219 protein-coding genes, 1 tRNA gene and 1 pseudogene (1 of these 221 only partly in view) are annotated in these 220457 nt (G+C 63.7%); 117 read left to right on the top strand and 104 right to left on the bottom strand.

All coding sequences use genetic code 11. The annotated features are described in order from the left end of the window. Together ACFQ2F_RS05890 and ACFQ2F_RS05895 are read right to left on the bottom strand one after the other, a co-directional pair. Positions 1-242, bottom strand: partial view of an alpha-1,4-glucan--maltose-1-phosphate maltosyltransferase gene (locus ACFQ2F_RS05890; RefSeq protein WP_379087113.1) — the beginning only. Its footprint begins 2827 nt before the window's first position; the window shows 242 of its 3069 coding nt (coding positions 1-242); its start codon is at positions 240-242; the stop codon falls past the left edge of the window. A 70-nt stretch (positions 243-312) separates the two neighbouring features. Beyond that, entirely contained in the window at positions 313-1800 is a 1488-nt protein-coding gene (locus ACFQ2F_RS05895; protein WP_379087116.1) for an alpha,alpha-trehalose-phosphate synthase (UDP-forming), read from the bottom strand. Positions 1801-2073: 273 nt separating this feature from the next. Here ACFQ2F_RS05895 and otsB point away from each other — a divergent pair, with 273 nt between their 5' ends. Then, positions 2074-2784, top strand: a complete 711-nt coding sequence (otsB, locus tag ACFQ2F_RS05900) for a trehalose-phosphatase (protein WP_379087119.1) — start codon at positions 2074-2076, stop codon at positions 2782-2784. Between the two features lie 17 nt (positions 2785-2801). On the opposite strand, the gene ACFQ2F_RS05905 is transcribed toward otsB, so the two are convergent. Then, entirely contained in the window at positions 2802-3653 is an 852-nt protein-coding gene (locus ACFQ2F_RS05905) for an SDR family oxidoreductase (RefSeq protein ID WP_379087122.1), read from the bottom strand. Between the two features lie 268 nt (positions 3654-3921). Between ACFQ2F_RS05905 and ACFQ2F_RS05910 the strand changes: the two genes are divergently transcribed. The 3 genes from ACFQ2F_RS05910 (at position 3922) to ACFQ2F_RS05920 (ending at position 7551) form a co-directional block, all read left to right on the top strand. Beyond that, positions 3922-5304, top strand: coding sequence for a hypothetical protein (locus ACFQ2F_RS05910; RefSeq protein ID WP_379087125.1), 1383 nt, complete (start codon positions 3922-3924; stop codon positions 5302-5304). A gap of 90 nt (positions 5305-5394) precedes the next feature. After that, the gene (locus ACFQ2F_RS05915) at positions 5395-6858 is read left to right on the top strand and encodes a cation:proton antiporter (RefSeq protein WP_379087127.1); all 1464 of its coding nucleotides are present in this window, start codon (positions 5395-5397) and stop codon (positions 6856-6858) included. Positions 6859-6981: 123 nt separating this feature from the next. Continuing rightward, positions 6982-7551 carry a hypothetical protein gene (locus ACFQ2F_RS05920; protein WP_379087130.1) on the top strand — a complete coding sequence of 190 codons (570 nt, stop codon included), beginning with the start codon at positions 6982-6984 and terminating at the stop codon, positions 7549-7551. 14 nt (positions 7552-7565) lie between these two features. Here the strand turns inward: ACFQ2F_RS05920 and ACFQ2F_RS05925 are convergent, their stop codons facing one another. Then, on the bottom strand, positions 7566-8516 hold the full coding sequence (locus ACFQ2F_RS05925) for a metallophosphoesterase family protein (RefSeq protein WP_379087133.1): 951 nt from the start codon (positions 8514-8516) through the stop codon (positions 7566-7568). Between the two features lie 80 nt (positions 8517-8596). Next, a complete protein-coding gene (locus ACFQ2F_RS05930; protein ID WP_379087136.1) occupies positions 8597-9595 on the bottom strand; it encodes an AraC family transcriptional regulator in 999 nt (332 codons plus the stop codon). Between the two features lie 236 nt (positions 9596-9831). Between ACFQ2F_RS05930 and ACFQ2F_RS05935 the strand changes: the two genes are divergently transcribed. The 4 genes from ACFQ2F_RS05935 to ACFQ2F_RS05950 all read left to right on the top strand — a co-directional run bounded on the left by ACFQ2F_RS05935 (position 9832) and on the right by ACFQ2F_RS05950 (position 15230). Further along, complete coding sequence (locus ACFQ2F_RS05935; RefSeq protein ID WP_379087139.1) at positions 9832-11028, top strand: hypothetical protein; 1197 nt, start codon at positions 9832-9834, stop codon at positions 11026-11028. 99 nt (positions 11029-11127) lie between these two features. Beyond that, positions 11128-11553: a hypothetical protein gene (locus tag ACFQ2F_RS05940; protein ID WP_379087142.1), complete on the top strand. Its 426-nt coding sequence runs from the start codon at positions 11128-11130 to the stop codon at positions 11551-11553. A gap of 393 nt (positions 11554-11946) precedes the next feature. Beyond that, complete coding sequence (locus ACFQ2F_RS05945; protein WP_379087145.1) at positions 11947-14646, top strand: autotransporter domain-containing protein; 2700 nt, start codon at positions 11947-11949, stop codon at positions 14644-14646. A gap of 101 nt (positions 14647-14747) precedes the next feature. Further along, positions 14748-15230 (top strand): NUDIX domain-containing protein, encoded by a 483-nt coding sequence (locus ACFQ2F_RS05950; protein ID WP_379087148.1) that lies wholly within the window; start codon positions 14748-14750, stop codon positions 15228-15230. A 10-nt stretch (positions 15231-15240) separates the two neighbouring features. On the opposite strand, the gene ACFQ2F_RS05955 is transcribed toward ACFQ2F_RS05950, so the two are convergent. Together ACFQ2F_RS05955 and wrbA are read right to left on the bottom strand one after the other, a co-directional pair. Continuing rightward, positions 15241-16221 carry a glutathione S-transferase family protein gene (locus ACFQ2F_RS05955; RefSeq protein WP_379087151.1) on the bottom strand — a complete coding sequence of 327 codons (981 nt, stop codon included), beginning with the start codon at positions 16219-16221 and terminating at the stop codon, positions 15241-15243. A 37-nt stretch (positions 16222-16258) separates the two neighbouring features. Next, positions 16259-16900: an NAD(P)H:quinone oxidoreductase gene (wrbA, locus tag ACFQ2F_RS05960; protein ID WP_379087154.1), complete on the bottom strand. Its 642-nt coding sequence runs from the start codon at positions 16898-16900 to the stop codon at positions 16259-16261. A 346-nt stretch (positions 16901-17246) separates the two neighbouring features. Here wrbA and ACFQ2F_RS05965 point away from each other — a divergent pair, with 346 nt between their 5' ends. Continuing rightward, positions 17247-17780: a GNAT family N-acetyltransferase gene (locus tag ACFQ2F_RS05965; RefSeq protein ID WP_379087157.1), complete on the top strand. Its 534-nt coding sequence runs from the start codon at positions 17247-17249 to the stop codon at positions 17778-17780. Here ACFQ2F_RS05965 and ACFQ2F_RS05970 read toward each other — a convergent pair whose 3' ends face one another. Genes ACFQ2F_RS05970 through ACFQ2F_RS05985 form a run of 4 tightly spaced genes read right to left on the bottom strand, consistent with a single transcriptional unit; the run spans position 17781 to position 24773 of the window. Then, a complete protein-coding gene (locus tag ACFQ2F_RS05970; RefSeq protein ID WP_379087160.1) occupies positions 17781-19868 on the bottom strand; it encodes a hypothetical protein in 2088 nt (695 codons plus the stop codon). 2 nt (positions 19869-19870) lie between these two features. Further along, complete coding sequence (locus tag ACFQ2F_RS05975) at positions 19871-22819, bottom strand: DUF4159 domain-containing protein (protein ID WP_379087163.1); 2949 nt, start codon at positions 22817-22819, stop codon at positions 19871-19873. Beyond that, complete coding sequence (locus tag ACFQ2F_RS05980) at positions 22816-23748, bottom strand: DUF58 domain-containing protein (protein ID WP_379087166.1); 933 nt, start codon at positions 23746-23748, stop codon at positions 22816-22818. The genes ACFQ2F_RS05975 and ACFQ2F_RS05980 overlap by 4 nt, the downstream gene beginning before the upstream one ends. A 26-nt stretch (positions 23749-23774) precedes the next feature. After that, positions 23775-24773, bottom strand: coding sequence for an AAA family ATPase (locus ACFQ2F_RS05985; RefSeq protein WP_379087169.1), 999 nt, complete (start codon positions 24771-24773; stop codon positions 23775-23777). Positions 24774-24979: 206 nt separating this feature from the next. Here ACFQ2F_RS05985 and ACFQ2F_RS05990 point away from each other — a divergent pair, with 206 nt between their 5' ends. From ACFQ2F_RS05990 to ACFQ2F_RS06000, 3 genes are all read left to right on the top strand, one after another. After that, positions 24980-25531, top strand: a complete 552-nt coding sequence (locus ACFQ2F_RS05990; protein WP_379087172.1) for a DUF1285 domain-containing protein — start codon at positions 24980-24982, stop codon at positions 25529-25531. 111 nt (positions 25532-25642) lie between these two features. Continuing rightward, positions 25643-25903, top strand: a complete 261-nt coding sequence (locus ACFQ2F_RS05995; RefSeq protein WP_379087175.1) for a DUF6111 family protein — start codon at positions 25643-25645, stop codon at positions 25901-25903. 64 nt (positions 25904-25967) lie between these two features. Then, positions 25968-27200 (top strand): CCA tRNA nucleotidyltransferase, encoded by a 1233-nt coding sequence (locus ACFQ2F_RS06000; protein ID WP_379087178.1) that lies wholly within the window; start codon positions 25968-25970, stop codon positions 27198-27200. A 61-nt stretch (positions 27201-27261) separates the two neighbouring features. On the opposite strand, the gene ACFQ2F_RS06005 is transcribed toward ACFQ2F_RS06000, so the two are convergent. The 3 genes from ACFQ2F_RS06005 to groES form a co-directional block, all read right to left on the bottom strand. Next, positions 27262-27708, bottom strand: coding sequence for a glyoxalase superfamily protein (locus ACFQ2F_RS06005; protein WP_379087181.1), 447 nt, complete (start codon positions 27706-27708; stop codon positions 27262-27264). A gap of 293 nt (positions 27709-28001) precedes the next feature. Next, positions 28002-29642, bottom strand: coding sequence for a chaperonin GroEL (gene groL, locus ACFQ2F_RS06010; RefSeq protein ID WP_379087184.1), 1641 nt, complete (start codon positions 29640-29642; stop codon positions 28002-28004). Between the two features lie 43 nt (positions 29643-29685). Continuing rightward, entirely contained in the window at positions 29686-30000 is a 315-nt protein-coding gene (gene groES / locus ACFQ2F_RS06015; protein WP_379087187.1) for a co-chaperone GroES, read from the bottom strand. A gap of 231 nt (positions 30001-30231) precedes the next feature. Between groES and ACFQ2F_RS06020 the strand changes: the two genes are divergently transcribed. Both ACFQ2F_RS06020 and ACFQ2F_RS06025 read left to right on the top strand, forming a co-directional pair. Further along, positions 30232-30501 (top strand): usg protein, encoded by a 270-nt coding sequence (locus tag ACFQ2F_RS06020; protein ID WP_379087190.1) that lies wholly within the window; start codon positions 30232-30234, stop codon positions 30499-30501. Positions 30502-30581: 80 nt separating this feature from the next. Continuing rightward, positions 30582-31091: a DM13 domain-containing protein gene (locus ACFQ2F_RS06025; protein WP_379087193.1), complete on the top strand. Its 510-nt coding sequence runs from the start codon at positions 30582-30584 to the stop codon at positions 31089-31091. A gap of 10 nt (positions 31092-31101) precedes the next feature. Here ACFQ2F_RS06025 and ACFQ2F_RS06030 read toward each other — a convergent pair whose 3' ends face one another. The 4 genes from ACFQ2F_RS06030 to ACFQ2F_RS06045 form a co-directional block, all read right to left on the bottom strand. Then, a complete protein-coding gene (locus ACFQ2F_RS06030; RefSeq protein ID WP_379087196.1) occupies positions 31102-34224 on the bottom strand; it encodes an autotransporter outer membrane beta-barrel domain-containing protein in 3123 nt (1040 codons plus the stop codon). A 347-nt stretch (positions 34225-34571) separates the two neighbouring features. Next, the gene (locus ACFQ2F_RS06035) at positions 34572-35564 is read right to left on the bottom strand and encodes a fatty acid desaturase family protein (protein ID WP_379087199.1); all 993 of its coding nucleotides are present in this window, start codon (positions 35562-35564) and stop codon (positions 34572-34574) included. Between the two features lie 312 nt (positions 35565-35876). Continuing rightward, on the bottom strand, positions 35877-36299 hold the full coding sequence (locus ACFQ2F_RS06040; RefSeq protein ID WP_379087202.1) for a BA14K family protein: 423 nt from the start codon (positions 36297-36299) through the stop codon (positions 35877-35879). 217 nt (positions 36300-36516) lie between these two features. After that, a complete protein-coding gene (locus ACFQ2F_RS06045) occupies positions 36517-36732 on the bottom strand; it encodes a cold-shock protein (RefSeq protein ID WP_069095474.1) in 216 nt (71 codons plus the stop codon). Between the two features lie 399 nt (positions 36733-37131). Here ACFQ2F_RS06045 and ACFQ2F_RS06050 point away from each other — a divergent pair, with 399 nt between their 5' ends. Continuing rightward, entirely contained in the window at positions 37132-37320 is a 189-nt protein-coding gene (locus ACFQ2F_RS06050) for a hypothetical protein (RefSeq protein ID WP_379087205.1), read from the top strand. Positions 37321-37326: 6 nt separating this feature from the next. Here the strand turns inward: ACFQ2F_RS06050 and ACFQ2F_RS06055 are convergent. Next, a pseudogene (locus tag ACFQ2F_RS06055) lies at positions 37327-37449 on the bottom strand (coproporphyrinogen III oxidase); the annotation flags it as partial. A gap of 104 nt (positions 37450-37553) precedes the next feature. On the opposite strand from ACFQ2F_RS06055, the gene ACFQ2F_RS06060 reads away from it, so the two are divergent. Both ACFQ2F_RS06060 and ACFQ2F_RS06065 read left to right on the top strand, forming a co-directional pair. After that, a complete protein-coding gene (locus ACFQ2F_RS06060) occupies positions 37554-37922 on the top strand; it encodes a hypothetical protein (RefSeq protein WP_379087208.1) in 369 nt (122 codons plus the stop codon). After that, the gene (locus ACFQ2F_RS06065; protein ID WP_379087211.1) at positions 37919-38281 is read left to right on the top strand and encodes a helix-turn-helix domain-containing protein; all 363 of its coding nucleotides are present in this window, start codon (positions 37919-37921) and stop codon (positions 38279-38281) included. The genes ACFQ2F_RS06060 and ACFQ2F_RS06065 overlap by 4 nt, the downstream gene beginning before the upstream one ends. Before the next feature lie 18 nt (positions 38282-38299). Here the strand turns inward: ACFQ2F_RS06065 and hemF are convergent, their stop codons facing one another. Further along, positions 38300-39220 carry an oxygen-dependent coproporphyrinogen oxidase gene (gene hemF, locus ACFQ2F_RS06070; protein WP_379087214.1) on the bottom strand — a complete coding sequence of 307 codons (921 nt, stop codon included), beginning with the start codon at positions 39218-39220 and terminating at the stop codon, positions 38300-38302. 473 nt (positions 39221-39693) lie between these two features. Between hemF and petA the strand changes: the two genes are divergently transcribed. From petA to ACFQ2F_RS06105, 7 genes are all read left to right on the top strand, one after another. Beyond that, positions 39694-40281 (top strand): ubiquinol-cytochrome c reductase iron-sulfur subunit, encoded by a 588-nt coding sequence (gene petA / locus ACFQ2F_RS06075; protein WP_379087217.1) that lies wholly within the window; start codon positions 39694-39696, stop codon positions 40279-40281. A gap of 11 nt (positions 40282-40292) precedes the next feature. Beyond that, positions 40293-41579, top strand: coding sequence for a cytochrome b (locus tag ACFQ2F_RS06080; protein WP_379090606.1), 1287 nt, complete (start codon positions 40293-40295; stop codon positions 41577-41579). 8 nt (positions 41580-41587) lie between these two features. Then, positions 41588-42418 carry a cytochrome c1 gene (locus tag ACFQ2F_RS06085; protein ID WP_379087220.1) on the top strand — a complete coding sequence of 277 codons (831 nt, stop codon included), beginning with the start codon at positions 41588-41590 and terminating at the stop codon, positions 42416-42418. A gap of 237 nt (positions 42419-42655) precedes the next feature. Beyond that, complete coding sequence (locus ACFQ2F_RS06090; RefSeq protein ID WP_379087223.1) at positions 42656-43537, top strand: S-methyl-5'-thioadenosine phosphorylase; 882 nt, start codon at positions 42656-42658, stop codon at positions 43535-43537. A 120-nt stretch (positions 43538-43657) separates the two neighbouring features. Continuing rightward, positions 43658-44203, top strand: a complete 546-nt coding sequence (locus tag ACFQ2F_RS06095; protein WP_379090608.1) for an adenine phosphoribosyltransferase — start codon at positions 43658-43660, stop codon at positions 44201-44203. A 3-nt stretch (positions 44204-44206) separates the two neighbouring features. After that, positions 44207-45310, top strand: coding sequence for an S-methyl-5-thioribose-1-phosphate isomerase (gene mtnA / locus ACFQ2F_RS06100; RefSeq protein WP_379087225.1), 1104 nt, complete (start codon positions 44207-44209; stop codon positions 45308-45310). 15 nt (positions 45311-45325) lie between these two features. Further along, positions 45326-46627 carry an MgtC/SapB family protein gene (locus ACFQ2F_RS06105; protein WP_379087228.1) on the top strand — a complete coding sequence of 434 codons (1302 nt, stop codon included), beginning with the start codon at positions 45326-45328 and terminating at the stop codon, positions 46625-46627. A 20-nt stretch (positions 46628-46647) separates the two neighbouring features. Here ACFQ2F_RS06105 and ACFQ2F_RS06110 read toward each other — a convergent pair whose 3' ends face one another. Beyond that, entirely contained in the window at positions 46648-46809 is a 162-nt protein-coding gene (locus ACFQ2F_RS06110) for a hypothetical protein (protein ID WP_379087231.1), read from the bottom strand. A gap of 159 nt (positions 46810-46968) precedes the next feature. Here ACFQ2F_RS06110 and ACFQ2F_RS06115 point away from each other — a divergent pair, with 159 nt between their 5' ends. Together ACFQ2F_RS06115 and ACFQ2F_RS06120 are read left to right on the top strand one after the other, a co-directional pair. Continuing rightward, positions 46969-49020, top strand: coding sequence for a bifunctional aldolase/short-chain dehydrogenase (locus tag ACFQ2F_RS06115; protein WP_379087234.1), 2052 nt, complete (start codon positions 46969-46971; stop codon positions 49018-49020). 295 nt (positions 49021-49315) lie between these two features. Continuing rightward, positions 49316-50437: a methyl-accepting chemotaxis protein gene (locus ACFQ2F_RS06120; protein ID WP_379087236.1), complete on the top strand. Its 1122-nt coding sequence runs from the start codon at positions 49316-49318 to the stop codon at positions 50435-50437. 30 nt (positions 50438-50467) lie between these two features. Here ACFQ2F_RS06120 and ychF read toward each other — a convergent pair whose 3' ends face one another. From ychF to ACFQ2F_RS06150, 6 genes are all read right to left on the bottom strand, one after another. Further along, positions 50468-51565 carry a redox-regulated ATPase YchF gene (gene ychF, locus ACFQ2F_RS06125; protein WP_379087239.1) on the bottom strand — a complete coding sequence of 366 codons (1098 nt, stop codon included), beginning with the start codon at positions 51563-51565 and terminating at the stop codon, positions 50468-50470. Between the two features lie 53 nt (positions 51566-51618). Continuing rightward, positions 51619-52329, bottom strand: a complete 711-nt coding sequence (gene pth / locus ACFQ2F_RS06130; RefSeq protein ID WP_379087242.1) for an aminoacyl-tRNA hydrolase — start codon at positions 52327-52329, stop codon at positions 51619-51621. A 44-nt stretch (positions 52330-52373) separates the two neighbouring features. After that, the gene (locus tag ACFQ2F_RS06135) at positions 52374-53078 is read right to left on the bottom strand and encodes a 50S ribosomal protein L25/general stress protein Ctc (RefSeq protein ID WP_379090610.1); all 705 of its coding nucleotides are present in this window, start codon (positions 53076-53078) and stop codon (positions 52374-52376) included. 153 nt (positions 53079-53231) lie between these two features. Next, a complete protein-coding gene (locus tag ACFQ2F_RS06140; RefSeq protein ID WP_379087245.1) occupies positions 53232-54035 on the bottom strand; it encodes an ABC transporter permease in 804 nt (267 codons plus the stop codon). Continuing rightward, the gene (locus ACFQ2F_RS06145) at positions 54032-55060 is read right to left on the bottom strand and encodes an ATP-binding cassette domain-containing protein (protein WP_379087249.1); all 1029 of its coding nucleotides are present in this window, start codon (positions 55058-55060) and stop codon (positions 54032-54034) included. Before ACFQ2F_RS06145 ends, ACFQ2F_RS06140 begins: the two co-directional genes overlap by 4 nt. A 132-nt stretch (positions 55061-55192) precedes the next feature. After that, positions 55193-56236, bottom strand: a complete 1044-nt coding sequence (locus ACFQ2F_RS06150; RefSeq protein ID WP_379087252.1) for a 2-dehydropantoate 2-reductase — start codon at positions 56234-56236, stop codon at positions 55193-55195. A gap of 199 nt (positions 56237-56435) precedes the next feature. Between ACFQ2F_RS06150 and ACFQ2F_RS06155 the strand changes: the two genes are divergently transcribed. From ACFQ2F_RS06155 to ACFQ2F_RS06170, 4 genes are all read left to right on the top strand, one after another. Further along, complete coding sequence (locus ACFQ2F_RS06155; protein WP_379087255.1) at positions 56436-57659, top strand: alpha-hydroxy acid oxidase; 1224 nt, start codon at positions 56436-56438, stop codon at positions 57657-57659. 64 nt (positions 57660-57723) lie between these two features. Further along, the gene (locus ACFQ2F_RS06160) at positions 57724-59247 is read left to right on the top strand and encodes a sensor histidine kinase (RefSeq protein WP_379087258.1); all 1524 of its coding nucleotides are present in this window, start codon (positions 57724-57726) and stop codon (positions 59245-59247) included. Further along, a complete protein-coding gene (locus tag ACFQ2F_RS06165; protein ID WP_379087261.1) occupies positions 59244-59681 on the top strand; it encodes a response regulator in 438 nt (145 codons plus the stop codon). Before ACFQ2F_RS06160 ends, ACFQ2F_RS06165 begins: the two co-directional genes overlap by 4 nt. Before the next feature lies 1 nt (position 59682). Next, positions 59683-60765: a sensor histidine kinase gene (locus ACFQ2F_RS06170; RefSeq protein ID WP_379087264.1), complete on the top strand. Its 1083-nt coding sequence runs from the start codon at positions 59683-59685 to the stop codon at positions 60763-60765. 43 nt (positions 60766-60808) lie between these two features. Here ACFQ2F_RS06170 and ACFQ2F_RS06175 read toward each other — a convergent pair whose 3' ends face one another. From ACFQ2F_RS06175 to lgt, 6 genes are all read right to left on the bottom strand, one after another. Then, positions 60809-61243, bottom strand: coding sequence for a GlcG/HbpS family heme-binding protein (locus ACFQ2F_RS06175; protein ID WP_379087267.1), 435 nt, complete (start codon positions 61241-61243; stop codon positions 60809-60811). Between the two features lie 182 nt (positions 61244-61425). Next, positions 61426-62358 (bottom strand): ribose-phosphate pyrophosphokinase, encoded by a 933-nt coding sequence (locus tag ACFQ2F_RS06180; protein WP_379087270.1) that lies wholly within the window; start codon positions 62356-62358, stop codon positions 61426-61428. 126 nt (positions 62359-62484) lie between these two features. Then, entirely contained in the window at positions 62485-63561 is a 1077-nt protein-coding gene (locus tag ACFQ2F_RS06185; protein ID WP_379087273.1) for a hypothetical protein, read from the bottom strand. 167 nt (positions 63562-63728) lie between these two features. Continuing rightward, positions 63729-64511 carry a peptidoglycan editing factor PgeF gene (gene pgeF, locus ACFQ2F_RS06190; protein ID WP_379087276.1) on the bottom strand — a complete coding sequence of 261 codons (783 nt, stop codon included), beginning with the start codon at positions 64509-64511 and terminating at the stop codon, positions 63729-63731. A gap of 13 nt (positions 64512-64524) precedes the next feature. Continuing rightward, the gene (locus tag ACFQ2F_RS06195; protein ID WP_379087279.1) at positions 64525-65667 is read right to left on the bottom strand and encodes a class I SAM-dependent methyltransferase; all 1143 of its coding nucleotides are present in this window, start codon (positions 65665-65667) and stop codon (positions 64525-64527) included. After that, a complete protein-coding gene (gene lgt / locus ACFQ2F_RS06200) occupies positions 65657-66511 on the bottom strand; it encodes a prolipoprotein diacylglyceryl transferase (protein ID WP_379087282.1) in 855 nt (284 codons plus the stop codon). The genes ACFQ2F_RS06195 and lgt overlap by 11 nt, the downstream gene beginning before the upstream one ends. A gap of 218 nt (positions 66512-66729) precedes the next feature. Between lgt and ACFQ2F_RS06205 the strand changes: the two genes are divergently transcribed. The 4 genes from ACFQ2F_RS06205 (at position 66730) to ACFQ2F_RS06220 (ending at position 69350) form a co-directional block, all read left to right on the top strand. Continuing rightward, the gene (locus ACFQ2F_RS06205; RefSeq protein WP_379090612.1) at positions 66730-67044 is read left to right on the top strand and encodes an accessory factor UbiK family protein; all 315 of its coding nucleotides are present in this window, start codon (positions 66730-66732) and stop codon (positions 67042-67044) included. 196 nt (positions 67045-67240) lie between these two features. Further along, the gene (locus ACFQ2F_RS06210) at positions 67241-67741 is read left to right on the top strand and encodes a type III secretion system chaperone family protein (protein WP_379087285.1); all 501 of its coding nucleotides are present in this window, start codon (positions 67241-67243) and stop codon (positions 67739-67741) included. Further along, positions 67738-68559, top strand: coding sequence for a pyrroline-5-carboxylate reductase (gene proC / locus ACFQ2F_RS06215; protein ID WP_379087288.1), 822 nt, complete (start codon positions 67738-67740; stop codon positions 68557-68559). Before ACFQ2F_RS06210 ends, proC begins: the two co-directional genes overlap by 4 nt. Before the next feature lie 86 nt (positions 68560-68645). After that, entirely contained in the window at positions 68646-69350 is a 705-nt protein-coding gene (locus ACFQ2F_RS06220; RefSeq protein WP_379087291.1) for a TetR family transcriptional regulator, read from the top strand. A gap of 11 nt (positions 69351-69361) precedes the next feature. On the opposite strand, the gene ACFQ2F_RS06225 is transcribed toward ACFQ2F_RS06220, so the two are convergent. The 3 genes from ACFQ2F_RS06225 to ACFQ2F_RS06235 are packed head-to-tail and all read right to left on the bottom strand — an operon-like array spanning position 69362 to position 72073. Further along, on the bottom strand, positions 69362-70810 hold the full coding sequence (locus tag ACFQ2F_RS06225; protein WP_379087294.1) for an ATP-binding protein: 1449 nt from the start codon (positions 70808-70810) through the stop codon (positions 69362-69364). Then, positions 70807-71508: a response regulator gene (locus ACFQ2F_RS06230; protein ID WP_379087297.1), complete on the bottom strand. Its 702-nt coding sequence runs from the start codon at positions 71506-71508 to the stop codon at positions 70807-70809. Before ACFQ2F_RS06230 ends, ACFQ2F_RS06225 begins: the two co-directional genes overlap by 4 nt. A gap of 31 nt (positions 71509-71539) precedes the next feature. Continuing rightward, positions 71540-72073 (bottom strand): MarR family winged helix-turn-helix transcriptional regulator, encoded by a 534-nt coding sequence (locus ACFQ2F_RS06235; protein WP_379090614.1) that lies wholly within the window; start codon positions 72071-72073, stop codon positions 71540-71542. Positions 72074-72365: 292 nt separating this feature from the next. On the opposite strand from ACFQ2F_RS06235, the gene ACFQ2F_RS06240 reads away from it, so the two are divergent. Further along, positions 72366-73271, top strand: a complete 906-nt coding sequence (locus tag ACFQ2F_RS06240) for a branched-chain amino acid aminotransferase (protein ID WP_379087300.1) — start codon at positions 72366-72368, stop codon at positions 73269-73271. A 37-nt stretch (positions 73272-73308) separates the two neighbouring features. Continuing rightward, positions 73309-73965, top strand: coding sequence for a 5,6-dimethylbenzimidazole synthase (gene bluB / locus ACFQ2F_RS06245; RefSeq protein ID WP_379090616.1), 657 nt, complete (start codon positions 73309-73311; stop codon positions 73963-73965). Here the strand turns inward: bluB and ACFQ2F_RS06250 are convergent. The 5 genes from ACFQ2F_RS06250 to ACFQ2F_RS06270 all read right to left on the bottom strand — a co-directional run bounded on the left by ACFQ2F_RS06250 (position 73962) and on the right by ACFQ2F_RS06270 (position 78269). After that, the gene (locus ACFQ2F_RS06250; RefSeq protein ID WP_379087303.1) at positions 73962-74444 is read right to left on the bottom strand and encodes a molybdenum cofactor biosynthesis protein MoaE; all 483 of its coding nucleotides are present in this window, start codon (positions 74442-74444) and stop codon (positions 73962-73964) included. The two genes, bluB and ACFQ2F_RS06250, sit on opposite strands and share 4 nt — an antisense overlap. 2 nt (positions 74445-74446) lie before the next feature. Continuing rightward, positions 74447-74698 (bottom strand): molybdopterin converting factor subunit 1, encoded by a 252-nt coding sequence (gene moaD / locus ACFQ2F_RS06255; RefSeq protein WP_379087305.1) that lies wholly within the window; start codon positions 74696-74698, stop codon positions 74447-74449. A 2-nt stretch (positions 74699-74700) separates the two neighbouring features. Next, positions 74701-75306, bottom strand: coding sequence for a CDP-diacylglycerol--glycerol-3-phosphate 3-phosphatidyltransferase (gene pgsA, locus ACFQ2F_RS06260; protein ID WP_379087308.1), 606 nt, complete (start codon positions 75304-75306; stop codon positions 74701-74703). Positions 75307-75474: 168 nt separating this feature from the next. Further along, positions 75475-77400, bottom strand: a complete 1926-nt coding sequence (gene uvrC, locus ACFQ2F_RS06265; RefSeq protein WP_379087311.1) for an excinuclease ABC subunit UvrC — start codon at positions 77398-77400, stop codon at positions 75475-75477. Between the two features lie 131 nt (positions 77401-77531). Then, complete coding sequence (locus tag ACFQ2F_RS06270; RefSeq protein WP_379087314.1) at positions 77532-78269, bottom strand: SDR family oxidoreductase; 738 nt, start codon at positions 78267-78269, stop codon at positions 77532-77534. 558 nt (positions 78270-78827) lie between these two features. Between ACFQ2F_RS06270 and ACFQ2F_RS06275 the strand changes: the two genes are divergently transcribed. The 3 genes from ACFQ2F_RS06275 to ACFQ2F_RS06285 all read left to right on the top strand — a co-directional run bounded on the left by ACFQ2F_RS06275 (position 78828) and on the right by ACFQ2F_RS06285 (position 81274). Beyond that, positions 78828-79505, top strand: a complete 678-nt coding sequence (locus tag ACFQ2F_RS06275; RefSeq protein ID WP_379087317.1) for a TorF family putative porin — start codon at positions 78828-78830, stop codon at positions 79503-79505. Positions 79506-79692: 187 nt separating this feature from the next. Continuing rightward, complete coding sequence (locus tag ACFQ2F_RS06280; RefSeq protein WP_379087320.1) at positions 79693-80397, top strand: class I SAM-dependent methyltransferase; 705 nt, start codon at positions 79693-79695, stop codon at positions 80395-80397. A gap of 193 nt (positions 80398-80590) precedes the next feature. Further along, positions 80591-81274, top strand: coding sequence for an outer membrane protein (locus ACFQ2F_RS06285; protein WP_379090618.1), 684 nt, complete (start codon positions 80591-80593; stop codon positions 81272-81274). Between the two features lie 47 nt (positions 81275-81321). Here ACFQ2F_RS06285 and ACFQ2F_RS06290 read toward each other — a convergent pair whose 3' ends face one another. The 6 genes from ACFQ2F_RS06290 to ACFQ2F_RS06315 form a co-directional block, all read right to left on the bottom strand. Further along, positions 81322-82008: a ribonuclease T2 family protein gene (locus ACFQ2F_RS06290; protein ID WP_379087323.1), complete on the bottom strand. Its 687-nt coding sequence runs from the start codon at positions 82006-82008 to the stop codon at positions 81322-81324. After that, entirely contained in the window at positions 82001-83479 is a 1479-nt protein-coding gene (locus tag ACFQ2F_RS06295) for a M20/M25/M40 family metallo-hydrolase (RefSeq protein ID WP_379087326.1), read from the bottom strand. Before ACFQ2F_RS06295 ends, ACFQ2F_RS06290 begins: the two co-directional genes overlap by 8 nt. A gap of 120 nt (positions 83480-83599) precedes the next feature. Beyond that, positions 83600-83815 carry a cold-shock protein gene (locus ACFQ2F_RS06300; protein WP_069095440.1) on the bottom strand — a complete coding sequence of 72 codons (216 nt, stop codon included), beginning with the start codon at positions 83813-83815 and terminating at the stop codon, positions 83600-83602. A gap of 277 nt (positions 83816-84092) precedes the next feature. After that, a complete protein-coding gene (locus tag ACFQ2F_RS06305; protein ID WP_379087331.1) occupies positions 84093-84431 on the bottom strand; it encodes a hypothetical protein in 339 nt (112 codons plus the stop codon). 195 nt (positions 84432-84626) lie between these two features. Then, on the bottom strand, positions 84627-85217 hold the full coding sequence (locus ACFQ2F_RS06310) for a septal ring lytic transglycosylase RlpA family protein (RefSeq protein ID WP_379090620.1): 591 nt from the start codon (positions 85215-85217) through the stop codon (positions 84627-84629). A gap of 307 nt (positions 85218-85524) precedes the next feature. Further along, a complete protein-coding gene (locus tag ACFQ2F_RS06315) occupies positions 85525-85866 on the bottom strand; it encodes a hypothetical protein (protein WP_379087334.1) in 342 nt (113 codons plus the stop codon). Between the two features lie 189 nt (positions 85867-86055). Between ACFQ2F_RS06315 and ACFQ2F_RS06320 the strand changes: the two genes are divergently transcribed. Both ACFQ2F_RS06320 and ACFQ2F_RS06325 read left to right on the top strand, forming a co-directional pair. Further along, positions 86056-86268 (top strand): hypothetical protein, encoded by a 213-nt coding sequence (locus tag ACFQ2F_RS06320; RefSeq protein ID WP_379087337.1) that lies wholly within the window; start codon positions 86056-86058, stop codon positions 86266-86268. 275 nt (positions 86269-86543) lie between these two features. Next, on the top strand, positions 86544-87734 hold the full coding sequence (locus tag ACFQ2F_RS06325; RefSeq protein WP_379087339.1) for a lytic murein transglycosylase: 1191 nt from the start codon (positions 86544-86546) through the stop codon (positions 87732-87734). Between the two features lie 49 nt (positions 87735-87783). Here the strand turns inward: ACFQ2F_RS06325 and ACFQ2F_RS06330 are convergent, their stop codons facing one another. From ACFQ2F_RS06330 to ACFQ2F_RS06370, 9 genes are all read right to left on the bottom strand, one after another. After that, positions 87784-88068 (bottom strand): hypothetical protein, encoded by a 285-nt coding sequence (locus ACFQ2F_RS06330; protein WP_379087342.1) that lies wholly within the window; start codon positions 88066-88068, stop codon positions 87784-87786. A 189-nt stretch (positions 88069-88257) separates the two neighbouring features. Further along, the gene (locus ACFQ2F_RS06335; protein WP_379087345.1) at positions 88258-88629 is read right to left on the bottom strand and encodes a hypothetical protein; all 372 of its coding nucleotides are present in this window, start codon (positions 88627-88629) and stop codon (positions 88258-88260) included. A 137-nt stretch (positions 88630-88766) separates the two neighbouring features. Continuing rightward, positions 88767-89177, bottom strand: coding sequence for a hypothetical protein (locus tag ACFQ2F_RS06340; protein WP_379087348.1), 411 nt, complete (start codon positions 89175-89177; stop codon positions 88767-88769). Positions 89178-89330: 153 nt separating this feature from the next. Continuing rightward, on the bottom strand, positions 89331-91739 hold the full coding sequence (gene uvrB / locus ACFQ2F_RS06345) for an excinuclease ABC subunit UvrB (RefSeq protein WP_379087351.1): 2409 nt from the start codon (positions 91737-91739) through the stop codon (positions 89331-89333). A 91-nt stretch (positions 91740-91830) separates the two neighbouring features. Continuing rightward, positions 91831-92247, bottom strand: coding sequence for an MAPEG family protein (locus tag ACFQ2F_RS06350; protein ID WP_379087354.1), 417 nt, complete (start codon positions 92245-92247; stop codon positions 91831-91833). A gap of 18 nt (positions 92248-92265) precedes the next feature. Continuing rightward, the gene (locus ACFQ2F_RS06355; protein WP_379087357.1) at positions 92266-93114 is read right to left on the bottom strand and encodes a formate/nitrite transporter family protein; all 849 of its coding nucleotides are present in this window, start codon (positions 93112-93114) and stop codon (positions 92266-92268) included. 391 nt (positions 93115-93505) lie between these two features. Continuing rightward, entirely contained in the window at positions 93506-94060 is a 555-nt protein-coding gene (locus tag ACFQ2F_RS06360; protein ID WP_379087359.1) for a hypothetical protein, read from the bottom strand. A gap of 262 nt (positions 94061-94322) precedes the next feature. Continuing rightward, the gene (locus tag ACFQ2F_RS06365; RefSeq protein WP_379087362.1) at positions 94323-94730 is read right to left on the bottom strand and encodes a DUF3775 domain-containing protein; all 408 of its coding nucleotides are present in this window, start codon (positions 94728-94730) and stop codon (positions 94323-94325) included. Between the two features lie 121 nt (positions 94731-94851). Next, positions 94852-95040, bottom strand: a complete 189-nt coding sequence (locus tag ACFQ2F_RS06370) for a hypothetical protein (protein ID WP_379087365.1) — start codon at positions 95038-95040, stop codon at positions 94852-94854. 142 nt (positions 95041-95182) lie between these two features. On the opposite strand from ACFQ2F_RS06370, the gene ACFQ2F_RS06375 reads away from it, so the two are divergent. After that, positions 95183-95548 (top strand): DMT family protein, encoded by a 366-nt coding sequence (locus ACFQ2F_RS06375; protein ID WP_379087368.1) that lies wholly within the window; start codon positions 95183-95185, stop codon positions 95546-95548. Between the two features lie 56 nt (positions 95549-95604). Here ACFQ2F_RS06375 and ACFQ2F_RS06380 read toward each other — a convergent pair whose 3' ends face one another. Then, the gene (locus ACFQ2F_RS06380) at positions 95605-95775 is read right to left on the bottom strand and encodes a hypothetical protein (protein WP_379087371.1); all 171 of its coding nucleotides are present in this window, start codon (positions 95773-95775) and stop codon (positions 95605-95607) included. An 84-nt stretch (positions 95776-95859) separates the two neighbouring features. Between ACFQ2F_RS06380 and ACFQ2F_RS06385 the strand changes: the two genes are divergently transcribed. Next, positions 95860-96549, top strand: coding sequence for an SRPBCC family protein (locus ACFQ2F_RS06385; RefSeq protein WP_379087374.1), 690 nt, complete (start codon positions 95860-95862; stop codon positions 96547-96549). A 52-nt stretch (positions 96550-96601) separates the two neighbouring features. Here ACFQ2F_RS06385 and ACFQ2F_RS06390 read toward each other — a convergent pair whose 3' ends face one another. Both ACFQ2F_RS06390 and ACFQ2F_RS06395 read right to left on the bottom strand, forming a co-directional pair. Continuing rightward, positions 96602-97129: a hypothetical protein gene (locus ACFQ2F_RS06390; protein ID WP_379087377.1), complete on the bottom strand. Its 528-nt coding sequence runs from the start codon at positions 97127-97129 to the stop codon at positions 96602-96604. 128 nt (positions 97130-97257) lie between these two features. Beyond that, positions 97258-97728 carry a hypothetical protein gene (locus ACFQ2F_RS06395; RefSeq protein WP_379087380.1) on the bottom strand — a complete coding sequence of 157 codons (471 nt, stop codon included), beginning with the start codon at positions 97726-97728 and terminating at the stop codon, positions 97258-97260. Positions 97729-97956: 228 nt separating this feature from the next. Here ACFQ2F_RS06395 and ACFQ2F_RS06400 point away from each other — a divergent pair, with 228 nt between their 5' ends. From ACFQ2F_RS06400 to ACFQ2F_RS06420, 5 genes are all read left to right on the top strand, one after another. Beyond that, positions 97957-98442, top strand: a complete 486-nt coding sequence (locus ACFQ2F_RS06400) for a YciE/YciF ferroxidase family protein (RefSeq protein ID WP_379087383.1) — start codon at positions 97957-97959, stop codon at positions 98440-98442. 256 nt (positions 98443-98698) lie between these two features. Continuing rightward, entirely contained in the window at positions 98699-99901 is a 1203-nt protein-coding gene (locus ACFQ2F_RS06405) for a pyridoxal phosphate-dependent aminotransferase (RefSeq protein WP_379087386.1), read from the top strand. Positions 99902-99980: 79 nt separating this feature from the next. Beyond that, positions 99981-100190 (top strand): TOBE domain-containing protein, encoded by a 210-nt coding sequence (locus tag ACFQ2F_RS06410; protein WP_379087389.1) that lies wholly within the window; start codon positions 99981-99983, stop codon positions 100188-100190. A 34-nt stretch (positions 100191-100224) separates the two neighbouring features. Next, positions 100225-101163: an alpha/beta fold hydrolase gene (locus ACFQ2F_RS06415; RefSeq protein ID WP_379087392.1), complete on the top strand. Its 939-nt coding sequence runs from the start codon at positions 100225-100227 to the stop codon at positions 101161-101163. Positions 101164-101166: 3 nt separating this feature from the next. After that, positions 101167-101580, top strand: a complete 414-nt coding sequence (locus tag ACFQ2F_RS06420) for a VOC family protein (protein WP_379087395.1) — start codon at positions 101167-101169, stop codon at positions 101578-101580. Positions 101581-101758: 178 nt separating this feature from the next. Here ACFQ2F_RS06420 and trxB read toward each other — a convergent pair whose 3' ends face one another. Continuing rightward, complete coding sequence (gene trxB / locus ACFQ2F_RS06425; protein ID WP_379087398.1) at positions 101759-102721, bottom strand: thioredoxin-disulfide reductase; 963 nt, start codon at positions 102719-102721, stop codon at positions 101759-101761. Positions 102722-102833: 112 nt separating this feature from the next. After that, a complete protein-coding gene (locus ACFQ2F_RS06430; protein WP_379087401.1) occupies positions 102834-103829 on the bottom strand; it encodes a mitochondrial fission ELM1 family protein in 996 nt (331 codons plus the stop codon). A gap of 125 nt (positions 103830-103954) precedes the next feature. On the opposite strand from ACFQ2F_RS06430, the gene ACFQ2F_RS06435 reads away from it, so the two are divergent. Then, on the top strand, positions 103955-104443 hold the full coding sequence (locus ACFQ2F_RS06435) for an Lrp/AsnC family transcriptional regulator (RefSeq protein ID WP_379087404.1): 489 nt from the start codon (positions 103955-103957) through the stop codon (positions 104441-104443). 9 nt (positions 104444-104452) lie between these two features. Here ACFQ2F_RS06435 and ACFQ2F_RS06440 read toward each other — a convergent pair whose 3' ends face one another. The 6 genes from ACFQ2F_RS06440 to ACFQ2F_RS06465 all read right to left on the bottom strand — a co-directional run bounded on the left by ACFQ2F_RS06440 (position 104453) and on the right by ACFQ2F_RS06465 (position 112096). Beyond that, positions 104453-105796 carry a TIGR03808 family TAT-translocated repetitive protein gene (locus ACFQ2F_RS06440; protein ID WP_379087407.1) on the bottom strand — a complete coding sequence of 448 codons (1344 nt, stop codon included), beginning with the start codon at positions 105794-105796 and terminating at the stop codon, positions 104453-104455. Positions 105797-105808: 12 nt separating this feature from the next. Next, on the bottom strand, positions 105809-106468 hold the full coding sequence (locus ACFQ2F_RS06445; protein ID WP_379087410.1) for a pyroglutamyl-peptidase I family protein: 660 nt from the start codon (positions 106466-106468) through the stop codon (positions 105809-105811). Positions 106469-106520: 52 nt separating this feature from the next. Then, positions 106521-107552, bottom strand: coding sequence for a methylmalonyl Co-A mutase-associated GTPase MeaB (gene meaB, locus ACFQ2F_RS06450; protein WP_379087412.1), 1032 nt, complete (start codon positions 107550-107552; stop codon positions 106521-106523). 92 nt (positions 107553-107644) lie between these two features. Further along, positions 107645-109804 carry a methylmalonyl-CoA mutase gene (gene scpA / locus ACFQ2F_RS06455; protein ID WP_379087415.1) on the bottom strand — a complete coding sequence of 720 codons (2160 nt, stop codon included), beginning with the start codon at positions 109802-109804 and terminating at the stop codon, positions 107645-107647. After that, entirely contained in the window at positions 109805-110200 is a 396-nt protein-coding gene (locus ACFQ2F_RS06460) for a hypothetical protein (RefSeq protein ID WP_379087417.1), read from the bottom strand. 24 nt (positions 110201-110224) lie between these two features. Then, complete coding sequence (locus tag ACFQ2F_RS06465; protein ID WP_379087420.1) at positions 110225-112096, bottom strand: methylmalonyl-CoA mutase family protein; 1872 nt, start codon at positions 112094-112096, stop codon at positions 110225-110227. A 155-nt stretch (positions 112097-112251) separates the two neighbouring features. On the opposite strand from ACFQ2F_RS06465, the gene ACFQ2F_RS06470 reads away from it, so the two are divergent. Then, on the top strand, positions 112252-113880 hold the full coding sequence (locus ACFQ2F_RS06470) for a helicase HerA-like domain-containing protein (RefSeq protein WP_379087423.1): 1629 nt from the start codon (positions 112252-112254) through the stop codon (positions 113878-113880). 146 nt (positions 113881-114026) lie between these two features. Here the strand turns inward: ACFQ2F_RS06470 and ACFQ2F_RS06475 are convergent, their stop codons facing one another. Continuing rightward, positions 114027-114623: a superoxide dismutase gene (locus tag ACFQ2F_RS06475; protein ID WP_379087426.1), complete on the bottom strand. Its 597-nt coding sequence runs from the start codon at positions 114621-114623 to the stop codon at positions 114027-114029. Positions 114624-114802: 179 nt separating this feature from the next. On the opposite strand from ACFQ2F_RS06475, the gene ACFQ2F_RS06480 reads away from it, so the two are divergent. Continuing rightward, a complete protein-coding gene (locus tag ACFQ2F_RS06480) occupies positions 114803-115270 on the top strand; it encodes a thiol-disulfide oxidoreductase DCC family protein (protein ID WP_379087429.1) in 468 nt (155 codons plus the stop codon). Between the two features lie 168 nt (positions 115271-115438). Here the strand turns inward: ACFQ2F_RS06480 and ACFQ2F_RS06485 are convergent, their stop codons facing one another. The 3 genes from ACFQ2F_RS06485 to msrB are packed head-to-tail and all read right to left on the bottom strand — an operon-like array spanning position 115439 to position 118561. Continuing rightward, positions 115439-115993, bottom strand: a complete 555-nt coding sequence (locus ACFQ2F_RS06485) for a hydrolase (RefSeq protein WP_379087431.1) — start codon at positions 115991-115993, stop codon at positions 115439-115441. An 18-nt stretch (positions 115994-116011) separates the two neighbouring features. Next, the gene (locus ACFQ2F_RS06490; protein ID WP_379087434.1) at positions 116012-118135 is read right to left on the bottom strand and encodes a S9 family peptidase; all 2124 of its coding nucleotides are present in this window, start codon (positions 118133-118135) and stop codon (positions 116012-116014) included. Positions 118136-118150: 15 nt separating this feature from the next. After that, positions 118151-118561, bottom strand: coding sequence for a peptide-methionine (R)-S-oxide reductase MsrB (gene msrB / locus ACFQ2F_RS06495; protein WP_379087437.1), 411 nt, complete (start codon positions 118559-118561; stop codon positions 118151-118153). 402 nt (positions 118562-118963) lie between these two features. On the opposite strand from msrB, the gene ACFQ2F_RS06500 reads away from it, so the two are divergent. The 5 genes from ACFQ2F_RS06500 to ACFQ2F_RS06520 all read left to right on the top strand — a co-directional run bounded on the left by ACFQ2F_RS06500 (position 118964) and on the right by ACFQ2F_RS06520 (position 122140). Further along, the gene (locus tag ACFQ2F_RS06500) at positions 118964-119371 is read left to right on the top strand and encodes a MucR family transcriptional regulator (protein WP_379087440.1); all 408 of its coding nucleotides are present in this window, start codon (positions 118964-118966) and stop codon (positions 119369-119371) included. A 242-nt stretch (positions 119372-119613) separates the two neighbouring features. After that, positions 119614-120162: a PAS domain-containing protein gene (locus ACFQ2F_RS06505; protein ID WP_379087443.1), complete on the top strand. Its 549-nt coding sequence runs from the start codon at positions 119614-119616 to the stop codon at positions 120160-120162. Positions 120163-120214: 52 nt separating this feature from the next. Then, positions 120215-120508, top strand: a complete 294-nt coding sequence (locus ACFQ2F_RS06510) for a hypothetical protein (protein WP_379087446.1) — start codon at positions 120215-120217, stop codon at positions 120506-120508. 167 nt (positions 120509-120675) lie between these two features. Next, positions 120676-121605: a hypothetical protein gene (locus tag ACFQ2F_RS06515; RefSeq protein WP_379087449.1), complete on the top strand. Its 930-nt coding sequence runs from the start codon at positions 120676-120678 to the stop codon at positions 121603-121605. Positions 121606-121666: 61 nt separating this feature from the next. Continuing rightward, entirely contained in the window at positions 121667-122140 is a 474-nt protein-coding gene (locus ACFQ2F_RS06520; RefSeq protein WP_379087451.1) for a hypothetical protein, read from the top strand. A gap of 240 nt (positions 122141-122380) precedes the next feature. Here ACFQ2F_RS06520 and ACFQ2F_RS06525 read toward each other — a convergent pair whose 3' ends face one another. Both ACFQ2F_RS06525 and ACFQ2F_RS06530 read right to left on the bottom strand, forming a co-directional pair. Next, positions 122381-122542 carry a hypothetical protein gene (locus tag ACFQ2F_RS06525; RefSeq protein WP_379087454.1) on the bottom strand — a complete coding sequence of 54 codons (162 nt, stop codon included), beginning with the start codon at positions 122540-122542 and terminating at the stop codon, positions 122381-122383. A gap of 14 nt (positions 122543-122556) precedes the next feature. Further along, the gene (locus tag ACFQ2F_RS06530) at positions 122557-123504 is read right to left on the bottom strand and encodes an IS1595 family transposase (protein ID WP_379087457.1); all 948 of its coding nucleotides are present in this window, start codon (positions 123502-123504) and stop codon (positions 122557-122559) included. A 202-nt stretch (positions 123505-123706) separates the two neighbouring features. Between ACFQ2F_RS06530 and ACFQ2F_RS06535 the strand changes: the two genes are divergently transcribed. Then, positions 123707-124018, top strand: coding sequence for a helix-turn-helix domain-containing protein (locus ACFQ2F_RS06535; RefSeq protein ID WP_379087459.1), 312 nt, complete (start codon positions 123707-123709; stop codon positions 124016-124018). Continuing rightward, positions 124015-124866 carry a DUF6456 domain-containing protein gene (locus tag ACFQ2F_RS06540; protein WP_379087462.1) on the top strand — a complete coding sequence of 284 codons (852 nt, stop codon included), beginning with the start codon at positions 124015-124017 and terminating at the stop codon, positions 124864-124866. Before ACFQ2F_RS06535 ends, ACFQ2F_RS06540 begins: the two co-directional genes overlap by 4 nt. 13 nt (positions 124867-124879) lie before the next feature. Here ACFQ2F_RS06540 and ACFQ2F_RS06545 read toward each other — a convergent pair whose 3' ends face one another. Both ACFQ2F_RS06545 and ACFQ2F_RS06550 read right to left on the bottom strand, forming a co-directional pair. Then, positions 124880-125350 carry a SufE family protein gene (locus ACFQ2F_RS06545; protein ID WP_379087465.1) on the bottom strand — a complete coding sequence of 157 codons (471 nt, stop codon included), beginning with the start codon at positions 125348-125350 and terminating at the stop codon, positions 124880-124882. 193 nt (positions 125351-125543) lie between these two features. Then, positions 125544-125957 (bottom strand): DUF5330 domain-containing protein, encoded by a 414-nt coding sequence (locus tag ACFQ2F_RS06550; protein WP_379087468.1) that lies wholly within the window; start codon positions 125955-125957, stop codon positions 125544-125546. Between the two features lie 417 nt (positions 125958-126374). On the opposite strand from ACFQ2F_RS06550, the gene ACFQ2F_RS06555 reads away from it, so the two are divergent. The 4 genes from ACFQ2F_RS06555 (at position 126375) to ACFQ2F_RS06570 (ending at position 129640) form a co-directional block, all read left to right on the top strand. Further along, positions 126375-128153 carry a PAS domain-containing sensor histidine kinase gene (locus ACFQ2F_RS06555; protein ID WP_379087471.1) on the top strand — a complete coding sequence of 593 codons (1779 nt, stop codon included), beginning with the start codon at positions 126375-126377 and terminating at the stop codon, positions 128151-128153. 109 nt (positions 128154-128262) lie between these two features. Continuing rightward, positions 128263-128979 (top strand): peptidoglycan-binding domain-containing protein, encoded by a 717-nt coding sequence (locus ACFQ2F_RS06560; protein ID WP_379087474.1) that lies wholly within the window; start codon positions 128263-128265, stop codon positions 128977-128979. A 21-nt stretch (positions 128980-129000) separates the two neighbouring features. Further along, positions 129001-129360, top strand: a complete 360-nt coding sequence (locus tag ACFQ2F_RS06565) for a DUF1491 family protein (protein ID WP_379087477.1) — start codon at positions 129001-129003, stop codon at positions 129358-129360. A 106-nt stretch (positions 129361-129466) separates the two neighbouring features. Next, entirely contained in the window at positions 129467-129640 is a 174-nt protein-coding gene (locus tag ACFQ2F_RS06570) for a hypothetical protein (RefSeq protein ID WP_379087480.1), read from the top strand. A 36-nt stretch (positions 129641-129676) separates the two neighbouring features. Here ACFQ2F_RS06570 and ACFQ2F_RS06575 read toward each other — a convergent pair whose 3' ends face one another. The 4 genes from ACFQ2F_RS06575 to ACFQ2F_RS06590 all read right to left on the bottom strand — a co-directional run bounded on the left by ACFQ2F_RS06575 (position 129677) and on the right by ACFQ2F_RS06590 (position 133618). Next, positions 129677-130243 (bottom strand): DUF1254 domain-containing protein, encoded by a 567-nt coding sequence (locus ACFQ2F_RS06575; protein ID WP_379087483.1) that lies wholly within the window; start codon positions 130241-130243, stop codon positions 129677-129679. Then, positions 130234-130824 (bottom strand): DUF1214 domain-containing protein, encoded by a 591-nt coding sequence (locus ACFQ2F_RS06580; protein ID WP_379087486.1) that lies wholly within the window; start codon positions 130822-130824, stop codon positions 130234-130236. The genes ACFQ2F_RS06575 and ACFQ2F_RS06580 overlap by 10 nt, the downstream gene beginning before the upstream one ends. Before the next feature lie 107 nt (positions 130825-130931). Continuing rightward, positions 130932-133154, bottom strand: a complete 2223-nt coding sequence (locus ACFQ2F_RS06585) for a transglycosylase domain-containing protein (protein WP_379087489.1) — start codon at positions 133152-133154, stop codon at positions 130932-130934. A 110-nt stretch (positions 133155-133264) separates the two neighbouring features. Continuing rightward, positions 133265-133618 (bottom strand): hypothetical protein, encoded by a 354-nt coding sequence (locus ACFQ2F_RS06590; RefSeq protein WP_379087492.1) that lies wholly within the window; start codon positions 133616-133618, stop codon positions 133265-133267. Between the two features lie 288 nt (positions 133619-133906). Here ACFQ2F_RS06590 and ACFQ2F_RS06595 point away from each other — a divergent pair, with 288 nt between their 5' ends. Continuing rightward, positions 133907-134380, top strand: coding sequence for a hypothetical protein (locus ACFQ2F_RS06595; RefSeq protein ID WP_379087495.1), 474 nt, complete (start codon positions 133907-133909; stop codon positions 134378-134380). A gap of 41 nt (positions 134381-134421) precedes the next feature. Here the strand turns inward: ACFQ2F_RS06595 and ACFQ2F_RS06600 are convergent, their stop codons facing one another. Beyond that, a complete protein-coding gene (locus tag ACFQ2F_RS06600) occupies positions 134422-134895 on the bottom strand; it encodes a hypothetical protein (protein WP_379087498.1) in 474 nt (157 codons plus the stop codon). Between the two features lie 367 nt (positions 134896-135262). Further along, positions 135263-136054: an MOSC domain-containing protein gene (locus ACFQ2F_RS06605; RefSeq protein WP_379087501.1), complete on the bottom strand. Its 792-nt coding sequence runs from the start codon at positions 136052-136054 to the stop codon at positions 135263-135265. Positions 136055-136120: 66 nt separating this feature from the next. Between ACFQ2F_RS06605 and ACFQ2F_RS06610 the strand changes: the two genes are divergently transcribed. From ACFQ2F_RS06610 to ACFQ2F_RS06725, 24 genes are all read left to right on the top strand, one after another. After that, the gene (locus tag ACFQ2F_RS06610; RefSeq protein ID WP_379087504.1) at positions 136121-136681 is read left to right on the top strand and encodes a hypothetical protein; all 561 of its coding nucleotides are present in this window, start codon (positions 136121-136123) and stop codon (positions 136679-136681) included. Then, entirely contained in the window at positions 136614-137906 is a 1293-nt protein-coding gene (locus tag ACFQ2F_RS06615) for a DNA-packaging protein (protein WP_379087507.1), read from the top strand. Before ACFQ2F_RS06610 ends, ACFQ2F_RS06615 begins: the two co-directional genes overlap by 68 nt. Positions 137907-138055: 149 nt before the next feature. Continuing rightward, on the top strand, positions 138056-139261 hold the full coding sequence (locus tag ACFQ2F_RS06620; RefSeq protein WP_379087510.1) for a phage portal protein: 1206 nt from the start codon (positions 138056-138058) through the stop codon (positions 139259-139261). 205 nt (positions 139262-139466) lie between these two features. Continuing rightward, positions 139467-139667, top strand: coding sequence for a hypothetical protein (locus ACFQ2F_RS06625; protein WP_379087513.1), 201 nt, complete (start codon positions 139467-139469; stop codon positions 139665-139667). A 179-nt stretch (positions 139668-139846) separates the two neighbouring features. After that, positions 139847-141052: a phage major capsid protein gene (locus tag ACFQ2F_RS06630; RefSeq protein ID WP_379087516.1), complete on the top strand. Its 1206-nt coding sequence runs from the start codon at positions 139847-139849 to the stop codon at positions 141050-141052. 292 nt (positions 141053-141344) lie between these two features. After that, positions 141345-141920, top strand: coding sequence for a head-tail connector protein (locus ACFQ2F_RS06635; protein WP_379087520.1), 576 nt, complete (start codon positions 141345-141347; stop codon positions 141918-141920). Further along, the gene (locus ACFQ2F_RS06640; protein ID WP_379087523.1) at positions 141917-142246 is read left to right on the top strand and encodes a phage head closure protein; all 330 of its coding nucleotides are present in this window, start codon (positions 141917-141919) and stop codon (positions 142244-142246) included. Before ACFQ2F_RS06635 ends, ACFQ2F_RS06640 begins: the two co-directional genes overlap by 4 nt. Positions 142247-142249: 3 nt before the next feature. Next, positions 142250-142639, top strand: coding sequence for a hypothetical protein (locus ACFQ2F_RS06645; protein ID WP_379087526.1), 390 nt, complete (start codon positions 142250-142252; stop codon positions 142637-142639). Between the two features lie 65 nt (positions 142640-142704). Continuing rightward, a complete protein-coding gene (locus ACFQ2F_RS06650) occupies positions 142705-143130 on the top strand; it encodes a DUF3168 domain-containing protein (protein WP_379087528.1) in 426 nt (141 codons plus the stop codon). Between the two features lie 100 nt (positions 143131-143230). After that, positions 143231-143683: a phage major tail protein, TP901-1 family gene (locus ACFQ2F_RS06655; RefSeq protein WP_379087531.1), complete on the top strand. Its 453-nt coding sequence runs from the start codon at positions 143231-143233 to the stop codon at positions 143681-143683. A 108-nt stretch (positions 143684-143791) separates the two neighbouring features. Next, entirely contained in the window at positions 143792-144235 is a 444-nt protein-coding gene (locus tag ACFQ2F_RS06660; protein ID WP_379087534.1) for a hypothetical protein, read from the top strand. A gap of 133 nt (positions 144236-144368) precedes the next feature. Beyond that, the gene (locus tag ACFQ2F_RS06665) at positions 144369-144611 is read left to right on the top strand and encodes a hypothetical protein (RefSeq protein ID WP_379087537.1); all 243 of its coding nucleotides are present in this window, start codon (positions 144369-144371) and stop codon (positions 144609-144611) included. Between the two features lie 121 nt (positions 144612-144732). Beyond that, entirely contained in the window at positions 144733-145029 is a 297-nt protein-coding gene (locus ACFQ2F_RS06670) for a PepSY domain-containing protein (protein WP_379087540.1), read from the top strand. Between the two features lie 21 nt (positions 145030-145050). Then, positions 145051-145722: a response regulator transcription factor gene (locus ACFQ2F_RS06675; RefSeq protein ID WP_379087543.1), complete on the top strand. Its 672-nt coding sequence runs from the start codon at positions 145051-145053 to the stop codon at positions 145720-145722. Continuing rightward, positions 145712-147076, top strand: a complete 1365-nt coding sequence (locus tag ACFQ2F_RS06680; RefSeq protein WP_379087546.1) for an ATP-binding protein — start codon at positions 145712-145714, stop codon at positions 147074-147076. The genes ACFQ2F_RS06675 and ACFQ2F_RS06680 overlap by 11 nt, the downstream gene beginning before the upstream one ends. Before the next feature lie 127 nt (positions 147077-147203). Continuing rightward, the gene (locus ACFQ2F_RS06685) at positions 147204-147662 is read left to right on the top strand and encodes an RT0821/Lpp0805 family surface protein (protein WP_379087549.1); all 459 of its coding nucleotides are present in this window, start codon (positions 147204-147206) and stop codon (positions 147660-147662) included. Positions 147663-147785: 123 nt separating this feature from the next. Next, positions 147786-148940: a c-type cytochrome biogenesis protein CcmI gene (gene ccmI, locus ACFQ2F_RS06690; RefSeq protein ID WP_379087552.1), complete on the top strand. Its 1155-nt coding sequence runs from the start codon at positions 147786-147788 to the stop codon at positions 148938-148940. 40 nt (positions 148941-148980) lie between these two features. Then, a complete protein-coding gene (ccmE, locus tag ACFQ2F_RS06695; protein WP_379087555.1) occupies positions 148981-149454 on the top strand; it encodes a cytochrome c maturation protein CcmE in 474 nt (157 codons plus the stop codon). Between the two features lie 4 nt (positions 149455-149458). Beyond that, positions 149459-151444 (top strand): heme lyase CcmF/NrfE family subunit, encoded by a 1986-nt coding sequence (locus tag ACFQ2F_RS06700; protein ID WP_379087558.1) that lies wholly within the window; start codon positions 149459-149461, stop codon positions 151442-151444. A 19-nt stretch (positions 151445-151463) separates the two neighbouring features. Beyond that, positions 151464-151922, top strand: coding sequence for a cytochrome c-type biogenesis protein (locus tag ACFQ2F_RS06705; protein ID WP_379090622.1), 459 nt, complete (start codon positions 151464-151466; stop codon positions 151920-151922). 198 nt (positions 151923-152120) lie between these two features. Next, a complete protein-coding gene (locus tag ACFQ2F_RS06710) occupies positions 152121-153674 on the top strand; it encodes a Do family serine endopeptidase (RefSeq protein ID WP_379087561.1) in 1554 nt (517 codons plus the stop codon). Between the two features lie 125 nt (positions 153675-153799). Next, positions 153800-154480, top strand: a complete 681-nt coding sequence (locus ACFQ2F_RS06715) for a response regulator transcription factor (protein WP_379087564.1) — start codon at positions 153800-153802, stop codon at positions 154478-154480. Next, on the top strand, positions 154464-155954 hold the full coding sequence (locus tag ACFQ2F_RS06720; protein WP_379087567.1) for a sensor histidine kinase: 1491 nt from the start codon (positions 154464-154466) through the stop codon (positions 155952-155954). The genes ACFQ2F_RS06715 and ACFQ2F_RS06720 overlap by 17 nt, the downstream gene beginning before the upstream one ends. Beyond that, positions 155951-158884, top strand: coding sequence for a bifunctional [glutamine synthetase] adenylyltransferase/[glutamine synthetase]-adenylyl-L-tyrosine phosphorylase (locus ACFQ2F_RS06725; RefSeq protein ID WP_379087570.1), 2934 nt, complete (start codon positions 155951-155953; stop codon positions 158882-158884). Before ACFQ2F_RS06720 ends, ACFQ2F_RS06725 begins: the two co-directional genes overlap by 4 nt. Positions 158885-158903: 19 nt before the next feature. On the opposite strand, the gene ACFQ2F_RS06730 is transcribed toward ACFQ2F_RS06725, so the two are convergent. The 4 genes from ACFQ2F_RS06730 to ACFQ2F_RS06745 all read right to left on the bottom strand — a co-directional run bounded on the left by ACFQ2F_RS06730 (position 158904) and on the right by ACFQ2F_RS06745 (position 165167). Continuing rightward, a complete protein-coding gene (locus tag ACFQ2F_RS06730; RefSeq protein WP_379087573.1) occupies positions 158904-161201 on the bottom strand; it encodes a sensor histidine kinase in 2298 nt (765 codons plus the stop codon). 144 nt (positions 161202-161345) lie between these two features. After that, positions 161346-164000 (bottom strand): aminopeptidase N, encoded by a 2655-nt coding sequence (gene pepN, locus ACFQ2F_RS06735; protein WP_379087576.1) that lies wholly within the window; start codon positions 163998-164000, stop codon positions 161346-161348. Positions 164001-164142: 142 nt separating this feature from the next. Next, on the bottom strand, positions 164143-164550 hold the full coding sequence (locus ACFQ2F_RS06740; protein ID WP_379087579.1) for a GFA family protein: 408 nt from the start codon (positions 164548-164550) through the stop codon (positions 164143-164145). A gap of 89 nt (positions 164551-164639) precedes the next feature. Continuing rightward, positions 164640-165167 (bottom strand): hypothetical protein, encoded by a 528-nt coding sequence (locus ACFQ2F_RS06745; RefSeq protein WP_379087582.1) that lies wholly within the window; start codon positions 165165-165167, stop codon positions 164640-164642. A 356-nt stretch (positions 165168-165523) separates the two neighbouring features. Between ACFQ2F_RS06745 and ACFQ2F_RS06750 the strand changes: the two genes are divergently transcribed. Together ACFQ2F_RS06750 and mdoH are read left to right on the top strand one after the other, a co-directional pair. Continuing rightward, positions 165524-167044 carry a glucan biosynthesis protein gene (locus ACFQ2F_RS06750; RefSeq protein WP_379087585.1) on the top strand — a complete coding sequence of 507 codons (1521 nt, stop codon included), beginning with the start codon at positions 165524-165526 and terminating at the stop codon, positions 167042-167044. Between the two features lie 41 nt (positions 167045-167085). Then, positions 167086-168951, top strand: a complete 1866-nt coding sequence (mdoH, locus tag ACFQ2F_RS06755; protein ID WP_379087588.1) for a glucans biosynthesis glucosyltransferase MdoH — start codon at positions 167086-167088, stop codon at positions 168949-168951. 11 nt (positions 168952-168962) lie between these two features. On the opposite strand, the gene ACFQ2F_RS06760 is transcribed toward mdoH, so the two are convergent. Next, complete coding sequence (locus tag ACFQ2F_RS06760) at positions 168963-171434, bottom strand: heavy metal translocating P-type ATPase (RefSeq protein ID WP_379087591.1); 2472 nt, start codon at positions 171432-171434, stop codon at positions 168963-168965. Positions 171435-171550: 116 nt separating this feature from the next. Between ACFQ2F_RS06760 and rraA the strand changes: the two genes are divergently transcribed. The 4 genes from rraA (at position 171551) to ACFQ2F_RS06780 (ending at position 176284) form a co-directional block, all read left to right on the top strand. Then, positions 171551-172054 (top strand): ribonuclease E activity regulator RraA, encoded by a 504-nt coding sequence (rraA, locus tag ACFQ2F_RS06765; protein WP_379087594.1) that lies wholly within the window; start codon positions 171551-171553, stop codon positions 172052-172054. 143 nt (positions 172055-172197) lie between these two features. Next, positions 172198-172761 carry a hypothetical protein gene (locus tag ACFQ2F_RS06770; RefSeq protein ID WP_379087597.1) on the top strand — a complete coding sequence of 188 codons (564 nt, stop codon included), beginning with the start codon at positions 172198-172200 and terminating at the stop codon, positions 172759-172761. A 151-nt stretch (positions 172762-172912) separates the two neighbouring features. Further along, a complete protein-coding gene (locus ACFQ2F_RS06775) occupies positions 172913-173668 on the top strand; it encodes a carbonic anhydrase (protein WP_379087600.1) in 756 nt (251 codons plus the stop codon). A 294-nt stretch (positions 173669-173962) separates the two neighbouring features. Next, positions 173963-176284: a TonB-dependent receptor gene (locus ACFQ2F_RS06780; protein ID WP_379087603.1), complete on the top strand. Its 2322-nt coding sequence runs from the start codon at positions 173963-173965 to the stop codon at positions 176282-176284. A gap of 22 nt (positions 176285-176306) precedes the next feature. Here the strand turns inward: ACFQ2F_RS06780 and ACFQ2F_RS06785 are convergent, their stop codons facing one another. Together ACFQ2F_RS06785 and ACFQ2F_RS06790 are read right to left on the bottom strand one after the other, a co-directional pair. Continuing rightward, on the bottom strand, positions 176307-177500 hold the full coding sequence (locus tag ACFQ2F_RS06785; RefSeq protein ID WP_379087606.1) for a GGDEF domain-containing protein: 1194 nt from the start codon (positions 177498-177500) through the stop codon (positions 176307-176309). A 155-nt stretch (positions 177501-177655) separates the two neighbouring features. Next, positions 177656-178621 carry a LysR family transcriptional regulator gene (locus tag ACFQ2F_RS06790; RefSeq protein WP_379087609.1) on the bottom strand — a complete coding sequence of 322 codons (966 nt, stop codon included), beginning with the start codon at positions 178619-178621 and terminating at the stop codon, positions 177656-177658. A 142-nt stretch (positions 178622-178763) separates the two neighbouring features. On the opposite strand from ACFQ2F_RS06790, the gene ACFQ2F_RS06795 reads away from it, so the two are divergent. From ACFQ2F_RS06795 to dusA, 4 genes are all read left to right on the top strand, one after another. Then, on the top strand, positions 178764-179888 hold the full coding sequence (locus ACFQ2F_RS06795; protein ID WP_379087612.1) for a polyamine ABC transporter substrate-binding protein: 1125 nt from the start codon (positions 178764-178766) through the stop codon (positions 179886-179888). Between the two features lie 112 nt (positions 179889-180000). After that, entirely contained in the window at positions 180001-181041 is a 1041-nt protein-coding gene (locus ACFQ2F_RS06800) for an agmatine deiminase family protein (protein WP_379087615.1), read from the top strand. Between the two features lie 4 nt (positions 181042-181045). Further along, positions 181046-181921 (top strand): N-carbamoylputrescine amidase, encoded by an 876-nt coding sequence (aguB, locus tag ACFQ2F_RS06805; protein WP_379087618.1) that lies wholly within the window; start codon positions 181046-181048, stop codon positions 181919-181921. Between the two features lie 56 nt (positions 181922-181977). Continuing rightward, on the top strand, positions 181978-182979 hold the full coding sequence (gene dusA / locus ACFQ2F_RS06810; protein WP_379087621.1) for a tRNA dihydrouridine(20/20a) synthase DusA: 1002 nt from the start codon (positions 181978-181980) through the stop codon (positions 182977-182979). Between the two features lie 295 nt (positions 182980-183274). Here dusA and ACFQ2F_RS06815 read toward each other — a convergent pair whose 3' ends face one another. Together ACFQ2F_RS06815 and ACFQ2F_RS06820 are read right to left on the bottom strand one after the other, a co-directional pair. Continuing rightward, the gene (locus ACFQ2F_RS06815; protein ID WP_379087624.1) at positions 183275-183877 is read right to left on the bottom strand and encodes a methyltransferase family protein; all 603 of its coding nucleotides are present in this window, start codon (positions 183875-183877) and stop codon (positions 183275-183277) included. Positions 183878-183955: 78 nt separating this feature from the next. Continuing rightward, positions 183956-185455 carry a phosphomannomutase/phosphoglucomutase gene (locus ACFQ2F_RS06820; RefSeq protein ID WP_379087627.1) on the bottom strand — a complete coding sequence of 500 codons (1500 nt, stop codon included), beginning with the start codon at positions 185453-185455 and terminating at the stop codon, positions 183956-183958. 202 nt (positions 185456-185657) lie between these two features. Here ACFQ2F_RS06820 and ACFQ2F_RS06825 point away from each other — a divergent pair, with 202 nt between their 5' ends. Then, entirely contained in the window at positions 185658-186044 is a 387-nt protein-coding gene (locus ACFQ2F_RS06825) for a VOC family protein (RefSeq protein ID WP_379087630.1), read from the top strand. Between the two features lie 12 nt (positions 186045-186056). Here the strand turns inward: ACFQ2F_RS06825 and ACFQ2F_RS06830 are convergent, their stop codons facing one another. From ACFQ2F_RS06830 to ACFQ2F_RS06840, 3 genes are all read right to left on the bottom strand, one after another. Continuing rightward, the gene (locus ACFQ2F_RS06830) at positions 186057-186614 is read right to left on the bottom strand and encodes a retropepsin-like aspartic protease family protein (protein WP_379087633.1); all 558 of its coding nucleotides are present in this window, start codon (positions 186612-186614) and stop codon (positions 186057-186059) included. 43 nt (positions 186615-186657) lie between these two features. Further along, the gene (locus ACFQ2F_RS06835) at positions 186658-187359 is read right to left on the bottom strand and encodes a retropepsin-like aspartic protease family protein (protein ID WP_379087636.1); all 702 of its coding nucleotides are present in this window, start codon (positions 187357-187359) and stop codon (positions 186658-186660) included. Between the two features lie 149 nt (positions 187360-187508). Then, positions 187509-189107: a sensor histidine kinase gene (locus ACFQ2F_RS06840; RefSeq protein WP_379087638.1), complete on the bottom strand. Its 1599-nt coding sequence runs from the start codon at positions 189105-189107 to the stop codon at positions 187509-187511. 260 nt (positions 189108-189367) lie between these two features. Here ACFQ2F_RS06840 and ACFQ2F_RS06845 point away from each other — a divergent pair, with 260 nt between their 5' ends. From ACFQ2F_RS06845 to ACFQ2F_RS06855, 3 genes are all read left to right on the top strand, one after another. Continuing rightward, positions 189368-190111: an MBL fold metallo-hydrolase gene (locus ACFQ2F_RS06845; protein WP_379087641.1), complete on the top strand. Its 744-nt coding sequence runs from the start codon at positions 189368-189370 to the stop codon at positions 190109-190111. Positions 190112-190156: 45 nt separating this feature from the next. Then, positions 190157-190780 (top strand): uracil-DNA glycosylase family protein, encoded by a 624-nt coding sequence (locus ACFQ2F_RS06850; protein ID WP_379087644.1) that lies wholly within the window; start codon positions 190157-190159, stop codon positions 190778-190780. 110 nt (positions 190781-190890) lie between these two features. Next, the gene (locus ACFQ2F_RS06855) at positions 190891-191370 is read left to right on the top strand and encodes an Lrp/AsnC family transcriptional regulator (RefSeq protein ID WP_069095349.1); all 480 of its coding nucleotides are present in this window, start codon (positions 190891-190893) and stop codon (positions 191368-191370) included. Here ACFQ2F_RS06855 and ACFQ2F_RS06860 read toward each other — a convergent pair. After that, positions 191367-192254, bottom strand: a complete 888-nt coding sequence (locus ACFQ2F_RS06860; protein WP_379087647.1) for an NAD(P)-dependent oxidoreductase — start codon at positions 192252-192254, stop codon at positions 191367-191369. The two genes, ACFQ2F_RS06855 and ACFQ2F_RS06860, sit on opposite strands and share 4 nt — an antisense overlap. Positions 192255-192545: 291 nt before the next feature. Here ACFQ2F_RS06860 and ACFQ2F_RS06865 point away from each other — a divergent pair, with 291 nt between their 5' ends. Both ACFQ2F_RS06865 and ACFQ2F_RS06870 read left to right on the top strand, forming a co-directional pair. Next, entirely contained in the window at positions 192546-192941 is a 396-nt protein-coding gene (locus ACFQ2F_RS06865) for a hypothetical protein (RefSeq protein WP_379087650.1), read from the top strand. Positions 192942-193028: 87 nt separating this feature from the next. After that, positions 193029-193469: a hypothetical protein gene (locus tag ACFQ2F_RS06870; RefSeq protein WP_379087652.1), complete on the top strand. Its 441-nt coding sequence runs from the start codon at positions 193029-193031 to the stop codon at positions 193467-193469. Between the two features lie 47 nt (positions 193470-193516). Here the strand turns inward: ACFQ2F_RS06870 and ACFQ2F_RS06875 are convergent, their stop codons facing one another. Together ACFQ2F_RS06875 and ACFQ2F_RS06880 are read right to left on the bottom strand one after the other, a co-directional pair. Beyond that, positions 193517-193759: a hypothetical protein gene (locus tag ACFQ2F_RS06875; RefSeq protein WP_379087655.1), complete on the bottom strand. Its 243-nt coding sequence runs from the start codon at positions 193757-193759 to the stop codon at positions 193517-193519. A gap of 66 nt (positions 193760-193825) precedes the next feature. After that, positions 193826-194575: a DUF1045 domain-containing protein gene (locus tag ACFQ2F_RS06880; RefSeq protein ID WP_379087659.1), complete on the bottom strand. Its 750-nt coding sequence runs from the start codon at positions 194573-194575 to the stop codon at positions 193826-193828. 226 nt (positions 194576-194801) lie between these two features. On the opposite strand from ACFQ2F_RS06880, the gene ACFQ2F_RS06885 reads away from it, so the two are divergent. The 4 genes from ACFQ2F_RS06885 to ACFQ2F_RS06900 all read left to right on the top strand — a co-directional run bounded on the left by ACFQ2F_RS06885 (position 194802) and on the right by ACFQ2F_RS06900 (position 198300). After that, positions 194802-195431, top strand: a complete 630-nt coding sequence (locus ACFQ2F_RS06885) for a glutathione S-transferase family protein (protein ID WP_379087663.1) — start codon at positions 194802-194804, stop codon at positions 195429-195431. A 139-nt stretch (positions 195432-195570) separates the two neighbouring features. Further along, positions 195571-196077, top strand: coding sequence for a peptidoglycan-binding domain-containing protein (locus ACFQ2F_RS06890; protein WP_379087666.1), 507 nt, complete (start codon positions 195571-195573; stop codon positions 196075-196077). 25 nt (positions 196078-196102) lie between these two features. Then, a complete protein-coding gene (locus ACFQ2F_RS06895; RefSeq protein WP_379087669.1) occupies positions 196103-197590 on the top strand; it encodes a caspase family protein in 1488 nt (495 codons plus the stop codon). Between the two features lie 98 nt (positions 197591-197688). Beyond that, the gene (locus ACFQ2F_RS06900; RefSeq protein ID WP_379087672.1) at positions 197689-198300 is read left to right on the top strand and encodes a hypothetical protein; all 612 of its coding nucleotides are present in this window, start codon (positions 197689-197691) and stop codon (positions 198298-198300) included. A 16-nt stretch (positions 198301-198316) separates the two neighbouring features. Here the strand turns inward: ACFQ2F_RS06900 and ACFQ2F_RS06905 are convergent, their stop codons facing one another. The 5 genes from ACFQ2F_RS06905 to ACFQ2F_RS06925 all read right to left on the bottom strand — a co-directional run bounded on the left by ACFQ2F_RS06905 (position 198317) and on the right by ACFQ2F_RS06925 (position 203990). Continuing rightward, on the bottom strand, positions 198317-198697 hold the full coding sequence (locus ACFQ2F_RS06905) for a winged helix-turn-helix domain-containing protein (protein ID WP_379087675.1): 381 nt from the start codon (positions 198695-198697) through the stop codon (positions 198317-198319). A 206-nt stretch (positions 198698-198903) separates the two neighbouring features. Beyond that, on the bottom strand, positions 198904-202230 hold the full coding sequence (locus ACFQ2F_RS06910; protein ID WP_379087678.1) for an autotransporter family protein: 3327 nt from the start codon (positions 202228-202230) through the stop codon (positions 198904-198906). 319 nt (positions 202231-202549) lie between these two features. Then, positions 202550-202625, bottom strand: a tRNA-Val gene (locus ACFQ2F_RS06915). Positions 202626-202739: 114 nt separating this feature from the next. After that, positions 202740-203150, bottom strand: coding sequence for a hypothetical protein (locus tag ACFQ2F_RS06920; protein ID WP_379087681.1), 411 nt, complete (start codon positions 203148-203150; stop codon positions 202740-202742). Between the two features lie 105 nt (positions 203151-203255). Further along, positions 203256-203990, bottom strand: a complete 735-nt coding sequence (locus ACFQ2F_RS06925) for an HAD family hydrolase (RefSeq protein WP_379087684.1) — start codon at positions 203988-203990, stop codon at positions 203256-203258. Positions 203991-204241: 251 nt separating this feature from the next. On the opposite strand from ACFQ2F_RS06925, the gene ACFQ2F_RS06930 reads away from it, so the two are divergent. Genes ACFQ2F_RS06930 through ACFQ2F_RS06960 form a run of 7 tightly spaced genes read left to right on the top strand, consistent with a single transcriptional unit; the run spans position 204242 to position 212503 of the window. Then, positions 204242-207130 carry a phosphoenolpyruvate carboxylase gene (locus ACFQ2F_RS06930; protein WP_379087687.1) on the top strand — a complete coding sequence of 963 codons (2889 nt, stop codon included), beginning with the start codon at positions 204242-204244 and terminating at the stop codon, positions 207128-207130. Between the two features lie 28 nt (positions 207131-207158). After that, entirely contained in the window at positions 207159-208607 is a 1449-nt protein-coding gene (locus ACFQ2F_RS06935) for an NAD-dependent succinate-semialdehyde dehydrogenase (RefSeq protein ID WP_379087690.1), read from the top strand. 59 nt (positions 208608-208666) lie between these two features. After that, positions 208667-209383, top strand: coding sequence for a ribose-5-phosphate isomerase RpiA (rpiA, locus tag ACFQ2F_RS06940; RefSeq protein WP_379090624.1), 717 nt, complete (start codon positions 208667-208669; stop codon positions 209381-209383). Beyond that, entirely contained in the window at positions 209380-209910 is a 531-nt protein-coding gene (locus ACFQ2F_RS06945) for a DUF2059 domain-containing protein (protein ID WP_379087693.1), read from the top strand. The genes rpiA and ACFQ2F_RS06945 overlap by 4 nt, the downstream gene beginning before the upstream one ends. Continuing rightward, entirely contained in the window at positions 209907-210368 is a 462-nt protein-coding gene (locus ACFQ2F_RS06950; RefSeq protein WP_379087696.1) for a hypothetical protein, read from the top strand. Before ACFQ2F_RS06945 ends, ACFQ2F_RS06950 begins: the two co-directional genes overlap by 4 nt. Before the next feature lies 1 nt (position 210369). Beyond that, the gene (gene gor, locus ACFQ2F_RS06955; protein ID WP_379087699.1) at positions 210370-211761 is read left to right on the top strand and encodes a glutathione-disulfide reductase; all 1392 of its coding nucleotides are present in this window, start codon (positions 210370-210372) and stop codon (positions 211759-211761) included. Further along, positions 211748-212503: an SDR family NAD(P)-dependent oxidoreductase gene (locus ACFQ2F_RS06960; RefSeq protein WP_379087702.1), complete on the top strand. Its 756-nt coding sequence runs from the start codon at positions 211748-211750 to the stop codon at positions 212501-212503. Before gor ends, ACFQ2F_RS06960 begins: the two co-directional genes overlap by 14 nt. On the opposite strand, the gene ACFQ2F_RS06965 is transcribed toward ACFQ2F_RS06960, so the two are convergent. After that, on the bottom strand, positions 212500-213642 hold the full coding sequence (locus ACFQ2F_RS06965; protein ID WP_379087705.1) for a carboxylate-amine ligase: 1143 nt from the start codon (positions 213640-213642) through the stop codon (positions 212500-212502). The two genes, ACFQ2F_RS06960 and ACFQ2F_RS06965, sit on opposite strands and share 4 nt — an antisense overlap. Before the next feature lie 41 nt (positions 213643-213683). Continuing rightward, complete coding sequence (locus ACFQ2F_RS06970; protein ID WP_379087708.1) at positions 213684-214412, bottom strand: VIT1/CCC1 transporter family protein; 729 nt, start codon at positions 214410-214412, stop codon at positions 213684-213686. Between the two features lie 129 nt (positions 214413-214541). Between ACFQ2F_RS06970 and ACFQ2F_RS06975 the strand changes: the two genes are divergently transcribed. Genes ACFQ2F_RS06975 through gltX form a run of 3 tightly spaced genes read left to right on the top strand, consistent with a single transcriptional unit; the run spans position 214542 to position 219037 of the window. After that, the gene (locus ACFQ2F_RS06975; RefSeq protein ID WP_379087711.1) at positions 214542-215945 is read left to right on the top strand and encodes a class II 3-deoxy-7-phosphoheptulonate synthase; all 1404 of its coding nucleotides are present in this window, start codon (positions 214542-214544) and stop codon (positions 215943-215945) included. A 46-nt stretch (positions 215946-215991) separates the two neighbouring features. After that, on the top strand, positions 215992-217665 hold the full coding sequence (locus ACFQ2F_RS06980) for an NAD+ synthase (protein ID WP_379087714.1): 1674 nt from the start codon (positions 215992-215994) through the stop codon (positions 217663-217665). A 34-nt stretch (positions 217666-217699) separates the two neighbouring features. Continuing rightward, on the top strand, positions 217700-219037 hold the full coding sequence (gltX, locus tag ACFQ2F_RS06985) for a glutamate--tRNA ligase (RefSeq protein WP_379087716.1): 1338 nt from the start codon (positions 217700-217702) through the stop codon (positions 219035-219037). 52 nt (positions 219038-219089) lie between these two features. On the opposite strand, the gene ACFQ2F_RS06990 is transcribed toward gltX, so the two are convergent. After that, positions 219090-220394, bottom strand: coding sequence for a DUF2865 domain-containing protein (locus tag ACFQ2F_RS06990; protein WP_379087719.1), 1305 nt, complete (start codon positions 220392-220394; stop codon positions 219090-219092). Between the last annotated feature and the right edge of the window lie 63 nt (positions 220395-220457).

The following is a 220457-nucleotide window of genomic DNA, read 5'->3' on the forward strand; positions in this document are numbered from 1 at the left end:
GGCAGATCGCCGGTGCTGTCCGGAGTGAGGCGAAGCATCAGCTTGAGCCCCTTGGCCTGGGCGTCGGAAGCGATCTCCTTGATGGCGTCGCGGTCTCGCTTTGGATCGGAGAGCGGGCCGAACAGAATCCAGTCGAACCCCATCTCCGCGGCGCGCTTCAGATAGGGAGAGGCAACGTTCGGCTGACCGGCCATGGGGCCGGGCAACGCGTAGATGCGCGGTGCGGCAGTGTTGGCAGGCATAGCTTTTGGCGCAGACACAGGGTTAGGCGCAGAGCCGCCCTGTGCGGACTCTTGATTGGCCATAGGGAGGCTAGGCGGCGCCCAGCTTGTTGTTGGCGAAGACGTTGACGGGATCGGCGTCGGAGCTGGCGAAAGTCTGCATGAAGCTGTCGCGCCAGTTGGTGACGTCGTAGGTCTCGACCCGCTGACGGAGGCGATTATAGCGGGCCCAGCGCTCCTGTCGGGGCATGGTGAGCGCCCGGTCCAGGGTGCTGGCCATCTCGTTCACATCGTGAGGATTGATGAGCAGCGCCTCGCGGAGCTGTTCGGCGGCGCCGGCGAAGCGGGAGAGGACCAGAACGCCCGGATCCTCGGGCCGCTGGGCGGCGATGTATTCCTTGGCGACCAGGTTCATGCCGTCGCGCAGGGGCGTGATCATGCCGACCGCGCTCTCCCGGCAAAGCCGGGCGAGGACGTCCTGCGGGAAGGGCCGGTGGAGATAGATGACCGGCTGCCAGTTGAGATCGCCGAAGCGGCCATTGATCTGGCCGACCAGCCTTTCCACCTCACGGCGGATATCCTGATAGACCGGCAGGGTCTCGCGGGTGGGCGGTGCGATCTGCACAAAGCGGACGTGGCGCCGGTGCTGGGGATACTGCTCCAGCAGCGCTTCGAAGGCGCGCAGGCGTTCGGGCAGGCCCTTGGTGTAATCGAGCCGATCGACACCGATGATGGTCTTCATGTCGCCGTCCGGCGCTACGGGCAGGAGGCTCGGCTGACCGTCGCCTTGGGCGGCGAGGTTCGCGAAGCCTTGTACGTCGATGCCGATAGGGAAGACGGCGGCGTTGGTGGTCTGGCCTTGGGCGGTCAGAAGATCGCCGGTCAGCTCCTCGCCATTCATGAAGCCGCAGACATAGCGGGCAAAGTTCTCGCGATCGGACTGGGTCTGGAAGCCGACCACGTCGAAGCGCATGAGCGCATCGCCGAGCCGCTTCTGATGGGGCACGGCGGCGAAGATCTCAGGCGATGGGAATGGCGTGTGCAGGAAGAAGCCGATGCGGGAGGTGCAACCGCGGCGCTTCAGCTCCTCGGCCAGCGGGATCAGGTGATAGTCGTGCACCCAGATCATGTCGCCGGGCTCGAGCAGCGGCATCAGATTGTCGGCAAAGCGCGCGTTCACCTCGAAATAGATATTGGCGTGCTCTTCATTGCAGAGCGCGAGATCAAGGCGGTAATGAAGGCTGGGCCACAGGCAGCGATTGGCGTAGCCGAGATAGTAACCTTCAGCCTCTTCGGGGGTGAGATCGATGGTGGCGACGGTGAGATCGCCCTTGGTCTCGATCTTGGGCATGGTCTCCTTGGCGTCGACGGAAGTTTCTCCGCTCCAGCCGAACCACAGGCCCTGGGAAGCGCTCAGCGCATCGCCAAGGGCGACGGCAAGACCGCCCGTTTGAGCTTTCGCATTAAGGTTAGCTACCCGATTAGAGACGACGACAAGCCGCTTGCTGTCCCTCTCTGCCACATCGGTCGGCTCTTCTTCGCCGGCCGAGTTGGCGGGTGCCTTTTGATTATCCGGCATACCCAACTTGACGCTGGTCGAATTCGTGTCCAAGGAATCACCCCCACCTTTAGCTAAATGCGCCGGAGGGCGCTGATCCTTTAACGACTTTATGGCTCAAAAGTTTCACATTCGCGTTACGACGTAGAACCTAGATACCATGCAAACGGCGTGCAAATTCCACGCCGTCTGAAGGCTGTCTGAGCCTCCATCTCTAACCCGTTGGAATCTCGACCGACGCGGCACCGAACGAGCGGAAGCATGGCGACTAAAACCCAAAACAGTTTACCGAGCGTGACAGAGAGTGCCGCTTTTTTCATCGATTTCGACGGCACTCTGGTCGATATCGCCGCCCGGCCGCATCTGGTGCATGTCGAGCCTCAGGTGCTGGAGCTGCTGCGCGGACTGACCGCGCGTCTCGATGGGGCGGTTGCGATTTTGACCGGGCGTCCGCTCGCAACGGTCGACGATTTCCTGTCGCCTCTGACGCTGCCGGCGGGCGCCGAGCACGGCGCGGTCCGGCGCGATGCGGAAGGTGCGGTGCATCGCGATTTCGAGGCCGATGCCATGACCAAGGTGGGGGAAGCGCTGCAGGTGCTGGCGGACGAGCATGGCGAGCTGGAGCTCGAGCGCAAGGAGAGCTCCGTGGCGCTGCATTACCGGCAGAAGCCGGAGCTCGGCGACATGGCGCGCGAGGCGGTCCATCGGGCCATCGAGGGGAACCGAGACCTCCACGTCATGGACGGGAAGATGGTGCTTGAGGTGAAGGTGGAAGGGCTGGACAAGGGTCTCGCCCTGGAGGCCTTCATGGCCGAGGAGCCTTTCGCGGGCCGGGTGCCGGTGATGATCGGCGACGACGTGACGGACGAATACGCCTTCGCCGCGGCCAACAAGGCGGGCGGTATCTCCATCAAGATCGGGGAGGGCGACACGCTCGCCCATTACCGGACGGACCGGCCGGGCTTCATGGCTTGGGCGAAAGCCTTCGCCGACGCCGGCAGCTAGGCCTCGAGCGCGGTCGCCTAACTACCGACCATCTCTCCGCCATTTGGATGCATCACCTGTCCGGTCATGTATGAGGAATCCTCGCAGGCCAGGAACAGGTAGCAGGGGGCGACCTCGTTGGGCTCGCCGGGACGGCCTAAGGGCACGTGCTTGCCGAAGCTCTCCACCTTCTCTTCGGGAAAGCTGGCCGGGATCAGCGGCGTCCAGATCGGCCCCGGCGCCACGGCGTTGACGCGAATGCCGTCGCCGGCGATCTGCTGGGACAGGGCCCGGGTGAAGGAGACGATGGCGCCCTTGGTCGCCGAATAATCCACCAGCAGGACCTGGCCGCGATAGGCGGTGACCGATGTCGTGTTGACGATGCAGTCGCCCTTCTTCAGATGAGGCAGGGCGGCCTGGGCCATGAAGAAATAGCCGAAGAGATTGGTCGCGAAGGTGCGCTTGAGCTGCTCCTCGTCGATGTCCTCCGCCTCGGTCTCCACATGCTGCTCGGCGGCGTTGTTGATGAGGATATCGATGCCGCCCAGGCAATCGATGGTCTCCTTCACCGCCTTCTCGCAGAACGCCTTGCTCGCTACGTCGCCCTTTATGAGGTGGCAGCGCGCGCCTTCCTCCTCGACCATGGCGCAGGTGGTCTTCGCGTCCTTGTCTTCCTCCAGATAGACGATGGCGAGATCGGCGCCTTCGCGGGCGAAGAGCACGCTCACAGCACGGCCGATGCCGCTATCGCCGCCGGTGACGAGCACGCGCTTTCCCTTCAGCCTGCCCGAGCCGGGATAGCGCGGCTCATAATCGGGCTCGCGGCGCATCTTATGTTCGCGGCCCGGCTGCTTGCTTTGCGGGGTATCGACGTTGGAATCGTCCAGCATGCTGCTTCTCTTGGATTTCCTTTTGGGATCGTTTTGGTTGCAACAACCGGCGATCCCGGGAGTTCCGAAGACGACGCATTTGCCGAGAGATACGGCTGGTTGGCCCAGGGTCATTTCTTGCCAAGGTAATCCCTTGGAAGACCGCCATTTTCCTCCGCATTTCTTACAAATAGCGCGGGCAGTGTTTATATAAGGCGAGATTGTGGCGGGGCGCCGCCACTGCCGTAACCCCGAACTGCTTGGAGAGATCTTGCGCAGGCTGACGGATATGCTGAACGAGCTCCCGAAAGGCGAGAGCACCGATCTTGTCGTCCAGGACAACGACGAGGCGGATGACAGCGCTCGCGCCGAGAAGCTCGAAGACGTCGTGCCCGCCAAGCGGCGGCCGACCCGGCTGAAGCGCAAGAAGCGGCGCGGCAAGACGGTCATCGTCAAGGAGAGCCCGGTCGCGGCGTTCGTCCGGCCCATCGCCGTGGCGATCTCGCTGATGCTGGTCGCCTATGGGCTGATGTCCATCGGCGTGACCTTCTGGCGGAGCTACGAGCGGTACCAGGAGCACAACCTGGCGGTCCACGAGGATGAATCCATCCTCGACATCTTCTTCCCCGACACGAGCATTCCGGCGGATGCGGTGGACCTGGTCTACAAGGATGTGGACGGGACGCTGCACAAGCTCGTGGCGAGCAAGTCCAAGACGGACGAGTTCGTGAATGAGACCCTGATCATGCTCGATTCCGAGCGGGAACAGATCAAGCAGGCGGCCCATGCCGATATCGACCGGGCCTTCGATCAGGCCTTTGCCGACCGGGAGCAGGCGATCGACTCTTACGCTGACTGGTTCTTCGAGTGGAAGCGCTCCTACGTGGTGATGAAGGAGACGGTTTCTTCCGCCGTGACGCGCTTCTTCGAGGCGGGCAAATACGAGAGCCTCAACGAGGCCATCGAGGCCGACGTTCAGGAGTATTTCCTGGAGAACTATACGGATCAGGTGCTGAAGCCTGAGATCCGCGACGAGACGATTTCCGCGGGCGTCGAGGAGGCAGTGCGCGATGCCCATGAGAGCTATCGCCGGGTGATCGCCAACGGGGATATGCGGCTGCAGCTTTTCCTCGCCCGCAACACCGAGCAGCTCAAGGAGATCCCGCCGTCGGAGAAGATGACGGATATCCGGCTGGACTGGGATGCCCAGAAGTGGAAGGCGCCGACCTATCTCATGCAGGACAAGGCGTTCGAAGGCGTGGTCGGCATGGGCGCCGTGGCGGCCGGCGGCACCGTGGGCGCCCTGGCGCTAGGGCCCGCGCTGAACCGGGTCATCGCCCAGAGCTTTGCGGGTCTCTCAAGCCGCTTTGCCGCGGCGTTGGGCTCGCGCATCGCGTTTGCCGAGGGCGGTGCTGTGGCCGGCACTTTCGTGCAGCCCATGGGCGGCCAGGTGGTGGGCGCCGCCATCGGCCTCGCCATCGGCGCGGTGGTCGACTACCTCTCCAACGAGGCGAACGAGGCGTTCAATCGCGACAAGTTCATCGACGCCAACGAAGAGGCGCTCGACGTGACCATCGATACGTGGAAGTCGCGCATCAAGGACAATGTGGACGCCGCCATCGACAAGTGGTTTGAAGACGCGCGGTCCAGCGTCGTGCTGTCGACGAGCTAGGGGCAAGCGTTCGCCCAACGCAATTTCACAGGTCTCGCCACAAAAAAGGCGATTCTCCATTAGAGTCCCGTTCTTCAAGAAGGGCGGGGGATGGAAGAGAATCTCACAAATCTGACCGAGATCGCCGTGGTGGCGCTCGTGGCCGTCGGGCTCGGGCTGTTCTTCGTGCGTCTGCGCCAGCCGCCGGTGGTGGGCTACATCATTGCCGGCATGCTGCTGGGGCCGACGGTGTTCGGTCTCGTGGCGCATGGCGAGTCGGTCCGCTTCCTGGCGGAGCTCGGCGTGCTGCTGCTGATGTTCCTGATCGGCATGGAGCTGTCGATCCGCGCCTTCGTCACGGTGCTGAAGCCGGCGGTGATCGTCGCGTCGCTTCAGATCGTGGCGGGTCTCGGGATCTCGTTCCTGTTCGGCAGCATCGCCGGGTGGAGCATCGAGGCCTCGCTCCTGATCGGCTTTGCGGTGGCGGTCTCCTCCACGGCGCTCGCCATTAAGATGCTGGAGGAGATCGGCGAGCTACGCGCCGATACGGGCCGCATCACCGTGGGCGTGCTGATCGCCCAGGACATCGCCATCGTGCCGATCCTGCTGTTCGCCAATTCGCTCGGCGGGCCGGAGGGCGTGGGCTACGGCATCCTTTTCTATCTGGCGCTGGCGGTCGGCGGGCTGTTCGCCCTGATCTGGGCGCTAGCCAAGCCGGGCCGCGTGCCCTTTCCCTTCGCGGACCGGATCCAGGGGCGCATCGATCTCCTGACGCTCGCCATGTTCACCGCCTGCTTCACCGGGGCGGCCGTCACCGGCGTGATCGGGCTCTCGCCCGTCTATGGCGCCTTCGTCGCCGGGCTCGTGGTGGGCAAGACGGCGCTCCGGTCCGAGGCGATCCACGCCACCGAGCCGATCCAGAGTCTCCTGATGGTGGTCTTCTTCCTCTCCATCGGGCTCTTGATGGACATGAATTACATCGTGGAGAATTTCGGCCTGGTGTTCTCCTTCGTGCTGGGCGTGATCCTCATAAAGAGCATCCTCAACGTGGTCCTGCTTCGCATCGCGGGCGAACGGTGGGAGGTGGCCTTCCCGGCCGGTCTCGTCATGGCCCAGGTCGGCGAGTTCTCCTTCGTGCTCGCCAGCATCGGGCTTTCGAACCGAATCATGGATGGAGCGCTCTATCAGCTCACCATCTCGGTGATCGCGATCTCGCTTCTGGTCAGCCCGCTCTGGCTGGTCTCGGTGCGGCGCTTCCATATCGTGGCGTCGCGCGGCGTCTCCAGCTTCAAGGATGCGCTTGCCGAGGTGTACGAGGGCGAGATCGCCGGCATGGAGAAGGGGGCGGCGGCGGTCTCCCGTGCCGTCCAGCACCCGAAGCGCTGGGCGCTCGCGGCCAAGGTCGCTGTCCAGCGCCGCCGGTCGAAGGCCGGAGAGGACGACCAGCCGCAAATCACCTTCTCGCGGGCTGAAGAGGAGAGCGCGCCGCCTTCATCTGAGGGGCAGACTTCACCTGAAGGCGAGCAAGACGAGAACAAGCCGTCGACGGGCGAAGCGCCGAAATGGCCATTTTAACGAAGCTTTAAGGGTTCCTCGGCGCGCCCAAAATTCCATGCTATATGAAGGCGGTGGGCACATTGTAGCCTACCGCCGAGACGGAAACGAAATCCCAAAGACGAGCCTAAGGCAAGACGGGGAATGGACGAAAAGGTCAAGGCGATCGCACGGCCGGCGGCCAGCCGCTCTTTGCGGGAGGCGATCGGTCAGGCACGGATCGAAGAAGCGGAGCGCATCAGCGAGTCGGCCGATTGGCGCGACAGCGAGATCGCGCGGCTGGAGATCCTAAAGGTCGAGCTGGAAGACGTGTTCGCCCAGGTGCCCCAGAGCGACGATCGTTTCGAGCTCGTGCTGGTGCCGAGCCGGCCCGCGCGTCTTTGGATCGATCTCTTCACCTATGCGGTGGTGGGCGATGGCGACGGGGATTATCTACTCGTGCGCAGCAGCGATGCCGGGCGGCGGACGCTTTTTTCTTCCGCCAGCGCGGCGGCCATGGCCGACCGGATCACCCGCTACATGGCCCATGAGATCGTGCGAAGGGAGCGCCAGGAAGCGGCGCTCTTGGAGCCCATCGTGCGGCCGGACTATCAGTATCAGGACGAACCGGAAGAGGGTGGCCCGCGGGTCGGGCTGATCGTCGCTGCGTTCCTGATCGGCATTCTTGCAGGCGCCGGCGGGCTGCTCGCCGCAGTCTGGCTCAGCATCCCGTAGCGGAAGTCAAAGTCCTAGCGCAGGATCAGTGTCCGCGACTCCCAGGTCCGCCCTTCCCGCGATGCGGAGCGGATTCCCATCTCACATTGCCAGCCGCTGTTGACGCGGCTGATGCAGTATTCGTTGTAGCCGGCGGCGGGCTCGCCATCGTCCATGGCTTCGGAGGCCGAGGGCACGCCGACCACGGAGCATAGCCCGGAGATGGTCTCGATCTGCTCCACGGAGCCTTCGTGATTATGGCCGTGAAGCGCGAGCTCTGCGCCGCATTCCTTCAGAATCTTCTTGATCTTCTCCCGGTCCCGCAGCGCGCGGCGCCAAGGCGCCAGGCCGGGCAGGGGCGGGTGATGGATCAGCACCACGCGGAAGAGATCGTGCTTGCCCAGCTCGGTGAGGGCTTTCGCCAAATAGCTCCGCTGGGTGGAGCCGACGCGTCCGGCGGCCAGGAACGGCATGGTGGGGATTGCGGAAGAGAGCGCGATCAGAGCGATGTCGCCGTAACGCCGCACGAAGGGGAAGCCTTTCGGGGGCGTGGCAAACAGCTCTTCGCCGGCCGGGTTCGCTTCCATATAGGGCGTCCAGAGACCCGTGCCGCGCTCCGGGTTCAGCCGAACATAGGCGTCATGGTTGCCGGGGATGGCGGTGACGTGGTCCGGCGGGCCCAGCTCCTCCAGCCATTGGGCGGCGCGTTTGAACTCCTCGGGCAGGCCGAGATTCACAAGATCCCCGGTGACCGCGATGTGGTCCGGGTTCCGGGCGAGCATGTCCCGAGTCAGCATGTCGAGAACCTCGCGCCGGTGCACCAGCTTTCGGCCGCGATGCCAGTTCACATAGCCGATGATCCGCTTGCTCAGCAGATCGCGGCGCCGCGCGTGCGGGATCGGGCTGAGATGGATATCGGAGAGATGGGCGAGCTTGAACATGAAGACGGTGAGCGCCGGCGTGACCTCGGATGTGGGCGGAGACACTAACGATCAGCGCCGGTACCGCGCAATGGGCTGCAGAGGATCAACGCCTATAGGACTGGTCGCGGGCCGGGACGCGCGGGTCAGCGGCGGAAGTGCGATGGTGCGGCGCCGAACCTGCGCCGGAAGCAGCGATTGAAATAGGACACTTCGTTGAAGCCGCAGCCATAGGCGATGTCGCCGATCTTCAGGCTGTTGCAGCGCCGGTCGCTCAGCATGGATTTCGCGTGCTGTAGCCGAAGCTCGAGCACGCGCTCAGAGAAAGTAGTGCCGGTTTCGAAGAGGAGGTCGCGGATATAGCGGGGCGACAGACCGAGGTCTTGCGCCAACGCGGTTTCGGAGAAGCCGGGGTCGCGGCATCGCGACTTGATGCTGGCGAGGATCGCCTCAAGCCTTGCGGAACGCCTGCCGCGCGTCTTGGCAAGCTCTGCCGCTTCCCGGTTTGCGCCGAGCATCAGGGCGACGAGGTCCGTCAGAGTCTGGCCGATATGCTCGCTCAAAGCCGGCTCGTCTTCAAACCCTTGGGGTTCTTGCAATATCGCAAGATAGCGCTGCAACAATCGCGCCGATGGGAGGTCGGGGTCGATGGCCTTGGCTAGGAGATCGTCGGGATGCCTCACCAGTTCGCTGAGCTTCTCGCGGGGAATGACGACCGAGTGCCATGTCGTTCCCGGCTGGGCCTGGGCTAGAGCGATTTCCGTCGTGGAGAGCAGGACGGAGGCGTTGGGATCGACGGTCGCCTCCTTGCCGTTCTGACGACAGAGAATCCCGTTGGTGCCGAATGTGGTGCCGAGGAAGAACTCGTCCCGCCCGTCGGTCAGGATGTTCTTCCTGCTCCGCGCCATCTCCGTCAGCGTGCCGCCGAACTCGCCCATCTCGACATCCCCGAAGCGGGCGAAGCTGACCGAGGCGGAGAAGGGGAGATCGTCGGCGTAGGAGACCGCGAGGGAACCGTAGAGCTCTTCGCCCATCTCCTGCCAGAGACGCGCCCGCTCCCGATTGTCGAGATGGGACGGAAAGGCATCGGAAGAGAACGCGAAGCGGTTAGGAGGACTTCCCTTCGGCCGCTCCGAATTGCTCATGACGTTCCCCCCAAGAAGATCGAAGTCGACTTTTCAGAAGACTTTCGCTCGAAAGGATAGAGGCATGTGTTTAGTGCCGTAAAGTCCAAATTGTGTCCCCTTCGCAACAGCTTAGATGCAAAGGTTGATGTGTTCCGTATGGGTCAATTCGAGTTCCTCTTTGGACAAGCGCCGCAATGCGTTCCCCGCATACCGTTCGATGACTTGAGGGCTACAGCGTATCGAAGGGGAATAGAATGCCGGGGGCGAAAAAGGGAAAGCCGTGGTTGAACGGCGCGGTGAAAGGGGCACTGACGCTGGGTGTCGGCGTGGTGCTGGTTGCCGGTCTTCCGGCTGACAAGGCGCAGGCGGTGGAGTGCGAGAACTCCGGTGCGGGTGGTCCGGGGCCTGCCGGCGACGACGGCGGTGTCATCAACAACACGGCTTGCGGTGCGGGCGCCGATGCATCGGGTCTCGGCGGTGCGAACACCGCGGTGGGCAGCGGCGCCAATGCCAGCGGCACCGACGGCGCCTTGAACACGGCGACGGGGTCGGATTCCAATGCGAGCGGGGCGGGGAGTGCCAACGTCGCCCTCGGCCAGAGTGCGCAATCCGCGGGGGCGACCAGCAACAACGTTGCACTGGGAAACTCGGCCGATGCGGCGGGGGATGGCGGAAGCAATATAGCGCTCGGCGTCGGTGCCGGGGCCAGCGGTGCCTTCACCAGCAATATCGCAATCGGCAACTTCGCCCAGTCTAGCGACAACGCTATCGCTTTAGGGGCAGGATCGAATGCGACCGGTGCGCTGGCAGTCGGTTTTTTGACCGCCTCGGCGAATGGCGGTGCGGCTATCGGCAACTTCTCGACCGCCACCGGTGTCGAGAGCACCGCTATCGGTCCACGGGCGAGCGCAACCGCCCAAAACAGTGTCGCGGTGGGCGCAGGTGCGAGCGCGACCCACACCAATGCCGCCGCGTTCGGTGCAGGCGCCACGACTACGCGAGCCAATCAGCAGGTGTTTGGCACCGCGAGCAACACCTACACCATGCCGGGTCTGACCTCGTCCGCAAGCCGATCGGCACAAGGGTCGCCGACCCACCTAGTCACCTCGAACGCGGCCGGCGATCTCGCCGCCTATACGCCGACCGAACTCGGTCTCGCCACGGGGGCCGATCTGGTGCAGCTGCGCGAGCGCGATGACGAGCTTACGGAAGGCATCGCTGTCGTGGCGTCTCTCGCGCAGCCGATCATGCTGCCCGGCCAAAGCTTCGTTATGCGTGCCGGCTGGGGCCAGTTCGACGATGCGAGCGCGCTCGGCTTCACAGCGGCAGGGATCATCGCCAAGGATGTACTGCGGCCGGGAGCCGGAACGCTCGTTCTGGATGGTGGTCTGGGTGTCGGCACCGGTGAGGGGCAGGTCTCGGGGCGGGCAGGCATGTCGTTCGGCTGGTAGGACATACCCATGATTTGGCGCGGCTTAGCCTTCGCTGTCTGTCTGAGCCTTCTTGCATGCTTGCCGGCCGGCTCTGCTCGCTCGACGCCGAGAGTGGTGATGCCCGGGCCGGAGAAGATCGTGCTGCTTGTTCGGAACAGTCTCATTGCGCTTCATCAGGCGATACAGACCGGCAACTTCACAGTGCTCCGGGATCTTGGCGCGCCGGGGTTTCGGGAGGCGAATAGTGCGGCGAAGCTTTCGGCCAGCTTCGCCGATCTGAGCTCCAAGAAGATCAATCTGGGGGCGACGGCGGTACTCGTGCCGGAGCTGACCCAACCGCCCTCTATCGACGAGGGAAAGGGAATGCTGCATCTGCAGGGCCGCTTCCCAGGCGACGAGATGCAGATCGATTTCGAATTGCTTTTCCAGGCCATCGATGGGCAATGGCGGCTTTTCGGCCTGTCGGTGCAGCCGAGCGCCGGCTCCCACCCGCCCATCGCATCGCCGGCGCCAGGCTCGACGGCTCTAAAGGAAACGGAATAGGAGGCGCGTTCCGATAGCGGCTGCGGGAAACGGAGCCCGATACGGCCGGCTCGCTTGGCCGAGCTACACGTTTGGCGAGTTTCCCAGCGATTTGTGATCTGGCGTTGTGCATCTCCATGCCAGTGTTGCGTTTGTGCACTAGTTGGCCGTGCCCCGAGACCGTAGCGTGTCGGATTATTCCTTCGGATTTCTTATTCGCACTGCATATACGGACTGCTGATTTCGGGGGCTGGGGCCCATGCAGGGAAAGAGAGCGAGACCGCGACGGCGGAAATCGTCGCGCCGAGCTGAAAACAGGTTGAGCGGTCAGGCGCGATACATCGCATATGCGCCGACCGGCGGGCGCTGCTGGCAGGGACGGCGCTCGTCACAACGCTTCTCCTTGTTCCGGTCGTGGCGCCGACGCCGGCCCATGCAGTCCGCACCTGCTCCCCGGGAGACGCAGGTGTTAGTGCGGTTCCGGGGCCGATCGATATCAATACCGCTGCCGAGGCGATCGATTGCGAGAACGTCTTCGATCGCAACAATTCCGGCGATCCGGTCATCGACCTGCAGACCTATGGCGGCGGTCACCCGATCACCTTGGACAATAGCGGCGACCTCACATCGCCCGACGACCGCGGCATCCGCGCCTATTCGCGCGGTTCCAACAGCGCCGTCAGCGTCACCAACACGGGCGATATAGATAGCGATAGAACCGCGATCTACGCGCGTACATCCGGCACCAACAGCACGCTTTACGTTTCCAACTCCGGCCATCTGACAGTCGGGTATTCAGGCATCTGGGCCGTGACCGGCGTTGGCGGAGCGGACGGGGGCTCTATCACCGTCATCAACACCGGGGACATGGATCTGGAAAGCCCCGGCGTAGCGCTCGATGCGAACAGCTACGGTACGGGAAGCACGATTTCCATCACCAATAGCGGCGCGATTGCGGGCGCGCGCTACGGGGTCAATGCCAGGGCCACGGGCGACGACGCTGCAATCGACATCACCAATAGCGGCGAGCTTCGTGCCGTAAACGATGCTGCGAATCTCAACTTCCGTGCGTTCGGCATCGACGCGAATGCGTATGGTGAGGGCAGCGGCATCGATATCGTCAACAGCGGCGATATCCGGGCGAGCGGCCCTGAGGGCTACGCCTACGGCATTAATGCCGAGAGCCGTGATAACGACAGTGCGGTCCACATCACCAACAGCGCCTCGATCCAGGCGAGCGCGCCCGATGGCGAGGCCAGAGGCATCAATGCCGAGACGGACGGCGATCGCAGCTCCATCGAGATGGTGAACGACGGCGACATCGACGCCAGCGCAGACGATTATGCGACCGGCCTGTATGCGCGCTCGACGGGGAACGAGAGCGAGATCACGATCACGAATAGCGGCAATGTCCGCGCGAGCACGTCGTCGACCGATTATTACGCGACCGGTATCTTTGCGTATACGACCGGCACGAACAGCTCCATCACGATCGAGAATTCCGGCTCCGTGTACGCTGAGGGCATGTTGAGCACGGGCATCTATGTCTATAGCCAGTCCGCCAATCCGACGACGATCACCAACACCGGCGAGATCGGCGCCTCATCCAATCTCGCTATCGACGTCTACGGCCAGGGCACGTCCGACATCTACAACGCCGGCACAATCACCGGTTACATGAAGCTCACGGACCAGCGCGACCGGTTCTTCAACCAGACGGGTGGCCTGTTCGAAGCGAAGGAGACGAGTCTCTTCGGGGAGGGCGACGACCTGTTCCGCAACGAGGCCGGCGGCACGGTGCATGTGGACGGCAATGCGTCCTTCGAAGATCTCGAGCGGTTCGAGAACCGGGGTCTGATCTCGCTGGCGGACGGGCAGGCCGGCGACAGCTTCACAATCTCCAACACGCCGGGCGGAATGGATACGAGCTTCGTGGGCTCGGGCAACTCTACCCTGGCGGTCGATGCCGTCCTGGCCGGGCCGGGCAACTCTTCGTCCGACAGCTTGACCATCGAGGGCAGCGCCACGGGCGTCACCACGCTCCAGGTCAACAATCTCAATCCCGGGCTGGGCGTGTTCAACGGGTCTGGCTTGCGCATCGTGACCGCGACCGGTCCTACGCCAAACCCGAACGCGTTCCAGCTCGACCAGCCCGTCGATGCCGGTTTCTTCAACTACGACCTGTTCTTCACGCCCACGGGGGCAGCCTATGGACCCGGCGTGCCATCCTATATCGGTGGGGCCGAGCCCCACTACGAGCCTGCGTCCTCAGTGACGCCGGCGGTCTGGGTGAAAGGCTCCGGCGGCTGGCTCGACCGGGACGACAGCGTGCAGACGACCGCCTATGGCCGCGGTGTGAGCTTCAACCTCGACCGGGATCTCGAGACAATCGACTTCCAGACGGGCCTCGACATGGGCAAGCGGGATCTTTGGTCGCCGGGGGACGCGCTGGTGTTTGGCGTGCTGGGCGGCTTCGTGAGCGCCAATCTCGACTACGACTCCCTGGCGCGCCGGTTCAATTTCAGCGGCGGCCAGATCGGCGCCTACGCCACCTATCTCAATGGCGGGCTGTTCGTCGACACGCTGGCCAATCTTCATCTCTATGAGCTGGAGGCCGGCGGGAATGCCGGCTTCCCCGACTCGCTCGACGCCAACACGTTCGGTCTGCGCTCCGATGCGGGCTATCGCTTCGGATCATTCTCGGGTGGCGCGTTCATCGAGCCGCTTGCCACGTTGGAGGTGACCTGGGCCGATATCGACGGGTTCTCGGTGGGCGGGAACTCGATCTCCTTCGACGACGACCCGAATGTCCGGGGGCGTCTTGGCTTGCGGACCGGCACCACTATGGAGGCCTGGGAAGGGACGCTGATGGAGCCCTTCGTGACCGGCAGTCTGTGGGGCAATCTCTCCGGCGACAATCAGGCCACCCTGGTCTCGAGCGGCACCACTTTCACCTTCCAGGACGATCTGCAGGATGTCTGGGGTGAGGTTTCGGCGGGAGTGAACTTCTTCAACTTCTCCGAGACCACGACCGTGTTCGCCAAGGCTGACGTCACCTTCGGCGACGATATCTCCGGCATCGGCGGCAAGGCCGGCATGCGTGTCGCCTGGTAGGCTAGATCGCCCCCTCACGTGCGGGAGGCTCGACGCCAGAAGGCGAATGGCAGTAGACAGGCGGTGCGATCCCGAACCGCCTACGGAAGGCCATCCCTTACATGCGCGCTAGACTGACCGCCTGGCGGAACAAGATCATGCTCGCGGTGCTGCGGCGCTATTGGCGGGTGCAGCGGGGCATGACGCTCGGCGCCCAAGGTGTGGTGATCGACGCGGAGAACCGGGTGCTGCTCATCAAGCATACCTATCGGCCGGGCTGGTGCTTTCCCGGCGGCGGCGTGGAGGCGGGCGAAAGCTTCGAGGACGCGCTGACCCGCGAGGTGCATGAGGAGGTGGGCGTGACGTTGACGGGGCCTGTCACCTTGCACGGGATCTTCACGAACTTCGCCGCGGTGAAGCGGGATCACATCGCCGTCTTCGTGGTGCGGGACTGGACGCGGGACGGCGACTATCACAGGCCGCGGGAGATCGCGGAGTCGGGGTTCTTCGCGCTCGATTGGCTTCCTGCGGACATCGATACGGGGACAGCGAACCGGCTACGCGAGATCTTCGAGGGCGCGCCGGTAATGGCGTCCTGGACGTAGACTAGCGCTACTAGAACCGGTCCCGGTCGTGGGCCTTCGTGAAGTCCAGCTCGGGTCCTAGGGGAACGATGCCTTGCGGGTTGAGCCAGGGATGGCTCGTATAATAGTGGTGCTTGATGTGGTCCAGATGGACCGTCTCGGCGATGCCGGGGACCTGATAAAGATCCCGCAAGTAATTGGAAAGATGGGGGTATTCGGCGATCAGCCGTTTGTTGCACTTGAAGTGCACATAGTAGACGGCATCGAAGCGGACCAGGGTCACGAAGAGGCGCCAGTCGGCCTCGGTTTGCGTGTTGCCGACCAGATAGCGCTGGGTGCTCAGCCGCTCTTCCAGCTCGTCGAGCATGTCGAACAGAGAGTTGAAGGCGCGCTCATACGGTTCCTGACGGCTGGCGAAGCCGGTCCGGTACACCCCGTTGTTCACCTTGTGATAGATCGGCTCGTTGATTGCATCGATCGCGTCCTGAAGCTCTTCGGGATAGAAGTCCGGCCCCTCGGCGCCATGCTGGTCGAAAGCGGTGTTCAGCATCCGGATGATCTCGGAGGATTCGTTGCTGACGATGGTCTCGCGTTCCTTATCCCAGAGCACAGGCGTCGTGACGCGACCGGTGAAGTCGGGCACCGCCTTGGTGTAGACCTCGCGCAGCATTGAAAGGCCGTTCTCACGGTCGCCGGTCGCGCCGTCGAACTCTTCGTCGAAGGTCCAGCCGTCTTCACCCATATGCGGATGCACGACATCCATTGAGATGATGTCTTCGAGCCCTTTCAGCTTGCGGAAGATGATCGCCCGGTGGGCCCAGGGGCAGGCATAGGAGACGTAGAGATGGTAGCGACCGCGTTCGGCCGGGAAACCTTCTTCGCCGGTCGGTCCGGCTGAACCGTCGGGCGTGATCCAATTGCGCAGCGTGGTGGGGTCGCGCTCGAACTTTCCGCCCTTGGATTCGGTGTCGTAGCCCTTGTCGTGCCACTCGCCGTCGATCAGAAGTCCCATGGCTTCCTCTTATTGTTCTTGAGTTCCGTCTGCGCGGCTATTCGAGCTCCAGCTCGTCTTCTTCGTCGTCCTCGCCGTCCGCCAGCTTCTGGGCGATCTTGGCGACGTGATGGCCCTGGAAGCTCGCTAGGTTCAGCTCCTTCTGGGACGGCATGCGGGAGCCGTCGGGCGCGGCCAGGGTGCTGGCGCCGTAGGGCGAGCCGCCGCGCACCTCGCTGATATCGGCGAGATCGGGCGCGGAGAACGGCAGCCCGACGATGACCATGCCGTGATGCAGCAGGGTCGAGTGGAACGAGGTGATGGTCGTCTCGTTGCCGCCGCCGGTGCTCGTGGAGGTGAAGACGCTACCGACCTTGCCAATCAGCGCACCCTCCACCCAAAGGGGGCCGGTCTGATCGAGGAAGTTGCGCATCTGGGAGCTCATATTGCCGAAGCGGGTCGGCGTACCGAAGACGATACCGTCATACTCGGCGAGTTCGTCCGGTGTCGCGACGTCTGCGGGCTGCTCCACCTTCATGCCGGCCTCGCGCATGATGTCCTCGGGCATCAGCTCGGGCACCCGTTTGATGGTCACCTGGACATCGTCCACGGCGCGGGCCCCGTGGGCCACGGCGTAAGCCAAGGTCTCAATGTGCCCATAGGCGCTGTGATAAAGGACAAGCAGTTTCGTGGTGGCCATAGTTTTCCCCGCATGGAGACGATTTCGCCGCGTTCAAATCCGCCCCCTTAAAAGTTACTTATACGATACGCGTTCAGTACCCGATTATCGCGTTAAGAAGAAAGTCTGTCTGTCGTCTATGAGGCAAACGGCCCTAGACCAGTCTCGTTCCGCATGATAAACGCACCGCCATTATGAAACGCGCGCTTAACACAGCATCGATTTCGCGACGACGAGGCCGGGCGATCCGAATCGCTTTTCCGGCTCCTCGCCACTGACGCGCGCGCTCATCCCAATCTAGCATAGTCGATGAGGCAGCCGTCGCCGGGCGGGAGTCTTTCCGCTCTTTCCAACGATCTGTGCGACGATGCCAAACAACGAATTCATCATAACGCCCGAGCAGGCGGCCGATACGCCGGCGCTCTCCAAGCTCTCTGCAAACGCATTCGGTCCGGGGCGCTTCGCGCGGACAGCTTATCGCATTCGCGAGGGCGTCGCGCCCGTGGCGGAGCTGTGCCTGACAGGACGTCGGGACGACGAGCTGATCGCCGGGATCCGGTTCACCGCCATCTCCATCGGCGGCGAGAGCGGCGCCCTGCTTCTCGGCCCGCTTGTGGTTGATCCGCGGTTCAGCGGCAAGGGCTACGGCAAGGCGCTGGTGCAGGAGGGGCTTTCGAAGGCCAAGGCAGCCGGCCACCGGCTGGTGATCCTGGTCGGCGATCTTCCCTATTACGGCCGGTTCGGATTCCAGCAGGTCCCGGTGGGTCAGATCGTGCTGCCCGGGCCGGTCGATCCGCACCGGCTGCTGGCCTGCGAGCTTGCCGAAGGGGCGCTTGCCTCCGCCAACGGGCTCGTTCTCGGCGAGCCTGCGGAAGGCGCGGCGCTGGAAGCTTGCGTCTAGTTAGCGGCCTTCGCGATACCAAGCCATCGCCAAGAGACCCAGCAGCAGGGCGAGGGCGATATACCCGTTGAAGAGCGGATAGAGGCTCGCACCCTTCACGCGATAGGCCTCGCGGCGATGGAGCCCGAGCCAGTCGTCCCCATGCATCATCTGGCTGGAGCCGAGCATCACGATGCGCGGCATCTCGTCAGCCTCATCGTCTTCGCGGCCGAGCCAATAGGCGCCGCCGCCGGTCTCGTCGAGAATGGGCTTCAGGACGTTATCGGTGGCCGTCACGGCGGCGAGCTCGCGGGTGTTGGCATTGCCGACGGTGACGACGCTGGCGAGGTCGCCGGAAGAGATCTGATAGATGCCTTGCTCGGCGACGTTCACCTGGGCGCGCCAAACGCCGGGCTCACTCTCCTCCAAGGTAATGTCGCGCGTGTCGCCGGTCGGACCGGAGAGCGTCACAGGCGCCACCTCGTTCTCGATGGTCTGGCGCTCGATGGTGATGGTCTGGCCGCGGCTGGAGGCGTGGAGCTGCTCCTCCTCAAGCTCCGGCTCTTTCATCAGCCAGTGGGCGAGGCGGCGCAGCAGGCCCGTATAGGGGCCGCCGCCTTCATAGCCGCGCGCCCAGAGCCAGGCCTGGTCGGAGAGGAGCAGGGCGACCCGGCCCTCGCCGCGTTCCGCCAGAACGAGAAGCGGATTCCCTTGCGCGCCTTCCATGACGATCTCAGCATCGCTCGGATCGGCTTCGACATTGCGGAACCAGGAGCCCCAGCGCGGTTTCTCGCCGCCGCCGGGAAGATCGCGGGTGACCGGATGACGCTCACCGAGATCGGTGGGCTTGGGCTTGAAGGGCGCGTTGATGACCCGTCCGGTCGGCTCGGCGGGGAGCACGTAGGCCAGCGGCGTGCGGAACAGGCTCAAGGGGGAGGCGTAATCCTCACCCGCCGCGACCAGCACGGCGCCGCCCTGCATCACGTAGCGGGAGACGTTATCGAGATAGGCGAGCGGCAGCACGCCCCGACGCTGATAGCGGTCGAAGATGATCAGGTCGAACTCTTCCAGCTTCTCCTGGAAGAGTTCCCGGGTCGGAAAGGCGATCAGGGAGAGCTGGTTGATGGGCGTGCCGTCCTGCTTCTCCGGAGGACGCAGGATGGTGAAATGGACGAGATCGACCGAGGCGTCTGATTTCAGCATGTTCCGCCAGGTCCGCTCGCCCGCATAGGGCTCGCCGGAGACCAGAAGCACCCGCAGGTTTTCGCGTACGCCTTCGATGGTGAGCACGGTGCGGTTGTTGAGCCCGGTGAGTTCGTCGGGGTCCACCTGGGCGGCGATCTCGACGATGTTGGCGCCGGCATGATCGATCATCACGGGGATGGCGATCTTCTCGCCGGCCCGAACGGTCTCGGTGACGGTGTCCTCGCCCTGGCGCTTGATGGTGAGTTCGATCGGTTCGGGCGGCCGGTCGCCTGTCTCCTCGACCTCAAGCTCAATGGTCTGCGGCTCGCCGACCAAGCCGAAGCGGGGGGCTGCGAGCAGCTTCAGGCGACGGTCGAACTCGTTCTTCTTGCCGGCAATCAGCGTGTGGATTGGGGCATCGATATTGAGCTCGGCGGCGGTCTTCGGCACATCGTGGACCTGACCGTCGGTGATCGTCACGACACCTGCCAGGCGCTCCGGCGGGGTGTCGGCGAGACCCTTGGAGAGATCGGTGAACAGGAAGGTGCCGTCGCGGTCCGGGTTGTCGGCCGCTGACGAGGAGTGGATCACCCGCAGGTCGAGATTGGGCAGCTCGCCCAGGCGCTTCTCAAGCTCCTGCTGAAGCTCCGCGGTGCGCGACGTGCGGCCGGCCACAGCCTGGCTCTGACTGTCGTCGACGACGACGGCGACCACGTCGTTGAGGGGCTCGCGCTCTTCCTTCTTGAAGTGCGGGTTGGCCAGCGCCAGCAGCAGCAGCGCATAAGCCGCCCCGCGCAGCAACGCGCCACGGCGGGAGCGCCAGAGCAGGACGAGCAGCAGCAGCGCGCCGAGCACGGCGAGGCCGCCGATGAATGGCCAGGGAATGAGGGGCAGGAATTCGATGGACCAGGACATTGCGCTCATGACTACTGCCCCAACCGTTCGAGGAGAGCCGGCACGTGGACCTGATCGGCCTTATAGTTTCCGGTCAGCGCATACATGACGATGTTCACCCCGGCGCGGAAGGCCATCTCCCGCTGCACCTCGCCGCCGGGCACGACGGGGTAAAGGGGGCGGTTCTGATCGTCCAGGGCCCAGGCGGAGGCGAAATCGTTTGAACTGATAACGAGTGAGCTGACGCCATCGGTCTGGGAGCGCACGGCGCGTTCGGCGTCCGTCTGAGGCGCCGCCTCAACCCACAGCGTGCCGCCGTCCCAACGGCCGGGGAAGCTGTCCATCAGATAGAAGGCCTTGGTCAGCACATGTTCGGCCGGGACCGGCTCCAGGGGCGGAATGTCGAGCTTGCCGATCAGCCGCTCCAGCGCCGAGCCGCGCAGGCGCGCATTCGCGTTCTCTTGCTTGGTGTCGAAGACGATCATGCCGCCCTGCTTCATGTAGGCGTCGACCTTGGCCAGCGTCGCATCGGACAGGGGCGCTGCGTCTTGCTCCACGGGCCAGTAGAGGACCGGGAAGAAGGCGAGGTCGTCCTTCTCGATATCGACGCCGATGGGCTCGGCCGGCTCCAGCGCCGTGCGGGCGGTGAGCACGCGGGACAGGCCGGCGAGGCCCTGGCGGCTGGTCTCGTCGATGGCCGGATCGCCGGTCTCGACATAGGCGAGATGGGTGGCGAGCGAAGACTCGAGGCCGAACATCTCCTCAGGCGTGATGTCGTCGGCGGTGATCTGGTTGGAGGGCTCGTCCTGGGCCGGCAGGTTGCCGGAGGGCGGCGACTGCAGGAACTGGGCCTGGGCGACAGCGTCGGCGGGGTTGCCGGCGACGAGCGCGATGCCGAGCAGGATAACGGCAGCGCCCGCGGCGCCACTCCCAGTGCGGCTCGCGGAAGATCCGCCGAGGCGTCCCCGCCAGCGCATGCCGCCGCTCAGGATCAGCATGGCGATGATGTCGACCACGAACAGGCCAAGGGCTGCGAGATAGAGCCACTTCTCCAGGGCCATAGGCGGGCGGAGCGTATAGCCGCCGATGGTGGCGGTCTGGCCCGCAGCGCTGCTCAGATCGCCCATGGGCGCCAAGCGCATATTGGGACGGCCGATATTCAGGGCGCGGGTGGCGCGGTCGCGGCCATAGAACCCGGGCGGATGCTCCGGCGACGGCGTGACGCTGTCGATCTCCTTGGCGGGAATGGGCGCGGCTTCCGGCGGGGCCGGTATGAGCTGGCCGAAGCCGTCGAGGGTCTGCACCGGCGCCAGCGCCGTCTGGTTGATGGCGGCGGCCTCGTCCTCGGCGCCGGCCGCGACTGTGCTCGCTTCTCCCGCATCGCCGATCTCCACCTTGGTGGGGGCGAGCGCCACGATACGGCGGAGCATCTGGACGAACAGGCCGGATAGCGGAAGGTTCGACCAGTCGGAATTGGCGGTGATATGGAAGAGCACGACCCAGCCATCGCCCTGGCGGGCGGCAGTGACCAGGGGTGTGCCGTCGGCTAGGCGTGCCCAGACCTGAGAGTCCGTCGCGACGGTGGGATCGGCCAGGACCTGACGCTTCACGTCCACATCGTCGGGGATCTCTAGACCGCGGAAGGGGCTCTCGTCGTCGAAGACGGCGAGCGGCTGAGGATCGCTCCAGGACATGGAGCCGCCCAACGACCGGCCGCCCCGGCGGAGGACCACAGGCAGCAGCTCGTCGCCGCCTTGCTCCATGCGCGGACCGGCAAAGCGGATCAGCACGCCGCCGGCGCCGAGCCATTCTTCCAGGTCCTCCTGGGTGGCGGGCAGCAGCTTGCCGATATCGGCAAGCACCATGGTGGAGACATTCTGGTCGATCAGATCTTCCACGGCGAGGGTGACGTTTGCTTCGCGCGGGGTGACGACGTCGGCATAGGGCGAGAGCGCGCGCTGCACGTAATAGAGTGGCGACAGCAGCGGCTGGGCGGCTTCCCGGGATTCGCCGGAGATGATGCCGACCCGATGCCATTGGGAGCGGCCGTCGAGAAGCTGCACCGCGCCGGCGGAGGTCTCGGCCCGGATCTGGAGGCGCGCGATCTGGTTGCGGATCTCAAGCGGCAGGTCGAATTCGACGGTCGCCTCGCGCTTGCCGTCGGGGATGCGGAAGGCGGCCTCACCGAGGGGCTCGGCGCGGGCTGTGAGGGCCTGCACCGTGCCGGAGCGTGGGCCTTCGGCGGCACTGGTGACCTTGGCCTGTAGGGCCGTGGCATCGCCGGTGCTCCGGCCCAGCAGAAGCGGGGCGTCCTCCCTGCCGGGGCGCAGGATGCGCAAGGAGCCGGTGCCGCCGGCGAGGCCGGCAAGGGTTTCGGCAAACGCTTCGCTGGCGCCGTAATCGATGCCGTCGGTGAGCCACAGCACGCTGTAATCGGTACGGTCGCCGAGCTGGCTTTCAAGCTTCTCCGCCAGGCCCGCGCGGTCCGGCGCGTAAGGCTTCGGTGCGAGTCCCGCGGCGCGCTCGCGCGCCCGGCCCGCATCGTCTGGCTCGCTCAAGGTCTCGCCTTTTGCGGTCGGTGCGAGAACCACGGGCTTGCCTTCGCGGGCGGCCTCGTCGAGGGCGGCGGTGATGGCTTCGCGGCGCTCTGCCCAATGGCTGGCGCTGGCCCAACCGTTATCGACCACCAGAAGCAGCGGACCTTCGCCGGCGGCGGTATCGGTCTCCGGATTGAGCACGGGCTGGGAGAGGGCGAGCACGATGAGCGCTGCGAGCAACATGCGCAGAAGCGTGAGCCACCATGGGCTGTGGGCCGGGGTCTCCTCGGTGGTCTGGAGATCCTTCAGGAGCCGGGTCGGCGGAAAGTTGATGCGCTGGGGGCTCGGCGGGGTGAGCCGCATCAGCCACCAGATGGCGGGGAGCGCGGCCAGGCCGAGCAGCACCCAGGGCTGCAATATGCCGAGGGAACCCAGGGTGATCATGACGCCGGCTCGCTTCCGCGGGCGGTGGGCTGACGGAACTGGTAGCTCTGCTCCAGCCCGGCGAGGCGGTTATGGATCGACAGAAGCGCCTCTCCGGCTGGGCGGTCCGTGTGGTGCAGGAAGACAGACCAGCCGAGGCGCCTTGCGAGCGCGTTTAGCCCGTCGCGGTGATCCTGCAGGCGTTCCGCGTAGGCCTCGCGCAGGTTCTCAGCGCGTCCGGCGATGACCCGGTCGCCGCCTTCCGCATCGGTGAACTCCGTGCGCCCCTCGTAGGGAAGCGTCTCTTCGGCGGGATCGAAGACCTGGATCATGTGGCCGCGCACGCCCTGGGCCGCGATGGCCTCGACGGCCTTTGCCGTGTCGGCGACGGGTTCAAGGAAGTCGCTCAACAAAATGCACTCGGAGAAGCGGTTGAGGGGCGCTGCCGGGGGCAAGCTGCCGCCGCGCTGGGATTCGCGCACCAGGATCTCCGCGAGGCGCCGCGTTGCGTGGCGGCCGGTCATGGGCGCGTGCCCCAGGAAGCCGACCCGTTCGCCGGCGCGGATCAGAAGCTCGCAAAGCGCCAGGGCCAGAACGGCCGCGCGGCTATCCTTGTAGGTGCCGGAAAGGGACGAGCGGAACTGCATGGAAGGGGAGAGATCGGTCCAGAGCCAGACCGTGTGGGCTGCCTCCCATTCGCGCTCGCGCACATAGAGATGGTCGGAGCCTGCCGAGCGGCGCCAGTCGATCCCGGACAGGGAATCGTTCTCGTCGAAATAGCGGAACTGCCAGAAGGTCTCGCCGGGACCGGCACGGCGGCGGCCGTGGGTTCCGTAGGTCACCGTGTGGGCGACACGCTGGGCCTCGAGAAGAAGCGCAGGCATGCGGTCGGCGAGGCTATGCGCCTCGGTGACCTCAGGCGGTAGCGTGTGGGCCATTTTCTGGGCCAAAAAGCGATCCTATCGAAGAGTGATCCTTATTGCAGCGGCTCGACCAGGCGGGCCACCAGATCCGAAATGTGGATGCCTTCGGCGCGCGCCGTGAAGGTCAGCGCCATGCGGTGCTTCAGCACCGGCTCGGCGAGCTCGACCACATCGTCGACGGAGGGCGCGAGCCGCCCCTCGATCATCGCCTTGGCGCGGACGGCCAGCATCAGCGCCTGGCTGGCGCGGGGCCCGGGCCCCCAGGCGATCAGCTCGTCGAGCTCTGCATTGGCGGTCTGGCCCGGACGGGCGGAGCGGACCAGCTGGAGGATCGCGTCCACCACCTGATCGCCGACGGGAAGCTGTCGCACCAGGCTCTGGGCCAGCATCAACTCCTCGGCGCTGAGTATGGTGTGGAGCTCGCGGCGATCCACGCCGGTGGTCGCCATGAGCATACGGCGCTCGGCAAGCTCATCCGGGTAGGAGACGTCGATCTGCAGCAGGAAACGGTCGAGCTGTGCTTCGGGCAGGGGATAGGTGCCCTCCTGCTCCAGCGGATTCTGGGTCGCCAGCACGTGGAACGGCTGGGGCACGTCGTGGCGATGACCCGCCACGCTGACATGGTTTTCCTGCATGGCCTGAAGCAGCGCCGACTGGGTCTTGGGGCTGGCGCGGTTGATCTCGTCGGCCATCAGAAGCTGGGTGAAGACGGGGCCGGCCACGAAGCGGAAGCTGCGCTCGCCGCCCGGGCTTTCCTCCAGCACCTCGGAACCGAGAATGTCTGAGGGCATTAGGTCCGGGGTGAACTGAATGCGCTTGTTGTCGAGACCGAGCACGGCGCCGAGCGCTTCGACGAGGCTGGTCTTGGCGAGGCCCGGCACGCCAATCAGGAGCGCATGGCCGCCGGAGAGCAGGGTGATGAGGGTCAGGTCTATGACCTTCTCCTGGCCGAAGATCACCGAGCTGGTGGCTTCGCGCACATCCTGGATCTTGCCGCCGACCTCCTCGATCAGGTCGACAAGTTCGTCTTCAGTCGGGTTGGATATTGTCATGCGTACCGTCGTGGGTTCGTCGGGCGAAAAGAAAAGGCCCGGAGCGATCGAATTGAATACTCGGCCGGACAGCGTGTGGATCACCAGTCTCGGCGGCAATTTGGTTACAATAGTGACCGCTTGAAGCTGATTGACCAAGCAATCTAGGGGCGATCGCGGGCTCCAGGGATTAAATTTTGTTCATAGCCAGGGATGCGGTTCAAGACATGGCTCAAGACAGGCAACAGGAAGCAGCGGAAGAGCTGGCCAAGATCCGGGGCGGCGAAGCGCCGAAGAAGACCAAGCCGGACCCGGAGTTTTGCGGCGATATCGGCATGAAAATCGCCCGGGACGGCACCTGGTACTACCAGGGTAGTCCCATCAAGCGGATCGCCCTCTCCAAGCTGTTCTCCACGGTGCTCCGGAAGGAAGAGGACGGCGTTCACTATCTCGTGACCCCGGTCGAGAAGGTGTCCGTCGAGGTGGAGGATTCGCCCTTTGTCGCAGTGGAGATGACCGTCGAAGGAGAGGGGAAGGATCAGGCCCTGACCTTCCGCACCAATCTCGACGACGAGGTGACGGCCGATGGGGAGCATCCCTTGAGCTTCCGGCCCGAGGACGATGGCAGCTTCACGCCGTTCGTGCGGGTGCGGGGCGCGCTCGAAGCGCGAATTGCGCGCTCGGTGTTCTACGATCTCGTCGAGCTCGCGGCGGAGAAGGACAGCCAGCTCGGCATCTGGAGCGGCGGCAGCTTCTTCGCCTTTCCCGAGAGCGAATAAGATCAATCGAGGCGGAAGGCTCTGCACGCTGTCGCCTTGAGCGCCCGCGCCCGTTATGCTGGTCACGGAGCGAATGGCTCATGGGAGGATAAGAGAGGCTGACGGTCTTATATGCTGCGCGTTCTTCTAATCAATATCCTGCTGTTTTCACTGCCTTTTATCGCTTATGCGGGCTATGTCCTGCTGACCAAGAACGCCAACAGCGCTTCGGCTTGGGACAACGTGCCGATTCTCTGGCTGCTCGCTGCGGGCTTCGCGCTGCTTTTCATCGGCATGGTGTGGCTGGTGTCCTTTGACAGCGGCGCTCCGGGCGCCAAATATCATCCGCCGGTCTATGAGGATGGCGTCATCAAACCTGGCTATGTCGAATGAGCGTTGTCGCTCAAGATAGGCGTGTGAGCGCATTTCTGAACGTAGAATATTCCTGACGTAGAGAATGTCCCTTCCATCGGTAAAAGATGCGCCTTGGTTCAAGGCGCCTGCGACGCAAGCCGTCTTCGCCGCGCTGAACAAGGACGGTGCCGAGACGCGAATTGTCGGCGGCGCCGTGCGCAACGGCCTCATGGGGCTCAACGTGGCGGAGGTTGATTTTGCCTCCACGGCGGAGCCAGAGCAGGTGGTCAAGCTGGCGGAAGCGGCCGGGCTGAAGGCGGTGCCCACGGGGCTGGAGCATGGCACGGTGACGGTGGTGACCGATGGCGTTGGCCACGAGGTCACGACCTTGCGGGAGGACGTCGAGACGGATGGCCGTCACGCGACCGTGCGCTTCACGACCGATTGGGCGGCCGATGCGAGCCGGCGGGACTTCACCCTGAACGCGCTTTATGCGGATGCGGACGGCACCGTCCACGATCCGCTTGGCGGCTATGAGGATCTGGAAGCGGGGCGTATCCGCTTCATCGGCGATCCGGCGGCGCGGATCGCAGAAGACTATTTGCGCATCCTCCGCTTCTTCCGGTTCTTTGCAATTTACGGGAAGGGGACGATCGACGCAGACGGGCTTTCCGCGTGCGTCCGGCTTCGCGACGGGCTCGACGGACTCTCGGCGGAGCGGGTCTGGGGCGAGATGAAGCGCCTGCTCGTGGCGCCGCGCGCCAAAGAGGTTGTCGGGCTTCTCTACGATTATGGGCTGCTGCCGCAGATCTTAGGGAGCGCGCCGCGGCTGCCGCAATTCGACAGGCTCGCCGAGATCGAGGCGGTGGTGGGCGCGGCGCCCAATGCTGCCCTGCGGCTGGCGGCGCTTGCCGTCTACGTCGAAGACGATTTGGAACGGCTCACGGAGCGGTTCCGCCTGAGCAATGCGGAATCTGCCGTTCTCGAAGAGGTCGTCGACGTGCTGCAGATCGAAAAGGCGCCGGACGAGGCGACCGGCAAGCATCTTCTCTATCGGCTTGGGCCGGACTCCTATCGCCGGCGGGTGCTGACGACCTGGATGGAGGAGGGGGCTGCGCCGGACGATGATGCGTGGACGGCCGCCTATGAGCTTCCCGACCGCTGGCAGGCGCCGGAGTTTCCCCTGAAGGGCGAGGATGTGATGGCGATGGGCGTGCCCAGCGGGCCTCAGGTGGGCCGCATCTTGCGAGTGGTCGAGCGGACCTGGATCGAGGCTGGCTTTGAAGGCGAGCGCGAGGTCCTTCTCAAGCAGGCGGAAGCTGCCTCGAAGGCGTAGCGGTCAGGCTTGACGGCGAGAGAAGACGGCGTTCGAAAACGCCGCCTTCCTTGGTCCCCGCTTAGGCTATCGGGTCGAGTTCCATGTGTGGCCGACCGTCCGAGGTTTTCTCGGTGGTGCGGCCCGTCTCGTCGACAATGCAGGAGACGCGCTGCCGGTAGGCCGAGAAACTGTCGAAGGTCACAACGTCGACGGGCTCTTGGAACTGCACCGTTATGCGGACACGGCCAGATGGTCCCATCTGCTGGATGGCGACGAGCTCACCCGTAAAGGGCTGGCCGAGATAATGACCCCGCACCTTCGTGCCGAGGGCCAGCGGCCTGCGGGGCGGCCGGTTTCCCAGCGCTGCGTGGAGCGTGTTCCAGTCACGATAGCCGTGGCGATTGGCTATACGCTCCAGGGATTGTCCATGGCTGATGGTGGTGCCGAAGGCGGCCAGGTCCTGCCGGAGCTGGCGTGCCTCGGTCTTCAGGTCGGATAGGGGCGGCAGTGTAATGGGCGTCGTCATCGCGAACCTCTCGCAATTCCGCATGCCGACGATGGTGGAGCAATCGCTCCCGATGGGGCTCGCCTTGCCATCTGCGCCGGATGCCTGGGTTGCGATCGGGCCGATGTGTCGTCTTGTAGGAAGGGCTCTACCTTAAGCGTGTGCTTGCGAGCGGCTGGGGCCTTCACCCGAAGCGGTAGATAGGGAGCCGCCGGTCCGCTGTCAATCGGGCGTGGCAGGGGCCAAAAGAAAAGCCGCGCCCCTCAGGTTGAGGGACGCGGCCTGTTCGTTTCAAAGAGGCTTGGGTGCGTGGCTTAGAAGCCCATGCCGCCCATATCGCCCATGCCGCCCGGCATGGCCGGAGCAGGGTTCTTCTGGGGATGCTCGGCGACCATGGCCTCGGTGGTGATCAGGAGGCCGGCGACGGAGGCTGCATCCTGCAGCGCGGTGCGCACGACCTTGACCGGATCGATCACGCCTTCCTTGACCAGGTCGAGATACTCACCCGTCTGGGCGTTGTAACCGTAGCCGTAATCGTCCTTCTCGAGCACCTTGCCGGCCACGACCGCGCCATCCTCGCCGGCATTCTCGGCGATCTGGCGGATCGGCGCCTGAAGCGCGCGGCGAACGATGTTCACGCCGACGCTCTGGTCCTCGTTCTCAGGCTTCAGCCCGTCGAGGGACTTCACGGTGCGGAGCAGAGCCACGCCGCCGCCGGGGGAGATGCCTTCCTCCACGGCTGCGCGGGTCGCGTTGAGCGCGTCGTCGACGCGATCCTTCTTCTCCTTCACCTCGACCTCGGTGGCACCACCGACGCGGATCACCGCAACACCGCCGGCGAGCTTCGCCAGACGCTCCTGCAGCTTCTCCTTGTCGTAGTCCGACGAGGTCTCCTCGATCTGCGCGCGGATCTGGGAGACGCGGGATTCGATCTCCTTCTTGTCGCCGGCGCCATCGACGATGGTGGTGTCGTCCTTGGTGATCTGGACCTTCTTGGCCTGGCCCAGCATGTCGAGGGTCACGCCCTCAAGTTTGATGCCGAGATCCTCGGAGATCATCTGACCGCCGGTCAGAACCGCGATGTCCTGGAGCATGGCTTTGCGGCGATCGCCGAAGCCAGGCGCCTTGACGGCAGCGACCTTCAGGCCGCCGCGCAGCTTGTTGACCACGAGGGTGGCCAGGGCCTCGCCCTCGACGTCCTCGGCGATGATCAGAAGCGGACGGCCGGACTGGACCACGGCTTCCAGGAGGGGAAGCATGGTCTGAAGCCCGGTGAGCTTTTTCTCGTGGATGAGGATGTAGGGGTTCTCCAGCTCGACGCGCATCTTCTCGGCGTCGGTGATGAAGTAGGGCGAGAGGTAGCCTCGGTCGAACTGCATGCCCTCGACGACCTCAAGCTCGGTCTCGAGCGCCTTGGCTTCCTCGACGGTGATCACGCCGTCATTGCCGACCTTCTCCATGGCCTCGGAGATGAGGCGGCCGATCTCGGCGTCGCCATTGGCGGAGATGGTGCCGACCTGGGCGATCTCGCCGGAGCCGGTGATCTTCTTCGACTTGGACTTCAGCTCCTCGACGACCTTGGCAACGGCCATGTCGACGCCGCGCTTCAGGTCCATGGGGTTGGCGCCGGCCGCGACCGACTTCAGGCCTTCCTTGACGATGGACTGTGCGAGGACGGTGGCGGTGGTGGTGCCGTCACCAGCGGTGTCGTTGGTCTTGGAAGCGACCTCCTTCACCATCTGGGCGCCCATGTTCTCGAACCTGTCCTCAAGTTCGATTTCCTTGGCGACGCTCACACCGTCCTTGGTGATGCGGGGCGCGCCGAAGGACTTCTCCAACACCACGTTGCGGCCTTTCGGGCCGAGGGTCACCTTGACCGCATTGGCTAGGATGTCGACGCCGCGGAGCATGCGCTCGCGGGCGTCTTGGGAAAATCTCACGTCTTTTGCAGACATGGCTCGTTCTCCGTGAATGAAATGAAATTATGCAGCGTGTTGGTTACGCGGCCTTTTTGGCGGACGCGGTGCCCTCGAGGATGCCGAGGATGTCGCTCTCCTTCATGATGAGCAGGTCCTCGCCGTCGATCTTGACCTCGGTGCCCGACCACTTGCCGAACAGAACGCGGTCGCCGGCCTTCACCTCGAGCGGCTGGACCTGACCTTTCTCGTCGCGGGCGCCGGGGCCCACGGCGACGACTTCGCCTTCGGAGGGCTTCTCCTTGGCGGTCTCGGGAATGATAATTCCGCCCTTCGTCTTTTCGCCTTCTTCAAGACGGCGCACGACGACGCGGTCATGCAACGGACGAAACTGCATGGCTTTGTTCTCCTCTAACCAAATTTTCCCGTTGATCGGGCGCTAGAAATACCGGCCCGTTCGGCGGCTATGTAGCGACAGTTGTTAGCACTTTCAATAGGAGAGTGCCAGCTTGGTAGCAGCCTAGCCAGACGGCTGCTAGTTGCCTGAAATCTCTCAATAAAACCTGGACATGGTCGGCGCGGGACGATTTAATTTTGAGTCTTACAAGACCAAAGCAGGGGCTTTTCGATGACTGACAACGCGCTCGTTTCCCAGCTCTGTGGCTTTTCCCTCACCACCGCCGAAATCCTCTACCGGTTGCCCGACCATAACCGCCTGCTCCAGAGCTATATCTGGCAGGATTACGACATGGCGCCGCGCTTCCCGAAGCTGAAGGATTTCCTCGCCTTCTGGGACGAGAATCTGGAGGGGCCGCTCTACCGGGTGCGGGTTGCCCATAAGCGGCTCATCTCGCCGACGGAGTTCGATTTCGTCGAAGGCGAGCTCCGGTTGCAGTGAGCCGTCTCTCGCGCCGCTAGCCTTCCCTTCGGGCCCATGGCAGTCTTTCCCGACATTTTCCGATGTTTGGGGAAGACATCATGTGGCATTGGCTGAAAGGGCTGGTCGTCGGCGTTCTGCTCGGCGTCATCATCGGGTTTGCGGCGGGGCTGTTCGTCTTCCCGTATCTGTTTCCGCCGCCGGCTGGCACCGACACGCTGACGGAAGCGGAAGCCGGGGAGTTGGTTGCCCAAGGCACCTTCATTCACGCCAACCCGTCCGACCCCGTCCATTACGGAAAGGGCAAGGTCAGCGTCTATCCAGACGTTCTTTTCCTGGAGAAGGATTTCGAGGTGGGGCCGGGGCCCGACTATCACGTCTATCTCGTGCCGGCTAAGAAGGTGCGCAGCGAGGCGGATGTCGAGGACACCATGTATGTGGATCTCGGGCGCTTGCGGGCCTTCGAAGGTAGCCAGAAATACGAGATCCCCGCGGGCGTCGACCTGACGAAATACCCGAGCGTGGTGATCTGGTGCCAGCAATTTTCCGTGCTGATCTCGCCGGCCGATCTGACCTTTGAGGCAGGCTCAGGGCAGAAGAAGGCACTCTAGCCACCCCCGATCAGAAGCGGAGGGTGACGTCGCCCTGGATGCCGTGATCGCTGGAATCTTCGCCCATCTGGCCCGAATAGCTCACGCTCATGGTGGTCATGCTGCCGACCTCAAGATCGAGGCCGGCTTCTAGCACTAGCGCGTCTTCCGAAAGCGGTGCGCCAACCACATCGAAGGCCGAGCTGCCGCCGGTGAAGGCGAACACCACAGACGGATCCGTATCGCCGAAAGCGTGGCGCCAACCGATCATCCCGCGCGCGGTCAGCGGCATGGTCTGGATCAGGCTCTGGCTGGAGGCACGCAGGCCGAGGGTAGTGAAGGTGGTGTCGGCGGACTGGCCGGAGGCCTGGAGCGCCGCCGCCCCTCCGCTCTCCCGGAAGCCGTCGCTGTCGAGATTGATATGGGCCAGGCCGACGAAGGGCTCCATGTTGGCCGGCATTGCGGCGAGACGGTAACCGGCCTCGCCGAAGGCCTGGAGGCTATGGGCATCGTAGTCGGCGTTCAGAGAGTCAGCGTATCCCGGAAAGGCTACGTTGCGGCTCGTGTCGATGCCGTACCAGGCATAGGCGAGACCGCCGCGGAGGTTGAGCCCGCCGAGCTGGGTGCCGCCATAGATGCCCAGGTTGGTCGTGTCGACATCGGCGCTGGAAAGCCGCGCATCGGCGTCAATTGAGCTATTGGCGTAGCCGGCCAGGACACCCAACCGCGTGTTTGGATTGATCGCGCCGTCCACGCCCACCACGAAGCCGCCGATGGAGCGGTCGACGGAGGCGGCGTTGGCGCTGCCGTCCCACGAACCCCAGGAGCCGTAGCCCTGACCCCACGCCGTCAGGCCGTCGGTGGCACTATGGCCGAGATAGCTCATGGTCGGCATGGCCGGGGCGGCCGAGTCGTCGAACGCGTCGGAGATCCGGTTCATGGCCGCGTTGCGGACGAAGCGGCTGTCATCGATGAGGGTGGTCTGAACGGAGGCGTGGATCTCGCCGGACAGGCTGTCGAAGGCCCGGCGGGCGTCCGACCCGTTCAGCAAGACCAGGGATTCGATCACCGCGCTGTCGAGGGGCAGGCTGTCGAGAGCCCAGGCGGTCGACCGTTGGTTACGGGTGTCAGCCACGGAGGCGAAGGCCACGTTGCTACGGTCGATGGTCAGCATCACGTCGGTGGCCGTGTAGCTGAGGGTGGGCATCAGGAAGACGCTGCCGTCTTTCAGGCCCACGCTGTCGAAGCGGGTGCCAGCAAGGCTGCCTGCGGTCAGGATCGTATAGGTTTCGTTGAGGGCATAGCCGCCACTCAGCGAGCTCACCGCCACCCGCCCGGCGAGGTTTGCCGTGCCGCCCACGATGATCACTTCGACGCGGCGGTTCTGAGCGCTGGCGTCCGGATCGACCTCGACCTCGTAAACGGAGCTGGAGGTCATGTTCAGATCCCCGCCCACGTTGATCACGCCGATGGAATTCCCCGGAGAGATGGTGCCGGCGCTGTTTAGATCGCCGCCGATGCGCCAGTTGCCGCCGAGGGTCGACGTCCGGTCGACGATGACGTTGCCGCCTACGATAACGCGTCTCGGGATCGAGCCGCCGGTGGTCGACGACCCGTTGGTCAGGGTGACGTTTCCGGCGATCTTGCCGCCCTGCTGACTGAAGGTGTAGGTCGAGTTGTTGGCGTCGATATCGCCGTTGATCTCGAAATACTCGTCGAACGTGGCGTCGGACCCGGCCGCGGTCTCGAAGTTGCGGACGCCGAATGTTCTGCCGGTCCAGTCTGCCTGGGCGCCGAGATAGACATCGGTGTAGCCGCCGCTCTTTGGGTCCGTGTCGACGATGTCGCCGGAACTCGTCGAGCCGTCCTCAAGGGTCAGGTTGACTTGGCCGTCCTGGCCGGCGGCGTCGCGCTTCACCTGAAGCAGCACGCCGTTGTTCTTGGTTGCCACGCTGCCGTTGCCGAGGGTGATCGTCTGGATTTGCCCCGACTGTTCGAATTTCGAGCGGAAGGTCGCGTCAGCGGCCTCGACACGGGTGCCGTTCAAGGTCACCTTGGCGCTGTCCACCAAGCGCACTCCGATGCCTTTCTCGGAGATCAGGGTTGAATTCGTCGCGGTGAGTGTGCTGCCCGTCACGACACGCGCGGCGTCGGCATCTTCGCCGCGGACGCGAATTGAGGTGTTGCTGAGCTCGAGGGTGCCGGACGTGTCGCCGGCGCCGACACCTCCGCCGGCCAGGGCGCCGATGCTGTTCGCGCCCTCGGTGATCACGGTCACGTTCTTCGCAACGATTACGCCGTTGCCCGAGCCGCCGGTCCCGCCGAGAGCCATCAAGCCATTCGCGCTTTCGTGCGGTGATCCCGGATTGGATCCGCCGTAAACATGAAGGGTGCCGCCGTTCAGGTTGGTGCGTCCGCCGGCATAGGCCCAGGCGGCCGTACCCACATAGCCCGTGGTGGTGATGTTCACGTTGTTCGCCGTCAGCGTCGACCCGGCGCCGGAGGCATAGACCCCGTAGCCCATGAACCCTTCGGTCTTGATTGAGCCCTTATTCAGAGTGACCGCGCCGCCATTGATCGCGTAAGCGCCATAGGCGCGCTGGCCCAGGGTATGGATGGTCGTTCCATTCGTCGTGACGCTCGCGCCGCTGCCTTCTGCGAGGATGGCATAGCCCCGAGAGCCGTCGCCGTCCTGGGCACCTTGGCCCTTGGCATTGGCGGTGGTGATCGAGCCGCCCGTCAGATTGACCTTTGCCGTGTCCGCGCCCGAAACGTCGGCGTAGACGCCATAGGCGTGGAGCCCGTTGGTGACGATGTCGAGATCCCGGCCCGTGACTGCCCCGCTCTCGACCAAAATACCGTAGCTCTGATCGTCGAATGTGGTGATGCCGCTCTGGGCGATGTTGGCCGAAGACGACTCGATGACGTTGAGACCGGGGACTCCGCCGCTCGACTCGATCGCGATGGCCGATCCGGTGAGTTCGGCGCCGTTCTCGACACGCACGCCGTTGTTGTACGTGGTTCGAGACCCGTCCGTGTCGCTGTCGATGACCGTCTGAGCGGGCGCGGCGGTGGCGATAGCCCCAAGAGCCGCGGCGATCAGACCAATGGCAGCGCTTCTTTCGAAGTGCGCGATGTTGAAGATTTTCCGCATGTCGTCCCCCGAAGGAGCGACCCGCATCTCCCCGCTTCAAGGAGAATCCGCCGCTAACCCCGGGGTCGACTCTAGCGGAATTTTTCTTGCTTCTTCAATGTCTTAACTGTCGCATACCTTGCGTGTTTTTGATGGGGATAATATTGCAACCGAGACGGCAAGATGTCCTGGTTGAGTTGCTCTATATCTCTCGTCGTTCGGGAGAATTTGGCGGCCCAGGTTGCCAGACCAAGGGCCTAGAGGGCGCCGCGCAAGGGGCAGGGGTTACGGGCCTGCGGTTCTCGCAACAAAAAGGGCGCCCCTGGGGCGCCCTTTTTCACAACTCTTCGATCACTCTCGATCGACGTCTAGCTCGACTGATGGGCGGTCGGCTCGTCGCCGATCTCGCCGATGGCATCGGTATGATAATCGTCGCCGAATTCACGGATGCGCGCCTTCTCCTTCTCCAGAACCGGCCGCAGATCCTTGAACGCCTCCTTGTAGCGGTAGAACGGAATCCGCGGGAAGAGGTGATGGATCAGATGGAAGTTCTGGAAGAAGTAGAGCCAGTTCAGGAACGGCTCCTTCAGCCGGCCTTTGAAGAGGAAGATGTTGGTGTCGCGGTACCGCTCCTTCGCCACATGGGGCTGATGCGGGATGTAGGCGAAGAAATAGATGATCAGCGCCGACGCCAGAATGTGGGGGATCACCCACAGCATGAAGACCTCGCGCCAGTAGCCGAAATAGCAGAATGCGATGATCGAGCCGTAGTAGATCGCATGCATCACCATGATGTGGATGGCGAGCGGCCGCATGCCCGGGATATGCGGCTTGAAGGCGATGTATTTCCAGAAATAGTGATGGTACCAGGGGACGATGGTCAGGCAGCGGAACAGCACGTTCCAAAAGCCCTTCACGTCCACCCAGTGGTCCGGATCCAGGTCCGGATTGTTGGTCTCCCGGTGATGGGCCAGATGCATGTGCCGGAACGACTTGTACTCGTGCAACAGGATCGTGCCGCAGACATAGCCGACCAGATGGTTCACCCACACCATGCGCGAATCCTTGCCGGCGATATTGCCGTGGCAGGCCTCGTGCAGCGGGGTCTGATCCGCGTAGAGGATGAAAGTGTTGAAGATCAGCCCCAGCCAGAGCGGGATGATGCCCATGGTGCCGAGGGTCACCACCGTTAGGAATGAGACGAGAATACCGAAGGCAAGAGCGACGGTCGGCCAGGCGACCATGCCCTGATACGGCTTGATGAGCCTCAGCGCTTCGCGCTCCGTCTGAGGATCGGCCCGATCGCGCGGCGCTTCCTCGCCCCGCGGGATGCCATCGACATAATTCACGTTGGTGCCCATTTTTGAGTCCCCTGTCCTCCATATTTTCGGCATCGGACTTAGCGTCCTGTTCGACGGTTGATCCGTCTGTTGGCGATGCCGCTGCGACCCTGCATGTCCCTGCGCGAAGGGATCACGCTGGTATCACGACTCTTTTCTCCAATAATTCTGCGAAACTGCCCGCGTTCGCGCAAGTTTCAAATGCTCTTGGGGGCGAAGCGAAATGTCCCAGGAGTAAATGCGGGGTCAACAAAGTCCCTCGCTGACGCGAAAAGGGCCCGCCGGGCGAACCGGCGAGCCCCAAAACTCTAACGATCGGTAAGGTTTAGCACCTTAGTAGCAGAAATGGGCGCGACCGTCATAACCCATGAAATAGCCGGTCCTCGGGTTGAAGCTCCGGTACTTGCTGGAGCAGTAGGCATACCAGTCAGGCGACCAGGCCGGCGGCCCGCCGTAAGAATACTCAGCCGGGCCGTAGTAGGAATAGGCCGGGGGAGGCGGAGGCGGCGGAGACGCGGCCGCGCTGCCGATCATGGCGCCCACGCCAAGGCCGATGATGCCGGCGGCGAGAGCATCGCCGTGGTCATCCTTGTGGTTGTACTTGCCCTGGCGGTAGCCGCGGTTATAGCCGCGATCATACGCCCGGTCGCCGCGGTTATACCCGTGATAGCGGTCGCCGGCGGCTGCCGGGACGGAATAGGAAACCGCCGTAATGCCGATCAGGGCGGCGGCCAAAACTGCGCTCAGTTTCTTCATCGCTCAAATCCTCTTTCGGCGCGGTGGTTGGGGGGAGCGCCGAATCTCCAAAAGGGGGTGCAGCCACGATTGATTAATGGTGGTTTAAGGCAAAATAGCGCCCCTTAGCTGAACCGCCGATTAACGAAGGCAGGTGCCGCCGCCGGCGCATAAAAAAACCGCCGGGCACGTGTCGCACCCGGCGGCTTATCGGAAAATTCCGAATGATTGGCCGGCTTTAGCCGAGCTGCAGATTGGCAGCCTGCTTGCCGCGGCCGCGGCGGTCGTCCTCGATCTCGAAGGAGACCTTGTCGCCTTCGTTCAGCGGCGGAATGCCGGAGCGCTCCAGAGCGGAGGCGTGCACGAACACGTCCTTGCCGCCGTCTTCCGGGGCGATGAAGCCGAAGCCGCGAGAATGATTGAAGAATTTCACGGTGCCATTGACACGAGTCATGATGGGAGTCCTTTCCCGCTGAAGTTTGCACAAACGGGCCCTTCGACTCCGCAAAAGCGGAATCGTCGGCGTCTTGAAATGTCGGGAAAGGGTCGTGCTCTTTTGGTTAGGCCGATAGTCACTTTGCCGTCGTCCAAGTCCGCGCCCAAATGGTCGTTACGTCACCGTGGGCGCCCGGTACGCAAGACTTTGCTCTAGGTGCGACAGGTTGGCAAGCGGCAATATCGTGGCCCAAAGATGGCACGGTTAGCGGGTGGTTAACGCCCATACTCCCGCGCTCCCAGCCACAAATCTAAACAAGAGATTAACAACTGTCTCAGATTGGGTTCAGGCGCCCCCGCCTAGACCTCTGCCCAGGCCTGCACATGACGCAGGCCGCGCCGCAGGACGGAGGGCATCATGGGACGGGGGAGAGCATGGATCGCGGGGAGCATCGCCCTTGGATTGCTGCTGATCGCGGGCGCTCTTCTCCTGAACTATCCGGACCTCGGGGCTTCGCTTCTCCGGGCCGCAAGCGCCAAGCTCCTCGCCGTCCAGCCGTCTCTGCCGGAGGATCTCCCGGTGATGTATGCGGGCGTGCGCGGGTAGGGGGCTTTATGGCCACCTCACCAGCGGTGGCAGGGACGAGAGGATCGACTCTACATTGCCGCCGGTCTTCAGGCCGAAGATGGTGCCCCGGTCGTAGAGGAGGTTGAACTCCACGTAGCGGCCGCGGCGACGGCCTCCTTTTCGATGAGCGGCGCGCGCTTGACTCAAAATCGAGATATGATAGAAAGGTCATATTAGGCGGGCTGATGATAACCCCCAATCGGGAGGGGCAAATGAAAAGAGCCGTTCGGCGATGTCCTAAGTTTGAAAGTCAGTGGCTGCGCTATGCGGCGGCCAGCACAGTTGGTCTTAAGGCGATGGCTGTCATCGACTCGCACTTAAGCTACATGTCGCAGTTTGACGACGCGATCTCGCGGCTTATGGAGCTTGGAATTCTGTTCAAAGTTAAGAATTCGGCTGGGGTTTATGAGCTCCGGCCCAGGAACATTTCTTATTACGTAAAGCTCTCCGTTAGAGAGGATATCGTCGCAGCTACGGAAATCTGTGTTGAAAATCTTGCGGAAGATGAAATTGAGGGGAATGAGGTCGGGGCCTCAATGGATGCGGGGAATAAGGTAGTTAAGAAAAGGAGGAATCCATGACCACAGTTCTCAAATTTCCTCGCGTCCCTACGGAAGACTCGACACTTACGAGGGACCTCCTAACAAAGAATCCCCTCTATCAAATCGCGCACTCGGAGGAGTTCGCGAACTTGGTTTGTGCGGGATTGGTGTTGGAAGCAAGGAAGCATGCGAATTTGACTCAGAATGAGTTGGCCGCGCGAGTGGGAGTTAGTCAGTCTAGGATTTCGAAGATGGAAGCTGACCCTTTCCAAGGCGAGCTAAAGCTCTCAACCCTTTATCGTATCGCCGAAGCATGCGGGTTCGAATTAAGTGTTGAATTGAGACCTAAGTGCGAAGGGAAGCAACGGGGCGAAGAACCTACTCGCTGCCGCGGTTAGCCTCAGGGGCGTTGTCTGTTAAGGCCACATCACGAGCGGTGGCAGCGAGGAGAGGATCGACTCCACGTTGCCGCCGGTCTTCAGGCCGAAGATGGTGCCCCGGTCGTAGAGGAGGTTGAACTCCACGTAGCGGCCGCGGCGGACGAGCTGCTCCTCCCGGTCGGCCTCTTCCCAGGGCTTATCCATGTTGCGGCGGACGATGTCGGCGTAGATGTCGTAGAAGGCCTTGCCCACACTTTTCGTGAAGGCGAAATCCTCCTCCCAGTCGCCGGTATCGAGATAGTCGTAGAAGATGCCGCCGATGCCCCGGGGTTCGCTGCGGTGGGGCAGGTAGAAGTACTCGTCGCACCATTCCTTGAAGCGCGGATAGTCGCCGGAGGCGGAGCCTTCGCAGGCGGCGCGCATGGCGGCGTGGAAATCCTTGGAATCCTGGTCTTCCTGGTTGCGGCGCCTGTCGAGTACGGGCGTGAGGTCGCCGCCGCCGCCGAACCAGCCCTTCGTGGTCACCACCATGCGGGTGTTCATGTGGGCGGTGGGGACGTTGGGGTTCATCGGGTGGGCGATGAAGGAGACGCCGGAGGCCCAGAAGCGCGGGTCTTCGTCGGCGCCGGGCACGTGTTGTGCAAATTCCGGCGAGAAGGTGCCGTGGACGGTTGAGGTGTGCAGGCCGATCTTCTCGAAGATGCGGCCCGACATGGTGGACATCACCCCGCCACCGCCATCGGCGCCGTCGTGATTCTCCCGGGTCCAGATTTTGCGGGTGAAGGTGCCGGGCTCTTTCCCGTCCGTTCTAGGCATGCCGTCGGCCTCGGCCTCGATGGCCTCGAGGGCGGCGCAGGCCGAATCCCGAAGCTTGCCGAACCACTCGCTGGCCCGCAATTTCCGCACCTCCAGCTCCGCCGGCGGAGCAGGTGCATCGACGCTATGTTGCTCATTCATAAGCCATCCTCCCGTCTGACTTCTGCTGGGTCCGCGGCACGCTTGCCAATTGGTGCGTGCAGCATTTGTTTTCTGCCAGCCTATACCTCGTTTGGGGTGCGGCGAGATGCGCCAATTTGACCGTTTCGTGAAGGTGGACAACGGCAAGGGAGCGATGCAAGAAACAGGGCGAGATGAGACGCCCCAGCGGCTGACGCACGGGGTGACGGGATGCTCGGTGCACAGGGCTTAAGCGGTTAATGCCTTATTCCGCGCCGCTCCCGGGACTGAATTGGGGAGCTTACGTGACGGATCGCGAGCGATACGAGTGTCGGAGCCTCACGGGCTCGGCAATCGATTCTTGCTATGCCCGCGATTGCCGGTCTCGCGTCGGTTCCTCGATGTTTTGCGGGGCCGAACCGCTTTTTCCTGCCCGCATGACCAAAGCTCACGCTATCCTGCCAAACTTCATCGGGGCTTGTTCCTAAGGCGCCATGTCAGATTCGATCACCGACGATAACGACGACGACGTTTCCCGCCGCGACGTGATCCTCATCACCGCGGGCTCATTTGCGGCCGTGGGCGGCGCAGCAGCGCTGTGGCCGCTGGTCGACCAGATGAACCCGGATGCCTCGGCGGAAGCGCTCGCCAGCATCGAGGTCGATCTCGCGCCGGTCGAAGAGGGTCAGGCGATCACGGTGATGTGGCGCGGCAAGCCGATCTTCATCCGTCACCGGACGGAGAAGGAGATCGAGGAGGCCAAAGAGGTGCCGCTCAGCGAGCTTCCGGATCCGGAGGCGCGTAACCCCAACATCGACGAGGGTGCGCCGGCCACGGACGCCAACCGTACGGCGGAGGGCAAGGAGCCCTGGCTGATCATGATCGGGATCTGCACCCATCTGGGCTGCATCCCCAAGGGCCAGGCGCCCGGCGACAACAAGGGCGAGTATGGCGGGTGGTTCTGCCCCTGCCACGGCTCGCAATACGATACGGCGGGACGGATCCGCAAAGGCCCTGCGCCTGAGAATCTTTGGATCCCGCCCTACGAGTTCACCTCCGACACCAATATCAAAATAGGCTAGCCGTGGGCGATATGGGGCACGCTTCGACATACGAGCCGAAGACGAAGGTTGGCGCTTGGTTCGACGAGCGCCTGCCGGTCGCGCGGATGATGCACGGCCAGTTCGTCGACTATCCGACACCGCGTAATCTGAACTACTGGTGGACTTTCGGCGGCATCCTGGTCGTCTGCCTGGCGATCCAGATCGTCACCGGCATCGTGCTGGCGATGCACTACGTCGCTTCGCCGACCGAGGCGTTCAACAGCGTCGAGTTCATCATGCGCGACGTGAACTGGGGCTGGTTCCTCCGCTACACCCATGCGGTCGGCGCCTCCATGTTCTTCGTCGCCGTCTATATCCATACCTTCCGCGGTCTCTATTACGGCTCCTACAAGAGCCCCCGCGAAGTGCTCTGGATGCTGGGCGTGCTGATCCTGCTTCTGATGATCGCCACGGCCTTCATGGGCTATTCGCTACCCTGGGGTCAGATGAGCTTCTGGGCGGTGACCGTGATCACCAACCTGTTCTCGTCCATCGACATGGTGGTGCCGGGGCTCGGTACGTCGCTGGTGCAGTGGATCTGGGGCGGCTACTCGGTCGGCGGCCCGACGCTCACGCGTCTGTTCGCGCTGCACTATCTTCTGCCCTTCGTCATCGCCGGCGTGGTGATGCTGCATATCTGGGCGCTGCACATGCCGGGGAACAACAACCCGACCGGTATCGACGTGAAGACCCGCGGCGACACGGTGCCGTTCCATCCCTACTACACGATCAAGGATGGGTTCGCGCTGGTGGTCTTCTTGCTGGTGTTCTTCACCCTGGTCTTCTATGCGCCGAACTGGCTGGGACACCCGGATAACTACATCCCGGCCGACCCGCTGCAGACCCCGCCGCATATCGTGCCCGAATGGTACTTCCTGCCGTTCTACGCTATCCTGCGCGCCATCCCGAACAAGCTACTCGGCGTGATCGCCCTGTTCGGCGCCATCGCCATCCTGTTCTTCGTGCCGTGGCTGGACCGTTCCAAGGTGCGCTCGACGAGCTATCGCCCGGTCTATCGCTGGTTCTTCTGGCTGTTCGTGCTCGACTGTCTGATGCTGGGCTATCTCGGCGCGCAGATGCCCGAAGGCATCTATCTGATCCTGTCGCAGCTCGGCACCGTCTACTATTTCGGCTTCTTCCTGGTGATCATGCCGCTGCTCGGCATCTTCGAGACGCCGCGTCCGCGGCCCGGAAGCATCACTGAATCCGTGCTCGGCCGAAAATCGCCGCCCGATCGGACCGCAAGTCCTGGAGCCCGTCCGGAGGTGGTCAAATGAGGCGCGTGATGGAGAACGATAAGCGCATCTGGCGGGCGGTTTCGCTCGGTGCGATCGCCGGTGTTGCGGGGCTCATGGCGCTCGGCGCTGCCGTTGCGCCCAGCCTGGCGGCCGAAGAGGAGGTGGAGCTGAAGCATGTCGATTGGTCGTTCTCCGGCCCGTTCGGCATGTACAACCAGCCGCAGCTTCAGCGGGGCTATCAGGTCTACAAGACGGTCTGCGCCAACTGCCATTCCATGGATCTCGTCTCGTTCCGCAATCTGGGCGAGCCTGGCGGTCCCGAGTTTTCCGAAGCGGCCGTCAAGGCGCTGGCTGAAAGCGCTCAGGTCACCGATGGGCCGAACGACAAGGGCGAGATGTTCAAGCGCGAGGGGCGTCCCTCGGACCGGTTCCCGGCGCCGTTCGCAAACGAGGAAGCGGCCCGCGCGGCCAATGGCGGCGCCTACCCGCCGGACCTCTCGGTGATGGCCAAGGCGCGCGAAGGCGGGGCCGATTATCTCTATTCGCTGCTGACCGGCTATGGCGAGAAGCCGGAGGACATGGAGATGTCCACTGGCATGCACTACAACACGGCCTTCCCGGGCCATCAGATCGCCATGCCGCCGCCGCTGGCCGACGGGGTCATTCCCTATACGGACGATACCGAGCAGACGGTCGACAACTACGCCAAGGACGTGTCTGCCTTCCTGATGTGGGCAGCGGAACCGAAGCTTGAGCAGAGGCACCTGCTCGGCCACCGGGTGATCATCTTCCTGTTCGTCTTCGCCATCATCATGTTCCTGGCGAAGAAGGCGGTCTGGAAGCGTGTGAACAAGGACCACCCGCCGACCGAGGCTTAGGGCCGGCTTCTCCAGAGCCACATTTTTGCGCCGTCATGCTGAGGTGACCGCGCAAGCTTGCCTCGAAGCATGCCGGCGCCACGCCTCCTTCGAGGCACGCCTTCGGCGTGCGCCTCAGGATGACGTGGCTCGGTGTTTTTGCGCGTTGGCGCCCGCTGTCCTTTCCATCCTCTCGCCAGCCAGTCCAAGCCTCGCTAGTGTACCTCCAACAAGGACACGAAGCGGCAGGGACCATTCATGACAAAAGCGGTGCTGGGGATTATCGGCGGGTCGGGGATCTACGACCTGCCGGGGCTGGAGAATGTGCGCGAGGAGCGGATCGAAAGCCCGTGGGGCGAGCCGTCCGCCGCGCTCCGGATCGGCGATATCGCAGGGCTGCCGATCGTGTTCCTCTCCCGCCACGACAAGGGGCACCGCCTGTCGCCGTCGGACATCAACTATCGCGCCAATATCGATTGTCTCAAGCGGGCAGGGGTGACGGACCTCATCTCGCTTTCGGCCTGTGGCTCCTACAAGGAGGAGCTGCCGCCCGGCACCTTCGTGCTCGTCGACCAGTTCGTCGACCGGACCTACAACCGGCCGTCGTCCTTCTTCGGCAAGGGTTGCGTGGCCCATGTCTCCATGGCCCATCCGGTCAGCCCGCGCCTGCGCATCCATCTGGCGGAAGCCGCGCGCGCCGAGGACATCGAGGTGGTGCGCGACGGCACCTATGTCTGCATGGAGGGGCCGCAATTCTCCACGCTCGCCGAAAGCCTGACCTACAAAGAGCTCGGCTATTCGGTGATTGGCATGACCAATATGCCCGAGGCCAAGCTCGCCCGGGAAGCGGAGATCTGCTACGCGACCGTCGCCATGGTAACGGATTTCGATTGCTGGCATCCGGACCACGATGCGGTCACGGTGCAGGACATCATCAAGGTGCTGACGGAGAACGCGGAGAACGCCGCGCGGCTGGTGAGCCGGCTGGCAAAGGATTTTCCGCGGGAGCACGAGGAATGTCCCATCGGCTCGGACAGGGCGCTGGATACGGCGATCATCACTGCGCCGGAAGCCCGCGATCCTGAGCTTCTGAAGAAGCTCGATGCGGTCGCCGGGCGCGTGCTCAATCAGACCGGATAGGCTTTCGTGTCGATCAAGAGCCGCGATCCGCAATTGACGGATGGGCTCGCGACGCTTTTCCTAGGACAACCAACGCTTGTTACTTCGCCCGCCTGAGTGAGGAGAGAACGCTCCGTGTCCATCGCTGCCGACGTTGATGTCGATCTGAAGAGCCTCGTCCGGACCATTCCGGATTATCCCAAGCCCGGCATCATGTTCCGGGACATCACCACCCTGATCGGCGATGCGGCGGGCTTGCGCAGCGCCGTGGAGCGCCTCGTGGAGCCTTATCGCGACGCCAATATCCAGGCTGTGGCGGGGATCGAGGCGCGCGGCTTCATCTTGGGTGGTGCGGTGGCGGAGAAGCTCAATTGCGGCTTCATCCCGATCCGCAAGAAGGGGAAGCTGCCCTATACGGCGATCGGTCAGGATTACGAGCTGGAATACGGAATCGACGTCATCGAGATCCATCAAGATGCGATCGCCGCCGGCGAACGCGTGCTGCTGATCGACGATCTGATCGCCACGGGCGGAACGGCGGAAGCGGCCGCCAAGTTGCTCCGGAAGCTGGATGCCAATCTGGTCGGGGCGGCCTTCGTGATCGACCTGCCGGATCTCGGCGGTTGCGCGCGCCTCGCCAGCCTGGGCGTCAAATGCCATACGCTGATCGGGTTCGAAGGAGACTGAGCGATGAATATCGACGGGAAGCCCTATCGCACCATCTGGCTCAATGACGACGGCTGGTCGGTCTCCATCATCGATCAGACCAAGCTGCCCTTCGCCTTCGAGATCGTGGAGCTGAAGAGCCTCGAAGATGCGGCGCGGGCCATCAAGACCATGCAGGTGCGTGGCGCGCCCCTGATCGGCGCGACGGCGGCCTATGGGCTGGCGCTGGGCTTGCGGGAGGACCCGTCGGACAACTGGCTGGACGACGCAGCCGAGATCCTCAACGCGACCAGGCCCACGGCGGTGAACCTGAAATGGGCGCTGGATCAGATGAAGGATGCGGTGCGCAACCAGCCGCGAGACAGCCGCGTCGAGGCGGCCTACGCCAAGGCCAAGGAAATCTGCGACGAGGATGTGGAGACCTGCCGGAAGATCGGTGAGCACGGGCTAGGGCTTATCAGGGCCCATGCGGCGCGCAAAAAGGGCGAGCCGGTGGAGATCCTGACCCATTGCAATGCGGGCTGGCTCGCCACCGTCGATTGGGGCACGGCGCTGGCACCGGTCTACATGGCCCATGACGAGGGCATCCCAGTCCATGTCTGGGTGGACGAGACGCGGCCGCGCAATCAGGGCGCCTATCTTACCGCCTACGAGCTTGGGGCACATGGTGTGCCCCATACCCTGATCGCGGACAATGTCGGCGGTCATCTGATGCAGCGCGGGAAGATCGATCTGTGCATCGTCGGCACGGACCGGACCACGGCGGGCGGCGACGTGGCCAACAAGATCGGCACCTATCTCAAGGCGCTGGCGGCGACGGACAACGACGTGCCGTTCTTCGTGGCTCTGCCGAGCTCGACCATCGACTGGGAGCTTCAGAGCGGGGCCGACATTCCCATCGAGGAGCGCGGCGGTGAGGAGGTGAAGTTCGTCACCGGGAAGCTGCCGGACGGAACGGTCGCCACCGTGGAGATCGCGCCCGAAGGAACCGAGGCTGCGAATTTCGCCTTCGACGTGACGCCACGGAAGATGGTCACAGGCTTCATCACGGACCGGGGCGTGGCGCCGGCCACGCCGGACGGGCTGATCCGGCTTTATCCCGAGCGCATGAAGAAGGACGCCGCGTAGCCGCGGGAGGAGCCTATGCCCGGCGAAGGGATGGAACGGCCGGAGCTTCTGGAAGCCGCAATCAATTTCGGTATCGCGATCCTGCTGGGTGCGCTGGTCGGGCTAGAGCGCGAGAAGCGCAAGGGCGCGGCCGACGAAGACACCGACCTGATCGCAGGGCTTCGCACCTTCACCCTGTTCTCCATGCTGGGGGCGGCGGCTGGCTGGCTGGCGGTGGAGCGCGACATGCCGTTCCTGCTGCCGGCGGGGCTGCTGCTGGTGGGCGCGTTCGTGCTGGTCGGCTACTACGTCACCGCGAAGGCTTCCGATGATACGGGCCTGACCACCGAGATCGCCACGCTCATCGTCTTCATGCTGGGCGCCATGGTGATGCTCGGCTACCGGGAACTCGCCATTGCGCTCGGCATCGTCACGGCGACGGTGCTCGCCTATAAACGGCCGCTGCACGGCTTCGTGGCAAAGCTCGGCTGGGACGATGTGTTCGCCGGCCTGCGGCTCTTGATTGCCACCTTCATCGCGCTGCCGCTTCTCCCCAACCGTACGGTCGATCCGTGGGGCGCGCTCAACCCCTACATGCTCTGGCTGCTGGTGATCCTGATCGCAGGGCTTTCGCTGGTGGGCTATGTGGCCACCCGGCTGCTGGGGGCAGGCCGGGGCATTCCGCTCACCGGCATCACCGGCGGTCTGGTCTCGTCTACCGCCGTCACCTTCTCCTTCGCCAAGGAAGGGGTTGAGTATCCGAAGCTGACGACGCTGCTCGCCTGCGGAATCCTGCTCTCCTGGGTGGTCATGTTCGGCCGCATCCTGGTGGAGATCGCGGTGGTCAACCGAGACCTCCTCGTGCCGCTGCTGCCGCCCATTGTGGCCATGGGAATCGCGGCGGCCGGATTCGCCGGATACTTCTATTGGCAGACCCAAGGGGGGAAGAAAGACGAGCGCGCAGCGCGAGACGTCGAGCTGGAGAACCCATTTAGTCTCTGGTCGGCGGCTAAGTTCGCGATGATCTTCGCCGTGGTGCTGCTGGCGGTGAAGATCGTGCAGCAGGAGTTTCCGCAGCAGGGGATCTATGCGGTGGCTGCGCTGGCAGGTCTCACCAATGTGGATGCCATTACCCTGTCCATGGCCGAGTACGCCAAGAGCGACGGCGCCATACGTACGGCCGTGATCGCCATCGTGATCGGCGCGCTGAGCAATACCTTCGTGAAGGCGGCGCTCGTGGTCGGGATCGCGGGTTTCGGCCTTGGCCGGCCGATCCTCATCGCGGCCGGTACGCTCACGGTGATCGGCCTCGGGGTGGCGTTCTTCGCGCCGGTCTAGGTGGTCTCGCGAGGGGCTTTCTAGCGCTTCAGGAGCCAGGCGCCGAGAATGCTGAAGAAGAGGATCACCAGAAAGACCATGAGGATCACGACGCCGATGGCGCCGAGGATGCCTTTGATCGTCCCCCAGAATCCGAATGTCGCAACCATGATTGCGAGAAGAAGAATCAGAATGATCGGCATGGTTCGTCGCCTTTGTTGCCTTCAGATGCCCCGCTTCAAACGAGTCGGAGCCTAGCTTGGTTGCAGGCAATTTGGAATGGCCGGATGGTGGTGTTCTCCCAACTCGCCGGCTCCGGCTGGCGCTTGCCGCCTAAGGGGAACTCTGCAAGAAATCGCGCTATGGAAAGCCAGTGGAACGACAGCGACGCGCAAGAGGTGGTCAACGCCTATGGGCGCGAGGGTGTGGGCGAGGACATCGCGCTCAGGGTCTATACGACGAGGCTTCTGGGCCGGGACCCGGAGCTTGTGCTGCATGGCGGCGGCAACACCTCGGTGAAGACGCGCGCCACGGACGATCTCGGCCAGGAGCATGAGGTTCTCTGCGTGAAAGGGTCCGGCGCCGATATGGCGGATATCGAGCCCTGGGGCCTGCCGGCGGTGAAGCTTGAGCCCTTGCGCCAGATGCGGGCGCGGGGGTCGCTCTCCGACGAGGCCATGGTCAACGTCCAGCGCCTCAATCTCTTGAATGCGTCTGCGCCGAACCCGTCGGTCGAGACGCTGCTGCATGCCTTCCTGCCCCACAAATTCGTCGACCACACTCATTCGGCGGCCGTGCTCGCCATCGTCGATCAGCCGGACGGCGAAGCTCTCGCGGAAGAGATCTATGACGGGCGGATGGGGATCGTTCCTTACATCGCGCCGGGGTTCGGGCTCGCCAAGGCGGCGGCGGATGTGTTCGACGCAAAGCCCGACGTGGAAGGGCTCATCCTGCACAAGCACGGCATCTTTACCTTCGGCGAGACGGCCCAAGAGGCCTACGAGCGGATGATCGAGATGGTCAGTCTGGCCGAGAGCCGGCTGCGCCAGGGCCGCCCGACGGTGTTCCAGCCCCGTGCGTTGCCGGAGCGGTTGGCGGAGGCATCCGACATCGCGCCGGTCCTGCGGGGCGCTTGCGCGATCAAAGGCGGACGCGGCGAAGAGCCCAAGCGCTTCATCCTCGAATTCCGGACCAGCGACGAGATCCTCGACTACGTGAACGGCGAGGAGCTGTCCTCCTACAGCCAGCGCGGGGTGGTGACGCCGGACCACATCATCCGCACCAAGAACACGCCGCTGATCGTGCCCGCACCCGAGGCGGGCGATCTCGACGGTTTCGCCGAGAAGGTGGACGCGGCGGTGGCCGAATTTGCAAAGGCCTATGACGCTTATTTCGAGCGCGAGAATGCGCGGGTCGGCCATACCAAGACGAAGCTCGATTCCAGTCCCCGGGTGATCCTCGTGCCGGGGCTCGGCCTGTTCGGCGTCGGCGCCACGGCGAAGGCGGCAGGCCAGGCGGCGGATCTGGCCCAGAACAGCGTTCATGTGATCACCCGCGCAGAGGCAATCGGCCGCTACGAGCCGCTGCCGGAGAGCGATCTCTTCGAGCTGGAATATTGGAGCCTGGAGCAGGCCAAGCTGAAGGGTCAGGTAGCCAAGCCGCTCACGGGGCAGATCGCCGTGGTGACTGGCGGGGCCGGGGCCATCGGCAAGGCGACCGCCAAGGCGCTTGCCGGGGACGGCGCGGCTGTTGCCGTGCTGGATCGCGACGCCGAGGCCGCAGAAGCGGTCGCGCGGGAGATCGGCGGGTTCGGCGTCGGCTGCGACGTTACGAGCGCTGAAGACGTCAAAGCTGCATTTGCGAAAGTCTGCGAGCGGTTCGGCGGCGTCGATATCCTGCTCTCCAATGCAGGCGCTGCCTGGCAGGGGCGGATCGGCGAGGTCTCCGAGGAGACTTTGCGGGAGAGCTTCGAGCTGAATTTCTTTGCTCATCAGCGTGTGGCGCAGGCGGCGGTCGCCATCATGGCCAAGCAGAAGACGGGCGGCACGCTGCTCTTCAACATCTCCAAGCAGGCTGTGAATCCGGGGCCGAATTTTGGACCTTACGGTCTGCCGAAGGCCGCCACCATGATGCTGATGCGCCAATACGCGGTCGATTACGGCGCAGACGGTATCCGCTCCAACGGGGTGAATGCCGACCGGATCCGCAGCGGGCTTCTCACCGACGAAATGATCGCCACGCGGTCCAAGGCGCGGGGGCTCTCGGAAGCCGATTATATGGGCGGGAACCTGCTGGGCTCCGAAGTGCTTGCCGACGATGTCGCGCAAGCCTTCCTGACTCTCGCCAAGGCGCGCTCCACCACCGGCCATATCGAGGTTGTCGACGGCGGCAATATCGCGGCCGCCTTGCGGTAGGACCTCGCGCGGCGATGGGTCCCGCCGCTCCTTCAACGGAGTCTTAACTACAATCGGCGATGCTCACCTGACGGGGGTTCAGGCGAGGGCCGTTCCGGCTGCCCAAGGGGCGGTTGGATCAGCCCATTTCGCGTGCGCCCTTCTGCTGGAACACCGGATGGGTGTATTTTCGATGACGGTTCGTCTGCTGCTAACTCTCACCGTAATGCTCGCAGCTTTGGGCGGCGCGGTTCTCAGTTCCTTCTTCCAAACTCTTTTTCCAGGAATGCCCAGTGCAGGCCTGATCGGGGCCGCTGTGGCTGGCGTGATCGGCGCCGGCTCGGGCTACATGATCGGCTTGTCCCTGGTGCGGAGAATGCGTGACCTGGAAGCTGTGATCGGCCGCTTTACGAGATGGGACATGGAAGGACGGGTGCCGCACACGGAGCGCCGCGATGCGATTGGCGACCTTGCCCGCAAGCTATCGGACTTCCAGAACGATGCGACGGCGTGGAGCGAGCGGCACCAGCACGAGCTCGATTCTCAGTGGGAGGGGCGGCTGTCGTCCCAGCGCCGGACCGAGCAGCTGATCGATGAGTTCCGCGGGTCTATCGCCGGCATTCTCGGTGTGTTCGCCGACAGCGCCCACAAGATGGATGAGACCGCCCATAGCCTCGCCAATCTCGCCTCGGGCAGCAACGAGCGGGTCTCGGCCGTGGCGTCGGCATCGAGCGAGGCGTCCTCGAACGTGCAAACCGTGGCGGCCACCACGGAAGAACTGGCCGTATCTGTGGGAGAGATCGGCACGCGGGTCTCGACTGCGAGCAAGATCGTCAGCGAAGTGACCGGCAATGCGAAGGCCGCCAACGAGAAGGTGGCGGGGCTCGCCACGGCGGCGACGCGCATCGGCGACGTGGTCAATCTGATCCAGGACGTGGCAGCTCAGACCAACCTGCTTGCGCTCAACGCGACGATCGAGGCGGCGCGGGCCGGAGAGGCCGGGCGCGGCTTTGCGGTCGTGGCGAACGAGGTGAAGACCCTGGCCGATCAGACGGCCAAGGCGACAGAGGACATCCGCCAGCAGATCGGCGCGATCCAGCTTTCCACCCAGGCGGCGGTGGAATCCATGGAAGGCATCGTCGTCTCCATGAGCGAGGTGAACAGCCACACCCAGGAGATCGCCTCTGCCGTGCACCAGCAATCGGCGGCGACGTCGGAGATTTCCCACAGCGTGCGCGAAGCGGCCCGGGGCACTGAAGAGGTGGCCGGTCACATGCCGAACGTGACCCATGCGGTGGACGAGACGAGCGAATCCGCATCGCGGGTGCTGCAGGTCTCGCAAGATCTCAACCGCCAGGCGGATGTTCTGCGGGAGACCGTGGAGACCTTCCTGCGCCAGGTGGCCCAGGGCGAAGAACCTGTGAAGCGGGCCAGCTAGGGACTTGGAATCTGGAGTCTTTCGCCGATCCTAATTGGCGAAGCGGAAGTGCAGCACGTCGCCGTCCTGGACGACGTATTCCTTGCCTTCCAGCCGAAGCTTGCCGGCATCCTTGGCGCCGTTCTCGCCGCCCAGCCCCACGAAATCCTCGTAGCCGACGGTCTCGGCGCGGATGAAGCCCTTCTCGAAATCCGTGTGGATGACGCCTGCGGCCTGAGGCGCGCGGGTGCCCTTGGGAATCGTCCAGGCGCGAGCTTCCTTCGGCCCGGCTGTGAAGTAGGTGATGAGGCCTAGAAGGTCGTAGCCTTCCCGGATCAGCCGGTTGAGGCCGGGCTCCTCGAGTCCCAGCTCGGCGAGATAGGCGCGGCGCTCCTCCGCATCGAGCTCGGCGAGCTCGGATTCGATCTTGGCGGAGATCACCACGACGCCGGCGCCTTCCTTGGCCGCACGCTCCTCCACCTGCTTGGAGTAGGCGTTGCCGGTGCTGGCTGAGCCTTCCTCGACATTGCAGACATAGAGCACCGGCTTGGCGGTGAGCAGGTTCAGGGCCTTGAAGGCAGTGGCCTCTTCTTCGGAGACTTCGGCGAGACGGGCGGGCTTGCCTTCGCGCAGCAGCGCCAGCGCACGTTCCACCAGCTCCAGGCTCTTCTTGGCCTCCTTGTCCTGGCCGCGGATCTTCTTCTCCAGATTGGGAATGCGGCCTTCGAGGCTTTCGAGGTCGGCGAGCATCAGCTCGGTCTCGACGGTCTCCGCATCGGCCAGCGGGTCGACCTTGCCCTCGACATGGACGACGTCGTCATCTTCGAAGCAGCGCAGCACATAGGCGACGGCGTCCACCTCGCGGATATGGGCGAGGAACTGGTTGCCGAGACCTTCGCCCTTGGAGGCGCCTTTCACCAGGCCGGCGATGTCCACGAAGGTGAGGCGGGTGGCGATGGTGTTGGCGGAGTTCGAGATGGTCGCCAGCTTCTCCAGACGCGGATCGGGGACCGGCACCTCGCCCACATTGGGCTCGATGGTGCAGAACGGATAGTTCGCGGCGGCCGCGGACGCCGTCTCGGTCAGCGCGTTGAAGAGGGTCGATTTGCCGACATTGGGCAAGCCGACGATGCCGCATTTGAATCCCATGAATATCCTCGTGACGGCTCCCGGCTTCGGCCGGAAGCTGAAAAACAGTGTGGTCAGTCTTTGTCGAGCCAGGCTTTGAGCTTGGCGCCCAGAGAGGTCTCGGGCTTTTCGTCTGCCTTTGGCGCGGCCGGTTTCGACGCAGCCGGCTTGGCGGGCTTTTCCGGCGCGGGCGCCGCCTTCGGCTCGGCAGGCTCCGCATCGCTCTTCCAATGGGCGACCGCGGTCTGGAATTTGTCGTAGGCCCCTTCAGCGAGGAAAGGCGCTGCGTTGGCGATGGCTGCCAGCTCGTCTTCCAGCCAGGCGTGATCGGCCTTGGCGAAATCCCCCATCACATGGGCGTGGACCCGCTCCTTGGAGCCGGGATGGCCGATGCCAATGCGCACGCGGACATAGTCATTGCCTATATGGGAGGTGATGGATTTCAGCCCATTATGGCCGGCCACGCCGCCGCCCGTCTTCACCCGCACCTTTTCGGGCGCGAGATCGAGCTCGTCGTGGAAGACGATGACGTCGGAGACCGGGATCTTGAAGAAGCGGACCGCTTCGCCAACGGCGCGGCCCGATTCATTCATGTACGTTTCGGGCTTCAGCAGAAGCGTCTTCTCGCCGCCCAGCTGGCCTTCGGCCGTGAAGCCCTGAAAGCGCTTCCGCCAGGCGGCGAAGTTCTCCGACGCATGGATCACGTCGACAGCCATGAAGCCGACATTGTGCCGGTTGAAGGCGTATTGCGCCCCTGGATTGCCAAGACCGACGAGAAGCTTCATGAGGCACCCGAACGCGGTTTGGCGCCGCGGTGGTTCCGCAGACGCTACTCTTTAGACTCGTCCTCGCCTTCGCCCTCGGCGCCTTCTTCACCCTCAGCGCCTTCGCCTTCCTCGCCCTCTTCGGCTTCGGCAGCCTCGGCCTCAGCGGCCTCCGCCTCCTCAGCCTCTTCGGCCTTCTCGGCGCTGCTGGCGACGATGGTGGCAACCGTGAAGTCGCGGTCGTCGATGGTGGGCGTCACGCCCTTCGGCATGGAGATGGCGGAGACGTGGATGGTGTCGCCGATATCGAGACCGGTCAGGTCGATCTCGAAAGCTTCCGGGATATTATCGACGGGGCAGAGCACCTCGATCTCGTGACGGACGATGTTAAGCACGCCGCCGCGCTTCAGTCCGGGCGAATCCTCTTCGTTCAGGAAGTGCACGGGCACGTCAAGATTGATGGTCGCGTGGGCGGAAACGCGCAGGAAGTCCACGTGAAGCGGCAGATCCTTGACCGGATCGCGCTGCACGTCGCGCGGGATCACCCGGGTCTTCTTGCCATCGACATCGAGCATGTAGACGGTGCTCTGGAAGTGGCCCGTGTTGAGCTGCTTGATCAGCTCGGCGTGATCGACCGCTACGGAGACCGGATTGCCCTTGTCGCCATAGACGATGGCCGGCACGCGCCCATCGCGGCGGACGGCGCGCGCGCCGCCGGTGCCAATCCGTTCGCGCGCCCAGGCTTTGAGTTCATGTGCCTCAGCCATAATTCCTCCAAATCGGATAGAAGGGCCGATGGCGGCCCAAACCAGTTATGCGCGGCGCCCGTGTCGGGGGCCGCGAGAATTCGGGGCGCTTATACCCTTAGAGGGCGCGGCTGACAATGCGCGATTGGTGCATTTCCTGCTCTAGCCGCAACGGGCCTAGCGGCGCACGTAAATGAGAAGCGTCACCGGCGCGAGCAGCAGGGTCAGCAGCGCAGGAAGCAGCAGGGCAAGGCCGATCTCCGTGGCGGTCGCTCCGCCGCCCATCAGCCCGCGCATGGCCGTCGCCATCCAGCTGAACGGATTCACGGCCACGAAGTCACGCAGCCAGCCAGGCATGGTTTCCGGATCGACCAGGATGTTCGAGGCGAAGACCACTGGAAACAGCACCCCGAAACCGAGGGTCATGACGGTCGTCGGGGTCCGGATGAGCAGGCCAAGCACGATGAAGACCCATCCGATGCCAAAGCCTATGGCCACAAGCAGAGCAAAGGCCGCAACGACGCCGAGCACGCCCGCCTCCGGCCGGTAGCCGATGGCGAGGCCAATCGCGAGGATGATGCTCGCCGCGATAAGATGACGGAGCACGTCGCCGACCATCAGCCCCGCAAATGGCGCGAGCGGCCAGATCGGCAGCGAGCGGAAACGGTCGAACAGGCCCTTGGTGAAGTCCGTTGACAGTCCCATGCCCGAATAGACCGCATTAAAAGCTACGGTTTCCACCAGAATGCCTGGGAGCAGATATTGCAGGTAGTCTGCGGGCGACCCCGCCAAGGCACCTCCGAACACGAAGGTGAAGAGCAGGGTGAACATGATCGGGGTGACGACCAGGTCGAAGAGCTGCTCCGGCAGGTGTTTGAACTTCAGGACCGCACGCCAGCCGAAAGCCAGTGCGCTCTGAAAGGGAGAGGCGGGGGCGGGCCTGGCGACGCCGGTAATGGCGGATAGGGAGCGGTCGGTCATGATTCATGTTCCTCCGCGGGCACCGTCGTCTCCTCGTTGACGGCGGCGTGTCCGGTGAGGGCGAAGAACACCGTATCGAGGCTCGGCTGGCCCAAAGAGAAGTCTGAGATTTCGATTCCGGCCGCGATCAGAGCAGAAACCGCCCTGTTGGCCGCCGCGGCGTCACCAGCGATGACGGTGAGATCGCCGCCTTCAGGGCTGCGCTGCACCGGGTGGCTGAGCTGCGCGGAAAGGATCTTCGAGGCCTGGTCGATCTTTTGAGGATCGGTAAGGCTGACGTGAAGCATGCCGGTGCCGATCTGCGCCTTCAGCTCCCGGTTTGTGCCCTCGGCAATCTTTCGGCCGTGGTCGATGACGGCGATCCGGGCCGCCAGCTGATCGGCTTCTTCCATGTACTGGGTGGAGAGCAGAATGGTGACGCCGGAGGCGGCGAGCGCCCTGATCATGCGCCAGACGTCCTGCCGCGCCTTCGGATCGAGACCAGTCGTGGGCTCGTCTAGGAAGAGCACGCTCGGGGTGACGACCAGGGAGGCAGCGATATCGAGCCGCCGCCGCATGCCACCGGAATAGTCCTTCACCTGCTTGTTGGCGGCGTCGGCGAGATCGAATGCTACGAGCAAATCGTCGGCCCGCTTTCGCGCATCGGCGCCGCGAAATCCCCAGAGCCGGGCCAGAAGAATCAGGTTCTCGCGCCCCGTCAGATCCTCATCCAGCGACGCGAATTGTCCCGTCAGGGCGATCTCGGAGCGGACCTTCTGCGCTTCGGTGACGATGTCGAATCCCATGACCGCCGCGCTGCCTCCATCTGGCTTTGCGAGCGTCGCGAGCATGCGGATCAGCGTCGTCTTGCCGGCGCCGTTAGGGCCGAGGATGGCGAAGATGGAACCGCGCTGCACCTTGAGATCGATCCCATCGATGGCGCGGAGCTCGCCGTAGCTTTTGACCAGCCCTTTCGCCACGATGGCAGGTGCGGCCAGAGAAGCGGCGTCTTCCTGCGAAGGATTGCGTCCCGAATGTTGGTCCATCTGACGAAAACTCGAAGATCGATCGACGGATGTGTCCGTCACAGGGTGCGTGGCGACGATCGCGCCGGATTGCGCGCGCAGCCTATAGCAGATTTCGGCGAAAGCAGGGTGAAGGGCTAACGCGGCAGCGAATCAACCGCGGTCGGATTCGGAAATCTGCAAGGGGGAGAGGCGAGGGGACCCTCGCCCCGCAGCCTCGGCGTCCTTGATATGCAGAAAGACATTGGCGGTCACCGGGGTGGCCGTGCCGGTCTCTTCAGCCAGGGACATGACCTTGCCTTGGATGAAATCGACTTCCGTCGGCTTGCCGGCTTCTAGGTCGTCCCACATGGAGGAGCGGGCACGTGGGTCGATGGCCAGCATGCCGCGGGCGAGCAGGCGGAACAGCCCATCGGGCAGGGGCAGGACGCCGGCCACGATGCGTGGATGGATGCCCTCAAACCGCGCCGGGCGGATGCCGGCGGCTTTCAGGGTGGCGAGCCCTTCCTTGATCTGTGCGGCGAGAAGGCGGCGCCAGCCTCGATCTGAGAATTCCTGGGCCAGCGGCACGCCGGCCAGGGCATTCAGGGCGTTGTTAAGGTTCAACAAAAGCTTGGTCCATTGCAGGCCGAGCATGTCCTTCTGCTCGCGGGCCGGGGCGCCTGGCACGTCGAGAAGCGCCTGCAGGCGCGGACAGCCTTCCGCGATCATCACCTTGCCGCTGGTCGCCCGGCGGAAGGAAACCGGTGCGCCGGGATCGCGGGTCTGCACGATGTTGAAGGGCACCATGCCGGCGACGACGGTGCGCTCGGGTCCGAGGCGGTGGCGCAGTACGTCGACATTGTCCACGCCGTTTTGCAGGCTCACGACAACGGTTTCCGGCTTGGCATGTGCGGCGATCGCTTCGGCAATCGCCGCAGTGGCGCCGCTTTTAACTGTCACCAAGATAACGTCTGCGGTGCTTAGAGCGGTGACCGGATCGTCGGTCACGTCCAGGTTCTCCGGCGGCAGGACGAGGTCTTTCTCGCCGCCATTGAGATCGGCAAGCGCCAGCCCGCGGGCTTTGATCGCGTCCTTCAGGGCAGGGCGCGACAGAAAGACGACGTTCCGGCCTGCGGCTTTCAGCCTGCCGCCGATATAACAGCCGACGCTACCGGCGCCGGCGATTGCGATGCGGGGATTGGACGGAATCATCATTGGCACGCAATCTATTGTAGCTTCATCCCGGAAAGGGGCCCGTGGAAACGGGACTAGGGAGCGGTTAGCCTCAAAATTAGCTGCCGGGCCGAACTCTAAGTGGGGGTTGCAGGTTTCACTGCCGCCTCACATTGTTTGCGCGCCCAATCTTGAGGACCCTCCCACGTTAGTCGAGCAATCTGAAGCGTAGAAGAATCCCGTGAGCGTATATTCTCCCGAAACCGATGCAGGGGCGGCCGAGGCCGCGGTGGACGAGACCGAACGGACGCTGGAGACGGCCGCTGAAGCGCCGCTCGCGCCCCATGGGGGATTGTTGCGGGCAGCGGCAAAGCAGCGGCTGCCGCAAGGCATCTTCGATTTCGTCGAAGGCGGCTCCTATGACGAGGTGACGCTGCAGGCCAATCTGCGCGACCTGGCCGACGTCAAGCTGCGCCAGCGGGTGATGGTGAATGTCTCGCGGCGGGAGCTTCGGACGGATTTTCTGGGCCAGCCCGCCGCCATGCCCGTGGCGCTGGGACCGGCGGGGTTCGCAGGGCTGCTGCGCCCCATGGGGGAGGTGCTCGCGGCCAAGGCTGCGGAAGCCTTCGGCGTTCCTTACTGTCTCAGCACCTTTTCCATCTGCTCCATGGAGGATGTCGCGGCGGCGACCAGCGCGCCCTTCATGTTCCAGCTCTACATGTTCAAGGATCGTGGTGTGAACGCATCGCTCCTGGAGCGGGCGAGGGCGGCCGGCTGCACGACCCTGGTGCTGACCATGGATGCCCATATCCAGGGGCGGCGGAACCGCGATCTCGACAACGGGCTTACCGTACCTCTGAAGGTGCGGCCGAAGCTCGCCTATCACATGACGAAGCGGCCGAGCTGGCTGTGGCGCTGGTTCACCAGCCCCCGTCGCACCCTGGGCACGCTCGCGCAATACGCGCCCGGATCCTCCGATCTGGCCAATGTCTCCGACTGGGTGGCGCGTAACTACAAGGGCGCGTTCGACGTGGCGGACCTGGAATGGGTGCGGGAGAAATGGCCCGGCCAGCTCGTTTTCAAGGGCGTGCTGGATCCGGAGGATGCCAGGCTCGCCCGGGATATCGGTGCCGATGCGCTGCTGGTCTCCAATCACGGCGGGCGGCAGCTCGACAGCGCGCCATCGACTGCGAAGGCGTTCCCGGCGGTGCGCGAGGCGGTGGGCTCCGAGATGCCGCTCTATTTCGACGGCGGTGTCCGTACGGGGCTCGACGTCTTGAAGGCGCTGGGGATGGGCGCTCATGGCTGCTTCATCGGCCGGTCCTATCTCTACGGTCTGGCGGCCTATGGCGAGGAGGGCGTCCGCACGGCGCTGCAATTGCTCGCCGACGAGCTCGATGTCGGGATGGCGCTCACCGGCACCCGGGACGTGAATGCGCTGCCTGACGGCTTGGTCTATGAGTAGTCCCGCACGCTATAGGGGCATCCCGCCCCTCTCCAAACCGATCTCCGAAAGGATCTGAACCCCCGTGAGGTTATCGACGAGGATAAGGCGCATTCCGCCCTCCCTACTGCTCGCTATCGGCTTCGCGCTGATGGTCGTGATCAGCATCTTTGCGGCGCTCTTCGCCTATCAGTCCCAGCGCGGTGCGGAGCGGGTGGCCCACACCCTGGCCGTGGAAGGCGAGATCAGCGATCTCTTGCTGGCGCTACGGGTTGCCGAGAGTGCAGAGCGCGGCTTTCTCATTACGGAAGACGATGCCTTCGTGACACGCCATGCGGAGGCGGCAAACGCGGTCAAGCGGCAACTCACGCGGCTCAGCGAGCTGGTCTCGGACAACGCGTCTCAATTGGAGCGGTTGAAGATCCTGCGCCCGCTCATCAAGCGGCGCCTGGCGGATTTCAATGCTGCGATCGAGCTTCGCCGTGAGAACCGGGTTGAGGCGGCCAACGAGATCGTACGGCGCACCGAAAACCGCGATGCGATGGTGCGGATCAACGCTGTTGCCCGTGACATGCTGGGCGAAGAGGCGGCGCTCTACCGGGAACGCGGCACGGAGGCGAGCCAGTCCTCTATCGGCATGTTCGTGCTCATGGGAATCGGCGGTGTCTTCATCCTGCTGCTTGGCGTGATGGCACTGCTGGCGCTGCGCCGTGCCGACCGGGAGCGGGACGAGGCGCAGCAGGAGCTGATCGATACCAACGAAAATCTGGAGAGCCTGGTGGCCGACCGGTCCCGGGATTTGATCGCGGCCAACGAGGAGGTGCAGCGTTTCGCCTATATCGTCAGCCACGATCTGAGATCGCCGCTGGTGAACATCATGGGCTTCACCAGCGAGCTGGAGACCCTGCGCGACCAGATCTTCATGCAGATGGCGACCCTCCGCGGAAATCAGGATATTCGCGACGAAACGGAGGCCGAAACCGAGGACGCGCAGGATTCGGAGCGTGCGACCGAGGACGAGCTCTACACGGATTTCGACGAAGCGCTTCAGTTCATCAAGAACTCCATCAGCAAGATGGACAAGCTGATCAGCGCAGTGCTGACCCTGTCCCGTCAGGGCCGCCGGGCGTTCAAGCCGGAATTCGTCGATATGACGGAGATGGTCGACGACCTAACGGGCACCGTGGCGCATCAGGCCAGCGAGAAGGAGGCGGAGTTCAAGGTTGGATCGCTGCCGGACCTCTACAGCGACCGGTTGGCGCTCGAACAGATCTTCTCCAACCTCATCGACAATGCGTTGAAATATTTGCGCGCGGACGTTCCCGGCGTTATCGAAATCACGGGGCGGGAAACACCGCTCCAGGTGATTTACGAGGTGCGCGACAACGGTCGTGGCATCGAGGAGAAGGATTTCCAGCGGATCTTCGAGCTTTTTCGCCGCTCGGGCACGCAGGACACGCCGGGTGAGGGCATCGGCCTTGCCCATGTGCGGACCCTGGTGCGCCGGATGGGCGGCGATATGAAGGTCGAATCAGTCTTTGGGGAAGGGAGCGTCTTCACCGTGACGCTGCCCAAGAAGCTTCCTAAGAACGAAAGGACGGCAGCATGACCCAGCCTGTGACCATCATCATGATCGAGGACGATGAGGGCCACGGTCGCCTGATAGAGAAGAATATCAGGCGGGCGGGCGTGAATAACGAGATTCTGCCGTTCCAGAACGGCTCCGACGCCATGAACTTCATGTTCGGCGCCGACGGCACGGGGATGACAAGCAAGGGCAAGGCTTATCTGGTCCTGCTCGACCTGAACCTGCCGGATATGAGCGGTATCGACATCCTCAAGAAGATTAAAGAGAATGAGCACGTGAAGCGCTCGCCCGTCATCGTTCTGACAACGACCGACGATGAGGTCGAGATTCAGCGCTGCTATGACCTCGGCTGCAACGTCTATATTACCAAGCCGGTCAACTACGAAAGCTTTGCCAATGCCATCCGGCAATTGGGTCTTTTCTTCTCAGTGATCCAGGTGCCTCCGGCGGAGTAAGATGGACCAAGAGAGACTGCGCATCCTCTATATCGACGACGATCCCGGCTTGCGGCGTTTGGTGCAACGCGAGCTGGAGCGTCAGGGTTGCGAGGTTCATACAGAGCCCGACGGTGAGAGCGGCCTTGAGAGGCTCAAGCAGACCAGCTTCGACGCCGTGGCGCTCGATCATCTGATGCCCGGCATGGATGGGCTGGAGACCCTGGAGCGCATTCGCCAGACCGTCTCCCACGTGCCTGTCGTGTTCGTCACCGCGGCCGCCGAAAGCCGCATCGCCGTGGCGGCCCTGAAGGCAGGCGCGGCCGATTACGTGGTGAAGGACGTCGAAGGCCACTTCATCGTGCTGATCAAGGTGGCCGTGGAAAGCGCGATCGAAGCGGCGGCCATGCGGCTTGCCAAGGAGGCGGCCGAGAAGGAAGTGCGCGAGGCGCGCGACCGGTTCGAAGCGCTGGCCTCGGAGCGCGCCGTGCTGCTGCGGGAGGTCAATCACAGGGTCGCCAACAGCCTGCAATTGATCGCCTCCATGCTGCAGATCCAGGCGGCGAACACGAATAGCGACGAGACCCGCGAGACGTTGAAGAACGCCGTGGCCCGGGTGCTGGCCGTGGCGGAAGTTCACAAGCGGCTCTACACCTCAGACGGCGTGGAATCCGTCTCCGTGGATCAGTATCTGTCGGAGCTGGTCGAGGATTTGCGGCGTTCTGCGGAGGACGAGGGGCTTTCCCAGCTCAGCTTCGATGCGGATCCCTTGCAGCTCGATCCCGACCGGGCGGTGTCTCTCGGGATCATCGTGAACGAGCTGATCATCAATGCCTGGAAATACGCCTATCCGGATTCCAGCGGGCCGATCCGCATCGGATTGAAGCGCAGCGCTGACGGCAAGATCGTGCTGTCGGTCGAGGATGACGGGGTTGGGTCCAACATCGACACCGGCAGGACCTCGACAGGTCTCGGCCAGAAGATCGTGACCGCCATGGCCCAGAAGCTCGGCGCCGATGTCGAGCACGCCGACAAGGATCAGGGCACCAAGATCCTGGTGTCGTTCCAGGAGCGGGAGGCGGAGAAAAAATCCGCCGCGGCGTAAATCTCCGCTCCCGGAACTCTATTTTCTCAGATCTCTCGTTCGCCTACGTGCGCCAGGGATGCTCGGGCAGCTCGGTGACACCAAGCACCTTCACGGCCGCCTCGGCGACCTTGTGATCGTTTTCGACGGTGCTGCCGCTGGCGCCGACGGCGCCCACCAGATAACCCTCGTCGTCCACGATAGGCACGCCGCCGGGGAAGGTGACGAGGCCGTCATTGGAGACCTCGATACCGTAGAGCGGCTCGCCGGGCTGCGAGAGCTTGCCAAGCTCGCCGGTGGCCATGCCGAAGAAGCAGGCGGTCTTGGCCTTCTTGAAGGCGATATCGATGCTGCCGACCCAGGCGTCGTCCATGCGTTCGAACGCCTTCAGATTGCCGCCGGAGTCTACGACGGCGATACACATCTTCAGATCGAGCTCCTTGGCCTTCTTGCGGGCCGCATCGATCGCCTGCTGAGCGTGTTCTAAAGTGACATGCATTGTGGGCTCCTCCTCCTTACGAACTGAAATGCATTAAGTATGCGCGCGCCGGGTGACGCCCAGCGATAACGCGCCGGACAAGGGGGTCGGTTCCGGACGAGGCGCGAAAATGCGCGCAACACCCCGGCGACCGGTTGTCACGGACGGCCCGCGCGGATCGCAAAGAGGCGACGCTCAGAAGATCAATAGAAGAGGCTGGAGACCGACTTCTCGTCGGCGGTGCGGGCGACCGCTTCGCCCAGCAGCGGGGCGATGGGCAGAATGCGGATATTGTGCGCGTTCTTTACCGCCTCGGTGGGCTGGATGGAGTCGGTCAGCACCAGCTCCTTGAGCTTGGAGCCGATGACCCGGGAGACCGCCCCGCCGGAGAGCACGCCGTGGGTGATATAGGCGGTGACGCTGGTGGCGCCCTTTTCAAGCAGCGCATCGGCGGCGTTGATCAGGGTGCCGCCGGAATCGACGATGTCGTCGACCAGGATGCAGTTGCGGCCCGAGACGTCGCCGATGACGTTCATTACCTCGGACTCGCCGGGATTCTCGCGCCGCTTGTCGACGATGGAGAGCGGCGCATCGATGCGCTTGGCGAGACCGCGAGCGCGAACCACGCCGCCGACGTCCGGCGAGACGACCATCAGATTGTTGACGTCGAAGGTCTCGCGGATGTCATGGACCATGACGGGCGCGGCGAAGAGATTGTCGGTCGGGATATCGAAATAGCCCTGGATCTGGCCGGCATGGAGATCGAGGGTCAGCACGCGGTCGGCGCCGGCGCGGACGATCATGTTGGCGACCAGCTTGGCGGAGATCGGCGTGCGGGGACCCGGTTTCCGGTCCTGGCGCGCATAGCCGAAATAGGGGAGCACCGCGGTGATGCGGCGGGCCGAAGCCCGGCGGAGCGCATCGATGATGATGAGCAGCTCCATCAGGTGATCGTTGGCCGGCGCGGAAGTCGACTGGATCACGAACACGTCCTCACCGCGGACGTTTTCCTGCACCTCGACGAAGATCTCCATGTCGGCGAAGCGCCGCACGATGCACTTGGTCAGTGGAGTGTCGAGATAGCCTGAAATCGCCTCAGCGAGAGGGCGGTTGCTGTTGCCTGCAACCAGTTTCATTGTTCACCGCTCCCAAACGGCCGAGGAGGTGGAGTGGCGCGCTTGTAACAAGGCGCTGCGCGGGCTGTAAACTGCGCAATGTGACGGATTGGTAAATTGGGGAGAACTGGTTACCCACGCTGCTTGTTAGCCGCGCTGCTTGGGCAGCAGGTTGATGATGCCGTCGGCAGCAGCGCCCGCGGCGGCATCGGCGATGGCGCCCCAGGGACCGTTCAGGGACCCCTTGCTGATGGTGTTCTGCTGGGAGACTGTGCCGAGCTTCTTGCCGCGGGGGTCCATCACCGTCCAATCGATCCGCACGGTTTCCCGGTTGCCGCTGGCGCTGCTCACGGACACCTTGCCTTGCACCGTATAGACATTGCCGCCCCGCGACCGGGCAAGCTTAATTCCATCCGCGGAAAGATGCTTCTGCATCGCCCTGGTCAGGGAGGTCTGACCGTCGCCCGGCGCGCCGGTCACGGTCGCGACGAGGGTTGTCGCGGGCCCGGTGGAGGCGACAGAAGTCGCGGAAGCGCCCGGCGAAGAGGCGCCAGAGGTCGCGCTGGTTGCGGCGCCCGACGAGCCGCCGCCGAAGTTTCGATTGAAAAAGCCGGTCAACCCGCCGGCGGCAGCCCCGCCTGCGCCGCTTCCCGAAGGAGACGAGGGGGCCGAGGCTGTGCTGGACGTGGGCGCAGACGCCGTTGCGGGCGGCGAGGAGGTGGCACCACCGCCGCGGCCCGACAGGCCTGCGATGGTCTTGTCGGCGATCTGGCGCAGCTCTGTCGCCCCGACGCCGCTCCACGGATCGCTGCTCGGCCGGGGCACCTGCTGCTCGCCGGCGACGCGGTTCACCCGCTTCCCGCCGGCATCGTTCACATCCCAGATATAGGAAATGGTGGCGCCGCGCCGCTCCCGGCTTGCCACCAGATAGCCGCGAATGGTGAGCGGGGCGTCCTTGCCGTTGGGCACGATGGTGACGCCGTTGGCCTGGCCCTGCTGGACCAGCGCCTGGGTCATTTGTTCGGAGATTTCGGGCGGGGCGCCGATGATCGGCGAGAGAGCATAGGTCTTCGGGGCGAAAAGCGCCGAGCCGAAGGGAACGCTCCCGCCGCCTGTGCAGCCGGTTAGGCTGACCGCCGCGAGGACGATGATGAAAGCTCCCATGAGCCGGCTGCGCACGATGTCACGCTGTGCCGTAAACACGGGCTTTGTGACCGCGTCCAACAAATCTACTCCCTCTGTTGGCCGCAGGGCGCAAACGCGATTCAGTCTCGCAGCTTCGTTACGCCCCAACCCTCTATACTTAACAAGAGTTTAACTGGCGGGACCCCAGCCCGTCCAGCCGATGCGCAATCTTCCCCACCACGATTACCAAACATGGTGAACGCGGCTCAGGTCAGCACGATGGCGGCAATCTGGCGACCGTAATCGTCCTCGCCCCAATGCTGCGACCGGCGGTAGCTGAAGAACCGCGCCTCGTCGCAATAGGTGCAAAGGCCGATTTCGGTGATGTTTTCGAGGCCTGCGCGTGCGCAGCGCTCCGCAACATAGCCGGAGAGATCGAAATGAGGCTCGCCTGTGCTTTCGTCGGTTTCGAAGTAGGGGGCGGCGTCCGGATCGTCCTTCAGCACCTGGTCCTTAAAGTCCTGGCCGACCTCGTAGACGCTGAGGGAGATGGCCGGGCCGATGGCCGCGACAATATTCTCCGGCTTGGCGCCCAGGCTGCGCATGGCCTCCACGGTGCTTTCCACGATGCCGGAGACGGCCCCGCGCCAGCCTGCATGGGCAGCGGCGACCACCTTGGCCTCTGGATCAGCGAACAGCACCGGCGCGCAATCGGCGGTGAGGATGCCGACCGCCAGGCCCGGCGTCGCCGTGACGATGGCGTCGGCCTGGGGCGGCTCGTCCTTCCAGGGGGCCTCGGCCACCACGGCTGTGGCGCTGTGGATTTGATAGGGCGTGATGAGCTTGTCGGGCGCGACTCCCAGAACCTCGGCGACGAGGGCCCGGTTGTGATTGGCTTTGCCGGGGTCGTCCTTGGAGCCGACGCCGCAATTCAGGGATTCGTAGATGCCTTCGGAGACGCCGCCCTGGCGCGTGAAGAAGCCATGGGACAGGCCCGGTGCTTCGTCCAGCGGGCCGGCGATGAGCATGGCATTATCAGGGGTGACCATTGAGCTGTTCCGCTCAGCTTTGGGGGGATGAGTAAAACGGAGGCGGGGGCGGCAATCCTCGGCCGCCTCCTCCCGATCCAGTCAGGACGAAGGCCTTGAAGAGCACCCCCATCTGCTGGGGGTCGATCAAACGGTTGGCACCCGATGCAAGCATGGGCCTCTGATCCGGCGTTGCCGTCTTCATCAGTTGCTCCTGGCGCTGGGCCAGGCCGAGCTTCAGCAGAAACTCACCTTGCGGCATGGGACCGTATGCAGACAAGCCCTCCTGTGCGGCTTGCTGGCTGAGCGCACCGAAATCGACATGGGCGGTGAGGTCGGCCGCGCCGGGATCGGCGAGCGGGTCGGCGAAGCCGTGGGCGGAGACGGCCTGGAGGGTGTCGCCGGGGCCGAAGACCTCCGGCCCGTAGTCGATGAAGAGAGAGGCGAGGGGAGCGGCTTTTGCCCGCTTGGCGAGGGACGAGATCAGCGGCGCCGCGTCGGGACGGATCTCGGCAATGGCGCCGTCGCGCGCGCTTTCGAAACGATCGAGCCCTGGGAGGGCTTCGGCCGGGCGGTCGCCTTCCATGAAGGCCAGTGCGCCGGTCTCGGTGCAGGTCACCAGGCGCTCATGCCAGGCACTCCCGCGACGGATGAACTGGCGGATGGGCAGCGCATCCAGAAATTCGTTGGCGATAACGATGAGAGGGCCTTCCGGGACCGTTTCCAGGCTGTCGTGCCATGTGACGGGCGCGGGCGGCTCTTGCTCGATTTCCGGGGCCAGGGTTTCGGCCTGGACGGATTTCAGCGTCTCGCTTTTCTCGACGAGGGCGATGCGGACCCGCCGTCGGAAGTCTGGGAAGTTGCGCCAGCTCCGGAGCGCATCGCGCATCAGGGTGCCGCGTCCGGGGCCCAGCTCAGCAATGGTGATCTCGTCAGGCTGACCGAGGGCCTGCCAGGTGGCGATGGTCCAGATGCCGATCAGTTCGCCGAAGATCTGGCTGATCTCAGGCGCCGTGATGAAGTCGCCACGAGCGCCTAAGGGCTGCCGGGTCGCGTAGTAGCCCGACTCCGGGTCGGTGAGGCAGGCCTCCATATAGGCGGCGAGCGTGAGGGGGCCGTCTTGCGCGATGCGCTCGCAGAGCCGTTTGGCGAGCGGGGTGGCTGGCTCAGGCGGCATCCGCGCTTTCTTTGGCGGCCACAGTCTCGTTGGCCGCTTTGCGGTGGGCACGCCAGATCAGCCACAGGCCGATGGCGATCATGGGGATCGAATAGGCGATGCCCGGGGTGAGAATGCCGATATCGAGCGGATGGTCGGGGTGCGGAGCGCGGACGAATTCCAGGACGCTGCGGAAGATGCCGTAGAACACCAGGAAGAGCCCGAAGACGGTGCCCGGCCGGTTCAGGGCGCCGAAGCGGTGGGTGGCGATGCGCAGGATGATGAACAGCACGACGCCCTCCAGCAGCCCCTCATAGAGCTGGCTGGGGTGGCGCGGTTCGTCGCCGGCGCCGGGGAACACCATGGCCCAGGGCACATCCGTGGTTCGCCCATAGACCTCGCCGTTGATGAAATTGGCGAGCCGGCCGAAGAGAAGGCCGAAAGGGGTCGAGGCGGAGGCGATGTCGCCGAGGGAGAGCGGATTGATGTTCTTGCGCCAGGCGAAGATGGCAACTGCGATGACGACGCCGAGCAGGCCGCCATGGAAGGCCATGCCGCCGCCCCACATGGCGGGGATTTCCCATGGGTGCTGCCAGTAGTAGCTGGGCTCATAGAAGAGGACGAAGCCGAGGCGTCCGCCAACCACGATGCCCAGGGTAATCCAGAGCAGGAAGTCGTCCGCCTGGCTCACGGTCATGGGCGGATTGCCGTTCCAGAGATCCTTCCTGGAGACGAGGCGGCGCGCATAGAGCCAGCCCAGCAGGATGCCGGCCATATAGGCGAGGCCGTACCAGCGCACCTCGACCGGGCCGAGGCTGAAGGCGATTGGATCGATCACCGGATAGGGAAGGGCAAGAAGTGGCATTGGCGTCCCGCTAGCGGCCGGTCGTGTGCGGCGGACCCTTTACCGGCCTCGATGGAGTGTCAAGCGGAAGGGCGTGCTGAGAGGCGCGGCCAATCTTCACTCGGCTTGCTTGTCCGCCTTCTTGCCTGCCTTGCGTGCCGCCCCGGCTCATCCCATAGTTACGGCCAAATCCATACCGTCAACCACGCGCCCTAGCGCGACAAAATGAAGGTTCGATGATGACCCAGACCAGTGGCCGCTTCTTTGACGAGATCGGCAAATTGATGACAGACGCCGCCGGCGCCGCCCAAGGGGTTCGCAAGGAGATGCAGAACGCCGTACGCGGGCAGGTGGAGCGCGTCATGTCCCAGATCGACGTGGTGAAGCGCGAAGAGTTCGATGCCGTAAAGGCCATGGCCCAAAAGGCGCGGCAGGAAAATGCCCAGCTCCGGGCCGACGTCACGGCGCTGGAAGCTTTGGTCGCCAGCCTGCATGGCGGAGCGCCCGGAATGAACCGTCCGGTCAAAAAACCGAACAAGAAGAAGCGTTCTTAACAGGCTTCTGGAGTCCCACGGACTCTGATTTTTGGGCCTTTTCGGGGCTCTGTGCCGTCCATCCACAATTTTCGGCGGTTATTGCCGTCAGTGCAGGTGGTGGACCCGGAATCTGCAATATATAACTGATTCATCACCTGATTCGCGGCGGCGTCATTTGTGCGCGGAACTCTGCCTAGGCCACAGAGGAACACGCATGGCTATACTATTGCAGACAGAACTCGACCACTTCGCCAATCCCGTAGACGTGATGGAGCAGATCGCCATCACTCACGATTGGCCCTTCGAAAGAAGCGCATCCGACGAGCTCACGCTTTCGGTCGCGGGCGCTTGGTGCGACTATAACGTTTCGCTGAGCTGGCGGGACGATCTGGAGTCGTTGCATCTCGCATGCGCTTTCGACTTCAAGGTTTCTCGCGTCCGGCTTTCGGAGACCTATCGCCTGATGGCGATGATCAACGAGCAGCTTTGGCTCGGCCATTTCGACTTCTGGAAGGAAGACGGGGTGATGCTTTATCGCCATGGCTTGCTGCTGGCGGGTGCCGAGACCCAGCCGGCCCAGTGCCAGGCCCTGCTCAGCATGGCCCTGGATGCTTGCGAGCGCTACTACCAGGCTTTCCAGTTCGTGCTTTGGGCCGGGAAGTCGCCGGAGGATGCACTGGCGGCGACCATGCTCGAAGTGCAGGGGAACGCGTGAGCTTGGACCTCGCCCGGCCGGTGCTCCTCGTGGGTGCCGGGAAGATGGGCGGGGCCATGCTATCCGGCTGGCTCGATGCGGGCCTGAGCCCGTCTCTCATTCATGTGCAGGACCCCAATCCGTCGCCGGAGATGGCGGCGCGGCTGGAGGGGCTCGGCATTCGCCCGGTGGCGGAGGTCGACCAGTCTCTCGATCCGGCGATCATCGTGCTGGCGGTGAAGCCGCAGATGATCGATGCGGTGCTGTCCGATCTCGCCCCGCTGGTGGGCGAGGGCACGGTCGTCGTCTCGATCGCGGCAGGCAAGACGCTTACCGGGATGGAGGCGAAGTTGCCGGCTGAAGCGGCGGTCATCCGCGCCATGCCCAACACGCCCGCGGCTATCGGCCAGGGGGTCATCGTCGCCTGCGCCAATGACAGTGTGACGTCGGAGCAGCGGCAGCATTGCGACGTGCTGCTGCAGGCGGGCGGTACGGTGCTCTGGCTGGAAGACGAGGCGGCCATGGATTCCGTCACCGCGCTTTCGGGCAGCGGGCCGGCGTATGTCTTTCTTCTCACCGAATGCATGGCTCAGGCCGGCGTGTCCCTCGGGCTCGCACCGGAACTGGCCGCAGAGCTCGCCCGGGAGACCGTGGCAGGCGCTGGCGCTCTCATGCGGGAGTCCGCGCTGCCGCCGGGGCAGCTCCGGGAGAACGTTACCTCGCCCCAAGGGGTGACGGCGGCAGCGCTCAAGGTGCTGATGGCCGATGATGGGCTGGAAGAGCTGATGCGGAAAGCCATGGAGAAGGCCGCCAAGCGCTCCGCAGAGCTCTCTTCCTAACGCTCCGAGTTTTCTCAGAAACCGCGAAATGCGGTCTTACGCCCGCCTTTTGGCCTCCCTATCTTTAAGGAAAGGGAGGATTGCCAATGCTGAACGATTTCTCCAATCGCACGAAGATCGTCCGCGCCGCCATGGAGCTGGCCGAGACCGAAGGCTGGAATGCCGTTTCCTTGCATCAGATCGCCGAGCGGTCGGGCCTGAGCCTGGCCGACCTTCGCCGCGAGTTCGACTCCAAGAGCGATATCCTGCGCGCCTTCCAGCGAGAGGTGGACAGCGCCGTGCTCGATAAGATGGGCGCGCCCGATCTTGACCAGCCGGCGAAGGATCGTCTGCTGGATGCGATCATGACCCGATTCGAGGTGATGGCACCTTACCGGGGTGCTCTGCGCCGGATCATGAAAGATCTCGGCACCCGGCCCGGCGAGGCGGGGCAACTGCTTCCGTCGGCGCTCGCGGCCCAATCCTGGATGATGGAAGCGGCCGGCATCTCAAGCACTGGGCCTGTTGGCCGGGTAAAGGTGGCCGGGCTGACGGGCGTCTACGGCTATGCGCTCCGCTATTGGCTGGAGGACGAGTCGCCAGGCTACGAGAAGACCATGGCGCTGCTTGACCGGAAGCTCACCAAGGGCGACGAGGCGCTTTCGCGGATGTCGTCGGCCTGCGGTTGCGTGTCGAAGATGATCTGCTGCTGGGTGCCCGGCAAGAAGCGGAAGGATGAGGAGTCGGCCCCGCCGCCTCCGCCGCCCTCCAGCGCCTCGCCGGACATGAACGGCGCGCCGAGCGGCTACTAGGCGGACCCGATCTAGACCGGGATCCGAAGCTCGACCCGAAGGCCACCCATGGGCGACTCGTCCAGGGTGATGTCGCCCCCGTGGAGGCGGGTGATGTCGCGCGCGATCGCGAGGCCCAGACCGGTCGAGCCGGAATCCTGGTTGCGGGAATCGTCCAGACGATAGAAGGGGCGGAAGACCTGCTCCCGCTCTTCTTCCGGAATTCCCGGCCCGTTGTCGTCCACACGAATGGTGAGGGACTCGTCGGTCTTGCGCGCCTCGATGACCACATGGGTTGCGAAGCGGGCTGCGTTGTTGGCGAGGTTGGCCACGGCGCGCTTGAAGGCGTGGCGCTTGACCGGCACGACAAGGCTGCGGTTGCGGATCTCGACCTCGATGCTCTCCATGTTCTTGGCGTGAGGCGCCGCCTCGACCTCGTTGCGGATCTCGTTCAGCAGCTCGGCGATATCGGTCTTGGTGGTCTTCTCCCCGGCATCGCCCTTGGCGAACGCCATGTAGTCTTCCAGCATCGCCTGCATCTCATCGACATCCTGGCGCATGGCGTCGATCTCCGGCGACTCGCCGAGGAGTGCCAGCTCCAGACGGAAGCGGGTCAGGATGGTCCGCAGATCGTGGCTGACGCCGGCGAGCATAGTGGTGCGCTGCTCCACATGGCGCTCGATGCGAGCACGCATCTCCAGAAAGGCCACGGCGGCCTGGCGCACTTCGCGGGCGCCGCGGGGACGGAAGTCGGACGGGACGGGGCGCCCCTTGCCGAAGCTTTCCGCCGCTTCCGACAGGCGCACGACGGGGCGGATCTGGTTGCGCAGGAACAGGATCGCGACGGTCAGCAGCACCAGGGACGTGCCCAGCATCCAGAACAGGAAGATCTGGGAGTTCGAGGCGTAGGTCTGGCTGCGGCGGGCCAGGATATGCATGACCGCGTCGTCGAGCTTCACGCGGATATCGACATATTTCGACTGGCCGACCGTATCGATCCAGAAGGGGAGGCCGAGATGGGATTCCAGCTCTTCCGACAGCGTGGTGTCGAGGAGGTCGAAGAAGGGTTTGGACCGGGCCTGGGGCAGTTCGCCGCCGGGCACGACCTGAAGCCGCAGGCCGAGATCCTTCTCGGCCATATCGATCAGTTTCTCGTTGTTCGCGTCCTGGGGGTACTGCTGATAGACGTCGACCAGAAGCGCGATGCTCTGCACGGTGGAGAGCGAAAGCCGGCGGGTGACCATCTGCCAGTGGCGTTCCAGGAAGACGAAGGTCAGCACCGATTGGAGCAGCACCATGGGCGCGATGATGATGATCAGCGCACGGGCATAAAGGCCCTTCGGCATCCAGTCCCGGAACGACATCCGGAAGCGGCGGATCAGCGGGATGCGGAACAACTTCACCAGACGGCGGAGAAAGGGAAAGCGCCATCGCTTCAGCCGCGTACGGATGGCGGTGCTGTCCGGGACGAGAGACATCATTCCGGATAGAGCACGTAGCCGGTGCCGCGGACGGTCTGCAGATAGACGGGGTTTGCCGGGTCCTTCTCCAGCTTGCGCCGCAGGCGGTTGATCTGCACGTCGACGGCGCGCTCGCCGCCCGTGCCGGCATCTTTCGCCAGTTCATGGCGGGAGACGGGGACGCCGCCGCGCTGGGCGAAGTAACGGAGCAGGTCACGCTCCCGCTCGGTCAGGCGCACGGTCTCGTCGCCGTGCTTCAACTCGCCCCGATGGATATGGAAGGTGAACTCGCCAAGCTTGATGGTGGCGCCGCCGCCGCTCTCGGCACCGCGCTTCAGGATATTGCCGACGCGCAGCAAAAGCTCGCGGGGCTCGAAGGGTTTCGTGAGGTAATCGTCGGCGCCGGTCTCCAGCCCTTCGATGCGGTCCTCCACCTCCGCACGTGCGGTCAGCATGAGGATAGGGACATGGGAGCCCGATTTCAGGTCGCGGGCGAGATCGAGGCCGCTCTCCTGAGGCATCATGACGTCGAGGATCAGCAGGTCGAAGGAGAGGCCGCGCAAGGTGGCGCGGGCGGATTCCGCATCGACCGCGGTGGTCACCCGGTAGCCGTTCTCCACGAGATAGCGGGCGAGGAGGTCGCGGATCCGGCTGTCGTCATCGACAACCAGAATATGCGCGGCGTTGTCTTCTGGACATTTGGTCGGCGCTTTCGCCATGGCGTCCACACTCGATTTTCGGAGCCGGAGGTCAGTCCGCGCGCTCGCGGGCTTCCTTCAGATCGGAGTCGCTTTCGCCAGCGGGCTGCGGTTCGCCAGCCCCTCCGGACGATTTCAGCGTATCCACTTCGTTGGAGACCATCTCGGCCATTTGAGGCCGATCTTCGGCATTGGCCATGGCTTCCAGAAAACGCCTTACCACGATTTCCGCATCCGGTCCCGCGGCCTCCAGCGCATTGGCGAAGCGGACGAGCTGGGGCGCGGCGAGGCGCCGGGCGAGATCTTCGCCGGCCTCGGTGGGGAACAGGCGCCGCTCGCGGCGGTCCTGGCTGCCGGCCTCCTGGCGGATATAACCGGTGTCGATCAGCTGGCGCAGCACCCGGCCGAGGCTCTGCTTGGTGATCTTCAAAAGCTCCAGGAGGTCGGCGACACGAAGACCGGGCTGACGGTTCACGAAATGGAGCACCCGGTGATGGGCGCGGCCGAAATCGAGCACCTGGAGGATGGCGTCTGGATCTCCGGTGAAGTCGCGATAGGCGAAGAACAGGAGCTCGGAGAAGCCCAGGAGCTTGGCCTGCTCATCGGGCGTGAGGGGAGGGAGCGTCTCGCCACCCTCTTGTTCGCGATCCTGGTGGATTTCGGGGTCTTCCGTCACGGAACCAGTTATGTCAGCCTTGTTGACTTATTTTCGAGCCATTGATACTCCTCAAGGTCAGCTCACGCAATCGGAACGGCCCGTTTTTCGAGGCTTCCGAAGGCAGGCGAGCCGGTTCTCAAAAACACGACAAGTTTCCCGGTTCGCCGGTACTTGTATCCGGTCAGCCGGTGCTTCAGCCGGCACTTGGGAGGAATGAGCGATGGCGGCGATCCCTTTCGATCAGCGGGACGGCTTTATCTGGCTCGATGGAAAAATGGTGCCGTGGGCTGATGCGAAGCTGCATGTGCTGACCCATGCTCTGCACTATGGCAGCGCGGTCTTCGAAGGCGAGCGCCTGTATGACGGCGAGATCTTCAAGCTGACCGAGCACAGCGAGCGGCTGCATAAATCCGCCGAGATCCTGGACTTCGAGATTCCCTATAGCGTCGAGGAGATCGATGCGGCCTGCCGCGAGGTCTGCGAGGCCAACGGGCTGATCAACGGCTATGTCCGTCCCATCGCCTGGCGCGGCTCGGAGCAAATGGGCGTTTCGGCCCAGAACAATTCCATCCATCTCGCCATCGCGGCGTGGGAGTGGGGGTCCTATTTCGATCCGGCGGCCCGGTTGAAGGGCATCCGGATGAAGTTCGCCAAGTATCGCCGGCCCGATCCGGCCACGGCGCCCGTGCGCAGCAAGGCCGCCGGTCTCTACATGATCTGCACCATCGAGAAGCATGCGGCGGAGCGGGAAGGCTATGCCGATGCGCTGATGCTCGACTGGCGCGGCTATGTCGCGGAAGGAACGGGCGCGAACATCTTTCTGATGAAGGATGGCGTCATCCACACGCCCAAGCCGGATTGCTTCCTGGATGGCATCACGCGCCGGACGGTCATCGATCTTGCGAAGAAGCGCGGTTACGAGGTGATCGAGCGGCATATCCAGCCGGAGGAGCTCGCCGATTTCAGCGAGTGCTTCATCACCGGCACGGCCGCCGAGGTGACGCCTGTCTCGGAGATCGGGGAATACCGGTTCCAGGTGGGCGACATCACCACGACGCTGATGGAAGACTACATCAATCTGGTTCAGCCTCAGCGGGCGGCCGAGGTAGCGGCTGCTGCAGGCTAGGGAGCCCAGCCACTCCATCCTTCGAGGGCGAATGGCCATGGAGCCACCGGAATCGGCGAAGCCGCCCGACTTCGACTCGGCCTTCCGCGAGCAGCTTCTCGATCTTCTTACCTGGCGGCGCGATGTGCGCCACTTCAAGCGCGATCCGTTGTCCGAGGGCGCGGTCGAACGGCTGATCGGCATTGCCTGTCTCTCGCCGTCTGTGGGCTTGAGCGAACCGTGGCGTTTCGTTCTGGTCGAGGATGAGGACCGGCGCGCGGCCATACGCGCCTGCTTCGAAGCGTGCAACGCGGAAGCGCTCTCCGCTCAGGAGCCCAGCCGGGCGGATCGCTATGCGCGGCTGAAGCTGGCCGGCCTCAACGATGCGCCGTGCCAGATCGCGGTGTTTGCCGACCACGAGACCGAGCAGGGTCATGGGCTGGGGCGGCAGACCATGCCCGAGACCATCGAATATTCCGTGGCCATCGCCATCCATACATTGTGGCTTGCTGCGCGGGCCGACGGTTTCGGCCTCGGCTGGGTTTCGATCCTCGATCCCGCCGATGTCCGCGCGGCTCTGGATGTGTCCGAGCACTGGCGCTTTGTAGGCTATCTCTGTCTCGGCTATCCGGAGGAAGCCACGGAGACGCCGCTTCTGGAACGGCAAGGCTGGGAAACCAGGCGGGCGCCGGACAAGGTGATCTTCCGCCGCTAGACGTCCGCGGCTTCTTCCTTATTAGAAGGCTGCTTGGACCAGCTTTCCTTCGCCGCGTCGTCGCTGTCGCGCGCCTCGACCCAGCCGGCCCCGTCCGGCCCGTCTTCGAACTTCCAGAACGGCGCGTCGGTCTTCAGGTAATCCATCAGGAAGGATGCCGCCTCGAAGGCCGCGTGACGATGCTCGGAGGCGGTCGCCACTAGAACGATGTTCTCGCCCGGCACCAGCTTGCCGACGCGGTGGACGATGAGGCTCGCCTGAAGCGGCCAGCGCTCATGGGCCTGCGCCTCGATGCGGGCGAGCTCCTTCTCGGTCATACCGGGATAGTGCTCCAGGTTCATGGAATCGATGACCTTGTCTGAGCCCCGGTCCCGCACGACGCCGGTGAAGGTGACGATTGCGCCGATATCGGTGCGGCCGTCCTTCAGGATTTCGACCTCTTCGGCGAGATCGAAATCGGCTTCCTGGATGCGGATCATGCCTAGCCTCCGGTGACGGGAGGGAAGAAGGCGATCTCTTGCGCGCCGGCGATAGCCGCGTCGTGACGGGCGTGGGTCTGGTCGATGGCCGCGCGGATGACCTTGTCCTTTTCGAAGGCGGCGGCGAATTCCTCGCCGCGGGTCTTTTGCCAGCGCAGCAGGTCGCCGACGGTCTCGATCTCGGCGGGAAGCTCGATCTCTTCGGATGAGATTCCGGTCTTCTCCCGAACCCAGGCGAAATAGAGCAAACGCATGACTAGTCGGCCTCTCCGGAAATGGCGTGGCGCAGACCGGCCCGCAGGTAATCGTATCCCGTATAGAGAGTCAGGATCGCGGCGATCCAAAGCAGTGTCAGGCCGGTCAGGGTCGTATAGGGAAAGATCTTGTCGCCGGCGCTGCCCGCCAGAAGGAAGCCGATGGCGACCATCTGGACGGTCGTCTTCCATTTGGCGAGTGCCGAGACGGGCACGCTCACGGCCAGGGAGCCAAGGAACTCGCGCAGGCCCGAGACGAGGATCTCGCGGGACAGGATGATGACGCCGGCCCAAAGCGACCAGCCGGCGATGGTCTGGTCGGCGGCGAGCATCAGAAGGCTGGCGGAGACGAGCAGCTTGTCGGCGATGGGGTCGAGCATGCGCCCCAGCGCGCTCTGCTGTCCCCAGGCCCGCGCGAGATAGCCATCCAGGAAATCGGTGACGCCGGCGGCGATGAAGATGCTCATGGCGAGCCAGTTGCCCAGATCGCCCGGCAGGAAGAAGCAGCCGACCAGGGCAAACACCGCCACGATGCGCCCATAGGTGAGCACATTGGGAAGGCTCGCGATCCGGCTTTCGGCAGGTACCGTATAGGGCTGATCAGACATTCCGGCCTCTTCGTGACTTGGTGCGGCCTCTTCCAACTCGAACTCCCGGGTGTCTCTCGCACCGGCTCGCACAAAGCAAGCCAAACTCAATCGCTTCTGTCGCGCAATTCAACCACTTCTCACTCGACCGCTTCGGACCCAACCATCTCGCGCTTAACCAGTTCACACTCAACCAGTTCGCTCGTGGAAGTGGTCGTAGATCGTCTGGGCCATCTGGTCGCTGATGCCGCCGACGTTCGCAAGATCGGCGAGGCCCGCCCGGCTGACCGCCTTGGCGGAGCCGAAATGCTGCAACAGGGCCCGCTTGCGCGACGGCCCGATGCCTGGAACCTCGTCGAGGGGCGAGGCACCCATAGACTTCTTCCGCCGGGTGCGATGCGCCCCGATGGCGAAGCGATGCGCCTCATCCCGCAACGTCTGAATGCAATATAGGACGGGATCGCGGGGTTCGAGAAGGATCGGGTCGCGTCCTTTCTGATATATGCGTTCGCGTCCGGCATTGCGATCAGGGCCTTTCGAGACGGCTGCGAGCGAGATGTCCTCCTCAAGCCCCAGCTCCTCCAGCACCTGATTGGCGATTGCGAGCTGTCCGGGACCGCCGTCGATCAGCACGAGATCCGGGGCCGACCAGCCGCTCACCTCGTCCTTATCCTTCAGGAGCCGCGCGAAACGCCGCTGCAGCATCTCGCGCATCATGGCGTAATCGTCGCCGGGGGTGAGGTCTTCGGAGCGCATGTTGAACTTACGATACTGACTTTTGATGAACCCCTCTTGACCGGCGACCACCATGGCACCGACGGCGTTGGTGCCGGAGATGTGGCTGTTGTCGTAGATCTCGATGCGCTCCGGCGCGTCGTCCAGGCCGAGGAGTTCGGCCAGCTTGGCGAAGATCGCGGCCTGGGACGAGACATCGGCGAGGCGGCGGGCCAGCGCCTCCTTGGCATTGGCCAGGGCATGGACGACCAGCTCGCGCTTCTCGCCGCGCTGGGGGGTGGTAACGCTGACCTTGCGGCCTGCCTTCAGGGATAGGGCCTCGGCAAGCAGCTTCCGTCCCTTCAGCTCATGGGATAGCAGGAGCGAGCGGGGCGGGGGCTTGTCGTCGTAGAACTGTGCGACGAAGCTCTCCAGCACTTCTTCGACGGATGTCGTCTTGTCGGCGCGCGGGTAATAGGCGCGGTTGCCCCAGTTGTTGCCGTTGCGGAAGAAGAAGACCTGGATGCAGGTCTGGCCCGCATCTTGATGGGCGGCGAAGACATCCGCTTCATTCACACTGTAGGGGTTGATGCCCTGGCGCGACTGAATGTGGGACAGCGCCGTGAGACGGTCGCGCAGGCTTGCCGCGCGCTCGTATTCCTGGGATTCGCTCGCCTCGTTCATGAGCTTGTGCAGGCGCCGTTTCACCTCATCGCTTTCGCCGGTGAGGAAGCCGAGCGCCTCGTCGACCAGTTCGCCATAAGCTTCTTCGGAGATCTCGCCCGTGCACGGGCCGCTGCACCGCTTGATCTGGAAGAGCAGGCAGGGGCGGTCTCGGTTCTCGAAATAGGAGTCGGAGCAGGAGCGCAGCAGGAAGGCGCGCTGCAGGGTGTTGATGGTGCGGCTCACCGCGCCGGCAGAGGCAAAGGGACCGAAATAGTCGCCCTTGCGGTTGCGCGCGCCGCGATGCTTCAGGATCTGCGGGATCGGGTGGTCGCGGGCGATCAGGATGAAGGGGAACGACTTGTCGTCCCGCATCACCACGTTGTAGCGAGGCTTAAGCCGCTTGATCAGATTGGCTTCGAGGAGCAGCGCCTCGGTCTCCGTGCCCGTGGTCACGAATTCCATGGAGGCGGTGCCGGCGATCATCCGCATGATGCGGTGATTGTGACCCGTGCCGCGCGTGTAGCTCTGGACGCGCTTCTTCAGATGGCGCGCCTTGCCCACATAGAGAACGTCGCCCTTGGCATCGAACATCCGGTAGACGCCGGGTCCTGCGGGGGCGTTCTTCGCATAACGCGCGATGACCTCGGCCCCGGTGTCGGGACCGCGGACGGCGTCGACGGCGCGCGCCACAAGCGAGGAATTTTCGCTCTCGGGTGATTCAGCGGACATGGTCATGATTTAGGGCGGTTTCGCCCAATGGGAATAGCCGACGCCCCCGCCTTAAGGAAGGGTGGGCCGTCCGGGTGCCGGCTGCAAGGGGCGCGTAGCGACGATGACACAGTGTGGCCGCGGCCATCACTGTTTCGTCATGCGAGATGCTGACCGCTATCCACGGCGATCATTTGGCCGGTCAGGCTGGGCGTGTCCACCAGGAGACGGATGGCGGCGCAGATCTGCTCGGGCAGGATGCCTTGTCCCAGTAGGGTGGCGCCACATTCAGCCGCGAACTCTTCTTCCGTTTGATGACGGCTTTGAAACACAGGGCCGGGGCCGACGGCATTGACCCGGATGCGGGGGGCCAGGGCCTGGGCCATGAGCTGGGTTGCGCTCCAGAGAGCGGATTTCGCCACGGAATAGGAGAAGAAGGCGGGATTCGGCCGCCAGACCTTCTGATCGAGAATGTTGATGACACTGCCCTTGGCGTCCGCCGGAAGCTTGGCGGCGAAGGCCTGGGTGAGGAAGACCGGGGCGCGGAGGTCGAGGGTCATGTGATCCTCCCAGGTCTCCAGGGTCATGGATTCGAGCGTGTCCCACTCGTATTGGGCGGCATTGTTGACGAGGCAGGTGGCCGGACCGAAGGCGTCCGCGCACGCTGCAAAGAGGCGGGCGGGAGCATCCGCCTGGGTGAGATCGGCCTTGATGGCGATGGCCTCGCCGCCCAAATCGCAGATCTCGGACACCAATTCCGCGGCTCCGTCGCTCGATTTGTAGTGATGGGCTGCGACCCGCCAGCCGCGCGAGGCGAAATCGCGGGCGATCGCCTGGCCCAGACGGCGGCCTGCGCCGGTGACGAGCACTGTGCCGGGGGAGATATCAGAGGTCATTAGGGTCGGGACTTTCGGCAAAAGGCGAAAACGAGAGTCGATTCGCTCAGAATCGGGTGGCGAAAGGACTGGAATCGACTCTAAGAAGCCGCTCGGGACGCGACAAGGCGGCCTGATGGCGCCTTCGCGACCGGTTTGAAGAGGAGGGCGTAACCGCTTGCAGAGTGCTAGCCTTCTACTTCCGCTACATGCGTAAGCATTTGCCCCATTAATAGGCAGCTATTTGAGGCGAATTGTCGGGTCGCGGGTAACCAAAAGCCTAAACCGTGTTCAACTGCAGGATAATCATTGCAAGATAGTCACACTCCCTGGTTTCTTTCGCAAAACCAATGCTTTTCCGTTGCCGGTCCGAGGCCGTTCAGTATTGTAACCGAGACACAGGGAGCGCGGGGCTGATTGCCGGCCTGCTCTCCGTCAAGAATGGTAATGCAGGGACTTAAGAACAGGAGAACTGATATGGCTCGGCGCAGCTATGCAGGGATTATCACTTCAGGCCTCGCTGCCGCAGGTGCGGTGGCTTTCGCCACGTCCGCTTCGGCAGGTGGTATTTATGAGCCGATGCCGGTCGTTGAGGCCGCTTCGCCCAGCCACGAGCTGGAGCTTTCCGCCAACACGGCGCTGACCACGGACTACGTCTTCCGTGGCCTCACGCAGACTCAAGAGAATCCGGCCATCTCCGGCGGCTTCGACGCGAGCTACAACATCTTCTACGCGGGTGTTTGGGCCTCCAACGTCGACTTCGGTGGCGATGACAACATCGAGATCGACTACTACGCCGGTGTTGCACCGACGTTCATGGGCGTCGACTTCGACTTCGGTGTTCTGGCCTATACCTATCCTGGCGGTGAGACCGACACGATCTGGGAAGGCGCCATCGGCATGAGCAAGAGCTTCTTCGACGACAAGCTCGCTCTTGGATGGACGAACTACATCGAGATCGAGAATGGCGATTACTGGGTGCCTGAGCTCTCGGCCGCCTACACCTTCGACAAGGTGTCCATCTTCACCCCGACCCTGGGTGGTACGATCGGCTTCGTCGACAACGACGGTCCCGGCGACTACACCTACTGGAACGTGGGCCTGAGCCTTGGCTTCTACAAAGAAGACATGTTCACCCTCGACCTGCGCTACTGGGATACCGACTACAGCGCTTCGGGTTGCCAGGCTCTGATGGGCGGTTCCGGCGCCGACTACTGCGACGAGCGGATCGTCGGTACGCTTTCGGCCTCCTTCTAAGACAGCCGAAACCGGACTTATCCAAGTTTAGGGGCGCTCTCCGAAGCGCCCCTTTTCTTTTGCGCGGTCGCCTTCGGGCGCGCGCTTCTCTTGCTCGGCTCGCGTCCGCAAACGGACATTACGGCTTCCGGGTCCGAGCCGGCGGTATTCGGTTTTCCTGAGGGTCAATTCGCGGCATAGAGGGGCGATGACCGACCAGCACGAACCGACAACGTCTCAGCCGCGCGCGCCCAGTGAGCGTGAGATCGAGGCGGCCCACGCGATCTACACGCCGCGAAATCTGAAGCTCTACGATTTCGTCGTGCACGGGTTCTCCAACCGCTTCGCGTGGCGTTGTCCGACGCGGGCGTTGGATGCCCATTACGAGACGAACCTCTCCTCCAACCATCTCGAGGCCGCCGTCGGTACGGGCTTCTTCCTGGAGCGGGCGAAGCGGCCGGGGTTCGATCGGCTGACCCTGCTGGATATCAACGGGTCCTGCCTGGAGGAGGCTGAGCGCCGTCTGGCGGGCTATGGGCCGGATCTCCTGCAGGCGAGCCTGTTCGATCCGGTGCCCGTGAGTCAGCCTTACGACAGTGTGGGGCTGACCTATGTGCTTCATTGCCTGCCGGGCGCCATGACGGAGAAGCTCGCCGTCATCGACAATCTCAAGCCGGCCATGCATGGGGAGACGGTGCTCTTCGGAGCCACGATCCTGGGCCAGGCGATCAAGCCGAACCTGGCGGCGAAAGCCTTGCTGTCCACCTATAACCGCAAGGGCGTCTTCCATAACCGCGAGGACGATTTCGCCTCTCTTGCTCAAGGGCTGCGGGACCGCTTCGACCAGGTCAGGGTCTGGCAGGAGGGCTGCGTGGCGCTGTTCAGAGCGCAAGGCTTGGGGGCAGGGGAATAGGCTTCCTACGCCCCAAGTGTGCCGCTTTGAAATCTTCGCTAACCCGTTCTTAACGCTAAGAAAAGATGACCCCTCCGGTCCTTAACCTTCCGTAAGGGATGACCATTACGCTCGCGCGTATCGGATGAATTAGGGCCCGGCTGGCGCTGGGGCAAGCGCCGGGGCACCTGTCTGAGGGAGTTTTACCATGGGTATGGGATGGAACAGAGCTGCCTGCGCGGCGGCCGTTTTTGCAGTTTTCGCATCCGCCGCTGCCACACAGGCGAACGCCCAGGTCTACGGCGACCCCTACGGGGGGTCGATGTACGATTCGGGCCCGAGCTATGGCGGCGCGATGTTCCAAGGCTGGTGGATGGGGGCGACGGTCGGTGGCCGCAGCCTCGACACGTCCACGACGGCCACGGACGACTTTTCGGGCAGCGATTTCACCGGCGGCATTACCGGCGGCTACAACATCCAGAACGGTCAGATCGTCTACGGCGCGGAAGCGGATCTATTGCTCGGAGACGTCTCGGCGAGCAAGTCTATCGGCGGCGGCCTCTATACCGCCCGCTCAAGCATCGGCTCGACGGGCGACTTCAAGCTGAAGGCGGGCGTCACGGTGATTCCGCAGCTGCTGATCTTCGGTACGGCCGGTATCTCCGTTGCCGACACCGATGTGAAGATCAAAGGTCCGGTCACCAAGAGCGATAGCGGCGCCGATTTCGGCTGGAATATCGGCGGCGGCGCGGAGGTCGCGCTGACCCAGGATTGGAGCTTCCGCTTCGATTACCAGTACACCGACTTCGGTTCGGAGACGATTTCCTATCCGGGCGGCGACGTGAAGTTCGACAACAGCACGAACACCTATCGCGGCTCGATCTCGTACCACTTCTAAGAGACTTCTGAGGATCTTGCCGGCCAGGAGGCCGCCGTATCGGGCGGCTATCCTGGATCGGCGGGTACGTCGATCTGCGATAGCGGGCAGAGGTGGTGCTGATCCTGGTTGGCACCGCATTCCCGCGGGCTCAGATCCTTGTTGAAGCAGATCTGCACCTCGTAGAAATCGCCGGACCGGCACACCACGGACATCATAGGCGCGGTCAGCCAATCGTTGGCTTTCATGAAGGCCGCCTCGATTTGCCGGGGCGAGGACATGATGTCGGCCTGCGGATCCTTCAGGGCCTTGGGGATCGTCACCTTTTCGTAGAGGGTCTTGGCGGCGTCGAAGAAGGCTTCCGGCCCGAGGCCCGAGCAGGTGCCGTGGACCCGGTATTCGTGGATGATCAGCCCCTGGCTCGGCATGATGGGCTCCATCTCATTCAGCACCGAGCGCGGGATCCAGGGGCGCTCGCCCTCATAGCAATCCGACGGCCAGCCTTTCTTATGCTGCGGCCAGAGCCCGTGCAGGATGAAGGTGTTGGATAGATCGCCGTCGCAATGCTGGTAGCCGCGGCGGTCGCCTTCATGCTCGCAGAAGGTCGGCGCCCAGCTCAGGATCAACGCATAATACTCGAAGTCGCCAGGCGTGCCGCGATGGTGATGACGCTCGGCCTGCGCGGCCTGGGACAGCACGGCGAAGCCCGCCGATAGAGCGATGGCGAGAAGGCTGGCGGAAATCGTCTTACGCATCGTTGGCCGGCTTGTTGTCTTCGGTTTTCTCGTTTGGGCTGTTGGCGAACGCGCTCAGGATCCGCGCCCAGCTTCGCGTGCCCTTCACGAAGCTCTTCAGATTGTACTTCTCGTTCGGTGCGTGGATGCGGTCGTCGGGTAGGGCGAAGCCGATGAGCAGCGCGTCCATGCCGAGCGCATTGCGGAAAGATTCCACGATCGGAATGGAGGCGCCGCAGCCGAGGCGTACGGGCGGTACGTCCCATTCGTCCTGAAGCGCTTGGGCGGCGGCTTGGAATTCCGGGCTCGCCATGTCGAACCCGACAGCCGATGCGCCGCCTTCGCCGGTGAAGTGAGCCCGGGCATCGCGGGGCAGGCGCTGATCGATGAACTGGTGAAAGCCGGTGATGACCTGCTGCGGGTCCTGACCGGGCACGAGGCGAAAGGAGATCTTCGCCGTGGCCTGGCTGGGGATCACGGTCTTGGTGCCGACGCCTGTGTAGCCGCCATAGATGCCGTTGATCTCGACGGTGGGGCGCGCCCAGAGCTGCTCCAGCAGACTGTAGCGATCCTCGCCGGCCGCTTCCACGAGACCGATCTCGGCGAGAAAGCCCGCCTCGTCGAAGCCGAGAGAATTCCACTCGTCGCGTTGCTCCTGGGAGGGCTCGCTGACGCCGTCATAGAAGCCGGGAATGGTGATGCGGCCGTCGGGTCCGTGCAGTTCGCCGAGCATGGCGCACAGCACCTCGATGGGGTTGCGGACCGGGCCGCCATAGAGACCGGAGTGAAGATCGCGGGCCGGACCAGTGATGGTCACTTCGGAAAAGGCAAGGCCGCGGAGAAAGGCGGTGATGGCCGGCGTGTTGCCGTCCCACTGATTGGTGTCGCAGACGAGCGCGATATCGGCCTTCAGCTCGTCGCCGGTCTCGGCGAGGAACGGTAGGAGGGACGGGCTTGCCGATTCCTCCTCGCCTTCGAGAAGCACGGTGACCGCGACGGGCAGGCTGCCGGAGGTCTCGATATAGGCGCGGCAGGCCTCGATGAAGGTCATGACCTGACCCTTGTCGTCGGAGGCGCCGCGGGCGGTGATCACCTCGCCATAGGTCGGGTGCTCGGCGATGCGCGGCTCGAAGGGCGGCGTGTCCCACTCTTCAAGCGGATCGGCCGGCTGCACGTCGTAATGGCCGTAGAATAGAACATGGGGCTTAGCCTCACCGTCCTCGGGCCGCCAGTGGGCGACAACCATCGGCTTGCCTTCGGTGGGCCGGACGGAGGATTCGAAGCCGAGCTCGCGCAGCTGGCCGGCGCACCATTCGGCGGCCTCCAGGCAGTGGTGATGGTAGGCCGGGTCCGTCGAGATGCTTTCGATTTTCAGAAACTCGAACAGCCTGTCGCGCGCGGCCTGCTCGGTGTCGGAGAGGCGGCGAAGCGCGCTCTGCAGGTCGTTGTCGTGGGATGCGGGGGAGTCTTGCTGGTCGGATGACGTGGTCACGGCGGCTCCGATGGAAACAGAAAAAGAGCGGGCGCGCCAGGAGCCCTGGCGCGCTTAAAAGCCTCGCGCGTCAAAAGGACGGCGCCCCTAGGGGCGCCGGCCATGGCAATGAAGGCGAGGTTATTCGCCGAGCTGAACGTTGATCGCCTGAGGGCCCTTGCCCCGGCGATCGGGTTCGGTCTCGAAGGTCACCCGAGCCCCTTCGTCCAAAGCCGGCAGGCCGGAGCGCTGCAGGGCGGAGATGTGTAGGAACACATCCTTTCCGCCGTCGTCCGGCGTGATGAATCCGAAGCCACGTGAGTGATTGAAAAACTTTACGGTCCCGTTCTGGCGCATTGGGACGCTCCTTTTCCCTTCCACATCGCCTGCCATGAGGCGACTCACATCACATCAGGCATGTCTGGAAACGGAAAAGACCTCGCTGCGCCGCTCTACCCGAGCCGCTCTTCGTGTCGATCCGGGTTCGCATCCAGCCCGAAAAGCCCGAAGAGTGTATGAGTGGCTTTGCGGAAAGCGCAAGCCTCATGATGCGTCAACTCGATGACGGCAACGCCTGTGAAACAAGCGCAAGGTGCGCGTGCAGGCCGCCGCAGAGTCAGGCGAGAGCGCCGGTCTAGCGCCGTGCTTCATTGCAGATCGTGACGGAGCTCGTGCAGCGCACCAGCGCCTTGTCTGTCTCGCAGACCGTGGAGATGAAGGCGGCATCGGGGACGGCGCCGAGCTCTCCGGCGCGGACGAGGGCAAGCGCCTCGTTGAGCTTCTCTTCGGCGCGCTGCTCCACCCGCTTTGCAGAAAAGCCGCGAGCGGATTCGCTCTCAACGGTGCAGATCCGCGACGGTGCGGCGGGCGCCGCGTGCAGCTGATCGATCCCCATGACGACGAAGGCGCCGAGGATCAGCAGGATGATGATGAACCCGCGCGGGGTTATCCGCCGGAGGGGGGAGATCGGCATTCGCGAACCTCATGCAATGCTTCGATGTTGGAGAACAGCGTTCACGACGGAATGCAAAAGACGCGCGACTGTTCCCGGTAGCAGGGTCGCGTCTTTAGAAAACTCTCGTTTCGGAGTCTTGACGGTTCGCGCAAAAGAAAAGGCGCCGGCCGCAGCCGACGCCTTCACGCCATTCTTTGTGACGTTTTGCTTTCGCTAGTTACGGGCGACGCTACGACGGTCGGCCTTCTCGTCCTTCTTTCCGCCGAACAGGCCGCCGGCGAAGATGCCGTACTGCTTCTTGTCGGAGGCTTCGGTAACGGTGCCGCCGCGCTTCGTGCTCTTGGAGGTCGACTTGAAGGCCTCCTTGGTGCGGTGGCCGGACTTGGCGACCTGGGCCATGTGACCGCGGACAACGCGCTTCGACTCAGACTTGGAAGAGGCCTGGGAGACGGCCCGACCGGAGGTGCTGATCCGGACCTGTGCGGTGCCGGAGCCGATCATGCCGAGATTGGCGGCAGCGGCCTTGGAAACGTCGATCACGCGGCCATGAACGAAGGGGCCGCGATCGTTGATGCGAACGACCACGGAACGGCCGTTGCTGAGATTCTCGACCCGCACCTTGGTGCCGAAAGGCAGCGACCGGTGTGCGGCAGTCATCGCATTGGGATTCATCATCTCGCCGCTCGCGGTGCGCGAGTGGAGAGCATACCAGGAGGCGTGGCCGACTTGGTCGGCGTGAGCCAAGGCGAGAGGCGCAGCGATGACGGCCCCTGCAAGCCCGATAAGAGACAGGAAGGCGCGCATATTCAACATGCGTGGAGCTCCTTTAGATGTCGGGATTTATTGACGAAAAACTATTGAACCCGTTGTGCACTCATGTGCGAACGAGCCCGTAACCTAAGGAAAAACAAGGCAGAAAGGCGACTGCCTAGAGGTCACACAAGGGCCATTTATTGATTGGGGAACCTTGTTGTCGAGGCAGGCGTTTGGGCGCGCCGCCTTGATTGGGCAGGGCGGCAGGAGGAGGCCTCGCAGGCCAGTCCGGAGGGTTATTCAGGCGAATTAGTGCAGGGGCGTCAATAGGTTAGAAACCATGACGGCCGCGCCTAAGTCAGCGATAATTGCGCAGATTGTAGGCGCCGCAGGCCCCTTTGAGCCGGTTGTCGTTGCCAAACCTCTGACACAGACGGACCTTGGTGAGGGCATCATTGTGAACTTGGGCGTCCGTCACCTTCTCGCCGTAGGAGCGCGCAACGCGGGCGATCTCCTTCTCGCTGCAATACGGCGTGACGATCGGGCCGTTCTTGGTCTGCATGTAGATGCCCTGGCAGCGAATCTTGGCTTCTGCCGGAACAGCTTCGAGAGAGACAAATCCGGCCGCCAGGCCGAGCCCGAGACATGCACGTCCGGCCCACCGAATCGTGCTCTGGGAACGGTTCTTCCACTTTGTCATCGACGAGGTCTCCTTGTGGCAGGCTGGTGTCTTTAGCGCCGCAAGTTTGAGCACAAAAAACATAGATGAAATAATGTGCGAATGCATTTTTTTTGTTGGACATGGGCGCCCAATCCTTGCCCATATCGAACAATATCCTAACTTGTAGGATGACAGGCCCAAGACAGAAAAGCGGGCCAGGATGACAAAATGGCTAAGAAGAAGATGAAAGCGCAAGAAACGAGCCGGGAAACGTCCCCACCTTCCGCGAGTCTGAAGGAGCTTTCAGAAAGCGGTTACGGTGAGAAGTGCCGAGCTGGCAAGTCCTACGAATATGACACGTTGCGTGGGCGCAAGCGCGGCAAGGAGGCCGATACGGCCGATCGTATCTGGTTTGACGATCTGCCTCCGCACACCGACTAGGTATCCCGCGGCAGATCCAAGCTCTGCCAGACGTCACGGGCGGCGGAAAGTGCCGCGTTCTCCTGAGTAGACCATTGGAACCGGACTCCTGCTCTCGCAAGGGGCGATGGTTGCCGATTCCGGTGCCCCAACGGTCCGTGTGCCGACCCTCATAGCTCGCTCGCGACTTCGGGTGAGAGAGGGGCCTGTTGGCGCTTGACTGGCGCAGGGGCGCTGGCAAAGTGGCGCCCATGCGCGCACTTCCGAAAATCTCATTCAAAGGGTCGATCGCGGCGATGGCCGCCGTCGCTCTTTTCACGCTCGCCTCCGGCGGGGCCCATGCTGCCTGTCAAAGCCCCAGCCCGGCGCAGTTCCCGGCCTGGCTGCAGGACTTCAAGCAGGAGGCGTCGTCCCAAGGCATTTCCCGCCAGACCATCCAGGCAGCGCTGGCCGGCGTCCGCTATGATCCTTCCATCGTGGCGAAGGATCGCGCTCAGCATGTGTTCGCGCAGGATTTCCTGCAGTTCTCCAACCGCATGGTGGCGAATTACCGGCTCCAGCACGGCGCCAACAATCTGAAGAAATATTCCCAGACCTTCGACAGGATCGAACAGGAGTTCGGCGTCCCGGGGCCGGTCATCGTGGCTTTCTGGGGGCTGGAGACGGATTTCGGCGCCAATACGGGCAATGGGCCGACCATCCAGTCGCTCGCCACGCTCGCCTTCGATTGCCGCCGGTCGGCGGAATTCCGCGAGCAGCTCATGGATGCGTTGCGCATCATCGATCGCGGCGATCTCACTGTACGGCAGATGCGCGGGCCTTGGGCCGGCGAGCTGGGGCAGGTGCAGTTCCTGCCGAGCGTCTATGAGGAGTTCGGCGTCGATTACGACGGGGACGGGCGGCGCGATTTGATCAACAGCACGCCGGATTCCCTGGCCTCGGCCGGCAATTACATCCAGTCGCTCGGCTGGCGGCGCGGCGAGCCCTGGCTGGAAGAGGTGCGCGTGCCGGTGCAGATGCCGTGGGAGCTCGCCGACGTCCATATCAAGAAGCCGCGGGCGCTTTGGGCGCGGTTTGGCGTCACCAAGCGGGACGGCAGTGCGCTGCCCAACGACAATCTGCCGGCGGCGCTGGTTCTGCCCATGGGGCGGAACGGGCCGGCCTTCCTGGCCTATCCCAATTTCGACGTCTATCTGGAATGGAATCAGTCCCTGACCTATTCCCTGACGGCCGCGTATTTCGCCACGCGCCTGGCGGGCGCGCCGCCCCTGTCACGCGGGCGGGCGCCGGTCCAGTCGCTCAGCTTGGCGCAGACCAAGGAGCTGCAGACCCTGCTGGTGCAGCGGGGCTACGATGTGGGGAAGATCGACGGGATTATCGGAGAGAACACCCGCAAGGCGGTGACCGATGTGGAGCTGAAGCTCGGCCTGCCGGCCGACGGCTATCCGACGCCGGAATTGTTGGCGCGGCTGCGGCGCGGCGGCTAGGCCTTGCTTTCAAGGGCAGGGACCGCGCGTCCCTGCGCCCACTCTTCAATTACCAGCTAGACGGTCCGATCATCGGATTGCCGCCGAAGAACGCGCTGTTCGGCGGCTCGAACCGCATGCCCGGATAGACCCTGTTGTTCAGGATCATGGGCTCATCATAGATCTGGCGCTTAGCGCGGCGGGCCTGGCCGGGCGTGAGGTAGGTGATGCCGGCACCGCTTGAGGCTTGGCGTTCCTTGTTCCGGAACAGCCCGGCCGAGGCGGGCATCGCTGATGCGGCGATCACGGTTGCCGCCAAAGCGAAAGTCGTGGCTATGAACATCGGGTTGGTCATAAGAATCTCCCTGCCGTAATAGCGCCAGGTTAGAGCATTTTGTTCCCTGGCGCGTAACTCGTTTTGCACAAGTCTATTCGGGACAGTTGAAGATTCCGTTTCAGGAATAGCTGGCCTTCGCGCGACACTCTCGGGCGATCACCGTATGGAAATTTGCGAACGGGCTGGCGAGGACTATCTTCGTCCTGCCTACCACCAGGGCGGCACACCGAAATAGGGGTCGTAGAAGGGGCTCCCATACGGTCCGTAGCGCCATCCCGGATATGCGCGGTAACGCCAGTAGGCCCGGCGATCGAAGAACGGATCGTCGAAGCGGTCGCCATAGCGCTCGTCGAATTTCTCGCGGCGCTTTTCCTGCTCGGCAAACCTTTCCTGGCGCTGCTGGCGCTGGAGCTGCTTCTGGGCGCGCTTTTCAGCCTTACGCTCCTGGCGCAGGAGGCGCTCCTGCTGCTTGGACTGAGCTTTGTAGCCGCCTGCCGCGAGAGCAGGGGAAACCGTTGCGGTGCCCGCGAAGGCGATGCCGAGGGCAAGGGCGCCGGTCATCAAGAGTTTGGGTTTCATGATATCCATCCTCGGGGCGCGATCCGCGCTCCCGTGCGAGCCGGCAGGCTCGAACTTCCAGCTTTAGAGGAGATATGAGGGTTCGAATCCTGCCTACAAGCAGGGCGCAAGGGGAACGCCCTGTCGCGAGGGAGGTGTCAGGCGTCGTCGCGGTGGATTTTTTCGAGGAAACGGCCAACGCGGTCGATGTCGTGATACTCGACGAGGCGGGTCGGCCAGCCTTCCTCCAACTCCCAGAACATCCCCATGGTTGTCTCCAGGGTGTAACCGGTTTTGCGGTGCCAGTAACAGATGGGCACTTCCGCCGCGGCTCTATCCGCCGCAGCCAGGAGCCGTTGGGTATCGAACCGGACGATCTCGAACGCCTCTGCAATGAGGCTGAGCCGGTTCAGCGCTGGTTTCTTTCCCTCGATAAGCCCCGCCTGTGGCAGGACGCTTGTCGGCAGGCGGATATCGTGACCGAAATCGGTCGGCAGATAGCTCGCCAGGAGATCGAGATCCTGACGCCGCCACGCCTTAAAGATCTCGCCGAGCACAAACTTTGTCATGGTGCCGGGCATCAGCCACCCCCGAATCGTTTTCTCTCTCAAGGCGTAGCGAATGGTGCGGCGAATTGCGATGTGACGCACGGACTCTCCCGCCACCTGTGGAAAGTTGTGGGGGCGGCGTGTCCTCGCGTGGCCCTGGCGGCGCTCGATTTGCTACCGGCGCTTGCCCTTGGTGGCGCGGGTGCCCGGCATGCCGGCCTTGGAGGGGCGGCGCTTGGGCTTTTCGGCCAGGGGGATCTCCCGGTTATGGGGTCCCATCTCGTCGAGGCTCGGCTTATGAGGCCGGTTCAGGGCTGGCTGGCCGTTGCCGTCCCGCACGGCCTTCTCCAGCTGATCCTGGCGGGCGAGGGGATCGTTGGCGATAGCCAGCGACATATCCTTCAGGCGTTTCAGCTCGTCGCGCAGGCGGGCGGCCTCCTCGAATTCCAGGTCTGCGGCCGCGGCATGCATGCGTTTTTCGATATCGGCGATGGTCGATTCCAGATTGTGCCCTAAGGAGGCCTGGTCGTCCTCGGCGAAGCCGAGCCCCGCATCCACCATGACGTGGTCGCGCTCGTAAACGGACGAGAGAATGTCGCCGATATGCTTCTTCACGCTTTCCGGCGTGATGCCGTGCTCCTCGTTATAGGCTAGCTGCTTCTCGCGCCGCCGCTCGGTCTCGGCGATGGCGCGCTCCATGGAGCCGGTCATGCCGTCGGCATAGAGGATGACCTTGCCGTCGATGTTCCGAGCCGCGCGGCCGATGGTTTGGACCAGGGAGGTCTCGGAGCGGAGGAAGCCTTCCTTGTCCGCGTCGAGAATGCCGACCAGGGCGCATTCGGGGATGTCGAGGCCCTCGCGCAACAGGTTGATGCCCACCAGCACGTCGAAGGCGCCGAGGCGCAGATCGCGAATGATCTCGATGCGCTCCAGGGTCTCAACATCAGAGTGCATGTAGCGGACCTTGATGCCCTGCTCATGCATGTATTCGGTCAGGTCCTCGGCCATGCGCTTGGTCAGGGTGGTGACCAGCACGCGCTGGCCCCGGGCAATGACCTGGCGGGTCTCGTCGATGAGATCGTCCACCTGGGTGGAGGCGGGGCGGATCTCGACGGGCGGGTCGATCAACCCGGTGGGGCGGATGACCTGCTCCGTGAACACGCCGCCGGTCTGCTCCATCTCCCAAGAGCCGGGGGTGGCCGAGACATAGACGGTCTGGGGCCGCATGGCGTCCCACTCCTCGAAGCGCAGGGGCCGGTTGTCCATGCAGGACGGCAGGCGGAAACCGTATTCGGCCAGAGTCGATTTGCGCCGGTAGTCGCCCCGGAACATGCCGCCGATCTGGGGAATGGTGACGTGGCTCTCGTCGACGAAGACCAGGGCGTCGTCGGGCAGATATTCGAACAGGGTGGGCGGCGGCTCGCCCGGCGCGCGGCCGGTGAGATAGCGGGAATAGTTCTCAACGCCCGCGCAGGCGCCGGTCGCCTCGATCATCTCCAGATCGAAGGTGGTGCGCTGCTCCAGGCGCTGGGCTTCGAGCAGCCGGCCGGCGGCGTGGAGCTCGTCTAGCCGCAGCTTCAGCTCGTGCTTGATGCCCTTCACGGCCTGCTTGAGGGTCGGCTTCGGCGTGACGTAGTGGGAGTTCGCGTAGATCTTGACCATGGCGAACTGGTCGGTCTTGGCGCCGGTCAGGGGATCGAACTCGGTGATGGATTCGATCTCGTCGCCGAACAGGGAAATGCGCCAGGCGCTGTCGTCCAGATGGGCCGGCCAGAGCTCGATGGTGTCGCCGCGCACCCGGAAGGAACCGCGCACGAAGTTCACGTCGGAGCGCCGGTATTGCAGGCTCACCAGATCGGCCATGAGCTGGCGCTGCTCGATGCGCTCGCCCCGCTTCAGGCTCAGGGTCATGGCCGTGTAGGTCTCGACCGAGCCGATACCGTAGATGCAGGAGACGGAGGCAACGAGGATGACGTCGTCGCGCTCCAGTAGGGCGCGGGTGGCGGCGTGGCGCATGCGGTCGATCTGCTCGTTGATCGACGAATCCTTCTCGATATAGGTGTCGGTCCGCGGGACGTAAGCCTCTGGCTGGTAGTAGTCGTAATAGGAGACGAAATACTCGACCGCGTTGTCCGGGAAGAAGCTCTTGAACTCCCCGTAGAGCTGGGCGGCCAGGGTCTTGTTGGGCGCCAGGATAAGGGCGGGGCGCTGGGTCTCTTCGATCACCTTGGCCATGGTGAAGGTCTTGCCCGAGCCGGTGACGCCGAGCAGCACCTGGTCGCGCTCCGCCGCATTCACCTGGGAGACGAGTTCGGCGATGGCGGTGGGCTGGTCGCCCTTGGGCTCCATCTCCGATTTCAGGGTGATCGGCACGCCGCCTTCGGATTTCTCCGGCCGGGGCGGGCGATGGGGCATGAAGGTCGGCATGTTCACGCCGCCGGCCAGGGGATGGTCCTGCATCAACGGCTGGGGCGCCTCGGACATGCCGGTGCGGTTTTCGCCTGTCGGAAGGCCGGCCTCCTCGCCGGTGACGGCGCGGGGTTCGGCGCGGGAGCCGAAGGTTCTGGCTGTGCGGGGTGGCATGGGGCGAATATGAGGCCAGGCGGCCCGTTTGCCTAGAGGGTCTGCGGCGTTGCGCTTAAAGCCGCAGGTCTAGGAGCGATACGCTTCGGTGTCAGGCGTAGATCAGCACGATGAGGGCCATCCAGATGATCGCGAGAATCTGGATACCGAAGAGCGAGCCGCGGATGCGGACGACCTTCTCGGTCTGCTCGAAGGAGAGATGCAGGCTCGACTGGGCGATGCGGAAGACCAGCACGGTGATGGCGAGGGCGCTTATCACCGGTCCGGTGACGCCGGCGATAGCCGCGGTGATCGCGACCGCGGCATAGACCGGCAGATTTTCCACGCAGTTCAGATGCGCCCGCATGGCTCGCTGGTGATAAGACGGCCCTTCCGCCACGCCGCCGGGAAAGTCGGAGAACTTCTCCCCCTTCATGACGCGCCGGGCCCGGGCCGTCGCCACCCCCGCAAACAGCACGGCGATGGTCCAAAGCGCATAGAGGACGAGGACGTAAAGGGGCGTGGTCATGATCTCGATCTCTCCCGCCTACCGCTCGTCCAGCTCTTCTCTCACCTGGGCATAGCTCAGGACGGCGAAGAGGATGGTGCCGCCGGCGACGTTGCCGAGCAGGGTGGGGATGAAGAAGACGAAGACCACGCGGAGCAGGCTCTCGTGGCCGGTGAGGAACATGTAGAAGGCCTCGACCGAGCCGGCGATGACGTGGGTAAAGCCGCCGAGCGCGATGAGATAGGTGATGAGCGAGATCACGAAGATCTCGGTGCCTTCCGCGGAGGGCAGCATCCAGACCAGGGCTGCGATCAGCCAGCCTGAGACGATGCCTTTGACGAACATCTCGCCGACGGAGTTCTCCATCAGATGCTCGGAGATCTTCACGACGGCCTTCACGATGTCCGGCGTGAGGGCGCCAGAAAAGGCCAGGAACAGGGCGACGAGGAAGCAGCCTACCAGGTTGGCGGCGAGCACGATGCCCCAGAGGCGCAGGAGCACTCCGACCCACATGAGACGCCGGCGCGATATGACGGGCAGAACGGCGGTGAGGGTATTCTCGGTGAAGAGCTGCTGGCGGGACAGAATGACGATGAGGAAGCCTACCGCATAGCCCATATCGGCGATGATGTCGGCGCCGGGCCGGTCGCCCATGAAGGCTGCCAGCATGGCCTGGGAGAGGACCGAGAAGCCGATGGAGATACCGGCGGCGAGGCCGGACCACCATAGGGCCGTCCAGGAGCGGGCGAGTTCGCCTTCACCCTCGGTTCGGATGATCTCGTAGACAACCGCGGCGCGGAGCCGGCGGCGTTTCTGGACAGAACGCGCTTCTTCTCGGCTCAGCCCCTCCTGCTTGGTGGGGCCGTTGTCTTCTGCAGGTTTCGCCATTCTACCTCGCCGGAAATCTTCTTTTCGCCGGAAATCTTGCTGGAAACCCGGCTCCGATGGGCCCGGTCATAGCGCTGGCTAACGATTGAACGCGCTCATGGTTCACCGGGAAAGGGGGTGCGCCAGCGTGGCGCCCCGGTTAACCGGCGATCTTAGACGGATTCGGCGGGTAGACTGCAAGGCAAAGCGTAGCGCTCGCGTTAAGGCCCTCAAGATCAATGGGAGCTGTACTCCCGGGGAAACCGGCGAAAATCCCCAAAATCCATAGGAAAAGGAAGACTTCTCGGTGCATTTCGCTCTGATATTGCGGGAGATCGGTAACTTCTGGGCTATAATGGCGTTGTAGACTGCTGGGCGGGAAGGAAACGGAGCAGGAGACCATGGCCAAACCTCAGGCGGCCAAGCAAGGCGCTCGTTCGGGAGCCGGTTCCAAGGAAAAGAGCGCAGCGAAGGCTAAAACCACCAAGACCACGGCGGCGAAGAGCATGTCGGCCAAGACCAGCGCAGCTAAGACTAGCGGGGCCAAGACAACTGCGAAAAAGCCGGCACCGAAGACGGCGGCCGCGAAGCCGAGCGCGGCCAAGACGAGTGCAGCTAAGAAGACTGGGGCGAAGAAGGCCCCGGCGCAGGCGGCTTCGGCCAAAACCGCGAGCGCCAACAAGACTCCCGCCAAGAAGACTGCCGCAAAGAAGACCGCGGCGAAGAAGCCTGCGGCACGGAAGGCCGCTCCGGCAAAGAAGACCGCGGCGAAGACAGCATCCACACCGACCAAGAAGAGCGCCAAGGTGAGCGCGGCCAAGCCGGCCAAAAAGCCATCGGCCAAAAAATCCTCGGCCAAAAAATCCTCGGCGAAGACATCGTCAGCGAAGAAGCCTTCAACCAAGAGCGCGGCAGCCAAAGCACCGAGCAAGGCGACGAAGGCGCCGACCCAGACCCGGGCGGCCAAGCCGACGCCGAAGCGGAAGACGGGCTCCAGCGCGAGCCCCCGGCCGAAAACGCCGGAGACCAATCCTTCGAAGCCGGCCTTCTCGACCTTCGGCAGCAGCGGCGGGTATGACCGCGTGCAGACTGCTCCGATCACCCGCATCGTTGGGAAGTCGACGCCGGCGCCCGGATCTCTGTCGCCTGCGCGTCAGGATGGTGGCGAAGAAACCGGCGAGCTCCAGCGCGGTGCCGAGGGCGGGACCGCCTGGCGAAACGAATAGGGGCTAGTCGACGCCGTCGACGAGGCCGCCCAGGCCAAGCTGGCTCAAGGCTTCCAGCCAATGGTCGGCGACATGGGGATGGTCGAGGAGGTAGTCCGCGGTGGGGATCTCCTGGCGGTCCTTGGCCTGATCCACGAGATCGGACCATTCGGCCGGCTCGCCATCGCCACGCCCGAGCCATAGGAGAGCGACCAGCTCGGCCTGCTCCTGCTCGTTCAAACCCTGAATTTCTTCCACGATCTCCTCGCGCCGGAGATCTCCCTCATCATCCTGAAATTCATTTGGTGGGGTTTCGTCGTCGGTCGGGTTGGAGCCGACATCGGGCATCTCATTGGCCTCTTCGACCATGATGGCCCGGACCTTGACCGCGAGAGACTTCACATAATCGGGGTCGATGGAAATTTCGGTCATTCGGGATTTCCTGGATCTGCCTGCAAGCTCTGCCGAAGCGTCAATGACGCCTCCGTTTGGCCCTAGCAACGCAGAGGGTCCCGGCCCGTTCCAATCTCGCGTGAAGGTGGGCTGGCGCCGGTCAAACGCCGCGGAAGACGTTACCGGCGAGCAGCACGAAATAGGCGACCAGCAGGGTCTCGAAGCGGTATTCGGCGATGAAGGGAATATGGAACGGCGTGTAGGTCTCAAGCAGAACGAGGATGACCAGGATCAGCGAGATCAGGAAGATCGGATAGGTCGGTGGTGAAAGCCAGTAGCCGCGCGCCATGGAATGCCCCCATTTGTTTTGCCGGTTCGAGCCTAATGGGCTGAGTATGGGAAGGCGAGCCGATTGTCACGCCCGGTTCCGCATCTCCCCGCCGCAAGTTTCGAGCGGCACTTTCGGAAATCAATATGAAGGCTTGAATGATATGGCGCTTGCTTCCGCCCCCGCAGGTCTCTTCGCCTATCTCCTCCCGATCCTGCTGCTGTTCTGCTCGAACGTGTTCATGACCTTCGCATGGTATGGCCACCTGAAGTTCAAGGCCGTGCCGCTGGCGCTGGTCATTCTGGTGAGCTGGGGGATTGCGCTGGTGGAATATTGCTTCGCCGTGCCGGCCAACCGGCTGGGGAGCGCGGTCTATTCGCCCGCAGAGCTAAAGAGCATTCAGGAGGTGATCACGCTGATCGTCTTCGCGGGCTTTACGGCGTTCTACTTCCAGGAGCCGTTGAGCTGGATGCAGGTGATCGGATTCGCGCTGATCGCGGCAGGTGCGGCGTTTGTGTTCAACGGGTGACTGCTGGGCCCGCAAGAGAGCCCCGACCGGCATGACGCCGGCCGGAGCCCAAAAGATTACATCCCGGCCAGCAGGTTGCCGAGGGCCAGGATCACATAAGCGGCGATGGCCACCCAGAACGCATTTGCAGTGACGAATGGAATGGCGACGAAGAGACCAAGAACGGCCAGAATCGCCAAAATCAGAGAAATGAAGAATACGATTTGAGTCGGTGCACTAAGATGCATGTTGCCCTCCCTTAGTTGACGGTCGGAGGGTAATGGGTTTGTGTGAAAATACGAAGCGGTGATCTCGCGCCTAGGTTCAAGCCTGTGGGGATCATCAACCGCGGGGCAACGGGGGAGGCTAGTGTGCGGCCGGTATTACGACTGGTGCTGGGGGTGGTGGCGCTGTTCGCAATTCTTGCCGGCGTCGCGATAACATTGCCCGATCATGTGCATGTGGCGCGGACGATCGTCATCAACGCTCCGGAAGGGGCGGTTTTCTCGCATTTGAACGATCCTCGCAAAGTGGCCGTCTGGCTGCCCTGGCGGCAGCGGGACCCCGATATGCGATTCGACTATTCGGGTGCAGCGGGAGGCGAGGGCGCGCATTTGGAATGGTTTAGCGACGTGCCGTCTGTCGGCGCCGGCAGCATCGATATCACCGAAAGCGAGGCTCCTAGGAAGGTGGAGTACGACGTGGATTTCGGGGGGCTCGAAGGCACGAGCTACCTGCTCGTCTCGCCCTCCGGCTCGGGCAGCAAGGTGACCTGGGGCTTTGGCTACGATACGGGCACCAATCTCTTCAAACGCTGGAAAGGGCTGATGCTCGACCGGCTGGTGGGTACCGATTATCAGCTCGGCCTTTCGAAGCTGAAGAGTGTTGTGGAAAAAGAGCGGGCGCCGGAGGAATCGATGACGCCAGGCGCGGCCACACAGGCGGCTCCCGTCGAAGTCGCGCCCGCCCAGGCGACGCCTGCCGAGGCAGCGCCCGCTGCCCAGGACGTCCAAAAGCAATAAGGCTGGTTGGGCTGCGGGAGACTTTCTCCGAGGAGGCTTGCTCCCAGAGCTTCTAAAGCTTCTGCTCGCCCGGGGTGCGATGGCCGCTGTTGTTGGCCTGCACGGATTCGATCACCAACCGATATGCACCGGCCACGAGGTTGTTCAGGGCCGTGCAGTTCGCATCGATGGGTGCGGGCTGGCCCAGCTTCGTGCGATCGAGCGTGGCATCCTCGCCCTCATCGGCGGCGTCGCGGGCGGTCACCCGGTAGACATAGGACAGGCCATCGGGCGTCACGACGGTGATGCGGTCGCCCACCGCGACCTTCTCAGGCCGAAGAAGAGCATTCGGGTCGGGCTGGAGATGGGGATCCCGAGCCGGATCGAGAGAGGCCTGGCGCGGAAGGCTGCCGGTTTCGGCAGGTGTGTCCGACTCTTTGCCTAGCTTGCCGGAAAGCGCGGAAATGGCGACTTCGTCCGCGGCGGTCTCTTCAAGGATGGCGCTCATGCCCAGTCGGCGGACCGACGCTTCGCTCCGCTGACCGTCGGCCGGCTCGTCATCGAAATAGGAAATCTGGTCGAAGTCCGAAGTCTTCGACACGGGTGTGCGCCAATCGAGCGCATCGAAAGAACCAATCAACGCAAAACCAAAAAGAGCAGCGCAGCCGCCAGCGAGGCCAAGCCCCGTAACAGCCGTGCCGAATTTGAAGAGGCCCTGTGGGGATCGCATTAATTGCTCCTCATTTCTTCGTCGACATCCGCATCTTGCACGAAGGAAAGGGCGCGAAGATGGCGGCGCCAAAGCAGGCGTGTCGCCACACCGAGTGTGGAAAGAAGTATCACGAGGATCGCCAGCTGTCTTGGGAGATTGCCTTTCGGCGAGGCTGCGCCCTGGGCCGCTTTGGGCCTGGCGGGTTGCAGGGTCGGGACCTCGGCGGCGGTGAGCTCGCCATCGGAGAAGATGATGGGCTCGACCTTGACCGGGCGTGGATGGCTGGCCGGCACGATCTGCGGCTCCGATGCGGCAATCGAAACCGGGAAAACCACCGGTCCGGCGGTGAGTGCGGCAGCGGCTAGTGCGCAAGCTGGTAAGCGGTTTTTGAACATTTTGCTTGGCCCCCAAAGCTCAAGTCGGGCAAGAATCATCACAGCAATTGGGCGATGGGTGAGCAGGAATTTGACGCTCAGACGGCGGGGCATGACATCGCAAAAGAGGCTTGCGAAGTCCTAACCGAGATCGCTGCAAATCTCTGAAACACTTCAGCGATTTCGAATCGTCCTGGTCCTTCGCCGGTCCGGCAATCCCGCAGATGTGGGGGGGAACAAGCGGTGGCAGGCCGTCGTTAGGCTCCCGTGAAAACAGGCGCCCGGCGCCCCCCACTCAGACGCTTTCCGCCGGGCCCAATTAATTCAGGAGAGGAAGGACCCATGAAAACGCTCAAAGATCTATTCATGCATCAGCTTCGAGACGTCTATTACGCCGAGAAGCAGATTCTGAAGGCGCTGCCGGAGATGGCCAGCAAGGCCGATTCCGATCAGCTCCGGAAGGCTTTCGAGGATCATCTGGAGGAGACCAAGGGCCAGAAGGACCGGCTCGAGGAAGTCTTCAAGCTGCTGGATGCCAAGCCTGAGGGTGAGACCTGCCCGGCCATCGACGGCATCATTAAGGAGCACAAGGAAATCGCTTCGGAGATCGAGGATGCCGATGCGCTGGACGCGGCGATGATCGCCAACGCCCAGGCCGTGGAGCATTACGAGATCTCGCGCTACGGTACGCTGATCGCCTGGGCCGACCAGCTCGGTCTGCCGGCCGAGGTCGCCAGCCTCCTGAAGCAGACACTGGACCAGGAGTACAATGCCGACTCCAGCCTGAGCCAGCTGGCCGAGACCAAGCTGAACCAGCAGGCGGCGTAAAAACTCTGGCATTAGGCCAATATGCGACGGCGCGGACATGGCTTTGTCCGCGCCGTTGGTTTATCTAAAGCCCATCAACGTTCTTTAGAGACAAGCTGGCTATCCCTATCTGTCGATCTCCGCGATGCGGATCGCTCGTCCTCGTTCCGGGTGTACTTGTTCTGCGTGTTCTTGGCCGGCATCTCAGGACGCCGAACTCTTGTGGCTTTCAATAGGGGCCGGGCAGGGGATGAGCCTTGTCGGGCAAATTGGTCAAATGGAACTCCTCGCCGACGCTCTCGCACGGGTCAAACCTTCGCCAACCATGGCCATCACGGCCAAAGCGCGCGAACTCAAAGCGGCGGGCGAGGACGTTATCGGCCTCGGTGCCGGCGAGCCGGATTTCGATACGCCGGAGAATGTGAAGCGCGCCGCGATCGACGCCATCAACCGCGGCGAGACGAAATACACCGCCGTCGACGGCATTCCTGAATTGAAAAGGGCGGTGGCGGCGAAGTTCGAGCGCGACAACGGGCTGAGCTACGCAACCGACGAAATCACCGTGGCGTCGGGCGGCAAGCAGGTGCTCTACAACGCCTTGCTGGCGACCCTGAACGAGGGGGATGAGGTGATCATCCCGGCGCCCTATTGGGTGAGCTATCCGGATATCGTGATGCTGGCGGGCGCGACGCCGGTGATCGTGGAGACGAAGCTTGAAGACAAGTTCAAGCTGACGCCGGAAGAGCTGGAAAAGGCCATCACGCCGAAGACCCGGTGGATGATTTTTAACTCGCCTTCGAACCCGACGGGCGCGGCCTACACCAAGGACGAGATCAAGGCGCTGACCGACGTGCTGATGAAGCACCCGGATGTCTGGGTGCTGTCGGACGACATCTACGAGCATCTCGTCTACGACGATTTCGAATTCTTTACGCCGGCCCAGGTAGAGCCGAAGCTGAAAGAACGGACGCTGACCATGAACGGCGTCTCCAAGGCCTATTCCATGACGGGATGGCGCATCGGCTTCGGCGGCGGACCGAAAAAGCTCATCAAGGCCATGGCGACCTTGCAGTCCCAGTCGACCTCCAACCCTTGTTCGATCAGCCAGTGGGCCGCGGTGGAAGCTTTGAACGGGCCGCAGGATTTCCTGAAGGACTGGGTCGAATCCTTCCGGGACCGGCGGGACCTCGTAGTCTCCATGCTCAATCAATGCGATGGGCTGGAATGCCCCACGCCGGAGGGCGCCTTCTACGTCTATCCGTCTTGCGCGGAGACGATCGGCAAGACGACCGAAGGCGGCAAGCTTATCGAGACCGACGAGGATTTCGTGAGCGCGCTGCTGGGAGAGCAGGGGGTCGCCGTGGTGCATGGCGCGGCGTTCGGGCTGTCGCCCTTCTTCCGCATTTCATACGCTACGGGCAAAGACGATCTTGAAGAGGCTTGCCGCCGTATCCAGCGATTCTGCGCTAATCTCCGCTAACGCTCCGGCGCGGCGGCTGCCGCTGCCATAGGGCGCCGCGGATCTTTCGCTTTCACATTTTCGAAGAGAGGCTCGTTCAATGAAACTCACCACTCCCAACCAGATCGCCGGCAAGGTCATGGAGATCCGCAAAGGTGCGGTGACGGCCATCGTCTATGTGGAGATTGCTGGCGAGCTGAATGTCGAGACCAGCGTCACGGTGGCGTCGCTAGAGAAGCTCGGCCTCTATGAAGGCAAGGATGTCGTGCTGATCATCAATCCGGGCGACGTGATCATCGGCTGCGAATAGCGACGCTGCCGGTATCACTGATCGGGATCTCCCGATGGACCAGATCGCGCCCTCCGCCTCCAGCCAAGCTCAAAGCCTGACGCTGAGCGACGGGCGGCGGATGGGGTATGCCGAGTTCGGCGACGCGGACGGTCTTCCCGTCCTTGCCCTGCACGGCACGCCGGGTTCCCGGCTCACCTTCACCATCACCGATGACGAAGCGAAGGCCCGGGGTTTGCGCCTGATCGCGCCCGACCGGCCGGGCTATGGGCTGTCGGACTTCAAGAAATTTGCGAGCGTGATGGATTGGGTGCCCGATCTGCGGGCGCTCGCCGATGCGCTCGATCTGAAGGGATTTGCCGTGATGGGCGTGTCGGGCGGCGGGCCATATGCGGTGGCGGCCGCGGCGGGCATGCGGAAGCGGACGGCGTTCCTGGCGCTGGTCAGTCCGGTGGGGCCGGTCTACGCGATGGGGGATCGGCTCCGCTTGGGGGCTGCACACCGGCGCGTTTTCAGAGATCTGCCTTTCCGGCCTAAAATCTCCGCGGCCATCTTCTGGTCCATGCGCAGCATGGTCCGGCTTGCCCCGGGGCTCGCCTATCGCAGCTTGAAGAGAAGCGTGGGGCATGAGGATCGCCGTATTCTGGAGCAAGATGATGTACGGGAATGCCTAATTGCCGCGCATCACGAAGGCTTGCGGGCCGATGTGCGCGGGGCCGTTCAGGACGTGCGTTTCTTCGGAACGGATTGGGGCGTCGACTTTACCAACGTCATCGCGCCGGCGGTTCTCTGGCAAGGCATGGAAGACCGGAAGGTGCCCCCGGCGGCGGCGGAATATCTGGCCGATCTGCTGCCGAATTGCCGGCTGGATGTGATGCCGAGCGCCGGACATTACTGGGTGTTCGATCATATCGGTGAGGTGCTGGATGCCATCGAGGCATCGTTGAAAGCCGGTGCCGGGGTTGCGTATGACGGATCCGATGACGACCTTTGAGGGATGAGTGCTGCCGGATTCACCCATTGCGCCCTGCATGTTTGCGATCTTGATGAATCGATCGCGTTCTACGAGGATTATTGCGGGCTGAAATTTGTGCTCGAGCACGGGGACGGTCCTGGCCGAACGGTCTGGATGGCGAGCCCGGGCTCTGAGGACGATTTCGTGCTGGTGATGATGGGCGGCGGCGCGCGCCGGGAGCCCGACAGTAGCGACATGACCCATTACGGCTTTGCCGTCTCGGCCCGCGAGGATATCGATGCGATCGCGAAGCGGGCCGAACAGGAAGGCTGTCTCCACTGGGCGCCCAAGGAGTTCAAGCCGCCCACCGGCTATCTCTGCGCGGTGACGGACCCAACCGGTTACGTGATCGAGTTCAGCTACGGCCAGCCGCTGGGGCCGGGGGCCGAGGAGTAGGCGGACTCAGATATTTTTCTGCCGAGATGCCGGCTCTAATGAAGGCTGTCATTGCCCGGCTCGACCGGGCAATCCAGTAACCACCGCCTCCACGCTATGCGCTCAGATAGGGACTACTGGATCCCTGCTTTCGCAGGGATGACAGCTGAGTCTGGGGAGCCCAATGGAGCGGGCGGTGCTACTCCGCCGCCTCGCTCACATGCTCGATGCCGGCGAGATAGCGCTCCGCCTCCAGGGCGGCCATGCAGCCCATGCCGGCGGCAGTAACCGCTTGGCGGTAGGTCTCGTCGGTGACGTCGCCGGCGGCGAAGACGCCCGGGATGTTGGTCGCCGTGGAATCCGGCGCCGTTTCGATATAGCCGCTCGTGCGCATCTTCAGCTGGCCCTCGAAGAGTTCGGTGGCCGGCTTGTGGCCGATGGCGATGAAGACACCGTCGACGGGCTGAAGGATGGTCTCGTCGGTGATGACGTTCTTCAGGCGCACGCCGGTGACGCCGCGCGGATCCTCCTCGCCCAGCACTTCGTCGAGCACCGTGTCCCAAATGACATCGACATTCGGATGATCGAACAGACGCTGCTGGAGGATCTTCTCCGCGCGCAGCTCGCCCCGGCGATGGACCAGGATCACCTGCTTGGCGAAGTTGGTGAGGAACAGCGCTTCCTCGACGGCGGTGTTGCCGCCACCGACCACGATGACAGTCTTGTCGCGGTAGAAGAAGCCGTCGCAAGTGGCGCAAGCCGACACGCCGAAGCCCTTGAAATGACTTTCGGACGGCAGGCCGAGCCAACGGGCCTGGGCGCCAGTGGCGATGATCAGGGAATCGCAGGTGTATTCCTCACCGCCATCGCCTTTCAGGCGGAAGGGGCGCTGCTTCAGGTCCACCTCGGAGATGTGATCATTGATGATCTCCGTGCCGACATGCTTCGCCTGCTCCTCCATCTGCTCCATGAGCCAGGGGCCCTGGATGACATCGGCGAAGCCGGGATAGTTCTCGACATCGGTGGTGATGGTCATCTGGCCGCCGGGCTGGATGCCTTGGATCAGGAGCGGCTCCAGCATGGCGCGGGAGGCGTAGATGGCGGCGGTATAGCCGGCGGGGCCGGACCCGATGATGATCACCTTGGCGTGGCGAGCGCTCATGGAATGCCTCTCGAATAACTCGCGTCTCAGGCGCTTGGGATTGGAGGCAACAGGTAATCGCCGAAGCCCTTGGGCGCAAGGGCCTGACGGGGTTGTCCTCAGCCTCCCGGGTTCACACGCCCAGAGCCTCGCGGACCCTGGCAGCGACCTTGTCGGTGTCGCGGACGGGCGGATAGCTCCACGTTTCCAGCGTCCCCTCGAAGATCCGGGTGATCCCATCTTCGCGCATCTTGAGGTGAAACCGGCCGAGGCGCTTCGACTTTCCCGGCAGGGCCTCGACATAGACCGGCTTTCCGGTGCCCGCGGCCTCGGTGACCATGTTGACGGAGTCCTCCGTGACGACGATGGCGTCGGCCGCGGCGAGGAAGGCGAGATAGGGGTTTTCGCCCTCGCCGTCATAGACGAAGGCCGGGACCTGATCGATCTCGTCCTTCAGCGCGGCGAAGGCATCCGGCGGTGTGCGGTAGGAGGGCGTCACGAGAAGAGAGCCGCCGAATTCCTTGGCGAGGCCCGACAGCTTGCGCCCCAAAGTCTGGCCTGTTTTGACGGGGAAGTCGAAGGCGTTGCTCTTGCCGCCGAGCAGCACGGCGATCCTCGGCTGGGGCAGGGAATCGAGCTTTTGGGCGAAGCGTTTGGCGGCGTCGGCGAGCTTTTCTTCCGTGACGGCGTGGAGGGAGCCATGGGTCGGAATGACGTTCTGGCCCGTCACCCCGTCATGCTCTGGGATGGCCACCAGATCGAAGAGGCGCAAGGGTAGCTTCGGATCGTGGATGTGGACGGCGAAAGTGGCGCCGGAGGCGCGCTTCACGGCAAGCGCTATTGGCGCGCTGCGCTTGCCCACCGAGATGACGAGGCGGGGCCAGGCGCCGCTCAAGGGCGGGTCCAGCTCCGCTTCGCGCAGGAGCAGCGGGGCAGGCAGAAAGCGCTGTAACGACGGCGGAAGGGGCAGGCGAACCTGGCGGAGCTCATGAAGGCGGTAGGGCAGGCCGACCGCTTCGGCGAGAGCCAGGCCCTGGGCGCGGGTCCCGGCGGCGCCGTCCGTGATCACCCATGTCGCGGCGGGTGCGCTGCCGGCGGGATCTTCGCTGAAATTTCCGGAATGGTTCATCGACGGCAGCTTTTCGTTTATTATCGTTTTGAGATCGATTATTTCGCCTCGCTGACCGGCATCCTAGCCTATTTGGCTTCTAGCCGGGCTTACGGGGTATTTCCAGGGAGTCGTCCCAAGCTTTCATGCGCGCTGCCCGCCTCGATCAGACCGATTGGCGGATCCTCCAGGTTCTTCAAGAAGACGGCCGGATCACCAATATCGAACTCGCCCGCAAGGTGGGCATTACAGCACCGCCATGCCTGCGCCGGGTCCGCGCGCTGGAGGAGGCGGGCATCATCGAGCGCTATATGGCGGTGCTCGATGGCAGCAAGCTCGGCTTCGACGTAACGGCGTTCGCCATGGTGAAGCTGCACAGCCAGGCGGAGGCCGACCTCATCGCCTTCGAAGAGCGCGCGCTGCAATCGCCCGTCGTGCAGGAGTGTTCGATGCTGTCGGGGGAGATCGATTTCCTGCTGCGCTGCGTGGCGCCGGACCTCACGAGCTTTCAGTCCTTCATCATCCACGACCTGACGGCCGCGCCCAATGTGGAGAGCGTGAAGACCTCCTTGGTGATCCGTACGGCGAAGGAAGCCACGGGGCTGCCCTTGCAGCTTGCTGCGAAAGAGGCGTGAGCCCGCGCTTCAGATTCCGACATTGGAATAGACGGCGAGATTGCGGAACGATTCCGCGCTCGAGGCGGCAAGGTCCGGGCCGATGGGCTTCGGCCCGTTCATGGCGCGGATGGCGCCGTCCTTGCTGCCCGAAATCATGTTGTCGGTGATAAGCGCGAAGCCGGCCTCGCCGTCGGCCGAGACGCCGATGCCGATATGGCAGTTGCGGATGAGATTGCCGGTCGCGGCGATGTCGCGCAGATAGCTGTACCAGCCGAAGAAGAGGCCGTAGCCGGGGGACCGCTCCACGACATTCCCGGTGACGGAGCAATCGGCCTCGGCCGCGATGCCGATGCCGCCGGAGCCGGTGCCCTTACGGAAGAAGAGGTTGCGGACGAGGTTGCCCTGGACCACGGCGAGGTGGCCGCCCTTGTTGAAGTTGGTGACCGAGATGCCGGAAGAGGCGGTATCGATAACGTTGTTTGCGATCACCGCGCCGTCGAAGGCGAACTCCACGAAGATGGCGGTCTCCCCGAGGCGCGAGCAGGAATTGCCGAGGATCTGGCAGTTCTTGCCGGTGTTGTCGCGCACGGCGGAATAGGCACAGTCGGCGATTCTGTTGTTGCTGACGACCACAGCGCCGGCTCGGAAGATATTGATACCATTGCCGTATTGGCCGCTGCCGCCGCTCTTCGCCTCGATTCGCTGTATTCGGTTGGCGTGAATGAGAGTGCCATCGTCGCCGGGCTCCGACCGCCAGACCTGGATGCCGTTATCGCCGCAATCTCGGACGGTGTTGTGAGCGATCTCGAGTCCAACCGCATCGTTGGAGAAGAGGCCTGTCTTGGCGATCTTGCCGATTTCGCAGAAGGCGATGCGGCCGCCGCAAGCCTGGAGGGCGATGCCGTTCTCGGCGCTGTTGAAGACGCGGCAATTGGCGATTTCGAGATGACGGGTCTCTTTGGCCTCGAACAGGGCTGCGTCCTGGGGAAGCGGCTGGTCGTCGCCGTCGAGGATCAGCCCGTTGAGGCTCACCCCGTCGGCGCCGTTCGCTTTCAGGATGAAGTCGGCGCCCGAGAGCTTGAGCACGGTGCGGCCGGGCACACCCTGGATGGCGATGCCCGAGGGAAGGTCGAGACCGCCGACGGCATAGATGCCGGCGGGCAGGGTGAGCACGGTACCGCTGGAAGCGGCGTTCTGGATGGCGACCTGAAGGGTGGCGCTTTGGTCCAGCTCGCCGCCGGCAGGGACGATATCGAAGGTGCTCTGGGGTGCCGGTGCGTCGGAGGTATCCGCCGCAGTGGCGGCGCTTGCGCTCAAGGCAAGCCCGGCGCCGAAGCCTCCCAGCATCAGGTCGCGGCGATCAAGTGGCATGGTCCTGTCCTTCTAGGCGGCGTGGCTTGCGGGCACCGCATGGTGCGCGGCGAGACGGGGCCGATGGAGCACCTCGCGCAACAGCGTATCCGCGCCGCGTGCGATCTCAGCGTCGTCAAGATAACCGCCATCGCCTGAGGCGGGCGGAATATGAACGAACAGCACTAACGGCCTGTGGGCCTGCTTCGCCGCCCAATTGAGCGACAGATAGTAGAGGGTGTTGCAGAGATATCGGCCGGCGCTCAAGGACGGCAGAGCCGGAATGCCCGCCTGGCGCAGCTCGCGGGCGAGGTGGGTCGTCGAAAGCCGCGTGTCGAGACGCGGCGTGCCGACGGTCAGGATCGCAGGGCTGTGGGGCAGGGCGTCGGCGGCATCTTCCAGCCGGCTCGCCTGGTTATAGGCGGAGCGTTCGATGCGGAATCCGTTGGCGCCGCGGCAGAGGCCAAAATGGACCACGATGTCGGGCTGCACAGTGTCCAGGAGGGCCGGGGCCTGATGATGCACATGAGCCCACTCGGTGGGGAGAATGTGCTTGTGCAGGGCAAGCCCGGGGGTGTCGGCGAAGCCTTCCGCAAGCGTCTCGACGAGCGCAATGGAGGGGTTCTCCGGAGTCCCGGGGAACGGGCCGAAGCCTGTCAGCAGCAGAGATCGTTGTGCATCGGTTTCCGCCATGGGCGCAGAATAGGCCAAAGGCGAGGGGCGCGAGAAGCGGTTTTGGCGCGTCTCAGCTTTTGGGCTGATCGCTCTTCACCTCATCGCCCGCGCTGGCCAATTCGCTAAGCTGGGTGGCGGCGGAGACAGCGCTCATCTCGCCGGCGCGGACCTTGTCCTCCATCTCGCTCCATTGGCGGGCGGCTTTTCGACCGCCCTTGAAGGCGGCCAGCAGGCGCTGCTCGAATAGCTCGCGCATCCAGGTGACGGCCTGCTCGCCGCGCCGCTTGGCGAGTTCGCCCGTCTCTTTCAGCTTGGCGTGACGCTCCTGGATCTTCACCCAGAGCTTGTCGAGCCCCTTGTTCTCCTGGGCGGAGAGGGTGAGCACGGACGGCGACCAGCCGGGATTGCCGGCGGCCAGGATGTGCAGCCCGGCGCGGTATTCCTGGGCCGCCTTCTCGGCGTGCTCGACATTGGGGCCGTCGGCCTTGTTGACGGCTATGATGTCGGCGAGCTCCAGCAGGCCGCGCTTGATGCCCTGCAGCTCATCGCCCGCGCCGGGAATGGCAACGACGACGAAGACATCGACCATCTTGGAGACGGTGGTCTCGGACTGGCCGACGCCGACGGTCTCCACGATCACCACGTCGAAGCCGGCGGCTTCGGCCACGGCCATGGTCTCCCGGGTCGTCTTGGTGACGCCGCCGAGACTGCCGCCGGTCGGCGAAGGGCGGATATAGGCGTTCTCCTCGGACGCTAGCCGACCCATGCGGGTCTTGTCGCCGAGGATCGAGCCGCCGCTGCGTGTCGAGGTAGGGTCGACGGCGAGGACCGCGACCTTGTGGCCGGCCTCGATGAGGTTCACGCCGAACTGGTCGATGAGGGTGGATTTGCCGGCGCCCGGCACGCCGGAGATGCCGATGCGAAAGGCGCGGCCCGTCTTGGGCAGGAGCTTTTCGAGAAGCTCTTGGGAGCGGAGCTGGTCGTCGGGCTTCACGCTCTCGATCAGGGTGATGGCGCGGGCGAGGCCGACCCGGTCGCCGCTCGTCACCTTCTCGGCGAGCTCGTCGACGGTGGGGGCGGGCCTTTTCTTCTGAGCAGTCACGAATCCATCCCTGGCTGGCGCATGGCTACCCTACCGGCCAAACGGCGGACGGCAAGCGGTCGATGCGCCTTAGGCGATCTATTGAAGAGCCTCTATTCGGCGGCCTGCTGGGGCTCGGCCTCGCCGTCCTTCAGCTTGGCGACGAGGTCCATGGCCGCCTCGGCGATGGGGGTGCCGGGACCGAAGATGGCCTTGGCGCCCGCCTCGTAGAGCTCGTCGTAATCCTGAGGCGGGATGACGCCGCCGACGACGATCATGATGTCGTCGCGGCCGAGCTCTTCCAGGGCCTCGCGCAAGGCCGGCACCAGGGTCAGATGGCCAGCGGTCAGCGACGAGACACCGATGATGTGGACGTCGTTCTCCACCGCCTGACGGGCGGCCTCTTCCGGGGTCTGGAAGAGGGGGCCGATATCCACGTCAAAGCCCAGATCGGCAAAGGCGGATGCGATGACCTTCTGGCCGCGGTCATGGCCGTCCTGGCCCATCTTGGCGACGAGGATGCGAGGCCGGCGACCCTGCTCGGCCTCGAACTCGTCCATCAGCTCCGCAAGCTTTTCGGCGTTTCCATCCATGGTGCCAACTTCCGCCTTGTAGACGCCGGTCACGGCGGTGATCTCCGCGCGGTGACGGCCATAGACCTTCTCCAGTGCCTCGGAGATCTCGCCCACCGTCGCCATGGCGCGGGCGGCCTCGACGGCGCCTTCGAGAAGATTGCCCTTGCCAGTTTCGGCGTATTTCGTGAGCTGGTCGAGGGCCGATTGCACCTTCTCCTCGTCGCGCTCTGCGCGAAGCTTCTTGAGCTTTTCGAGCTGCTGCTCGCGGACCGACCGGTTGTCGATCTTGAGCAGACGAAGGTCCTCCTCGCGGGACGGTTTGTATTTGTTCACGCCGACGATGGTCTGGCGGCGGGAATCGATGCGGCCTTGGGTGGCGGTCGCGGCCTGTTCGATGCGGCGCTTCGGCAGCCCCGCCTCGATAGCCTTGGCCATGCCGCCCATCTCCTCGATCTCCTCGATATGGGCCATGGCCTTTGCGGCGAGATCGTGTGTCAGGCGCTCGACATAATAGCTGCCGCCCCAGGGATCGATCACGTCGATGGTGCCGGATTCCTGCTGCAGCATGAGCTGGGTATTGCGGGCGATGCGGGCGGAAAAGTCCGTCGGCAGGGCCAGGGCTTCGTCCAGGCCGTTGGTGTGGAGCGACTGGGTATGGCCTTGGGTGGCGGCCATGGCCTCGATGCAGGTGCGGATGACGTTGTTGTAGACGTCTTGCGCCGCCAGGCTCCAGCCAGAGGTCTGGCAGTGGGTGCGGAGCGCCAGGGACTTCTCGTTCTTCGGATTGAACTGGCTCATGAGCTTCGCCCAGAGAATGCGGCCTGCGCGCATCTTGGCGATCTCCATGAAGTAGTTCATGCCGATGGCCCAGAAGAAGGAGAGCCGCGGGGCGAACGCGTCGACGTCCAGCCCGGTTTCGATGCCCGTGCGGACATATTCGATGCCGTCGGCGAGGGTGTAGCCGAGCTCCAGGTCGGCCGTCGCGCCGGCCTCCTGCATGTGATAGCCGGAGATCGAGATGGAGTTAAATTTCGGCATGTTCTGGCTGGTATAGGCGAAGATGTCAGCCACGATGCGCATGCTCGGTCCGGGCGGGTAGATATAGGTGTTCCGGACCATGAACTCCTTCAGGATGTCGTTCTGGATGGTGCCCGAGAGTTTCTCGTGGGACACCCCTTGCTCCTCGCCCGCGACGATGAAGAGGGCGAGCACAGGCAGCACCGCGCCGTTCATGGTCATGGAGACGGAGACCTGATCCAGCGGGATGCGGTCGAACAGGACGCGCATGTCGTAGATGGAGTCGATAGCCACGCCCGCCATGCCGACATCGCCGGGCACGCGGGGGTGATCGGAATCATAGCCGCGATGGGTGGCGAGATCGAAGGCGACGGAGACGCCCTGCTGGCCGCCGGCGAGGTTGCGCCGGTAGAAGGCGTTGGATTCTTCGGCCGTCGAGTAGCCGGCATATTGGCGGACGGTCCAGGGGCGCTGGACATACATGGTCGGGTAGGGACCGCGTAAGTAAGGCTTGATGCCCGGATAGGTATGCAGGAAGTCGAGGCCTTCGCGCGCCTCATCCGTATAGACGGGGGCGACGTCGATGCCTTCCGGTGTGGTCCAGGCTTCTGTGGCTTGCGCGCTGGCTGCGTGGCCTGCGTCGGCAAACTCGATCTCGGTGAAATTCGGGATCCCGGTCATCTAATAATTACCTCTCAACCTGGCGAGCCGTTCCATCCTCTCGGCAACCATATCTTCGATAGCCATGGCTTCGGTGCGGCCCGGCCCTTCTCCCCACGCTCCTACTCCCCAGGCTGTGCAAGCCACATCAATCCATCGCTGGGGTGGCTCCAAGCGGCGCCAGAAAATCCAAAGAGCAAAAGCGATCGGAAGGATGACAATCAGAACGATGCCGCCACCTAGCAGATCTATTGAAAGCAGTGACGCGATGACAATGCCGCCAAATCCGAGAGCGAACAGATAGGTCATGATCCGCATGCGCTTTCCGGCACGATCCAGATTTGCATAGCGCCTCCGCAAGATTTGCAGCTCGCGCTCGATCTCCTCGATCTCTGCCTGTCGTTCCGTCTCGTACATCCGGCGACGCCTTCAGCTCCCCGTCTAGTCCTCCATGAGTTTCTGTTGCGCGTCCTGCAGCACCGACAAGGTATCACATCCGGCGAAGATGAAGTCGTCGACGCCGGCGGATTGCAGCTCCTCTCGGCCTTCCTTGGGCTTGCCGGCGAGATAGATAAAGCTCGGGCCGGCCTCCTTCAGGGCCTTCGCCGCTTCGACCGCTTTCTCCGCATAGACCTTGTCGGACGAGCAGAGGCAGATCAGCTTGAGACCGGAGTCCTTGAAGTCCTTCACGGTGTCTTCGATGGTGAAGGTCTGGGGTTCGCCGGTCTCGGTGGTGATGGGCTTCTCCGGCAGGATCGGGGCGATGCCGCCGGCGGAGAAGAAGGAGCGGGCGAAGGTGACGCGCGCCACGAAATCGGCGGGCTTGCCGATTGTGGCCAGGAAGATCGCCGGACGCTTGCCGGTCTTCTCTAGCGCTTCGTCGGACGCGTCGCGCAGGGCCTCATAGGGCTCCGCCAGACGATAGCGGGTGAGGGGCGCGATCTCCGGGGACTGGACCGGCTCGATCTCCCGTGCGGGGTCGACCTCCACCTTATCCTCGTCGAGATCGGGGAAATCGCTGGTGCCTATCATCGCCTCTTTGCGCTTGGCGACGTTCTTATCCCGCTCGGCGCGGGTCTCGGCGACATGCTTCTGGACGAGCCTGGCCTTGAGCGCCTCGTAAGCACCGCCCGCCTTCTCAATCTCCTGGAAGAGGACCCAAGCCGACCGACACAGATCGTCGGTGAAGGCTTCGAGCGCGCCGGAGCCGGCGGCCGGGTCGGCGACCTGATGGAGGTTCGATTCTTCCGTCAGGATGAGCTGGGTGTTCCGGGCCACGCGGCGGGCGTGCTCGCGGGGAATGCCCATGGCGGCCGTATAGGGCAGCACGGACATGGCGTTGGCGCCGCCGATGGCCGCACCGGCGCAGGCGATGGTGGCACGCACGATGTTTCCGTAAGGATCGGGGCGGGTCATCATGCGCCAGGCGGTCTCGGCGCTGACATGGGCCGGCTCCGGATCGAGACCGCAGGCCTCCTCGATACGGGCCCAAAGGCGTCGCAGGGCGCGGAACTTGGCGAGCGTCAGGAACTGGTTCTGATCCGCGGCAAGGCGGAAGGAGATCATCTTCCGCGCCTGGCCGAGATCGATGCCGGCGTCTTCGAGCGCGCGAAGATAGGCGACGGAAGTGGCTAGGACGAAGGCCAGCTCCTGGCCTTCGGAACCACCCGAAGCATGAACCGGGCGTCCGTCGGCGACGGCGAAGGGGCCCTTAAAGCCCTTCTCGGAGAGGGCCTTGATGCGCGCGGCAAAGTCGGGCGCCAGATCGGCCCAGGATTTGGAAAGCTTGCCGGTGGCGGCGAGCGCGCCCAGAGGATCGAGACCGAAGCGGATGACCGCATTGGCAGGGGAGACGCCGGACGCCTCAACGAGGCTGGCGAGAGCCTCGGCTGCGGCATCGGCATCTTCGCCGCAATCGAGCTCGACCTCGACGCCCTTGTCGAAGAGCACCTCTTTTAGGACGGTTTCGAGCTTGGACGGATCGAGCGCATAGCCGTAATCGCCTACCGCGCCTTTCAGGACGAGCTGGAGCCCCGGCGCGCCGTTGAACAGATCGTCCATGAGCTGTTTGTGGGCGGCCTCCGCATCGGGCAAATCGATGCGCTGCATAATGCCCCAAGGGGTGCGGGGCGCGCGCCCGGGGATCGGCTCCTTGCCTTCGGCCGGCTGATAGAGCGGCTCGATAAGGTTGCCGTCATAGGTGCGCGTCTTCAGCTTCTCGAAGGGCATGCCCTTCAGGAATTTTTCGACCAGCGCCAGCCATTCGGCCTCGGTGGTTTCCGGAAAATCGCCCGCTAAGCTCAAGTCAGCCATTGTCACCAGGATGTTACCTCAATCCGCGAGCGGACCTCCTAGCATGAAGGCGAAGCGGCAACAAAGCGGAGAAAACGACCGCTTTCCGCCTGTGCCATCTTTGCGGGGTGCGGGGGCGCGGCTAAACTCTGCCGCCGAAACGCTGGGAGGCTGGGGTGGCGAGCACGAAAAGCAAGCAGGACGACGCGGCAGTGGATCAGACGCTGCCGGAGGGCTCGGTCTATATCGGCCAGAGCGTGAAGCCGGAGTTCATCTATCTGAGGCTGGCGAACCGCCATGGGCTGATCACCGGCGCCACCGGTACCGGCAAGACGGTGACCCTGCAGGATCTAGCGGAAGGATTCTCGTCGGCAGGCGTGCCGGTCTTCTGCGCCGACGTTAAGGGCGACCTCTCGGGCATCGCCATGAAGGGCGAGCCGAAGAAGGGTTTCGAGAAGCGGGCGGAAGAGATCGGCTACGAGCTCGATTACGAGGCCTTCCCGGCGGTCTTCTGGGATCTTTTCGGCGAGCAGGGAATACCGATCCGCTCCACCATCACCGAACTCGGGCCGCTGCTCCTGTCGCGGCTGATGGACCTGAGCGACGCGCAGGAAGGCGTGCTCAACATCGCCTTCCGGATCGCCGACGACGAGGGGTTGCCGATCCTGAACCTGGAGGATCTGCGCGACCTCCTCGTCAATCTCGGCAATCGGGGCAGCGAAATCAAAACGAGCTACGGCAACGTGTCGAAAGCGTCCATCGGCGCCATCCAGCGGAGCTTGCTGGTGCTGGAGCAGCAGGGCGGAGAGAACTTCTTCGGCGAGCCGGCACTCAATATCGAAGACCTGATGCGCACGGCCAAGGACGGCCGCGGCTATGTGAATATTCTCGCCGCCGACAAGCTGATGCAGAGCCCGCGGCTCTACGGGACCTTCCTGCTGTTCCTTTTGTCTGAGCTGTTCGAGGAGCTGCCCGAGGTGGGCGATCCGGACAAGCCGAATCTCGTCTTCTTCTTCGACGAGGCGCATCTCCTGTTCGACGATGCGCCGAAGGCCCTGCTGGACAAGGTGGAGCAGGTGGTCCGGCTGATCCGGTCGAAGGGCGTGGGCGTCTATTTCGTGACCCAGAACCCGCTGGACGTTCCGGACACGGTTTCCAGTCAGCTCGGCAACCGCGTGCAGCATGCGCTGCGGGCTTACACGCCCCGGGAGCAGAAAGCGGTGAAGGCGGCGGCCTCGACCTTCCGACCCAACCCGGATTTCGACACGGAAGAAGCGATCACCCAGCTCGGCGTGGGCGAGGCACTGGTCTCGACCTTGGACGAGAAGGGCCAGCCCACCATGGTGGAGCGGACGCTGGTGCGGCCGCCGCGGTCACGGGTCGGTCCCGTCACCAAGAAGGAGCGGGCCGACATCATCGCCGACAGCCCGATGACGGCGAAATACAAGGAGACGGTCGACCGGCGGTCGGCGTCGGAGATCCTGGCCGAGCGCATGGAGGAACGCCCTTCCACCAAGGAAGAGGCGGCGCAGAACAGCAAGGGTCGCGGCAGCGAGGAGGCGAAAGCCGAGCCCGCGGAGAAGAAAGACGAAGAGCCGGGCGTCTTCATTAGCTGGGCGTATTGGCTGTTCGGTCTGGACCGGAAGGGCAAGCGGCTCACCGGCTGGCAGAAGACGGTGCGTGGCTTTGCCCGCGAGACGGTCGTGGATGCCGGCGAGGCGGTGGGACGGAGTATCGGCGGCACTTCGGGCGCGCAGGTCGGCCGGTCGGTGGCGCGCGGGCTGATGGGCAATCTGCTTCGCTGATTGCCGGCGTGCCATAGCGGCAGCTCTAGCGTTTTGCTCTGGATTGCCGGGGCAAGCCCGGCAATGACGAGTTTGGTTGAGATGCAAAAAGGGCGGCTCGATGAGCCGCCCTTCGGTAATGCATTTCGCGAAACGCTCGGTGCGCCTTACGCCTTCTCGAGCATCTCCTCGACATGCTCCCAGTTCACGAGATTGTCGAAGAAGGCCTCAAGGTATTTCGGACGCGCGTTGCGGTAGTCGATGTAATAGGAGTGCTCCCACACATCGACGCCGAGCAGCGGCCAAGCGCCGTGGACGAGCGGGTTCTCGCCGTTGGGCGTGCCCGAGATTTCCAGCTTGCCGTCCTTGACGGCGAGCCAGGCCCAGCCCGAACCGAACTGGCCTGCGCCGGCGGCGAGGAAGTCCTCACGGAACTTGTCGAAGCCGCCGAGATCGGAATCGATCATGCCCTGAAGCTTTCCCGGCACCTTGGTGCCGCCGCCATCCTTCTTCATCCACGGCCAGAAATGGGTGTGGTTGAAGTGCTGGCCGGCCTGATTGAAGAGCTTCTGATCCTTGCCGAAGCTCTCCTTCACGATCTGCTCCAGCTCCATATTCTCGTACGGAGTGCCTTTGATCAGCTCGTTCAGGGTGTCGACGTATTTCTGGTGATGCTTGTCGTGGTGATATTCGAGGGTCTCAGCCGACATATAGGGCTGAAGGGCGTCGTATGCGTATGGAAGATCAGGAAGTGTAAAAGACACGATTTTTTCTCCAGCAGCTAAATGATTGAGGGGGGAATCCCCGCTGTTAAAGGAGGGAAAAGCGTGGGCACGCTAAAGGTTCCAAGATAGGGGCACAAGCGACCGTTCCGAGCATGGGGAATGGCATCTTATTGGTGTCTTATGCGTTGAGTTCCTCCGCACTATTTCCGAGGGAAGCCATGCTCCAGAGCCTGCAAATGCAGCCATACAGCTACCGGATCGACCCGTCGGTGCCGTCTTTCCCCGACGACCGGCCAATTCTGGTCTTCGACGGGAAGTGCGTCCTTTGCTCGCGGTTCGCCCAGTTCGTCATACGGCACGATCCGAAGAAGCAGTTTCGCTTTCTGGCGGCCCAGACGGCGCTCGGCCAGGCGCTCTACCGGCATTTCGGCCTCGATACGCGCAACTACGAGAGCAACATCCTGCTGGATGGGGGCCGGGCCTATCTGAAATGGGGAAGCGCGGTGCGCGTAGGGTGGCGGCTCGGTTTCCCGTGGTCGGGATTGGCGATGATGGGCTGGCTGGTGCCGCCGGTCATCGGGGACCGCCTCTACGACCTGGTCGCGCAGAACCGCATCCGCCTCTTCGGCGGGCGCGAGCAATGCTACGTGCCGGGGCCTTCTGAGGAAGACCGCTTTATCGCCTGAGGAATAAGGGGTGGGGACGGAGCCCCTGAGCTCCGCCCCCGGTGCCGAGGAAGGTTGCTAACCATGCCAGTGCAGGGCTGACGATTGGAGAATGGCAAAACCCACCTGAACCCAGCATGAACCGAAGCTGCAGGGTTGGTTCAGGTCGGGAGAGGGTTGGTGCAGGGGCTACTTCACCAGGGCCTGGATCTCTTTGAACTCCGGAGAGCCTGCTTTGCCGACCCATTCGAACAGGGCCATCTCCGAGTTCACGACCGACACGTTGGCGTGGAGCATGCGGCCCATGGCGAGCTTGCGGCTCTCCTTCAGACGGGAGCCGATGGCATCCGCCGCGACGAAGGTCTCGAAGCCCTGGGCGGCGAGATCGAGGGCGGTCTGAAGCACGCAGACATGGGCCTCGATGCCGCCGACGACGACCTGGGGCCGGCCCTTGCGGCGGAGCTCCTCGAGACGGTCGCGGATCTCTTTGTTCTGGAAGCAGGAGAACTCGACCTTCTCCATGACGGTGGCGCTGTTGCCGAGGGTCTGGCGCAGAGGCTCGACAGTGGGCCCTAAGCCTTTCGGGTACTGCTCCGAGACCGTGATGGGGAGGTCCAGGGTCTGGGCTCCGCGCACCAGGCGTTCGCAGGCTTTCGTAATGTCGTCAGCGTCAGACATGGCCGGAAGCAGGCGCTCCTGCATGTCGACGATCAGAAGCTGCGATCTCTCCTTGTCCATCAGCATGGATGCGGTCCTCTCGTCTCAGTCTCTCGGGGCGGGCGGGGTGTCGGCCTTGCCGGCGACCAGCAGGGCGAAGGCGTAGGACAGGGCGACCTCTTTCAGCCGGTCGAAACGGCCTGAGGCACCACCATGGCCCGCCTCCATATTGGTGCGGAGCAGAAGCAGGTTGTCGTCGGTCTTGTGGTTGCGCAGGCGCGCGACCCATTTGGCCGGTTCCCAATAGGTGACGCGGGGATCGGCAAGGCCGGCCAGGGCCAGGATGTGAGGGTAGTCCTGGGCGCTCACATTGTCGTAGGGCGAATAGGCCGCGATGGCGCGGTAGGCCTCCGGATCCTTGATCGGGTTGCCCCATTCGAGCCATTCGGGCGGGGTGAGCGGCAGGGTCTCGTCGAGCATGGTGTTGAGCACATCGACGAAGGGCACCTCGGCGATGATGCCCAAGAAGAGATCCGGCGCCATGTTGGCGATGGCGCCCATGAGCATGCCGCCGGCGCTGCCGCCATGGGCGACGATGCGGCCGCGGGAGGTGAAGTTCTGCTCGGCGAGATATTCCCCGGCCGCGATGAAGTCGGTGAAGGTGTTCACCTTCTTCGCCCGCTTGCCCTCTTTGTACCAGCGATAGCCTTTGTCCTTGCCGCCGCGGATGTGGGCGACGGCGTAGACGAAGCCACGGTCGACCAAGCTGAGCGCGGTGATTGAGAAATGGGCCGGCATGGAGATGCCGTAGGCGCCGTAGCCGTAGAGAAGGAGCGGCGCGGTGCCGTCGATGGGCGTGTCCTTGTGGTGGAGGATGGAGACGGGGATCATCTCGCCGTCGGGCGCCGGCGCGAAGATGCGGCGGGCGACGTAGTTCTCCGGCTTGTGGCCGCTCGGAACTTCTTGCGATTTCCGCAAATGCCGCTCGCGGGTCTCCATGTCGTAATCGAACACCTGGGATGGGGTCGTCATGGAGGCGTAGGTGAAGCGGAGCGTATGAGTGTCGTATTCGTAGCCCGGCGCAATCCCAAGTCCATACGCCTCCTCGGGGAACTCGATGGCGTGCTCCTCACCGTCTGCGAAGCGCCGGATGACGATGCGCGGCAGGCCGTCCTCGCGCTCCAGGCGCACCAGGTGATCCTTGAAGGCGACGATGTCGAGGATCAGCCGGCCTGGCCGGTGGGGCTCGATCTCCTGCCAATGCTCCATGCCGGGATTTCCGATGGGCGCCTCGACGATGCGGTAATCCTCCGCGCCGCCGGAATTGGTGAGGATGATCAGGCGATCCTCGTGATGCTCGACGGAATAGTCGTGCTCGGGCTCGCGGCGCGCGACGAGACGCGGCTCGGGGGCAGCCTCGGTCATATCGAGCAGGTGCACTTCGGACGTCTCGTGGTCGTGGGTAGAGAGCGTGAGAAAACGGCGGCTCTGGGTCTGGCCGAGACCTAAAAAGAAGGCCGGGTCGTGTTGCTCGAAGATGACGGCATCCGCTTGGTCCTGACCGAGGACATGGCGGCGGATCTCTCGGGGGCGATGCTCCTCGTCGACCCAGACGTAATAGAGGGCGTTGCTGTCGGCGCCCCAGCTCATGCCGCCATTGCTGTCGGGAATCGTCTCGCCGACCTGGCCGCCGCTCTCCGCCTCGATGATCTTGATGTCGAAGAATTCGGACCCGCTGGTATCGGCGGCGTAGGCGATCAGGCTGTGATCGGGGCTGTGGTCGACCCCGCCGATATTGAAATAGGCGTGCTCAGCGGCTAGCGCATTGCCGTCGAGGAGAACGCGTTCCTCGCCGAGGGTCGCGTCCGGCTGGATGGGGCGCCGGCAGAACAGCGGATGCTGCCCGCCGGTGACGAAGCGGGTGTAATAGACATAACGGCCGTCGGGGGAGGGGACGGACGAATCGTCCTGCTTGATGCGCGCCTTCATCTCCTCGAACAGGGTCTTCTGGAGCGCCTCGGTCTCGGCGAGCACGGCCTCGGTGTATTTGTTCTCCGCCGTCAGATACGCCTCGATCTCCGGATCGAGCACGCTGGGGTCGCGCATCACCTGTTGCCAGTTGGGCGCGCGCAGCCAGGCGTATTCGTCTTGCAGCTTTTCGCCGTGGTATTCGGCCACGGTCAGGCGCTTGGCCGCCTCGGGCGGCAGCGGTCGCGAAGGGATATCCATTACAATTACTGTCGGTTATTTGGCTTCGTCGGCGGCCGGATCGAAGTCCAGGGCGCAGCCATTGATGCAATAGCGCAGGCCTTCCGGTCCAGGGCCGTCGGGGAAGACGTGGCCGAGATGGGCATCGCAATTGGCACAGCGCACCTCGATCCGGCGCATGCCGTGGGACAGGTCTTCGTGGGTGGTGACGTTTGCCTTCACCGCCGGATCGGTGAAGCTCGGCCAGCCGGTGCCCGATTCGAATTTGGCGTCGGAGCTGAACAGCGGCGCATCGCAGCAGACACAGCGATACATGCCGTCGCGCTTCTCCTGGTAATAGGGATGGCTAAAGGCCGGCTCGGTGCCTTGTTCCTGGGTGACGTGATAGGCCTCAGGGCTCAGCGTCTTGCGCCGGTCCGTCTCGGCGTTCTCGGTTTTTTTCTGCATGGCTCGACCTCAAGGATGATGTGGGAGGAAACATAGTCCCCAAGCGGCGTTAATTGGAGGGCGCGGCAACGTTTTTTCCTTGGCTTGCCGCGGCCTGCCAGACTTTAGGAAGAACTTCGGCTCATCGGAAAATGCAGCTCTGACGTCTAGGGCACTACGTTCGGGGAAAGTTTCCAGGGTAAAGATACTATGGGCACTGGTTGAACTGTGCTATACGCGCGCTGCCGGAGTGTTAGTTTTGAGTTTTTTGCAGGCTATAGTTGCAGAGTTATACTGTCGCTGCGCCTTAAAAACGGCATATTCTAGTATATGTAAGTCGTCATTCGTGAGTTGATTTGCGATTTTGGTAGTTCAACGATTTAGGAGCATGTTGTGGAAGCAAGGGGAGGTCAACAGCGGCCGATGGAAGATAATCTAGAGAAGACCGAGCTCGTCGAGCTGGCGGCAGAGATCGTGTCCGCCTACGTGAGCAACAACACGGTCGTGGCTGCGGAGCTGCCGAATGTCATCGGCAGCGTGTTCGATGCGCTGAATCAGGCTGCTTCCAACTCCACCCAGCCGCCTCGCGAGGAGCTGAAGCCGGCGGTTCCGGTGAAGAAGTCGGTGACGCCCGACTACATCATCTGCCTGGAGGACGGGAAGAAGTTCAAATCCCTCAAGCGGCACCTCCGGACCCATTACGATCTTTCGCCGGAAGAGTATCGCGAGAAGTGGGGCCTGCCTCACGACTATCCCATGGTCGCGCCGAACTACGCGGCGGCTCGCTCCGCGCTCGCCAAGCGCATGGGGCTGGGTCAGCGCCGGCGCTAGTCTACGCCTCTCGGGGTCCCGGTGAATCATCGCCGGGACTTCGCGCGCCTCGCACGGTCCTAGCGGCAAAGAGACGGCCGGGCCATCCTGCCTCCAGATTCAGTAGCCCAATTTAAGGCTGACACAAGCCGTTGTGATTCTTCGTAGAATCCCATCAATGGTCTTGAGAGTGTCGCCCGAACTGCAGATAGTCGAGGAGCCGGTCTGATTCGAGATCGGCGCGCTGCAGGGGGGCCGATTTTTTGAGTGAGACCGGATTCAGAGACCAGCTGCTCGTTTCGGGGCAGCGTGAGCTTTTCGACTATTGGAAGGCCCTCTCAGAATCAGGCCCGATCCCCAATCGAGTGGATTTCGATCCGCAGCGGATCCCGCGTCTCCTGCCGAATATCTGTCTCATCGACGTGAAGGATGGGCTGACCGAATCGCGCTTCCGGCTGGCCGGCACCGCTTTGCGCGGCATCTACGGTTCGGAGCTGACGGGACGCCGGGTGGAGACCGTGTTTCGCGGACGCCAGGCGGAGTATTGGCGGCGCGTCCACGGTGCGGTGATCGAGGAGGGCGCGGTGCAGAGCGGCGTGGTCAGGGGGCCTGTGAAGGGCCGCGGGCACATCGTAATGTACTGGCTTCGGCTGCCGCTTCGCCTGGAAGGTCCGGAGGTTCGCTTCATTCTCGGCTACGACTTCTCGGGCCGTGCGCCGGTCGAAAGCGCGGAGGATGCGGACGGGTTCGCGGATCTTCAGGGCGAGCTGCCGCTTCGGTATCGGTTTCCTCCGAAAGGCGCTTGCGCTTGAGGCCGGCCAATAGGATCGCTCGCTCGGCGCGATAGGCGCTCATCAGCGCAAGATGACGATTGAGATCGTAGCTCCAATGGGATGCGCGGGCGCGGCGGCGCTCGGTCCGCAAAGCGCGGGCGAGCTTGGCGACGATATGCTGAGTTCCCTCGATGGAGGCATCGGCGATCTCATGAGGCCAGAGCGGGACGAGGCCCGGCAGGTCGCGTTTCCGCGCATAGGCCTTGGCTCCGGCCCGGGCCATCCGGCGATAGATGTGGCGGTCGCGCCGGGCGTCATCCCGCTTCCACTTTCCTCCCTCACGTCCATCGCAGCCCATCTCAACCTCATCGTGAGGCCGGCATGATGGGGCGCTGACGCCGTGCGGGGATTTCTATCTTCACGTCCCTATGGAGGCGCCCGATCTGCGCTCCGTCTGCCTGAACTTATCCCCGCCCCGCTCCGCAATCATAGATTGCCATAGGAATTTATAGAGCATGTTATACTTTACGTACCCAGTGCGGGGCGGGTAGGATGAACTACCCTGCCGGATACAACCCAGAGTTTGAGGCTGCGGAGAGATGGCGGCCCGGCAGGCTATGGAGCTTGCTGGATATGCTGAGGTTTCACGCGGATAAGTTCGTCAACCTACTCAATCTCCTAAATTTGATTGAGAACTTGCTGACCGACCCGGAAAGCTTTTTCCAAACTGAGGGCAACACACAGCTCGCAGTGGAGAGGTTGACGGAGCTGGAGACGTTGTTGCAGGCGTTACGGTTGAACGTTTCACTAAAGAAGGCCCAGCAGCTCAAGATGCTTATGGCGGGCGGCAACGCCGAAATGGGGTTACTAGCCAAAAGCTACTGTGAGCAGCTTAGGGAGAGGATTGAGCACGAGCTGGACGGCAAGGCGCTTTACTTCGTCTCTAACAACGCGCGACTCCTCGACAGCGACGAGCCAGCGTTTGGGCAACGTGTAGACGAGTGTTTTCCCTCGGCGCGCTTTGATATCGAAGAGGCTGGCAAGTGCCTTGCTCTCTCACGCGGCACGGCGGCAGTTATGCATCTGATGCGAGCTGCGGAAGTGGGACTGGGATGCTTAGCGTCAGCCTTAAAGGTCGACGCCTCAAACGAGAACTGGAACTCGCTCCTAAACGACATCGAAAAAGAGATTAGATCTCGTACCGCAGCGACGCACGGGCAGGACTGGAAGGACCGTGAGGAGCCCTTCTTTACCGAGTCGGCTACACACTTTCGGCTTATGAAGAATGCCTGGCGTAACCACGCCGCTCATGCGCGGGTCAAATACACCACCGAGGAAGCCGGAGAAATTTATCAGTCGGTGAGGGCCTTCATGCGGCATCTGTCGAAGCGTCTTAGAGAGCCCTCTGAGGTTCCGCTCGATTATGGTGATTTAAGTCGGCTCGTAGCAGAGGCGATCAGGAACAACGAACAGGCCGAATAGGCCACGCTTGAACCCTAAATCGACTCGTGATCCTCTTCCCGCTTTGGTTGAAGGTGTAACGATGTCTTTCATAGATACCGTCGGCGACCCGGTTGATATCGCGTCGGCTACAAACGGCTCGGATTTCATCGCGCAAATTGTACTTGGCTATCTCGAAGACACCGGCAATACGATTTCGGTGCTCACGGCTCTGTCTCCTCTTCCAGGCGGGGATTACGAATACATCTTTGCTGTAGTCGAAGCTGATTGGGAGAGCGGGGAAGAGAGCCGATTTCTGGACGGTCTTGACACTTTGGACATCCTCCCAGAGAAGGCGGACCGAGAGCTTGCGCTTTCCATGATTATGACCGCCACTGACGTTCTCATTGAGAAAGCCCAAATAGGTAAGTTTTTTACCTATACGCCAGACGTCCCCGATAAATCATTTGTTAAGTACGAACTGATTTTCAGGGTCTTTAAGGAGTTTGGCTACACGGTAACTAAGGGCGAGGCCTATCTGGGGATTACCCTGTGGCAGGTCGAACGTGTCACATAGGATATGAGTTGTAGGTAGGTGATGGCCTACCTATAATAGGAAGGCCTATAGGAGTGTATTATGAATAGCGAACGGCAGAAAGAGCTTCTACGGAACGCGCTAACTCGCGCTGACCGGAAGATCGAGAAGTATCTAAAGGTGCCCGTTATTCGAGCTGTCGCACGCACGCCGGTTGCTGATACAAAGAAAAGCACGACGTTCACGCAACGAAAAGTTCGGGTTCCCTGCGACGCTGAATAGCTAACGCACACCTTTTTTCCGCACAATTACATCAAGCGCGCGCTCGAAGATCGTCCCACTGTCATCGGCCTCGACCTTTCGAGCGGTCTCTTTGAAGCGCTCGCTTTGCGGCTTGTCGGGCTTCTCGTCTTGCTTCTTTGGCTTCGACTTTGGTGAGGCCATACGGCTTCCCGCCTCTAACAAGTTGTTTGATAGGTGAGCCGCTTACCGACGACACCCTTAAGGGCACGTTCGGCCCGCTCTACGTCATCCACGCCAAGCGCGGTGCGCGCATTGTACCGGAAATCGAACTCCGCGAGATAGCGGTGCAAGTGCTTTTCCCGACAATGCTGGTAGGTGCCACGCATCCCACGCTTAAAGACCGAGAACACGTTTTCCACGGTGTTGCTGTGGACCGGGCCGCGCGCATATTCGCCAGCGGCGTGGCGCACGGTGTCGTGTCCGGCGAAGTTGTTTTTCAGATCGCCATAAAGGCGGCTTTCGTCGGTGTAGATCTGAGTTTCCCGGCTGATGTTCCGGTTCACCAGATCGTTGATGTTGATCTTGTTAGCGTGCGCGACGTGGAAGCTGCGGACGCTACCGCCACGCTCCACCAGAGCGACGATGGCCCGCTTGTTCGCTGGACCGCGTGAGCCACGCTTGTTGAAGGGCTCACCACTGGTGCGGGTGGTCCGCTTCACGTCCGGCGAACCGTAATAGGTTTCATCCGCTTCCACGATCTTTCCGCTGCCGCCCATGGGAGCCAAGTTACCGTCGCGCATTGCCTCACGGATGCGATGGCCCATGAACCAAGCGGTTTTCAGGGTCACGCCCAAGGTGCGGTGAAGCTGGTTCGAGCTGATGCCCTTCTTAGCAGATGACATCAGGAAGATGGCTTGCAGCCACAGATGCAGCGCAACGTGGCTGGACTCGAAGATGGTCCCAACCTTCACGGTGAAGGGCTTCCGGCACTGGTAACACTTGTAGGTGCCAATGCGGGTGCTCTTGCCCTTCATGGGGCTGATGCGGTCAACGCCACCGCAATGGGGGCACACCGGACCATTCGGCCAAACCCTCTTTTCCACGAAAGCGTAAGCCGCTTTCTCGTCGTGGAAGTGCTTATCCGAAAGAACTGATTTTGCCATTTCCCGTCTCCTTACCCTTCAAATATGGTCCTTCGGAGTGGGTACGTCAAGTATAATATTGTGAATTTATACCTAGTGAGGGTTGAGGAGGCTCTGTCTCCAAGACCGCCGGAGAGGGGTGCTAATGGCGATGGCGCAGTCGGTAGAGCGTGTATTTCAATCCCGATATCGGGCGGCGAGGATAACTTCTCGCGATCATGTGGTGCGGCGGGCCAGCGAGGCGGCGGTTGCGGCTGCGTTCGGGCTGGAGCCGGAAGAGCTGAAGGCGGCGACGCGGGGGCCGGCGCGGGCGGCCTTCGCCCGGCAGACGGCGATGTATCTGGCGCATGTCGGATGCGGACTTTCCCTGACCGAGGTTGGGCGCGTGTTCGGCCGGGACCGGACCACGGTGGCCCATGCCTGCGGTGTGGTGGAGGACAGCCGCGACGAGGCGGAGTTCGATTCCATGCTGACCCATCTTGAAGATGCGGTGGCCGCTCTGATTGCGGCCCTCGCGCCCGGGAGGGAGGCATGAGAGAGGCGGCCGACACTGCCTCGGCCCTCCGAAAGGAGACGGAAGCAGCGAAGCTGTTGCGCGCGCTTCTCGATGAGACGGCGCGCCTGGCGCAAGCAGAGGACGGCTTGCGACTTACGATGCCCGGCCGCGAACACAGCAAGAAGGCCGATCTCGGCACCGTGCGGTACTGCATCGCGCAGGACTGGCTTCGGCCGAAGGGTAAGACGTTGCTGCTGACCGATGCGGGGCGTGCCTGGCTCAAGCGGCTCGATGCGGGCGACGATGCCTATCGGCGGCAGCATCAGATCCGGCGAACGGTGGATGTCGAGATCGACGGCGTGCGCCGGCCCGCGCTGATCAATGACGCGGAGAGCCCGCTGGGCTGGTTGAAGAACCGGAGGGACCGAAACGGCCGGCCGCTGATTTCAGACGCCCAGTTCGAGGCGGGGGAACGGTTACGATCCGACTACACGTTCGGTCACCTCACGCCGCGAACCACGGCGAATTGGGGGGCGTTTGCGCCGAGCGCCGGCGGGCGTCGCGGACCGCCATCGGATGTGGCGGGCTTGCGGGACGAGGTGCTGGCGGCGAAGGCCCGGGTCGGCAAGGCGCTGGAGGCGGCCGGGCCGGAGCTCGCCGGCGTGCTGATCGATGTGTGCTGCGAGCTGAAAGGTCTGGAGGAGGCGGAGAAGGCCCATGGCTGGCCGCAACGGGCCGGCAAGGTGGTGCTGCAGATCGCCCTCACCCGGCTTGCCCGTCATTACGGGCTGATCTCGGAGGAGCGAAAAGGGGGAGGCCGCGTGCGCCATTGGGGCACTGAGGATTACCGGCCGAGCATCGAACGGTGGGTGGGCGAGGGGGAGTGAGTCTTCGGGCCGGCTAGTTGATCGCGGGCGAGCCTTCGAGCGCCTCGCTGGCATCGGCGCGAATGCGGCGCACCATTGCGGAGAGGCCGTTGGAACGCTGGGGCGTCAGATGCTCGGTGAGGTTCAGCCGGGTCAGCATCTCGTCGGCGTCGATCTTCAGGATCTCGTCGGCGGGCTTACCGGAATAGAGCGAGAAGAGAATCGCGATCAGCCCGCGCACGATGTGGGCGTCGCTGTCCCCGTGGAAGATCAGCCGCGGACGCTCGGTGCCGGCACCGTCAGGGTGCGTGGCGAGCCAGACTTGGCTGGCGCAGCCCTGTACCTTGTTCTCTTGGGTGCGCTCGTCCTCGGACAGGGGCTCCAGCTTGCGGCCCAGCTCGATGACATAGCGGTACCGGTCTTCCCAATCGTCGAGCAGCTCGAAATCGGCAAGGATGTCGTCGAAGGAGGCAGGCGCGCCCGTCTCGGCGGAAGTATCAGTCATGCAGCGAATATAAGAGGAATGGCGCGGCTGTGCGAGGCGGGGGGCGGAAAAGAATGGGGCGCACGCCAGAACCCGAGAAAAGGGCAAGAACCCGGGTTCGGCATACGCCCCTGGCAGACGGGGGCTGCCGATAAGTTCGTTGGACGTCTTATCCATGACGGCGCACGGGGCGCCGTCGCGGACGCGTCAGGTCTTAAGTGCCTTGCGGGGCGTGCCAGCCCGGGGCGAGGTCGGTCGGCTTCAGCGTGTTCTGAGACTTGCTGGTGACCTCTTCCTTCATGGCCGGCGCCATCACGTTTTTAGGCTCGGGCGTCATGAGGACGGCAGGCTCGCCGGACGCCTGGTAGACGGGCGGCACCTCGACCTCGTCGCTCGTGCGGTCATTGACGAAGTTCATGACCATGTTGGCGCCGAATTCGGCCTTGGCTACGAAGATCTCGAAATAGTTCTGGCCTTTGACGCAGACATCCGGATTGCGGGTGCAGAAGCCGCTGATGTCCTTTACGGCCGCCTGAGCGGTGCCCAAGACCTCGGTCTGCTGATCCCGATCCGTCGGCAGCAGCAGGATGACGATGATTATCCAGAACGCCATTCTGATGAGAAACATGATACTTGCCCTTTATCTCGACGGGCCGGTTCTCACGGCCCGCTTTCCCTCAGATAAGGCGACCATAGAACATGCGATCTAAGACGCCTTCACTTTGAGGGGGCGTTTTTGATTCGAATTTTATCTATCCGGTTTTCGACCTGTTCACGCCCATCTCTGGCGTTGGAAATCTCAGGCACACATGCGGATAGATCACCCCCGATTCGCGCACAGATAACGGGCCGGTGCCAAGAGGCGTTCCCGGCGCGGCGGGAATACCGTCGATCATGGTTAACAGAGTAAAACCACAGACGAAAAGACGCGGTTTTCCGGGGGTTTGGCAGCCTACCGGCGCTTTATGCTTCTTTAAGTGCGGGGCTCGATACTGCGGTTCTTGAATCGGGGAGGTAAGCGGCGGTCCGCTCCGAAATGAATGTAATGCGTAACAAGAGTCTGCGTGGCTTTGCTGCCTATTTTGCTTCGCTCGTCCACGAGACGGTGCGTGACGATCCACTGACAGCAGCCCGACATCAATCCTTCATCGCCCAGCGGATCCTTGGCGGTCTGCTCGCGCTTTGCGTGTTTCCTGTCTATCTGGTGCTGGCCGGCAAGCCGTCGCTGCTGGGCGCGCTGGTATTTCTCTGGTTCCTCTCGCCGCTTGCGCTCGCTTTCTTCGTGTCGCGGACCGGCAAGCTGCAGGCCGCTCATCTGATCTCGGCGGTGAACTTTGCCGGGCTGATCACCTTCTCGGCCTGGCTGACGGGCGGCATCTCTTCTTTCCTTCTTCCGTGGTTCGTGGTCGTGCCGATCGAGGCCGCGCTGGCGTCGAACCGGAAGGTTCTTCTCTGGTCGACGATTGCGAGCGTCGCGGGCGTTCTGGTGTTGGCTGCGGGCGGCATGCTCGGCGCGGTGCCGCCGGCCCATTCCTTCCCGCTGCCGGACTCGGTGCTGGGTATATTCGGTCTCGTGACGGCCGCTCTTTATGGGGCAGGGATCGCGCTTAGCGTTCAGCTCCTGCACGGCAGGTCCGACGATGCCATGCGGCTCGGCGAGGAGCGCTATCGCCTGCTGGCGGAAAACGCGACGGATATGATCACCCGCCACGACGAGAGAGGACGGGTGATCTTCGCCTCGCTCGCTTCGCAGCAGCTGCTTGGTGAGCCGGCAACGCGCCTATCGGGCAACGGTCTCTTCGAGCGGGTGCATGTCGCCGACCGTCCAGCCTATCTCACGGCGCTCTCCCGGGCCCAGCTGCACAATCAGGCCATGTCGGTGGAATTCCGTCTGCGCCGCAACGGCAATGCGGGTGCCGACGACTATATCTGGGCGGAGATGCGCTGCCGGCCGGTGCGCCAAGCAAAGGGCGATCGGGCGGGCCGGTCCGTGGTGGCGGTGACACGCGACGTCACCGAGCAAAAGGCGCAAGAAGCGGAGCTCCTGCGTGCACGCGATGCTGCGGAAAGCGCCAACCAAGCCAAGACCCAGTTCCTGGCCAATATGAGCCACGAGCTGCGGACGCCGCTCAATGCCGTCATCGGCTTCTCGGAGATCCTGGCCCGCGAGCTATTCGGCCGGTTGGGCGAGGACCGCTATCGCGATTACGCGCGGCTGATCCACGAAAGCGGGGGGCATCTTCTGAATGTCGTCAACGACATTCTCGACATGTCGAAGATCGAGGCGGGCAAGTTCAACATCCTGAAAGAGCCCTTCGACGTCGGGTCTCTGCTGAAATCCTGCATGGAGATCGTGGGGCCGACGGCGGAGCAGAAATCGCTGTCCCTGGAGCTGGAGCTGCCCGTGGCGATGCCGGAGCTTCTGGCGGACAAGCGTGCCTGCAAGCAGATGCTGCTAAACGTGCTCTCCAACGCCATCAAGTTCACCGACGAGGGCGGACGCGTGCATATGACGGCGCGCGAAGCCAACGACGAGGTTCATCTGATGGTCCGGGATACGGGTATCGGTATCTCGGAGAAGGATCTGCCCAATCTCGGCAATCCCTTCGTGCAGGCCGACAATTCCTACGACCGGAGCTATGACGGCGCCGGCCTCGGCCTGTCGGTGGTGAAGGGTTTGGCCCGTCTGCATGGCGGCCGACTGGAGATCGACAGCCAGCTCGGCGAGGGCACGACGGTTCTGATCGCGCTGCCGAAGGGCGAGGCGAGCCTGCCGCGAGAGCCGATCGAGACCGAAGAGGTCCAGACAGCCTCGGCTGCGTAAGGCCATCGTCCCGGAACGGCCAGCTCATTTAAGAAGTCTTTAGGATCATTGTTCACAATGGCGTCAGCCATTGATGGCGATTCCTAACGGGTTTTTCTGTGCGTCTAGAATGAGTCTGCTTCCGGCACGTTTGGTCTTCGTTGCGTTTATCGGGCTTTGCGGCCTGATCACGTACAACGCGCTCTACCTGCAAGATGTGCGGGGCGGCGCCGGACGTGTAAGCGCCGAAAACGAAGAGAGCGCTCCGAAGCAGCCCGAAAAGACCTCCTCCCAGCCAACGAAGACTGCACAAGCGCCAGAGGCGCAGGTCGATTCCACGGTGACCGGAGCCGCGCCTGCCAGCGCGCCGGTGCAGGAGGCATCGTCGGCCCTGGTGACCGCGGTGCAGCGGGAGCTTTCCGTGCGCGGCTACGATGTGGGCGACGGGGACGGCACCATGACGCCCCAGACGGAAGACGCGATTCGCCAATACGAGCTCTCCCATGGCCTGGTGGAAACCGGCACGCCGAGCGACGAGTTGTTGCGCCATATCGTGCTGGGCGAGAGCCTGGGCGATATGGGCATGGCGCCGGCCTCCGGCGGACAGGGCGGCGGCGATGCCTCGCCGCCCGGCGACATGGTGAAGGCTGTGCAGCAGACCCTTGCGGATCTCGGCTATGCGCCGGGTCCGGTGGACGGCATGATGGGGCGGAACACGGCCGACGCCATCCGCCAGTTCCAGAAGGACCGCAAGCTTGCCGAGACCGGAGAGATTTCGCCCACTCTGCTCCAGGAGATGGAGCGGGTCAGCGGACGCCGCTTCGCCGGTGGCAGCACCTATCAGTAATCCCCGCTTGAAGAGCGTTTCGTGACCCGGCTGAAGAGCGAGCTTTGGGTGCGCGCCTATATGCGCCGGCTGGAGACGGAAGGGATTCCGTCGGTGATCGTGCGGCGGGGGAACACCGAAGCTGGAGCGATTTACATCCTCATCAACCGGCTGGATCGTACGGTGCAGATGTTCGGTCCCGCGCCCGCGGGGCTTGACGACGCGGGCGAAGAGCGGCGCTTCGTGCCCCATTTTGACGGGAAGCCCGTGCCCGAAATGGATGCGAGTGAAAAGCTGATGCGGGAGGCGGAATTCGACTCAGACATCTGGGTCGTGGAGGCTGAGGACCGCGCCGGGCGGCACTTCCTCGACGACTGGCTGGCCGACGAGGACGGGTTTTGATCCCCGCCCCCTTAACGTCCCGTTAACTATAACCCCCTCCAATTGAATCATATTCGAAGCGCGGTGAGCGTGCTTCGGGATGATACGGGACTGACGGAGAAGCCAGATGGCCAGCATTCTGCAGTTTGCGCCGGCGAATGAGAGCAAGCCGCGCCGCCGAAACGAGGCGACCGACCAGCTCGGCGAGGTGGTGATCTTTCCGGGCGTTCGGATCGAACGCCACGAAGAGCCGGACGCGATGCCGGTGGACGCGCCCCGCAAGCAGGCGCAAGAGAGCTAGATAGAAAGCTAAGCTGAGGATGCGGTGCGCGAGGGCTTATCGCTCGTCCGCGCCGTAGGGGCCGCAATAGGCATTGGCGAGAGCCTCTTCCGCGCCGGCGGCTTCGCTCTGACCCTGGAGCGGCGCGCGGATCACAGCGAGCCCCTCGAAGGTGGGGGAGCGCACCACGGCGACCTGGTCTGCCTCGACCGGGGCATCGACACCTTCTTCGATGACAGTCTGGTTCTCGGTGGCGATGATCAGATTGAACAGCGGCCGCACGAGATCCTCGGCGGTGACCGCATAGAAGTTCTCGCCCGACGGCGTGTAGAGGGCGACCACCCACAAACCGTTCTCGGTCGGCGTGATCAGCCGGACCGGACCATCCGACAGATCGAAGCGGCAGACCGCATAGCGGATGTCCGGCGCCATCATGGGCAGGACCTGCTCGCCGCTTTTCGTGCTCTCCAGGCGGACCATGGTGTTGGGCTCGCCGATCTTGCTTAGGCGCATCCATGCGGTCTCAGAGGACAGGTGCGGCAGGGCGAAGACGCCCAGGACATGGAGCAGACCGCTCAGCACCACGATCAGCAGCAGAAAATAGCCGAGATGTCTTAGCCGCATGACAGGCGCTCGATCTTGGGAAGGCGGTCGAGGTCGATCTTGCCGACGCCTTCGGGGTCGGTCTCGCCCGGATAATAGATACGCAGCATGAGGACCAGGGGCTGTTCCGCATCGTCGCCGGCGGGGAGCCAGTTTCCTGGCCGCGCGTGACGGGAAACGGCGAGCTCGTATGTGCCGTCGCCGCGGCGGATCATGCCTTCGCTATTGATGCTGTGGCGGTGGGACGGGTTCTCGATGAGATTGCCGTCGACATCATAAAGAGCGAGCGACCACCAGCGGGCATTCAGCGCGCCGCCTTCGAGCTTGTAGTCGCAATTTGCGGTGAGGGCGCTTCCGTTGCCGTCTTCCCGGGCCAGGAAATAGCGCACGGTGGTGGAGGCCAGCGGCAGGCGTCCGCTCTCGGCGAGATAGGCTTTCGTGTAGGGATCGGCGCTGGTGTGGCCTTCGCGGGGCCAACTTACCCAGGGGCCTTCACGCTCGGTGACGTAAGGCAGGCCGTGGCGGAGAACGAGGAGCGCCGAACCGAGGCCGAGAACGAGGGCGGCTGCGAAAGCCACGATGCCGAAAAGCAAGAAGCGCATGAGGCGAAGCCGATTCGAGGCTCTCTAGGATCGCGCAAACGGAAAGCCTGGCGCGTGGCTTGTCAAGGCTGAGGATGGGGCCGGAGGTGCGAAGCTGTGCGCACCCATCACGGAGAGGCGGTCTGCTGTTCGCTGCCCGCGCTGTTGTCGGCGCGGCGGCGGTCTTCCCGCGGGGTGCCGGCGGGAACGAGACCCGGGGCATCGGTGCGGTTGGAGCCGGGGGCGAGGCGGGGCGCACGCTGCAGCATGCTGCCGATCTCTTCCAGCAGACTCCGGGTCGCCGAGGGCATGGCCTTCAGGCTTTCGGGATTGGCGGTCGGGATGACGCTCGGCTCCATATCCGGCGAGCTGGCGAGACGCTGGCGCTCGGCCGCCTGGACGGGGTGGAGCGGCACGCCAGGGATCTGCGGGATGTTGTTGGTGTCGTGGGCCATGACGAGGAAGTTCTTCCAGGTCTCCGCCGGGAAGCTGCCGCCGGTGACCCGCGCCATGGGGGTGAAGTCGTCATTGCCGAGCCAGACGCCGACCACGTATTGGCCGGTGAAGCCCATGAACCAGGCGTCGCGATAGTTGGAGCTCGTGCCCGTCTTGCCGGCGCTATAGGTGTAGTCGAGCTGGGCGCGCCGCCCGGTGCCGGCCTGGACGACGGTGTGGAGCATGCTGTTGAGCTCCTCCACCTTCTCGCGCGGAAAGATCTGCTTGTGGGGCGGCTCGTCGCGCTCGTGAGAGTAGACGCGCTCGCCCGTGAGGGTCGAGATCTCCTCGATGCCGTAAGGCTTGATGTCCTTGCCACCGGAGGCGAAGACCGCATAGCCGCCCGTATGCTGAAGCGGGGTCATGCCCGTATCGCCTAGCGCCATGGAGCAGGTCTTGCGCAAGTGGGTGATGCCAATCTTGCGCATGTTGTCGAGCACCGTCTCCCGGTCGACTTCCAGGGAGAGCTTCACCGCCACGGTGTTGATGGATTTCGCCAGCGCCGTGCGCAGGGTCATGGCGCCGCGATAGCCGCCGGCATAGTTCTTCGGCGACCAGCGCCCGCAGCTCACATACCCGTCGCGGACGATGGAGTTCGGATTGTAGCCGTGCTCCAGGGCGGTCAGATAGACGTATGGTTTGAAGGACGAGCCGGGCTGGCGGTAGGCCTGGGTGGCGCGGTTGAACTGGCTTTCGCCGTAATCGTCGCCGCCGACAAGGGCCCGGACCGCACCGTCGGTCTCCATGGCGACCATGGCCGCGCCGTCGAAGCGGCGGGACCGGCTATAGCGGGACACGGTGTCTTTCACCGCCTTCTCGGCCATCTTCTGCAAAGAGACGTCGACAGTGGTGCGGGCGACCACGATGTGCTGGGACTTGCCCCGAAGCAGACGGCGGACCTCTTCGAAGGCGTAATCTAAGAACCAGTCCGGCGTATAGAAATCGCCGCGCTCCACGATCTGGGCCGGGTGATTGCGCGCGCCATAGACCTGGCCTTCGGTGAGATAGCCGGCCTCGACCATGTTGGTCAGCACCTCATTGGTGCGGGCGCGGGACAGGGCCAGGTTCACGTGGGGCGCATAGCGGGTCGGCGCCTTGAACATGCCGGCGAGCAAGGCCGACTCGGCGAGGTTCAGATCGCGCACGGACTTGTCGAAATAGTATTGGGCGGCCGCCTCCACGCCATAAGAGCCGCCGCCGAGATAGGCGCGGTCGAAATAGAGCTTCAGAAGCTCCTTCTTGGTGTAGTGGGCCTCGAGCCAGAAGGAGATGAAGAGCTCCTTGATCTTGCGCTCCAGGGAGCGCTCCGGCGACAGGAACATGTTCTTGGCGAGCTGCTGGGTCAGGGACGAGCCGCCCTGGACAACGGCGTTGGCGCGGGCGTTCTCCGCCATGGCGCGCAAGGTGCCCATGACGTCGATGCCGAAATGCTCGAAGAAGCGCCGGTCCTCGGTGGCGAGCGTCGCCTTGATCAGGGTGTCCGGGATTTCCTCAAGCGGCACGGAATCGTCGCGCAGCAGGCCGCGCTTACCGATCTCAGTGCCGTAGCGGTCGAGGAAGGTGACGCTGTATTCGTCGGACAGGTTGATCTTGCCGCGGGCGATATCGAAGGCGGGCAGGGCGAAGGCGGAGACGACGAGGAGCCCGCCGGTGGCAAGCGTCAGCCCATCGCAGGCGAGCTCGTTGAAGAACTTTAGCGGGCCCTTGACCTCGAACCGGCCGAAGAAGGTGGAGTAGGCGCTGCCCCAATCGCGAATGCGCATCCACGCGCCGTAGAGACCGGAATCGATCCAGGCGTCGATGGCGAGCCAGTCGATGAGCTTGCGGCGCTTATTGCCGCTGAAGAGGTCCCGCAAAGTTGCCCCCGGGATATTCGATCGAAGTTGCGCAACTTATAGCGAGATTGCGGCAGTTTGTTGGGATTTTTGCCGAGGCGGGACGGTCCGCTTTGCGCCGGTGCGCTGGATTAGTTCTCGGCCGGAAGCTCGGTGGCGAGGGAGGTGTCGTCGGGGCGCTCCGGGAAGGCCTCTTCCTCGGCGTCGGGATCGAAGCCCTTGTCTTCCATGCAGTTGATGAAGTCGCGCTCGGCGGAGCCAGGGCGCAGGCGGGAGAAGATCGAGAGCATGGATTTCATGCCGCTCTTGCGCGTCTGCTCCTCGCAGGCCGTCTTTGCCGCGGCAAGCGCCTGGGCACGGGTTTCCGGCGTTTCGGTGGAGATCTGGAATTCCTCCGTCGGCAGGTCCTTCTTGCTGCAGGCGGCGAGCGGAAGGGTGAATGCCAGGAGGAGGGCGATGAGGAGGGTGCGCATAGCGTGTGACATCGGGCCGTTGTCCGACCTTCTCAAGGACCAGGATACAGAGTGCACGCGAACTACCCCCGAGGACGCGATCATCCGCTAGCCCAGCCACGCGGTGACGGGCAAGCGTTATGACGCCACAGGAGGACTATTTCAGGGCGGAGGCGTGCCAGGAAGTCACAGGGGCGTGAAGCCCACATGTTTTGCTGCTGGAATTTGGGGCGCATTGCTTGGAAAAGCGGCACGGCGCAGTAGGGAGCTGCGCTAAGTGGGGCTAGACTTCAACCGATACCCATCGGGAGGAGAAGCCCAATGATCATTCAAAAACCAACGACGATCGGAAAAACCAAGACGATCCGGAAAACCGGACCTTGGACGCTGGCGCTGATCGCGGCGGGCGCGATGGCCTGGACGGCGCTCGGGAGCAATGCGGCGCACGCAGCCGAGCTATGTGCCGAAGGAGACGAGGCGGCGAAGATCGCCTGTCTCACCGAGACGGTGGCGGCCATGGAAGAAAAGATGGCTGAGATGAGCGAGGCGTTGGAGAAAAAGGCGGAGAAGCGCGATGCTGACGTGCCCGGTCAGGAGCCGGACGACGATCTGGTGCGCTTCGGCAGCGCCGTGATCATCCGCAATCAGGATATGCGCATCTTCCCGCGCTGCCTGGACAATCCCGGCCCCGACATGCCGAACCAGCTCGCGGTGGTCATGGCGACGTCATGCGCCCCGGCGGCCGGGCAGACCTGGCTTATCGGTCGACCTTATGTGGAGTCGGATCATCGGTAGTCTCGAGAGATCCCAACCGCCGGGAAGCGCCTGGTGGAAAGCTAGGTGAGCAAGCCTTCTTCCTTTAGCTTTTCGCCGATGCGATCTCTAATTTCCGGTCTCACTACAACCCCGCCGGTCACTTGGTTGACCAAGCGTTTGCGCTGCAACGTATCGCCGGTGGTGGGCACCGAACCAATCGGGCCATGAAGGTAGATCTTCTTCAGCGTGCCCTTTTCTCTTTCCGTCAGCTCGGGCCACACATCGTCAACATGCTGAAGTCGTTCCGCGTCACCGGGGACGCTAACCGATGGCGAGATTACTTGGTCGAGGTGAGTAAGTCCCTTTCGGACTACTTCACCGAAGGGCAGGCGAGATACGACCGCCTCGGTATGTTGCGGAGCTCTCCCCCAAAAGATCAAGAACATCGCCAACGTCATAAGCGGGCCAGCAATCAGCCAGGAGTCTGCCATGGCTGAAACAACAGCGATTAAGAGGGCAAGCCCAAGCGTAATACGATCTCGCGCGTGCTGCATGCCTCCTAAATTGACTCGGAGTAACAGACATCAGCAAGCTAACTTCGCTTGGGCTGATTATTGTTTGCGACTCTGGTCTCAACATTCTGGTCGTAGGGCAGCGCATCTAGCGCGTGCTACGTGTTTTGTCGCGGCAATCGGGCTTCAATCGTAATTAGGAATTTATTCCTTGACAGCGTGACGGTGGTTGGGTAGGGTTCAGCTATAACCCGACAGTTGCGGGTTGGGGATTGATCCTCAGACGGGCGAGCCGGTTTCGGTCTCGCCTTTTTTGTTTTCTGAAATCGTTGGATGCCGTGGAACGCGGTCGGCGCGCTGCGGGCCGCAATGCCGTCTGTGCTGTGTCGCCGGACGTGCGTGCCGCGGGCTAGCTCAGGACCTTGATCGCGTCGCCTTGCTTCACCGTGCCCTCGACGAGCACGGCGGCATAGAGCCCGGCAAAGCGACCTTGCGTCCGCGTCAGGTGGCGCAGGATCTCCGGCCTCTCTTCGCCGGTCTCGGGATCGAGGGTGATCATCTTGCAGCGCGGGTCTTGCTCCAGAATCGCGATCACGGCCTTGTCGCCGAGCTTGAGCTTTTTGCCGACGAGGTCGATCTCGCTAAACGGGGCGCCTGAGAGATCCGCATAGAGATTGGCGCGGAACTGGCGATGGTCGAGGGGGTCCTCGATCTCCTCGGCAAGCTGCGCGACGGTCTGCATGGAGAAGAGAGAAATCGGCCGGCAATCGGTGAAGGCGGTCTCCGAATATTGCACGGAGAGGTCTTCGCCATCCTTGCCGAGGCGCTCCTTCAGATGGGCGATGAAGGCCGGATCGGCGATCGGGAAGGTCTCGCCGTCCGGGGTCGTGACCTCGACCGAAAGAGAGGCGCGGTCCGCATAGAGCGGCTTCACGCCGGGCGCGATGGCCTCGGCGGCTTGGCGGTTGGACGGTTCGGCGGCGGCATCCGAATTCACGAAGCCGGGCTGGTAGAGGATCATCTCCTCCTGCTCGCGGCCCGTATGATAGGGGAAGCCGGGATCGGCCTTGGCGTTCTTCACCGCGTAGATGCGGTCGCCATAGAGGCCTGCGAAGCCGAGGAAGGCGTGGGGCAGGCTTTCGCCCCGCATGCTCTTTACCGGATAGCGCCAGACGCTATCGATCCGACCGATTTCCGACATTGACAGGTCTCCCCGTTTCGCGCAGGCGCCCCGTGCTGCGCCCGGATTCCACGATAGCGCCGAAGGATGGCTGGACCGATCGCAAAGTTGACGCATGGAGACGACCCGGAGGCCGAGCCCGATTGGGGGGCCATCGAACGGGCCTATGGGCACGACCCGCGCAAGCTGACGGAGATCGCAAGCGACTTCGGGGTGAGCCGGCAGAAGATCCAGGCGCGGGCGAAGAAGGAGCGCTGGCAGCGGGCGGGCGATGCACCGGGTTTCGATGAGCGCGATGCCGGGATCGACCCGGGCGATGTGGCGAAGGCGGAAGAGGCCAGCGGGGCGCGGCGGAAGCGCATGGTGGCGCGGCTGTTCAAGGCGCTGGAGGAGAAGATGACCCAGTTGGAGAAGCGGATTGCGCGGGGCGGCGATGGCGCGGGCGAAGAGAGTGCGGCGGATTCGGAGCGCGAGGCGCGGGCCCTGAGCGCGCTGGCCGGGCTCTACGCGAAGCTTGTGGAGCTGGACGAGGGGGCGAACGCGAAGGGAGCGGCGAAACGGCAAAGCGAGGCGGCGGGCGATGCGGACCAATTCCGCGACGATCTTGCGCGACGCCTTGAGCGACTCCATCAGGCGCGGGACGCTTAAGCGGTTTCTGGAGAGTTTGAGCGCCGGCGAGCTGCGCCGGCTGCATTACGACTGGCCGCTCTGGGCGCGGGAGGATCAGCTCGCGCCGGAGGCCGCCCAAGGGGGCGGGGACTGGACGACCTGGCTGATGCTGGGCGGGCGCGGGGCCGGCAAGACGCGGGCGGGCGCCGAATGGGTGCGGTCAATCGCGGAAGCGCCGCGCGGTGCTTTTCAGCCGCCGCCGCGCATCGCGCTGATCGGTGAGACGTTTGCGGATGCGCGAAGCGTGATGGTGGAAGGGGTGTCGGGGCTGCTGGCGGTGCACCCGCCGGAGACGCGGCCCCTGTTCGAGGCGTCCAAGCAGCGGGTGACCTGGCCCAACGGGGCGGTGGCGCAGCTCTTCTCGGCGGAGGATCCGGAGAGTTTGCGCGGGCCGCAATTCGACGCGGCCTGGGCGGACGAGCTCGCCAAGTGGCGGCGCCCGGAAGCGACCTGGGACATGCTGCAATTCGGATTGCGCCTTGGGGAGCGGCCGCGCCAGGTGGTGACGACGACGCCCCGGCCTTTGCCGCTGATCAAGGCGCTGTTGGCTGAGCCCAGCGTGGCGGTGACGCGGGTGGCGACGGCGGCGAACGCGGTCAATCTCGCGCCGAGGTTTCTGGAAGCGATCGTCGGGAAATATCGCGGCACGCGGCTGGGTCGGCAGGAGCTGATGGCGGAGCTTCTGGAGGACCGGCCGGATGCGCTGTGGCCACGGGCGCTGATCGAGGGCTTGCGTGTGGGCGAGGCGCCTGCGTTGCGCCGGATCGTGGTGGCGGGCGTGTCCGGCGATGGTCTCGGCTATGTGCTGAAGGACCGTACCGTGCAGGGCTTGAGCCCCGCCGGCTGGGCGAAGGCGGCTTTGGCTGCCTACCACGCGGTGGAGGCGGACTGCATCGTGGCGGAGGTGAACCAGGGCGGCGAGCTGGTGGAGGCTGTGTTGCGCCAAGTCGACCGGACGGTGCCCGTGCGGAGCGTGCGGGCGACGCGTGGGAAATTCTTACGGGCGGAGCCGGTGGCGGCGCTCTACGAGCAGGGCCGCGTTTTCCATGTCGGCAGCTTGGCCGAGCTGGAAGACGAGATGAGCGATTTTGGGCCGGACGGTTTGAGCGGCGGGCGCAGCCCCGACCGGGTTGATGCGCTGGTCTGGGCACTGACGGCGCTGATGCTGCAGGGCGGGGGCGAGCCCCGGGTGCGGGGGTTGTGAGGTTTACCTCTCCCCAATGGGAGAGGTCGAGCGCTTTAGCGCTGGGGTGAGGGGGATTAATGCTTGAGAGTCCGCCCCCTCACCCTAACCCTCTCCCGGCGGGGAGAGGGGATCACACTGTGCTGGCTATGACGCAGAATAGGATCGAGATGCCATCACGAATTCGGACAGGACTGGCGCGGATGCTAGGCCTCGGTGCGGCAAGTGCCACGCCCGAAGAAACTAAGGCGAGCCGGACGGCGCGGCTGATCGCGCTGTCGGCGTTCGGCCAGGCGGTGTGGAGCCCACGGGATCCTTCGAGCTTCGCCCGGGAAGGCTTCGCCAAGAACCCGATCGTCTATCGCTCGGTTCGGATGATCGCGGAAGCCGCCGCATCGGTGCCGCTCTATCTTTATGATGGCGACGATGAGGTGGACACCCATCCGCTGATCTCGCTGGTCGCGCGGCCCAACCAGGCGCAGAGCGCGCCGGAACTTCTGGAGGCGGCTTACGGCCATCTGCTTGTGGCGGGGAATGCGTATCTCGAAGCGGTGTCGGTCGGCGGCGAGCCGCGGGAGCTGCATGTGCTGCGGCCCGACCGGATGAAGATCGTGCCGGGGTCCGACGGCTGGCCTGAGGCCTACGACTACAGCGTGGGTGGCGAGACCGTTCGCTTCGTGCAGGATGTATCGGCCGGCGTGCGGCCGATCCTGCAACTGGCGCTGTTTCATCCGCTGAACGATCATTACGGGATGAGCCCGCTGGAGCCGGCCGCGGCCGCGGTCGACATCCACAACCAGGGCGCGGACTGGAACAAGGCGCTGCTGGACAATGCGGCGTGCCCGTCCGGCGCACTGGTCTATTCGGCCGCCGATGGGCAGCTGGCGCCCGAGCAATACGAGCGACTGAAGACCGAGCTCGAGGACAGCTTCTCGGGTGCGCGCAATGCCGGACGGCCGCTGCTGCTGGAAGGCGGGCTCGACTGGAAGGGCATGGGGTTCAGCCCCAAAGACATGGACTTCATTCAGGCGAAGCATCTGGCGGCGCGGGAGATCGCGCTAGCCTTGGGGGTGCCGCCCATGCTGCTGGGCATTCCCGGGGACAACACCTATTCGAACTATCAGGAGGCGAACCGCACCTTCTGGCGGCAGACCGTGCTGCCCCTGGTGAACCGGACGGCGAAGGCGCTTTCCGGTTGGCTGGGTGCCGGTTCCGAAGACGGGCTGGAGCTGCGGCCGGATCTCGATGCGGTGGAGGCGCTCTCGGTGGAGCGCGAGGCGCTGTGGGAGCGGGTGCGGGTTTCGGAGTTTCTGACCGTGAACGAGAAGCGGGCGGCGGTGGGCTACGGCCCGGTCGAGGGCGGCGATGTTTTGTGAGGGGTGAGCCGCCGCCCTTCGAGGGGCGCTAAAGCGCCCACCCCAGGGTGACGGCTCACTTGCAAGCGGCATCCTGAGGTGCGCGAAGCGCCTCGAAGGGTGGGCGCGAGGCCTGGTGTGCCGCTTGTGGAAAACGGCGGCGAGGCGGTGGAACGGGCCGTGGGCGTGGTAGCTTTCCCACGGGCTGAAACATGGGAGGGCTATGATGGCTGTGCAGGTGACACCCCCGACGAAGAACATGCTGTATTTCGCGATCGCGCTCGGGATTATCGCGATCCTTCTCTACATAATCGGCGTGTTGGGCTTCGTCGATGGCGGCTTCGGCTTCATCGGCCATTTCGCCTTCTGGATCTCCATGGCAGCGTTGGCATCGCTGGTTGCCGCGGTGACCATGAAGGGGATTTAGGGCTTCGTCGTTTGAGCGTCTCGGCCTGCACCCTTCGAGACGGCGCGTTCCGCGCCCCTCAGGGTGAGGAGCAAAACTGTACGGAGTTTCGCCTCCTGGTAAGGGCGAGCGAAGCTCGCGTCTCGAACCATGCGGCCACGGACTTGGCCGAGCCTTCGTAAGCAGGATCATTCGAGAAAATGAAAAGCACTGTCGTGCCGCTTGCGGCGCGGGAGGGTGTTGTCGCGCCTGCGCGCCTTCGGGATGTGCAGGCGGACGGGACCTTCTCCGGCTATGCCAGCCTGTTCGGGCGGATGGATCTCGGGCGCGACCTGGTGATGCCGGGCGCGTTTGCCGAGAGCCTGCGGTCCAAGGGCGCGCGGGGCATTAAGCTGCTGTTCCAGCACAATCCGGACGAGCCGATCGGCGTGTGGGTCGATGTCCGCGAGGATGCCCGCGGGCTCCTCGTGCATGGGCGCCTGTTGCCGGCGGTGGCGCGGGCGCGTGAGGTGCTGGAGCTGATGCGGGGCTCCGATGGCGGCTATCTCGTGCCGCCGGAAACGGAGGCGGCCGTGATCCGCGGGGTGAAGGAGATCTCGCCGATCCGCGCCATCGCGGGCAACCGCACGGTGAGCGCTTCCATCTACAAGAAGCCGTTCTCCATCACCGGCCCGGCGACGGGCTGGGTAGCGGAGACGGCGACGCGGCCGGAGACGAACTCGCCGACCTTGGACGAGCTCGCCTTCCCGACCATGGAGCTTTACGCCATGCCGTCTGCGACCCAGACGCTGCTGGACGACTCTGCGGTCAATATCGACGAGTGGCTGGCGGAGGAGATCCAGATCGCCTTCGCCGAGCAGGAAGGAACGGCGTTCGTGACCGGCGACGGCGATGCGAAGCCGCGGGGCTTCCTCGACTATACGCCGGTGGCGAACGGGTCCTGGGCCTGGGACAAGATCGGCTATATCGCGACGGGCAATGACGGGACATTCGACACGGCCAATCCGAGCGACGATCTGATCGACCTCGTCTACAGCCTGAAGTCCGGCTATCGCGCCAATGCCCATTGGGTGATGAACCGGGCGACCCAGGCCGTGATCCGCAAGTTCAAGGACGACGACGGCAACTATCTCTGGCACCCGGGCGAGAAGGCGGGGGCCTGGCCGACGCTGATGAACTATCCGATCGCCGAGAGCGAGGACATGCCGGATATCGGCTCGGACGAGTTCGCCATTGCCTTCGGCGACTTCAAGCGCGGCTATCTCGTGGTGGACCGGGCGGGGATCCGGGTGCTGCGCGATCCCTATTCGGCGAAGCCCTACGTGTTGTTCTACACGACCAAGCGTGTGGGCGGCGGCGTGCAGGATTTCGACGCGATCAAGCTTCTGAAGTTCGGCTCGAGCTAGGCGGGACCCAGTCTCTCAATCGTCATTGCCGGACTTGATCCGGCAATCCATTCCGTTTCGTTTCAGCTTGCACGGGTACGCCGGCGCGTGCTGACGCGTAACGGCGTGGACCCCCGGGTCAAGCCCGGGGGTGACGATGAGTGTGAGGCGATACCTGTTCTCAAGCTTCGAGGGCTGTTTCGCTGCCTCAGCACGCGGCCTCTCTTATTACGGAAAGCCTGGCCGGGCCGGCGGCCGTGTCGCGCTCCCTCCCACGTGATGCGGCCGCCACTTCTTTTCTAAGGATATCTGCATGGCACTTGCCCTGACATCGGGGCCGGCGGTGGAGCCGGTCAGCCTGGCCGAGGCCAAGGCTCACCTGCGCGTGGACGAAGATGCGGAGGATGACCTGATCTCCGCGTTGATCACTTCCGCGCGGAGCTGGGTCGAGCGGCAATATGGGCTGGCGCTGATCACGCAAGGCTGGTCGTTCTATCTCGACCGGGTGCCGGATGCAGGCGCGGTTGCGCTGCCGCTGGCCCCGCTGCAGAGTGTTGAGAGCGTCACGTTTCACGCCGGGGATGGCGGCACCTCAGAGCTCGACGCGGACGGTTATGCGTACGATGCGCTCTCCAATCCGGCGCGGCTGGTCTTCAAGAGTGTCAGCGGTGGGGCGTCCTTGCGCCGGCTCAACGGTATCGAGATCGCCTACACGTGCGGCTTTGGCGATGCGGCGGACGATGTGCCGGCGCCGATCCGCCAGGCGCTGCTGCTGCTCATCGCCCATTGGTTCGAGCGGCGCGAGCCGGTGCCGGCAGGCGGCGAGCCACCTGAGGTGCCGGCCATGGTCGCCGGGCTTCTGGCGCCTTATCGGCAGGTGCGGCTGTGAGCGGCGTATCGGCCGGAGCACTGCGCCATCGCCTGACTCTCGAAGAGCGGGTGAAGGTGGACGATGGCGGGGGCGGCTTTAGCGAGAGCTGGGACACGGTGACGACTCTGTGGGGCGCGATCCGTCCGGTGCGCGGCGACGAACAGCTGGTGGCCGGACGGCTCGCCGGAAATGTGAGTCATCTCATCACCTTGCGATATCGCGAGGGTGTGGTGCCGGAGATGCGTTTCCGCCAGGGGGACCGGCTCTTCGAGATCCACGCCGTGATCGATCCCGACGAGCGGAAATGCTGGCTACGCTGTTCTTGCGAGGAGCGAGGGCTTTAGAGGATGCGGAGCATCGGCGGCCTTTCCGGTCTCGAGGTATTGAAGAAGCGCCTGGAGATTGGTGCTGCGCCTGCCGATCTGCGTGCGGCGTGGCGCGGCCAGGCGATCGCCATCGCAGAAGAGGCGCGCCAAGCCTTGGAGCAGGAACATCCGGGCGGGACCGGTGCGCTTGCGCGCTCCGTCACGGTGACGGAGACGGGTGAGGAGGATGCGCCACGTTTCGGAATCGGAACGGCAAGCCCAGTCGGCCGTTACCTCGAATTCGGCACACGGCGAATGCGGGCCCAGCCCTGGCTGATCCCCGCCCTGCACAGGCATTTACCGGACGTTAAGCGGGCCGCCCAAAGGATTATCGGGCGGTTTCTAAGAAGCGATTCGTCGAAAGTTCGCTGAGAACGAGGCTTTTCAGACGCGCCTTCCGGGCCCATATAGAGCCTTAAGGGAGCAAGGAGACGGATATGGCTGAAAGCGCAGAATGGTCATTGCAGAGCGCGATTTACCAAGCGCTGGCCGGTTCGGCGGAGCTGACCGCACAGCTCGGCGGCTTGCGGGTTTACGATCACCCGCCGCAAGGCGCTGCTTATCCCTTCGTCACCATCGGTGAGAGCTCGGTGTTCGACTGGAGCACGGGCACGGAAGACGGTGCGGAGCATCTGGTCACCCTGCATGTCTGGTCGCGCTCTGGCGGGAAGCGCCAGGCTTATGCCCTGGTGGAGAGGATCCGCGAGCTGCTGAACGATCAGGCGTTCAGCCTGAACGATCATGCGTTGATCAATCTCCGCTATCAGTTTTCCGAGACGCGTCAGGACCCGGATGGGGAGACCTATCATGGGGTGGTGCGCTATCGCGCGGTGACGGAGCCGGCGGCGGCCGTGGCGGCCTAGCTCAAGACTTTAAGGTAATCGACGTTTCGACAAGGCGGCTTTCGAGCCGCCTTTTTTGTTGCCTGCGCTCCGGGTGATGCGAGCGAGAAGGGATCTCTGAATGACAGCGCAAAAGGGCAAGGACCTGCTGCTCAAGGTCGATACGGACGGGGCAGGAGATTTTACGACCGTGGCGGGGTTGCGGGCGCGCAGCCTCGCCTTCAACGCGGCGACTGTGGACGTCACGGATCAGGAATCGGCGGCACAATGGCGCGAGCTTCTGGACGGGGCGGGCATCAAGACCGCCCGCATCACAGGGAGCGGCATCTTCAAAGATGCGGAGTCCGACGAGACCCTGCGAGGATACTTCTTCGCCGGCACGATCCGGGACTGGCAGGTGATCGTGCCGGATTTCGGCACGGTCGAAGGCGCCTTCCAGATCTCCAGCCTGGACGACGCTTGGGATAGGTTTGCTGAGCGGGCTGGGTGGACTCGCCGTGGTTGCAATGAAGATTATTCAACAAAGACGCGAAATGAGGCAGTGGCTGCGCAGATATGGGCAATAATCGCTTAATATCGCGTCACCCTGCCGCATTTTCATTCTGATTTTTGCCCAATCGGACCTGTATCTCGCGCCTCACTCGAATCGAGTAACTCCCTAAAACAACAAATAGGAGTGTGTATGCGAGTCGTATTTCTCGCCTTGAGCCTTTTCATGCTCTCGGTTCAGCCGAGCTTGGCAGACATGCCGTTCGGCAAGAAGACCGCCGGTGTCGGCGGGTTCATGAAAGGGGCGCAGGCGCCCTGGCTCAAAAAGGCTGCCCGTGACGTCGGTACGAATCCGACCGGTTGGTCGCGACAGTGGTGCGGACGCTATATGCGTTCGGTCATGCCCAACCCGATCTCGTCCAACCGCGCCATCGATTGGCGCCATTATGGCAAGGGCCTTAAAGGTCCGAAGGTCGGCGCGGTGGCTGTGATGCCGCATCACGTCGGGATCGTGCAGTCTTACGATGCCAGCAGCGTGACCCTGGTTTCCGGCAATCATTCGGGAAGCCCGGGAGCGCGCAAAGTCGGCGTGGGACGCTATTCGCGTTCGCGCATCGTGGCCTATCGCTGGCCATAGTTTTCTAGCTCCGCGCCGCTTCAGGCGCTGAGATCTTTGAGCGGCTCCTTCGGGAGCCGTTTTCTTTTTGGGCGCCGTCTCGGGTCGAGGCGGCGTTTTTTTTGTGTCCGCATTCCAAGCGAAGGAGAGACCCATGAGCGCTCTTTTCAAGCTGCTGACCGCAGCCCCTCTGAAGGACTACCGCACCCAGGTGCTGGGCGGGCTGGTGTTCGCAACCGGCGTTGCCAACTGGCTGGTCGGCGATCTCACCCTGACGGAGCTGTTGCAGAATCTGCCGGCCATGGTCGGCGGGCTCGGGCTTTCCACCCTCGGCGCCAAGGTGAACGGCGTGAAGGATGTGGCGGCGCCGGCGCGCAAGGCCGCCAGGGCGAAATAAGCCGGCCACGAGCCGAGGAGGGGGCGGCCGAGAAGTAAAGAAAACCCTCGAACGCTATTCAGCCATGGTTCATGCTTGATGTCCTACCTTCGGGGGGAAGGTTGAACATTTGAGCTGATTCATGTGGCGTTTGTTGAGACATAGCATCGCCCCGCTGCTGTTCGGGGTGCTGGTGAGCCTTTGGGCCGGACCTGCGGCGGCGGAATGCCTGCCGTGGAGCGCGGCCGGGCCGGTGATCCAGAAGAACGGGCTGATTCCGGCCGGGCGGATCTATAACCAGATCCAGTCCAAGCATAAGGGCCAGATCATCAAGGCCACGCTCTGCCGGAACGGCAACAGCTTCCGGTACAAGTTCACGGTGCTGGGCGCCAAGGGCGACGTGAAGACCGTGTCCGTCGATGCCCGGACGGGGCGCTAGTCTCAAGCGAGGGAGGGAAGGTTGCGGCTGCTCGTTGTCGAAGACGATCCGGATCTGAACCGCCAGCTGGTGAGCGCGCTGAGCGATGCCGGCTACGCCGTGGATCATGCGTTCGACGGCGAAGAAGGCCACTTCCTCGGCGACACCGAGCCGTACGATGCGGTGGTGCTCGATATCGGCCTGCCGAAGATGGACGGGTTGAGCGTGCTGGAGCAGTGGCGGCGGGATGCCCGCAACATGCCGGTGCTGATCCTCACCGCGCGGGAGCGGTGGAGCGACAAGGTGGCGGGCATGGATGCCGGCGCCGACGACTATGTCGCCAAGCCCTTCCATATGGAAGAAGTGCTGGCGCGCATCCGGGCGCTGCTGCGCCGGTCGGCGGGGCACGCCAGCAACGAGATCGAATGCGGTCCCGTGCGTCTCGACACCAAGAGCTCGCGGGTCACGGCGGACGGCCAGCCCATCAAGCTCACCAGCCACGAGTACCGCGTATTCGCCTATCTGATGCTGCACCGGGACCGGGTGGTCTCGCGGACCGAGCTCATCGAGCATCTCTACGAGCAGGATTTCGACCGGGACTCCAACACGGTCGAGGTGTTCATCGGGCGTCTGCGCAAGAAGCTGCCGGGCAATCTGATCAAGACGGTTCGCGGGCTGGGCTATCGCCTGTCGGACAGGGCTGATGAGGCGTAAATCTCTCGCCTACCGGCTGTTCGTATCGGCCGCGATCTGGACGCTGGTGGTGGTGCCGGCGGCCGCCATCCTGCTCATCTCGTTCTATCGTCAATCGGTGGAGCGGAATTTCGACGCCCGCCTCAACGCCTATCTCACAGGGCTGGTCGCCTCCAGCACGGCGGATGGCGGCACGACGCCCACCGCGCCCGCCAATCTCGGCGAGCCTCTCTTCACCATTCCCTTCTCCGGCTGGTACTGGCAGATCAAGCTGTTCAAGAAGGGGACCCCGCCTCTCTTCGTCTCCGACTCCCTCCTCGATCAACGTCTGTGGCTTCCGAGCGTGCTCGGTGCGGAGCCCGACGAGAACCTGATCTATCGCGCCTATATGAAAGGGCCGGAAGGTCAGCGGCTGCGCGTACTCGAACGCCAGATCCGTCTGGAGGGGCCGAGCCACCGGCCGTATTCCTATGCGGTTGCGGGGGATGCGGCGGAGATCGAGGACGATCTCGCCGACTTCACCACCATGTTGATCGCAGCACTCGCTTTGCTCGGCTTCGGGCTCATAGTGGCGACGTTCTTCCAGGTGCGCTTCGGGCTCCTGCCGCTGCGGGCCGTCCGGGAGGATCTTGCCGCGATCCGCTCGGGCAAGGCGGAGTATTTGGAAGGCGACGTCCCTGTCGAAATCCAACCGCTGCAGAAAGAGCTCAACGCGCTCATCGAATCCAACCGCGAGATCGTGGAGCGGGCGCGCACCCATGTCGGCAATCTGGCCCATGCGCTGAAGACCCCCTTGAGCGTCATCGGCAACGAGGCCCGCGGCAAGCGGACGGCGCTCGCCAAGAAGGTGCTGGAGCAGACCGACATCATGCGCACCCAGATCACCCATCATCTGGATAGGGCGCGCATGGTGGCGCGGACCACGGCGCTGGGCAGCGTCACCGAGGTTTCGGAAGTTGTGGAGGGGCTGAAGCGTGCGCTCGTCCGCATCTACAGCGAGAAGGGCGTCCAGATCGATATCGATTGTCCGGACGGCATCCTCTTCCAGGGAGAGCGGCAGGATTTCGAGGAGATGGCCGGCAACCTGATGGACAATGCCTGCAAGTGGTGCCGGGAGACGGTCCGGGTCAGCGTCTCGAAGGCCGAGGGCGACGAATATCTGGTGGTGACCGTCGACGATGACGGGCCTGGCCTCGACGAAGCGGAGCGGGAGCGCGCGGTGAAGCGCGGCCAGCGTCTCGACGAGACGAAGCCGGGCTCAGGCCTCGGGCTCTCCATCGTGGCCGATCTCGCACATCTCTATAAGGGAGCGCTCGCGCTGGAGCCTTCGCCGAACGGTGGATTACGCGCGAAACTGACGCTTCCGGCCGGATAACAGGCCGCAACCTGCTTATTTCCGACAAATTTTTGATCTTTAAGGGAAAGCAGCTGGTTAACGATGAATTAGCACTTCAAGACGGCGTGTTCCTGAGGGGCTGTAACGGTTGGGAAGGGGGCGATCCATGCGGATTTTGGCGCTCATTTTGGTTTTGGCGATGCCGCTGACGCTCGGCGCGTGCGCGAGCAAGCAGGATACGGGCACCTTGATCGGTGCCGCGGCCGGCGGCCTGATCGGCAATCAGTTTGGTAGCGGCGGCGGACGTGTGGCTGCGACGGCAGTCGGCGCGGTGGCCGGCGGCATCATCGGCAACACGATCGGTGCCAATATGGACGCGCGCGACCGCCAGATGGCGGCAGCAGCGGAGTACCGGGCTCTCGAATACGGCCAGCCGGGACGGCCCGTGGCCTGGGACAATCCGAATTCCAATTATCGCGGCCAGGTTGAGGCGGGGAACTACTACGATCGCGGCGGCAGCCGGTGCCGGCCGTTCACCCACACCATCTATATCGATGGACGGCCTGAGGTCTCCCGCGGCACGGCGTGCCGCCAGCCCGACGGCACTTGGCGTACGGTCGGCTAAGTCAGCCTGACCAACGATATCGGCATGCGCCGTCACCCGTCCTGCGGCTCGGCGGCGCTTGCCCTTCCTCGCGGCTTTCCCTATGGCTAGGCCTCAAATTTCGAGCTGAGGTCTAAGCTCCTCATGTTGTGGATTATTTTCCTGTGTTTGACGGCAGCGGTGCTGCTTGCCCTGTTGCGTCCGCTGTTCAGCGGCGCGGGTGAGGAGGCCGGGCGCGATGCTGCCAATGCGCAGGTCTATCGTGATCAGCTGAAAGAGATCGACAGCGATCTGGAGCGTGGGCTCATCGGCGAATCCGAGGCGAAAGCTGCGCGGCTCGAGATCGAGCGGCGGCTGTTGGCCACGGCCGAAGCGCAGCGTGAAGCGGGGGAGCCCCGGAAGGGCGCGCCCATCTTCATCGCCGTTGCCGTGGCGGTTGCCCTGCCTCTTATCGTCCTCGGATTCTATCTCAGCTACGGCTCGCCTGAGCTGCCGGACCAGCCGCTTCTCGTGCGGCTCCAGAAGCCGGTGGACGAGCGCAATGTCGGCGAGATGATCGCGCGGGTCCAAGCCAGGCTCAAAGCGAATCCCGATGACGGTCAGGGCTGGGCAGTGATCGCGCCGGTCTATGTCAGCGTCCGCCGTTTCGATCAGGCGATGGATGCCTATCGGAAGGCCATCAGTCTGTTGGGGCCGCGCCCGGATCTGCTGGCTGGCTATGGCGAGGCGATGGTGTTCGCCAATGACGGGACGGTGAACGCTCAATCCCGTGAAATTCTGGAACGTGCGGTGGCGGAGGATCCGACGCTGGTGAAGCCGCGTATCCTGCTGGCCTATAGCGAAGAGCAGGCCGGCGATTATTCCGCGGCGCTGGCCCGCTGGCGCGAGCTGGAAAAGCTCGTGAAGGACGACGAGCGCTGGGCGCCGCTGGTGGCTCAGAGGATCGCCGCGGCCCAGGCCAAGAGCGACGGCACCGCGCCGCCTCAGACATCGCCTCGGTCTCCCATGGCGCAAGGGCAGCGCGGGCCCGATGCGGGCGATATGGCGGCGGCAAGGAACATGTCGCCGGAGCAACGCAAGCAGATGGTCGAGGGTATGGTCGCCAAGCTCGCCGACCGGCTGGAGCAGAACGGCGACGATTTGGACGGTTGGCTGCAGCTCGTCCGGTCCTATGTGGTTTTGGACAAGAAGGACGAGGCGCGTACGGCGCTGGCCAAGGCCAAGGCGCAGTTCAGCGACCAACCTTCCGCATTACAGCGACTTAATTCATTGGCCAGTGAACTTGGTATAAGTTCCTGAGCGTTGAGATCGAGAAACTGGGACAAGGGTTGAACGTTCGATGACCCGCAAGCAGCGCAGGAGTGTGCTCATCGGCGGCTGCATGGCCGTACTGGCCGTCGCGGTCGGGCTGGTGCTGTTCGCGCTCAGCGATTCCATCGTCTTCTTCTATAGCCCGAGCGAAGTGATGGCGAAGGAGCTGTCGCCGGGTCAGCGCTTTCGCCTCGGCGGGCTGGTGGAGGATGGCAGCGTGGTGCGCAATCGCGGAACGACCGTGCGCTTCGTCATAACCGACAAGGCCAAGGATCTGCCGGTGACCTATACGGGCGTGCTGCCCGATCTCTTCCGCGAAGGGCAGGGCGTTGTGGCGGAAGGCATGCTCGGGGCCGACGGCGTGTTCCAGGCCGACAAGGTTCTCGCCAAGCATGACGAGAACTACATGCCGCCGGAAGTCGCGGCGAAGCTGAAGGAGCAGGGGCTCTGGGAAGGACCGGAGCAGGCGTCCCGAGAAGCAGAGCCCAGCAAGGTCAACTGATCCCATGATTGCCGAGACCGGCCATTTCGCGCTCATTCTGGCGCTGGCGATCGCCATCATTCAGATGGTGCTGCCGCTTTATGGCGCGCGCCGCAACGACCCGCAGCTCATGGCGGTGGCGGTGCCGGCCGCCCAGGCGCAATTCCTTCTGGTGGCGCTCGCCTTCATGGCGCTGATGACCGCCTATGTGACGTCTGACTTCTCCATCCTGAACGTCTACGAGAACTCCAGCTCGGCGAAGCCGCTGCTCTACAAGATCTCCGGCGTGTGGGGGAACCATGAAGGCTCCATGGTGCTGTGGGTGCTGATCCTGGCGCTGTTCGGGGCAGGTGTCGCGACCTACGGCCGAAACCTGCCGCGCAGCCTCCAGGCCAATGTGCTTTCGGTGCAGGGCGCGATCAGCGTGGCCTTCCTGCTGTTCATCGTGACCACGTCGAACCCGTTCGTGCGGCTCGATCCGGCGCCCTTCGAGGGGCAGGGATTCAATCCCGTGCTGCAGGATCCCGCGCTCGCCATCCACCCGCCCTTCCTCTACGCGGGCTATGTCGGCTTCTCCATGGCGTTCTCCTTCGCCATCGCCGCGCTGATCGACGGGCGGATCGATGCGGCCTGGGCGCGTTGGGTGCGCCCCTGGACGCTCGCGGCCTGGATGTGCCTCACCATCGGCATCGCGCTCGGCTCCTGGTGGGCCTATTACGAGCTCGGCTGGGGCGGGTTTTGGTTCTGGGATCCGGTGGAGAACGCCTCATTCATGCCCTGGCTTTCCGGCACGGCGCTGCTCCATTCGGCGCTGGTGATGGAGAAGCGCGACGCCCTCAAGATCTGGACCATCCTGCTCGCCATCATCACCTTCTCCCTGAGCCTGGTCGGCACCTTCCTGGTGCGCTCTGGCGTGCTCACCTCGGTGCATGCCTTTGCCGTCGACCCGGCCCGAGGCGTCTTCATCCTGGGCATCATGGCCGTGTTCATCGGCGGGGCGCTGGCCCTGTTTGCCTGGCGCGCGCCGCTGCTGCGCCAGGGCGGCATCTTCGCGCCTATCAGCCGGGAAGGGGCGCTGGTCTTCAACAACCTGATCCTGGTGACGGCGTGCGCCGCCGTGTTCGTCGGCACGCTCTATCCGCTGGCGTTGGAATCGGTGACCAACGAGAAAATCTCGGTCGGCCCGCCCTTCTTCAACTACACCTTCGTGCCGCTTATCCTGCCGCTCCTGATCGCCGTGCCCGTCGGGCCGTTCCTGGCGTGGAAGCGGGGCGATCTTTATGCGGTTGCCCAACGGCTGATGGTCGCGGCCATCGTCGCGCTTGCGACCGTCGTCATTGTGTTTGCCATTCAGGGCAGGGGCCCGTGGCTGGCACCGCTCGGCATTGGGCTTGGCATCTGGCTGATTGCCGGTGCCGTATCTGAGCTCGCCTTCCGCGCCAAGCTGTTCAAGGTCTCGGCCGCGGAGAGCTGGCGGCGCTTCATCAATCTGCCGCGCTCCAGCTTCGGCACTACCTTGGCTCATGCGGGCGTCGGCCTGTCGGTGATCGGCATCGTGGCGACGTCCGCGTGGCGCGTGGAAGACATCACCGCCATGAAGCCCGGAGAGGCCACGGAGATCGCCGGCTACCGGCTGGTCTTCGAAGGCGTCTCGGAACGGGCGGGCCCGAATTACGACGAGCAGCTTGCGAGCTTCCAGGTGTTCAGGGGCGACAGCGAGGTCACCGAGCTACACCCGACGAAGCGGCAATTCACCATCGAAGGCTCGGCCACCACGGAAGCGGCGATCTACAATGCCTGGGGCGGCGACCTCTACGCGGTGCTTGGCGATCCGCTGGAGGATGGCGCCTACAGCATTCGCGTCTATTTCAATCCGCTGGTGCGGCTGATCTGGATCGGCGCCGTGGTCATGTTCCTAGGGGGAGCCCTCTCCCTCTTCGACCGGCGCTTGCGGGTGGGGGCGCCGAAGCGTGCTGCCGCGCCGCAAGGAAAGCTCGCCGATGCCAAATAGGGCCGGTCTCCATCGTCATCTGCTTGCGACGCTGCTCGCGCTTCTCGTCGGCCTGACGAGTGTTGCGCCGGCCTTCGCGGTGCAGCCCGACGAGGTGCTGGACGATCCGGCGCTTGAGCAGCGGGCACGGGACATTTCGGCGAATCTGCGCTGCCTGGTCTGCCAGAATCAGTCCATCGACGATTCCAACGCCCCGCTCGCCAAGGACTTGCGGGTGCTGGTCCGCGACCAGCTCAAGGCCGGCAAGACCGACGAAGAGATCATGGATTACGTGGTGGCGCGCTATGGGGAGTTCGTGCTGCTGACGCCGGTCTGGGCACCCCACACGCTGCTGCTGTGGCTGGCCACGCCGATCCTACTGATCATCGGTCTCATCATCGTTGTGATGCTCTTCCGCAGGCGCGCCGCGGTGCCCGAGGCCAAGCCGCTTTCGGCGGCCGAAAAGCGCCGTCTGAACAAGATGCTGGACCAGACTTAAGGCGGGTCCGCACACTGCTTTTCCTGCCTCTTTACCTCTCCTTCGGGCGGCCGGTCCCGGCCTCGCCTCCTCCCTACCTTACGTAAATTTAATCCTCCCGAAACGGCGTCGTAAGCCGCGAACCTCTATATCGGCTGCCAGTAGTCTTGCTCCTCCCAACGCCAGGCTTCACTGACAGACATCTGACAAGAGGTTCACATGCAATCCAACGACACTCGCTCAACTGCGCCGGAGAGTCCGCGCAAGAGCCGGTTCTTCGGCCGCCCGGCAATGTTTGCCGTGGCGCTGATCGGCGCCGGCGCGCTCGGCTTCTCCATGGCCGACAGCGTGCCTTTCGCATCCGCTGAGCCCGTTCCGACTTCGCCACCGGTGACGTCATCGGCGCCCAACTTCTCCGATCTGGTGAAGAAGGTGAGCCCCGCGGTGGTCAGCATCAACGTGAAGGGCAACACGAACGGCGGGGAAGGCGAGTTCGATATTCCGGGCATGCCCGATATCCCGAAGGACAGCCCGTTCTATGAGTTCTTCAAGCGCTTCGGCCAGGGGCCGAAGGGCATGCCGGACCGTCACCCGATGCAGGCGCAAGGGTCCGGCTTCTTCATCTCGCCCGATGGCTATCTCGTCACAAACAACCACGTTGTCGAGGAAGCCGACGAGATCACCGTCACCATGGAAGACGGCGAGCAGTACAAGGCGGAGCTGGTGGGCAACGACCCGCGCACCGATGTCGCCCTGCTGAAGGTCGAAGGCGACGAGCTGCCTTACGTCGAGTTCTCCGACAAGGATCCGGAAGTCGGCGAGTGGGTGCTGGCGGTCGGCAATCCGTTCGGCCTCGGCGGCACGGTGACGGCGGGCATCATCTCCGCCCATAACCGCGATATCGGCTCCGGCCCGTACGACTATCTGCAGATCGACGCGGCGGTGAACCGCGGCAATTCCGGCGGTCCGTCCTTTACCCTCGACGGCAAGGTCGTCGGCATGAACACGGCGATCTTCTCGCCGTCGGGCGGCAATGTGGGCATCGCATTCGCCGTTCCAGCCGCGCTGGTGAAAGAGGTCGTCGGTCAGCTGAAGACCTCCGGCTCCGTCGATCGCGGCTGGCTCGGTGTCGTCATCCAGAACGTCACGGACGATCTTGCCGATGGCGTTGGCCTGGATGAGGCCAAGGGCGCGCTCGTCTCGAAGGTTTCCGAGGACGGTCCGGCCGCTGCGGAAGGCATTGAGGCCGGTGACGTGATCGTCGCGGTCAACGGCGAAGAGGTCGAGGATTCCCGCGATCTCGCCCGTAAGATCGCCGAGCTCGAGCCCGACACGGATGTGACCCTTTCGGTCAACCGCTATGGCGATGAGCGCGAGGTCGACGTGACCCTCGGTAAGTTCCCCTCCGGCAAGCAGCTCGCGAAGCTTCGCGGCGATGAGACGCCGGAAGAGGACAGCAACGGCGAAGAGATGAAGGACCTCGGTCTTTCGATCGCGCCGGCTGCCAGCGTGCCTGGTGCCGGTGAGGAGGGCGTCGTGATCACCGAGATCGCGCCCGACAGCGACGCCGCCGAGAAAGGTCTCTCGGTCGGCGACGTGATCCTCCAGGTCGGTGGCAAGGACGTCACCAGTGCCAAGGACATTTCGGAAGGTATCCGCGAGACCATGTCCAAGCCCAAGAACAAGGGCAAGGAGAAGGTCAACGTGATCTTCCGTGTGAAATCCGGCGATCGCATGAGCTTCGTGGCCCTGGCACTTAAGAACCAGGCCTAACGCTCGACGCCGGAGGGCGGCGCGGCCTTCCCCCACCCCCCAACCGCGCCGCCCCCCTTTCATTTGCCGCGTAGGCTCCACCGCAGCTAGCGTCGGTTCAGGAGCAGACCGGGAGATTTCCTAAGATGCGTGTTCTGGTGATCGAGGACGACCAGGAGACCGCGACGTTCCTTCAGCGGGCGCTGAAAGAATCCGGCCACATGGCCGAGCACGCCGCGGACGGCCAGACCGGCCTGGAGCTCGCCAAGGCCAACGCCTACGACATCCTCATCGTCGACCGCATGCTGCCCAAATGTGATGGGCTCACCGTGATCGGAATGCTGAGGGCCGACGACGTGCATACACCGGCGCTGATCCTGAGCGCGCTGGACGGCGTGGACGAGCGGGTCAAAGGCTTACGCGCCGGCGGCGACGACTATCTCACCAAGCCCTACGCATTCTCGGAGCTTCTCGCCCGCATCGAAGTGTTGGCCAGGCGGACCTCACCAGACGAGGCGAGCACCAAGCTCCAGGTGGGCGATCTTACCCTGGACCGTCTCACCCACAAGGTGGCCCGCGCCGGCGAACCGATCCTCCTCCAGCCGCGGGAGTTCCGGCTGCTGGAATATCTCATGAAGCATGCGGGCCAGGTGGTGACCCGCACCATGCTCCTGGAGAATGTCTGGGATTATCACTTCGATCCGCAGACCAATGTGATCGACGTCCACATCTCGCGGCTGCGTTCCAAAATCGACAAGAGCTTCGACAAGCCCCTCCTGCACACCGTCCGCGGCGCCGGCTATACGATCCGTGACAGCGCCCAGTAAACTTTTCCGGACGACCGCCTTCCGCCTCTCGCTGCTTTATCTGGCGGTGTTCGGCCTCGCTGCGTCTCTGGCCATCGGCTACATCTACTGGAACATCAATATCCTGCTCTCCCGCCAGCTGGATGAGAGCATTCAGACGGAGCTGAGCGGGCTGGCGGCGCAGTATCGCTCGGGCGGTTTGCGGCAGCTCGTGCGCACCATCGCCAAGCGCAGCGAGACCCCGGGCAACAGCCTCTACTACGTCGCCGACAGGCAGGGGCATCGGATCGCCGGCAATCTCGGCTCCATCTCGCCGGACCTCCTGAAAGAGACAGGACCGGTGGAGTTCGCCTACCAGCGGCCTGCCCAAGGAGGCATGGAGCGGCGGCTCGCCTTCGCCAATGTGTTTCACCTTACCGGCGGCACGCAGCTCCTGGTCGGGCGCGATATCGAGGATCGGCGGGTGCTCTCTCGGGTCACGCGCTCGGCGATGCTGTGGGGGCTCGGGCTAATGGCGCTGATCGGCATCGGCGGCGGTCTGCTGGTCAGCCGCAATCTGCTCGCCCGCATCGATGCCATCACCGACACCAGCCGGAGCATCATGGCCGGCGATCTGTCGGGGCGCATCCCGCGCAATCGCTCCGGCGACGAGCTCGACCGGCTGTCGGAAAGCCTCAACCAGATGCTGGCGCGCATCGAGCAGCTCATGGCGGGTCTGCGCGAGGTTTCCGACAATATCGCTCACGATCTGAAGACCCCGCTGACCCGGCTGCGCAATCGGGTGGAGCGGGCGCTGCACGATCCGCAAAACGATCTCGGCTACCGGGAGACGCTGGAGAAGACGATCGAAGAAGCGGACGACCTCATCAAGACCTTCAATGCGCTGCTTTCCATCGCGCGGATGGAGGCGGGTGCAGGCACCGGACGCTGGGAGAGTCTGGACGCCGCGGCCCTGATCGCCGATGTGGCAGAGTTGTATGAGCCAGTGGCAGAAGAGCGTGGCCTCGTGCTAAGGGCGGATGCGGAAGATCCGCTGCCGATCCTTGGGGACCGTCAGCTTCTGGGTCAGGCGCTTGCCAATCTGGTCGACAACGCCATCAAGCATGGCCGGCCCGACGAGGCGAACGGCGGATCGGACCAGGCGCCCGATATCCTGATCGAGGCTCATCGGACAGGCGGCGGGCAGAAGATGAATTCGAACGGCGCAGCCCATAGCGCCGGAGGAAAAGGAATGGAGATGGCCGAGATCGTCGTGAGCGACCGCGGGCCTGGTATCCCGGAAGCGGACCGCGAGCGCGTGCTGGAGCGGTTTGTCCGGCTTGAGGCTAGCCGGTCTGCGCCCGGCAGCGGGCTGGGCCTGAGCCTGGTCGCGGCGGTGGCGCGCCTGCATGGCGGGGATCTCAAGCTTGGCGATAACGGTCCGGGTCTGAAGGCTGTGCTGACGCTGCCCATGGACGGCGCGGTCGAGGCTCCTGGGATCACGGGCGGCTCGTGAACGGTTCTGCGGAAGTGAGCGCGTTCGCCGACCGGATTACCCGCACGCCGATCGTCATCGACGAGGCGCGGGCGGCCGATCAGATCGAGACCCTGGAAAAGGCGCTGGACGGCGACCAAGAGCTCGCCTCGGCAGCGAAGCTACTTGCGGAGAACGACACTGTCCGCAAGCTCGCCGCTGGCGCGTTCTCCGGCTCCCCTTATCTCGCGGGTCTGGCACGGCGCGATCCGAAGACCTTTGCCGAGATCGTGACCTCCGATCCGGACGATGCCTTCTCCGAATTCTCCACCCGGCTCGTGACCGAGATCGGCGACTGCGCCGACATGAAATCGGCGATGCATGCCTTGCGCTGCTACAAGCGCGCCACGTCGCTGCTGATCGGCTTGGGTGATCTCGGCGGCGTCTGGCGGACCCGTGACGTCTTGCGCAAGCTCAGCATGGTGGCCGACGAGGTGGTGCAGCAGGCGGTGCGCTTCCTGTTCCGCCGGGCCATCGAGAAGGGCGAGGTGGATGCGCCCATGCCCGGCGCCGGCTATTTCGTCATCGCCATGGGCAAGCTCGGCTCGTTCGAGCTCAACTACTCCAGCGACATCGATCTCATCGTTTTCTACGACAAGGCCCGGTCCGGGCTGACGGAAGGTGTCGAGCCGTCCAAGTTCTTCGTGAAGATCACCCGCGATCTCGTGAAGCTGCTCCAGGAATACACGGAAGACGGCTATGTCTTCCGCACGGATCTGCGGCTCCGCCCCGATCCCGGCGCCACCCAGATCGCGCTCTCGGCCGAAGCAGCGCTGAACTATTACGAAAGCCTGGGGCAAAACTGGGAGCGCGCGGCGCTGATCAAGGCCCGCATCGTGGCCGGCGATTTCGAGGCAGGCGCCGACTTCCTGCGCCAGATCTCGCCTTTCGTCTGGCGGCGCTATCTCGACTATGCGGCGATCGCCGATATCCGCGCCATGAAGCGGAAGGTGCATGCCCATAAGGGGCACGGCACGGTCGCCGTGCTGGGCCACAACGTGAAGCTCGGCCGCGGCGGCATCCGGGATATCGAGTTCTTCGTCCAGACCCATCAGCTCATCGCTGGCGGCCGCAACCCGGACCTTCGCAGCCGGGGCACCATCGACACGTTGAAGCATCTCGCCGATGGGGAATGGATCCGGCCCGAGGTCGCGGCCGATCTCACCGAGGTCTACTACTTCCTGCGGCGCGTGGAGAACGTGCTGCAGATGATCGACGATCAGCAGACCCATGAGCTGCCGAAGGACGAAGGGGCCTTCCGCAACGTCGCGGCCCTTTGCGGCTTCGACGATCCGGATGTCTTCGCCGCGGCGCTTCTGGAGAATTTCAAGCGCGTCGAATACCACTATGAAGCCCTGTTCGAGACCATGCCGGGTACGGGCGGCGAGGAGCCGGCCTTCGTGTTCCGAGGTGACGAAGACGATCCGGACACCCTCGCCACGCTGGAGGAATACGGCTTCAAGAATCCGCGCGAGGCGGTGGCCGTGCTGCGGGCCTGGCATTCGGGCCGCTACGTCGCGACGCGCAGCAGCCAGGCTCAGGAGCGGATGACCGAGTTCCTGCCGTTGCTGCTCCGCACCCTGGGACGTACTGCCGAGCCGGATCGGGCTCTCGCGACCTTCGATCAGGTCCTCTCGGATCTGCCGGCGGGCCTGCAGCTGTTCTCGGCTTTCTCGCGCAACCCAAGTCTCTTGCGGTTGATGGCGGATATTCTCGGCACGGCGCCGCGTCTGGCGCGGATCATCGCGCGCCGGCCGCGCCTGCTCGATGCGGTGCTCGATCCCGGCTTCTTCGGCGCCATGCCGACCAAGACGATCTTCAAGGAGCTGATCGAGAACGCGCTTGGCCAGTCAACCGATTACGCCGACATGCTCGACCGGGCGCGGATCGTCGGCCGGGAGCAGGCCTTCCTAATCGGCGTGCGGGTTCTGTCCGGCACCATCACGGCGGCCCAGGCCGGCAGCATCTACGCCGCGCTGGCGGAGGCGCTGATCGAGTCTCTCCTGAAGCGGGTGGAGGACGAGCTTGCCGAGCGATACGGCCGGATCCCGAGCGGACGCGCCGATGTGCTCGCCATGGGCAAGCTCGGCGGAAGCGAGATGACCGCCTCGTCGGATCTCGATCTCATCGTGGTCTACGATTTCGAAAGCGATGCGGGCGGCTCCGACGGGGCGAAGAGTCTCTCGGGCAGCGAGTATTATACCCGGCTGACCCAGCGTCTGATCGCGGCCCTCTCAGCGCCCACCGCGGAAGGCGCGCTCTACGAGGTCGACATGCGGCTCCGGCCGTCGGGCCATCAGGGGCCGGTGGCGACCAAGCTCTCCAGCTTCAAGGATTATCAGCACAGCTCGGCCTGGACCTGGGAGCGCATGGCGCTCACCCGCGCTCGCGTGGTGGCGGGTCCTGAGTCTCTCGCACGCGAGATCGATGAGGCCATCGAGAACGTGCTGAAAAGCTCCAAGGACCGAGCTGCCGTGGCGGAAGACGTCCGCACCATGCGCGAGAAGATTGAAGCGCAGAAGGGCACCGAGGATATCTGGGACATCAAGCAGGTGCGCGGCGGGCTGGTCGATCTGGAGTTCATCACCCAGTTCCTGCAGCTGGTCAGCGCGGACGAACATCCGCAAGTGTTGGATCAGACGACCGAGCGGGCGCTGCAGAACTTGCAGGAGGCGGGCGTGCTCTCCGCTGCGGATGCCGAGATCCTGATCCCCGCTTGCCGACTCTATCACAACCTCACCCAGGTGCTCCGGCTTTGCGTCGATGAGGGCTTCCGTCCCGACGAGGCGCCGCAAGCCCTGAAAGAGCTGATCGCGCGGGCTGCCGAGTTGGGCGATTTCAGAAATGTCGAGGTGCAGCTGCGGGGGACGCTGGCCGAAGTCCATCGCGCCTTCGACCGGCTGGTGGTCTGAAGGCTGCCGACGGCGCTGGTCAGGCTGAGGCGTTCTGCCGACTGTCGGGTTTTTCGAGTGGAAGGCTCGGCTGCTGGCTGCGCAAGGGCAGGGTGAAAATCACCTGAGTACCTTCGCCGGCGCGGCTCTTGATCTCCAGATTGCCGCCATGCAGCTCCACGAGAGCCCGGGAGATGGCGAGGCCGAGCCCGCTTCCTTGATGGCTCTTGGAGAGCTGGTTCTCGACCTGCTCGAAGGGGCGGCCGAGCTTCGAGATATCTTCTTCGGCGATCCCGATGCCAGTGTCCTGAATGGTGATGCGGGCTTCGCCGCGATGCTGGGCCAGGCGCACATCGACAAGCCCGCCCTCGCGGCTGAACTTCACCGCATTGGAAAGCAGGTTGAGGAAGACCTGCTTCACGGCGCGGCGGTCGGCCTTGATGAAGAAGGTCTCCGGCCCGTGGCGGTTCAGGGTAAGCCCGCGGGCCTCGGCTGCCTTGGAGACCACCTTCATGCTCTCGCCGACGAGATCCACCAGGTCGACACGTTCCGTCTCCAGGACGAGCCGGCCGGCCTCAATCTTCGACATGTCGAGAATGTCGTTGATCACATCCAGGAGGAAGCTGCCGCTCTCAAAAATGTCCTGGGCGTACTCATGATATTTGGCGTGGCCGAGGGGGCCGAACAGCTCGCTCTGCATGACCTCCGAAAAACCAATCACCGCATTCAGCGGCGTGCGCAGCTCGTGGCTGATATTGGCGAGGAACTCCGACTTGGCCCGGTTGGCGGCTTCGGCGCGGTTCTTCTCAAGCGCATATTTCTCCGCGAGATCGACTAGGCGCTGCTTCTGCTGCTCCAGCTCTCGGCGGGACAGATGCAGCTCGGCGACGCTGGAGCGTAAGCGCGATTCCTTGTCGGCGAGTAGCTGCTCATTTCGCTTCAGCTGAGTGATGTCGGTGCCGATGCTGACATAGCCGCCGTCGCGGGTGCGGCCTTCGTTGATATGCAGCCAGCGTCCGTCTTCGAGCTGGGCTTCGTAGGTGCGGCTGCCGTTCTGCTGGCGGTCCACGGTGATGCGCTTGCGGACCACGGGCTCGCAGGCGGCGCCGATGACGGTCTCGTAGGGCGTGCCCTTGTTCAGGACATCGTCGGGCAGGCCATGGAACTGCTTGTACTTGCTGTTGCACATGACGAGGCGGTTCCGGTCGTCCCACAGGACAAAGGCCTCGGAGATGGTCTCGATTGCGTCGCGCAGGCGGGCATTGGCTTCGGCCGCCTCTTTCACGGCGCTTTCCTTGCTCCGCATGGCGAAGGCGGTGAGCTGGGCGTCCCCGGTGTCGCGGTCTTCGGTGAGATGGCCGCGAAGGGCGACCTCGACCCAGCTGCCGTCGCGATGACGCAGGCGAAGAGTCTCGTCGATGGCGGTCTCGCCGTTCTCCATCAGGGCGCCGATCCGCTGATGGAAGTTGTCGCCAGGGTGCACCGCGTGGGCGAAGACCTGGGCGGGCAGGGGATGGGAAGACGGTTTCAGGCCGAGCATCTCGTACATTGCGGGCGACCAATGCACGTCGCCGCTTTCGAGGTTCCAGCGCCACAGGCCGCAGCCCGGCAGTCGCGCGCCGAGTTCCTCGACGAGAACGTCCGGCTCTTCCTCAGCGGCCGCGCGGCGGGGCAGAAGAAGCGCGCCGCTGAGAAGCAGTAGCAGCAGCCCGCCGCAAAGCAGGATGGTGATCTCGACATTCCGGTTCGCGGACCAAGGGGCAAGTGCTGTTTCGATGGGCTGAAAGGCCAGGAGCTGGGCTTTGGGCCGAGCGAGATTGCGGATCGTGGCGATGGCTTCAGTGCCGTCCGTCAGGGTGAGCTCCATGACGCCGGCGGTTGCGCCGAAGGTCGTGATGGGCTGGCCAGATCCGATATAGGAGAGAATGTCTTCCGGACCGCCCGGCTCCAGCGGCGCCTCGCCGCGAATCTTCCCGGTCTCATCGGCGAGCACCACGTGGCGGTCATTCAGGGTCGCGCCGGTCTGCAGCGCGCTCGCCAGAGAGGCCTGCCAGGCATCGTCCGTCTTGGGCGTCTCGCCCTTTAGGTTCTCCGCGGTCAGATCGGCATAGAGCTGGAGCGTTTGCTTTGCGGATTGGAGCGCGGCTTCGCGGCCGTCACCCATTTGGAAGGCCGCGCCGATGCCGGCGAGAATGACGAAAATGGCGGTGAGATAGGGGGCGCTTCTGCGAAGAAATTCGGCAGAGAGAAGTTGACGCGGAAGAGCATCGCGGATCGCTTTGAGTAGCGGCTCCGCGAGCGCGTACGCATCCTCACGCGCGGATCGCGCCCGCGACATTCGGTCCCCCAATCTTCTCTTTCCACAATGGAAACGGAGAAGTGCCGCATCTCCGAATCACCTTTCTATTGAAGGTATTCGACTGGAATCTGTCCAGAGAAAACTTGTGGACAACCGTTTAAAGCTCGTTGCAAAGGCAGGGGATTACTCGTCGCCGAGAGTCTTGCTGACGATCTCGTAGCTGTCGGTGGAAAGCTCGGCGTTTGCGAGCCCTTCCAGGGTCGCCTTGGCATGGGCCTCACGGTTCGGCTCCAGGAAGCGCCAGCTCTCGAAAGCGCCGAGCAGGCGGGCGGCCATGTGCGGATTAAACTTGTCGATCCGGAGTGCGCATTCGGCGAGGAATTCGTAGCCGGCCCCATCCTTCCGGTTGAAGCCGGTCGGGTTTCCGTTGGCGAAGCTGCCGATCAGCGCGCGGACGCGGTTCGGATTCTTCAGCGAGAATTTCGGATGGCTCAGCAGGCCCTCGACGATCTCGACGGAATCGGGCCGGGCGGAGCGGGCCTGCACCGCGAACCATTTGTCGAGCACCAGGGCGTCGTCCTTCCAGCGCTCGTAGAAATCGGCCATGGCCTCGTCGCGGCGCGGATCGTCGTGAGGCGCCAGGATCAGCAGGGAATAGATGGCGTCGGTCATGTTGGTGGCACCGCGGTAATGGGCGGCGGCGCGTTCCAGCTCGTCATCCTTGCCGCTTCCCACCAGGAGATCGAGGGCAGCGATGCGCATGGAGCGCTTGCCGGCGCTGATGCCATCGGGCGAGTAAGGTCCCGTATCGGCCAGCTCTTCGTAGATGCCGGCGAGGTCGGCATGGATTGCGTTGCCAATGGTCTCGCGCAAGGTCTCGCGGGCTTCGCGGATCGCATCCGTATCGATATTACGGGCGAGCTCGCGGGCGATGTCGGATTCGCTCGGGAGTTTCAGCATCTCGCCGCGATAGGCGTAGGCCAGTTCTTCCTCGTTCGCGGTCACCGCAAGCGCCTTCGCCAGGCGCGAGGCTCCCTGGCCTTTGACCGGCTCCGGATTGTAGCGATCGCGGGCGGCGTCGGTCAGCAGCTTCGCCGCGTAGCTCTGGGCCGCCTGCCACCGATTGAACGGATCGGAGTCGTGCATCATCAGAAACTCGATCTGCTCCAGATCGATGGTCTGGGTGAGACGCACGGGTGCGGAGAACTCCCGCAGCAGGGATGGCGTCGGCGGGGTGGGGATGCCGGTGAAGGTGAAGCTCTGCTCGCGCTCGGTCACTTCCAGCAGCCCGTCGGAAAGCTCCGTTCCATCCTCCAGGGTCAGCGGCAGGTCGTCGCCGTTGGGGCCCAGCAGGCCGATCCGAAGCGGGATGGGCATGGGCTCCTTGTTGGGCTGACCGGGCGTGGCGGGGAGGATCTGGCTGACGTTGAGGGTCGCCGTCTTGCTCTGCTGGTCGTAGTCGAGGGAGCAGGCAAGCTCCGGCGTGCCGGCCTGGTTGTACCAGTGCATGAACTCGGAGAGGTCCTTGCCCGACGCATCGGCAAGGGCGGCGAGGAAATCCTCCACCGTCACGGCCTGGCCGTCATGGCGCTCGAAATAGAGGTCCAGGCCTTTGCGGAAATCGTCGCGGCCCAGCATGGTCTGGAGCATGCGGCAGAGCTCGGCGCCCTTCTCGTAGACCGTGGCCGTGTAGAAGTTGTTGATCTCGATATAGGAGCCGGGCCGCACCGGGTGGGCGAGGGGGCCGGAGTCTTCTGGGAACTGGCGGCTCTTCAGATTGCGCACGTCGAGGATGCGCTTCACCGGGCCGGCGCGCAGATCGGCGGAGAACTCCTGATCGCGAAAGACGGTCAGGCCCTCCTTCAGGCAGAGCTGGAACCAGTCGCGGCAGGTGATCCGGTTGCCGGTCCAGTTGTGAAAATACTCGTGGGCGATGACGCCTTCGATCGCCGCGTAGTCGGCGTCGGATGCGGTGTCGGGGCGGGCCAGCACCAGCTTGTCGTTGAAGATGTTGAGGCCCTTGTTCTCCATGGCGCCCATGTTGAAGTCGCTGACGGCCACGATGTTGAACACATCGAGATCGTATTCCCGGCCGAAGCGCTCCTCATCCCACTTCATCGCATTCTTGAGGGACTCCATGGCCCAGTCGCAGCGGTCCTCCTTGCCGTGCTCGACATAGATGTTGAGCGCGACCTCGCGGCCGGACTGGGTGGTGAAGCTGTCGGAGATCTTCGCCAGGTCGCCGGCCACGGCGGCGAACAGATAGGACGGCTTGGGGTGCGGATCTTCCCAGACGGCGTAGTGGCGATCTGTGCCTTCGACGTCGCCACGCTCGACCGGGTTGCCGTTTGAGAGGAGCACAGGGTTTGTCTTCTTGTCGGCCTCCAGACGGACGCGGTAGGTGGCGAGCACGTCGGGCCGGTCGAGAAAGAAGGTGATGCGGCGGAAGCCTTCCGGCTCGCACTGGGTGCAGAACGCACCGTTGGAGCGGTAGAGGCCGAGCAGGGCCTCGTTCGCTTCCGGATTGCAGGCGGTCTTCAGGCTCAGGGTAAAGGGACCGGTGGGCACGTCGGGCACGGTCAGACCCGTCTCGGTGGCGCTGTACTCGTCCGGCTGGAGCGGCTTGCCGTCCACCGCGATGGAGATGAGCTCGACGCCTTCGCCGTCCAGGACCAGCGGCCGGGCCGCCTTCGCCTCCGGGTTGGGCCGCATGGCGAGATCAGCGTGGACGATGGTCCGCTCCGGCTCCAGATGAAAATCGAGATCGACGGTCTCGATCAGATAGTCGGGCGCGGCGTAGTCGCTGAGATGTTTCGGCTGGCGATCGGATTCGTGCATGGTCCTACCTTTCCCGTCGCTCTTAGTGCGGGGGAGCGTGAATGCCAAGGGTCAGTTGCGGAGTGTCGGTCCGCCGGGACTGAACGACGGATCGTTATCCGGCCTCAAAGGCCGGCAATGCCACCTAGGCTCGGTATCGAACCTAACTTGGAAGACCATCTACTTTCGGGATGTCGTCCACGCGCCCGTCCCATTCCGCTCGGCTCGCAAAGCAGATATGGGCACTTGGCCGGATGTCGATCGCGCTATCGATACTCCCGGCAGGTGCCACCAACAAATCACCATTCGATTGAACATTCGGAAGAGCAGATCCGCATTTGATGCAAAAGCTTTTCTCGTGCCGGGTCTCGGGAACCCGGTAGGTCTGGATGCAATCGCGACCAGAAATCCAATTTACCGTTGCTGTCGATGAAAACAAATTGGCCGCATATGCGGAGCCCGTGTCCTTCCGACAACGCTTGCAGTGGCAGAGAAAAAAGCTCTCAAACGCACCTGAGATCTGAAATCTCACGGCACCACACAAACAGGAGCCAGCGGCGGTTAAGCTCATAACGATCTACTCGTATTCGTTTGACGCGGAACCGTTAGTGGTTGCCGCCGCCGAACTAATGGGTCCTGACTCTAGGTGGGGACGACAGGCTAGTCAGGCAACTCGTCCAGGATCGCGCGGCTCATATCGACGAGGCTGGAAAGGTCCTCGCTGAAATTCTCCGGCTGCTGCTCCGCCTGGTTCACGAAGAGCTGCATGATCTTCAACAGGCTCGGCGCCCGAACGATGAGCTGTGCCTGCTTCTCGACGCGCTGGGGGTCGAGATCGTATTCGGCGCCCGGCACGCGCCAGCCGCCCCAGTCCTGATCGCTGGTGACGACCACGGGATGGGTCCCGGGGAAGGGGTGGTGCTGGCATTGCTCGGCATTCTTCCAGCGGTTCTGAGCACGCAGCAAGCGCCACTCGCCGAGCCTATTGGACAGCCGGCTCTGGACCGCGGTGGCTTCTTCCTGAAGCTCTTCCTCTACGAACTCGCGGCCCATGCCGCAGTCGTAGGTGATCTTGATGGGCTCATCGACGCCCCTGATCCACTTCGGCAGGACCCGTTCGATATAGGCCCAGGTCCCGACCGGCTTCACGAAAACGCGCTGAGATTTGTGGAACTTCGCCTTTGCCATGTTGACGCCTTACTAACCCGCTTATGCTCGGACGCTAGCAGGAAGGGGTTAAATTTTTTTGGTCGGCCTGGCGGCCCCGTCGGGCGGACAGATGATCGGGGGAATGAGCCTTCACAATCTTTGCGGCTTAGCGCGATAGAATCGCTTCCAGCGATTTTCAGAGCGGCTATAGTCGGATGGTTCGCAGATCCTGCTGCGAGACGTTTGACGATCCACCGTTCTATCGGATGCACCCGCACGGTTGTCGGATCGGCTCTTATTCGGATGGTTTCTGACTTGAGCGAAGGCTATCAGCTTTGTCACGCGCGTCGCCGCGCCCACATCCGAGCACTGCTTCACATTTTGGGAGAATTTGAATGAACCGCCGCGAGTTTTCGGTGGCCTTTGGCGCGCTCGCCCTCGGAGCGGCGGCAGGACCCGGCAGCGGGCTTGCCCAGGACAATAAGAAGACGCCCTTCTCCCGGAAAACGGTGGTGGACATGGCGCGGGAGATGGCGAAGACGCCATACGATCCGCCGCAGCCTGTTCCTGACACCTTCACCAATCTCAGCTACGACGATCACCGGAAGATCCGCTTCAAGAAGGATCGGGCGCTGTGGGCTGGCAAGAACCGCGGTTTCGCGGTGGAGCTGCTCCATGCCGGTTTCGTGGTGAAGTCCCCGGTCGAGATCTTCAAGGTCGAGGACGGCAAGGCGGAGCAGATCACCTATTCGCCGGACTATTTCGATTTCGGCGATCTCAGCGTCAAACCGCCGGAAGGGCAGCCCCTGTTCTCCGGTATTCGCATCAACGCGCCCATCAACGTGCTGCATCATTACGACGAGGTGGTCGTCTTTCAGGGGGCGAGCTATTTCCGGGGCGTCGGCGCCGACCAGTTGTACGGCATCTCCGCGCGGGGACTGGCCATCGACACGGGCGAGCCTACGGGGGAGGAGTTTCCCTTCTTCCGCAGCTTCTGGATTGAGCGACCGGCCGTCGATTCCAAAACCATCACGGTGCATGCGCTACTCGACAGCCGCAGCGTGACCGGGGCCTTCACCTTCGTCATCCGGCCCGGCGCCTCCACGGTGCTCGATGTGGAGGCCGCCCTGTTCGGCCGGGCGGACGTGAACCATCTCGGCCTTGCGCCGTTGACCAGTATGTATCTGTTCGATGCCCGGGAGCGGGACAGGTTCGACGATTTCCGTCCCGCGGTGCACGACTCCGATACGCTTTCCATCGCTCGCAACAACGGCGAATGGATCATGCGGCCACTGGCCAATCCGGAGAAGCTGCAGATCAGCGCCTTCGTGGAGGAGGACCCTTTGGGGTTCGGCCTTCAGCAGCGCGAAAGGGAATACGAGGACTACAAGGACCTCGAGGCGCGCTACGAGCTTCGGCCGAGCGCATGGGTCGAGCCGAAGACGCCTTGGAAGCAGGGTCACGTGCAGCTGGTCGAGATCCCGACCGATCTGGAGACCAACGACAACATCGTTGCGTTCTGGCATCCGCGGAAGCGGCTGAAGCGCGGCCAGGAGATGAGCTACGGCTATTGGCTCACCTTCGGCCCTCCGATCATCAACCAGCGCATCGCCCGTGTGGCAGAATCACGCATGGGGATGAGCGTTCTGCGGAAACGTCGACAATTTATCGTCGATTTCGACCCGCCTATTGAGAACGGCGTGCCCGTTTACCTTGGTTCCGACGTTGAACCGCAGGTGACAGCGTCATCGGGACGTATCGAACACGTGGTAGGCCGCCACAACCCGATGACAGGCGGATATCAAGTAAGTTTTGAGATGGATACGACGGATGTGGAACTTTCCGAACTGCGCTTGGTTTTAGCGCACGACGGGGAGCAGATTAGTGAGACTTGGCTCTATAGATGGACAGCTTGAACGACGTAATGGAGACGCTCGGCGAAGGAGCGTCTGGGTCGTTGCCCCGCAGTCTTACGCCCCCCGACAGTCCTCTGGAGATGCGGGCGCAAAGGTTCGACCAGTGGTACGGCTCGCCGCCTAAGACGGCGCTGCGGCCGGCCCTGCGCGAGCACACGCTCATTTCGCGCATTATCGTCTTCATGATCACCGCGATCGTGACCGGCTACGGCGTCTGGCACATGCTGGAAGTCGTCGGTCAGAACGATGCGACCGCCCTGCAGTACATGCTTGTCGGGCTGTTCGGCCTGAGCTTCATCTGGATCGCCCAGGCGCTTGGCGTGGCCGTGCTCGGTTTCCTATCTCTCGTGCTCCGGATCGACTGGACCCGCGGCATCAAGCTGAAGGGCGAACTCTCGTCCCGCACGGCCGTGATCATGCCGGTCTATAACGAGCACGTGGAGAGCGTGTTCTCGAACCTGACGAAGATGGCCGAAGAGATCGCTGCGTCCGGCAAGAGCTGGCATTTCGATTTCTTCGTCCTGAGCGACACCACCAATCTTTCCATCGTCCGTGAAGAGCGCGAGGCGGCGAACCGTCTGCGCCAGAAGATGCTGGGCCGGGTGAATGTCTATTATCGCCGCCGCGCGGAGAACGAAGGCAAGAAGGCCGGCAACGTCGCCGATTTCGTTCGCAACTGGGGTGGCAATTACGACTTCATGCTGGTGCTGGATGCGGACAGCTACATGACGTCGGAGGCCATTATCTCCCTTGCGGAGTCCATGGAAGCCGACAGCAGCGCCGGTCTCATTCAGAGCGTGCCGCGGCTGGTGAACCGCAACACCCTGTTCGCCCGCATGCAGCAATTCGCGACCGGCACTTACGGGCCGGTGGTTTCCGCAGGCCTTGCGATGCTGCAGGGCCGCGAAGGCAATTTCTGGGGCCATAACGCGATCATCCGCGTGAAGGCGTTCGCCAGCTCCTGCGGCCTGCCGGAGCTTCCCGGCAAGAAGCCGTTCGGCGGCCACATCATGAGCCACGACTTCGTCGAGGCGGCGCTTCTGGTCCGCGCCGGCTGGGACGTCTATATGCGCCCGGAGATCACGGGCAGCTACGAGGAGACGCCGCCGACGCTCACCGATCATGCCGCGCGCGACCGGCGCTGGGCCCAAGGCAATCTGCAGCATTCCAAGGTGCTGCCGGCCCGCGGTCTTCACTGGATGAGCCGGTATCACTTCATGACAGGCATCATGAGTTATGCCGCATCGCCGCTTTGGCTGATGTTCCTGGTGGTCGGCATCCTGCTGGCCTGGCAGGCATCGCTCTACCAGCCGGACTATTTCCCGGACGCCCATGCGCTGTTCCCGACATGGCCGCAATTCGACGCCCAGAAGGCGTGGACGCTGCTCGGCTTCTCCGCCGTGGTGCTGCTGGCGCCCAAGGTGCTGGCTGTCACCTACGCGCTGATGAACAAGCGCATGCGCCGCGGGGCAGGCGGCCCCATCGCGCTGGTGGTCAGCTTCGTGCTGGAGACGCTGTTGTCCGCACTGCTGGCGCCGATCCTGATGCTGCTACAGACCGGCTTCATCGGGCAGATCCTGTTCGCACAGGATTCCGGTTGGAACCCGCAATCCCGCGATGACGGCAAGATCGACGTTGCCGACGTCCTGAAGCGCTACAGCTTCCACACCGGTTTCGGCATCGTCATGGCGGCGATCACGCTGTGGATCTCGCCGCAGCTCTTCCTGTGGCTGCTGCCCGTCTGGCTCGGTCTGGTGCTGACCATCCCGATCGTGCTGCTCACCTCGTCCAAGGGCGCGGGTAAGCTGGCGCGCAAGCTGCGCATCTTCCTCATCCCGGAAGAGCGCCGCGGGCGCAAGCGGAGCCGTTCGCTGCTCGGCCGGACCCTGGCGCAGCCGGCAAGCTAGGCTCCGCCGTCCTAGCGGAGCTTCAGGTTCCGCAGCCGCAGGGCATTCCCGATCACCGATACCGACGACAGGCTCATGGCCGCGGCCGCGATCATGGGCGAGAGCAGCATGCCGAAGGCGGGGTAGAGAACGCCCGCCGCGACCGGCAGACCCAGGGCGTTGTAGCCGAAGGCGAAGACCAGGTTCTGCTTGATGTTCGCCAGGGTCGCGCGGGCAAGCTTCACGCCGGCCACCACACCGCGCAGGTCGCCGCGCAGCAGGGTCAGCCCGGCGCTCTCCATGGCGATATCGGCGCCTGTGCCCATGGCGATGCCGACATCGGCTTCCGCCAGAGCTGGGGCATCGTTGATGCCGTCGCCGGCCATGGCCACCACCGCGCCCTTGTCGCGGAGCTCCTTCACCAGATCCTGCTTGCCGCCTGGCGTCATGCCGGCGCGGATCTCGTCGATGCCAAGGGTCTTGGCCACGGCGCGAGCGGTCGGTTCCGCATCGCCCGTCGCCATGACGATCTTGATGCCGAGCTTATGCAGGTTGGCCACCGCTTCGCCGCTGGTCTCCTTGATGGGATCGGACAGCGCCAGGAAGCCCGCTGGCTTGGTGCCTTCGGCGAGATAGATGACCGTCTCGCCATCGCCGCGGCGGGCTTCTGCGTCTTTCTCGAGGGCGGAGAAATCGACCTTGGCGGACTTCATCAGCGCCGCGTTGCCGAGCCACAGGGTCTTGCCGCCGAGCTTCGCGCGCACGCCTTGCCCGGTGATGGCCTCGAAACCGGTGACCTTGGCCGGCTTCACGCCGCGCTTCTCGGCGGCGGTGAGGATGGCGCTGGCAAGGGGATGCTCGCTACCGGCTTCCAAAGCCGCTGCTGCTTCAAGCAGCTTCTCCTCGGTGAAGCCTTGGGCTGGCTGAATGCCGGTCAGCGCGGGCTTGCCTTCGGTCAGGGTGCCGGTCTTATCGATCACCAAGGTGTCGACGGTGGCCAGACGTTCCAGGGCTTTCGCCTCGCGGACCAGGACGCCGGCTTGAGCGCCGCGGCCCGTCGCGACCATGATGGAGATCGGGGTGGCGAGACCGAGCGCGCACGGGCAGGCGATGATCAGCACGCTGACGCTTGCAATGACCGCATAGGAGAGCGCAGGCGAGGGGCCGAGCGCGATCCATGCGATAAAGGCGACCACGGCGATGGCGATGACGGCGGGGACGAAATAGGCCGCCGCCTTGTCCGCCAGGCGCTGAATGTCGGCGCGGGAGCGTTGCGCGTTGGCGACCATGGTGACCACCTGAGACAGAGTCGTGGCCTCGCCGGTCCGCTCCACCTCCATGTCGAAGCTTCCCGAGCCGTTCAGAGTGCCGCCGGTCACTTCGTCGCCAGCCTTCTTCTCCACGGGCACGGGTTCGCCGGTCAGCATGGATTCGTCTACCGCGCTGCTGCCTTCCGTGACCACGCCGTCGATGGGGACCTTGTCGCCGGGGCGGACGCGCAACATGTCGCCAACCTTCACGGCGGAGAGCTCGATTGTCTTGGTGCTGCCGTCCTTCTCCACCTTCAGGGCGGTCTTCGGCGCAAGATCGAGAAGGGCGCGGATGGCCCCGCCGGTCTGTTCCCGGGCCCGCAGCTCCAGCACCTGGCCCAACAGCACAAGCGCAATGATGACGGCGGCGGCTTCGTAATAGACGGGCACGTAGCCTGTCTCGGCGCGCAGTCCCGGCGGGAAGAGGCCCGGCAGAACCGTCGCAGCGACGCTGTAGAGGAAGGCCGCGCCGGTGCCGAGCGCGATCAGGGTGAACATGTTGAGATTGCCCGATCGCAGGGAGGCGACGCCGCGCTCGAAGAACGGCAGACCGGAATAGAGCACCACGGGGGTGGCCAGGGCGAGCTGCAGCCATTGCTCGGCCCGCGCGGACAGCATGGGCAGAATGTCGACGCCGAACAGGTGATGGGTCATCTCGATCACGAGCAGTGCAATCGAGAGCGGTGTCGCGACGATGAGGCGCCGGGTGAAATCCTGAAGCTCCGGATTGGGCGCATCCACATCCGGCACGCCCATGGGTTCAAGGGCCATGCCACAGATGGGGCAGGAGCCGGGGCCTTCCTGAACGATCTCCGGATGCATGGGGCAGGTATAGAGCGTCCCCTTCGGCATCGGCTCAGGCACGGCCGCGCCATCCAGATACTTCTCCGGCTCAGCCTCAAACCGCTCCTTGCAGGAGGGCGAGCAGAAGTAGAACAGGGTGCCCTCGTGCTTCGCCGTGTGCGCAGCGCTGGCGCGATCGACGCTCATGCCGCAAACCGGATCCTCTGCCTTCAGGTATGCCTCAGGTTCCTTAGCGAACTTGTCGTGGCACCGCTGGCTGCAGAAGTGGAAGGTGCGGCCGTCGTGCCGATAGGAAGGTTTGTCCTGGCCGGGGTCCACGGTCATGCCGCAGACGGGATCTCGCGTTACAGCATCCGAGGCTGCTGCTGGTTCGGCGTGGTCCACCTTCATCCGCTTATCCTTTCGCTGAGGGTTACGATGAACGTCACGATCTCATCGCGCGGCGCGCCATGGCGTCTTGTGGTCTATATAGTCGCCACCACCAAACCGCCAAAGACGGGAGCATCATGAGCGACACCCCCTTTCCATCCACTTGCGATATCTACGATCGATTCCTCGATGAGGTCAGGGTGCCCTGGCCGATCTTTCGGGACTTTGGGCAAAAACGCCGCTTTTCCGGCCCGATCGCCACGGTGAAATGCTTCGAGGACAATTCCCGCATCAAGGAGCAGGTTGCAACACCGGGAGAGGGGCGCGTGCTCGTGGTCGATGCCGGCGGCAGCAATCGCTGCGCGGTGATGGGCGATCTGGTCGCGGGCGAGGCGGCCAAGAATGGCTGGGCCGGGATCCTGCTGTTTGGCTTCGTGCGCGATGTTTGTGCGGTGGCCGAGATCGATATCGGGTTGAAGGGGCTGGGCTCGATCCCGCGGAAATCGGTGCGGCGGGGTGAGGGGACAGTCGACATTCCGCTCAATTTCGCCGGTGTCGACTTCAGGCCCGGCGATGTCGTCGTTTCGGACGAGGACGGGGTTATCGTGCTGACGCCGGACCAGGCAGAGGCGCTCCGCTAGGCCAAGCGGGCCGCCAAGTCAGCGCCCAAGGCCCTTTTCGCAGCGCGGGTTATCGGCTATCAGAGGGGAAAGGGCGCGCGATGAGCGCGCGAATTCGCATGCTTGGGCAAGAAGGCCCAGCCCACGAAGGAAGAGCAGAAATCATGTCGATCAAAGACAATGGTGCGATGGCATCGCTTTCGGATGGATGGAAGATCGGGATCTGGACCGCGTTCGTCACCGCGATGAGCGTTCTGTTCAGCTGGGCGCTGGCCTGTGCCGCGCCGTTCGTGGCGATCGCCGCGATTGCTGCGCTGACCCTGTCCAGGGCCAATGCCTTCCTGCTGGTCGGCGTGACCTTCGTCATCAACCAGGCCATCGGCTTTCTGCTGCTCGGCTATCCCACCACGGCTGAGAGCTTCGGCTGGGGTGCTGCCATCGGCGTTGCCGCTTTTGCTGCGACCTTCGTCACCACGGCGGCCATGCGGAAGACCGACGATCTCCGGGTGGCTGGCGCCATGGGCTTCCTCGGCGGCTTCGTGGCCTATGAGCTGGTGCTGATCGCCAGCACGATGGTGCTACCGGCCGGCGGCGGCTTCAGCCTGGCGGTGATCGGCGAGATCTTCTGGATCAACGCCCTGGCGTTTGCCGGTCTGCTGGCCTTCCGCTGGCTCGGTCAGACGATCGGCCTGCTGGCTGCCGACGACCGTCAGGTTCTCGCCGCGTAGTAAGCGAGCGGCCTCTCAGCGCATTTTTCGTCTGTCCCATTTCAGGCGCGCCTTAAGCGGCGCTTAACTGCGCCTGCGCGATCCGCTCCCTGCGGCGGGCTGTCGCGGCTATGGTTACCTCGCCCGCATTGCCGGAGGAGGAGCTCAAGACATGTGTGAGAAATGCTGCGGCGCGAAGGCCCGCGATTCCGTGAATATCGACCGCCGTACGGCATTGGCCTTCGGGCTTAGCGCGGCGGCCGCCATTGCCATGCCCTTCGCGGCTAAGGCCGAGGACGACGAAGCCGAGCCGCCGCGGCCACAAAACGTGATCGAGCCCGATGCGGCCCTTGAGCGGCTGATGGAGGGCAACACCCGCTATATCAAGGGGAATGGCAAGTCCCATGATTTCGTCGCCGAGCGTCCCGCCCTGGTGGGTGGCCAGAATCCCTTCGCCGGCGTCCTGAGCTGTGCCGATTCCCGTATCGCGCCGGAGCTCGCGTTCGATACCTCCCGCGGCGATCTCTTCGTCTGCCGGGTGGCCGGCAACTTCGTCACTCCCGATAATCTGGCGAGCTTCGAGTTCTCGACTGCGGTCCTGAACACGCCGCTTATCCTGGTGCTCGGTCACGACGCATGCGGCGCGGTGGCGTCCACCATTTCCTCGATCGAGGACGACGAGACCCTGCCGGGCCATCTGCCGACCCTGGTCGAAGCGTTGACGCCCGCCGTGAAGCAGGCCTCCGCGCAAGGCCACGACAATCTTCTGGAGCGCTCCATCGAGGACAATGTCCGTCTGAACGTGGAGAAGCTGAAGACCGCCAGCCCGATCCTCGACAAGGCCGTCTCCGACGGAAAGCTGAAGGTCGTGGGCGGCGTCTACAAGCTCGAGACCGGCAAGGTGGAGCTGATCTCCGGCACCGCTTAAACCGGGCAGGGCGCTCCGCCGCCCGTCCGGTATCACTGATCGAATTTCCGAGAGACGGCTGAGACTGGCCGGGCCCGTGTCCTCTTAAGGCGCGGGTCCGGCCTTTTCCTTTGGGCGCAAATCATCGCCCTCTCTCCTTCGCTTCATCGCCTCCTGTACGCCGTCGCTCTCCACCTCCGGCGAGCTCGGCAGAGTCCCGTTTGTGCGTACCGGGAGAACTCGTCTTGCAAATGTTACGATATAACGTTACTCCCTGACTCGATACGATATAACATTTTGTATTTGGGGGTTCGTATGAGGGGATGGATCGGCAGGCGGGCGCTTTCCGCCGCTGCTCTTCTTATGGGTGTTTCGAGCGTCACGTCCGTTTGGGCACAAGAGGCCACAGAGGGCGAGGCAGAGGCTCCGCCCGTCGAGGTGATCCAGGAAGACGAGGGCGGCGTCCAACTCCCGCCTATCACGGTGGAGGCGCCGTCGGAGAGTTCCGCACCGACGAGAGCGCGGCGCAGGCCCGCGCCCGATGCAGCTGCTGTGCAGGCCGAACCTGTTCCGGTCGCCGAGCCCGCGGCACCGTTCACGCCCAGCCCGGCCCAGAAGCGTGCCGTCCAGCCTCCCATCGACGCGGTGACGCCGGCTGAGATCGAGCGCAGCCCCGCCCAGAGCTTCGGCGATCTGTTCTTCGACAAGCCGGGGGCCACCTCCACCAGCTTCGCGCCCGGGGCGAGCCGTCCGGTTCTGCGCGGCCTCGACGGCCATCGGGTCGACATCCAGGAGAACGGTCTTGGCATCGGCGACGTTTCAGCACTCGGTGGCGACCACGCCGTGCCCATCGACCCCCTTGCTGCCGACCGGGTAGAGATCGTGCGGGGCCCTGAAAGCCTGCGCTACACGTCGGGCTCCGTCGGTGGTGTGGTGAACGCCATCAATGGCCGAATCCCGGTAGACATTGCGCCGGGGACCACTCGGCTGGAAGTCCAGGGCGCGGGCACGACGGTGGACGACGGCTTTGACGGAGCTGTGCAGTTCGAGAACCGGACGGGCAACGTTGCCGTCCATGTCGATGCCTATGGCCGCAATGCGGAAGACTACGACACACCGCTCGGCATCCAGGACAACAGCTTCGTGGAGACGGAGGGGCAGTCCGCCGGCGCGACACTGTTCTTCGACCGCGGCTTCTTCGGCACGTCCGTGAGCCGCTTCGCCAGCGATTACGGCATTCCCGGCGGCGAGGAGGCGGAGCTCGGCATCCATATCGATATGGAGCAGGTGCGCTGGACCAATCGCGGCGCCTATCTTCCGCTGAACGGTCCGGTCTCGGAGGTCCGTTTCTGGCTCGGCTACTCCGACTACGATCACGACGAGATCGGTCAGGAGCACGACCATGAGGAAGAGCATGCCGGCGAAGACGACCACGAGCACGAAGAGGAGCATGCTGAGGAGCACGATCACGGCCCCGAGGATGAAGGCGAGGTCGTCCACGGCACCTTCGCCCAGAAGACCTGGGAGGCGCGTGCGGAGTTCCAGCAGCGCACGGTGACGACGAGTGTCGGGGCGTTGAACGGCCTGCTCGGCTTCAGCTGGAGCCACAACGATCTCCACACTGAGGGAGAGGCCGAGGAGTTCCTGGCGCCCAACACGACGCAAGACGTGGCGACCTATCTGTTCGAAGAGCTGGAGCTGTCGGACCACTTGCGGCTGCAGGGGGCTGCGCGCCTCGAGCATCGCCAGATCGACGGGTATGCCCCGGAGGTGCCGGCCGATCTGCTGCCGCCGCCGGATGAGATCGCCACGGTGGCTGCCGGCCGCGACTTCACACCATTCAGCGCCAGCATCGGGCTGGAGCGGGATCTGCCGAGAGCCATGGTGCTGCGGGCCGATGCCGAATACTCCGAGCGCGCGCCGACGGCCGCGGAGCTTTTCTCCAAGGGGCCGCATCACGCGTCCGGAACGTTCGATATCGGCGATCCGGGTCTCGGTATTGAAACGGCCAAGAGCGTTGAGATCGGAATCGCCCGCGATGTCGGCCGGTTCCGTTTCGATGCGGGCGCTTATCACACGGATTTCGACGGCTTCATCTTTCAGGAGCTGACGGGCATTACCTGCAACGAGGAATTCGAAAGCTGCGGTATCGAGGATGGCGAGTTCGACCAGGTGCTGACGGGTCAGCAGGACGCGACCTTCACCGGGGCCGAACTGCAGGGCGCCTATGACGTGACGGAGATTGCCGGCGGCATCTTCGGCGTGACGGGGCGGTACGACTTCGTCCATGCCAAGTTCGCCGACGGAACCTATGTGCCTCGAATCCCACCCCACCGGCTGGGCGGCGGCGTTTATTGGCAGGATGCTCACTGGCTGGCGCGGGTGAACCTGCTGCACGCCTTCGAGCAGGACGAGGTCGCGGCGAACGAATACGAGACGCCGGCCTACGATCTTCTGAATGCGTCTTTGAGCTGGTCCGGCGCGCTCGGCGACGCCAAGTTCGGCGAGAGCCTGACCTTAGGGATCGCGGCGGACAATCTGCTGGACGACGAGATCCGCAACGCGGCCTCGTTCAAGGCGGACGAGGTGCTGTTGCCGGGGCGCAGCTTCAAGCTCTTCGCGAAGGCGGTGTTCTAGGTCGGATCCCAAGCCGAACGTTCTACGCCTTGTGAGGCACGCGGGCGATGGGCGTCAGATGGCGAAGACCGGAGGGGACGGATTCCAGGGTCTCGATCCGGTTGCGTCCCCGACCCTTGGCTTCGTAAAGGGCGGCGTCCGCCGTCGAGATCAGCCGGTCGAGCTGCGCCTGATCGTTGGGGGCGCTGGTGAGTCCGGCGCTCGTGGTGACGGCGATCCTGTGGCCGTCGCACTCGATGGGCGTTTCGGCGATGGCCAGGCGGATCCGCTCGGCCACGTTCGCCGCTACGTCCAAAGGCGTGCCCGGCAGGAGCAGGGCGAATTCCTCGCCGCCGATCCGTCCGAAGAGATCGTCGGGCCGAAGCTGGTTGGCGGCCCGTTGGGCGAAGCTCGCTATCGTCTTGTCGCCGGCCGCGTGGCCGTAAGTGTCGTTGATCGATTTGAAGCGGTCGATATCGAAGACGATGACGGAGCTTTCCCCCGGCGTCTCGGACTGGGCACGCAGGGCCTCCTGGCCGAGCTCGAAGAAGCCGCGCCGGTTGAGCACGGCCGTGAGCTCATCGCTCATGGCGAGCCGGTGCAGCCGGTGCTGGGACCGCTCGCTGATCATCTGGGTGCCGAAGAGCACGATCGCGATCAGAGCAACGGCCGACTGGAAGGGGGCGAAGGTGAGCCAGCCGAAGAGAGGTCCGTTGCCGATGGCGTCCTGCATGGCGATCAGGGCGGCGGCCTGGCTATAGCTGATGGCCGTCTCCAGAAGGCAGACGAAGGCGATGCAGGTCCGCGGGTTGATGCCCTTTGGCGCGTGGCGCCAGAGATCGGTACCGGCGAGCAGGGTGGCGGTGCCGATGGCGATATTGAACAGGGCGTAGCGGAGCGGATAGCTGGAGATGGCGAACGGTAGTCCGACCGCCCAGATGGCCGGCGGCAGGATCGCCAGAACCGGCAAGGGGCGACGGTCGAAGACCCGCACGCCAAGCCACAGTGCCGAAACGCCGAGCAGGGTGAGCAGTCCGGGCAGGGGATAATTCAGAAGCGGCGGAAGATACTGACGCAGGCTGCCCAGGGCGAGCCCGACACCGAACAGGGCGAAGCCGCCGATCCACCAGAGATGGGCAGAGGTGTGCCGATCCTTCAGCCAGAAGCTGAAGATCGTCAGGCAGCCCATAACGCAGGCAGCCTCGACCACGAGCCTGGTGGTGAAACTATCGAACAAGATTCCGCGCTCCGCTTGGCGTTAGAGCCATATAGCCTCTGCGTCTTACCCCCAGACGACCGTGCCCGCTAGAGTTGAGTGGATTGCCGGGTAAGAATTCGGCTGGTGGCGCCGGGGGGCAACACGGCGTGTGGGGATTGGTCCCTCGTGGCGGCCTACTGAGCCGGAACAGGGTGGGCGAAATATGGCTCGTCGCGCTGCAGGATCGCGTTGCTGCGTTCGTGAGCCTTTAGCGCGTTCACGAGCCAGGTCCGGAATGTCGCTGCGGGTTTGGATCCGCCGTCCTGCTTGAGCTGCAGGAAGTAGAGGGAATGGGTGGATTTGCGTACCTTTCCGATCGGCTTGATCAGCGCGCCGGAGTGCAGAAAATCGGCGGCCACCACGTCGTCGCCGAGCGCCACCCCTTCGCAGGACATCACCTTGTTGAAGATGGTCTGGGTGGAATGGAAGATCGGGCCGTCGAGCAGGCCGGGATGGGTCACATTTGCCTCCGCCAGCCAGTTCCGCCAGGGCGTCACTTCCCCCTCGTGCAGCAGTTTGAAGGCCGCTAGGTCTTTGGGCTCCTTCAGGGGTGGGCCGCTCAGTGGAAGCCGCGGACTGCACACTGGGAATTCGTAAGCCGTGTGCAGGAGAATGGAATCGTATTCGGGCCAGGACCCGCGCCCGTAATGAATGGCGATCTCGGCACCGCCCCTCAGATAGTCGTCGATATCGAGACCGGGAACCAGCTCGAGCTGGACGTCGGGCATAACCGATTGAACGATGTCCAGCCGCGGGCCCAGCCAGCATTCCAGGAAGCCGGCATTGGCGAAGATCTTCAGCTTCTCCTTGCGGTCCGGCGCCTTGGCGGCGTGCCGGCTGACAAGCGCGGTTACCTCGGCAATCTCGTCGAAGGCCTTGGAGAGGGTGAAGAAATAGGTGCGTCCCGCGTCGGTCAGGATGACCTTGCGGTTGAACCGCCGGAACAGAGGGACGCCCAGCCAATCCTCCAGCTTCTTGATCTGATGGCTGACTGAGGAGGGCGTGACGCAGAGCTCATCTGCGGCGCGTTTGAAGCTTGCGTGACGCGCGGCGGCTTCGAAAGCGCGAAGGGCGACCAGTTGAGGCAGGTTCTTCTTCATGGCGTCGCTTGAATCTAGTCGATCCGAATGGATCGAAAAACATCTTTTGTGCGGCGCAGCGGTACGGGCGAGCATTCGTCCATGTCCGGTTCCTCGGAACGCCCGAGCCGAGCCCAACGAAACCGCCCAGAACGAGAGCGCCATGCCGAACCGATTCCAGACCACGATCCGCAGACTTGCCACCGCCTGCGCCGCCGCCGCGATGGCGCTGATGCTGTCGGCCGCCCCGCAGCCCGCCGAGGCCGAGGAGACCGTGACCATTGCCGCCTGGGCCGATTATGTGCCTGTCGAGGTGCTGGAGGAGTTCACGGAGAAGACCGGGATCGAGGTTAACTACAGCGCTTTTGAGTCCCTGGAGACCCTCGAGACGAAGCTGCTCACAGGCGATAGCGGCTACGATGTTGTTTTCCCGTCCGCCCTCATTGCCGGACGTCTGATCAAGGCCGGGGTCCTGGCGCCTCTCGATAAGGAGAAGCTCACCAAACTCGACAATCTCGATCCGAAAATCATGGAGTTCCTCGCCCGGCACGACGAGGGCAATCGCTACGGCGTGCCCTATCTCTGGGGAACCACGGGGATCATGTATAATCCGGCGCTGATCTCGGAGCGCATGGAAGACGCGCCCGTCGACAGTCTCGCCATGATCTTCGATCCGGAAATCGTGTCGAAATTCTCCGATTGCGGAGTCGCCATCATCGACTCTCCGGAAGAGATCGTCGCCATCGCCCTCAACTATCTTGGACTGGATCCGTTCACGACGGACCCAGAGGACTTCAAGAAGGTCGACGAGCTTCTTGCGCCCGTCTCGCAATACATTCGCAATTTCAAGACAAGCGCCATCATCAACGACATGGCGCGGGGCGACCTGTGCCTGGCGCTCGGTTGGAGTGGCGATGCGGGCGTTGCTTATGCTCGGGCCCAGGAAGCCGGCAACGGGGTGGAGGTGTATTACTCAGTGCCGAAAGAGGGCACCGAGATCTTCTTCGACTTCCTTTCCATTCCCAAAACGGCGGCGCATCTGGACAACGCCTACGCCTTCCTCAATTTCCTGATGGAGCCGGAGGTAATGGCAAAGGTCACGAACGCCTATTTCTATCCGAACGGCAATGCGGCCTCGCTGGAATACGTGCTGGATGACGTCAAGAACGATCCGAACGTCTACCCGTCCGAAGAGATGATGGCGAAGCTCTTCCCCAATCTTCCTCGAGACCCGCAGACCGTGCGGATGATCACCAGGAGCTGGACCCGGTTCAAGACCGGCAACTGAAGCCGGCGGGATGTGGGGCGCGGCGCCGCCCCGCATTCCCAAACAAACGAGACGGAGCCGACGGCAAAAGACCGGCGCGACGTCACCTCTACATGCTGAAAAGGAAACTCCCGTGGATCAGATCAACAGCACACCCTTTGCTTTGGGGTACCGGATGCCCGCCCGGTTCGATGAACATGAGCGGACCCTGATCACCTGGCCGCCCATCGAAGAAGGCGTCGCCACGGACGTTGGCGGCTTCCGCGATGAGATCGAAGCTATCGTGCGCGGGGTCGCCCGGTTCGAGCCCGTCACCGTGATCGCCGATCCGGCGGACTTTGCCCAGGCGACCGATCGGGTTGGGGATGTTGCCGAAGTGGTGGAGATCCCGGTCGATCTCTGCTGGATCCGGGATAACGGACCGATCTTCGTGCGCAACGAGGCGGGCGAGGTCGCCGGCGTCCATTTCGGCTTCAACGGCTGGGGCGAACGGTTCGTCTGCGAGAAGACGAAGGCGATGCCGGCAAAGCTTCTCGATCTGTTGGGCATCAAGCGCTTCTCGACCCCGTTCATCGGGGAGGGCGGCGGCATGACCGTGGACGGGCTCGGCACCTTGATCACCACCGAGCAGAACATGCGCAACGACAATCGATATGCCGGTATCAGCCGCGACGAGGTCGAGCGCCATTTGCACGACTATCTCGGCATCGAGACGGTGATCTGGCTTCCTCTGGGCCTGTATGAGGACGAAGCCACGGACGGTCACGTCGACAACGTCGCGGAGTTCGTCGCGCCGGGCAAAGTCCTGGTTCAGACCATGCCGGACAAGGCCAACCCGAATTACGAGCGTCTGAAGGAAAACCTGGAAATCCTGAAATCCGCGCGCGATGCTAAGGGCCGGCAGCTCGACATTATCGAGATGGATGTCCTGCCGTACCCCAGAGACTGGGACAAGCGGATGGCGATCCCCTATACGAACGCCTATGTGCTGAACGGCGCAGTGATTGCGCCGGAGGTCGATCCGGAGCTCGACGAGCGCGGGTTCAAGATCCTCGAAGAGGCGTATCCCGGCCGGGAGCTCGTGACGTGCCGAAGCGAATGGCAGGCTTTGGGCGGCGGCGGCATCGGATGCGTCACCCAGCAGGTTCCGGCGAGCAAGACGAAAGGCGCGTGATCTCATGCGAAATGTAACTGTCGCGGCGACCCAGATGGCCTGCAGCGACTCGGTCGACGAGAACGTTGCCAAAGGTGAAGCGTTCATCCGCAAGGCGGCGGAGAAGGGCGCCAATATCGTGCTGCTGCAGGAGCTCTTCGAAGGGCCCTATTTCTGCCAGGACGAGGACCCGGAAGACTTCGCTCGCGCCAAGCCGGCCGATGACAGCCCGACGATCAAGCACTTCCAAAAACTTGCGAAGGAGCTGGGCGTCGTACTGCCCATCTCGTTCTATGAGAAGGCCGGCAACGCTCGGTTCAACTCCATCGCCATTATCGATGCGGACGGGCGCAATCTCGGTGTTTACCGCAAGACCCATATTCCGCACGGGTTCGGCTATCAGGAGAAGTTCTACTTCTCACCGGGCGACACGGGATTTCGGGTCTGGGATACCGCGTTCGGACGCATCGGCGTGGGCATCTGTTGGGATCAGTGGTTCCCCGAAACCGCGCGCTCCATGGCGCTCATGGGTGCGGAGATTCTGTTTTTTCCGACGGCGATCGGGTCCGAGGTCGGGAGCGAGCAGTGGAACTCGGCACCCCACTGGCAGCGGGTTCAGCAAGGCCATGCAGGCGCCAACCTGATGCCGCTCGTCGCTTCGAACCGGGTCGGCACGGAGAAGGGCAAGAACGGGACCGAGATGACCTTCTACGGTTCCTCCTTCATCGCCGATCACTTCGGGGAGAAGGTGGAGGAAGCCGACCGCGAGGAGGAGACCGTCCTCGTCCATGGCTTCGACCTCGATGCGATTGCCCGGGACCGGGACTATTGGTGCGTGTTCCGCGACCGGCGCCCCGAACATTACGGCACGCTCCTCACCCTGGACGGCTCAAGCGCGTAAACCGCCAAGCGCCAAAGGGGTTGTGGCCGGCAGTCGGAAGGGCCTATCTCTCCGGCATGAGCCTGGACCGACATCGCCTTGCCGTCGCGCCGATGATGGAGTGGACGGATCGCCACTGCCGCTTCTTTCTGCGGCTGATCTCGCCACGCACCTATCTCTACACGGAGATGGTGACGGCGGATGCGGTGATCCATGGCGACCGCGAACGGTTGCTCGGCTTCGATCAATCCGAGCATCCGGTGGCGCTGCAGCTCGGCGGCAGCGATCCGGAACGCTTGAGCGAGGCCGCCAGGATCGGCGAAGGCTTCGGCTACGAAGAGATCAATCTCAATATCGGCTGCCCGTCGGACAGGGTGCAGTCGGGCCGCTTCGGCGCCTGCCTCATGGCGGAGCCCCTGCTGGTCGCGGACTGCGTTTCGGCGATGGGTAAGGCTGTCTCCGTGCCGGTGACAGTGAAGTGCCGGATCGGCATCGACGACCAGGATACGGAAGAGAGCCTCGACCGCTTCATCGATACGGTGGCGGACGCCGGCTGCGAGAGCTTCTTCGTTCATGCCCGCAAGGCCTGGCTTGAGGGTTTGAGCCCGAAAGAGAACCGGGACATTCCACCCCTCGATTACGAGCGGGTCTATCGCCTGAAGGCGCGGCGCCCGGAACTTGAGATCGTCATCAATGGCGGCATCGCGACCGTGGCGGACGCGCAATCCCATCTCGGCCATGTGGACGGTGTCATGCTGGGCCGCGCGGCCTATCACGATCCTTATGTTCTCGCGGAAGCCGAGCAGGCGTTGTTCGACCCCGCCGGGGAGCAGCCCTCCCGGGTGGAGATCCTGGAGCGGTTCCTGCCTTATGCCGAATCGCAGCTTTCGAAGGGCATCCGGCTGCAGCAGCTCACCCGGCATCTCCTCGGCCTGTTCCACGGCCGGCCCAAGGCGCGGGCCTATCGGCGGCTGATCGCCGAGCGGGCCCATCTCGATGGCGCGGGACTCGAGGTTCTGGAAGATGCCATCGCCATGATGCGCGATGCGGACGCTACGGCGGCTGTGGCAGCGGAGTAGCCTTCGGCTTGCTCGGGATGTCATCCCTGCGAACGCAGGGATCCAGTAGCCGCCGGATTCCGAGAATCGCAATGACAGGGGTTACTGGATCACCCGGTCAAGCCGGGTGATGACAGTGGTCTTGTGGCGGCAAAGTCCGAGCGAGCGCTCCGCACAATCCGCCGCACACTCCTCCCGTCATGCTGAGGTGCCCGCTTTGGCGGGCCTCGAAGCATGGGGCCGCATCCTTCGAGGCCCGGCGCATTCTGCGCCGCGCACCTCAGGATGACGTCGATAGGTGAGGAGAAGCCTCGACTTACCCGGCGTCTTCGACCCGGGGCTTCTGCTTCATGCCGAATAGAGCAGGGATATCCAGGAAGCGCGCGGTGGCCCGGCAATAGGCCTTGTAGGTGTCGCCGTATTCACGCTCCAGCCAAGCCTCCTCAGTCAGCGCCATAAGCACGTAGACGCAAGCCATCACGAAGCTCTGGGCAATGGTGAGGTAGGAGTTGGCGAAGATCGAAAGGCCGATCAGTCCCATGATCGAGAAGGTGTACTGAGGATTGCGGCTGATGTGATAGAGGCCGCCAGTCACCAGCCCGTCGGAGCCGCAATAAGTGTTGCCGAGGCCGAGATTGAAATAGCCCAGCACGGTGATGCCGAAGCCGATCACGAAGAGCGGCACGCCGAAGATGAAGCGCGTCGCATCGAGCAGCGGCACGGCGTTCCAATCGAGAAGCCCTAAGATGAAGGCGAAGAGCATTCCGCCGCGGAAGAGCGTCCAGAAGGTGATGCTCTGCCAGGTGCCTGGCTTAGGGGTGGGCCAAATCCGAAACGGGGGGAAGAACAGCGTGGCAAGGAGCAACGCGTTCAGGGTGAGGCCCATCAACAGGCCGATTGCGAAAACGATCTCTGTCATGTTGGCGCGAACCAAACAGATTCATTTTGCAGATTTGCGACACTGTATCAGAAGCCTGCCCCTTTCGATATCCGCAGCTCAGATCTTTTGATTGTATTCCCCAACCTCCGGCTGCTTGGAGAGCACCGCGTCGATCTCCTCGAAGATGGAGCGCATGTTCGCTTCAGAAGTCGGGCTCTCGACCACCACCACAAGCTCCGGCTTGTTGGAGGATGCGCGGACCAGACCCCAGGTGCCGTCCTCCAGCACGATGCGGACGCCGTTCACGGTGATCAGCTCGCGGACCTTCTGGCCGGCCAGGGTCTCGCCCTTCTTCTCCAGATCCTGGAAATGCTCCACAACGCGCTCGACGACATCGTATTTCTGCTCGTCGTCGCAATGGGGCGACATGGTCGGCGACTGCCAGGTCTGGGGCAGGGCATCGCGCAGCTCGGCCAGGGTCTTGTCCGGATTGCGGTCGAGCATTTCGAGCACGGCGATGGCCGAGACCAGACCGTCGTCGTAGCCACGGCCCAAGGGCGGGTTGAAGAAGAAGTGGCCGGACTTCTCGAAGCCGACCAGCGCGCCGGTCTTGTGACTGTAGCGCTTGATGTAGGAGTGACCGGTCTTCCAATAGTCGGTCCTGGCGCCGTTCTCGATGAGAACGGGGTCGGTCTGGAACAGGCCCGTCGACTTCACGTCCACGACGAAATGGGCGTTCTTGTGCAGCTTGGAAATGTCCCGGGCCAGCATCACCCCCACCTTGTCGGCGAAGATCTCGCGGCCTTCATTGTCCACCACACCGCAGCGATCGCCGTCGCCGTCGAAGGCGAGGCCGAGATCGGCCTTGTTCTCCAGCACCGCATCGCGGGTGGCGTGGAGCATGTCCATGTCTTCCGGGTTCGGGTTATGGGCGGGGAAGGTGTAGTCCAGCTTGCAATTGAGCGGGATTACCTCGATGCCCAGCATCTCCAGCACGTGGGGGGCGAAGGCGCCGGCGGTGCCGTTGCCGCAGGAGACGACCGCCTTGATCTTGCGCTTGAACTTCGGGCGGTCGGTCAGGTCTGCCATGTAGCGCTCGGGCAGATCGTCCACATAGATGTATTTGCCGCCACCAGGCGTGGGGAGATCGCCGGAGAGCACCAGCTCCTTCAGGGCCGTCATGTCTTCCGGCGCGAAGGTGAGCGGGCGCTCGATGCCCATCTTGATGCCGGTCCAGCCATTGTCGTTATGGCTGGCGGTGACCATGGTCACGCCTTCCACATCGAGGGCGAACTGGGCGAAATAAGCCATGGGCGACAGCGCCAAGCCGATATCGTGCACCTCGGCGCCGCCCGCGAGCAGCCCTTCGATCAGCGCCGCCTTGATGGCGGAGGAATAGGAGCGATAGTCGTGACCGACCACGAAGCGGGGCGGAACGCCCTGCTGCTTCGCAAGCGCCGCGATGCCGAGCCCCACCGCTTGGATGCCCATGAGATTGATCTCCTGGGGGTAGAGCCAGCGGGCGTCGTATTCGCGGAAGCCCGTGCGCTTCACCAGCGGAAGCCGTTCGAATTCGACGGTGTTGGGTTCGAGGTCTTGGCGTGGTTTGGCGAACATCCTGCCCCCTTGATTGGCTGATCTTTTCGACCGGCGTTGGCCCGGCCCGTTCGACGAATGAATGGGCCCGACATTGAGTTCCGCCGTCTCATAGCGGGCCGTGCGGGCAAAACAAAGGCTGTTATGGCCGTTCAGCGCTAAACTGGCCGGCCGGCCGGACAGGCAGTGCACCGCTGTGAACCGACGAGAGGAGCCCATCCGTATGTTCAGCTACATGATGATCGGCACCAACGATCTGGCTCGCGCCATTCGTTTCTACGAGCCGGTCATGGCCGCGCTGGGACACTCCCGCTTCGCCGAGGACGATCCTACAGGTGCTGCCTGGGGCGTGCCCGATCCAGGGCCGCATATCATGGTCGCAGAGCCGCTCGACGGCAGGCCGGCGACGGTCGGCAACGGCATGATGATCTCGTTTCTTGCGACGGACCGGGAGACCGTCGACCGCTTCTATGCGGCGGCCATGGCGAATGGGGGCACGGACGAAGGGCGGCCCGGCCTGAGGCCCCATTATGGGCCGAATTTCTATGCGGGGTACGTCCGGGACCCGGACGGCAACAAGCTCAACGCCGTCTGCTACGCGCGTGAATAGGCGGGTCCAACGTCAGCGGGTGAGGACGAGCTGCCCGTTCTCGATCTCGAAGCGCTTCAGCTTGCTCAGGAAGCTCATGCCCAGGAGGTTCTGGGCCAGGACGCCGCGCTCGGCCACAACGGCGGGAATGTCGCGCAGGAGGATGCCGCCGACCCGGACCCGGCTCAGCCGGACGGGCGCCACCTGGGCGATGCCGTTGGCCGTCTGGACCTTGCCGGAAAAGTTCAGGGTGTTGGGAAACAGGCCAGACCTTTGGGCGTCCTCATAGGTGAGGACGACCAAGGTCGCGCCCGTATCGACCATGAAAGGCAGGATGTGCCCGTTGACCACCGCATCGGTCGAATAGTGGCCATAGCCGTCCTGCCGGATGCGGACGATGCCGCCGCTGCTCGCGACGTCCTGGGGCCGTTCGCCGAGCTCCTCGGGGCTGAACTCGGCCATCACGTCGCCGCGGACATCCAGCACCTTGCGCTGGATATCGTCGTAGAAATAGACGGCGAGGAAGACGACGAGGAGCCCGAAGGTCCAGCCGAGGGCTTCGCGAATTAGGTGCCTGGTGCCGGAGGTCAAAGCCGTCTCCGCGAGGTTGGCGCGGCGGGCTTCGTGAGGAGCGCTAGCCGCGCAAGGTCAGGTAGTTTCCGGAAAATTCATAAGACCGAAGGCGGCTTAAGAAACTCATACCGAGCAGGCTCTCGGACAAGCTCCCTTCGCGTGCAACGAGAGCGGCGACATTCTCAAGCTTGAGCGGGCCGATGGCGACCTCGCCGAGGCGGACGCGTGCGGCCAATGTCTTGCCGTTGGCGGTCAGCACGGGGATGTTGTAGCGCAGCTCGCCGGTATCGATGCCGATCTCCTCGGCGTCCTCGGCGCGCAGCACCACGGTGGTGGCGCCAGTGTCGACGATCATGGAGGTGGGCGTGCCTTCCACATCGACCATGGCGGTGAAATGACCGCCAAGGCGCTTGCGCAGCTTTACCTCGGGCCGGCCGCTTTCGGTCTCCTCGACGACCACGCCGCGGCCCGGCATCAGCTCCCCCATGACCCGGTCGGCCATGGGCAGGAGGTCGGTGCGGTAGGTGTAGATGGTCACGAGCGCGAGGCCCAGCGCCGCCCAGGTGATCAGATCCCGGACCATGGCGCCCGCCTTGCCGCCATAGCGGGCGAACATGCCGCCGCCGAGAAAGATCAGCAGGGCCAGGCTCATCACCACATAGCCGAAGGATTCCGCATCCAGGTTGGCGACGTCCTTGGTGGAATCGCTCAGCAGGAGTATGGCGCCGAAGGCGAGAACGAAGAGGGCGATCCAGGTGGACAAGGAGGTCACTCTTTCATTGAAGCAGGGTGGCCACGCAGCGGCAGTCTCCGCGCCGCTATACCGGTGTCACGACGCTCGACCGATCACGTATGTAGGGGCTGAAATAGCCGAGCACAACGCGGCCGTGCATTGCCGCGCCTGCGCCGCTGCTAGGCGGAACGGCGGGCGTGCTGTTGCCAGAGCCAGGGACGTTTCCGCTCCTGCTTGTCGGCTTGGGCGGCCGCGGCTTCCTCTTCTTCCTGGCGCCGCTTCTCGCCCGGCTCCTCGATGCGGGGCAGGGCCTCTGCGAGGCGCTTGCGCGGGAAAGCGATGGTCACCTCGGTGCCGTAGCGCAGCTTGCTCTTCAGCTCGAACGTACCGTCGTGAAGCTCGGTCAGCGCCTTGGTGATGGGCAGGCCGAGCCCGGTGCCGCCTTCGGCCGTCTCGTGGGCAAGGGAGCCCTGGCCGAAGCTCTGCAGCACCCGCGGGATCTCGTGTTCCGGGATGCCGGGCCCGGTATCGCGCACGCTCAGGAACTGCCCACCGCTCTCGGTCTCCGAGATGGTCAGGGTGATGGTGCCGTTTGGCGGCGTGAACTTGATGGCGTTGGACAACAGGTTGAGGCAGATCTGGCGGATAGCGCGCTCGTCGGCCCAAAGCTCGGGCAGGTCGGGCTCGAAGATCTCCTTGATCTTTAGCCCCTTGTTCTCCGCGCGCACGCGCACCAGCCGGTGGCAGTCCTCCACGATGTCGGTGAGGGCGACGGCGGATTCGTGAAGCTGATAGCGGCCGGACTCGATGCGGCTGATATCCAGCACCTCGTTGATGAGATTGAGGAGGTGCTGGCCGCTGTGATGGATGTCGTTGGCGTATTCCTTGTACGACGGATTCGAATGCGGCCCGAGAATCTCCGCCCGCATGATTTCCGAAAAGCCGAGGATCGCATTCAGCGGCGTGCGCAGCTCGTGGCTCATGGTCGCCAGGAAGCGGGACTTGGCGACATTGGCCTCCTCGGCCCGGAAGCGGGCATCGTCGGAAATCGCCTTGGATTGCTCCAGCTCGGCGATCAGGGCGTCCTTCTCCGCCCGGAACTCCAGCATGGCGAGGACGGTGCTGTTCACGCCGTTCATCAGCCAGATGAAATAGATGTGCACGCCCACCGCCATGGCCGCCATGGCCCAGTAGAACGGGTTGTCGAGCAGCACGAAGCGCACGACGAGCGCCGCCGTCATGGGAAGCGTGCCTGCGTAGACGATGGACATGTTGGTCGATGCGAACAGCATGCGCATCGAGATGACCACCAGCACGGAAGCGAAGATGAAGGTGTGGGCGGATTCGCTCTGGGTGTCTGCGTTGATGAACACCACGCTCGCCCAGCAGACGCCGTAGAAGAATTCTGCCGCGGTGATCTTCGCCCGCCACCGGGCGGTGTCGACCTCACCCTTCACCGTTTTGGCGAACTGGCGGCAGAGGATGAGCAGAATGGCCTTCGACACGAAGACCATGCCGAGCCAGTAGATGAGCGGTGTGACCGGCGCCCAGAACATCATGCCCATGGCCACGATGATGGCCAGCAGGGGCGTGGTGAGCGCGGCTGCGAGCTCGTTCTTCACGAACATCAGCAGCAGGTCGTAATCGAACTCGGGCTTGAAGCCGCTCTTATAGGTGAGCTTCTCGCGCGCTTCCTGGACGCTGCGCGAGGACCGTCGCTTGGCGTTGGCCGCAGCTGTGGCGGCTGCGCGGTTTTCGGCTGACGCGGTAACACTCATGGCCGCTACGCCTTTACCGGACGGAATGAAACTGACACGAAAAAGCACCCCAAGAGCCCCCGACCAGCGGCCTGGTCAGGGGTTGCCGCAAATCAGTTGCGAACTATGGGGTGAAAATCCCTAACGCGGCGTTTACTTTCGCGCCGGGCTGGCACGCCTCGTCTTCGCCCTTCAAGCGTGCCATACCGTTCAAGGGAGGCGACGCTTATCGCCGGGCCGGCTATTTCAGGTCCGGGCAGGGCTCTATATTGGAGAGGACCATGCATTTGACGATTGTCGGCTGTGGCGACGCCTTCGGGTCGGGCGGGCGCTTGAACACCTGTTTTCACGTTCGCACGCCGGAAAGCTGCTTCCTGATCGATTGCGGCGCGTCGAGTCTTATTGGCCTGCAGCGCCTCGGGCTCGCCCCCAACGAGATCGACACCGTCTACGTCACCCATCTTCACGGCGATCATTTCGGTGGGCTGCCCTGGCTCCTGATCGACGCCAATCATCGCAGCGGGCGGACGGCGCCGCTTACCATCATCGGACCCAAGGGGCTGGAGGAGCGGTTCGTCACGGCGGCGGAAGCGCTCTATCCCGGTGCCACGAAGCGGGAACGCGCCTTCGATCTGAAATTCGTCGAGATCGAGGAGGGGAAACCCCTCACCACGAATGGCGTCACGGTCACCGGCTACGAGGTGGAGCACCCTTCCGGCGCGCCGCCTTATGCGCTGCGCTTCGAGACAAACGGCAAGATTCTAGCCTTCAGCGGGGACACGACGTGGAGCGATAATCTTCCGAAAGCGTCGGAAGGCGCAGACCTCTTCATTTGCGAATCATATCAATTCGATCAGCCCAATCCGGTGCATCTCGACTTCAAGACGATCGATGGGAATTTCGAGGCTTTGGGTGCAAAGAAGATCCTGCTGACCCATATGAGCCAGGACATGATGGACCATGCAGGCTCGGTGGACGGAAAGCGCTATGCTGCCGCCGAGGACGGCATGGTGATCGATCTTTAAAGTCACGCGTTGATCTCCTGGATGCGGGAGGACACGACAGCCGAGATGACACCGGAAAGCGCGAAGCTGGAGCGGCTGCTGGCCGAAATCAGGCAGTGCCGCTATTGCGTCGAGACGCCGGCGCGGCGTCCGCTCCCCCATGAGCCGCGGCCCGTCCTGCGGGCGAGCGCCACGGCGCGGCTGGGCGTCTGCAGCCAGGCGCCGGGCACCCGTGTGCATGCGTCCGGCAAGCCCTTCACGGACCCGTCTGGAAATCGACTGCGCGAGTGGATGGGCGTCACGCCGGAGGAGTTCTACGACGAGCGCCGGGTGGCCATCGTGCCCATGGGGTTCTGCTTTCCCGGACAGGATGCCAAGGGTGGGGATCTGCCGCCGCGCCGGGAATGCGCCGCCCTCTGGCATGAGCGCGTGTTCGATGCGCTGCCCGGGCTGGAGCTGATCCTCGCGGTCGGCTCCTATGCCCAGCACTGGCATCTGGAGGAGCGGGCCGGAAAGACCCTGCAGGAGACCATGCTCGCCTGGCGGGATCACCTGAACCGGCCTGAAGGCCCGCGTATCCTGCCCCTGCCGCATCCCTCCTGGCGCAACAATGCCTGGCTGAAGCGGAACCCGTGGTTCGAGGATGAGCTGCTGCCGGTACTTCGCCGCGAGGTGCGGGCGTTGCTGTAGCGCGCCGTGCGGTTAGAAAAATAATCTAATGGATTGGCTGTTGCGCCTTTTCATTTGCGCGTAGGCGCGCTATTCCCCTCAGGATTGAGAAATTTTTTATCGGGCCCCTGATGACCCTCGACCGAATGGACCGCAAGATCCTGGAGATCCTGCAGGAGGACGCCACCATTCCCGTCGCCGAAATCGGCAAGCGGATCGGCTTGTCCACCACGCCGTGCTGGCGGCGCATTCAGAAGCTGGAAGAGAACGGCGTGATCCAACGGCGGGTCGCGGTGCTCGATCCCAAGAAGGTCAATGTCGGGGTCACGGTGTTCGTCTCGATCACCACCAGCCATCACGCCCAGGACTGGCTGGACCAGTTCCACGGCGTGCTGAGCGCGTTCCCGGAGATCGTCGAGTTCTACCGCATGAGCGGCGAGGTGGATTACCTGCTGCGGGTCGTGGTGCCCGATATCGAGCATTACGACGCGTTCTACAAAAAGCTGATCTCTCAGATCGAGCTGACCGAGGTGAGTTCGGCCTTTGCCATGGAGCAGATCAAGTTCACCACGTCGCTGCCGCTCGCCTATGCGGTGCCCGAGCCGGCTTAGTCGCTATCCCGCGATAGCCGGGCGATGAGGCTGGATGTGTCCCAGCGGCCGCCGCCCATCTTCTGCACATCGGCGTAGAACTGATCGACCAGAGCGGCCACGGGGAGCTGGGCGCCGTTGCGCCGGGCCTCGTCGAGCAGGATGGCGAAGTCCTTGCGCATCCAGTCGACGGCGAAGCCGAATTCAAATTCGCCCTTGCTCATGGTCTCCCAGCGATTGTCCATCTGCCAGGATTGGGCGGCGCCCTTGGAGATCGTCTCGATGACCTTGGGGATATCGAGCTCGGCGCGCTCGGCGAAATGGAGCGCTTCGGACAGGCTTTGGACGAGGCCTGCGATGCAGATCTGATTGACCATCTTGGTAAGCTGGCCGGCGCCGGCGGGCCCGATCAGGGTCGCCTGCTTGGCGTAGGTGTCGATGACGGGCTTGGCGCGGTCGAAATCCGCTTCCTCGCCACCGATCATCACGGTCAGCGCGCCGTTCTCCGCGCCCGCCTGACCGCCTGAGACCGGCGCATCCAGGAAGCCCGCGCCTTTTTCCTTGGCTGCTTCGGCAAGCTCCCGGGCGATCTCGGCCGAAGCCGTGGTGTGGTCGACGAAGATCGCGCCTTTGCCGAGGCCGTGAAAAGCGCCGTCCTCGCCAAGGGTGACCTGGCGGAGATCGTCGTCGTTGCCGACGCAGGCGAGCACGATATCGGCGCCTTCCGCGGCAGCCTTGGGCGTGGGGGCTGAGCGGCCGCCATACTGCTTTTCCCAGCGCTCTGCGGTCGCACCAGTGCGGTTATAGACGGTGACCTCGTGGCCAGCATTCTTGATGTGGCCGGCCATGGGAAAGCCCATGACGCCGAGGCCGATCCAGGCGATTTTCGGAGTGGTTTTGGTCATGGGCGCCACTCTGCCCCGACATTTTCCGCTTTCCAAGCACCGCGACCTGTTGCCGCGAGGTCACATGGGCTGTGGCCAATGCGCATGAAGATCATGCTGCTATGCACCTAATATGCTTGGGTTTTTAGGTCAATAAGCCTGACCTATCGATCTATAGAATTGTTTTTGCGAATGTTTTGACGCATCGCCCCCTCTTGCGCAACGCCAAAAAAGGCGCATCATTTCTTTTGCAGTGCAACATTCTTGGCGGGTTTTCCGATCACGGAGGCCGCGCACGAAAGAGAGGCTGCTATGAAAAACCGCACGAGTTGGGTTTTGAGTCTGGCTCTTCTGGGCATCGCCTTCGGTGCCACAACGGGAAGGGCCGCGGCCGACGAGCTGAAACGCGTCGAATCGGCCGCCCTTGAGCGTTTCGCCATGCATTCCGGCTTCGAAGGTGGAATGTGGACCCACTACGTCCCTGAGGATGTGAACGGCGAGTTCGAGAGCTACGATCCGATCGGGCTGATTGCCGGAAGCCTCATCAAGACCGACTGCTCGATCAGCTGGCAGGATGAGGATGGCAAGCTCTACTGCTTCGCCAGCACCGCGTCCCTGGGGCATTTCCAGGACTGGCCGCACACCAATGTGGAGAAGGCGCGCAAGGCCTGGACGACCCTGTCGGAGAACGTACCTCCCCAGTCCTAAGCACTGGCGGCTGCGCTAAGATCAGGAGCAACCTTGTAATCCGCTCCCGCATTCTCCTCCTATAAGGGGAGGAAATGGGAGATGGATATGACGCTCCAGAGATGGAAACGGACCGCCCTGTGCGCAGGGACCGCTTGTCTTTTGATCGGCTTCGCCGGGCCGGTTGCGCTGGCTGGTGATCCTGTCGAAGAGCAGGCTACGCCCGCGCAACGTGAGTATGAGATCCTGGACAACAAGACCGATTATCCGAAGCCGCCGAAAGTGCGCTCCACGGATACCGGCATTTGGAAGGCCGTCGTTCCCCACGGCGTGAAGGGCGAGTTCGACAGCTACGATCCGGTCGGGCTGATGGCCGGCGATCTGATTAAGGCGGATTGCTCGCTCAACTGGCGCGACGAGAACGGTAAGCTCTACTGCTTCTCCAGCGGCACGTCCCTGGTCTATTTCAAGGATTGGCCGCAGCGGAATATCCGGAAGGCGCGTAAGGCCTATCACGAGCTCACCAAGGAGCCGAAGCCGGGCTCTTGATCAGATAACAAAGCCGCGGGGCAGGGCCCCGCAGGCCGAAGCGTCGTCTAGTGGATTTTGCCGGAGCGCATGTGCTGGCCCGCGAGGGCGTCGAGCATGTCGGTGTTGCCGTCCTCGCCGAACTCTGCCTCTGTCGCACCGAACTCGGTCGACGCCTCATCGCAGACGCCTTGCTCCGACCGCAGACATTGGGCGAGCAGCTCGAGCAGGGAGGCGTGCAGTTCGCGTTCGGCCTCGAGGCAGGGCGGATTCGCCGCCAGGAAAGCCAATATTTCTCCGTAATCCGGCATTTTCGGACCCCCGTCCTTGACCCCAGCCGACTCAAAGCATCGGGCAGAGCTGTGTCAGAACTGTGGTCAGCCGCCGAGCGGGTAGCGCTTCAGAAGCCGCAGCGGCGAGCGGCCGCCGGGATCGCCGAGCAGGGACAGGGCGTCGATCTCGATGCCCTCGGAGCAGATGTGCTCCAGCACGGGCGCGAGAGCCTCCGCGACTTGCTCGATTTGCGCCGGCTCCATGGGGCCGGTTAGCCGCAGGCAGAAGCGGAATTCGCTCATGACGTTCGCGTCGCCGAAGCTTTCCAGCAAGAGCCGCTGATAGGGGTTGAGCGTGCGGACGTCCCGCTCGTTCGGCTGGACCGGCTGACGGTCGTCGGCAAAGCCATCGAAGCCGCTGACGCATTGGGCCGCGAGCCAGTCGAGCGCTGGGTCGACCTGCTCGGCCCGGAGCACCAGATAGCGCCCCTCGCGAGTGAGGGTGAGCGGCCCTGTCGCCACGGGCTTGCGGCGCTTGGCGAAGCTCTTCAGCCGGCTGCGCAGCGCATCCGGTCCCTTGCCTGGCCGGAGCGCGAAGGGCGCCTTGAGCATGGCGTGCAGACCGGGATAGCTGCCCGGCATGGCGGGCACCTTGGCGCCGCCATGGGTGCTGAGCCCTGCGCCGGAAAACGCATGCAGTGTGGAGCCGCCGCCGGCATAGCCGAACCAGGATCGGCTGAAGGCTGCCAGCGCGGTGTTTGGCTTGGGGGTGAAAGAGATGCCGTAGCGGGCGCATGCCTGCCGCGGCAGTGGGGCATCTTGTGGGTCGTATTCGACCGCCGCATGGTTCAACATGACGCTTCCTTCCTCGTTTTCGCGATTTTGGTTTCCCCAAATCGCTGGCCTCCTTCCCTTCATACCGCGCGGCTATGGCAAGGCGGCGACAGGTTCTGGGCGAGATCGGGGCCGATGGGTGAAGGCTTGATGAAGGAGGCTCTGGCGCCGGCGCCAGACAAGGGCCGGCGGCGGTATCGGTGCGCCTAAGAACGGGCAAGAAAGAACAGGTGAGAAAGGAGACCGAATGATCGAATTTTATACGTGGAGCACGCCCAACGGGCAGAAGGTCTCGATCATGCTGGAGGAGGTCGGACTCCCCTACAATGTGCACACGGTCAACATCCTGAAGGATGAGCAGTTCGACCCTGAATTCCTCGCCATCTCGCCCAACAACAAGATCCCGGCCATCCTGGATACGGAGAACGATCTGGCGCTGATGGAGTCGGGTGCCATTCTGCTCTATCTCGCCGAGAAGACCGGCAAGCTGTGGCCCCAGGAGAGCCCCGCGAAATGGGAGGTGATGCAGTGGCTGATGTGGCAGATGGGCGGCTTCGGGCCGATGCTCGGCCAGGCTCACCATTTCCTCTATTACAACAAGGGCAAATCCGATTACGCCGAGGAGCGTTACGCAGGCGAGGCGGCGCGGCTGTGGGGCGTCCTCGATAAGCGGCTCGCCGATCGTCCCTATGTTGCCGGCGACTATTCGGTGGCGGACATCTCTATATGGCCCTGGGCGACCCGCTACGAGAGCCAGGCCATCGAGCCACAAAACTATCCCAATGTCGTGCGTTGGTACCGGGAGATCGCGGAGCGCCCTGCGGTGCAGCGCGGCTGGTTCGTGCCCGAGCGCGAGGAGGGGATCCCCATGCCGTAAGCTGGGGGCCGCTTCATTGGCGCTTCACGATGCTGTAGCATGGGCAAAAGACAACTGTAGGTATCCGATGCCGAGGATGAAGGAGCGGTTTGCGCATCTTACGCGCGGGCGCTCCGCAACGCTTAGAAGGAGTGCAGATATGAAAAGAGCGGCGATTGATCCTGCTGCTTCATGTTTCCCCGGCTTTGCTGGCATTGCGAAGCTGGCGTCCGTGGTGGCTGTCGCCTTCGCGCTCGCCGGACTGCTGGCGCCCAACCCGGCCTCGGCTCAAATTCTGAAACGCGGCGTGCAAGGCGGTGTCGCCGGCGCCGTGATCGGCGGTATCGCGGGCGGTAGCGATGGCATCGGCAAGGGTGCCGCCATCGGTGCCGGTGCCGGTCTCGCGGTGGGCGCTCTGGAGCGGGAGAGCAACCGCCGCCGGGCCTATGCCGCGCCGCCTCCGCCCCCGCCGGCCTATGGCGGTCAGCTCGTGGCGGACACTCAGGCGGCGCTGACCCGTCTCGGCTATCGGCCGGGTCCCATCGACGGCGTGATGGGGCCGGGCACCAGCAGCGCGATCCGGAACTATCAATACGCCTATGGGCTGCCCGTGACCGGACGGCCGTCGCCGTCGCTGCTGGATCACATGTATTCCCGCGGCGGCTAGCCGAGACCGGCGCCTCGCCAACATCATGTCCTTCCGACCTTTCGCCTTCGCCGCTGTTCTGCTCGCCGCCTTCTTGGTGAGTGGGACAGCGGCGCGCGCGGCCACCTATGGGCTGGCGATCGGGGTCGACGACTATGACCGCGGAGACCTCCACGGCGCGGTGGCCGATGCGAAGGCCATCGCTGCCGGGCTGGACGATGCGGGGGCTGCGAAGGTCGATCTCCTCACGGGCAAAAAGGCCAGCGTAGATTCCGTGAAAAGCGCGTGGACGGCGCTCTTGGATGGCGCCGACTATGGCGACGTCATCGTGCTCTCTTTCGCCGGCAAGGGCGATCTTGGAGAGAACGGGCCCGTCTATCTCTTCGGCGATGGCGGGGCGCTTCCGCGCAAGACTGTTCTCGATTGGGCGCGCGCGGCGGAAGAGAAGGGCGTGAAGCTGCTCTTCATCGGCGATGCCAGTTTCGCCGGCGGGCTTGAACGGCCTTATCCCAAAGATCTCGTGGGCTTGCGCCAATCCGGCGAGACGTCGGGCGAATCCGCTCAAAGTGGTGTTCAGCCGGAAAACGACTTCTCCAAAGCCACGTTTGCCTACGGCGCGCCCGCCGGCAAAGCCGTGCCCGAGCTTCGGATCGGTGACGGGACCCGCGGCGGTTTGAGCTGGGCTTTCGTCCAGGCGCTCTCCGGTGCGGCGGAGGAGGATTCCGACGGGCTCCTCAGCGATCACGAACTCGCCGTCTATCTGCCGCTCGCCGTCGGTGCGCTCACCGAGGGACAGCAGCAGGTTCAGGTTCTGCCGCGCCGCTCTCGGCCCATGACGCTTTTTCCAACCGGCGCAGGCGGATCCAATGAAGCGCTGGCGGAGACCCCCTTGCGTCTTGCCGTGGTCGGCGGCGAGGCGGCGGTGATCGGCGACTTTCCCGATGTGGAGATCGTCGAGGATCCGAAAGACGCGGAGCTGATCTGGTCGGTGGCCGACGAGATCCTCACCCACCGCATCGGCGGTGTGGTGGCGAGCGGCGTCGATGCGGACGCCCTTGGTAATGCGCTCGCCAAATGGTCGACGCTCGACTGGCTGGTAGCGCGGACCGCGCGGGGCCCGGTGCATACGGATCTGGTGAGCGGGCCAGCGCGGTTGCAGTCAGGGGCGCGGGCGCAGATCGAGATCTTGCCCGGTCGCTATCCTATGCTCACGGTCTTCGATCTCGGACCCAAAGGGAATGTCGCGCCGATCATGCCCGCCAATGCAGAGCTGGCCGATAAGCCCCAGAACCGGCGCCATATCCACCAGATGTTTCAGGTGAGCGATGGGCCGGACGGTGCGCTCCACCGCATCGTGATCTTCTCCGATACGCCGCTCACCGGGCTTCACGATTCTCTGAAGGGCATGGAGGCGTCGGGAAAGACGGAAAATCTGCGCGCTGCGATTCAGGACGCTCTGCCGCCGGAGGCCAAGGCCCAAGTGGGCATCCTGCCGATCTATACGGGGCCCGGCGCTTCGTCGCCGGCGGAGTAGGCGGTCCCTAGTTCGCTGCGAACCCCTTGGCATTTCTGCAATTTTGCCCCTAAGCTGACGGTTAACAAAGCGTTAACGCGTCTTTCCGGGGGTGATTCATGTCCTGCTTCTCTTTGCGCGCATCCGTCTCGCGCCTGCTTGGTGCAGGCGCTGCCGGGGTCGCCTGTCTGCTGCTTGCCGCCGTTATCGCGCCGGCCAGCGGCCAAGCCGACAGCCTCATGGAGCGGATGACCCGGCTGGCCCGGGCCGGGGAAACGGCCTGCGCCGATCCGTGGACCTATTCCCGCGGCCTCGACAAATGCATCTGCATCAAGGCCGGCTACAGCAAGCAATGGGGGCAGTGCCTGCCCATGGAGGCGGGCCAGTTGGCGGAGACATCCAAGGACGACAGCCCCGCTGTGACCTCCGCGTTGCCGCCGGAGACGACCGGCGCGCTTCCGGAGAAGAAGGCCCCAGCGCAGGCTGTGCAAGCGCCAGAGGATCCGGCCGCCGGCATGGAGAAGATCGCACGAGCGCAAGACTGCCTGTCGTCCCTCGGTCTCTACGAAGGGGCCATCGACGGGGAAGGGGGCAAGGCCACTTCGGCGGCCTATGGACGCTTCGCTAAGGCGCGCGGCCTGCCTCAGTCCGACGCTCTTACGAGCCTGCGGGCCCAGGCCGCGTTGCAGGGCGCGTGCGGCCAGCGCTGGGTCAGCGCCAAGGCGGAGTGAGCCAAAAGGCGTCTCGCTATTTCAGCCGTGCCTTCAGGGGCAGGGCGGCGAGCTCTTCCTTGACGACCACATTGGCGCGCTCTTCGGCCCGGCGATACGCCTGAACCACTGCGCGGCCTTCTTCGGTCACCTGCGCGCCGCCGCCCCGCGACCCGCCGGTCGCGGTCAGGATGAGCGGCTTGGCGAACATGTGATTCAGGGCGTCCACCAGAAGCCAGGCGCGGCGGTAGGACATGCCCATTTCGCGGCCGCCGGCGGAGATCGATCCGGTCCGGTCGATGGCTTCCAGCAGCTCAACCTTGCCCGGCCCGAGGACCAACCCGTCGCCCATGGGGATGCGCAGGCGCGGGAAGGGCTTCGCGGGCTTGGTCTTCGTTTGTGCTGAGTTGCCGCTCACGCTGCTGGTCCAGTTTCGGTCCTTCGGGCGGCGAACTATAGCAGCGCAGTCCTGGACCGTCCTCCGGAGGCGGCGGGACGTTCGGTACGTAGACGATGTCCGAGCCTGACGGCCGAAAGGGCAGGGAGTCCAAGAGCGGTCGCGCAAAAAAAGGGGCCGCTCGATTGAGCGGCCCTTAAGTTTGCAGGGTGGGGATCGGGAAACGATCAGAAGCGCCAGGTGAACTGGCCCTTCACACCGTTATCCGTGACCCCGTCGCCGAATTGGCCGATATACGAGACACCGGCTTCCGTGTTTTCGCCCAGGGCGAAATCCATTCCGAGATCGAGCAGGGCGGTATCCTCCGCCAGGACCACGCCGTTCACGCCGAAGCCGAGGCCCGTGCTCTGGAAGACCAGATTGGCGTTGGTATCGAGATCGCTGAAGGCGTGCTGCCAGGCGATCGAGGCCCGCGGCGTCACCAGCCAGCCATCCCAATCCATGGTCACGGCAGCGCGCATGCCCAAGGTGGAGTAGCCGGTGTCCTGGCTGTTGCCGTTGCTGCGCAGCCCGGCGAGCGCGCCGCTTTCGCGGAAGCCGTCCGTATCCACCGAGACATAAGCCAGGCCTGCGAAAGGCTCGAAGGCGATGTCGTTCTGATAGACCGGGTAGGCAACCTCGCCGAAGACCTGCGAGCTGTGGCCGTTATAGTCCGCCTTCTCCTTCTCGTAGAAGCCGGGGAAGGCCGCCAGACGGGTGGTCTCGATGCCGTGCCAGGCATACATGGCGCCACTGCGCAGGGCGAAGCTGCCCATCATGCCACCGAGATAGCCGCCGAGATTGTAGCTCTCGACCTCCGCGGTGCTGTAGCGCGCGCTTGCGCTCAGATCCGAGAAGGAGGCGCCCGTCGCGATACCGGCCCGCCATCCGCCGCCGATATCCGCATCGAAGCCGGAGACGAAGCCGCCGAGATTGCGATCGATAGAAGCCGCGTTCCGGTTGCCTGAGAAGTCGCCCCAGGAACCGTAGCCTTGGGTCCAGAAGGTGACCGGCTGGGGCTGGTTGGCCGGCGCGAGGTATTGCGGAGCGCTGTAGCCGTTATAGCCGTAATCGTAGGTCGGCTGAGCGGCTGGTCCCGACATGGTGGCAATGCGCGGCCCGCCGATGCCCAGCGGTCCGATGCCGCCATTGCGGGTGTAGTAGCCCGCCTGCATCAGACGTCCCATGATCGCATCGCGCACGAAGCGGGCGTCGTTGGCGATCACGCCGACAGTGCTGGCGTGGATCTCGCCGGACAGGTTGTCGAACGCCATGCGGGCGCCTTCCGCCGTCTGGAACAGCACGTTCAGGAAGAGCTCGTTGTCGGTCGGGAAGCCATCCAGGGTCTGCGCCACGTTGCACTGGTTGGAGGTTTTGGCGACCGAGCAGAAGCTCACATAGGTGGTGCCGCCGCCGCCGCCGCCGCCACCACCGGAGCCACCGCCACCAGGAGGCAGGCCACCAGTGCCGCCACCACCGCCGCCGCCGCCGCCGCCGCCGGCAGGCGTGGTCGAGGTGGTGCGCTCGAGCGTCAGCTCGACATCGTTGCCGGTGCCGCCATTGTAATTCACGCTCGGCGTCAGGAAGGCGTAGTTGGTCTTCACCGTGCCGAACTTGCCGACAATGGCGTCGCTTCCATCGTTGTCGATGACCTTGTAGGTCGTGCTGCCGGTGTAGCCCGAGCCCTGTGCCAGGACATTCATGGTCGAACCGGTCAGATCCACGGTGCCGACGACCACGATCATGTCGCTGTTGCCGGCGGAATCGACGTTGACGTTATAGGTTGAGTTCGAATCCAGCAGGAAGTTGCCGTTTACCCGCATGGTGCCGATGGACGAGCCGCCCGGCGCGATGGTGCCGCCGAGCACGGAGACCGCGCCAACCGAACCGATGCCGGAAAGGGTGCCGCCGCTGTTCACGCGAACATCGGACGTGATCGAGCCGTTCACCGTCAGGGTGCCGTCATCGACGGTCGTGTCGCCGGTATAGGTGTTGGTTCCGCTCAGAATCGTTTCACCCGCGCCGGACTTGACGAGGGAGCCGCGGTTGGAGCCGTTACCCGTGTCGTCGCCGATACCGTCGTTGATGGTCTGGGTGTCACCGCTGCCGGGCGCGAACTCGACCGTTGAATTCTGGAGGAAAATGCCGGTTGCCAGCGCCAGGCCGTCTTCGCCTCCGCCAGTGCCGGAGCCGCCGGTGACCTGGCCGCCGCTCATGGTGCCGCTACCACGGACGATCAGGGTGCCGCCTTCGCGCACGAAGACCGCGCCGCCGAAGGCCGCGCCGCCACCGCCGCCCGTTGTGGAGCCGTCGCCGCCACCGAAGCCGCCGGCACCGGACGCCGAACCGGTCTCGGAGGAGCCGCCGCCGCCGCCGAAGCCGCCATCGCCGCCTCGGCCGGAGGACGCACCGCCGCCGCCGCCGCCAAAGCCGCCGTCGCCGGCAGGATTCTCTTCCTGGCCGCCGCCGCCGCCGAAGTCGCCGCCATTGCCGGCTGCGCTGAGGACGTCACCGCCGCCGCCGCCGCCAAAATAGCCACCGATGCCGCCGGCAGCGTCGTCGCCGCCACCGCCACCGCCGCCACCGACGATGCCTGCGGCCGAGCCGCCATTGCCGCCGCTTCCGCCGGTGCCGCCGCCGCCGCCGCCGCCGCCGAAGCCTTGGCTCGTCTGGCCGTCTTGGCCTGTATCGCCGCCGTCGCCGCCTTCTGCGCTGGCGCCTGCACCACCGTCGGTGCCGCTGCCGCTATTGCCGTTCACAGTGAGACCGCCGCCTTCGCCGCCGCCTTGGGCCGCGTCGCCGCCGTCGCCGAAGAAGCCGCCTCCGCCGCCGCCGCCTTCGGACAGGAGCGCGTTGCCGCCGTCGCCGAGGGCACCGCCGCCACCGCCGCCGGCATCGCCGCCGCCGTTGCCGCCGTCGCCATAAAGGCCGCCGCCGCCGCTTTCGGTGTTGGCGCCGGCATTACCGCCGAGGCCGCCGCCGCCGATGCCGGGCGCGGTACTACCTGCGCCGCCGGTCGCGGAATTGCTTGAAAAATTGACCATATCCAGGATGACGGTCGTGTTCTGATCGACCAACAGGCCGCCGCCCGCACCCATGCCGCCGCCGGAGCCGTTGCCGCCGATGCCGGCACCGTTCGCGATATTGAGTTCGCTGATGGTGACCGTGGGGCCGCCGCCCGTGGTGGGGGAGGAGGACGACACGAAGAACGGCCGATACTGATCGTTGCCGTCGATCGTGAAGCCGTTGCCGTTGATGGTCAGGCTTCGCCCGTCATCCAGCACGACCGGCGCCACGTTGCCGGACATGGTGAAGGAGCTGGTGATATTGATGGTGTGGCTGCTGGAGCGGTCAAGCGCGATGGCCTGCATCGCGTTATAGAAGCTGGTTTGGCTGTCGACCGTGAAAGTGGCGGATGCCGCCGGGTCGGGACTAAAAAGAAGTCCGAGGCCGCCGGAAACACCATAAACAAAAGCCGCCGGCATACCGTGCCGACGGAACACATTATTACTCATCCCTCTTACGCCCTACTCAATCGCATCCGAATACGCAGATGCGTGCACTTCGTGGTGCCTCCCAATCGCGCTCTATTGGCACGGGCGTGGTCGCGCAGTTCTTGTGTGGCGTGTGGCCTTGCGCTTATTTCAACCCCTCGGTGCGAAGCTAGGGTCTGCCTAACTCGTTAAGGGATCGTTGCTTTCATCCAGTTTGATTTAGCTTTTCAGTTAAGCTGCTGAAAATTTTAGATAAAAGCTAATTGGCGATCGCGCAGCACGAGCCGGCCACCTATCAGGTAGGGGACACGGTTCGGGCTTAATCGGATTGTGGGTGGAATGGTGGGCGGTACTGGACTTGAACCAGTGACCCCTGCGATGTGAACACAGTGCTCTACCAGCTGAGCTAACCGCCCTCGGGTCTTGGATGTGCGGATTTAGCGAGCGAGGCTCACCCAAGTCAAGCAGGGGCTGAGAGAATTGCTGAGGCTTTCTCCGCCAGGCCTGCTTTTTTCGCTATTGAGCTTCCGCTATTGGACCGCAGCGCGGGCTTCCGCAAGGGTAGCGTCGGCGGCGGCCGTATCGCCATCGGCGCATTCGGCATCGGCACGATCGAGAAGCTCATAGACCCGGTCGGTGGTCGCTTCGCTCAAAGTGCCGCTCTGCATGACGTCGGCGAGGGCGTTCTCCGTCTCGGTGACCTGCTGGGTGCAGGGATCTTCCAGCTGCTCCATCCCCATCTCACCGTTCATGCCGTCTTCCATCATGCCGCCGTCCGTCGACCCGTCCTCCATGGACCCGTCGTCCATCATCTCGCCCTGGGGCATGTCGCCGGACTCCCCAGGCATCGTCATGCCGGGCATCTCCATGCTGTCCTGAGCCTGGGCGGCGCCGGCGAGCAAAAGCACAAGACCAACCATGGTCAGCGAAAACCGTGTCATCCCTCGATACTCCAAAGCAGCGGTCCGGCGCGTCTTCCGGCCAGGACCGATTGGTTATTCCGCAGCAGCGGTGAGGTTGATTTCAACTGCGGCAAATTTACGGCTTCATGACGGAGTGCCGAAGGGCGGATTGACCGGGTCTTCGGAGGTCAGGAGCTGGTGCAGAACGGGCAGCAGATCGGCATAGCCGTCGATCAGCGCTTCCGGGGCCGTGGCGGCCAGGGAGTCCGCCGGTCCATAGCCGAACCGCACGCCGATGGCCGGGATGCCGGCGGCTTTCGCGGTGCGGATGTCCACGTCGCTGTCGCCGATCATCACGGCGCGCTGCGGATCGCCGCCTGCCGCGGCGATGGTTTCGGTCAGATGCAGCGGATCGGGCTTCGATGCGGCGAAGGTGTCCCGACCGGCAATGCTCGCGAACCGGTCCGCCATCTCCAGGCTGCGCAGAAGCTGCAGCGCCAGCTGCTCTCGCTTGTTGGTGCAGACGGCAAGGATCGCGCCGGCGGTCTGCAGCTCGTCCAAAGTCTCAAGCATGCCGGGGAAGGGGACGCTCTCCACAGCGATATTCGTTTCGTAGTGGTCGAGGAAATCCGCCAGCATCGCGTCGATCCGGTCTTCAGTGCGGTGCTCGTTCGGCGCATCCACCTGGTGCAGCCCTTCGGCGATCATGGCGCGCGCCCCAAAAGCGACCGACGCCCGTACCGCCTCGCCCTGGACGGCAGGGAAGCCGCAGGCCTGAAGCGCCCGGTTCAGGGCGTTGGTGAGATCGGGCGCGGTGTCGACCAGGGTGCCGTCGAGGTCGAAAACGATGGTGGTTCCGGCGAGGGGGGAGGAACTCAAGAGGGCCTCATCTTCTAACGAAAAACTGTTGTTTCTGGCCCGTGGCGCCGATCGCGCCTGCTTGCTCAAATAGAAGGCAGGCCTGGTCCGGGCTTTTTCCCACCCTTGCAGGGCTTCAGGGGTCAGTCTAGAGATTGCGGCCAATGGCGTTTATTCGCACGACCCATCCGTTTCTTCAAAACTTCCTGGGGGCGTCTTTGCGTCTTGGGGTGCGTGTGCGGCTCTAAGACCGCGAGAGGTAGTATCATCTGATGACAAGCGTAGCGGCCGTCGCGTCGGAAACCGAAGACCGAGATTCTCTGATTGGGCGCTGGAGCGACCGGATGCGGGAGTACCGCGACCGGGTGCCGTTCGAGCCGCAATCCAATCCCGTCAAACAGCTTGCGCTGGATCTGTCCCGTGCGCTGGAAAGCGGCGACCTGACCCGCGAAGACATGGAAGCGGTCGCAAAGGAGCTGAGCGACCGGGCACTTGTGGGCCGTGCGAAGAACACGGTCCGCTATCTGGGCGACAAGAAGGTCGACCAGCTCTCGGAGATTCTGCGCAAGCAGATCTACGAGTCCGCCTTCAAGAAGGGCGAGCAGATTTCCTTCGCCAAGTTCCGGAACCGGTGGGAGACGCCGCGGGACGGAATCGTCTTCACCGCGCACCCCACCTTCGCCATCCCCTACGGCTTGCGCGAGATCCTGGTGCAGATGATCGACACGGAGTCGTTCGACGATCCGGGCTTGCGCGAGGCGATGAAGCCGTTCCGGCACGCGCCGGAGCCGGACATCAGCCTGAGCATGGAGCACGAGCAGGTTCAGAAGGTGCTGGAAAACGCCCAGGAAGCCTCTGGCCGCCTGATCGACATCATCCTGTCCGTGGCGCGGGAGCTCTATCCGAACGAGTGGCACAAGATGCGGCCGCGGCCCATCCAGCTGAACAGCTGGGTCGGCTACGACCTCGACGGGCGGACCGACATCCAGTGGTACGACTGCTTGCGCATCCGTCTCGACGAGAAGCGCATCCAGATCGGCCGCGATATCGACTGGATCAAGGCGATCGGATCGGAGCTCGATGCGGAATCAGAAGCCTGCAAGGAGCTCATGAAGCTCCTCCGCGTATTCGAGAAGGAGCTAAAGGCGGTCGACCGTCAGGTGGAGCTGTTCAATCGCGATCTCGACGATCCGGCGCAGCTGACCAAGGCGGCGAACGAGCTGACCAAGCGTTCGGCGCGCTCCCGCAAGAGCGTCATTGCGCGGGCTGACCGCTGGCTGACCCGTGCCATCGACAAGGAGACCGACGACGATATCCAGCAGAAGCTGGTCCGCCTGCGGGCGCAGATCGTGGGGTGCGGTCTCGGCACGGCGCGCATCCATCTGCGCCTCAACGCCCAGCAGCTTCACAACGCCATCCGTAAGCCCATGGGGCTTGAAGGCAATGTCGATGTGACGAGCCATGTGCTGCTCGGCCGGCTGGATCGGATGGTTCAGGATGCGGAGGAGGAGCAGGTCAATTTCGGCACGCTGTTCGTTGAGCGGGCGACCGCTGTGCGCCAGTTCATCGTGGCGGCCCAGATCCTCAAGCATGTGGATCCGGATGCGCCGATCCGTCTGCTGATCGCGGAGACGGAATCGCCCTTTACCGTTCTGGCAGCGCTCTATTTCGCCAAGCTGTTCGGCGTCGACGGCATGCTCGACATCTCACCGCTCTTCGAGACGGTGGATGCGTTCGAGCACGGGGCGCGCATCATCGAGTCCCTGCTTGAGACCGATAGCTACCGCCAGGAGATCAAGACCCGGGGGCGGCTCGCCGTGCAGAACGGCTTCTCAGATTCAGGCCGCTTCATGGGGCAGATTCCGGCCGGCATCGCCATCGAGCGCCTGCAAGGCCAGGTCGCCGACGTGGTCGCCAATGCGGGACTCGGCAAGATCGAGTTCCTGATCTTCGACACTCATGGCGAATCCATGGGCCGTGGCGGTCATCCGCGCAGCCTGACCGATCGCTTCCTCTACACGCTGTCGCCCTGGGCGCAGCAGAAGGTGGAGTCCCACGGGCTCGGCCTGCACCACGAATCGAGCTTCCAGGGCGGCGACGGCTTCGTGCTGTTCGGCACGCCGGATCTCGCTTTCCGGGTGCTGGCCCATGCCATGATCGCGCCGAGCGAGGCGGCGCCGGTTGCCGACGACAAGTTCTATTCGGATTCCGATTTCATCCGGGATTTCTACGAGGGCGTGCGGCAGTATCAGATCCGCGTCTATGACGACGAGAACTACCGCCATTCGCTGGCGGCCTTCGGCACCAACTTCCTGGTGAAGCCGGGCTCGCGGAAGACGAAGCGGCAATACGATGCGGCGAAGGGTGCGCGTAATCCGGCCTCCGAGGTCCGGGCGATTCCCCACAACTCGCTGCTGCAGCAGTTTGGCATGGCGCTCAACGTGGTCAACGGTGTTGCGACCGCCATGCGTCACGAGCCCGACCGCTTCGTGCAGATCTATCGACAGTCGCCGCGCATGCAGCAGCTGATCGCCATGGTCGGCCACGCCAAGAAGCTTTCCAGCATCAAGACCCTGGTGGCCTATTCGTCGGTGTTCGACGATGCCTTCTGGGTGACGCGGCCTTACGGTCACCAGGAGCTGCATGTGAAGGAGGCCTGCCTCTATCTGGCGGATCTCCTGCGCGACGACCGGCGTCACGACGCGATGATGCATCTGGCGAGCTTCCTGCGGAAGGACGCCATCTATCTCGACGACACGTTCGACGACGTGAATCTCGAGTCCCGGCCGAACTGGGAAGACGGACGGCTGGAGCTCGACGTGCTGCAGGCGGTCCGGCTGGCGCTGATCCAGCACATCTTCCTGCTGGCGGCGCGGGTCCCGCGCTTCTCCACGCGAAACGACATCGCCCGCGATCAGATCATCGGCCTTATCCTGTCGCTCCGGGTGGAAGAAGCGGTGCAGCTGCTGCGCGAAGCGTTTCCGAAAGACGTGCCGGAGGTGACGGAGTATACGCTCGACGAGCCTGCCACATATACCGGCTACGAAGGCAGCGACTATGCGGAGATCAACCGTGCGCTGATTGATCCGATTGTCGAGACCTATCGGGTCGTGCTGGAGATCGGCGTGGGCGTGACCCACCATTTCGGCGCATACGGTTGATGTGAAGCACCACTAGGATCGAGACGTTATGAAGCTGCAAGATCACGAGCTGCTCAAGGAGCAGTGCCGCATCGGGGACTCCTGGTGCGGAACCCCCACCATGGAAGTCACCAACCCGGCTAACGGGGCGGTGATCGCCAAGGTCCCCAAACTCGGCGCGGCGGAAACCAAGCAGGCCATCGAGGCGGCGGATGCGGCCTTGCCGGCCTGGCGGGGCATGCTCGCCAAGGAACGGGCGCAGATCCTGCGGCGCTGGTTCGATCTGCAGATGACCCACCAGGAAGACCTGGCGGCGATCATGACGGCGGAGCAGGGCAAGCCCCTCTCCGAAGCCAGGGGCGAGGTCGGCTACGCCGCCTCCTTCACCGAGCTGTTCGCCGAGGAGGCGAAGCGGGTCTATGGCGAGATCATCCCTACGCCCAAGCAGGGCGCGCGGGTTCTGGTGGAGCGCCAGCCCATCGGGGTGGTCGGCGCCATCACGCCGTGGAATTTCCCGCTCGCCATGATCACCCGGAAGGTTTCGCCGGCGCTGGCTGCCGGCTGCACGGTGGTCTGCAAGCCTGCTGAAGATACGCCGCTTTCGGCGCTTGCATTGATGGAGCTTGCGATCCGCGCCGGCGTGCCGCCTGGCGTGCTCAACATCGTGACGGGTGATCCGAAGGCAATCGGCGGGGAGCTGACCTCGAACCCGACCGTGCGGATGATCACCTTCACCGGCTCCACCGAGGTGGGAAAGCTGCTCATGGAGCAGTCCGCCCGGACGGTGAAGAAGATGAGCCTGGAGCTCGGCGGCAACGCACCCTTGATCGTGTTCGACGATGCCGATCTGGAGCGGGCCGTGGCCGGCGCGCTCGCCTCGAAGTTCCGCAACATGGGCCAGACTTGCGTCTGCGCCAATCGCCTCCTCGTGCAGGACGGCATCTACGACCGCTTCGCCGAGCGGCTCGCCGAAGAGGTCGAGAAATTCAAACTGGGCGAGGGAACGCAAGACGGTGTCGACCAGGGCCCGCTGATCAACGAAGCCGGGCTCAAGAAGGTCGAGACCCATGTGGCCGATGCGGTTGAGAAGGGCGCGGAGATCAAGACCGGCGGCAAGCGCAGTCAGCTCGGCGGCACGTTCTTCGAGCCGACGGTGCTGACGGGGGCGACCACGGAGATGCTGCTCGCCAACGAGGAGACCTTCGGCCCCGTTGCCGCGCTCTTCCGCTTCACCGAGGAAGAAGAAGCAATCCGAATCGCCAATGACACGCCCTATGGCTTGGCCTCATATTTCTTCACCCGCGATCTGGCCCGCGCCTTCCGGGTCTCCGAAGCGCTGGAGGCCGGCATCGTGGGCGTCAACGAAGGGCTGACCTCCAGCGAGACGGTGCCCTTCGGCGGCGTCAAGGAATCGGGGATCGGCCGGGAAGGCTCGCATCATGGGATCGACGAGTTCGTCGAGATGAAATACATCCTTATGGGCGGGTTGGAGAGCTAAGAGTCGGCGGCTAGTCTGCCGACGCAGATATCGAAGACCCAGCCACGGGGAATGCGGTGCTGACGGCGGACCAACTGAAGGAAAAGGCGGCTCTTCGGGCGCTTGAGCTGGTGCGCGACGGCATGCGGCTCGGGCTCGGCACCGGCTCCACGGCGGCGCATTTCGTCAAAGGGCTTGGCGCACGTGTCGCTGAGGGCCTCAACGTGCTCTGCGTGCCGACCTCCGAAGAGACCCGCGAGCTCGCCGAGAGCCTGGGTATCCCGCTCTCCACCCTGGATGAAATTCCACAACTCGATCTGACCGTCGACGGCGCCGACGAGCTGGACGACCAGCTCCGCCTCATCAAGGGCGGCGGCGGCGCGCTGCTGATCGAGAAGATCGTCGCGACCGCCTCAAAATCCATGGTGGTGATCGCCGACGATACCAAGGAAGTCGAGCAGCTCGGCGCCTTTCCGTTGCCGGTCGAGGTCGTGCCGGTGGGCTTGCGCGCCACCCAGGCGCTGATCCAGGGCATGGCCAGCGAGGCTGGGTGCGAAGGCGAGATCAAGCTGCGGATCGGCAAGGGCGGCGAGCCGTTCTACACCGATCAGAACAATCTCATTCTCGACTGCCATTTCGGCAGCATCCCCGAACCCGAGGTCCTGCATTTCGCGATCAAGCGTTTGCCGGGCGTCGTGGAGGTCGGGTTGTTTCTGGGAATAGCGGATGCCGCGATCGTTGCGGGGCAGGAGGGGCTAAAGGTTTTGCGTTCAGCCACTTGGGAGGAAAAACTATGATCAATATGACCCGAAAAATCCTGGTCCTCATGCTTGCCCTGGGGATGCTCTCGGTCGGCGGCTCTCCTGCGTTCGCGCAAGATGCCGGCGACGGCGCAAGCGACGAGAAAGCCGCTCTGGCGCGGGAATATCTGGAGCTCACCCATCAGCTTGCCAGCGCCGAGGCCATCGCCATGGCGGTCGGCTCTCAGATCATCCGGCAGCGTCCGGAGAGCAAGCTCGATGTGGAGGATGCGGCCGAGGCCGTGGCGCCGAAATTCGAAGACGAGGTCGACGAGATGAACGACCAGGTCGTGGCGGTCTACACGAAGCGCTTCACGGCCGACGAACTCCAGACCATGGTGGACTTCCACAAGGAGTTCAACGCCTCGCCCGCCGGCCAGAAGCTGCAGGCGCAGAACGAGGAGATCGGCAGGGAGATGGCTGAGATCAGCCGCCTGCGCGGCGTGGTGATCGGCGGCGAAATCTACCGCGCGCTGGTGGACGAGCTGAGCGCACGGGAACAACCGGTGGAGAGCCCTGAATGAGCGCTGCGAAGCGAAGCTTCTTCGGAATCCTGGGCGGGCGGAAGCGCGCCAAATCCATGCCCCGGGAGGGCGGCGACGGCGATCCCGATCTCTTCAAGGGTGGGCGCAACATGGCGCTCAAACTGCCTGCCCATCAGTTCGAGGCGACCTTGCAGTTCTATCGCGATACGCTAGGGCTTCCGGTCAAGATGATGGCCGACGGCGTGCCGGTCGTGGAATACGGGCCGATCCGGCTTTGGCTGGATCGGTCGGAGACGGTGTCGCGCTCGGAGCTCTGGATGGAGATCGTGGCCAAGGATGCGGAGAAGGCCGACGCAGCGCTGGAAGCGGCGGGGGTGACCCGCTGCGACAATATCGAGCCGCTGCCCAAGGACTTCCGCGGTTTCTGGGTCATGAGCCCCGCCGACGTCGTGCATCTGGTCGCCGAACCCGGTCAGGATTCGAGCGAGGAGGATTAGTTTGGCGGAGTACGATTACGACCTGTTTGTCATCGGGGCAGGGTCCGGCGGCGTGCGTGCTGCGCGCATGGCCTCCGCCTACGGCGCGAAGGTCGCGATTTCCGAGGAGTACCGCGCCGGCGGCACCTGCGTGATCCGCGGTTGTGTGCCGAAAAAGCTTCTGGTCTACGGGTCCCGCTACACGAAAGAGCTGGAAGATGCGCCGGCCTTCGGCTGGACCATCGGCGACATTTCCTTCGACTGGCCAACGCTGATCGGCAATGTCGCGGCGGAAGTGGACCGACTGAACGGCGTCTATACCCGCATCCTGGAGCAGGCTGGCGTGACCACCATGCTCACCCGCGCCACGGTCGAAGATCCCCACACGGTCAAGCTCGCGGACCGGGATGAGCCGGTGACGGCGGAGCGCATTCTGGTCGCCACTGGCGGCCATCCCGTGTTTCCCGATATTCCGGGCAAGGAGCATTTCATCAGCTCCGACGATTGCTTCAAGCTGGAGGCGCTGCCTGAGAGCATGGCGATCCTGGGGGCCGGGTATATCGGGCTGGAGTTTGCCGCCATCTTCAGTGCGTTGGGCGTCAAGGTGACGGTGATCTATCGCGGCGATCAGATCCTGCGCGGGTTCGATAACGAGCTGCGCGATATCCTGGCGGAGTCCCTGCGTAAGCAGGGGATCGACATCCGGGTGGAGACCAACATCACGGAAATCGAGAAAGAGGACGGCGGCGTCCGCCTGCAGCTCACCACCGGCGACAGCATGAAGGTAGAGACGGTCATGGCCGCGACGGGCCGCGCGCCCAATACGGAAGGGCTGGGGCTTCAGAAAGCCGGCGTCGAGCTCGGCTGGAACGGCCATGTGGTGGTCGACGAATATTCCAAGACCTCCGTCGACAGCATCTATGCTGTGGGCGATGTCACGGACCGGGTCAACCTCACGCCTGTCGCCATTCGCGAGGCCACAGCCTTCGTGGATACGGTCTATTGCGACAATCCCACGGCCGTGGATTACTTGAACGTCCCAACCGCGGTGTTCACCACGCCGGAAGCGGCGATGGTTGGATGCACCGAGGAAGATGCGCGGGAACGCTGCCAGATCGATGTGTTCAAGACGTCGTTCCGGCCGATGAAATATTCCCTGCCGAAGGGCGACGAGAAGATGGTGGTGAAGCTGATCGTGGATGCGGAATCCGACAAGGTCGTGGGTTGCCATGTGCTGGGGCCCGACGCGGCGGAGATCGTCCAGACCGCCGCCATCGCCGTCACGAAGGGGCTCACCAAGGCCGATTTCGATCTCACCATGGCGCTTCATCCGACGGCGGCTGAAGAGCTCGTGACGCTCCGTCAAAAATACGAGCCTCCGCGAGAGGTGGCTGGCTCCGATGCGGCGGCTTGAGGACAAGGTCGCCCTCATCACCGGGGGCGCGGCGGGCATCGGCAAGGCGATTGCGGAGACCTTCGCGCGCGAGGGCGCCGAAGTCGTCATCGCCGACCGCAATGCCGAGGAGGGCGAGGCGGCGGCGGCGGCCATCGTCACCAAGAATGGTGCTGCGCTGGCGCAGCCGACCGACGTGGCCGACATCGCCCAGGTGAAGGCGCTGATGGACAAGGTCGCCGAGGTCTATGGGCGTCTCGATATTCTGGTCAACAATGCTGGCATCGGCGAGCGCTCCGATTTTCGCCATCTGGACGACGAGGCCTGGGACCGGGTGTGGCAGGTGAATGTTGACGGCACGGTGCGCTGCGCCCGCGAGGCCTTCGATCTCCTGCGCAAGTCGGGCAAGGCCTCGGTGATCAACATCTCGTCGCTCATGGCCAACAAACATACGCGGCAGATGTCGGCCTATTCGGCGAGCAAGGGGGCGATCTCCGCGCTTACCCGCAGCCTTGCGGTGGAGTACGCGCCCTACGGCATCCGGGTGAACCACTTGGCGCCGGGCTATATCGACACGGAGATGATCGGCCGGTTCACCGGCAACCCGCTGATCTCCAAGCTGCTGCTCGGCCAGACGCCGCTGAAGCGCTTCGGCGCGGCTCAGGATGTGGCGAATGCGGCGCTGTTCCTGGCCTCCGACGAGGCGGCCTATATCACCGGCGCCGGGCTTTCCGTCGACGGCGGCATGGCGGTGACGCTCTAGCCCCAGCTTTCTGGGAACGACACCGTCTCATCCCTGATCAGATCGACGACCCCTTGCAGGGCTTCTCTTTCGCCGGCGCCGGCCTCTTTCAAAGCAATGAAGCGCTCAAGCTGACGGTCCGCGCCCGTGCCGCGCTCCATGATCGTGCGGACATGCTTGATCTCGGAAGCGCAGCCAAGCTCCTCGGCGTCTTCCCGAATCAGCTCCAGCAGCTCTTCGATTAGCTCGGCGAAGGGGACCAGGCACCCCTTGCCGAAATCGACCAGGCCTTCTTCAGTGCCGTAACGCTGGGCGCGCCAGCGGTTCTCGCGGATCAGCACGGGCGGATAGCTGCGCCAGCGCTGATTCTGGCGGCGCAGGCGGTAGAGCATGCGGCAGACGCAGGCGAAGATCGCGGCGATGCAGATAGAGTCCTCAGCAAGAGGGCAGATATCGGTGATGCGCATCTCCAGAGTCGGAAAGCGGGCGCTTGGGCGGAGGTCCCACCAGATCTTGCTGGCGTCCTCGATCAGGCCGGCATTCACCAGCACATCCACGGTGCGCTTGTATTCGCCCCAGCTTGAGAACTGTTGAGGCACGCCGGTGCGTGGCAGCTCGTCCATCACTGAAAGCCGATAGGATTTGAGGCCGGTGGAGCGACCTTCCCAGAAGGGCGACGAGGTGGAGAGCGCCAGGAGGTGGGGCAGGAAATAGGCCGCCTGATTCATCAGGTCGACGCGAAGCTCCTCGTCCTCCATGCCGATATGGACATGCATGCCGCAGGTGAGCATGCGATGGGCGATCTGCTGCAGATCGTCGGCGAGGCTGAGATAGCGTTCCTTCTCGGTGGTTTTCTGCTGTTCCCACTCGGCGAAGGGATGGGTGGAGGCCGCGATGAGGCCCAGGCCGAATTCGTCGGCGATCCCCGCCACGGTGCGGCGGAGCCGGGCCACTTCGTCTCGCGCTTCCTGCATGGAACTGCAGACGGGGGTCGCGACCTCGATCTGAGCCCGCAGCAGCTCCGGGCTCACATGATTGCCCAGCGCCTCTTCGCATTTTTCGAGAAGCTCAGGCGGCGGAGAGGGTTCCAGGTCGCGGGTTTCGGGATTGACGAGGAGATATTCCTCTTCGATGCCGATGGTGAAGCTCGGTTTCTGCAAAGCGTTTCTCTCCTCCTCGTTCTTTCCCTTCCGACCAGGCTTTAGGCGAGGCCCCGCAGCAGATAGCCGACAACGAAGGCCACACTGGCGGCCAGCATGCCGACGGCGAAGGTCTCCAGGCCGGCACGCCACCAGGGCGTCGGCGACCAGCGGCTGCGCAGCGAGCCGATGGAGAAGAACACAACCCCGGTCATTATGGTTGCGACGAGGGTCTGTGCGCCACCGGGAAGCGCAAAGGGAATGATCGGCACGCTGCCGCAGACCACGAAGGCGAGAAAGGTGAAGGCCGCCGCCTTGATGGGAGAGCGGGTGATGGGCGGCAGGCCGTGCTCTTCGGTCATCATGATGTCGATCCAGCGCTCACGCTGATTGGCGATGGTCTCCACGGCATGGTGAAGCTCTTCGTCTTGAAAACCCATATTGCTCAGGATCTGACGCAGTTCCTCGCGCTCGCCTTCAGGGGCCACGCGGACATGGCGCTCCTCCATTTGGCGGGTGAAGCGGTATTCGTCGATCTCGGTCTGGGTGCTGGAATAGTTGCCGGCCGCCATGGAGAAACCGTCGGCCAAGAGGTTGGCGATGCCCAGCACCAGGACGACGCCGGCGGAGAGCTCCGCTCCGACCACGCCGGCCATGATGGCGAAGGTGGTGACCGCCCCGTCGATGCCGCCATAGACCAGGTCGCGGAGGTAGCTGGCCCGGGGCCCCCGCTTCAGCCTGGCCGCGATGGCTTTGGGGTCGTGGCTGTGCTCGAGCTTTTCGGCAATCATTGAAGGAATCCTAGGGGCTTCTTAGGCTTTCCTTGTGCACGGTCGAACTTGGCAGCGCAATTGCGCTTCGCCTAGCCTTGGCCTTCACAATCCCCTATATAGCGGGGACTTAAGAAGGAGTTTTCGAAGATGCAGTCGCGTTGGAGCCCCGAGAGCTGGCGCTCGAAGGAAATCGAGCAGGTGCCGGTCTATCCAGACCTTGCAGCACTCCAGGATGTGGAGCAGCAGCTTGCGAGCTTTCCGCCGCTGGTTTTTGCAGGCGAGGCGCGGGAGCTGAAGGCCGAGCTTGCGCGTGTGGCCAAGGGTGAGGCCTTCCTCATGCAGGGCGGCGATTGCGCCGAAAGCTTCGCCGAGCATGGCGCCGACACGATCCGCGACTTCTTCCGCGTCTTCCTGCAGATGGCGGTGGTGCTCACTTACGCGGGCGGTTGCCCGGTGGTGAAGCTCGGCCGGATTGCAGGCCAGTTCGCCAAGCCGCGCTCGTCCGACACCGAGACGCAGAACGGCGTGACGCTGCCGTCCTATCGCGGCGACATCATCAACGCGACCGAGTTCACCGAAGAGGCGCGCACGCCCGACCCGATGCGGCAGCTCATGGCCTACCGCCAGTCGGCAGCGACGCTGAACCTGCTGCGTGCTTTTGCCCAGGGCGGTTACGCAAATCTGGAGCATGTGCATCGCTGGAATCTCGGCTTCGTGGAAGGCAGCCCTGCCGGGCACCGCTATCACGAGCTGGCCGAGCAGATCACCGGTAGCTTGCGCTTCATGCGGGCGACGGGGCTCACGCCTGAGAACACGCCGCAGCTGCGGCGGACCAATCTCTATACGAGCCACGAAGCGCTGCTGCTCGGCTACGAGGAGGCGCTGACCCGGATCGATTCCACCTCCGGCGAATGGTACGCGACGTCGGGCCACTTCCTGTGGATCGGCGACCGCACGCGCCAGCCGGACAATGCGCATATCGAATACATGCGCGGCATCCGGAATCCGATCGGCCTGAAATGTGGACCGACCCTGACGCCGGATCAGCTGCTCGGCCTGATCGATCAGCTGAACCCGACGGACGAGGCGGGCCGGCTGACCCTGATCTGCCGCTTCGGTGCCGACGAGGTGGAGAAGCATCTGCCGGAGCTGATCCGCGCGGTGGAGCGCGAAGGCCGCACCGTGGCCTGGGTCTGCGATCCGATGCACGGCAACACGATCAAGGCGGGCAGCGGCTACAAGACCCGGCCCTTCGACCGCATCCTGAGCGAGGTGGAGAGCTTCTTCGATATCCACCGCGCCGAAGGCACGCACGCGGGCGGCATCCATGTGGAGATGACCGGGCGGAACGTCACCGAATGCGTCGGCGGCCGCAAGGCGATCACCGATGCGGACCTGTCGGACCGGTATCACACCCATTGCGATCCGCGGCTCAATGCCGATCAGTCGCTGGAGCTCGCCTTCATCGTGGCGGAGCGGCTGAAGCGGGAGCTGGAAGAGCGTGGCGTGAAGCCGGAGCCCCCGGAGGTTTCGCTTGCGGCCGGCGAGTAGGTATCCTGCCTCTTCGATCGCACATCTGACACGCGGCTGAGTTCGAATGCCCGAGGCCATCAAGGACAGCTTTGCTCTGGCGCTGGCACAGGGAAATCCCGTGCTCGGCGACATCCCAGGCAATCTCGCCAAGATCCGGGAGTTCCGCGCAGATGCGGCGGAGCAGGGCGCCGATCTGGTCGTGTTCTCCGAGCTGTTCCTGACCGGCTATCCGCTGGAAGATCTCGTGCTGAAGCCTGCGCTGCAGGAAGCGGCACGGGTCGCCTGTGAGGCGCTGGCCAAGGAGACCGAGGATGACGGGCCTGCGCTGCTGATCGGCTTACCGTGGGAAGAGAAGGGCCTCGTCTACAACGCCATGGCCTTGCTCGATAACGGCAAGGTCGAGACGGTCCGCTTCAAGTGCAATCTCCCCAATTACGGCGTGTTCGACGAGAAGCGCGTCTTTGCCGAAGGCCCGCTGCCGGGACCGATCAATTTCCGCGGCCTTCGCCTCGGCGTTCCGATCTGCGAGGACATCTGGAGCGAAGATGTCTGCGAGACGCTTGCGGAGACCGGCGCGGAGCTCTTCATCGTGCCGAACGGCTCGCCCTATTGGGCCGGCAAGCACGATCAGCGCATCCAGGTGGCCGCGGCGCGGATCGCAGAGAACGGCCTGCCACTGGCCTATCTCAATCAGGTGGGCGGCCAGGACGAGCTGGTCTTCGACGGCGCCTCCTTCGTACTCAACGCCGATAGCAGCCTTGCGGTGCAGATGCCCGATTGGGAAGAAGCCTGCACGGTCACGCGCTGGAAACGCGACGGCGAGGCCTGGGTTTGCGAGCAGGGGGAGCGGGCGGTTCTCGCCGAAGGCGAGACGGCCAAATACATCGCCTGCGTCACGGGCCTGCGGGATTACGTTGGGAAGAACGGCTTTCCCGGCGTCGTTCTCGGTCTTTCGGGCGGTATCGACTCGGCGATCTCGGCGGCCATGGCGGTCGATGCGCTGGGCGCCGACAAGGTCCATTGCGTGATGCTGCCCTATACCTACACCAGCTCCGAAAGCCTGGAGGACGCCAAGGCCTGCGCCGATGCGCTGGGGCTTCGCTACGACATTCTGCCGATCCATGACGCGGTCGACGGGATGACGAAAGCGCTGGAGCCGCTCTTCAAGGATACCGAGCCGGATATCACGGAAGAGAATCTCCAGAGCCGGGCGCGGGGTACGCTACTCATGGCGATCTCCAACAAGTTCGGCCCGATGGTGGTGACCACGGGCAACAAGTCGGAAGTCTCGGTGGGCTACGCCACTCTTTACGGCGACATGAATGGCGGCTTCAACCCGATCAAGGATCTCTACAAGACGGAGGTCTTCGCGCTCGCCCGCTACCGCAATCGTGAGCGGCCAAAGGGTTGCCTCGGGCCGGAAGGTGAGGTGATTCCGGAACGGATCATCACCAAGCCGCCGACGGCGGAGCTGAAGGCCGATCAGCGCGATCAGGATACGCTGCCCGATTACGAGGTGCTGGACGATATCCTAGAGTGTCTCGTGGAGCAGGAGATGCCGCTGAAGGAGATCGTCGCGCGGGGCCACGAGCCGGCCCTGGTGAAGAAGGTGGAGCGGATGCTCCATCTGGCAGAGTATAAGCGGCGGCAGGCGGCGCCCGGCGTTAAGCTGACGGCGAAGAATTTCGGCCGCGACCGCCGCTACCCGATCACCAACAAGTTCCGCGAGGAGCTGTGAGAAACCATCACATCTTTTCGTTATACGTGACCCCATGACTGTCACCGTCCGTTTCGCGCCGAGCCCCACGGGGCGGCTGCATGTCGGCAATATCCGCACGGCCCTGTTCAATTGGCTGTTCGCCAAGAAGCAGGACGGCCGGTTTTTGCTGCGGCTGGACGATACGGATCTCGCCCGCTCCACGGCGGAGTTCGCGACAGGGATCGAGGAGGATCTTCGCTGGCTCGGCCTGGAATGGGACGAGTTCGCCCGCCAGTCGGACCGGCTGGAGCATTACGACCGGGTGGTCGAAGAGCTGAAGGCTTCGGGCCGGCTCTATCCCGCCTACGACACGCCGGAAGAGCTGGAGCTCAAGCGCAAGCGTCAGCGCGCCCAAGGGAAGCCCCCGGTCTACGACCGCACGGCGCTGAAGCTGACGGATGAGGACAAGGCCGCGCTGGAAGCAGAAGGCCGCAAGCCCCATTGGCGTTTCAAGCTGGAGGAGCGGGTCGTCTCCTGGGACGATCTGGTGCGCGGGACCCAGGAGATCGATGCGGCCTCCCTGTCCGATCCGGTCCTGGTGCGGGAAGACGGCAGCTATCTCTACACGCTGCCCAGCGTCGTCGATGACGTCGATTTCGGCGTGACCCATGTGATTCGCGGCGAGGATCACGTCGCCAATACCGCAGCCCAGATCCAGATCTTCGAGGCACTCGGCGAGGCACCGCCGCGCTTTGGCCATCACAATCTTCTGGTCGGCGCGGAAGGGGAGGCGCTCTCCAAGCGGCTGGGCTCGCTATCCATCCAGGGCCTGCGGGAGGACGGGCTGGAACCCGCTTCCGTTACCAGCTACGCGACGCTGATCGGCACGGCGGAATCCGTTGCCGTTTATTCGGATCTGACATCGTTGGCTGACGTCTTTTCGCTTGAGAAGATCTCGCGGGCGCCAGCGCGGTTCGATCCGGCGGAGCTGCGCAATCTCAACGCCGCGCTGCTTCACGAGCTTCCTTACGAAACTGTGGCTGACCGGCTAGACGCGCTTGGCGTTTCGGGCGGTGAAGCGTTCTGGACGACCATTCGCGGCAATCTCGAAGTGCTGCCCGACGCTGCCGATTGGTGGCGGATGGTGAGCGAGCCGATCGATCCGGAGATGGCCGATGCCGCGCTCTGCCAGACGGCGGCGAAGCTTCTGCCGGACGAGCCCTGGGACGAAGAGGCGCTCGGCGAATGGCTGAGTGCCGTGAAGAACGAGACCGGCGCCAAGGGCAAGGCGCTGTTCCTGCCCATCCGTCTGGCGCTCACGGGGCGCGATCACGGGCCGGAGTTGAAGCCGCTTCTGGTGCTGATCGGGAAGACGCGGGCGACGGCGCGGCTGAACGGCGAGCGCGCCTAAAGACAGCCTCTTAGGAAGCGAGCCTCTGTCTCAAGCGCCTCGGCGCACAGACCTACTGCGTTTTGTTGATTGTCGAGCTTTGGCCCTGAGGCTGGCCTTGCGGTTGCAGCTGGGGCTGGATCTGCTGCGGCTCGTTGCTTTGCGGCTGCAGCTCCTGCGGCCCCACGGGATCCCAATTGCCACCTTCGTTCAGGATCGCTTCGGCCTCTTCGGCGCCGGGCGAAAGGTTCTCACCGCCGGCGTTCTGTCCGCCGTTCTCCGGCGGCAGGCTGGGCTCCATGGCATTGCCGCCCATGCCGTCGTCGAACTCGAAGTTTAGCTCCTCGGCGTTCGGCGCGTTCTCGTCGCCGAACGGCTGGACGTCGGCAGGCGCTCCGTTGGCTGGTGCGCCATCTGAAGGCGCGCCGCCCGCGGGCGCGGCCACGGTCGTGGTGTCGCCATCGACCGCCTCGCCTTCGGCCTTCTGGTTCGCCGCCTCGATATCCGTTGGATTGTATTCCGCTTCCTTGCAGGAGCAGCCCTTCACGTATTCCTGCCGGTATTTGAACGCGACGGGTAGATCGACATAGGGCTGGCCGTTCAGGGAGATCGCCTGCTCAATCTCCTGGCCGGGGTTCTGATAGACATAGAGCTCGGCCGGTGCTGCGCAGTTCTGCTGGCACTGATTGGCGTCGTGGCTGAAGCTGCTCGAATAGACCGAGTAGTTGATCGGATAATAGAACCCGTCACAGAGCCTGACGCAGACCGTCCGGTAGGGGACGTTGGACAGGATCTGGCGCGAGATGGGCGGTCCGCCGTAATCGTCGCGGTCGCGTCCGCCGAACCAGTCGAACAATCCGCCGCGGCGGTCGGCTTGCTGGCCACCGCAGCCGTTGCGGGCCAGCGCATCTTCCAGATCGCGGATAAGGCGCTGATCGCCGCGGCCGGACGCGATGGCCTTGCGGCGGTCCTGAAGCTGTTTCAGGCGGCGGCGGGAATCCTCCAGCCGGTCGTTCATGCTCAGGCAGCGGGGCGAACGCACCACGCCGCGGCCGAAAATGAAGAAGTTCTCGAAGCAGCCGGAATTCTCCATGGCCGATTCGGTGCCGCGATAGACGCGCTGGAGGCTGGCGATTTCCTGGTCGAGGCGCGGCAGCTCTCCGCGGCCGCCGCCGCCGGTCCTGGCGCTTTGCAGCTCCTGCTGAAGCTGCATGCAGCGAAGCTCATGATCGTTCATGGGCTGGGCAACCGCGACCACCCCCGCACCGGCGAGGGTGACGCCGGTGAAGGCGAGCAGGGCGGCGCGGGGACCGTTCAGGCTGGAAAAAACCTTACGTCCCGCGGCCAGGCCACGATGAAAAAAGCGAGAAGCGCTCACGGAATTCCACATGTCGAAGCAGCCAAGCGCCCGTATTCTAACGCTTCTTCGGGCGCTTTGGGC

Source organism: Methyloligella solikamskensis (genome assembly GCF_042676065.1).
GTDB lineage: Bacteria > Pseudomonadota > Alphaproteobacteria > Rhizobiales > Methyloligellaceae > Methyloligella > Methyloligella solikamskensis.

What these genes read in the sequence shown, in the direction of transcription:
- ACFQ2F_RS05895 (WP_379087116.1), bottom strand. Translation starts at nt 1,800, where the DNA reads ATGCCGGATAATCAAAAGGCACCCGCCAACTCGGCCGGCGAAGAAGAG.
- ACFQ2F_RS05905 (WP_379087122.1), bottom strand. Translation starts at nt 3,653, where the DNA reads ATGCTGGACGATTCCAACGTCGATACCCCGCAAAGCAAGCAGCCGGGC.
- ACFQ2F_RS05910 (WP_379087125.1), top strand. Translation starts at nt 3,922, where the DNA reads ATGCTGAACGAGCTCCCGAAAGGCGAGAGCACCGATCTTGTCGTCCAG.
- ACFQ2F_RS05915 (WP_379087127.1), top strand. Translation starts at nt 5,395, where the DNA reads ATGGAAGAGAATCTCACAAATCTGACCGAGATCGCCGTGGTGGCGCTC.
- ACFQ2F_RS05920 (WP_379087130.1), top strand. Translation starts at nt 6,982, where the DNA reads ATGGACGAAAAGGTCAAGGCGATCGCACGGCCGGCGGCCAGCCGCTCT.
- ACFQ2F_RS05930 (WP_379087136.1), bottom strand. Translation starts at nt 9,595, where the DNA reads ATGAGCAATTCGGAGCGGCCGAAGGGAAGTCCTCCTAACCGCTTCGCG.
- ACFQ2F_RS05935 (WP_379087139.1), top strand. Translation starts at nt 9,832, where the DNA reads ATGCCGGGGGCGAAAAAGGGAAAGCCGTGGTTGAACGGCGCGGTGAAA.
- ACFQ2F_RS05940 (WP_379087142.1), top strand. Translation starts at nt 11,128, where the DNA reads ATGCCCGGGCCGGAGAAGATCGTGCTGCTTGTTCGGAACAGTCTCATT.
- ACFQ2F_RS05950 (WP_379087148.1), top strand. Translation starts at nt 14,748, where the DNA reads ATGCGCGCTAGACTGACCGCCTGGCGGAACAAGATCATGCTCGCGGTG.
- ACFQ2F_RS05955 (WP_379087151.1), bottom strand. Translation starts at nt 16,221, where the DNA reads ATGGGACTTCTGATCGACGGCGAGTGGCACGACAAGGGCTACGACACC.
- wrbA (WP_379087154.1), bottom strand. Translation starts at nt 16,900, where the DNA reads ATGGCCACCACGAAACTGCTTGTCCTTTATCACAGCGCCTATGGGCAC.
- ACFQ2F_RS05965 (WP_379087157.1), top strand. Translation starts at nt 17,247, where the DNA reads ATGCCAAACAACGAATTCATCATAACGCCCGAGCAGGCGGCCGATACG.
- ACFQ2F_RS05970 (WP_379087160.1), bottom strand. Translation starts at nt 19,868, where the DNA reads ATGAGCGCAATGTCCTGGTCCATCGAATTCCTGCCCCTCATTCCCTGG.
- ACFQ2F_RS05975 (WP_379087163.1), bottom strand. Translation starts at nt 22,819, where the DNA reads ATGATCACCCTGGGTTCCCTCGGCATATTGCAGCCCTGGGTGCTGCTC.
- ACFQ2F_RS05985 (WP_379087169.1), bottom strand. Translation starts at nt 24,773, where the DNA reads ATGACAATATCCAACCCGACTGAAGACGAACTTGTCGACCTGATCGAG.
- ACFQ2F_RS05990 (WP_379087172.1), top strand. Translation starts at nt 24,980, where the DNA reads ATGGCTCAAGACAGGCAACAGGAAGCAGCGGAAGAGCTGGCCAAGATC.
- ACFQ2F_RS05995 (WP_379087175.1), top strand. Translation starts at nt 25,643, where the DNA reads ATGCTGCGCGTTCTTCTAATCAATATCCTGCTGTTTTCACTGCCTTTT.
- ACFQ2F_RS06000 (WP_379087178.1), top strand. Translation starts at nt 25,968, where the DNA reads ATGTCCCTTCCATCGGTAAAAGATGCGCCTTGGTTCAAGGCGCCTGCG.
- ACFQ2F_RS06005 (WP_379087181.1), bottom strand. Translation starts at nt 27,708, where the DNA reads ATGACGACGCCCATTACACTGCCGCCCCTATCCGACCTGAAGACCGAG.
- groL (WP_379087184.1), bottom strand. Translation starts at nt 29,642, where the DNA reads ATGTCTGCAAAAGACGTGAGATTTTCCCAAGACGCCCGCGAGCGCATG.
- groES (WP_379087187.1), bottom strand. Translation starts at nt 30,000, where the DNA reads ATGCAGTTTCGTCCGTTGCATGACCGCGTCGTCGTGCGCCGTCTTGAA.
- ACFQ2F_RS06020 (WP_379087190.1), top strand. Translation starts at nt 30,232, where the DNA reads ATGACTGACAACGCGCTCGTTTCCCAGCTCTGTGGCTTTTCCCTCACC.
- ACFQ2F_RS06025 (WP_379087193.1), top strand. Translation starts at nt 30,582, where the DNA reads ATGTGGCATTGGCTGAAAGGGCTGGTCGTCGGCGTTCTGCTCGGCGTC.
- ACFQ2F_RS06030 (WP_379087196.1), bottom strand. Translation starts at nt 34,224, where the DNA reads ATGCGGAAAATCTTCAACATCGCGCACTTCGAAAGAAGCGCTGCCATT.
- ACFQ2F_RS06035 (WP_379087199.1), bottom strand. Translation starts at nt 35,564, where the DNA reads ATGGGCACCAACGTGAATTATGTCGATGGCATCCCGCGGGGCGAGGAA.
- ACFQ2F_RS06040 (WP_379087202.1), bottom strand. Translation starts at nt 36,299, where the DNA reads ATGAAGAAACTGAGCGCAGTTTTGGCCGCCGCCCTGATCGGCATTACG.
- ACFQ2F_RS06045 (WP_069095474.1), bottom strand. Translation starts at nt 36,732, where the DNA reads ATGACTCGTGTCAATGGCACCGTGAAATTCTTCAATCATTCTCGCGGC.
- ACFQ2F_RS06050 (WP_379087205.1), top strand. Translation starts at nt 37,132, where the DNA reads ATGGGACGGGGGAGAGCATGGATCGCGGGGAGCATCGCCCTTGGATTG.
- ACFQ2F_RS06060 (WP_379087208.1), top strand. Translation starts at nt 37,554, where the DNA reads ATGAAAAGAGCCGTTCGGCGATGTCCTAAGTTTGAAAGTCAGTGGCTG.
- ACFQ2F_RS06065 (WP_379087211.1), top strand. Translation starts at nt 37,919, where the DNA reads ATGACCACAGTTCTCAAATTTCCTCGCGTCCCTACGGAAGACTCGACA.
- hemF (WP_379087214.1), bottom strand. Translation starts at nt 39,220, where the DNA reads ATGAATGAGCAACATAGCGTCGATGCACCTGCTCCGCCGGCGGAGCTG.
- petA (WP_379087217.1), top strand. Translation starts at nt 39,694, where the DNA reads ATGTCAGATTCGATCACCGACGATAACGACGACGACGTTTCCCGCCGC.
- ACFQ2F_RS06080 (WP_379090606.1), top strand. Translation starts at nt 40,293, where the DNA reads ATGGGGCACGCTTCGACATACGAGCCGAAGACGAAGGTTGGCGCTTGG.
- ACFQ2F_RS06085 (WP_379087220.1), top strand. Translation starts at nt 41,588, where the DNA reads ATGGAGAACGATAAGCGCATCTGGCGGGCGGTTTCGCTCGGTGCGATC.
- ACFQ2F_RS06090 (WP_379087223.1), top strand. Translation starts at nt 42,656, where the DNA reads ATGACAAAAGCGGTGCTGGGGATTATCGGCGGGTCGGGGATCTACGAC.
- mtnA (WP_379087225.1), top strand. Translation starts at nt 44,207, where the DNA reads ATGAATATCGACGGGAAGCCCTATCGCACCATCTGGCTCAATGACGAC.
- ACFQ2F_RS06105 (WP_379087228.1), top strand. Translation starts at nt 45,326, where the DNA reads ATGCCCGGCGAAGGGATGGAACGGCCGGAGCTTCTGGAAGCCGCAATC.
- ACFQ2F_RS06110 (WP_379087231.1), bottom strand. Translation starts at nt 46,809, where the DNA reads ATGCCGATCATTCTGATTCTTCTTCTCGCAATCATGGTTGCGACATTC.
- ACFQ2F_RS06115 (WP_379087234.1), top strand. Translation starts at nt 46,969, where the DNA reads ATGGAAAGCCAGTGGAACGACAGCGACGCGCAAGAGGTGGTCAACGCC.
- ychF (WP_379087239.1), bottom strand. Translation starts at nt 51,565, where the DNA reads ATGGGATTCAAATGCGGCATCGTCGGCTTGCCCAATGTCGGCAAATCG.
- pth (WP_379087242.1), bottom strand. Translation starts at nt 52,329, where the DNA reads ATGAAGCTTCTCGTCGGTCTTGGCAATCCAGGGGCGCAATACGCCTTC.
- ACFQ2F_RS06140 (WP_379087245.1), bottom strand. Translation starts at nt 54,035, where the DNA reads ATGACCGACCGCTCCCTATCCGCCATTACCGGCGTCGCCAGGCCCGCC.
- ACFQ2F_RS06145 (WP_379087249.1), bottom strand. Translation starts at nt 55,060, where the DNA reads ATGGACCAACATTCGGGACGCAATCCTTCGCAGGAAGACGCCGCTTCT.
- ACFQ2F_RS06150 (WP_379087252.1), bottom strand. Translation starts at nt 56,236, where the DNA reads ATGATGATTCCGTCCAATCCCCGCATCGCAATCGCCGGCGCCGGTAGC.
- ACFQ2F_RS06165 (WP_379087261.1), top strand. Translation starts at nt 59,244, where the DNA reads ATGACCCAGCCTGTGACCATCATCATGATCGAGGACGATGAGGGCCAC.
- ACFQ2F_RS06170 (WP_379087264.1), top strand. Translation starts at nt 59,683, where the DNA reads ATGGACCAAGAGAGACTGCGCATCCTCTATATCGACGACGATCCCGGC.
- ACFQ2F_RS06175 (WP_379087267.1), bottom strand. Translation starts at nt 61,243, where the DNA reads ATGCATGTCACTTTAGAACACGCTCAGCAGGCGATCGATGCGGCCCGC.
- ACFQ2F_RS06180 (WP_379087270.1), bottom strand. Translation starts at nt 62,358, where the DNA reads ATGAAACTGGTTGCAGGCAACAGCAACCGCCCTCTCGCTGAGGCGATT.
- pgeF (WP_379087276.1), bottom strand. Translation starts at nt 64,511, where the DNA reads ATGGTCACCCCTGATAATGCCATGCTCATCGCCGGCCCGCTGGACGAA.
- ACFQ2F_RS06195 (WP_379087279.1), bottom strand. Translation starts at nt 65,667, where the DNA reads ATGCCGCCTGAGCCAGCCACCCCGCTCGCCAAACGGCTCTGCGAGCGC.
- lgt (WP_379087282.1), bottom strand. Translation starts at nt 66,511, where the DNA reads ATGCCACTTCTTGCCCTTCCCTATCCGGTGATCGATCCAATCGCCTTC.
- ACFQ2F_RS06205 (WP_379090612.1), top strand. Translation starts at nt 66,730, where the DNA reads ATGACCCAGACCAGTGGCCGCTTCTTTGACGAGATCGGCAAATTGATG.
- ACFQ2F_RS06210 (WP_379087285.1), top strand. Translation starts at nt 67,241, where the DNA reads ATGGCTATACTATTGCAGACAGAACTCGACCACTTCGCCAATCCCGTA.
- ACFQ2F_RS06220 (WP_379087291.1), top strand. Translation starts at nt 68,646, where the DNA reads ATGCTGAACGATTTCTCCAATCGCACGAAGATCGTCCGCGCCGCCATG.
- ACFQ2F_RS06225 (WP_379087294.1), bottom strand. Translation starts at nt 70,810, where the DNA reads ATGATGTCTCTCGTCCCGGACAGCACCGCCATCCGTACGCGGCTGAAG.
- ACFQ2F_RS06230 (WP_379087297.1), bottom strand. Translation starts at nt 71,508, where the DNA reads ATGGCGAAAGCGCCGACCAAATGTCCAGAAGACAACGCCGCGCATATT.
- ACFQ2F_RS06240 (WP_379087300.1), top strand. Translation starts at nt 72,366, where the DNA reads ATGGCGGCGATCCCTTTCGATCAGCGGGACGGCTTTATCTGGCTCGAT.
- bluB (WP_379090616.1), top strand. Translation starts at nt 73,309, where the DNA reads ATGGAGCCACCGGAATCGGCGAAGCCGCCCGACTTCGACTCGGCCTTC.
- ACFQ2F_RS06250 (WP_379087303.1), bottom strand. Translation starts at nt 74,444, where the DNA reads ATGATCCGCATCCAGGAAGCCGATTTCGATCTCGCCGAAGAGGTCGAA.
- moaD (WP_379087305.1), bottom strand. Translation starts at nt 74,698, where the DNA reads ATGCGTTTGCTCTATTTCGCCTGGGTTCGGGAGAAGACCGGAATCTCA.
- pgsA (WP_379087308.1), bottom strand. Translation starts at nt 75,306, where the DNA reads ATGTCTGATCAGCCCTATACGGTACCTGCCGAAAGCCGGATCGCGAGC.
- uvrC (WP_379087311.1), bottom strand. Translation starts at nt 77,400, where the DNA reads ATGACCATGTCCGCTGAATCACCCGAGAGCGAAAATTCCTCGCTTGTG.
- ACFQ2F_RS06270 (WP_379087314.1), bottom strand. Translation starts at nt 78,269, where the DNA reads ATGACCTCTGATATCTCCCCCGGCACAGTGCTCGTCACCGGCGCAGGC.
- ACFQ2F_RS06275 (WP_379087317.1), top strand. Translation starts at nt 78,828, where the DNA reads ATGCCGGTCGTTGAGGCCGCTTCGCCCAGCCACGAGCTGGAGCTTTCC.
- ACFQ2F_RS06280 (WP_379087320.1), top strand. Translation starts at nt 79,693, where the DNA reads ATGACCGACCAGCACGAACCGACAACGTCTCAGCCGCGCGCGCCCAGT.
- ACFQ2F_RS06285 (WP_379090618.1), top strand. Translation starts at nt 80,591, where the DNA reads ATGGGATGGAACAGAGCTGCCTGCGCGGCGGCCGTTTTTGCAGTTTTC.
- ACFQ2F_RS06290 (WP_379087323.1), bottom strand. Translation starts at nt 82,008, where the DNA reads ATGCGTAAGACGATTTCCGCCAGCCTTCTCGCCATCGCTCTATCGGCG.
- ACFQ2F_RS06300 (WP_069095440.1), bottom strand. Translation starts at nt 83,815, where the DNA reads ATGCGCCAGAACGGGACCGTAAAGTTTTTCAATCACTCACGTGGCTTC.
- ACFQ2F_RS06305 (WP_379087331.1), bottom strand. Translation starts at nt 84,431, where the DNA reads ATGCCGATCTCCCCCCTCCGGCGGATAACCCCGCGCGGGTTCATCATC.
- ACFQ2F_RS06310 (WP_379090620.1), bottom strand. Translation starts at nt 85,217, where the DNA reads ATGCGCGCCTTCCTGTCTCTTATCGGGCTTGCAGGGGCCGTCATCGCT.
- ACFQ2F_RS06315 (WP_379087334.1), bottom strand. Translation starts at nt 85,866, where the DNA reads ATGACAAAGTGGAAGAACCGTTCCCAGAGCACGATTCGGTGGGCCGGA.
- ACFQ2F_RS06320 (WP_379087337.1), top strand. Translation starts at nt 86,056, where the DNA reads ATGGCTAAGAAGAAGATGAAAGCGCAAGAAACGAGCCGGGAAACGTCC.
- ACFQ2F_RS06325 (WP_379087339.1), top strand. Translation starts at nt 86,544, where the DNA reads ATGGCCGCCGTCGCTCTTTTCACGCTCGCCTCCGGCGGGGCCCATGCT.
- ACFQ2F_RS06330 (WP_379087342.1), bottom strand. Translation starts at nt 88,068, where the DNA reads ATGACCAACCCGATGTTCATAGCCACGACTTTCGCTTTGGCGGCAACC.
- ACFQ2F_RS06335 (WP_379087345.1), bottom strand. Translation starts at nt 88,629, where the DNA reads ATGAAACCCAAACTCTTGATGACCGGCGCCCTTGCCCTCGGCATCGCC.
- ACFQ2F_RS06340 (WP_379087348.1), bottom strand. Translation starts at nt 89,177, where the DNA reads ATGACAAAGTTTGTGCTCGGCGAGATCTTTAAGGCGTGGCGGCGTCAG.
- uvrB (WP_379087351.1), bottom strand. Translation starts at nt 91,739, where the DNA reads ATGCCACCCCGCACAGCCAGAACCTTCGGCTCCCGCGCCGAACCCCGC.
- ACFQ2F_RS06350 (WP_379087354.1), bottom strand. Translation starts at nt 92,247, where the DNA reads ATGACCACGCCCCTTTACGTCCTCGTCCTCTATGCGCTTTGGACCATC.
- ACFQ2F_RS06355 (WP_379087357.1), bottom strand. Translation starts at nt 93,114, where the DNA reads ATGGCGAAACCTGCAGAAGACAACGGCCCCACCAAGCAGGAGGGGCTG.
- ACFQ2F_RS06365 (WP_379087362.1), bottom strand. Translation starts at nt 94,730, where the DNA reads ATGACCGAAATTTCCATCGACCCCGATTATGTGAAGTCTCTCGCGGTC.
- ACFQ2F_RS06370 (WP_379087365.1), bottom strand. Translation starts at nt 95,040, where the DNA reads ATGGCGCGCGGCTACTGGCTTTCACCACCGACCTATCCGATCTTCCTG.
- ACFQ2F_RS06375 (WP_379087368.1), top strand. Translation starts at nt 95,183, where the DNA reads ATGGCGCTTGCTTCCGCCCCCGCAGGTCTCTTCGCCTATCTCCTCCCG.
- ACFQ2F_RS06380 (WP_379087371.1), bottom strand. Translation starts at nt 95,775, where the DNA reads ATGCATCTTAGTGCACCGACTCAAATCGTATTCTTCATTTCTCTGATT.
- ACFQ2F_RS06395 (WP_379087380.1), bottom strand. Translation starts at nt 97,728, where the DNA reads ATGCCCCGCCGTCTGAGCGTCAAATTCCTGCTCACCCATCGCCCAATT.
- ACFQ2F_RS06400 (WP_379087383.1), top strand. Translation starts at nt 97,957, where the DNA reads ATGAAAACGCTCAAAGATCTATTCATGCATCAGCTTCGAGACGTCTAT.
- ACFQ2F_RS06405 (WP_379087386.1), top strand. Translation starts at nt 98,699, where the DNA reads ATGGAACTCCTCGCCGACGCTCTCGCACGGGTCAAACCTTCGCCAACC.
- ACFQ2F_RS06410 (WP_379087389.1), top strand. Translation starts at nt 99,981, where the DNA reads ATGAAACTCACCACTCCCAACCAGATCGCCGGCAAGGTCATGGAGATC.
- ACFQ2F_RS06415 (WP_379087392.1), top strand. Translation starts at nt 100,225, where the DNA reads ATGGACCAGATCGCGCCCTCCGCCTCCAGCCAAGCTCAAAGCCTGACG.
- ACFQ2F_RS06420 (WP_379087395.1), top strand. Translation starts at nt 101,167, where the DNA reads ATGAGTGCTGCCGGATTCACCCATTGCGCCCTGCATGTTTGCGATCTT.
- trxB (WP_379087398.1), bottom strand. Translation starts at nt 102,721, where the DNA reads ATGAGCGCTCGCCACGCCAAGGTGATCATCATCGGGTCCGGCCCCGCC.
- ACFQ2F_RS06430 (WP_379087401.1), bottom strand. Translation starts at nt 103,829, where the DNA reads ATGAACCATTCCGGAAATTTCAGCGAAGATCCCGCCGGCAGCGCACCC.
- ACFQ2F_RS06435 (WP_379087404.1), top strand. Translation starts at nt 103,955, where the DNA reads ATGCGCGCTGCCCGCCTCGATCAGACCGATTGGCGGATCCTCCAGGTT.
- ACFQ2F_RS06440 (WP_379087407.1), bottom strand. Translation starts at nt 105,796, where the DNA reads ATGCCACTTGATCGCCGCGACCTGATGCTGGGAGGCTTCGGCGCCGGG.
- ACFQ2F_RS06445 (WP_379087410.1), bottom strand. Translation starts at nt 106,468, where the DNA reads ATGGCGGAAACCGATGCACAACGATCTCTGCTGCTGACAGGCTTCGGC.
- scpA (WP_379087415.1), bottom strand. Translation starts at nt 109,804, where the DNA reads ATGACCGGGATCCCGAATTTCACCGAGATCGAGTTTGCCGACGCAGGC.
- ACFQ2F_RS06460 (WP_379087417.1), bottom strand. Translation starts at nt 110,200, where the DNA reads ATGTACGAGACGGAACGACAGGCAGAGATCGAGGAGATCGAGCGCGAG.
- ACFQ2F_RS06465 (WP_379087420.1), bottom strand. Translation starts at nt 112,096, where the DNA reads ATGGCTGACTTGAGCTTAGCGGGCGATTTTCCGGAAACCACCGAGGCC.
- ACFQ2F_RS06480 (WP_379087429.1), top strand. Translation starts at nt 114,803, where the DNA reads ATGCTCCAGAGCCTGCAAATGCAGCCATACAGCTACCGGATCGACCCG.
- ACFQ2F_RS06485 (WP_379087431.1), bottom strand. Translation starts at nt 115,993, where the DNA reads ATGCTGATGGACAAGGAGAGATCGCAGCTTCTGATCGTCGACATGCAG.
- ACFQ2F_RS06490 (WP_379087434.1), bottom strand. Translation starts at nt 118,135, where the DNA reads ATGGATATCCCTTCGCGACCGCTGCCGCCCGAGGCGGCCAAGCGCCTG.
- msrB (WP_379087437.1), bottom strand. Translation starts at nt 118,561, where the DNA reads ATGCAGAAAAAAACCGAGAACGCCGAGACGGACCGGCGCAAGACGCTG.
- ACFQ2F_RS06500 (WP_379087440.1), top strand. Translation starts at nt 118,964, where the DNA reads ATGGAAGATAATCTAGAGAAGACCGAGCTCGTCGAGCTGGCGGCAGAG.
- ACFQ2F_RS06510 (WP_379087446.1), top strand. Translation starts at nt 120,215, where the DNA reads ATGACGATTGAGATCGTAGCTCCAATGGGATGCGCGGGCGCGGCGGCG.
- ACFQ2F_RS06515 (WP_379087449.1), top strand. Translation starts at nt 120,676, where the DNA reads ATGAACTACCCTGCCGGATACAACCCAGAGTTTGAGGCTGCGGAGAGA.
- ACFQ2F_RS06520 (WP_379087451.1), top strand. Translation starts at nt 121,667, where the DNA reads ATGTCTTTCATAGATACCGTCGGCGACCCGGTTGATATCGCGTCGGCT.
- ACFQ2F_RS06525 (WP_379087454.1), bottom strand. Translation starts at nt 122,542, where the DNA reads ATGGCCTCACCAAAGTCGAAGCCAAAGAAGCAAGACGAGAAGCCCGAC.
- ACFQ2F_RS06530 (WP_379087457.1), bottom strand. Translation starts at nt 123,504, where the DNA reads ATGGCAAAATCAGTTCTTTCGGATAAGCACTTCCACGACGAGAAAGCG.
- ACFQ2F_RS06540 (WP_379087462.1), top strand. Translation starts at nt 124,015, where the DNA reads ATGAGAGAGGCGGCCGACACTGCCTCGGCCCTCCGAAAGGAGACGGAA.
- ACFQ2F_RS06545 (WP_379087465.1), bottom strand. Translation starts at nt 125,350, where the DNA reads ATGACTGATACTTCCGCCGAGACGGGCGCGCCTGCCTCCTTCGACGAC.
- ACFQ2F_RS06550 (WP_379087468.1), bottom strand. Translation starts at nt 125,957, where the DNA reads ATGTTTCTCATCAGAATGGCGTTCTGGATAATCATCGTCATCCTGCTG.
- ACFQ2F_RS06555 (WP_379087471.1), top strand. Translation starts at nt 126,375, where the DNA reads ATGCGTAACAAGAGTCTGCGTGGCTTTGCTGCCTATTTTGCTTCGCTC.
- ACFQ2F_RS06560 (WP_379087474.1), top strand. Translation starts at nt 128,263, where the DNA reads ATGAGTCTGCTTCCGGCACGTTTGGTCTTCGTTGCGTTTATCGGGCTT.
- ACFQ2F_RS06570 (WP_379087480.1), top strand. Translation starts at nt 129,467, where the DNA reads ATGGCCAGCATTCTGCAGTTTGCGCCGGCGAATGAGAGCAAGCCGCGC.
- ACFQ2F_RS06575 (WP_379087483.1), bottom strand. Translation starts at nt 130,243, where the DNA reads ATGCGGCTAAGACATCTCGGCTATTTTCTGCTGCTGATCGTGGTGCTG.
- ACFQ2F_RS06580 (WP_379087486.1), bottom strand. Translation starts at nt 130,824, where the DNA reads ATGCGCTTCTTGCTTTTCGGCATCGTGGCTTTCGCAGCCGCCCTCGTT.
- ACFQ2F_RS06590 (WP_379087492.1), bottom strand. Translation starts at nt 133,618, where the DNA reads ATGTCACACGCTATGCGCACCCTCCTCATCGCCCTCCTCCTGGCATTC.
- ACFQ2F_RS06595 (WP_379087495.1), top strand. Translation starts at nt 133,907, where the DNA reads ATGATCATTCAAAAACCAACGACGATCGGAAAAACCAAGACGATCCGG.
- ACFQ2F_RS06600 (WP_379087498.1), bottom strand. Translation starts at nt 134,895, where the DNA reads ATGCAGCACGCGCGAGATCGTATTACGCTTGGGCTTGCCCTCTTAATC.
- ACFQ2F_RS06605 (WP_379087501.1), bottom strand. Translation starts at nt 136,054, where the DNA reads ATGTCGGAAATCGGTCGGATCGATAGCGTCTGGCGCTATCCGGTAAAG.
- ACFQ2F_RS06610 (WP_379087504.1), top strand. Translation starts at nt 136,121, where the DNA reads ATGGCTGGACCGATCGCAAAGTTGACGCATGGAGACGACCCGGAGGCC.
- ACFQ2F_RS06615 (WP_379087507.1), top strand. Translation starts at nt 136,614, where the DNA reads ATGCGGACCAATTCCGCGACGATCTTGCGCGACGCCTTGAGCGACTCC.
- ACFQ2F_RS06620 (WP_379087510.1), top strand. Translation starts at nt 138,056, where the DNA reads ATGCCATCACGAATTCGGACAGGACTGGCGCGGATGCTAGGCCTCGGT.
- ACFQ2F_RS06625 (WP_379087513.1), top strand. Translation starts at nt 139,467, where the DNA reads ATGGCTGTGCAGGTGACACCCCCGACGAAGAACATGCTGTATTTCGCG.
- ACFQ2F_RS06630 (WP_379087516.1), top strand. Translation starts at nt 139,847, where the DNA reads ATGAAAAGCACTGTCGTGCCGCTTGCGGCGCGGGAGGGTGTTGTCGCG.
- ACFQ2F_RS06635 (WP_379087520.1), top strand. Translation starts at nt 141,345, where the DNA reads ATGGCACTTGCCCTGACATCGGGGCCGGCGGTGGAGCCGGTCAGCCTG.
- ACFQ2F_RS06645 (WP_379087526.1), top strand. Translation starts at nt 142,250, where the DNA reads ATGCGGAGCATCGGCGGCCTTTCCGGTCTCGAGGTATTGAAGAAGCGC.
- ACFQ2F_RS06650 (WP_379087528.1), top strand. Translation starts at nt 142,705, where the DNA reads ATGGCTGAAAGCGCAGAATGGTCATTGCAGAGCGCGATTTACCAAGCG.
- ACFQ2F_RS06655 (WP_379087531.1), top strand. Translation starts at nt 143,231, where the DNA reads ATGACAGCGCAAAAGGGCAAGGACCTGCTGCTCAAGGTCGATACGGAC.
- ACFQ2F_RS06660 (WP_379087534.1), top strand. Translation starts at nt 143,792, where the DNA reads ATGCGAGTCGTATTTCTCGCCTTGAGCCTTTTCATGCTCTCGGTTCAG.
- ACFQ2F_RS06665 (WP_379087537.1), top strand. Translation starts at nt 144,369, where the DNA reads ATGAGCGCTCTTTTCAAGCTGCTGACCGCAGCCCCTCTGAAGGACTAC.
- ACFQ2F_RS06670 (WP_379087540.1), top strand. Translation starts at nt 144,733, where the DNA reads ATGTGGCGTTTGTTGAGACATAGCATCGCCCCGCTGCTGTTCGGGGTG.
- ACFQ2F_RS06680 (WP_379087546.1), top strand. Translation starts at nt 145,712, where the DNA reads ATGAGGCGTAAATCTCTCGCCTACCGGCTGTTCGTATCGGCCGCGATC.
- ACFQ2F_RS06685 (WP_379087549.1), top strand. Translation starts at nt 147,204, where the DNA reads ATGCGGATTTTGGCGCTCATTTTGGTTTTGGCGATGCCGCTGACGCTC.
- ccmI (WP_379087552.1), top strand. Translation starts at nt 147,786, where the DNA reads ATGTTGTGGATTATTTTCCTGTGTTTGACGGCAGCGGTGCTGCTTGCC.
- ccmE (WP_379087555.1), top strand. Translation starts at nt 148,981, where the DNA reads ATGACCCGCAAGCAGCGCAGGAGTGTGCTCATCGGCGGCTGCATGGCC.
- ACFQ2F_RS06700 (WP_379087558.1), top strand. Translation starts at nt 149,459, where the DNA reads ATGATTGCCGAGACCGGCCATTTCGCGCTCATTCTGGCGCTGGCGATC.
- ACFQ2F_RS06710 (WP_379087561.1), top strand. Translation starts at nt 152,121, where the DNA reads ATGCAATCCAACGACACTCGCTCAACTGCGCCGGAGAGTCCGCGCAAG.
- ACFQ2F_RS06715 (WP_379087564.1), top strand. Translation starts at nt 153,800, where the DNA reads ATGCGTGTTCTGGTGATCGAGGACGACCAGGAGACCGCGACGTTCCTT.
- ACFQ2F_RS06730 (WP_379087573.1), bottom strand. Translation starts at nt 161,201, where the DNA reads ATGTCGCGGGCGCGATCCGCGCGTGAGGATGCGTACGCGCTCGCGGAG.
- pepN (WP_379087576.1), bottom strand. Translation starts at nt 164,000, where the DNA reads ATGCACGAATCCGATCGCCAGCCGAAACATCTCAGCGACTACGCCGCG.
- ACFQ2F_RS06740 (WP_379087579.1), bottom strand. Translation starts at nt 164,550, where the DNA reads ATGAGCTTAACCGCCGCTGGCTCCTGTTTGTGTGGTGCCGTGAGATTT.
- ACFQ2F_RS06745 (WP_379087582.1), bottom strand. Translation starts at nt 165,167, where the DNA reads ATGGCAAAGGCGAAGTTCCACAAATCTCAGCGCGTTTTCGTGAAGCCG.
- ACFQ2F_RS06750 (WP_379087585.1), top strand. Translation starts at nt 165,524, where the DNA reads ATGAACCGCCGCGAGTTTTCGGTGGCCTTTGGCGCGCTCGCCCTCGGA.
- ACFQ2F_RS06760 (WP_379087591.1), bottom strand. Translation starts at nt 171,434, where the DNA reads ATGAAGGTGGACCACGCCGAACCAGCAGCAGCCTCGGATGCTGTAACG.
- rraA (WP_379087594.1), top strand. Translation starts at nt 171,551, where the DNA reads ATGAGCGACACCCCCTTTCCATCCACTTGCGATATCTACGATCGATTC.
- ACFQ2F_RS06770 (WP_379087597.1), top strand. Translation starts at nt 172,198, where the DNA reads ATGTCGATCAAAGACAATGGTGCGATGGCATCGCTTTCGGATGGATGG.
- ACFQ2F_RS06775 (WP_379087600.1), top strand. Translation starts at nt 172,913, where the DNA reads ATGTGTGAGAAATGCTGCGGCGCGAAGGCCCGCGATTCCGTGAATATC.
- ACFQ2F_RS06780 (WP_379087603.1), top strand. Translation starts at nt 173,963, where the DNA reads ATGAGGGGATGGATCGGCAGGCGGGCGCTTTCCGCCGCTGCTCTTCTT.
- ACFQ2F_RS06790 (WP_379087609.1), bottom strand. Translation starts at nt 178,621, where the DNA reads ATGAAGAAGAACCTGCCTCAACTGGTCGCCCTTCGCGCTTTCGAAGCC.
- ACFQ2F_RS06795 (WP_379087612.1), top strand. Translation starts at nt 178,764, where the DNA reads ATGCCGAACCGATTCCAGACCACGATCCGCAGACTTGCCACCGCCTGC.
- aguB (WP_379087618.1), top strand. Translation starts at nt 181,046, where the DNA reads ATGCGAAATGTAACTGTCGCGGCGACCCAGATGGCCTGCAGCGACTCG.
- dusA (WP_379087621.1), top strand. Translation starts at nt 181,978, where the DNA reads ATGAGCCTGGACCGACATCGCCTTGCCGTCGCGCCGATGATGGAGTGG.
- ACFQ2F_RS06815 (WP_379087624.1), bottom strand. Translation starts at nt 183,877, where the DNA reads ATGACAGAGATCGTTTTCGCAATCGGCCTGTTGATGGGCCTCACCCTG.
- ACFQ2F_RS06820 (WP_379087627.1), bottom strand. Translation starts at nt 185,455, where the DNA reads ATGTTCGCCAAACCACGCCAAGACCTCGAACCCAACACCGTCGAATTC.
- ACFQ2F_RS06825 (WP_379087630.1), top strand. Translation starts at nt 185,658, where the DNA reads ATGTTCAGCTACATGATGATCGGCACCAACGATCTGGCTCGCGCCATT.
- ACFQ2F_RS06840 (WP_379087638.1), bottom strand. Translation starts at nt 189,107, where the DNA reads ATGAGTGTTACCGCGTCAGCCGAAAACCGCGCAGCCGCCACAGCTGCG.
- ACFQ2F_RS06845 (WP_379087641.1), top strand. Translation starts at nt 189,368, where the DNA reads ATGCATTTGACGATTGTCGGCTGTGGCGACGCCTTCGGGTCGGGCGGG.
- ACFQ2F_RS06850 (WP_379087644.1), top strand. Translation starts at nt 190,157, where the DNA reads ATGACACCGGAAAGCGCGAAGCTGGAGCGGCTGCTGGCCGAAATCAGG.
- ACFQ2F_RS06855 (WP_069095349.1), top strand. Translation starts at nt 190,891, where the DNA reads ATGACCCTCGACCGAATGGACCGCAAGATCCTGGAGATCCTGCAGGAG.
- ACFQ2F_RS06860 (WP_379087647.1), bottom strand. Translation starts at nt 192,254, where the DNA reads ATGACCAAAACCACTCCGAAAATCGCCTGGATCGGCCTCGGCGTCATG.
- ACFQ2F_RS06865 (WP_379087650.1), top strand. Translation starts at nt 192,546, where the DNA reads ATGAAAAACCGCACGAGTTGGGTTTTGAGTCTGGCTCTTCTGGGCATC.
- ACFQ2F_RS06870 (WP_379087652.1), top strand. Translation starts at nt 193,029, where the DNA reads ATGACGCTCCAGAGATGGAAACGGACCGCCCTGTGCGCAGGGACCGCT.
- ACFQ2F_RS06875 (WP_379087655.1), bottom strand. Translation starts at nt 193,759, where the DNA reads ATGCCGGATTACGGAGAAATATTGGCTTTCCTGGCGGCGAATCCGCCC.
- ACFQ2F_RS06880 (WP_379087659.1), bottom strand. Translation starts at nt 194,575, where the DNA reads ATGTTGAACCATGCGGCGGTCGAATACGACCCACAAGATGCCCCACTG.
- ACFQ2F_RS06885 (WP_379087663.1), top strand. Translation starts at nt 194,802, where the DNA reads ATGATCGAATTTTATACGTGGAGCACGCCCAACGGGCAGAAGGTCTCG.
- ACFQ2F_RS06890 (WP_379087666.1), top strand. Translation starts at nt 195,571, where the DNA reads ATGAAAAGAGCGGCGATTGATCCTGCTGCTTCATGTTTCCCCGGCTTT.
- ACFQ2F_RS06895 (WP_379087669.1), top strand. Translation starts at nt 196,103, where the DNA reads ATGTCCTTCCGACCTTTCGCCTTCGCCGCTGTTCTGCTCGCCGCCTTC.
- ACFQ2F_RS06900 (WP_379087672.1), top strand. Translation starts at nt 197,689, where the DNA reads ATGTCCTGCTTCTCTTTGCGCGCATCCGTCTCGCGCCTGCTTGGTGCA.
- ACFQ2F_RS06910 (WP_379087678.1), bottom strand. Translation starts at nt 202,230, where the DNA reads ATGAGTAATAATGTGTTCCGTCGGCACGGTATGCCGGCGGCTTTTGTT.
- ACFQ2F_RS06920 (WP_379087681.1), bottom strand. Translation starts at nt 203,150, where the DNA reads ATGACACGGTTTTCGCTGACCATGGTTGGTCTTGTGCTTTTGCTCGCC.
- ACFQ2F_RS06930 (WP_379087687.1), top strand. Translation starts at nt 204,242, where the DNA reads ATGACAAGCGTAGCGGCCGTCGCGTCGGAAACCGAAGACCGAGATTCT.
- ACFQ2F_RS06935 (WP_379087690.1), top strand. Translation starts at nt 207,159, where the DNA reads ATGAAGCTGCAAGATCACGAGCTGCTCAAGGAGCAGTGCCGCATCGGG.
- ACFQ2F_RS06945 (WP_379087693.1), top strand. Translation starts at nt 209,380, where the DNA reads ATGATCAATATGACCCGAAAAATCCTGGTCCTCATGCTTGCCCTGGGG.
- ACFQ2F_RS06950 (WP_379087696.1), top strand. Translation starts at nt 209,907, where the DNA reads ATGAGCGCTGCGAAGCGAAGCTTCTTCGGAATCCTGGGCGGGCGGAAG.
- ACFQ2F_RS06960 (WP_379087702.1), top strand. Translation starts at nt 211,748, where the DNA reads ATGCGGCGGCTTGAGGACAAGGTCGCCCTCATCACCGGGGGCGCGGCG.
- ACFQ2F_RS06970 (WP_379087708.1), bottom strand. Translation starts at nt 214,412, where the DNA reads ATGATTGCCGAAAAGCTCGAGCACAGCCACGACCCCAAAGCCATCGCG.
- ACFQ2F_RS06975 (WP_379087711.1), top strand. Translation starts at nt 214,542, where the DNA reads ATGCAGTCGCGTTGGAGCCCCGAGAGCTGGCGCTCGAAGGAAATCGAG.
- ACFQ2F_RS06980 (WP_379087714.1), top strand. Translation starts at nt 215,992, where the DNA reads ATGCCCGAGGCCATCAAGGACAGCTTTGCTCTGGCGCTGGCACAGGGA.
- gltX (WP_379087716.1), top strand. Translation starts at nt 217,700, where the DNA reads ATGACTGTCACCGTCCGTTTCGCGCCGAGCCCCACGGGGCGGCTGCAT.